Raw genomic sequence first — 229,725 nt, 5'->3', positions numbered from 1 at the left:
TGCGAAGTAAAAGGCCAGGCGGTTCCGGCGGGTGTTCATCTGTATTGCGTTAATCCCCGGGATGAGGATTACTGTAGGACGCATCCGGCATTGAGATAACACAGCATGTTCGAACTCGCCCCCATCCTGACGTATGTCGCCGTGGTCATCGGCCTTTTCCTGATTCCCGGCCCAGCCGTGCTGCTGGTGATCACCCGCACCCTCCAGGGTGGGCGCAAGGTCGGGATTGCCACCGGGCTGGGGGTGGCCTCGGGCGACCTGATCCATACGCTGTGCGCGGCGCTCGGCCTGTCGGCCATCCTGATGACCTCGGCCGTGGCGTTCAACGTGGTCAAAATCGTCGGTGCCTGCTACCTGATCTACCTGGGCGTACGCGCCTTCATGGCCAAGCCTGGCGCCACCACGCGCAAAGACCTGCCCACCGTGACCTCCACCCAGGCGTATTTCCAGGCGGTGGTTGCCGAAGTGCTGAACCCGAAAACCGCGATTTTCTTCCTGGCCTTCCTGCCGCAGTTTATTCACCCGGAATCCGGTTCTTCCCTGGCGCAGTTCGCGGTGTTGGGGTTGATCTTCTCGGGGCTCAGTGCGGTGTACACCACGCTGATTTCGGTGGCGATTCGTCCGTTGAGCCAATGGATGGTGGGGCTTTCAAGGCTGCGCCGTTGGGAGGGGAAGATCATTGGGACGTTGTTCATGGGATTGGGGCTGAAGATTGCTTTCCAGCAGCGTTAATCGGTTGCAAACCGCTGCCTTTTAACCCGGTACATCTCACCATCCGCGTGGCTGAGCAGGCTGTCGGCATCTGCCCCATCCGCCGGGTAAAACGCTACGCCGATACTGCAGGACGGCATCTTGACCGCGCCAAACTCAGCGCTCAGGGGCTGGGTCATCACCGCAACTATCTGCTGCACTTTGGCCGACACGGCTTCCGGTGATTGAATATCCGTCAGCAGCACGGTGAATTCATCCCCGCCCATCCGGGCCACCAGGTCGCTCTCACGCACACACCCTTCCAACCGTCGTGCAATCACGCAAAGCACGCGGTCGCCCACGGCATGCCCGTGCACATCATTGATGGCCTTGAAGTCATTCACGTCCAGAAACAGCAAGGCCAGAGGACTTTTGTGGTGGTGGGCGGCTTGCAGGGCCTCGTCCAACCGGTCATTGAACAGCGAGCGATTGGTGAGGGCCGTCAACGGGTCGTGATGGGCGAGGAAACGCAGCTCTTCCTCCGCCTGCGTGAGGGCGGTTACGTCCCGCGCAACACCGATCCGCGCCCCCACTTCCTCGGACCAGAAGGCCGCCCACAGAATGTGCACCACGCTGCCATCCTTGCGGATATAGCGGTTGCGGAAGTCGACGTGGGGCTTGCCATTCATGACCCGCACAATCGACGCCCGGGTACGGGCTAGGTCTTCAGGGTGCATGTAGTGGGTGATCAGGGTGCCGGTCAGCTCCTCGGCGCGGTACCCCAGCAGCGCTTCGCAGGCATCACTCACAAACACGATCTGGTTTTCACTGTCGACCACGAACACCGTATCCAGCATCAAGTGGATCAGTTTGGGATAGAGGGCTTGCAGGTCAACGGGCATAGGTCTGGGGAGCGTCTGGTTCGGATTGGGCGATCATAGCCCGATCCCGAAGGATGGCGAAAAGGAATCATAGCGGCCCGCAGAATAGCCCCCGGCAATGTTGCTGCGCCAACTGCGTCGCCACCAGCAGGCTGCGCCACCCTTCAAGGTCGTAGGAGAGCGCCCGCCAGAGCAGCCACGGCCAATAGTCGCAGAGGTGGAACACGCACCAGATCATTCGACACTCGGTTTTTATAATGAACGAATGATTGCTATGCTGAACACCCGGCGACAAAGCGTCAACCCATTTATGGATGATTTGAAGAACAAATGACCGACATAACGAACAATCTCAATCCAAGCCGAATCGACCTGCTGGCCCTGTCGATCAAGCGCGAACGACAGGCTGCGGGGCTTTCATTGACTGAACTGGCAAAACGCGCAGGCGTGGCGAAGTCGACCTTGTCCCAGCTGGAGTCCGGCATCGGCAACCCCAGTATCGAGACCCTGTGGTCGTTGGCCACGGCGATGGGCTTGCAGGTGACCCGGTTCTTCGAACAACCCCAGCAACACCTGCGGGTAATTCGCGCCAACGAGGGCCTGACCACCTATACCGAAACCGGCCACTACGCGGCCACACTGCTTGCGGATTGCCCGGCGGGCGTGCGTCGCGATATCTACCGGCTCAAGGTACAGCCGGGCGAAGCGCGCCTGTCTCAGCCCCACCCTGCCGGCACCGTCGAGCACGTGCTGCTGTGCAGCGGCAGCGCGAATATCGGCCCGGCCGGTGCGCCTGTGCTGCTGCACGCCGGCGACTACATCAGCTACCTGGCGAATGCGCCCCATGTGTTCGAAGCACTTGAGGCGGATACCACGGCGGTGATGGTGATCGAACATCCCTAAGCCGCGGGGATGTGCCCTCAGGCATGGATAGGCAGGGCCAACCCGAACAGCACAAAAAAACCGCCGCAGACTTTGTTGAATCGGCGCCCGGTTCGCGCCAGCCAGGGCCGTACCCGGTGCGCGGCGCTGGCCACCAGGTACTCGACGATGAACTCCACCACGGCGTAGGTCAGGGCGATGGTGAGCGTCTGCGCGATGATGCTCCGGTGCGGGTCCAGGAACGGTGGAATAAACGCGGTGAACAGCAGCAAGGCCTTGGGGTTCGAGATCGCCGATACCAGCCCCTGGCGGAACAGCGGCCAGCTCCGCGAGCTGGTAGTGCCGGTCGCCTCAAGGCTGACCGGTGCCGCCCGCCACAGCCCGAAGCCCAGCCAGATCAGGTACAGCCCACCCGCCACCTTCAAGGCCGTGAACAAACTGGCCGATGCCTGGATCAGCGCACCCAACCCCAACGCACACAGCGCCAGCACAATCGCAAAACCGAGCACGCCGCCGCTGATGGTGAACAGCGTTTTGCGGCTGCCGTGAAGCGCACCGTGGGTCAGCGCCAATAACGCATTGGGCCCTGGCACCACCGAGATGCCGAAGCAGGTAACCAGGTAAAGCAACCAGGTATCAAAGGGCATGGATCCGATCCAGAAGGTGTTGGTTCAAGGCAGAATGTTGCGGGTGAACAAGCGTCCATGAAAAGCGCATAATTCAGGCCTTAGCCATTCGATTAACGAATAGAGGTCAGCGCGATGCCCGCCAGCGATTTGCAACTCGATTGGCTCAAATGCTTTGTGGCCGTGGTGGATGCCGGCTCGTTGTCTGGCGCCGCCCACGAGGTCAACCGCTCGCAGTCCGCCGTCAGCATGCAGATGAAGAAACTCGAAGCCGCCCTTGGGCGACAGCTCTTGAGTCGCGGCCCGAGGCACCTGCAATTGACTGCCGATGGCCAGACGCTGCTGAGCTACGCCCGGCGCATGCTCGCCCTGCACGCTGAAACCCAGGCGGCGTTTCACGGTGAAGAGCTGACCGGGCGCATCCGCCTTGGCGTTGCCGAAGACTACGCGGCCCGGTACCTCACGCCGCTGCTCAAGCGCTATTCGCCGCGCTACGCCGGTGTGGAAATCGAACTGACCTGTGAACAGTCGACCACGCTGATCCCGCAGCTGCGCAGCGGCGATCTTGACCTGGCGCTGGTGTCTCGGGACTCGCCCCAAAGCGGCACATTCCTGTTCAAGGAGCCCATGGTATGGGTAGGTTCACCGCAGTTCGAACTGTGGCGGCGCGACCCGATCCCCATCGCCGTCTACGAAAGCGCAAGCCTCGCCCGGCGGTATGCGGTGAACGCACTCACCCAGCAAGGCCGCGAATTCAAGGTGGTGTACAACAGCTCCAGCCTTGCCGGCCAGGTGGCCGCCGTCGAGGGCGGGCTCGCGATTGCCGCGATCACCCAATGCACCGTGCAGGATTCGCTTCAGGTACTCGGTGACGAGCACGGTTTGGGCAGCATTGAGCCCATGGAGGTTTCGATTCTGCGTAGCCGGGCGTCCCGCGGGTCCAAGGCGGTCAATAGCCTGCATGCGTTCATCATCCGGACGCTGCGGGCTCAGCCTTAGTGGGCAGAGCGTTTCGGCACAATCATCGAGCGCTTCGGCGCAGTGCCGTGCCTACGCGCTGTTTAGGATCAAGGCTCAAACCACGCCTGGACATCACCGCAATGAAACTCAAAGCACTTGCCCCCGCGATCACCCTGATCATGGCCGCCAGCGGACACGCCGCCAGCTTCTCACTCAACAGCCCGGACATTGCCGACCAACGCCCGCTGACGCACCTGCAGGAATTCAACGGCTTCGGCTGCAGCGGCGGCAACACCTCCCCTGCCCTGTCCTGGGCCAACGCCCCGGCGGGCACCAAAAGCTTCGCCATCACCGTCTACGATCCCGACGCCCCGACCGGCAGCGGCTGGTGGCACTGGACGGTGGTGAACCTGCCTGTCACCGTCTCCAGCCTGCCGAGCAATGTGGGCACCCACCTGCCGGCCGGGGCGGTGCAAGGCCGCACGGACTACGGCCAACCCGGCTTCGGCGGCGCCTGCCCGCCCGTGGGTGATAAACCGCATCGCTATCAATTCACCGTGTGGGCGTTGAAAGTCGACACCCTGCCGATCGACAATCAATCCAGCGGCGCCCTGGTCGGCTACATGCTCAATGCCAACAGCCTGGCCAAGGCCACAATCACGGCCCCTTACGGACGCTAGTCACGATGGATGTTCACGAAGGTCTGCGGCACCGGGAAAGCATCATCGAAAGCTGCGTGATCAGGGCCCGGCAACACCATACCCTGCAACGCGTGCCGGTCTTCATGAGCGCCCTGTGCCGCGTGCGACAGGGGCAAAAACTGATGCAGTGGGATGAGCGCGAAATGCGCGCCGGCCCACAGCACCTGATTCTACTGCCGGCAGGCCGCGAGCTTGGGGTGACCAATTTTCCCGGTGCCCAGGGTGACTACATCGCCGACGTGGTGTCGTTTCCGGTGCCGGTGTTGCGTAACTTCGTTGCCCGGTATGGCGCGCAGTTCAAGGGCAGCATGCATGCCGACCTGTGCGTACGCCTGGACAAACAGACCCGACAAGCCTGGGACCAACTGCTGACCGCACTGAGCACCGGCGCCCCGTCGGCCCTGTGCACCCACTATGGCGAGGCCGTGTTGCTCTGCCTGTGCCTGGCCGGCCAGGCGGGACCGTTGCTGATGGATCGCAACGACCCCTTGAGTGAACGCGTGCAGCGGTTGATCGGCAGCAACCTGTCCAGGGACTGGACCGTTGCCACGGTTGCGCAGCAGCTGAATCTGGGGGAATCGACGTTGCGTCGGCAACTGGCCAATGAGGATGCGAGCTTCAGGGCCATCCTGGAAAATGTTCGGTTGGGGGCGGCGTTGCAACAGCTGCAAACCTCCAGGGATTCCATCGGGGAGATTTCCAGTGCGTGCGGGTATGCGTCGGCGTCGCGGTTTGCGGTGAGGTTCAAGTCACATTATGGGCTTTCACCGCGCTCGTTGCGGGCGGCGATGTGAAGTACACACTACCTGAGTAGCCCATAACCTGTGGCGAGGGAGCTTGCTCCCGCTGGACTGCGCAGCAGGCCCATTTTTTTGGGGCCGCTGCGCGCCCCAGCGGGAGCAAGCTCCCTCGCCACAGGTACGGTGTTGATCTTTGAATGGCTGAAAATTTCTCATCGGGGAAATTTGCAACGCGTGTGGCGTATGCGACGGCTTGTTGATTTGCGGTGAGGTTTAAGTCGCATTACGGGCTTTCGCCGCGCTCGTTGCGGGCGGCGATGTGAGGTACACACTACCTGAGTAGCCCATAACCTGTGGCGAGGGAGCTTGCTCCCGCTGGACTGCGCAGCAGGCCCATTTTTTGGGGCCGCTGCGCGCCCCAGCGGGAGCAAGCTCCCTCGCCACAGGTACGGTGTGATCTTTAAATGGCTGAAAATTTCCCATTGGGGAAATTTGCAACGCGTGTGGCGTATGCGACGGCTTGTTGATTTGCGGTGAGGTTTAAGTCGCATTACGGGCTTTCACCGCGCTCGTTGCGGGCGGCGATGTGAGGTACACAATACCTGAGTAGCCCATAACCTGTGGCGAGGGAGCTTGCTCCCGCTGGACTGCGCAGCAGGCCCATTTTTTTGGGGCCGCTGCGCGCCCCAGCGGGAGCAAGCTCCCTCGCCACAGGTACTTCGCGGTTATTGAAGCGCTTTGGCAACCGCATCAAAGGCAAACATATCGTCGATCACCTTGCCACCCGTGGGTTTGGTCTGCGCCTGCCACACCACAATCACCACATTCCTGGTCGGATTGATGTAGAGGTACTGACCAAACGTACCGGCCGCCGTAAAGGCTTTATCCGCTTTGGAGGCGTCGGTCCAACCTGGCCACCACATGGACGCAAAGTCACCGTACGCCGCATCTGAACCCGTAGTCGCGCTGGCAAAACTCAACCAGCCTTCAGGCAACACTTGCTGCCCACCGGCCTTGCCACCGCTAAGCACGAACTGCCCAAAACGCCCGTAATCCTCAAGCGTCGCGCTGATACCGCTGCCGCCCACTTCATTGCCATTGAGGCCGTCGAGCCACCACTTGGCATCGGTTTGCATGCCGTAAGGCGCCCAGATCTTCTCGCTCAGGTATTGCGTCAGTGGCTTGCCCACCGCAGCGCTCACCAGTTGCCCCAACACTTGAGTTTCACCGGTGCTGTAGTTGGTGCGAGTGCCAGGCGGCGCGGCGGTGGGCAGGCTGGCCATGAACTTGAGGAGCGACCCGGGCACTTGTTCACTACGCAGTTTGATCAAGTGGCGCTCGTCCGAGGTAGGGTCCGTGTATTGCTCGTTCCACTTGATCCCGGAGCGCATCGACAGGATCTGGCGCACGGTGACCTGGTCATAACCGCTACCGGCCAACGCGGGTAAATAACGGGTGACCTTGTCATCCAGGCTCTTGATGGCGCCGTCCTGCAGCGCCGCGCCTACGAGGGTCGAAGTGATGGACTTGGCCACCGACATCGACATCCACCGGGTGTCGGCGGTGTTGCCTTTTTCATAACGCTCATCGACGATCTTGCCGTCCTTGAGCACCAACAGCCCGGTTACCCAGTTGATCGCCACGTAGTCATCGAGGCTGTAATGCTTGCCTTTGTAGTCAAAGGCAACCGGCCCAAGTGGCTGGCTGCTACGGGGTAACGGGAACGGATGGCCGCCCGCCTTGATCGTGCGCGTCGGGAACAACCGGTCGGTATTACGGAAGGTAGTGACGGCCAAGTCCTCGCTGAGCCTGCCGTCATAGATGGCCTGCACGTCGCCGATCGGTTCCTGTGCATGGGGATAAGGCTTCGCGGGATCCGGGGTGGCCGCGCAGGCGGTTAACGACAGCGCAAGTGTCGACGCACACACCAACACATGAAGCGCACTGCGTTCAACCGGGGATGAAGCGCGATGAAGCACGGGCATAAACACCTCTTTATTATTGTTTGATCGGCCTTGAAACGCTTCGGCACATCAGCAAAAACCGACATGCCGAAGCTCAGGATGCAGCGGGGGATTTTTTCTGGCGCGCGGGATCGGGCCGGATTACGCGCGGAGTCGGGCCATGGGGGCTTCGGAGGGTTTAACAGGCCAGGACTGGCTGTGTGATTTGCTGACAAAAAAGGGGGACAGATCGTTTTTAATCAAATAGACCCGCCCCCTTATTTTGCCCTATGAGCAATCTTCTATACGCGTTACCGACCCCGCCAGCCGCGCGGATTTCAGTGACACCACCTTATAATCAAGTGCTTTACATGCACGAACAACATCATTGGGACGCGGCTCGTGACTTCTTTTTATCTGGGTAGAGATAGTACCTCCAGCTTTTGAATCAAGATAGACTACTAAGCTGGAGCAAAACTCGCCCGAAAAATCCTTAACAAACCACTTAAGACACCTGAAACGCTCAAGCGCTTTGATTTTAGGGCGAAGATACGGCAGAAGATAAAGTGTCAGAGGGTACAGCAAAAACATTGCAGCAAGAGGCATGTAGTTTATAGCCCCGAGAAAATACATAAGCACTAACCAAACCAGTGCGGCACCATAGAAAAAATTACGTGAAATAGGCAGATATCCGGAGTAAAGCATTCTAGGAAAGGAATACTTCACCTCATCAGCTTTAAGCCTTTTATACTCACTCTCTAGGACCTCAGCCTCCAGCTTTGGCAAATTATCAGGCCGCTCATACAAAAAAGCGCCACTACAACCCTCAACACATTTCTCCAGGCTAACCCTTCGCAGGCCACTCGTTAAAATTTCAACTACTTCAGACTCATTTATTGCAATAGCAACATGAGTACAGTTATCAAGTGTCGCCACTTTAATAATAATATTGGACGATAGCCCGACAACATCTCCAGCTTTCAAAAAGCTCTCCCTATCATAATTTTGCGCAGCACCAACAAGCCAATATCGACAGATGCGTTGAAACCTTTAATCAAAAACACTCATACCGCAAAATCGCCCGGTCGATCTGGCATTCCGAGCATCTGAGCTAGAAAGCCACGCAGTTCACAACTCTCTCTGGGGTTTCCCTGCATTACTCGATGATTGCTATAGGTCAGAGCGAAGGCTCTGCTTAGCAGGCCGTCTAATCGATGAGGTTGATGATTACTATCGAACCGGTCGCCTAATGGCTTACCAAAACCCATTCCTATAATCGCCTCCACTTTCTCCCTCCCGTCTGTCCGCAGGCGAAATCTCCTCCCGGAACCCGACACCATGCCAAGCGCAAGCCGGGCCCCTAGCGGCCTCCCCGAACATAATCAACAAACCGTCCTGCAGCAGTGGCTGGCGATTCTCTCGGTGGCCGTGGGCGCCTTCGCCCTGGTCACCAGCGAGTTCCTGCCGGTAGGCGTACTCAACGACGTCGCCGCCGACCTCGGCATCAGCGCCGGCCACGCCGGGCTGATGGTCACCCTGCCCGGCATCATGGCCGCCCTCGCCGCCCCGTTGCTGTCGGTGGGCATTGGCGCCATGGACCGTCGCTACCTGCTGATCGGCCTGACCCTGATCATGATCATCGCCAACATGGTGGTGGCCTACGCCAGCGACTTCAGCCTGCTGCTGTTCGGCCGCGTACTGCTGGGCATCAGCATCGGCGGCTTCTGGGCCACCGCCATCGCCCTCAGCGGCCGCCTTGCGCCCAAGGGCGTGGGCGTCGCGAAAGCCACCTCGATCATCATGATGGGCGTGACCCTGGCCACCGTCCTCGGCGTGCCCGTCGGCACCTGGCTGAGCGGCCTGATGGGCTGGCGCATGACCTTCCTCGTCACCGCACTGGTGGGCATACCGGTACTGCTGGCACAGATGTTCCTGCTGCCCCGCCTCGAACCGGAAAAAGCCATTCGCATCGCCGACCTGCCGGCCCTGTTCATCAACCCACAAGCCCGGGTTGGCTTGATCGCCGTGCTGCTGATCGGCCTGGCACACTTTGCCGCGTACACCTACGTCGCGCCGTTCTTCAAAAACAGCTCCGGCTTCGACGGCCCGACCATCGGCTCCCTGCTGCTGCTCTACGGCGTGGCCGGCGTGATGGGCAACGTCTTCGCCGGCTTCGCCGCCAACCGCAGCGTGCGCCACACCTTGCTGCTGGTGGCGCTGATGATCGGCACCAGCACCGCCCTGTTCCCCTACTTCGCCACCGGCATGAGCGGCGCCGTGATGCTGATCGCACTGTGGGGCTTTGCTTTCGGTGCCTTCCCGGCGTGCGCGAGCATCTGGATGTTCGTGGTTGCGCCCAAGGATGTGGAACGGGGCATGCCGCTGTTCGTGGCGTTGTTCCAGGTGATCATTGCCGTGGGCTCGTTCTTTGGCGGGCAGATCGTCGACAAGATGGGGACGTCGGTGCTGTTGAGTTTGGCGACCGCGTTGGTGGGCGCCGGGTTTGTGACGGTGCTGGTGTTGGGGCGCAAGGTGAGTAATAGCCTGGCGGCTCAGCCGGCCTGAGAAAGGAAAACGGGACTGATTGATTTCAGTCCCGTGGCTTGAGGCAGTGAGCACGGCACCTTGCTCCATTGCCTACAGTTGCGTCAGAATCCGCCGGCTTGTGCACCTGGGTTGGCGTCTCTAAGGTTGCTCGGTCGCTGAAAACTCAGTGATCGGGTTTAGTAGCCCTGGATTATCCGAGCAATGTGCATGAGCTTCATCCATCAGACGTCTCTGTCTGTGTTTGATGGTGGCTGTGCGCAGGGCGCCTTCGGGCGCGCCGGTCTTTGTTTGGATTCCCGGTCTACTAACCTGTGCACAGCTGCCACCCCATTCGTTTAGTAGCGAGAAGGTGGCGGCCCACATAGAGAATCCAAACAATGTTCAAGGTAACGCCGAATCCTCCGGGAACTCCCGATCTGAAACTCAACCAAGCCGCGCAACGCGCCTTGGATCACTATCTCAATCCCTCCTCCGCCAAAACCGCCCCGCCGTCGGGTGCGCTGTTCAGTGTGGCTGCTGATGCCAGCAGTGAAAGTTTGATTACCAATAGCTATGAAACCTTTGCCTCGGTCAGCGCGTTGCTGCTTGATCTGTCGGATGAGCTGAGCGGGAAAGACCGTGATGTGGCGTTGGCTATTCATCAACTCAGTGAGTTGGGGGTGCTGTTGATGGGCAAGCTGATGGATCGGGAGGTGCCGTGTAGCTGAAGTCAGACGTAGTCCAATAGTACTTACCGTTCAGTGCACGCAATCGATTAGCCGCTGGGGCGTTGTAGGCATCTACAGCGGCTCAGCGACGGCACACGTGCCAAGGCACTGCTTTTCTCCGGCTATGCTGAATGTCGGCTTTCGGCCAAAGCAGCCGCTCGGATGCGTCAATCAATACAGGTAAGCTTCCTTACTCCCTCACTTTCCCATGACTAAACTAGGTGGAACGCGTTCATCAGGAAGCCAGGAGTAATCTGTGGACAGCAAGCGAGCGATTGAACTGGGTGCAAAAATCATTGAGATACAAACGTTAATGATCGCGTACGCCACCGATGGACGAACCTCTGTTCAGCCTGCCGAATATCGAGAGCTTTATCCAGAGGTTACAATTGATCTGGAAGATGCGAAATATGCGAACCCCAATCCCCACAAATCGCTCGAAGTCTTCATGGCATTTTGCAAGCTCCAGGAAATGAGCACTTATGCGAGCAGACGCGTTTACGTGCAGGAGCTCTATGCCGACATTTTGCTCGACCTCAAACGGAGACAACGCCACGCCCCATCATCTAGGAACTGGAGTAAGGCAAATGAAGCCTTGGCTGATGAATTGACGCCAATTCGTGCCCAATGGCTAAAGGCGAAGAACTTCATTTACTCAGCAACGCCTGACTTCGAAAACTCTATAAAGGAGTCTATCAGCTCTATTGAGTCAAGCCTCATGGTGTTGATGAACGAGCCCAACGGAACGCTCGGCAAGGTCATCAAGAAAGCAAATCTCGATGCAGATATTGAGCGCTTGATCACCCAAGCCTATGGGTATGCGAGTAACAAAGATTTCGTTAGGCACGGTGGTACAGTCGAGTCAGTTCTTTCAAAAGCAGAAGCAGAGTTTTTTCTTGAGTTCGCTGCAACATCTATCATCTACATTACCAACCGATCAAAAAAACATGATTCATGAATTGGATCGCCCCTGATTTTCCGGACGCCCACCTGGAAGCTACTGGCCCCTGGTGCCCCTCGTGAGCGACGACAGTCGACCAAAGAGAATTGCTGGGAGCTGCTGCTCCCGGCCAAAAGCAGCCTCTTGAATGTGACTACGAAACCGGTGGCGATTCAGATACCTTTCCCACCTCCGTTATGGCCTAGTATTGTGGCCATAACGCGTGATGCGCCTAGCTTACTGGAGAGGTGAAATGCTAGCGGACCTACAGCAACACCGGGCGTTTATGGAGCGGGCCATCCATGAGATGAGTAATTGTCCGGGGGGCACCAAAGTCGGAGCGGTATTGGTCGTTGATAATAAAGTTGTTGCCACAGGCTTCAAGACCTCTGGCTGCCATGCAGAACGGGCTGCAATTAATCAGGCTAAAGCAAACGGTATCGATCTAAGGCAGGCTGTGCTCTACACCACCCTAGAACCCTGTGTTCAAGTAAAGAAAACGCAGAAGATAGCCTGCTGTTCCAGTTTGATCGTTGCTGAAGGGATCCGCAGGGTTTTCATTGGGTATACCGACCCCAACCCAAGAGTCTTGCGTCAGGGCTGGCGGAGTCTGCGCGACGATGGAGTGGAACTACTTTACTTTCCTAAAGATCTTCGTAGCGCGATCGAAGCAATAGATCCCTTTGTTCACGTCTTCTCCCAGAGCATTGGTCCTACCGGCACAATGGTGGTCGACGTTCTCGAGCCTGAGACCGTTACAATACAGTTTTCAGAGGCAGACCCTCGTACCATGGCCATTCGTTGGTCTTGGTCGGGGAAGAATCAAGCGTTTGCGTACAGTTCGGCAGGTATCGATGTTGCTCTAGCAAGGGAAGCGAGAGAATTTTCAGAAATCGACGATCCGGGAATTTTTAAGTTTGGGCCGCAAGCTCGAGTACTGATTGGGAACATCGTTATCTTTTGCCATCAAGACGCGTATTTGTTGGCGAAAGTTCTTGAAGCAAAGGCAGGCCCGTCTTATGGAGACGAGCACTATCTTGTGAAGTTTCAGTATCAGATCCGCCTCAGATCGGGGTAGAACTCAGGCGGAGCTTGTACTCAACTCGGATATCTCACCCTGCATCTAGGACATATGTTCGGTGGGGTTTATGGAGCGCTTACGTTAGACCGTTACTGAACGGTCTGCTTTTGGCCGACAGTTGCCCCTCGTGACAGCCCGCCGGCCAGCCAGTGAGCCACTCCAACCCTATCGGTCAGCCAACAAAAACACCCCGCACTTCAACCAAAGGCGGGGCGTTCTCTCCAGCATCACTTCACATCAATCACATCGCCGTATGAAAAATCTGCTCAATCTCATCCTGATTGGCAGGACGCGGATTGGTAAAGCCGCAGGCATCTTTCATGGCATTGGTTGCCAGGGTCGGAATATCGTCAGCCTTCACACCCAGCTCAACAAGCCCACTCGGAATCCCCACATCCGCAGACAGTTTACGGATGGCCGTGATAGCCGCCGCAGCGCCCTTCTCCGCATCCAGTTGCTGAGTCTCAACCCCCATCGCATGAGCGATATCCTTAAACCGGGCCGGACATACGCTGGCGTTGAAGCTCGACACATGGGGCAGCAGGATCGCGTTGCACACGCCGTGAGGCAGGTCGTAGAAACCGCCCAGTTGGTGCGCCATGGCGTGCACGTAACCCAGCGAAGCATTGTTGAAGGCCATGCCGGCAAGGAATTGCGCGTAGGCCATGTTTTCCCGGGCGGTCATGTTGTCACCCTGGGCAACGGCGGTGCGCAGGTTGGCCGAGATCAATTCGATGGCTTTGAGTGCACAGGCATCGGTGATCGGCGTGGCCGCCGTCGACACGTAGGCTTCGACGGCGTGGGTCAGTGCGTCCATGCCGGTGGCGGCGGTCAGGCCCTTGGGCATGGCGGCCATCAGCGAAGGGTCGTTGACGGATAACAGGGGGGTGACGTTGCGGTCGACGATGGCCATTTTCACGTGGCGGACTTCGTCGGTGATGATGCAGAAACGCGTCATTTCACTCGCCGTGCCGGCGGTGGTGTTGATGGCGATCAGTGGCATTTGTGGTTTGGCGGATTGGTCCACGCCTTCGTAGTCGCTGATGTGCCCGCCGTTGGCGGCGCACAGGGCAATGCCCTTGGCGCAGTCATGGGGTGAACCGCCGCCCAGGGAAATAATGAAATCACAGTCGCTGCGGGCCAGCAGTTCCAGGCCCTTCTCCACGTTGCTGACGGTCGGATTCGGTTTGGCGCCGTCAAACAGGGTGGAGTCGATGTCTTGCTGGGCCAACAGGCCGGCGACCTTGGCCGCCACGCCGGCTTTGGCCAGGCCGGCATCGGTGACGATCAAGGCTTTGCGGAATCCGTACTTGCGGATTGCGAGCATCGCCTCGTCGAGGCTGCCAATGCCCATCATGTTCACGGAAGGAATGAAGAAGGTGCTACTCATGATAAATCCTCTTTTTATTATGGAGACACGGGAGTCAGTGAGGTTTTCTACTCATCTCGCAGGTGATGCGGCGCCTCTTGTTGTCATCGTTGACGATCACAAAGCTGAGCCTAAACCTATGGCGTCAGACCGAAATGGTCCTTTAGCGGGCATTGACACCTCCTTTAGTACTGGAAGCAGGGCTTCACCATTCCATGGGGGGCGGCAGCAAAATCTGACTTGCGCAGACCCCGACCCGCCCGGATGGTTATGATGGTTCGCTGATCAACAGCCCTCACCCACTCTCCTGTGCAGGAACTGATCCGGCTGTCCGTCAGCGTGTTTGTTCTCGGGTATCTGCCCTGGGCCTGCGATCGCCCTTCTGTTTACCGGGTGCTGGCAAATTCTCATCTTCGTAGTGGCGATGCTGGCGGGTATGCATGTGTTTTCCAGCCTGGAAGGCCGGCGCACGTCTTGATGGGGTTTGACCCCGATTTTTACTGAACGCAACTCAAGGACGGCTTCATGGAGCGACTCCAACCTCGTGGCATTGATGCGGACGGTTATATCCTCACCGTGTCCAACGTCGAGACGCAGCCACAGTTTCAGGCTTTGCTGACGGACGTTTGCATGACGCTCGCGCGGCCGGAACCTTTGCTGGACGGGATTTATCTTTATGGCAGTGTCGCTAGAGGCGACGCCGTGCCGGGGGTTTCTGACCTTGACCTAACCCTTATTCTGCACAGTCCACCTACGTCGCAGGATCTGGAAATGCTGGAGTCGAAAAGGCGCACGCTGGAAAGTCGGCATGCCGAAGTCACCAAGATCGATTTCGATATCGGTAGTCGTGCTGAAGTATTAGCACCTGACAATCGAATGAGCTGGGGGTATTGGCTCAAGCATCACTGTCGTTGCTTATGGGGCAATGATCTGACCCAACGCTTCGACCGGTTCAAGCCGTCGCGCGATATCGCCATTGCCGTGAATGGTGACTTTGAATCCGTACTGACCCGGTATGCCGACCTTATCGACCAGGCGACCACACCGACGCAATCGCTGCGCTTGCAGCGAGAAGCTTCGCGCAAACTCATCCGGTCAACTCAAGTGCTTCGCTCTGAACAGGACCTGATGTGGCCGCAAACACTGGAAGAGCTTGTCGAGCAGTTTGTTCAGCATTACCCGAGTATGAAAATGCAGATCTCTTTTTTCTTGTCCCAGGCAAGAAACCCGGATGCCAAGCCAAAGAAATTTACGACTCAGCTCCATCATTTTTTGACCTGGATGGCTACACAAACCGGTTGAGTCCATAACGCGCCTATGAAATCAGGGGCGATTCATGTACCTACAGACGGGTTATCACGCATGCCATTACCGCGAAATTCGATATCCATAACCTGTTGGCTGCTCCGTGGTGTTACTGAATTGAGTGAGTCATCCTAAGCGTTCCTGGATCATCATCGGAAGATACGCTTCCAAGCGACAACAGGCTTTGGATCAACTTCCGCTGAATGACCGATACCCCTCTTCTTATTGATGAGTATCAGCCTCCTCTGCGGGGTAAAACTCGCCCTCCTTCCCCATTTTTTTCAGCCGTTCGCGCACAATTACCTCGACGCTGGCTACGGCGGTTTGATCGTCAGGGTTGACCAACTGCAAGCACAGGCGTTGGACATTCTGATCGTGGGTGCCCTCGCTCATCATCTCGTGGGTGAAGACCTGTTCGCCACGCCATAGGCATAGCTGGGTATGCGTCTCGCCAAGCCATATTTCGTTGATTGATCCAAGGTCGGTTGTCTCTAGTTGATCGACGGTGATTGTCTTATCCATTGCGCTGTACCTTACCTATGAGTAGATACAGGTAGACTTGCCGGCATAGCGGGTCGTTCCACGCGTTGGCAGTTCAACCGGGCTAATGGTGGTTAAGCACGTCCCGGTTGGAACCAGGCCAATTGACGATTGAAGGCGGACAGTGCGAGCCGATAAGGGCAATCACATGACTGATCCTGCTGTCCCACATGCCAATGGCCGCGCCTGGATCAACTTTGATCTCCCCTCCTCGGGCCGATACTGCCAGCTTCGCCACCGCCCCTCTTTCGGGACTGATGAGCAAACCTCATGAAGCCTTGCCGATTTACCCGTCTAGTCCTCAGTCGTTAGCGCGCTTACTGTCTCCCCACGCCCAACGGGAGATCGACATGCACAAACGCACACTCGGCAACAGTTCACTCGAAGTATCCGCCCTCGGCCTCGGCTGCATGGGTCTGAGCCATGGCTATGGCCCGGCCACGGATACCGAACAAGCCATCGCACTGATCCGCTCAGCCGTTGAACGAGGTGTCACATTCTTCGATACCGCCGAATTCTACGGCCCCTATATCAATGAGCAAGTAGTCGGCGAGGCGCTGGCGCCAGTTCGCGACCAGGTTGTGATCGCTACAAAATTCGGCTTCGCCGTCGGCACCGACAATACAAAACAGGCTCTGGACAGCCGGCCCGAACGTATTCGAATAGCCGTCGAGGGTTCGTTGCGTCGACTGAAGACCGATTACATCGATTTGCTCTACCAACACCGCGTCGATCCGGACGTGCCGATTGAGGACGTTGCCGGGGCGGTGAAAGACCTGATTAGCGAAGGAAAGGTCAAGCACTTCGGCCTGTCGGAGGCAGGCGCGCAAACCATTCGTCGCGCCCATGCGGTACAGCCGGTCACGGCGCTGCAAAGCGAATACTCGCTGTGGTGGCGCGAGCCTGAGCTGGAAATCCTGCCGACCCTTTGGGAGCTGGGCATCGGCTTCGTACCGTTCAGTCCATTGGGTAAAGGCTTTCTCACCGGCACGGTGTCGGCCGATTCCACTTATGGCAGTGACGACTTCCGCAGCATCGTCCCGCGTTTCAGCCAGTCGGCGCTGCAGGCAAATCAGGGTCTGGTGGTGTTGATCCGTCAGATTGCTGCGCAGAAACAAGCGACACCGGCCCAGATCGCGCTGGCCTGGCTGCTCGCGCAGGCACCGTGGATTGTGCCGATTCCGGGCACGACCAAACTGCATCGCCTGGAAGAAAACCTCGGCGGCGCGAACATCACCCTCGACGCTGCCGAACTCAAGGCCATTGATACCGCGCTGGCGCAGATCCGCATCGAAGGCGAGCGCTATCCCGAGGCTCTCAAGGCGCGCGTCGGTCGATGAGTACCGATCACGATCCGCTGCGGCGCACGGTCATCGCCGCACTGGCCAGCGCCCCGCTGCTGTCGCTCGCCGACGCGCAAGGCGCCAGTGAAACACCGCGTTCGGGCTCGCGGATTCTGGTCGCGTATTTCTCGCGCTCGGGCAATACCCGCGTGGTCGCCGGGCTGATCCAGCGTGGACTGGGTGCCGATCTGTTCGAGATTCGCCCCGCCCACGCCTACCCCGAGGACTATCTGCAAACCGTGGAACAGGCGCGCCAGGAACGTGACAGTGGCTTCGAACCCGAGCTGCAAAACACGGTTCACGCCCTCAGCGACTACGACACGATCTATCTCGGCTTTCCGATCTGGGGTGAAACCGCCCCGCCGATCGTGCGCGCATTCCTCAGCGCCCACGATCTGACCGGCAAGACCCTCATCCCCTTCAACACCCATGGTGGATATGGCCTGGGCAACAGCCGCCGTGTGCTGGTCAAGCATGCGCCGAAGGCCAAAGTGCTGGAAGGTTTTGTGATGGAGGGTGAGCAGGAGCGCAAGACCATGGAACGCGTGAACGGCTGGCTGAAAGATCACCCTCTCACGCACTAATCGAATTCTGTACGGAGTAACTCCATGAAAATCCGCACGTTGGGTAATGGCCTGGAAGTGTCCGCCTTGGGTCTTGGCTGCATGAGCATGACGTCGGCCTACGGGCCGGCAGCCGACCAAGCCAGCATGATCAAGCTGATTCGTTCGGCCCACGAGCAAGGCGTCACCTTGTTCGACACCGCTGAAGCATATGGCCCGTTCGCCAATGAAGAGCTGCTGGGCGAGGCCTTGCAGCCGATCCGCGAGCAGGTCGTCATCGCCACCAAGTTCGGCTTCGATATCGACCTGATCACCGGCGCACGTGGCGGCGGCACCGACAGCCGCCCGGAGCATATACGCGCCGTGGCCGAAACGGCGTTGAAGCGTCTGCGTACCGATTGCATCGACCTGTTTTATCAGCACCGCGTTGATCCTCAGGTGCCCATCGAAGACGTGGCAGGCACCGTCAAGGATCTGATCGCCGAGGGCAAGGTCAAGCATTTCGGCCTTTCTGAAGCGGGTGTGGAAACCATTCGCCGGGCCCACAAGGTGCAACCGGTCACGGCAGTGCAAAGCGAATATTCGCTCTTCTGGCGTGGCCCGGAGCTGGAACTGCTAGCCGTGCTGGAAGAACTGGGGATCGGCTTCGTACCGTTCAGCCCGCTGGGCGCCGGTTTCCTCACCGGTCAGATCGACGAGAACACGCAGTTCGACGCGAGCGATTTCCGCAATTTCGTCCCGCGCTTTTCCCCTGAAGCGCGCAGGGCCAATCTGGCGTTGGTCGATGTGGTGAAAGCCGTCGCGCAACGCAAACACGCCACGCCGGCGCAAGTGGCACTGGCCTGGTTGCTCGCACAGAAACCGTGGATTGTGCCGATACCGGGCACGACCAAACAGCATCGCCTGAAAGAAAACCTGGGCGCGGTCGAGCTGCAATTGACCGGCGACGATCTGCGCGTGATCAACGAACAGATGGCGCAGATTCGGGTGCACGGCGAACGTCTGCCGGAGTCGGCACTGAAAATGACCGGACTCTGAGTCTGCCCTATGCGACGCCATGTGCGGCGTCGCTTTCCCTGTCTGACCGGAGAACTAATCCGATGAACCGATTGATTGCGCCACTCGTTGCTTTGTCACTGATGGCGGCAGAGTCCCAGGCCGCCAGCGAAATCCGCATTACGCCGAACGGCTCGCAACCCTCGGTCAAAGGCGCGGCGCAAAACTTTACCGGCACGGTACGCGTTGATGGCCTTTTCAAAGGTGAACCGCCGGCGCGCATCGGCGGCGGCACAGTGACCTTCGAGCCGGGCGCACGCACGGCGTGGCACACCCATCCGCTGGGGCAAACGCTGATCGTCACTGCCGGCGTCGGCTATGTGCAGCAAGAGGGTGGCGCGCGTCAGGAGATCCATCCGGGCGACACTGTCTGGATTCCACCGAACACCCGTCACTGGCACGGCGCCACGGCCAGCAACGGCATGACCCACATCGCCATCGCTGAAGCCGAGGATGGCAAGACCGTCACCTGGGCGGAGCAGGTCTCGGAGGCGCAATACGCCGGCCAATAAAGTTACGGAATGTGTCGAAGCTGCTCGACCGGCACGTTCGCGGCCCCCCCCCACGCAACCTCAAGGCCCCGTAACAAAAGGCCAGCACCGGGATTCCAGTAGTTATTGCAACGTCGACTCATGAGTTCTGCTCAGGAGTCCATGCGCTATTTCGGGGTTAATCGCCACAACCATCCTCCTTACGATCCAGCGACACCGCAGCGTCCCGCAATGGATGGAGCCTTCACGATGATCACTGACACTCGCAACAGCACTGCCCTCCCCACACTCATGGCGCTCTGCCTGAGCGTCGGGGCGATGTTCAGCGTCACCACTCAAGCAGCCGAGGCTTCGCCCACCATGACCAGCACACCCGACAGCGCAGCCAGCTTGTCGAGCCAGCAACAAGCCATTCCACTGATCGCGGCGTTCATGGCGACCAGCGACATGCCCAACCTCAACACGGCGCTCAACCAAGGGCTTGATGCCGGCCTGACCATTAGCGAAACCCGCGAGGTTCTCGTGCAGCTCTACGCCTACGTCGGCTTCCCGCGCAGCCTCAACGCCTTGAATGAATTGATGGCCGTGGTGCAGGCGCGCAAACAACGCGGCCTTGACGATGCGCCGGGGCGTGAGCCGAGCCGGGCGATTCCGGTCGGGGATGAGCTGCTGGCCGCGGGCACGGCGAATCAAACCAAGATCTCCGGCGCCCCGGTCAAAGGCCCGGTGTTCGAGTTCGCCCCAGTGATCAACCGCTTCCTGCAAACCCACCTGTTCGGCGACATCTTCGAGCGCGACAACCTCGACTGGCAAAGTCGCGAACTGGCGACTGTCGGTGCGCTGGCAGCGACGCCGGGGGTCGAGCCTCAGTTGCGCTCGCACATGGCGGCGAGCCTGCGCGTCGGTCTCAGCGCGGCACAGTTGCACCAAGTCACCGAGCTGCTGAAAAAGCATGGCGATGCACAGACTGCCGAGCGGGCCAACGCAGCGCTGGCCCAAGCCCTCACGTCGTCGAGGAAATGATATGAGAACTGCAAAACATTTGCTGAGCGTCACGCTGTTGAGCCTGTTGGCGGCCTGCGCGAACCACTCCGAAGGCCCGCTGCTGATCCAGAAACAAGGCAGCTTCGCCGCCGGCGGAACGATGACCACGGCACCGGGCACCTTCAACCCGCGCCAACCGATGACGCTCAACGGCCAGACCTACCACGGTGACCACGCCTACGCCTTCTATCAAATCCCGGTGGACGCGCGAAAACTGCCCATCGTCATGTGGCACGGCGCAGGTCAGTTTTCCAAGACCTGGGAAACCACCGCCGATGGTCGCGAGGGTTTTCAGAACATCTTTCTGCGCCGCCACTACGGCGTCTATCTGATCGATCAGCCCCGGCGTGGTGATGCCGGGCGCAGCATGGTCGAGACCACCATCAAGCCAGTGCCGGACGAACAACTGTGGTTCAACCAGTTCCGCATCGGTCTTTGGCCCCGCTACTTCAACGGCGTGCAAGTGGCACAGGACGCCCAGACTCGTGAGCAGTTTTTCAGGGCAATGACGCCGAACACCGGGCCGTTTGACATGGGCGTGGTCTCCGATGGTGTGTCGGCGCTGTTCGACAAAATCGGCCCCGGCATCCTGTTTACCCATTCTCAGGGTGGCGGGCCGGGCTGGTTGACGGCGATCAAGAACGACAAGGTCAAAGCCATCGTGGCGTTCGAGCCGGGCAGCAGTTTCGTGTTTGCTGACGGTGAAGTGCCGGCGCCGATCCCCAGCGCGTTCGACACGGTGCAAGGCGCAGCGGTGCCGATGGAGCAATTCATGGCATTGACGCGCATTCCAATTCTGATCCTGTACGGCGACAACATCCCGGAACAGGCAGTCGATCTGCCCGCTCAGGACAGTTGGCGCGCACGTCTGAAAATGGCCCGGCTCTGGCGTGACGCGGTCAATCGCCATGGCGGTGATGTGCGACTGATACACCTGCCGGAGATTGGCATTCACGGCAATACCCATTTCCCCATGTCGGATCTGAACAACGTGCAGATCGCTGACCTGGTCGCGCAGTTCCTCAAAGAAAAACAGCTGGACTGACCCAAACACTTTTGCAACTGCTGCCCTTTTTTGCTCAGGAGCTTCACGTGAAGAACACCCTCAAAGCCACGTTCATGTCGGCATTGGTCGGCCTCTCGGCAGGCGAAGCCTTGGCCGCTGACTACAAAAAGAACCCGTTCACCCTCGCCTACGACGGCGCGATCACCCGCAACGAACCGGGCAAGGTCAACATCCACCCGGTCAGCTATAAGCTCAACGGTCTGGACATCGCCGCCAACGTCTACACGCCTGCCAACTACGACGCGAAGAAGACCTACCCGACCGTGGTGATTGCGCATCCGAATGGCGGCGTAAAAGAGCAAGTCGCCGGTCTGTATGCCCAGCGCCTCGCCGAACAGGGCTACATCACCATCACGGCCGATGCGGCCTATCAGGGCGCCAGCGGTGGTCAGCCGCGCAGCATCGATAAACCGGCGTATCGCATCGAAGACATTCACGGCATGGCCGATTTCATCAGCCAGTTCGCTGGCGTGGATGACAATCGTCTGGGCCTGCTCGGCATTTGTGGCGGCGGTGGTTATTCGTTGGCGGCGGCGCAAACCGACAAACGCTTCAAATCCCTGGCGACGGTGAGCATGTTCAACTCGGGTCGAGTACGCCGCAACGGCTACAACGACTCGCAAATGGACAGCATCCAGCAACGTTTGCAACAGGCATCAGCAGCCCGCGCGCAAGAAGCAGCGCGGGGCGCGGTGCTGTATTCGGGGGATGCCAACCTCACCGATGAGCAGATTGCCAAACTGCCTTTCGAACTGTATCGCCAAGGTTATGAGTACTACTGGAAAACCCACGCGCACCCGAACTCGACCTTCAAATACACCACCAGCAGCCTTATTGACCTGATGCGTTTCGACGCCACCGACCATATCGAGTTGATCAATCAACCGTTGCTGATGATCGCCGGCAGCAAGGCCGACAGCCTGTACATGACTCAGGATGCGTTTCCCAAAGCCGCCGGCACCACCGACAAGGAAGTGTTCATCATCGATGGCGCCACCCACATTGAAACCTACTGGGTGCCGCGTTATGTCGATGCGGCGATCGGCAAACTGACGGATTTTTACGCACGCACCTTGTGATCAGCGCGCCAAGGGTCGCACATCCGTGCGCGACCTGCTTTCATGGAATAATCACGCGCTCCTCATGAGAGGTTCTCATCAATGTCCCGCCCCAATCTCAACGACCTGCAAGCCTTCGTGGTCATCACCCGCGAAGGCAGTTTTACCCGTGCTGCCGCGCAACTGGGCGTTTCGCAGTCAGCGCTGAGCCACACTCTGCGGGCACTGGAAACCCGGCTGGGCGTGCGCTTGCTGACGCGGACTACGCGCAGTGTTTCACCAACGGAGGCGGGCCAACGCCTGTATCAAGCGATGGCGCCGCGCTTTGAAGAAATTGAACTGGAACTGGCTGCCGTCAGCGAGTTTCGCGATACCCCCGCCGGCAATGTGCGGATTCAGGCGTCCGAGCATGCGGCGAACAATATTCTCTGGCCGAAGCTGCTGAAGGTGCTGCCCGACTACCCGGACATCAAGGTCGAAATCACCGTCGATTACGCCCTCGCCGACATCGTCGCGCAGCGCTATGACGCTGGTGTTCGACTGGGTGATCAGGTGGCCAAGGACATGATCGCCGTGCCGATCGGGCCATCGTTACGCATCGCCGTTGTCGGCTCACCGCAGTATTTCCAGCAGCGGCCTTACCCGATGGAACCGAGAGATCTGGCGGCGCACAACTGCATCAACCTGCGCCTGCCGACTCACGGCAGCCTGATGCAATGGGATTTCGAAAAGGATGGCCACGAACTCAAGGCCCGCGTCGAAGGCCAATGGACATTCAACAGCAGCGTGCCAATTTTGCGTGCGGCCGTGGCGGGATGTGGCTTGGCCTTCCTGCCAGAGGACATGGTGGCGAAGGAGCTTGCCGACGGTAGCCTTGTGCGGGTGTTGGAAGATTGGTGCCAACCCTTTGCCGGTTACCATCTCTACTACCCCAATCGCCGTGAACATTCGTCAGCGTTTGGGGTTGTAGTTGAGGCGTTACTCTACAAGAGCTGAGTCATCGACCTTCTATGAATCGATTTTCGCGACTGATAAACCGTTCCAGGTCAGTGATTTCTTGTGAATGCGTTGTGCAGCGTGAGCAACGAAAAGCTGTCGATGACCACTTTCGGCCAGCAGCGGACAGTCGAATCCCTTGGGCATCGCGCGCGCTGGCTTTCATCTGACTACCAGGGCTGTCTACCGTGACTTCCAAAAAAGCCACCGGTTGGACCATCGGGACCCAGCAGCGACATCTTGATGACTATTTGCGCCCCTTCTTCAGGCGTCAATACGCCCGAGTTGCCATTAAGATCGGTCCGCACATGCCCAGGCTCGACGGCATTCACTTTGATTCGCAGCGGCTCAAGCTCTTTCGCAAAGGAGACCGTTACGGCATTCAGTGCCACTTTTGACGAGGTGTAATCGAGAAGGTTGACGGTCGAGTAGATCGATGTCGGATCTGTTATCAACGTGAGCGAACCGACGCCGCTGCTCATCATGACGATCCGGGCGTGGGCGGCATTTTTCAGCAAGGGCAGGAAAGCTTGGGTGACGCGCACCGGACCAAACAGATTGACCTCGTAAACAGCTTTCATGTCCTGCATTCGCACCTCACTGGGTGCCTTGGTCATGTCGGCCGCAATCCCGGCATTGTTGATCAGGACATCAAGTGCACCTATTTGCTCAGACAGCATCGCTGCGGCTCGGTACACACTGTCTTCGACCGCAACGTCCAGTTCCAAGAGGCCTGCATCGAGCCCGGCATCACGTAACTGGGCGACGGCCTGCTCGCCTCGGTGCTGATCGCGTGCACCTATCCAAACAAAGAACCCTGCCTCGGCAAGTCCCTTGGCAATCGCCAGCCCAATGCCTTTATTGGCGCCGGTGATGAGCGCCTGTCGTTTGATAGTCATCGTGGTAGTCCTTGGAATTTCAAGATGCTCTTTCTTTAGTTTGTAAGGCTGCGGGGTGCCAACTCGAAGAGTCAGAGCCCCACACCCGAACCCTCTCGCGAGTTGAGCGTAGAGCCTGTTTGTTCTGTCAGGCGGTTTGGGCGACCGCATCACTTTGAACACCTTTAACGTGGTGCTGAAGGTCGCCTGCAAAACGCAAAGTCACCTCACGACGAGTGAAACGCCACGCCCCATCCTGCAGCTCGAATTGGTCGAGGTACTTGCCGGCGCAGATAGGTTGCAATGGGAATCCGTCGAGCTGCTGATGCACGGTGTAGTAACTCTCAGAACTCGCTTTATCGCCCGAAGGCGCGACGTCAATCAGTACGTTGGTGATCGAATGCCAAGTGCGCGGCGTACCGTCGGCGTGTACCTGAAGACCCGCCTCGAAGAAACCCAGCAACCCCTCAACCGTGGAGGCCTCAGTGCCTAGCACATGAATCACCGCATGCTGAAGCACTTCGGCCACACCCGCGAAATCTCCGCTGTCAAGACGATGGATGTAGGTAGCGTGAAGACGATGAATGGCGCTCTCGGCGTCAAGACGTGCGAGGATTTCTGGTGAGTTAGTCATGACTCTCTCCTAGGCTTCAGCCCACAAAGGAAGGATGTATAGCGGCGGCCATACATTTGATGCGCTCGGCAAACGACCTTGGCGATAATCCAATTTGGCGTCTGACGAGCAATGATTTTGATAAGCGAGTTGTCAGTCTTGTGGCTGGCGCCGAAACGGGATCAACACTTGCGGTAAACCTCGGGCTGCACAGCCATCCAGTGATCTAACACTGCGAAGCCCCGCCATCCGCGAACAGCTCGACGCCGTTGACGTAGCTGGCTGCATCACTGGCCAGGAAGGCCACGGCAGCGCCAATCTCATGGGCCTGACCGATACGTCCGATGGTGCTCTTCTCACTCAGGGACTCGATCACGGCCTCAGCGTGTTCCGCTAGCATATGACGTAGTGACGGGGTATCCACAGGGCCCGGGCTCAGGAGGTTGATGCGCACCCCTCTGCCTTTGATATCGAGCGTCCAGCTTCTGACCAGCGTGCGCAATGCTGCTTTGGTGGCGCCGTACACGCTGAGGCCGGGGCCGGGATCAATGGAGGCAGTAGAACCAATGATTACAATGCTGCCGCCTTCGCCCATGAGAGGCAGTGCGCCCTGAACGGTGAAGGTCACACCCTTGACGTTGGTGCTGAATACTCGGTCGAAATAGGCCTCGGTGATGCTGCCAAGCGGAGCGATTTCACCCATACCGGCGTTGGCGACCAGCACATCGATTCGGCCATGACGAGTCTTGATTACGTCAAATAGCACAGCGAGATCGGCTATCACCGAGACGTCCGCGACCACCGCGCTGGCCTGGTCCCCGAGCTTCGATAAAGCCTCCTCCAGTTGCTCCTGCCGACGCCCGGTAATCACCACCGTGGCCCCTTGCCCTGCCAGCTCTTGGGCGATGGAAAGGCCCAATCCCGAGGACCCTCCGGTGACGAGAACGACTTTGTCTTGAAACTGCATGCTGATACTCCCGTATGTGTTGAGGGCGAATGAATTTATATAGCGCACACTACATAGCGTTCGCGAAGGCCGCAAGCTATTTAGTAGTTGCTATATAATCCCGCCGTTCAGCTCAGCGCAGTTGCCCCAGGATATAGCGGTCGCTACAATCACGAGCACACCAACGAGATCACCATGACTGACAAAATTCGCCAACGCCGCCCTGCTTTCGATAGAGAGGCTGGTGTCGCCATTGCCCAAGCCATGTTCCACGAACACGGCTTCGACGCGGTGAGCCTCACGGATCTCGTCGAGGCCATGGATATCAAGCCGCCCAGCTTTTACGCCGCGTATGGCAGCAAGGCTGAGTTATTCGAGAAGGCCATGCTGCGCTACACCCGCGAGCATGCTTTGCCGCTGGACAAACTGCTGGCGCCGGACCGACCAGTGCCTGAAGCACTCGCCGCCTTGTTGGTCGCGGCAGCGAAGCAGTATGGAAACGACAGTGTCTTGCGCGGTTGCATGGTCACCGAGGGCACACGTGCGGACGACGAAGTAGCCCGCCAGATGGCGCAAACTCTGGCGGACGGAGGCGTCAAGGCGATTCGGAATTATCTTGATCTGACACTGCCCGAAAAAGCCCAATGCCTCACTGACTACCTTTCGATTACCCTGCGCGGGCTATCGTCCGCGGCGTGTAACGGCATGCCCCGCAAACGGCTAATCGACGCCGCACAGACGGCGGGCCGGTTCATTGCTCACGAGTTGGGTAAAGAACAGCGAACGGCACGCTAAGCCATGCGTCCACCACCGAGCTGTCAGTCTCGACATATACGCTGACCTGGCCGCACACGGCTGAAGGGACTTTCTGCGACCGCCAGAGGCCGCTTCTGGCCGATTGCAGCCAGTCACCAATGGCAGCAATCGGACAAAAGCAGCGAACAACGCCAACCCATCCGGCGTTACTGCACTTTGCATAGCCCTTCTCCAAACACATCCGTAGCCGATGTATTGGGCCAGCCTGGAAAATGTTGCGCCAAGCAACACTGGCCGATTTACAAATGTTCACGCCTTCACGTGGCTATTAGCTTTAGGCTTTGACTCACAAAGTCCGATCGGACCCAATCAGCTTTAAGACGGCCCTACAACCATGAATCTGCATGCCATCGCCGCGACGCTTTTTGCGTTTTTCACGCTGCTTCCTTACTCGGTGCAAGCCGCGACCCCCATCGCCCATGTCGCTATCTACCGAGGCCCGGCGGGCTGCGAGGGATGTTCAGAGAATGTCAAAACAGCCCTGCTGCGCGTCCGCCCGAATGCGCAGATTGACTTTGTAGGTGCCGATGAATCGATCGACATCACGCCGCAAAACCTCGCTCGTTATGACCTCTACGTTCAACCGGGTGGCGGTCAGGACATCCCTGCGGCGCTTGATAGTTTGGGGGATGCGCGGGTGCAGGCCATTCGTGACTTTGTCGCCCAGGGTGGGCGCTACCTGGGGCTTTGTATGGGTGCTTATCTGGCCGACGACAGCAACTTTGGCCTGATACCCTACGACCTTGATTCAGAGGCGGGCAGGCCTGGGTTTGAGGTCGCGGGTATTGCGGACGCGGCGGTGCAGGTTGTGTGGGATGGGAAAGCCGATAGCGTCTTTTATCAGGATGGGCCTTACTTCCCCAAGCGTGACGCGACCTCGCCTTCTTCAACCATTGCGACCTACCGGAATGGTGATTTGGCGGCAGCGCGTTACACCTATGAAAACGGGGTAGTGGTGCTGAGCGGCCCGCACCCAGAGGCGGATCGGGAGTGGTTCGAGAAGGCGAATATTCCCTTGAGCAAGATGCCGCGGGGTGAGCTTTTTGGGGCGTTGGTGCGCAGCATTGAGGGGCGCAGGTAGGGGGCGATGATGACTTCCGGATTTCAGCTGGATGCTCCAGCCAACTGAAAAAGTCATATGGCCGCCAGCTATTTACCCAGGTTTTGATTCATCAAATTGTCCAGTACGGGAAATTTGGTGGCCGCCTGCCATTCGCGTAAATGCTTGCAGCCTTCATCATTGAGCTCGGCAAGGTTGCTGCGAGCGTCGCATATCGTGAACCACTTCTGCCGGAGAGATGGATACTTTACAAACTCTTCCCGGGTTGGGGGTTGGTTAGTGGACAAACGCAGAACTGACAGCACTAAAAGTGCAGACACCCCGATACCGATAGAGCCGTTTTTATAATTCATATCAACTTCCGCAAATGAGAAACCTAACCCCACAGCTGAACTAATGACCGCTGTTAACTGCTTGGGGCGTTGGTCGACTATAAGAAGAGAAATGGATCGATAAAAGATCCATTTTCGACATATCCCATAGGGCCATTTATTCACAAGATGGGGAAATCAGAAAAAATCGGGGCAGTCTACCGAACGCTCGGGCAATCACGAAGCTGCCGGCGAACCTGGCGCATGTCGAGCAAAACTCAGCCCAACTCGCGCCCCAAAAACGGCGCCGTCCGGCTGCTCTTGCTCTTCGCCACCTTCTGCGGCGTGCCACTCACCACCACCTTCCCGCCTCGATCCCCGGCCCCCGGCCCGATATCAATCACCCAATCACTCTGGGCCACCACGCGCATTTCATGCTCCACCACAATCACCGTGTGCCCCGCCTCCACCAGGTGATTCAACTGGCTCAACAACCGGTCCACATCCCGCGGATGCAACCCGGTCGTCGGCTCATCCAGCACATACAACGTTGCCCCTCGCGCATTGCGTTGCAGCTCGGTCGCCAGCTTGATCCGCTGCGCTTCCCCGCCCGACAGCTCCGTGGCCGGCTGGCCAAGGCGCAAATACCCCAAGCCAATATCCCGCAGCACTTGCAGCGAACGCAGCACACCCGGCTCTTCGGCAAATACCCCTACCGCCTGTTCAACCGTCAGCCCCAGTACCTGGGCGATGGTCAGCCCTTCCCACTTGATTGCTAACGTTTCCGGGTTGTACCGCGCCCCGTGGCACGTCGGGCATGGCGCGTACACGCTGGGCATGAACAGCAATTCAACGCTGACAAACCCCTCGCCTTCGCAGTTCGGGCAGCGGCCTTTGGCGACGTTGAAAGAAAATTGCCCAGCGTCGAAATGGCGCTTTTTCGCCGCGGGTGTGGCGGCGAACAGTTTGCGTACGTTGTCGAACAGGCCGGTGTAGGTCGCGAGGTTGGAGCGCGGTGTGCGGCCGATGGGTTTCTGGTCCACCTGCACCAGGCGGCGGATGTGTTCCAGCCCGCCGCTGATACGGCCGCCGCTGGTTTGCGGGGCGTCGTCTTCGAGGCTGGGTTCGTCTTCGGTTTCCACCACGCGGCCCAGGCCTGCGCCTACCAGTTCCAACAGCGCCTGGCTGACGAGGCTGGATTTGCCCGAGCCGGAAATGCCGGTGACGGCGGTGAAGCAGCCCAGGGGAAAGTCCACGCTGAGGTCGTTGAGGTTGTTGCGCGTGACGCCTTCCAGGCTCAGCCAGCCGGTGGGTTGGCGCGGTGGTTGGCTGACCGGGGGTTTTTCGGCGAACAGGTATTCGCGGGTTTGCGAGGCTTCGACCTGCGCCAGGCCGGCGGGTGGGCCGCTGTACAGGACCTGGCCGCCGTGTTCGCCGGCAGCCGGGCCGACGTCGATCAGCCAGTCGGCGCGGCGCATGGTTTCGAGGTCGTGTTCCACCACGAACAGCGAGTTGCCGGCGGCCTTCAGGCGGTCGAGGGCGGCGAACAGGGCTTCGCCGTCAGCGGGATGCAGGCCGGCGGAAGGTTCGTCGAGCACGTAGATCACGCCGAACAGTTGCGAGCCCAGTTGGGTGGCCAGGCGCAGGCGTTGCAGTTCGCCGGAGGACAGGGTCGGTGTGCTGCGTTCCAGGGCCAGGTAGCCGAGGCCGAGGTCGGTCAGGGTGCTGACGCGTTCGAGCAGGTCCTGGGCGATGCGTTGGGCGGCCAGGCGTTTTTCCACGGAGAGCTTTTTATCGCCCTGCCCTTCGGCCACCGGGCGCAGCAGTTCGGCAAGTTGCAGCAAGGACATTTGCGACAACTCGCCAATGTCCACGCCGGCAAATTTCACCGACAGCGCGGCCTTGTTCAGGCGTTTGCCTTCGCACAGCGGGCACGGGCTGCCTTGCATGAACTGCGACACGCGCTTTTTCATCAGGGCGCTTTGGGAGTGGGTGAACGTGTGCAGGATGTAGCGTCGGGCACCGGTGAAGGTGCCCTGGTAGCTGGGTTCGAGTTTGCGTTTGAGGGCGTCGCGGGTTTGGGCAGGTGTGAAGCCGGCATACACCGGGACGGTGGGGGTTTCTTCGGTGAAGAGGATCCAGTCGCGCTGCTTTTTCGGCAGGTCGCGCCACGGGATGTCGACGTCGTAGCCCAGCGTCACAAGGATGTCGCGCTGGTTCTGGCCTTGCCATGCCAACGGCCAGGACGCCACGGCGCGCTGGCGGATGGTGAGGGAGGGATCGGGCACCATCAGGGCTTCGGTCACTTCGTACACCCGGCCCAGGCCGTGGCATTGCGGGCAGGCGCCCTGGGGCAGGTTGGGGGAAAAGTCTTCGGCGTACAGCATCGGTTGCCCCGCCGGGTAACTGCCGGCGCGGGAGTAGAGCATGCGGATCAGGCTGGACAAGGTGGTGACGCTGCCCACTGATGAACGTGTGCTGGGTGTACCGCGCTGTTGTTGCAGGGCCACGGCGGGCGGCAGGCCTTCGATGGAGTCGACGTCCGGTACGCCGACCTGGTCGATCAGGCGGCGGGCGTAGGGCGCCACGGATTCGAAGTAGCGGCGCTGAGCTTCGGCGTAGACGGTGGAGAATGCCAGCGAGGACTTGCCGGAGCCTGACACGCCGGTGAACACCACCAGGGCGTCGCGGGGGATGTCCACGTCGACGTTGCGCAGGTTGTGTTCCCGGGCACCCCGCACCCGCACGAAGCCAGGGCGTTGGGAGGTGAGTGAGGTGTCTGGTGGCAGGTTGCGCTGGGAAGTCATGGGTAACCTTATCGGTGTGTTCAAGGCAGTGAAGATCAACTGTGGGAGCCGGGCTTGCCCACGATGACGGTGTGCCAGTTACCGATGGGGTGCCTGACACTCCGCCATCGCGGGCAAGCCCGGCTCCCACAGTGGTTTGGTGTTGCTGGCTGGATCTTCATTCGTCACATCATTCGGGAGGTCAGTACCGAGCGCACCCGTTGCGCCAAGTCATCCGGGCCATAGGGTTTGCTCAGCAGGTGAATGTCGTTGCCCAGCAGGTGGTTGCTGGAAAGAATGTCGCGGGTATGCCCGGAGGTAAACAGCACCGCTATCGCCGGCACTTGCCTGCGCGCCCACTCGGCGAGGTCGGTGCTTTTGACCCGGCCCGGCATCACCACGTCGGTGAAGATCAGGTCCGGTTGCAGGCCGGCCTGGAGCATCAGCATGGCCCGGTCGCCGTCTTCGGCGGTGAGCACGGTGTAGCCGGATTGTTCGAGCAATTCCACCGCGGCCGCGCGTACGCCTTCGTTGTCCTCAACCACCAGGATCGTCTCATGGCCGCCGCTGTATTGTGTGAGCTCGACAGGCGTATCGTGATTTTCCGGCTCTCCCAGGTTGCGCGGGAAATACATCTGCACCACGGTGCCGCTGCCCTCCACGCTCTCGACCTCAACATGCCCGCCACTTTGGCGCACGAACCCGAACACCATGCTCAGGCCCAGGCCGGTGCCGTGGCCATTCGGCTTGGTGGTGAAAAACGGTTCGAAGGCACGGGCCAGGATCGTCGCTGACATGCCGGCGCCGCTGTCGGCGACGGCCAGGCGCACGTATTCACCGGGGTTGATGCTTTTACCGGCGCAATCCGGAGGGTTGAGAATAATATTTTCGCCGGTGATCCGAATCACGCCCTCGCCTTTCATGGCATCCCGGGCGTTGATCGCCAGGTTGAGCAGTGCGTTTTCCAGTTGGTTGCGGTCGACGTTAATGCACCATGGATCCTGGGGCAGTTGCACATCAATGTGGATGGTTTCTCCCAGCGCCCGCTGCAGCAACTCGCCCAGGCCTTCATAGATGCGCAGCGGGTTGTACACCGCCGGTGACAATGGCTGGCGACGGGCGAAGGCCAGCAGTTGTGAAGTCAGTTTGGCCCCACGTTCCACTGCCGCGATGGCGGCGCTGACACGGCGCTGCACCTGGGGGTTGTCCGGCTCATGCCGGGCCAGCAGGTGCAGGTTGCCGGCGACCACTTGCAGCAGGTTGTTGAAGTCGTGGGCCACGCCGCCGGTCAGGCCGCCGATGGCTTCCAGCTTCTGTGATTGACGCAACTGTTCTTCGGCGGCGGAACGGGCCTGCACCTCCGCGGCCACGCGCTGCTCCAGGTTGTGGGTGAGTTCCTGGCGCAGGCGCTCGGAGATCATATGTTCGGTGGTCTCCACCACAATCGCCAGGACCCCGGCCGGTTGTTGGTCGTCACCGGCCACGGGGCTGTAATACAGGTCCATCCAGACTTTTTCCGGGCGGCCGTCGCGCAACAGTTCCAGGGGCAGGTTGCGGTAGGACAAGGTGCCGCCGGCCAGGCAGGTGTCGACCACATTGCGGTTGAAGTCGGCGACTTCCGGCCAGCCCAGTTCCACCGGCGCACCCAGCAGATAAGGGTGGCGACCGCCGGCAAACACCGAATAGCTGTCGTTGTAGATCATGTAACCGGCGTGCCCCCACAGCATCACCATGGGCATGGGCGATGCCAGCATCATCTGCACGGCGCTGGTCAGGCTGGAGGGCCAGGCACTCATCGGGCCGAGGTCGGTGGTGGACCAATCGAAAGCACGAATCCTCTGGGCCATTTCCCCAGCCCAACCCTCACAGCCGTGGGTATTGGATAAAAACTGCATCGGTCGGCTCTGCAAAAGATAAAAGGTGGGCGGCGATGAAAACTTTGAGCCCGGCAGCGGCGGTTGGTTTCATCGCATATTGCTTATGCCGGCAGGAAGGAGCAAGGGCCGGCTCAGCGAAAGTCCCGGCTGCGCACACTGATGCCCGACAGCAACGGGGTCAGGTCGGTCAAGCGCCCGGCGATCAGGTGCCGAACCTCGCCCACCGCCTCCCAGCGGCCATCCACCTTGAGCAACCGCGAGCCCACCAGCGCCTGGCGTTGGCGCTCGGCCAAATCGCGCCAGACCACCACATTGATATTGCCGAACTCATCTTCCAGGGTGACGAAGGTAACGCCGCTGGCCGTGCCAGGGCGTTGTCGACCGGTGACCAAGCCGGCGACGCTGACGTTGCGGCCATGCTCAACCTGCAGCAACTCCCTGGAACTGCGGCAACGCCGCGCGCGCAGTTCATCGCGCAACAGCGCCAACGGGTGTGGGCCCAGGGTGGTGCCGACGCTGGCGTAGTCGGCATACAAATCTTCGCCGACTGTCGGTTGCGGCAGCTCCACCACCGCCTCTTCCGGGCTGACGATACCGGCAAACAGGCCCAGTTGTTTCTGCACCCCGGCCACCTCCCAACGCGCCCGGTGCCGATGCCCGGCCAGGCCGCGCAAGGCACCGGCATCCGCCAGCAGTTCCTGGGCGCGAGTGTCCAATTGGGCACGCTCGCCCAAGTCGGCAATATCAAAAAACGCCCGGGCCTGGCGCGCCATTTCGATACGCCGGCCATCCTCTTCACGAAACCCGGAGATCATGCGCAAGCCCATGCGAATCGCCGGTTGCTGGCCTTCGATCGGCTCAAGGCTGCAATCCCAGTCACTGGCCTGCACATCCACCGGGCGGATCTGCAAATGATGGCGACGGGCGTCCTGCAGGATCTGGTCGGGGCTGTAGAAACCCATGGGCCAACTGTTGATCAGGGCGCAGGCAAACGCTGCCGGTTCATGGCATTTGAGCCAGCAACTGGCATAGGTCAGCAAGGCGAAACTGGCGGCGTGGGACTCGGGAAAACCGTAGCTGCCAAAGCCCTTGATCTGCTCGAAGATCTGCGCGGCGAAGGCTTCGCTGTAGCCGTTTTTCAGCATGCCGGTGCGCAGGCGTTGCTGATGGGGTTCGAGGCCGCCGTGGCGTTTCCAGGCGGCCATGGAACGGCGCAGTTGGTCGGCTTCGCCGGGTGTGTAATCGGCGGCGACCATAGCGATCTGCATGACCTGTTCCTGGAACAGCGGGATGCCCAGGGTTCGTTCCAGTACGGACTTGAGTTCCGGCGATGGGTAGGTGGTTTCTTCCTCCTTGTTCCGCCGCCGCAGGTACGGATGCACCATGCCACCCTGGATGGGCCCCGGCCGCACGATGGCGACCTCAATGACCAGGTCGTAGAATTTTTCCGGTCGCAGGCGGGGCAACATCGACATCTGCGCCCGCGACTCAATCTGGAACACGCCGATAGTGTCGGCCTTGCTGATCATCGCGTAGGTTGCCGCATCTTCCTTGGGCACCGAAGCCAGGCTCAGGTCCTGGTTGCGATGGCGGCGCAGCAGGTCGAAGCAGCGGCGAATCGCACTGAGCATGCCCAGCGCGAGGATGTCCACCTTGAGCAGGCCCACGGCGTCGAGGTCGTCCTTGTCCCACTGGATGATGGTGCGCTCGGCCATGGCCGCATTTTCCACCGGCACCAGGGTGTCCAGCGGGTGTTCGGAAATCACGAAACCGCCGGGGTGCTGGGACAGGTGCCGGGGGAAGCCGATCAGTTGTTGGGTCAAGGTCAGCACCCGGCGCAGCACCGGGCTGTCGGGGTCGAAACCACCTTCGCGCAAGCGTTCCAGGGGCGGTGCTTCGTCGCTCCAGCGCCCACAACAGTCGGCCAGGGCGTTGACCTGATCCGGCGGCAACCCGAGGGCCTTGGCCACGTCGCGCACCGCGCCGGCGCCGTGGTAGCTGCTGACCACCGCCGTCAACGCGGCGCGGGTGCGCCCGTAGCGCTGGAAGACGTATTGCAGCACTTCTTCACGGCGTTCGTGCTCGAAGTCCACGTCGATGTCCGGCGGCTCGTTGCGTTCGCGAGACAGGAAGCGCTCGAACAGCATGTTCATCAGGCTCGGGTCGATCTCGGTGATGCCCAGGGCAAAACACACCGCCGAGTTGGCCGCCGAGCCACGGCCCTGGCACAGGATCGAACGGCTGCGGGCGAAGCGCACAATGTCGTGTACGGTGAGGAAGTAGCTTTCGTAGCCGAGGTCGCTGATCAGTTCCAGTTCGTTATTGATCTGCTGGAGGGTCTTGGCGTCGACCCCTTTCGGCCAACGCTGGGCGATGCCTTGCTCGGTCAAGGTGCGTAACCAGGATTTTGCATCCTGGCCTTCAGGTACCAACTCCCTGGGGTATTGATAGCGCAATTGGCCGAGGTCAAAGGTGCAACGCCGGGCAATGTTCAGGGACTCTTCCAGCAAGTGCGCCGGGTACAGCGCGGCCAATGCATCGAGGCTGCGCAAGTGCCGTTCACCATTGGGATGCAGGCGCGCGCCGGCTTCGGCCACCGGGACGTGGTGACGGATTGCGGTCATGCTGTCTTGCAACGCACGGCGACCGCGCACATGCATATGCACATCGCCGCAGGCCACCGCCGGCAGGTGCAGGCTGGCGGCCAGGTTCAGGCGCTGCTCAAGGTGACGGGCATCGTTCTGGCCGCAATGCAGTTCCACCGCCAGCCACAGGCGATCGGTAAAGGTGCTGCACAGCCATTGGATATGGGCTTGGGTGTCGGTGTCTTCGACCATCCATAACGCGAGCAAGCCATGTACCGCGGTGAAGTCTTCCTGCAGCAAGCGGTAGTGACCTTTTTCCGCACGGCGACGGGCGATGGTGATCAGCCGGCACAGGTGTTGATAGCCTTCCAGGTTCTCCACCAGCAGCACCAGCTTGGGGCCGTTTTCCAGGCGCATCTCGCTGCCGATAATCAGCGGCAACCCGACTTCCTTGGCCGCCTGCCAGGCACGGACGATGCCCGACAAGGTGCATTCATCGGTGATGGCCAGCGCCTCGTAACCCTGCTGCCTGGCCCGTTCAAACAGCTCGCGGGCACTGGAGGCGCCCCGCTGGAAACTGAAGTTGGACAGGCAGTGCAGCTCCGCGTACTTCATGCAAACCAGCCTTGCAGCCACAGCGTGCCGCTTTCGCCCACGGTGCGGTAAGCCCAGCCCTGCTGGCCGGCGCGGGTGCGCACCAGGTAGTAATCGCGGCGCACATCGGCGCCATCCCACCAGCCGGACTCGATGCGTTCCGGGCCCATCAGGATGTGTAGACCTTGCTCGGCCAGAGGCGTCGGTTCATGCAGCAACCAGCCCGGGCGCTGGACGTTATTTGAGGGGGTACACGGGCGAGTGTCGGCACCGGCTTGCCAGGCGCATTCGGGGCGGTGGTCGGCGTGAAACCGCAGGCCTTGCACCGCTTCATCCCCCAGCCGCGCCCGCAGGCGTTCGCGCAGTTGTTCCCACGGCAGGGTTTGTTGCGGGCGCTCGTCGAACAGGTCCTGGCGCTGGGGCACAAACACCGGCAGGTCCTCGGCCACCAGGCGAAAGCCGCGCACCGGCGAGGTGACTTGCACTTGCTCCAGGCGCCCACGGGCCAGTTCGAACAGCATCGCCGCGTCACGCTCGGCGCTGAGCAGGCCGACCTTGATCACGCTGTCGGGCTCGGCCGCGTGCTCCAGGTGCAGGTCAAAACGCTGCACGCCACTGTCGCGGCCACACAGGAACGCCGACAGATCGCCAGTCAAACGGCGCAAGGGAAACAGCAAGGCCTGGTGGGACAACACATCAAAATTCAGCTCGATGCGCACATCAAACCGGTCCGGCGGCTGGTAGAACGCCAGGGCCAGGGGCCGTTGGCCGCACAGTGCGTCAAGGTGCTTGAGCAGCGCAGCATCGAAGCGCCGGGCCAGGGTATGCCGAGGCAACGCCTGCACCTGGGCCAGGGTGCGCAAGCCCATGCGCGACAATGCGGTGGCAGCTTGCGGGTCGAGGCCGGCGCGGTCGATGGGGATCGGTGCCAGGGCGTGTTGCAGGTATTGCTCATCGGCCACGGCCAGGCCGTCGTAGACATTCGCCAATATCCGCGCCGCCGCCGGGTTCGGCGCGGCGACGATGCGGTGACGAAACCCCAGTTCGGTCAGCTCCTTGCGCAAGCGCGCTTCGAGCAACGGCCACGGCCCGAACAGGCCCAGGCTCGACTCGATCTCGAACAGCAACGCCCGTGGGTAGAACACGCTGACCTGGGAGCTGAAACGGTAGGCCCAGGCGGCGAGAAACTGCTGCCAGTATTCGATCTGTGCCGGCTCGTATTCGGCGCAGGCAAAGGCCTTGGTCAAGGCATGGGCCGCCGTCAGGGATTGGCCGGGGCGCAGGCCGAGTTTGCGCGCGGCGTCATTGACGGTTTGCAGCACCCGCCGCTGCGGCGTGCCGGCCAGCAGGGCCAACGGCTGGTCCGGTTCGGGGCGCGAACGCAGCAACCCGTCCAGCGCCAATTGCGGGAACACAATACACACCCAGCGCATGCCAACCTCAGTGCCCAAGCGCAATGGGCGCGGGATGGGCCAGGCCACCCCGGCACTTGAGCACCCGCACTTGCGCCGGGCTGGCCTCCACCGCCAGGCGCAAGGCGGCCGGTGACGGGTTGATGGCCTCGCTCAAGGAGCGCCAGGCGAAGGCCAGGGTCTGGCCGGTTTCCGCCGCCACCTGCAAGCGGCGCAAGGCGCGGTCATCGGCCTTGCGCGGCCAGCACAGCACCGCGCCACAGCTGCCGGAACGCAGGCATTGCTCCACTGCCCACAAGGCATCGCGTTCATCGGCCTGGATCACTGACAGCTGGCGCACATCCACCCCGGCGTTTTGCCAGGCGTGGGGGTACGGCGTGTAGGGCGGCGCCACCAGCACGATGCGCTCACCGGCCGCCGCCAACCGTGCCAGGGTCGGCCACACCAGCTGCAACTCGCCCACGCCTTCCTTGGCCATGAGGATTTCGCTCAACGCCGCTTCCGGCCAGCCACCGCTGGGCAGCACCGCATCCAGGGCCGCAAGCCCGGTGGGATGGACGCTGGCCGGCGGCGCGGCGGGCCGGCCTTTCCAGACCCGGCCGCCATTGAACAGCGAGTCCAGTGCAACGACGGCGCCCATCAGCCTTGCCTCACCAGGCCGCAGAACACCCCTTCGATGGCCAGGTCCTGATCGGGCCGCACCACGATGGGTTGATAGGCGGGGTTGCGCGGCAGCAGGCGCACGCGCTCGCCCACGTGTTCGAAACGTTTGATGGTGACTTCACCGTCCAGGCGCGCTACCACGATCTGCCCGTTCAAGGCCTCGGCACTGCGGCGTACGCCTACCAGGTCGCCATCGAGGATGCCGTCTTCAATCATCGAATCGCCCTGCACCCGCAGCAGGTAGTCCGGGGTTTTCGCGAACATGGCCGGGTCGAGTAAGAGGCGGTTGTGCACTTCAGCGTCAGCGCCAATGGGCAAACCGGCGGCCACCCGGCCGAGCACCGGAATATCCAGCAGCTCCGGCCGCGCCGGTTGATTGAGCAGGCGGATGCCGCGAGCCTGGTTGGGGTTGACCTCGATAAAGCCGCCCTCGGTCAGCGCCAGCACATGCTTGCGCGCCACGCTGCGGGAGGCAAAGCCGAACGCCTCGGCGATCTCGGCGAGGCTGGGGGACTGGCCTTGCTGCGCGATACGGTCGCGGATAAAGGTCAGGATGGCGGTACGGCGGGGCGTTAGATTCTTCATGGAGTACATTTGTACTCCTGTGGGAATTTTCTGGCAATATCCGTCAGTCGCTTCCCTGGCAACCGCCGGAAAAGTACCCGCCAAGTTGACGAACGGTCTTTCGAATGTTCAGATGCCGGCCTGTTTCAGGTGCCTCATGCCGCCGTGCATGGGGTGAAACGGGAAACCGGTGCCGCTCTTTTCGAGCCAGTCCGGTGCTGCCCCCGCAACGGTAGACGCGTGATTCCTTCGACACACCACTGTGGCCTGCGCGCCATGGGAAGGTGAAGGTGTCCATACGCGTGAGCCCGGAGACCGGCCTGGAATTCTGTTTGGCAAAATCCTGCGGTGGGCGGGCATGGGCCGGTATTGGCGTGTGCTCGGTGCCTACTCGTGCGTGCTTTTCGCGAAAGATACTTTTCCGAGAAGACTATGATTCGACCTTACACTACTTCCGTGCCCAGCCTGCTGCTCGGCTGCCTGTTCAGCCCCCTGCTGCTGGCCGACGACCCTCCCCTTGAGCTCAAGCAGCAGATCATTTCCGCACCGTCGGTGGAATCCACCACCGTGGCCGACATGGCCCAGTACGGCAGCAAGGTCGAGATCGTCACCCGCGAACAGATCGAACGCGCCGGCCCCGCCGCCGATGTGTCGCGCGTGATGCAGATGTTCATCCCCGGCCTGTACGTGGCACCCAAGAATGGCCCGTTCGACTACGGCACTTATTCCCTGCTGGGTGGGCGCAACGACGACACGCTGATCCTGCTGGACGGCGTGCGCCTGAACAACCGCCTGTACGGCGGCCTGTACCTGGACACCCTGCCCGCCAACGCCATCGAGCGCATCGAAGTGCTCAAGGGTGGCCAGAGCCTGCTGTTCGGCACCCAGGCGGTGTCGGGGGTGATCAACATCGTTACCCGCAGCCCGCAAACCCGCGAGGCGTCCGGCGAGGTGAACCTGGGCGCAGACACCTTCGGCGGCACCACCGGCGATGCCCGGGTCGAGAAGATCTTCAACAACGGTTTTGGCGACCTCGGCTTGCTGGCCTACGTCAGCCGCAACGTCTCCGAGGGCTACCAGCCGTTTCGCAACCGCGACATGAAAAACGTAAGCGACAAGAAACGCTCCTACGAAGTCACCACCTTCGGCACCAAGGCGATCCAGTCGTTTGGCGATGACACGCGCCTTGAGCTGTTTTACCAGTACGCCGACGCCAACCTCGATTTCGCCCGGCCGGTGGACAACCACAAGACCACCAACGACCGCGTACAACAAATCGCTACGGCGACCTTCGAGCAAACCCTCAACGAGCGCCTGAGCTACTTCGTCAAAGGGCATATCAACGATTGGGACACGCGCTATACCCGCATCAACAATATCGAAGGCGGCGGCACCCGGGCCATCAACCACAACGACTACTGGGGCTTCACCGACTGGGGCGTGCAGGCCGAAGGCAAGGCCGTACTGCCCGGCGAGCACGTGCTGGTATTCGGGTCCGATAACCAGTGGTTCAAGGGCCAGGACGATGTATTGATCATCGACGACAACAAGGCCCAGGCCCACGCGCTGTACACCCAACTGCGCCCGAATATCGAAGCCCTGCCGAACTGGCACCCGAGCATCGGCGTACGCCACGAAGCCATGAGCGGCGGCGACAGCGCCACCGTCGGCATGCTCACTTCGCTCTACGACCTCAACGACAACTGGGCCCTGCGCGGCCAATACGGCACTGCCTACAAACTGCCAAACGCCGAGCAACTGTTCGTCAACGAAGACGATGAGAAAGGCAACCGCAACCTCAAGCCGGAGAAGAGCCGCAACGCCGAACTGGGCGTCGACTACAAGGGCAGCCTGCTGGCGCGGGACTTCAGCGCCAGCGTGACGCTGTTCAAGCGCAAGATCACCGACCTGATCACCCTGGACGATATCCAGTGGGTCAACGGCCAGGGGCAGATCCAGATGCGTGGTTTCGAGGCCGACGCCAAGCTGCAGCTCAATGACCAATGGAGCGTGCAGGCCGACATGACCCGCAACCTCACCGAGTCCCGCGCGGGTGTCACCATCAACGATATCCCGGGCTTCTTCGCCCGCTCGCGGGTCGGCTATGAATCGGTGGACCGCCTGTGGGGCGTCGGTACTGCCGTGCGTTACATCGGCGATATTGTCAGCTCGAAAAAGGTCGAGTACGGCAACTACACCGTGGTGGATGCCGACGCCTATCGCTACCTCGACAACGCCCACCAACACCGCGTGAGCCTGCTGGTAGAGAACCTGTTCGACCGCGATTACGTCACCAGCCGCGCCAGCAACGTCGACAACCTCGGGCGGCCGTTCACCTCCGAAGTACGCTACACGTATCGCTTCTGATGAGTACGCCCGTGGAAACTCATCCGGACTGGTCCCACGTGCCTGACCACGCCCGTCACGTGTTCCTGTGCACTGGCCCACGCTGTACGCAGCGTGGCGCGCTGCAACTGTGGAAAACCCTACGCCGCCACCTGCTGCAACACGACTGCATCGAAAAACCTGGCGGCGTACTGTTGACCCGCACCCACTGCCAGTTCCCGTGCAACCTGGGGCCGATCGTGACGGTGTACCCGGACACTTGCTGGTACGGCGTGCACAACAAAGACGATGTGCAACGGCTGGTGGAAGTGCATCTGGTGGGTGGCGAAGTCGTTGAGGATCTGCTGATCAAGGAGCGCCCATGAAAGCGTCGTGGTTGCTGTTGGGCGCCCTGCTCTGCCCATCGTTGGCCCTGGCGGACCGTTATCGCAACTGCAACCAGGACTGGACGGCCGCCCACTCACCGCCTTCGCGCATCGTAGCCCTCAACCAGCATGCCGCAGACCTGCTGTTGGCGCTGGATGTCGGCCCGGCCTTGGTGGGCGTGGCGTATCTGGATGACAACGGTGTGGCCCACCCACACGGCCAGTATTTCGGCGTGCCGGTGATTGCGCCCAAGTACCCGTCCAGCGAAGTGCTCTATGCGCAGAAACCGGATCTGGTGGTCGGTGGATTCGCCACTGCCTTTGGCGCCGGCGTTACTTCCCGCACAGGGTTGGCAGACAACGGGGTTGGGTCGTATTTGCTGGAGTCGGCGTGCGACGGTCATTCGCTGGATTACTTCGGGCATATTCGCAACGACCTGTTTACCCTCGGCGCCCTGGTGCACAAACAGCAACGGGCGCGGGCGTTGAGCGATGCCATGGACGCCGACCTGGCCAGTGCCCAGGCGCTGGCTGGTGAGGGTAAACCGCTGTCGGTGTTTTACCTGGACAGTGAGGTCAACGGGTTGGACAGCGAGGGTCGGCGTGGTTTTGTCACCACGTTGGTGGCGGCTGCTGGTGCGCGCAATTTATTTGCCGGGATCAACCAATACCGCGTCACCGTGAGCAGCGAAACCCTGCTGATGAGTGACCCGGATGTGATTTTGCTGGCAGATGCGCTGTGGTCACCGGCTAGCCGCAAACGTCAGTTGCTGACCACCGACCCGGTGCTGTCCCGTTTGCGGGCGGTGCGGGAGAATCGGATGATCGATATTCCGTTTACCCATTTGGTGCCTACCGCGAATAGCGGCCGTGTCGTGTTGGAGTTGGCGAGGCAATTCAAACAACTGGCTGAATAATTCACGAGTGAAGCGCCTGACCAATTTCCTCAGTCCATGCCACCGACCAAAGTTGTGAAACGCTGTAGGTTTCCAATGCTGAGCGCATCGTACTTTTGATCTCCTCCAGCTCCTGGCCTGACAGATCAGGGTGATAGAGCTCGCACTTGGTGGCCGAGATATCACTCATCCCGGCCTCAGTGACTACCGACTCGACCGCGCCACCATCCCACCTGGGAAAGCCGGGCCCCCAAGACGAAAAAAAGGGGCGATCAATGATCGCCCCAAATACAACGAGAGGTCCTTTTCTAAAACTACAAGCTGATCTGCTGGCGCTCCTCATCCGTCAACCGCGCCCGCGCCTGGTCACTCAACGGTCCGGCGCCGAGCACCTGCACCGGGCTGTTGGGGTTGTAGCCCGAGGTCTTCTGCCCGTCCTCCGGCTTGCGCTCAACTGGCTCGCTGCCAAAGCTCAACACTTCCACTGTGACAATCGACGCCCGGCCCTGTTTGGCCGCCGCCTGCTGGCTACGCGCGGCATCTTCCGCCGCCTGGGACGCCGCCGCACCGGCTGCGCTCGCCGAGGTCATGGCCCCGGTGTTTACCGCCGCCGACACCGGCACCCCGGACGACTTGCCCTGGGTCTGGATGTTGGCGGCATTAACGACGCGCAACGCGGCAATGTTGATGTTGCCCGAGACCCGAATCCCCGCTTCACCCGCATCGATGGTGCCCAGCGGGGCGATCAGGTCGATGTCTCCGGCCGGCACTTCGGGAATCGGGTTCAAGGTGGCAATCCCCGCCCCGGTGCTCGGCACCGCCGGCGACAGGGTCACGTTGCCCCAGTTGTCGTAGACACGCTTGGGCGGCGTGTACACCACGGTGGTCTTGGATCCGCGACCGGCGTTGATGTCGCCCTCGCCGGACCAGCCCATGATCGAGCCGCCGAAGGTGGTCATGATGCGGCTCTGGCCCAGCAGGATGCTGCCCATGGAATACAGCTGGATATCGCCGGCGCCCTGGGTGATCACACCGGCGGTGGACGGCGGTGCCGCGCCTTCGATGCCGAAGGTCTGCCCACCGCCCGGGGTGAGCATCTGGATCGAGCCGCCGAAATTGGTGTGTACACCGGAGCCGCCGAACAACGTGATATCGCCCTTGTAGGTGATCGGGTTGCCGGCCACGTCCTTGTCCGGGAACAGCGCGGCAATCGCCGCACGCCCCCGTACATAGCTGCCCTGGCGCACACCGCCCACCGCGTTGTACTCACGGCCGGCGGCCTTGAGTTCGGCGAAGTACACATCACGGGCGAACACCCGTTGCTGTTCAGCGGGCAGTGCGGCGTAAACCGCGCGGGCCTGCTCGCGGGTGCCGACGAAACCGAAGCGCTCGGCGAGCCAGGTGACCAGTTCGTTCTCATAGGTCTTGGCGACCTTGCCGCCCTGGATCGACAGGGCTTCGCCTGGCTGGACGAGGTTGGCCGGGTCCAGGTAGGCCTCGACAAAGCGCCGGTAATCCGGGCCGTTGGGGCCGACGCCAGCTTGCATGACGATGCCTGCGCCAGGGCGGTTGTCGCCCGCGACCACCGGGCCCAGGCTGGTGATGCTGACTTCGCCGCCCTTCGCCGGGTCACGCCCGGACATCAGGATATTGCCGCCCGCCGTCACTTCCAGCAGGCCAGGACCGGCAACCTGGAAGTTGCTGTACAGAATGTCGCGCCCGGCGGAGACGATGGAGATGTCAGTGGGGTTGTTGTGGATGAACAGGTTGCCGGTCGACTGCTCGCTGACCGCACCGGGGGCCGTATTAAAACGGCTGCCACTGCTGACAATGTCTCGCCCCGCCATCATCCAAACCGGCCCGTTACCCTCATACCAGGTCTGCCCCGAATGCAAAAACGAGGGGGAAGAATTGAACGTCAGGGTCCGGCCGCTGCTGACCCCCACCAGATCGCCGGTCAAGGCATAGAACCGCGCCGGTTCCGTTGGCGCGTAAGCGGCTGCCGACGCCGTGGCGGAGCCAAAGGCAAACAGAGGCCGCGGAAGGGAACCCGGCGAGCTACCGTTCTCCGACAGATTGTTGCCATCGACAACCACCTGACCATCAATGGTCCCGACGAACGCCGGCCGCCAAGGTGTGGCCATGATGCTGGGGTCGGCCCCGGAAGGCGTGACAAACATACCGCCCGCATAAATCGAGTCATGGGCCAGGAATTGCAACTGGCTGCTGGCACCGGGGGCGAGCACCAAGGCATTTATCGGACTCGTATCGGCTTGGGACCCCAGGACGGCGTTTCCGTAATAAATACTGCCGCCAGCCGCCGTCGCTCGAACGATCGATGGGTAGACGGTTGCCAGGTCGGACGCTGCGGCGGAGACAGATGGCGTCAAGTTGCCCCCCGCTGAAAACAGGTCGATTGCCGTGTGCCCGGTCCATAACGAGAACCAACTTTCGCCGGTCCCACTCGTCCCGCCACGGGTAAACGATGAGTTGTTCAGCAGGACGACACGGCCCGGGTCAATCACTTGCTGCAGCACCAGGTCACCCAATGTGGTCAAGTTGAATGTGGCATCCCCCGGCACCAGGGTGATGCCCCCCACTGCCCGGCCACGGGTCGCCTGGAACGGATCGAATGCGCGGGTTTCGCCCGGGCTCTGCTCAGAGCTGTTGCTGCCGTAGGTCAGGTCGATCCGGCCCGTGGTCGCACTTTGCAGTTGGACATTGCCCCGGATATTCACCAACTGGCCGTTCTGATCGTTTACATCAACCACGCTGCCAGGGTTCAGGGCGCCACCGATACGCACCCGCAGATCACCACCGCCCGTCAACTGCAGGCTGCCATCACCGGCAACCCGCCCGGTACTGCCAACCGCCAGCACCAGCCCCTGGCTGCGCGGGTTGGCAGAGGCCGACATTGGGTTGCCGTCCATGCGCCGAAGCACACCGGCATCCCCGCCTACCTGTACATCCACGTCACCGCCGCCGAGGGTGCCGAAACCGGTAAACCCGACGAACGCATCAGCCTTGGAGGCGTTGGCGGTATAGCTACCGAAATTGATCCACCAGGCCGTCGCCTGCGCCTGCCCGCCGGTGTTCACCGTGCCGCTGCCCTGGCGCCACAGCCAGTTGGCCACATCGGCGGAGTCGATGCCGTTATCCAGGGGGTTGGGCCGACTTGGGTTGAAGACGCCTCCCAGGATATTCCCCGTCAGGTTGCCCCCCACGTTCACGCTCAAATTCCCCCCTGCCTCCGGGTACCAGGCACGGTACAGGCTGTCAGATGAGCCGTTGACGAACTGTTCAAAATAACTGTTGGTATCGTTCAGCACCGTCTTCGCGCTGTTCAGCGCCTTGGGCTGGTTGTAGGGGTCACTGGCACCGGTTGCAGTGGACGATGTACCGGCGGTGTAGACCCCGTACAGGGAGTCCATGCTCAAGTCGCCGGCGCTGAGCAGTTCGAGGTCGCCCGTACCGGTGCGAATCACACTGAAACGGCTGCTGGAGGGGGTCGCCGCATACTCTTTGCCGCTTTGGGCCTGGCAGTAGGCGGGCGAGCTTGCACAGAACTCATCGATGGACGGGATACCGAACTGGTCCAGGATGCTTTGCTCGATCGGCGTTCCGACGGTGACGATAATCCCGTTGTCCGCCAGGTCCTTGGCGCCGAACTCGGTCCAGACATAGCCAACTTTCACGGCGCAGTACGCCGGATTGCCCCCACAGAAATCATCAATCGAACCCAGCCCGAAATCATCGAGGATCTTTTGGTCGATCGGGTCGCCTTCCTTGACCACCACCCCATTGGCCGCAAAGTCCTCCACCGCGAAGGCGGTCCAGGTCAACTTGCCCTTGGCGGGCATCTCCTTGGCAAACATGCCGTAGTGGCTGTCAGCCAAACGCAGGTCGCCGCTGCGCGGATGGGCTTGCAGGATGCGGCTGTCGGCCGCCTCGGTGTCAGCACCTGCAACCAACCGCAGCGACCAGGATTGCGAACCTTCGGCCAGCATCGGCGAGAGGGCCCACAGCTTGCCCTGGCGCCCCGCCACTTCCGGGCGCAACGCCACCGACTCAGCCCCGCCCGGCAACTTGACGTTGGTGCCGGAAGGAATCAACGCGCCGCGCGGCAGCGGTATGTCGCCATTGAGGGTCACGTGGTTTTGCGTCGGGTTAAGCGCCTCGTAGTTCGTCGGCAACGGCACCCCTTTGGGCCAGGTCAGCGCCCCGAGCCGGGTGTCCTGGGTCAGCAGGCTGCCGGCGTCCAGCTGTGAGCCGGCCGCCAGGGTGTGTGCCTGGCTCAATAACGTGCCTGCGGCAAACAGCACATTGCCCGCGCTGTCGAACACCGCTGCGGCCAGTACCGTACCGGCAGGCAGCGTCAGGTCCTGGTTCAGCGTCGCCCGGGTCGGCAAGCGCGTACCGGCGGCCACGCCCACGGCCTTGATCGGCAGGTCGTAGTTGAGCACGGTGCCCGCCGGGAAGGTCGTGCCGTCCGCCAGGGTGATGCCGTTACCCGGCACGATGATCGTGCCCCCGGTAAAGTCGATACCCGGCAACAACACCCAGCCCTTGTCATCGACGGTCTGCGGTGGCGGTGCAAAACCGTCGTTGATGCTGCCGTAAATATTCAGGTCGCCACCGGCGCGCAGGGTCAGGCTGCCCGACTCACCGGAGCCATACACCGAGGTTTTCTGGCTGTTGGGGTTGAGGCTGGCGTAACGGTAGCCGGACAAGTCCAGATCGCCCTGCACCACCAGGTCACCGTCCGCGGTCTTGCTGACGATTTCCACGCCCGGGCGCAGGTGGAAGGCATCGGCGTAGGTTGCATTGTTAAGCCCGGCGAGTTTGTTTTGCAGCAGGTTCTGGTTGAGCAATGCACCGTTGATAAAGGCCGTGCTCAGCACATGCTTGCCATCCAGGTAGGCCTGGTCGATCTGTTGGTAAGGCCGGCCGCTGGCCGTCGGATCGGTGACCAGCGGCGCATCGTCGTAACTGATCATGCCGTTGAGGGTGATCGAGCGCGCACCCTGGATCGTCAGGCGGCCATGGGCATCGATGTTGATGTCGTTGCTGGTGCCATCGACGTTGATCAGCCGTGGTGCATTCAGTTCCAGGGTGCCGCGGTTGCGCCCGTCATTGCCCTGGACCGCCTCGGTGCCGTGACGCAGGTCGATGCGTGCGCCATCGGCCAGGGTCAGTTGACCGGTGCCGGAGCCGAGCACCACCATGGCCCGGTTGGGCGAGTCGATGATCTTGCCGTAGCTGTCCACCCGCAGCTTGCTGCCATGGGCGTCGAGTACCGCGCCGCCGTCCAGGGTCAGGCCGTGCTTGCCGGCCAGGTTGATGCTGCCGACGCGCTCGCCACTGGCGTCCACCAGGCCGGTGACCCGCAGGCTGCCATTGTCCACGGAGACGTTGACGGTGCCGGCCTTGAGGCCATTGCCGATGGTCAAGTCGCCCTGCTTGAGTTGGAAGCTGCGTGTGCCGAACACCTGGCCTTGATTCAGGCGCTGGTTGAGGTCGGCGAACTGCTGGTCCAGTGAACCGCTGCTGCCCAGGCGCTGGGCCTGGATTTCCACGGTACCGGCCTCATAAGGCATCGTGGTCCCGCCCGCATCGTAATAGCCACTGCTGCCGGCGAGGATCGTGCCTTGCAGGTCGACGATACCGCCCGCCGCGTCCACCGCAACCGCCCGCAGTTTGCCGGCCTGGTTGTTTTTGGCCGAGAGGTCGATGGTCGAGCCGGCAGCCTGCAGTATGTTGCCGCTGCGGCTGTCCAGCAGCACCGTGCCGCCCGCGCCGTACTGGGTCACATCGTTGAACACAGTGGCGCGACCGGCCACGTCGATCAACGCCGCATCCGTCAGCACCACATCACCCCGGGCGCCCAGGCTGACTTTGCCGCTGGGCAGCACTACCGCCGTGGCCAGGCGAATGCTATCGCCTTGCAGGGACAGTTCGGCGCCCTGGCCGTCGGCCTTGCCACGCGCCCCCGCGGACGCTGCAATATCAATCGCCCCACCTGCGGTGATGCGGTTCACCGAACCGGCTTCGCCGGTCATCAGTGGGGTGAGGATATTCAGGTCGCCGCCGCTGTACTGGAAGCCCTTCACCGGGTCATAGACGCCCTGGCTCTGATACACCGAGAGGCTGCCCTTGTGGTTGGCGGTAATGCGCTCGCTGGCATTGAGGTTCACGCTGGCAAAGCCCAAAGCCAGGCGATCGAAACTGCTCACGGTGTTGGTCTGGGCAAAGGCGCCGTAGCCGAACTCAATACGCTCGGCGTTGATATCCAGGCGCCCGCTGCCAGTGCCCGCCCCGCCGGCGATCACCGAGCCCGGTGGGGTGGTCGCGCCCTGCCAGATCAGGTTGGCGGTATGAATGTTGGCCACGTCGCCAGCGCCACCGGCACCGTAGATCGCCGGAGTGGAGAGCATCAGGTTGCTCAGCCGCGACTTACCCGTCAGTGGGTCATAGGTGTCCAGGGAGGTACTGCCGTAGAAGTTGAAACTGTCCCGCGCCGAGAGCTGCAGGGTTTCCAGGGCCGGTGCACCGAACTGTGAATCACCTTTGAGCAGGCGATCAAGAAGCGCCTGGGTGAGTGTCAGGCCGGCCGGCAACTGATTGGCCGCAGCGGCCGCGGCCAGGGCTTGGGCGCTGCCGAGGTTAATGGTGTTGACCCCCAGGTTGAGGTGACGGGTGCCGTAGCGCACCTGGTCGCCCAACTGGAAGGTATCGTTGGTCAACGCCACGATGCTGCCTTCGGAGTACAGCCCGGTTTGCCCGCTGCACAGGCCCGTGTCACACACACCGATGCTGATCCCGCCGCTGGGCACCGTCGTATTGAATGCAATGACATTGAGCAAGCCGTTGGACGCCGCCAGCATATTGGTGACTTTGTAGATAAAACCGTCACGAGCGTCGTAGCTGGCTTTGCCACGGCCGATGGTGTTGATGGATGCGCCCTGCTCCAGGACGATCGCGTTGGTGTCACTCAACAAAAAGACTTCCGGCGCTGCGAGCGTCACACCTTCCCGAAGCGTGACGGTGCTGTTGGCCCGACTCGTACCGCCCGCCAGGACGATGTAATTCCCGGACTGGCCATACGTAACTGCCGTCATCCCCCCCACCATCAAACGCGAGGCTCCCAAGGCGTTGAGGCTCTCATCGTTGAAGGTAATGCCGGAAAAACCGCTGGTTGCGGAACTGCCCGCCGCGACGACTTCAATACCCAGTTTGCCTGGATCAATCACCGCCACCGCGCCGCCATAGCCACCCGCCGCGGCCTCAAAACGGCCTATGCCCTGGAACGAAAACGCATCAGCGCCGCCCCCTGGCCGCAAGGCCAGTTTCAGGGTCTTGGCGTCGACGGCGAGCATCGGGCGTGGCACGCCCTGTTTCGCAGCGTCGGCCATGGCGAACTGGGCGTAGCTGGTTTCGTTGTATTGGGAATAGCGACGCAAGGTATCGGCCGAGGTCAAAATCAACTGGCTGGCAACGCTGTTGCCGATCCCGGTGTTGGCGATGGACAAGCGCCCGGCGGTGGACCAGGAGCCATTGCGCATGCGCTGGGTGGCGGCATCACTGCCGAGACCGGCCAGGCCGTTGATCTCGACACGGAAAGCGCCGGGCATCAAGGCGTAGGTGGACGGCATCAGGGTATAAGTGCCCGCCGGCAGCCCCGGCACTCCGGCGCCGATGGTGACCTGCTGGCCCACCAACGGATCGACTGCGCCCTTCTCCGGCGCCACCGGTGCCGCGCCGGGCTGTACCCCGGGCACGATGGCGTAAATCGGGTTGGTGGCCAGGCCCGGCAACACAAAACCGCCATTGGCACCAAACTGCACCAGTGGGCTGTAGCGCGCATCCGTAGAGCCTCCGCGCCCGGAAACGAAACCGGCCCCCAGCAATTCGCCGCCGCCCGACAGGTCCAGGGTAGCCTCAGGCTGCACCTGCACCGACTGGCCGCCGAGAATCACCCCGACGCTGAGTTCCGCGTCCTGGTTGACCAGCCCGCCCTGGCCGACAAACGTCACGGTCTTGCCGTTGTACTTATAGACCTGCCCGTCCAGGGTGCCGCCATACGGCAGCACCATGCCCCTGCCGCTCACCGACGTCACGCTGCCCGGCAGCAATTGCACCTGGCTGCTGCCCATGCTGCCGATATCGATCAACCCCAGGGGCGCCAGCACCACACCGCCCTGCCGCACCGTCGCGGCGCCCAGTTGCAGGCGCCCGAATGCCGAGTAAGGCACCGCGGCATCCGTGTTGCCGGTACGGCCAATGGTCAGGGTGCGCAGCGGGTCGAACGTGATGTTGAGGCTGTTGAATTCGCTCAGGTAGCCGGCAATGACCCGCGCACCGACCTCCGTGGCCGGATACAACTGCGCCGCCCGCAAGGTCATGTCGCCCTGGGTCAATAACTGGGTGCTGACCCTCAAGGCCACGCCGTCCGGGTTCGCACCCGCCAGGAAGCGCAGATCGCCCTGGCTGGTCAGGTTGACCTGATCAAAGCCGCGACGCTCAAGGCCGACCAGGCTGTCGTCGGCCGGGCGCAGTTTGCCCTTGCTGCCAAACAACACGCTGCCGCGCACATCGATCAAGCTGCCGCTGGCATTGAACTGCGCCTCGGTGGCGCGCAGCGAGGGTAACGGCAACACCGACACCGGGTTCACGTAGAATTCCCGGGCCGGCGAATCCATGCCGGACAGCAGCAGAGACGGTGCCGACAGATTCACCCGGGCATTGGCTGCCGCGCCCTCACTGAGGTTGAAGGCACCGCTGTACAGGCGCAGGCTCTGGCCCATGTTCAAGGACACATCGCCGTCGAAACTCAACAGGCCGTTGCTCATCAATGCCAGGTTGTCGAAGCCGCCCGCACTGACCTGGTCGACGCCCAGGCGAGCGTGGCCGTATTCCAGGCTGTCGGCCGCGTCGGCGGCGGTGCCGGCGAGCGGGTGAGCCTGATGGGTCTGGCCGAGCACCAGTTCACGCACCTTCAGCACGCGATCCGTGACACTGCTCTTGGTGTAATACGGGCTGTCCAGCGCTACGTTCAGGCTGCCGCCCGCTGCGCCGGCACCGCCGGCCCGGGCCACCAGACTGCCGTCCAGGTACAAGCCATTGTTGGACGCCAGGCTGATGCTGCCGCCATTGCTGGCCGCCCGGGTTGCGCCCTGCCCCGGCACATCCAACACCGCTTGCGTGCCCGACGCGTCCAGCCGGGCGCCCTCGCGTACCACCACAAACAGGTCGCTGGCAGTGACCGTGCCGGTGCTCAGGTTGATCTCGCCGCCGATGCTGATCTTGCCGCCGTCACGGACCAACCCGTATTGGCTCCCGCGATTGTCCACGGCAGTCGCGGCCCGGGCGGCGACATCGATCAGTGCGTTTTCACCCAGCCAGATGGAGCGGCCGTGGCCAACCGCGTTGGCCGGCTCGAACGCGCGCGTGGTCAGGCCGTTCAGGTTGACGCTGCCACCCCAGGCATTGAGCGTGCCGTCGACCGTCAGTTGGCCGATGCTGCGCAGGTTGATCGACTGGCCCGGGTCGACGCTGATCACCGCGCCCTTGCCGACCACCAGCGCGGTTGTCGGCAGTTGCTCGGCAGGCGACTCCAGGTGGCCGGCGGAAAGGGTCAGGCTGGCGCCACGGCGTTGGCCGAGTACGCCCTTGCTGGCGTCTTCCTGGTAAAGCGGCGGGGTCCAGCGCTCCATCACGCTGGCCGCAGCGCCGCCACCCGGCGTCGTGGCGGCCTGCTCCGAGAGCCGGTAGGCCGGCACGTTCACATCCACCTGAGTACCATCGGCGACCAGCAATCCTTCGTTGCCGGTAATGTCATAGGCCGAAAAACCCTTGTTGAAAAAATCCCCGGCCAACTGCAAGGTCTTGGCATCCGGCGCCTGCGGGCTCTGGCCGATCTGCACCTTGTTGGCCTGCAAGGTCAGGGTGCCGCCTGCGCTGACGCCATAGCCGCGAATCTCGGCGCCCAGGTCCAAAGCCCCCAGTGCGCCCACGGTCACGTCGCCGCCCTTGCCGCCCCGGACTTTGCCATCCAGGCCGATGGTCGCCCCGGACGACGTTTCCACCAGGCTGCCCGCCGCGAGGTTCACGTCGCCGGAGCTGCGCAACGACACCTTGCCACCGTTGATATACGCCACCCCGTCAGTGGCCGAAGGGTCCAGCGCCAGATTATTCCAGCGCCCGGAACTGTCCAGCTTGACTCCGGCGGCCACATCGAGCCGGCCGATACCCGGCAGAATCACATCGCCAACAACATTGGAGCGATTGAGGTCGACCTGATTCAGCAGGTTGCCCGCGTTGATGCTGCCGCCGTGGGCCGTGAGGTTGGCATTGACTGAAACCACGGGGCCGAACAGGGTGATGTCGCCGCCGTCAGCCACCTTGAGTGCGCCATTGACGTCAATCTGCTGCTTTGCGCCGACCTTGATCGCGCCCAATCGGTAGCCATTGAGCTGGTCACTGTCGAGCACCAGTTTGCCCTGGCGTTCGGTCGGCAGCGCGGTGGCGAGGTCCAGGCCGTCGGCGATTTTTTGCGTGCTGCCCTCGATCAGCACCTGGTCGATGGTCGGGGTCAAGGCGTAGCGCAAGGTGCCGGTGGCCTTGTTGTACACCGGCGTGTACTGGCCAATGATCAACTGCGCCCGCTGGGCCATGGCCTGCTGTGACTGCTGATAACCATCAAGGTTGATATTCGGTGCCTGGGTCTGGCGATCGCCCTGGAATACATCGCTGATCAACTGGCCTTCCAGCACCGCGTTGGTGGTGCCCACCACCAGCTTGCCGGCGTCGCGGCCCACGGTGTAGCCCGCCTCGTAGCGGCTTTGCTGGGCCACCAGCGGGTTGTAGTAGAAATCGCTGCGGCCCCAGCGGACGCTGGTGTCTTCAAAGCCCTTGTAGATCCCCGCGTAGAGAATGTCCCCGGGGGCTTTCGACAGCTCATAGAGCTGGCCGTCAGGCCCCTTGAGCCAGGTCTGGCGGATGTAGCCGGCCTGCACATCGACGGTGCCGCCCGACAGATTGACCTGGGCACCCTGCTGGGTCACCACGTCCTTGCCGGTGAACGTCACAGTGCCGCCCTGGGCCATCCACTCGCCGACCGAGTGGCCCTGGGTGCCCAGGTAACCGCCGACTTCCAGCAGCCCGCCGGCGGTGTACCAGCGGTCCGTCGCATAGCCGTTGGTGCCGGCCGGGACGAACACCAGGTCCCGCAGGTCGACCCACACGTCGTTGTTGATCAATTGCCCGCCGTCACGGTTGGCGGGCGCGTCGCGCTGTTCGTTGCCCTGCACGTTGATCTTGATGTTGTTGGCTTCCATCGCCACCTTGACGCCAATCGCGCCGGACACGTCGATCATCGCGCCGTCACGCACCAGGCTGCGCTGGCCGGCACTGACCGCCACCTGGCCGCCGGTGGCCAGGGTGATCGAGCCTTTGCGCAAATCCACAGTGCCGCCGCTGACGATCTCGATCCGCGACTGGTCAGTGCGGTCGGCCACCGCGCTGAGGTTGTTGAACTGGCCGGTGATCAGGTTGGCAGGCAAGCCGTCGAGCTTGATCAGGCCGTTGTCCTTCTGGCTGTTGAGGGCGGTGCTGCCGCTGGCGTCCAGCAGGATCGCCGTGGTGCTGCCCTCGCTTAGGGTCACGCTGCCGGTGGCATCGCTGGCGGCGTTGAGCAAGTGAATCGTGCCACGGGTATCCACCGAAGTGCTGGCCAGGACCACGCCGTTCTGCTGCACCTGGTGCCCGGTGAGGGTGATGTCGCCGGTCGACGCCATGATCAGGCCGCTGTTGCTGACCTTGCCCGACGTGCTGCCGGCCTTGAGGCTGGTGGCCACTTCATTGCCACGGGTGGTGGAGCGGTCGTTGCCGGTGGTGCCGACGCCCTTGCGGATATAAAAACTGTCGCCGGCGGCCAGGGTGGCCTGGCCCCTGGCGGTGATGATGCTACCGGCGTTCTCGACCTCCGAGCCGAGCAGCAAGGCGTAGCCACCGGCGTCGGTAGAGGTGGCCGGGTTGTGAGTCTGGATCAACGCGCCGCGCTGCACCTCGACCTTGCCCGCCGCGTCGGTGAAAGTCGGCTGGGTGCCGTTGGCATCCACATAGATCCCGCGTTGGGTGAATTGGTCATCGGTGATGGTGGCAGCGGCCGCCACCAGGTTGCGCACATTGACCTGGCTACTGCCGCTGAAGATCACCCCGTTGCGGTTCATGATCATCACTGTGCCAGGGGCGTTGATCTGGCCCTGGATTTCGCTGGGGCGCGCGTTGGGGTCGTTGACACGGTTGAGCACGGCCCAATTCGATTGCTGCTGGAAATCGACCGTGGTGTTGCGTCCGACGTTGAAGGTTTCCCAGTTGAGGATCGCCTTGTCGGCGGTCTGCTCGATGGTCACCGTGGTCTTGCCACCGGACTGGCTCTGGGTCGGGCCCTTGGCGTTGGTCCAGCCCTGGGTCAGGCTGTTGTCCACCTGCAAGCCGCCCTTGCCGAGGCCGTCGGGAATCGTCGAGACCTGGCCGAGCGCCGCTTGCCGGCCAGCGGCCTGGGCGGCCTGCTGGGCCGCAATCGCCGCGACACTGTTGTTGAGCGTGCTGATGGAACGTGACAACTGCTGGTTCGCCCGCGCCTGCTGATTCAACGACGGAATCCCCGGCACCTGCGCCCCGTTGAGGCGGGCCGCTGTCGCCGCCTGGGAGGCACCCTTGTCGGCAAACCAGCCGGAGCTGAACGCTGTCGCCGCGTGGGCGCTGCCTGCCACCATGAACAAGGCAATCGCCTGGGCCAGGGGTTTGAGGCGCAGGATCGTCTGGCCGCCAGGGCCTTGGGCATTCAGGTTGACCGGTGGTTTGCAGCGGACCATCAGGAAGCTTCCTTCTTTGTTTTTGCCCATGGGGAACTGGCGACGTGCGTCACGTATGGGAGTTAGGCGGTTGGCGAGGGGCGGGACTGAACTTCTGTCATGGAAAGTTCATGTAAGGCTGATAGCCGAGCCGCAAACGCAAAAATCAGCAACGGCACAGGCCGTTGCTGATCGGGTGTTGCCGGTCGGTAAAAGCGTGGGTTACAGCGGACGACCGATGGCGTTGCAGACATCAGACTTGCCGATGCTCAGCGCGCTGGTTGCGGTAACGAAGTTGCTGGTGATCGCGGCTTTCCAGGCAGCTGGCAGTGGCACGAAGCGGTTGGCCTTGATCGCGTTGTCGTTGCTGTTCAAGGCGCTGGCACCGAAGTGACGGGTGAAGAACGCACGCACTTGCGAGGTCTGGGTGGCGTCGGCGTAGCACTGGCTGAAGATCAGGTTGGTGAAGCCCAGGATCGGATAACCGCTGCTTGGGTAAGGCACGACGCTTGGATCGTTGGCATCGGCGGCGGCAGCAAACACCGGAACCCAGGCGTTCTGGTTGGCGACGTTGGCAGCAGCCGGTACGGGCACAGCAGCGATGGCGGCGGAAACGTTATCAGGGGCTGGAGAAACACCGGCAACCTTGGCCACTTTGGTGGCGTCATCCAGGCCAGCCAAGGTAGGCGCGGCATAGTCCGGGCTCATGTAGGTGATGCGACCATCACCGGCGTTCAGCGCGGTCATCACGCCTTGGCTGGTCACGGCAGGCACGGCGCCTGGTGGCACGCCGAAGCTGTCCGCGAAGTTGGTGGTGACCACAAATTTCTTGGACTCATTGACGCACTTGGCCGCCAGGAAACGGGTGAACAGCTCGGTGGTGCCGCTGGCTTCGTTACGGTAAACCACCACGATGTTACCGGTGCGACCGGTAGCCGGGAGTTGGTTCCAGGTGGTGATGCGGCCCGAGAACACGCCGCACAGTTGATCAACGCTCAGGTCAACTGCGTTGGTACCGGCCTTGTTGAATGGAATGGCAACCGAAGTGGCGACCGAAGGCACTTGAATCAGCTTGCCCCAGGTCGCTTGTTTGGTGGAGGCGTAGGTGGACAGTTCAGTCGAGGTCAGCTTCGAGTCGCTGCCCGCCCAGTGAACGTTCTTGGTGCCGGTGCCGAACTGGCTGTAGTCGTTGTTCAGGAACGCCAGTTTGCCCTTGCCGCTGCCCACGCCGATGTACGGGGCGAAACCGGCGGTCAATACGCCGGAGGTCTGGTACAGCGGTTGTGGCAGGGTGGCGCCGCCGCCGTTGATGTCTGCCATGGCAGCCTGGGCCGAGCACAGTGCAGCGAGGGTCATGGATACCGCGAGAACGTTGCGCTTAAACATGAAGAAGCTCCTTTCGTCGTGTTTGTACGTTGGGGTAGATGACGCTATGGCTTCGGTCCCGGGCTGTGTTCCGGGGGGTACCCAGGGGTGAGGCCATGGGTATGAAATTTCGCAGCATCCGATGACAGCTAAAGGAAAAAACCTCGGGAGGAACGGCTTGATTTTTAAAAAGATTCTCGGGTGTTTTGGTCACACTTTTGAGCGGTTTGGGGGTGAGGTGACAGCGAGGTTTCAGCGCGGATTTCGAGGACCGGGCTGGAGGCGTTACGGGCCGTGTGGTGGGGTTGGGCAGATGACAGAATGAGGAACCCGAGGTTGGGACCCGCGTGTCGGGCGCGCGAAAATAGTCTTGAAGAAACGCGATTCAAATGTGGGAGCTGGCTTGCCTGCGATGGCGGTGTGTCAGTCGCCCAAGATGCAAGCTGACCCGCCGCCATCGCAGGCAAGCCAGCTCCCACCTTTTTGACCGTGTTTCGTCAGCAGTCAGGTCACCAGTTGGTTGATTTCGATGATCGGCAGCAGCACGGCCATGACGATGACCAACACCACGGCCCCCATCACCACGATCATCAGTGGCTCAAGCAACGCCGTCATGCCCATCGCCCGACGCTCGATATCCCGCGACAGGGTTTGCGCCGCGCGCTCGAGCATTGGCGGCAGCGAGCCGGTTTTTTCGCCGCTGGCGATCAGGTGGATCAGCACCGGCGGAAAGACCTTTTCCACCGCCAGCGCAGGCGCCAGGTTGACGCCCTCGCGTACCTTGGCCGTCGCGTCGCTGACACACTGGCTCAGGCGGTCGTTGGACAAGGTCTGGCGCGCCGCTTCCAGGGCGCGCAACAACGGCACGCCCGCCCCGCCGAGAATCGCCAGGGTCGAGGCAAACCGCGCGGTGTTGAGGCCCAGTACAAAACGCCCGATCAACGGCAGGCGCAACACCCGGCTGTGCCAGCTCAACCGTGCCACGGGGTTGCGCAGGTACAGGCGCCAGCTCCAAAAACCACCCACGATCCCGGCAAAACACAGCCAGCCCCAGGCGCGGATAAAGTCACTCGCATTGAGCATCGCCAACGTCAGCCCCGGCAGGTCCTGGCGAGCCTGGGAAAACGCACTGACCACCTGCGGCACCACGTAGCTGAGCAGGAAAATCACAATGCCGATGGACACCAGCCCCACCACGCCCGGGTAGATAAACGCCGTGAGGATCTTGCCCCGCAGGTTATTGCGCTCCTCGATGTAGTCGGCGAGGCGCTCCATGACCTGGGCCAGGTCGCCGGACTCCTCCCCCGCCGCGATCAGCGCCCGATAGATCGACGGAAAGTCCCGGGGCCGGGCGGCCAACGCATCGGCCAGGCGCATGCCGCTGCGCACATCGGCGCGCACCGCGCTCAAGGTCTGGGCGATGTGTTTTTTCTCGGCTTGCTCCACCGTGGCGCTCAACGCGGCCTCCAGTGGCAAGCTCGCACCGAGCAGGCTCGCCAGCTGGCGCGTGGCCCAGGCCAGGTCATTGTCCGAGAGCTTGGCGCTGAACCGGCTGCCACCGCCGGCACGCTCGCTGTTGTTCTCGACCTGCACCCGCAAGGCCGTCAGGCCACGGCTGCGCAGGTGGGCAAAGGCGCCGCTCTGGCTGTCTGCCTCAAGGTGCCCGGACTCCAGCTTGCCGCTGGCGTCGGCGGCTTCGTAGCGGTATCGGTTCATCAGGCGTCCCGTGTTACGCGCAGGATTTCTTCGGGGGCGGTGGCGCCGCTGCGTACCCAGCGTTCGCCATCTTCACGCATGCTGAACATGCCGGCGCGGCGTGCGGCGGCCTTCAAGGCCTGCTCGCCGGCGCCCTGGTGGATCAGCCCGCGCAGCTCGTCGTCGATGCAGAACAATTCATGGATACCGGTACGCCCGCTGTAACCGATCTGGTTGCACTGCGCGCACCCGACAGGCCGCCAAGTGCCGGGCGCGGCCGGGTCTTCCTGCTTGCAGTGCGGGCACAGCCGACGCACCAGGCGCTGGGCCAATACGCCGAGCAGTGACGAGGCCAGCAGGAACGGTTCGACGCCCATGTCGATCAAGCGGTTGACCGCCGAGACGGCGTCGTTGGTGTGCAGGGTGGCGAGCACCAGATGGCCCGTGAGTGAGGCCTGGACGGCAATTTGTGCGGTCTCCAGGTCGCGGATTTCGCCGATCATGATGATGTCCGGATCCTGGCGCAGGATTGCCCGCAGGGCCAGGGCGAAGGTCATGTCGATCTTGGCGTTGACCTGGATCTGGCTGATGCCCGGCAGGTCGTATTCCACCGGGTCTTCGACGGTCAGGATATTGCTGGTGCTCGCATCCAGCCGGGCCAGGGCGGCGTAGAGGCTGGTGGTCTTGCCGCTGCCGGTGGGGCCGGTGACCAGCACGATGCCGTGGGGTTGGCGGATCAGGGTGTCGAGTTTGGCCAGGACGGCGGGGTCCATGCCGAGGGTTTCCAGCTGCAGGCGGCCGGCTTGTTTGTCCAGCAGGCGCATCACTACGCGCTCGCCATGGCCGGTGGGCACGGTGGAGACGCGGATATCGATGGGGCGACCGGCCACGCGCAGGGCGATGCGGCCGTCCTGGGGCAGGCGTTTTTCGGCGATATCGAGTTGGGCCATGATCTTGATGCGTGAGACCAGAGCGCCGTGCAGGGCCTTGCGCGGGGACACCACGTCACGCAGGGTGCCGTCGACGCGGTAGCGCACCACGGAGTGGGTTTCGTAGGGTTCGATGTGGATGTCGCTGGCTTCGTCGCGGGCGGCCTGGGTGAGCAAGGCGTTGATCATGCGGATCACTGGGGCGCCGTCCTGGGTGTCGAGCAGGTCGGTGATTTCGGGGATATCTTGCATGAGGCGGTCGAGATCGACTTCGTTTTCGGCGGCGCCCACGACGGCGGCGGCGCTGCCGGTGTCGGCGTAGGCAGTGGCCAGGAGGCCGTCGAGTTCGTCGTCGCGCACCTGGATCAGGTGGGTTTGGCCGAACTGGCGGTGGACTTCGCTGATGGACCAGCCGGGGGTCGAGGGGCAAATGGTCAGCGTCGGGCCCTGGGTTCCCGGGTGGAGGAGGATGCGTTGGGATTTGGCCCAGGCGTAGGGCAGGAGGCTCATGCTTTTGCGCTTCGTTTGGTTGAGTACATATCCATTCCTTCGGTTACGGCTTCGATTGGTTCCGCTCTTACAGCGGCTCACTTTTGAACAGCGCAAAAGTAAGCAAAACGCTCTTGCCCCACCACTCGGCACCTCGCCTAGGCTCGGTGTGCCCTCACTCCGGCTTTGGACCGTGGGCCGCCGTCATGGGCCATCCTTGGCCCAGGACGGCTAACCCGGCGTCCTGCCGGGTTACCCACGCTCCAAAGCCTGCGTTCGGCCAGCGTGGTTTAACGGGGCGCCTAACATCAAGATCAAAAGCAAGAGCACAGCGGCCTACCGGCCGGCTTGAGTGTTTAAAAGCCAAATCAAAAGCTAAAGCGGGCACGGTCAAATGTGGGAGCTGGCTTGCCTGCGATGGCATCAACTGGGTGTGCCTAATGCACCGAGTTGTCTGCATCGCAGGCAAGCCAGCTCCCACAGAAAAACAGCTCTGCTTTCGCTCTGGTTTTTGATTTGGCTTTTAACACTCAGGTCGGCTTTCAGGCCGCCGTGCTCTTGCTTTTGATCTTGATCTGCGGGCCCCGTCAACCACGATGGCCGCAAGTAGGCACGGTGGAGCGGGTAAATCGGCAAGGATGCCGATTTAGCCGCGCCGGGCCATGGATGGCCCGTCGCGGCGGCCCGCGGAACCGGGCCGGAGTGCGGGCATGCCGAGCCTAGGCGAGGCACCGAGTGGTGGGGCAAAGACCTTTTGGTTACTTTTGGGGCGTTTGCCAAAAGTGACCCGCTGTAAGAGCGGAACCATAGGTGGCCGTTACCGCAGCAACGGATATGCCCCTCATCCAAAACCCAAATCACCGCGGCACCGCCCGAATCACCGCCCTAACCCCCTGCCCCCCGGGAATCGCCTTATCCACCGAAGGCAACTGCGGCGCCTGCACATCCGGCATCGCCCAGCTATGCTCCGGCTGCAACCCACCCTGGGCCCTGCGCATAAACTCATAGCGATTCAGCGTAATACTGCGCCCCGCCCCACCGTCACGAATAATGTAGGGCCGCAAAAACACCATCAAATTAGTCTTCGTCACACTGCGCTTTTCATTCCTGAACAGCGCCCCCAACCCCGGAATATCCGACAACCAAGGCACGGCGTCATTGCTCTGGCTATACCCATCCTGCAACAGCCCGCCAAGTACCATGATCTGCCCGTCATCCAGCAAAATACTCGTATCAATCGCCCGCTTGTTCGTCACCGTCCCGGCATCCACCGAAGCCCGCGTGTCGACGCTGCTGACCTCCTGATAAATATCCAGCTTCACCGTCCCCCCCTCGGAAATCTGCGGCCGCACGTTCAGCTTCAGCCCCACCTCCTCCCGCTGTACCGTCTGGAACGGGTTATTGCTGGTCCCGCCGCCACCGGTCACATAACTGCCCGTGACGAAAGGAATCGTCTGCCCCACAAAAATACTCGCCGCCTCGTTATCCAGGGTCAGCAGGTTCGGCGTCGACAACACATTGGTCCCGCCCTTGCTCTTCAACGCCCGGGCCAGCACCTTGAGGTCCAGCACCTTGCCAATCCCCGGAATGTCCACCGAGCCATTCACCAGCCCGATGTTCAAACCCTTGGGCAACACATCAATGCTGGTCTTGCTGGTGGGGGTTCCATTCAAGCCGCTGCCCCCCAGGTTCACCCCGCCAAAGCCCCCCTTCCCGCCCAGGTTGCCCGCCTGCCACTGCACCCCGAACTCGCTGGCATCGTCCTCACCCACTTCGACGATCAAACTCTCGATCACCACCTGGGCGCGACGCTGGTCGAGCATGTCGATCACCTCCCGCAGGTTGCGATACAGCGGGTCCGGCGCGGAGATCAGCAAGGTGTTGGTGGTGGCATCCGCCTGGATGGTCACACCACCCGCGCTGAACGCGGTGTTCTGGTCGCTGGAGGACGAAGCACCAGCGGCACTGGTGTCTTGCCCGTAACCGCTGGGCTGGACAGTGCCGCTGCCGGTAGGAGTGCCGCTGCTGTTCTGGGTACTGCCCTGGCCACCCTGGGTGTTGCCGCCCATGCTGCTCAACTTGCCGCGGGCATTGTCACTGGTACCGGTGTCGCTCTCGCCGGTCAGCAAGCCCCGCAGCGACTGCGCCAACTTGCCGGCCTGGGCGTTGCGCAGGTACACCACGTGCATATTGCTCGGGTTGCTCTGGGCGTTGTCGAGCTTGTAGATCAGGTTGCGCGCCAGTTCCGTGCGCTCCGGGCTGCCGGCGCGGATGATGATGGAGTTGGAGCGCGGGTCGCCGATCACGTTGATCTTCTGGGTCTGGTCGGCGCCCTGGGTTTCGAGGAGTTCCGAGACCATGGCGGCGATGTCCACGGCGATGCCGTTCTGCACCTTCACCACGTCGGTGTCGATGGCGCTCGGGGTGTCGATGCCGTCGATGATCTGTGCCACCCGCGCCAGGTTTTCCGCGTAGTCGGTGATCACGATGCTGTTGTTGCCGGGGTAGGCGTTGATCGGGTTGTTCGGCGACACGATCGGGCGCAGCACCGGGATCAGGTTCACCGCGTTTTCGTATTGCAGGCGGAAGGTGCGGGTCTGCATGCCCTGCCCGCCCGGGTTGGCGCCGCTGTAGATCGGCCCGCCCAGCAGCTTGGCGTCCGCCTCCGGCACCACCTGGGCCACACCGCCTACGTCGACCACGCTGAAGCCCTGCATGCGCAGCGCCGCCAGCAGCATGTCGTAGGCCTGGTGCGCCGGTACCTGGCCTTCGCTGACCAACGTGAGGTTGCCTTTGACACGCGGGTCCACCAGGAATTGCTGGCCGGTGGCGCGGGACAAGGCGCGCACCACCGCCTGGATATCGGCGTCGACGAAGTTCAGTTGTACCGGTTGATCACCCAGCGGGTTGCGCGCCCTGGCCGGTGCGGCGCCATGGCTGCGGGCGCTGTTGGTCACCGGGTGTTGCACCCGGGGTGGCGGCACGGTTTCGCGCTGGCGGTCCAGTGGTGTGTCGCCGCTGCGCCGGGTGTCGGCCAGGGGTTGGCCAAGCTCGCTGTCCACCAGCAACGGCGCGGAGGATTGGGGGTTGCTGCACGCTCCCAGCGCCAACAAGAGCAAAGGGGCGACCTTGCGATAAGGCGCAGCGTTGGGTATTGACCACTTCATGAAGCTTCCTTAGCGCCAGGCGCCTGATCCATGCGAACGGTCCCGGACAAAGTGCCGGCCGAGTTTGAAGGGGTGGCCTCGCCTGCACGTTGCAGGCGGGCCGCAGAGACTTCCAGGGAGAGCGGCCGGGGGTTGGCCAGCAGCCAGTCGATCACCGCGTCCGCCGGGGCGTCGTCGAAGGTCAGGCGCCAGCTGCCGGTGTCCTGCGGCTGCAATTGATAGCGGCCCTGCAACCCGGCGTTGTCGAGGGACTGGTGCAAGGCAGTTTCCAGGTCACTGCTGCGCGGGGCTGGGGCGACGCCTTGCAGCAGCACCTGCAAGGCCTCGGCCTGGCTGCGCAGTTTCGGGGTTTCGGCTTGCCAGTAGTCGATCTTCTTCAGCGGTGGCTGGATCAACAGCAACCAGGTCAGCAGGCCCGCCAGCACCAGGCCGGCACCCACCAACAGACGTTTTTCACGCATGGCCAGGCCGTTCCAGAACACCTGGGCCTGGTTGCGCAGAAGCTGCCAACGCTTATTCATCTTCGGCCTCATCGTCTGCATCGGCTTCAACGCGCTCGGTGAGCGGGCCGACTGTCCAGCCCTGGTCGTCGCGACGGGCGCTGAACCCGGCCTGGGCCAGCAGCGCCTGCGCGTCAGCGGCCAGCGCCGGGGTCCGGGCGTCCGGCAGCAGGCTCAGCTGCAGGCGGCCTTGCTCGTAGCTCAAACTCTCGACGCTGCCCGCCATGGACGGCAGGCTGCTGCCCGCCAGCGCCAGCAAGCCGGTAAAGCGCTGCCCTGGTTCGGCCGCCGCGCCGCTCTGGCGTGCGGCCAGTTGCTGACGGGCTTGTTGCAGCGGGTTGAGAATCACCGGCAGTTCGGGGAAGGCCTGGCGTACTTGCTGGCTCATCTGCGCCTTGAGTCGTTGGCCTTCGTCGACCTGGCGGGCGGCGTAGAGGTTCAGGCCCAGGGCCCAGATGGCGACCGCCAGCGCCGTGCAGGCCGCCGCCCTGCCCCAGCCACCGGTTGCCGCCTGCTGGAGCCGACCGTGCAAACCCCCAGCCCGGCGCGGTACCGCTCCAACGGGCTTCGTCGGCCACATGGAGCACATCGACACCGGTGGCGAGCAGGTCATCCAGCGCCTGCTGCCCCAGAGGGTGTACCGCGCCCTGCTGCAGGCTATGGCGCAGTAGCAAATGCCCGTCGCAGAAGGCCGCGCTCGCTGGCCCGCTGACCGGCAGCGCGTAGGGCGCCGGGTACAGGCCACGCACTTTGATTTTCAGCTGGGTCGTTATCCGGCCCAGGTGCTCGAGGCTGCTTTTGGGCAACCAGCCGACCTGCACCAGGCCGCTGCTGTCCCGTGGACCGTGGGCCACATGCATCAATTCCAGCGGGCCGAGGATCAATGCCTGGGCCGCACAGGTCACTGCATCGTCGACCTTGGCGGAGGGCAATTGCGGCAGCTCCAGGCTGGTCAGCAAGCTGTCCCGTGGATGCAGAAAACACTCCGCCTGGGTATTCGCCCATTGCGCCAGGCGGCCCTCGCCCTGCTGGCTGACCTGCCCGGCGCGGTCCAGCCAGGCGAACTGCACCTGGCTCTCGGTGGTGAGTTCATCCAGCGGCGGCAAGCCGATGCGCAAACGCTTCATACGCCCACCCGCGACCAGATCACCTGGGGCTGACGGTCTTGCGGGCGATACAGCAACGCCTCCAGCGTGACCCGACGCTGCTCGCGGCGCGCCTGGCCATGCACGCGAAACCACTCGCTGGTGATCCCCACCTGCACCGTGTCCACCGCGACCTGTGGCATGCGCAACCGGTTGACGAAATCCCCGCGATTGACAAACCAGCGCCCGCCGTCGCGCTCGGCCACCAGTGCCTGGGCCTGGGACAGGCTGAGCCCCGGTACCACGCTGCTGAGCACCTCGGCGCTGGCGGTATTGCCGTTGACCCAGGTATTGCCGGGCAGCACGCTGACATAGCTCGCCATGCGCCGCAGTTGGCGCGGGTCGAGGCCTTCGATACCGCTGAGATCGGTGAGGCTGCGCAACATCGGGTACTTGGCCGGGATCAATGGCGCGGCGGCACCGGGCGAGGTATCCCGGCTGCTGTTGAAGCCGCCGGTGAGTGAGGCGCCGAGCTCGCGCTGGTCGTATGAGTCGATCACCCGCCGGCTGATGCGGCGGCTCACGGCCGGGTCGATGCCGATCAATTGGCACAAGCGCTCGAAGCTCTGCAATTGCCCGGCGTCCGGGTGTTGTTGGGTCACCAGATTGCGCAGGTTGAACTTGCCCTGCTCATCCTCAATCCGCCCCTCGAAAGCACCGCCGAGGGGCCGTGCCCACGGTTGATCGAGCCGGGTCAATACATCCTGGCGGCGCGCGTCCCACAGGAGCTGGCGACTGGTTTCCAGGCCGCCACTCAACAACCATTGGCCCTGGATACGCAGTTGTTCAGCTTCCAGGCTGCGGGTGAACACGGTTTGCCGGGTGAGCATGGCGCCGGCAAGCACCGCGACCACGGCCGCGATCAGCAAGGCACTGATAATCGCCATGCCGCGCTGCTTCGCCGCTGTGGGCGAATGGCTGTTCATCGCCGGCCTTACAGCTGCCAGGAGCCGATATCGGCGTTCACGCCGTCACCATCAGGTTTCCCGTCGGCGCCGAGGGAGAACACATCCACTTCGCCGTTGGCCCCTGGGTTGAGGTAGTGATACGGGTTGCCCCACGGGTCGTTGGGCAAGCGTTCGAGGTAGGCGCGCCAGTTGCTGTTTTTCGCATCGGCCGGGCGTTCCACCAGCACCTTCAAGCCCTGGTTCATGCTGGGATACGAGCCGTGGTCGAGGCGGTAGAGTTTCAGGGCCTGCATCAGCCCGCCAATGTCCTGCCGGGCCGCTGTGGCCCGCGCCTGGTCGGGGCGGTCGAGCACCTTGGGCACCACCAGCGCCGCCAGAATCCCCAGGATCACCACGACCACCATGATCTCGATCAGGGTGAAACCGCGCTGCCTGCGCGCTGACGTGAAGTGTGCGATATCCATGTCGACATTCCTTGGCTTGAGTGCATTTCGTGGCGCAGTGTTGCAAGAACACATGTCAGTCATGTTGAAAATCCTCGGGAGCTTTGGTCGCCAATCGGTCAACTCCCGGGGCTAGTCTGCGGGCCTGTTTCCCGGTTTTGAGTACGCCATGGGCGGGCCCCGCAACGAGCAAGGTTTCACCCTGATTGAAGTGTTGGTGGCACTGGCGATCATCGCCGTGGCCATGGCGGCGGCGGTACGCGTGGCCGGGCTGATGACCACCAGCAACGGCCTGCTGCGGGACAAGTCGATGGCGCTGCTGGCAGCCCAGGGGCGGATGGCGGAACTGCGCCTGGAAGGTCGGGTGAGCACCGGGCGCAAGACGTTCGACTGCGACCAGGGCCGGCTGAAACTGCGTTGCGAACAGACCATCAGCAACGGGCCGGATGGGCGCCTGTTCCAGGTCAGCGTGCAGGTGCTGGACGCCACCCGGGAAGCGCCCCCCCTGGCACGCCTGGAGACACTGCTGGGGCGCCCGCCGGTGAAGCGCCCGGTTACTGCCGAATGAGGCTTGGCAACGCCGGCCCGTCGGGCAACTTGTCGAGGGGCACGCGGATTTTTTCCGCGCCGCGCTCGATCTCCACGCTATCGCCTTCAATGGCCGTCAGCCGCACGCCGGGGCTCAGGCGTTCACCCAACAAAAAGCTGCGGGGCGGGCCGTCGTTGAGACTGAGGATCGCCACCGCCCCACGCGCCCCGGCAAGCACCCCGGAGACCTTGATCTGCATCACCGCCGGGGTATTGGAAAACCATTGCACGGCGGGGTTGTCGCTGCGGGCCGCCAACGCCTGGGGCGCGGCCTGCGGGGTGTGGGACTCGGCCGACGTGAGCAACAGCGGCGTCCAGGTCGCAACCCCTGCCAGCGCCGCCAGCAACGCCACGGCCTGGACGCCATGGGCGGGTGAAAAACGATGGATGAATGCCATGGGCGGGACCTCCTGTTTGTCCGTCGCCTCAGGCTACAGGGCAATTCACACCTTTTTATTTCAGCGGTTGATCAGGGAGCAAAAAATGAAACAGCAGGGCTTCACGTTGATCGAGTTGATGGTGGTGCTGGTGATCATCGGCATCGCCAGTGCGGCCATCAGCCTGAGCATCAAGCCTGATCCGCTGCACCTGCTGCGCAAGGACGCGGAACGCTTGAGCCAGTTGCTGCAGGTGGCCCAGGCCGAGGCGCGTGCCGATGGCCGGGCGATTACCTGGAAAGCCGATGCCAAGGGATTTCGCTTCAGCCGCGTTACCGATGATGGGCTGGGAGTGGAGAACTTCAGCGGCGATCAGCAACTGCGTCCGCGGGCCTGGGACAGTGCGCCGATGCAGGTGCGCATCGAGCCTGGGAAAACATTGGTGCTGGATGCTGAATGGGTGAACCCGCCGGTGCGGGTGGCGCTGTCGGATGGGCAATACAGCCTGAGCCTGCAACGGGATGCGGCGGGGTTGTTGCGGGTGGTGAGTCATGAGTGACCAGAAGGGTTTTACGCTGATCGAGGTGATGGTGGCGATCATGTTGATGGCGGTGGTCAGTGTGATTGCCTGGCGCGGGTTGGACAGCGTGACCCGGGCTGATCAGCATTTGCAGGCCAGCAGTGAGCAGACGGAGGTGTTGTTGCGGGCGCTGAACCAGATGCAGCTGGATGTGAGCTTGCGCGCGGGGGTGGAGTTGGGGCCGCCGATTGGCGAAGACGCGCCGAAGCCTGGCGGGTTGGCGGCGGTGTCGGTGAGGAGTTCGGACAGCAAGGGGTTTCGGCTGGAGGTGATCCGTACGGCTCCGATTCCTGGGGATGGGTTGCAGCGGGTGCGGTGGTGGCTCAAGGGCGACACGCTGTACCGGGCAGCTGCACCGGCGCGGGATCGGTATCCGCTGCCGGCGCCCCGGGATGCGGTGGCGGTGCTTGGGCAGGTCAGGGATTTGCAGGTGCGGGTTTGGGACAAGGGGTGGCGGCAGTTGAGTGGGAATCGGCAGGATGAACCGCTGGGGATCGAGGTGGTTCTGGTGCGGGAGACGGGCCAGGGGGTGGAGCGGTATCGGCAGGTTTTGGGGCCCTTGCGGTAGGGCTTTTTGGGGTGGTGTACATATCCGTTATTTTTGTTATGGCTGATATGGGTTCCGCTCACTTTCGAAAAGCCGGAATGCCGGCCCAGTCAAAAGTAAGCAACACGCTCTTGCCCCACCACTCGGCTCCTCGCTTAGGCTTGAGTGTTGAAGAGCAAAATCAAAAGCTAAAGCGGGCACGGTCCAAATGTGGGAGCGGGCTTGCTCGCGAAGGTCGTTAACGATGACGCGGGCATTCTGGATGAACGCGGCGCTCTCAGGTTTTTCGCGAGCAAGCCCACTCCCACAGAAAAGCAGATCTGTTTTCGCTCTGGTCTTTGCCTTTGCTTTTAACACTCAAGCCGGCCGGGAGGCCGCTGTGCTTTTGATTTTGAAGCAGCCGTTACCTAAATAACGGATATGCACACCGATCTAACTCAACAAAACAACACCGCCAGGCAACTCCGTACACTTGGCCCCATACGCATCGCGAATCAAAAGCGCCACCCCCGCCAACTGATGCAGACTAAACCGCGCCTGCACCCGCCGCTTGCCCAACTGCGCATTCATCAGCAGCAACATCCCCGGCCGATAGCGATTGATCTCATCCACCACCGTCGCCAGCGTCGCATTGTCAAACACCAGCACCTGCTCCCGCCAAGCCACCACAGCCTGCACGTCCACCGCCACCGGCTCACCCACACCGCTGGCGTCATAAGTCAGCTGCCGCCCACCCTCAAGCCGAACCGTACGCCCCCCAACACCCACCAACAGCGCCCCATCAATACACGTCACACACACACTGTGATCCGTATTGCGCACATTGAACCGCGCCCGAGCCGCACTCAACCACCCTCCACCCGCCTGAACCTGAAGCGGCATCGCAGCATCGGCCAGCACCTCGACCTCCCCCTCCAACAACTCAATCCCACCCTCACGCCGGCTGATCCGCGTCTGCGTATTGAGCTCCAGCCGAACCCCATCACCCAACTCCACCCGCCGCTGCTCCCCGACCTCGGTGCGGTAATCCGCCGTCAACCCGGCAAACCCACCCGGCACCGTCACCCGCACCATCAACACCGCCGCCGACGCCGCAATCGCCCCGCCCAAAAACGCCCGCCGCCCAAAATGCCGCGGCCGGGAAAACTGCTCGGCGGCGGGAGCCAATTGCTGCCACAACACCTTGGCCTGCTCGAACGCCCGGGCATGCTCCGGGCTCTGGGCGCACCACTGGCGCAACGCCTTGGCATCAGCAACGGTGGCCCGGCCCGACGTCAGCAGCACCAGCCAGTCACGCGCTTCATCGTGCAGGGGGCTGTCGGGCGCAGCACGGGCAGCGGAGAGGTTAAAAATGTTCAAGCGCGCAGGTACTCAACGGATTATCAGGGACTCAATCACTAAGACGGTTTTCCGGCCCCGGGACCGAACCGCTGGATCACTTTTCTTTCAAGGCGCTGTGCACAGTGGCCCAGCCCGGCCTTGATTTCCTTTTCGACCATGCGCGTGGAAATCCCGAAACGCCTGGAGATCTCCAGGTGTGGCGCCTCTTCCAGACGTGCAGCGATAAGGATCTGGCGCCGCCGCGCCGGCAGTTCGTAGAGGGCCTTGAGCAACGACTGGATTTCCCGCTGGCCACCCACCACCCGCGACGGGTCCTGGGCTTCATCGACGGTCTGCAGCAGCTCTTCGACTTCGCTGCCGGTCAACAGTCGCGCATCCGCCTGGCGTCGGTCAGCGGCGATGTTCAGCGCCATTCGATACAGGTAGGCATTGGGTTGCGCCAGGTTCGGCGGTACGTCCATGCGGTCGACCCGCAGGTAGGTTTCGTGCAGCACGTCGTTGGCCAGGTCCTCGGACCCGAGGCGCTTGCGCAGGCGTACCTTGAAGTCCTCGTAGGACGCCAGGAACAGGCTGACCATCATGCTGTGGCCGGTATCTTTCATGCCCCGGAAACTCCTTCCCCTGCTGTGCATTCCATGCGTGTTCCTGTTGAATCGGGCATCAAAAGTAAGGTCACCGGCAAGCGCAGCGAACTGGGCGCCGGGCGTTCGACCCGGGTGGCGCCCAGGCCGCGTACCAGCGCTTCGTCACGCTGCAGGTCACCGGTGGAGCTGACCAGGCGGCTGTGTTCGATCACCCCGTCACCGTTGACCCACACCTGCACCAGCGCCCGGAAACTGCCGGGGCGGGTCAGCGGCGAACGGCACAAACTGCGTTCGATCGCCTGCTGCAAGGCCGCGGCATAGCTGTTGTTGATCCGTGCTGCATGCCCTGCCTTCAGCCCCCGCGTCGTGGCCGGCTGGCTGACCTCGGGGACTTGCAGGGTGAACGCATCGCTGCGGGCATAACGCGCCATCAGGCCACTCCCTGTCAGCAGCAGGCCCAGGGCTTGCTGCGCACTGTAGCGGCCATGCACGCCGATGGAGCGCCGGCCCCGGGTCAACTCGCGGTCCACCAGCACCGCCATGCCGGTGGCATGGCTGAACGCCTGCAGGGCGCTATCCAGGTTCTGCGCGGGCAGGTCCAGGGTCACTTCGGCGCGCGCGGCCTGCGCCAGCCCCAACAGCAGAGCCAGGCAGCAGCCCGCGCGCCTCCAAGCCCCCCTGCTCAGCATCGCAACACGTCCGACATAGCCTACAAAACCGTCATCCTGAGGCCAGTTTATGAACCTGATGTTACGGTGCCAGCAAAAAAAACATCACGGTGACGGGCAGCCCGCTGCACTACACTTTCGAGCCATACCGGCCCATTTCCCAGGGCTCGCCAGGAGGCACCGATGAACCTGTTCCCGACCCTCGCCAGCCTGTTGCTGTGTGCTGCCCTGCCGCTGATGGCCCACGCCGAAGGAACGCCGAATGGCTGCACCGAGGTCAACGTGGATGGCTACAAGGCACCGGACTATGGCTGCCTGAGCCAGCAGATGGGCAACCACCCGGACGCCGCCAAGGCCACGCAAAAGAACCAGCAAGCGCAACAGGTGCCCATCGACAAACGCAAGCCGAACCAGATCGGGCTCTCTACACCCGCAGCGACCAGTGTGCGCATGGGCAATACGTTCGGTACTTCGGTGAAACCCCAGCGGCCTTGATCGCCGCTTGTCCCCCCCTGCCCGCCCAGTGCAAAAAAAGCCATTGTGTTATCGCGATTGCCGATGTTATGTTTCTAACAGACATCAAAATCATGAAACATGAGTAACATCAATGACCGGCCTGCGCGAAAACGTCATGGATAAAAACAGCTTCCAGCGCACGCTGGAACAGCAGTTCCCGACGCTGACGCCCACCGGCAAGCGCATCGCGACCTACCTGCTGGGCAACCTGCAACAGCTGCCGTTCGAAACCGCCGACAGCATCGCCCAGCAAGCCGGCACCACCGGGATTTCAGTGGGGCGTTTCTTGCGAACCCTGGGTTATCGCAACCTCGATGACGTCAAGCAAGGCCTGCGCGGCGACCCGCAAGCCTCCTGGCTGATCACCGACCGCCTGGGTGCGTTTCGCCAGGAGAACGATCAGGAAGACGCCCTCGACCGTTCCCTCAACCGCGAGATCGAAGCCATTCAGCATGTATACGGCCTGGCCCGCAGCCAGGGTTTCGCCGATATCGTGCAGCACATCGTGGATGCAGACGCCGTGTTCATCCTCGGTATCCAGTCCACCCGGGGCATCCTCAACGCGTTCCACAGTCACCTGGAATACATTCGCCCCAAGGTCTATTACGTCGATGGCCTGTCGGGGATCTACGCCGAGACCTTGAACTCCGGCTTTGAAAAACCCTACGCCATTACAGCGGACTTCCGCGCCTATTCCAGCATCACGCCCACGTTCTGCGAGACCGCGAACGCCCAGGGTCTACCCTTGGCGCTGATCACTGACTTGCAATGCCCCTGGGCCCGGGACTACGACCTGGACCTGCTGCAACTGAAAACCGATGTCGGCCAGTTCTGGGACTCCATGGCGCCCCTGACGTGCCTGTTCAACCTGATGGTGTCTGCCGTCGCTGACCGCTACGGCGAGCGACTGGATGCACGCCTGGCAAAAAACCGCGCCCTGCAACAGGCCTTCGGCCAGTTCGAATCCTGACCCTGGAAAGGAAATCTTTGAGTGAATACCAGCCCATTGGTAGAAATCGCCCCACCGGAATACCCGGTACAGGTCGACCTGATCTACGCCAGTGCCGACAACCTGGCAGGCACCGTGATCTACCGCAACACCCGCTGCCTGCTGCACACCGAAGCGGCGGCCTGCCTGCGCAAGGCGAGCCTGTTGGCACGCCAGGCCGGCATGACGTTGCGGATCTACGACGCCTATCGCCCTGCCTACGCCCAGCAACTGCTGTGGCAAGCCCTGCCCAACCCGGACTACGTGCGCGACCCGCGCCTGGGCTCGCACCACACCCGCGGCGTGGCCGTCGACCTGACACTGATTGATGAACACGGCACCCCACTGGACATGGGCACGGCGTTTGATGCCATGGAGCCCAGGTCCCACCAGTTCTACCCCGACCTGCCGCCGCAGGTGCAGCGCAACCGCCTGCTGTTGTTGGGCATCATGCTCGGCGCCGGCTTCAAGGCGATTGCTACCGAGTGGTGGCATTACGAATTGCCGGATGCCGAACTTTTCCCATTAATTGAGGAGTCACACTGATCACAAGGACCGTACCATCACAATAATTAGCAGCACCCTTTAGCTCCAACTGCCCGGTTATAGATTTCATAAAAATAAACCAACCCGCTTTTTCCTCTAAATAATCAAGGAAACCGGCATGACCCCAAGCAACCGCAAGACCCTCGCACTCTCCCTGCTGTGCGCCGCCCTGAGCCTGGGCGCGTGGCAATCGGCAAGTGCCGCGGCGCCCAAAGACACCCTGATGATCGGCAAGGCCGCCGACCCGCAAACCCTCGACCCGGCCGTGACCATCGACAACAATGATTGGGCGGTGACGTACCCGGCGTACCAGAAGCTGGTGGCCTACAAAGTCGAAAACGGCAAGGGCAGCACCGAGGTCAAGGGCGACCTGGCCGACAGCTGGACCACCTCGGCCGACGGTCTGGTGTGGGACTTCAAACTCAAGCCCGGCAACAAGTTCGATGACGGCGCCGAGGTCGACGCCAATGCGGTGAAGTTCTCCTTCGACCGCGTGATGCAGCTCAAGCAAGGCCCGTCGGGTGCGTTCCCGGATGACATGAAAGTCACCGTGGTCGACCCGCTCACCGTGCGCTTCACCCTGGCCAAGCCCTACGCGCCCTTCCTCTACACCCTCGCCCACAACGGCGCCGGCATCATCAACCCGGACGTGGTGAAACAGGGCGACGTCAACGCCTACCTCTCCACCCACACCGCCGGCTCCGGCGCCTTTCGCCTGAGCAACTGGCAGAAGGGCCAGAGCCTGACCCTGGAACCCAACACCTACTACGCCGGCACCAAGCCCGCGCTGAACAAGGTGGTGATCAAGATCATCAGCGAAGCCTCGGTACGCCGCCTGCAACTGGAACGCGGTGACCTGGACATCGCCGAAGACATGCCCCAGGACCAGCTCACCAACCTGGCCAAAAAGAAAGACGTGGTGATCAAGGAATTCCCGTCGCTGCGGGTGACCTACCTGTACCTGAACAACCAGAAAGCCCCGCTGAACAACCAGAATGCGCGCCAGGCAATCGTTGATGCGGTGGACTACAAAGGCATTGTCGACGGCATCCTCAAGGGCCAGGCCAAGTTGATGAACGGGCCGATTCCTGCCGGCATGTGGGCCAATGACCCGAGCCTGCCCTTGATGAAACAGGACCTGGACAGCGCGGGCGCGAACCTGAAGAAACTCCCGGAAAAAATCACCAACCTGAACTACATGTACTCCGACAAGGACCCGGACTGGGAATCCATCGGCCTGACCCTGCAAGCCAGCCTGGCGCCGCTGGGGATCAACCTGAAGATGGAAAAACTTGCCAACGCCACCATGCGCGAGCGCCTGGGCAAGGGTGACTTCGACGTGTCCATCGGCTCGTGGGCACCGGACTTCTCCGACCCCTACATGTACATGAACTTCTGGTTCGACTCCTCCCTGCAAGGCCTGCCGGGCAATCGTTCGTTCTACAGCAACCCGGTGGTGGACAAGCTGATTCGTGATGCGGCGGCCAACAACGACACGGCCAAGCGCACCGAGCTGTATCAGGAAGCCCAGAAGATCGTGCTCAAGGACAGCGTATACGCCTACCTCTATCAGAAGAACTACACCCTGCCGATGCGTGATTCGGTGAAGGGTTATGTGTTCCATCCGATGCTGGAGCAGGTGTTCAACGTGGCTGAGATCAGTAAGTAACACGCGATCAAATGTGGGAGCGGGCTTGCTCGCGAAAGCGGTGTATCAGTTACCCGATGTATGACTGACCCACCGTATTCGCGAGCAAGCCCGCTCCCACACTGGACCTGCTGTGTTTTCCAGGCTGTATTCCTGATCCAAATGTCTCGCGTTACCGAGGAGCCCTCATGGCCTTCCTGAATATGTTGCGCAAACGCCTGTTCGGCCTGATCCTGGTCGTCGTCGGCGTTTCGCTGATTACCTTTTGCATCTCCCACCTGATCCCGGGTGACCCGGCGCGCCTGATTGCCGGCGACCGGGCCAGCGACGCCATTGTCGAGAACATCCGCCATCAACTGGGCCTCGACCTGCCGCTGTACCAGCAATACGGCCGCTACATGAGCGACCTGCTGCACGGCGACCTCGGCACCTCGATCCGCACCAGCCGCCCGGTGCTGGAAGACCTGAAAGCGTTCTTCCCCGCGACCCTCGAACTGGCGGTGGCCGCCCTGCTGCTCTCGGTACTGGTGGGCGTACCGCTGGGGGTGCTGTCAGCGGTGTATCACAACCGCGCCATCGACCAGATCGCCCGAACGCTGGCGGTTACCGGCATTTCCACGCCGGCCTTCTGGCTCGGCCTGGGCCTGATCGTGTTGTTCTACGGCCAGCTCGGCTGGCTGCCCGGCAGCGGGCGGCTGGATGAAGGCCTCGAACCACCGCGCACCATCACCGGGTTCTACCTGATCGACTCGCTGCTGGCCGGCGATATCCCACTGTTCCTGAATGCCCTGGAACACCTGATCCTGCCCGCCGTCACCCTGGGTTTCGTCAACCTCGGCGTAGTCGCCCGGCAGATTCGTTCGGCGATGCTCGACCAGTTGGGCGAGGACTACATCCGTACCGCCCGCGCCTACGGCCTGTCGCGCTGGGCGGTGATCCTGCGCCACGCCCTGCCCAACGCGTTGATCCCGTCGATCACCGTGCTCGGCCTGACCCTCGGCGACCTGCTGTATGGCGCGGTGCTGACCGAAACCGTGTTCGCCTGGCCGGGCATGGGTGCCTATGTGGTGAAGTCGATCCAGTCCCTGGATTTCCCGGCGGTGATGGGCTTCGCGATCCTGGTGTCGTTTATTTATGTACTGCTGAACATGCTGATCGACCTGCTCTACCGGGTGGTCGACCCGCGCATCGGCGAGGTGAATTGAGATGACCGCTCCCCTGACCATGCCCGTACCGGTGCCCCTGGAACAGCGCCCCACCTGGCGTGCGCGAATGGAGTACCTGGGCTATCAAATACGCCGCAGCCCGCTGACCATCGCCGGCCTGACCATCACCTTGATCGTGCTGATCTGCATGGCCTTCGCCCCCTGGTTGGCGAGCCATGACCCCAATGCCTTGAACCTGGCGCAACGCCTGGCCGAGCCCTCCGCCGAACATTGGTTCGGCACCGATGAAGTCGGCCGCGACCTGTTCAGCCGGGTGCTGTACGGCAGCCGCCAGTCGGTGGGCGTGGGCCTGTTCGTGGCGTTTTCGTCCTGCCTGGTGGGCGGGCTGCTGGGCTGCCTGTCGGGGATTATCGGCGGGCGTTTCGACAGCCTGATCATGCGCCTGATGGACATCATGCTGTCGGTGCCGTCCCTGGTGCTGATCATGGCCCTGGCCGCCGCACTGGGCCCGAGCCTGTTCAATGCGATGCTGGCAATCACCGTGGTGCGCATCCCGTTCTACGTGCGCCTGGCCCGGGGCCAGGCCCTGAGCATTCGGCAGATGGGCTACGTCAAGGCATCCCAGACCTTCGGCGCCGGGCGCTGGCACATCGTGTCGTGGCACGTGGGCCGCAATGCGATGCCGCCGTTGCTGGTGCAACTGAGCCTGGACATCGGCAGCGCGATCCTGATGGCCTCGGCCCTGGGTTTCATCGGCCTGGGTGCACAACAGCCCACCGCCGAATGGGGCGCGATGGTTGCCACCGGGCGCAATTTCATTCTCGACAACTGGTGGTACTCGACCTTTCCGGGGCTGGCGATCCTGGTCACCGCGACCGGCTTCAACCTGCTGGGTGACGGTGTTCGTGACCTGCTCGACCCACGGCAACAGGGGAAATGACCATGTCCAGTCCGGCAGTGCTTGCCATCGACAACCTGAGCCTGGAATTCCCGGCTTACCGCAACAACGTCCAGGCACTCAACGGCGTGTCGTTGCACGTCAACCCCGGCGAAGTCGTCGGCGTAGTGGGTGAATCCGGCTCCGGCAAATCCGTGACCGCGATGCTCAGCCTGCGCCTGCTGCCGGAGCGCAGTTACCGGATCACCGCCGGCAGCTTGCAGATGCTCGGCCGCGACATGCTCGGTGCCAGCGAGAAGGAGCTGCTGCAGATCCGCGGGCGTGACGCGGCGATGATCTTCCAGGAGCCGATGACCGCGCTGAACCCGACCCGGCGCATTGGCCGGCAGATGCTCGATGTGATCATCCACCACCAGCGCCTGAGCAAGGCCGCCGCCCGTGCCAAGGCCATCGCCCTGCTCCGGGACATGCACATCGCCGACCCCGAACAGGTGCTCGACAGCTACCCCTTCGAACTCTCCGGCGGCATGCGCCAGCGGGTGATGATCGCCTTGGCGTTTTCCTGCGACCCTCAGTTGCTGATCGCCGACGAGCCCACCACTGCCCTCGACGTCACCGTGCAACGCCAGGTGCTGTTGCTGCTGCGGGAAAAAGCCCGGGAACGCGGCACCGCGATCCTGCTGATCACCCACGACATGGCTGTGGTCTCGCAGTTCTGCGACCGGGTGTATGTGATGTACACCGGCGCCGTGGTGGAAGAAGGCCCCACCGCCCAGGTGATGAGCGACCCGCGCCATCCCTACACCCAAGGGCTACTCAGCGGCTTACCGGAACAGGTGAAACCCGGCGACGACCTGCTGACCATCCCCGGCCAGGTGCCCAACCTTGCCGCCCTGCCCTCAGGCTGCACCTTTCGCGAACGCTGCCCCCAGGCCATGAGCCAATGCATCGAGCGCCCGCGCCTGGACCTGATCAACCCTGCCGGCACCCGCAAAAGTGCGTGCTGGCTGACTGCCGGGGAGTCGGTGCAATGACCGTGTCTCAAGATTCACTGCTGGCTTTGCGGGATGTACGGGTCAAGTTCCCGGTAAAAACCGACTGGCTGGGCCGCCCGCGCGGTTATGCCCACGCCCTCAACGGCATCGACTTGCAGGTTCGCCGTGGGGAAACCCTGGGGATTGTCGGCGAGTCCGGCTGTGGTAAAAGCACCCTCGCCCAGTTGCTGATGGGCCTGGTCAAGCCCAGTGACGGTGAAGTGGACTGGGTCTACGAAAGTGCCCGGGAACGCCACCGGCATGTGCAGATCGTATTCCAGGACCCGCAATCGTCCCTCGACCCGCGCCTGCCCATCTGGAAAATCATCACCGAACCGCTGTTCGCCCTTGGCGACACGCCCATGAGTGAAATGCGCACCATCGCCGCCAAGGTCGCCGCGCAGGTAGGCATTCGTGCCGAATACCTGGACCGTTACCCGCACCAGTTTTCCGGTGGCCAGCGCCAACGGATCGCCATCGCCCGCGCGCTGGCGTCCAACCCGAGCATCCTGGTGCTGGACGAGCCGACCTCGGCCCTGGATATCTCGGTGCAGGCGCAAATCCTCAACCTGCTGGCCGAGCTGCAACGGCGGCTGGGGCTGACCTACATCCTGATCTCCCACAACGTTTCGGTGGTGCGGCACATGGCCGACCGGGTGGCGGTGATGTACCTGGGGCAGATCGTGGAACTGGGGTGTGCCGAGCAAGTGCTGGAGCAGCCGAAGCATCCGTACACCCAGCTGTTGCTGGAGGCGGTGCCCAAGCTGGGGGTGGCGCTGGACGACGCGTATGTCAGTGCACCGACAGAGCTGCCGGGGAACCGGGTGTTGCCGGGTGGGTGTTTCTTTCTCGACCGCTGCCCGAGGCGTACACAAGGCTGTGAGCGGCCGCAGCGGTTGACGGGAGGGATGAGTCAGCAGGTGCGCTGTCACCTGGAACATCCGTGAGGCGTCCTTAACGAAATTTTCATGATTGCGCGGCTATGATCCGCCACCTCGTTGGGGAGTAGCCTGCTTCGGATTCTCGAAGCGTTCGTATCAACATTCTCGGCAACATGCCGTGGTGCGAACACCATTTTGGTTGGTGAGACCAGCGACACATCCATGCCTGAAGTCGGGCGTGTGGTTGTGTCGTTGACTCATACAGCCCGACTGGAAGCCTTACCGTGAACCCTATTTCCCTGATTCTTCTCGCCCTTGCCATGTCCACGGACGCCTTTGCGGCGGCCATTGGCAAAGGTTCCAGCCTGCACAAACCACGCCTGACCGAAGCCCTGCGGGCCGGGCTGATCTTTGGTGTGATTGAAGCGATCACGCCGATCATCGGCTGGGCTATCGGCCAGGCTGCCACTCGCTGGGTGGAGCAGTGGGACCACTGGATCGCCTTTACCCTGCTGGTAGCCCTGGGCCTGCACATGATCTACAACGGCTTGAAGGCCGATGATCCAGAGGAAGAGAAACCGAGCCAGCACTCGTTCATGATTCTTGCCGTGACCGCGTTTGCCACCAGCATCGATGCCCTTGCGGTGGGTGTAGGCCTGGCGTTTGTCGACGTGAATATCCTGGTGGCCGCTGCGGCGATCGGCTTGGCGACGATGACCATGGTAACCATCGGCATGATGCTTGGCCGGGTGTTGGGGACTGCGGTCGGCAAGCGCGCCGAGATGGTTGGCGGCGTGGTGTTGATGCTGGTGGGTGCGACGATTTTGTATGAGCACCTGTCGGCCTAGAAACCGGCGAAGATCAAAATGTGAGAGCGGGCTTGGGTGGGAGCGGGCTTGCTCGCGAAAGCGGTGGTTCAGCCAGCCTATTGAGCGACTGACACACCGCCTTCGCGAGCAAGCCCGCTCCCACACAAGCCCGCTCCTACAGGGATCTGCAGCGATCAATCAGGCCGCGTGTTTTTCTTTCTTCAGGCTCTCGATGTCGATCACGAACCGATACTTCACATCGCCCTTGAGCATGCGCTCGTAGGCGTCATTGATGCCCTGGATGTCGATCATCTCGATGTCCGAGACAATCCCGTGCCTGGCGCAGAAATCCAGCATGTCCTGGGTTTCCTGGATGCCACCGATCAACGACCCGGCCAGGCTGCGACGCTTGAAAATCAGGTTGAACACGGTCGGTGACGGGTGCGGGCTATCCGGGGCGCCCACCAGGGTCATGGTGCCGTCGCGCTTGAGCAGGTTGAGGAAGGCGTCGAGATTGTGGGACGCGGCCACGGTGTTGAGGATGAAGTCCAGGGAGTTGGCAACCTTGGCCATTTCGTCCGCGTTCTTCGACACCACCACTTCATCGGCCCCCAGGCGCAGGCCGTCTTCGCGCTTGTTCGGCGAGGTGGTGAACAGCACCACGTAGGCGCCCATGGCATGAGCGATTTTCACCGCCATATGGCCCAGGCCACCCAGGCCGACAACGCCGACGCGCTTGCCCGGCCCGACGTTCCAGTGGTGCAGCGGTGAGTAGGTGGTGATGCCTGCACACAGCAGCGGCGCGACCGCCGCCAGGTTGCTCTCGTCGTGGGAGATCCGCAGGACGAACTTCTCCTTGACCACGATATTGTCCGAGTAGCCGCCGAAGGTGTTTTCGCCGCCAAAAGCCGGGCCGTTGTAGGTGCCGGTGAAGCCGTTTTCGCAATACTGCTCCTCGCCCTCGGCGCAGGATTCGCAGTGCTGGCAGCTGTCGACCATGCAGCCGACACCGGCCAAATCGCCCACCTTGAACTTGCTGACATTGGCGCCCACTGCGGTCACCCGTCCAACGATTTCATGGCCCGGTACCGACGGGTACAGGGTGTTTTTCCATTCGTTGCGTACGGTGTGCAGGTCCGAGTGGCAGACGCCGCAATAGAGGATGTCGATCTGCACATCATCGGCCCCGGGGGCGCGACGTTCGAACGTGAAGGGTTTGAGGGAATCCTTGGAGTCACGAGCGGCGTAGCTGTAAGTCTTGGCCATTTCGTTCACCTGTTTGTTCAGACGGTAGAAAGCAGTTGACCAGCATAGACGCTGAACCGTTCAACCGAGCACAGGCATACAAGTCCCTCGTCAGATTCTGCGCCTATAGTATTGGCTGCCCTCTCACCCAAGGAGTTTTGCCATGAGCACCCTACGCACACAAGACGGTACCGAGCTCTACTACAAGGACTGGGGCACCGGCAAACCGGTGCTGTTCAGCCACGGCTGGCCGCTGGATGCCGATATGTGGGAATACCAGATGGAGTACCTGAGCAGCCGCGGCTACCGCACCATCGCGTTCGACCGCCGTGGTTTTGGCCGCTCGGACCAGCCCTGGACCGGTAACGACTACGACACCTTTGCCGACGATATCGCCCAGTTGATCAACCATCTGGATCTGCAGGACGTGACCCTGGTGGGCTTCTCCATGGGCGGCGGCGATGTCAGCCGCTATATCGCCCGCCATGGCAGCGCGCGCGTGGCCGGGCTGGTGTTGCTGGGGGCGGTGACGCCGCTGTTCGGGCAAAAGCCGGATTACCCGCAAGGTGTCGAGATGGCAGCGTTTGACGGGTTCAAGGCCGCGCTGCTGAAGGATCGCGCGCAGTTCCTGGCAGACTTCAATACGCCGTTCTATGGCATCAACAAGGGCCAACAGGTCTCCAGCGGTGTATTGACTCAAACACTGAACATCGCCCTGCTCGCCTCGCTCAAGGCGACGGTGGATTGCGTCACCGCGTTCTCGGAAACCGACTTCCGCCCGGACATGGCCAGGATCGACGTGCCGACCCTGGTTATCCACGGTGATGGCGACCAGATCGTGCCGTTCGAAACTACCGGCAAGGTCGCCGCGCAGATGATCAAAGGCGCGCAGTTGAAGGTGTACAAGGATGCCCCCCATGGTTTTGCGGTGACCCACCAGCAAGCCTTGAACGAAGATCTGCTGGCCTTCCTGCAACGCTGAGCCGATTGCGTTCTCCTGCGACGGCTTATTTCTGGCCGGGCTGACACCCGGCCTTTTCAGGCAGTCGTACTATTCCCCGGTGCCGGCAAACCCCGCGACGATCTCGTCGATCACCACCCGCACCCGGGCGGTGTGCCGCAGGTCGGCATGGGTCACCAGCCACACATCGTAGGGCAACGGCCGCGTACGGTCCGGCCACAGCCGCACCAGGCCGTCGCGTTCGCCGGAAACTATCGGAACCTCACCGATACCGATCCCTGCGGCGATGGAGCGGCGTACCAACAGGCTTGAACTCAAGGCCGCAACAATACGCCCGCGTCCCAGCGGCTCGCTGACCAGGGTCAGGTCCTTCTGGCTTTGCAGGTGCGGCTGGTACACCACCAGGTCGTGTCCTTCGAACAGGCTGCCCGGTTCGGGTGCGCCGTGCCGATCGATATACGCCTGCGAGGCAAACAGCCCCACCGGCCAGCGGGCGATGCGCCGGGCGATCAGGTCGGGATTGTCCGGGCGGGTATTGCGCACCGCGATATCGGCTTCGCGTTTGGCCAGGTTAAGCAACTGGGTCGAAGCGTCCATCTGCACGCGCACGTCAGGGTGCGCATCGTGCAGCCGGGCAATGGCCGGGATCAGGAAGTCGATGGCCAGGGAATCAGTGGTGGTCACCCGTACGGTGCCGGTCAGGCGGTCGTCCAGGCCCAGGACCTGACGCTCCAGGTCAAGGGCCGAGCGCTCCATGTTCTCCACCGATTGCAACGCGGCTTCACCCACGGCGGTCAGCGCATAGCCCTCGGAGGTGCGCAGGAACAACGTTGCGTTCAGGGACTTTTCCAGGGCATTGACCCGTCGGCCCACGGTGGCTTGATCTACCCCCAGCACCCGCGCGGCCCCGCGCAGTGTGGACTCGCGGCACACCGCGAGGAACACCCGCGCATCGTCCCAATTCATGGCTTTCCCCTTAGATGCATTTTTGCATCAGCGTGACGTGTAATCGCAGCATTATTGCATCACTCATCACGGCTATGCTGGGCACCAGAGAAAATACCCAGGATCGCCAGCAGGCTGAACCGCTCGGTAACTGGCGCGGTCCCAACCCACACGTTCATTGCTACAGGTGCGCTCAAATGACTCTGCCCCACGAAATGACCCTGATCGAAATCACCAGCCCCGGCGGCCCCGAAGTCCTGCAACCACGTCAGGAGCCGGTACCTGTCGCCGGCCCCGGCGAAGTGCTGATCCGCGTGCACGCCGCCGGCGTCAATCGCCCGGACGCCCTGCAACGCGCCGGCACGTATCCGATGAAACCCGGCATGAGCCCGATTCCCGGGCTGGAAGTGGCCGGTGTGGTGGTCGCGCTGGGCGAAGGCGTCAGCGAGTACGCGCTGGGCGACAAGGTGTGCGCCCTGACCAATGGCGGCGGTTATGCGCAGTACTGCGCAGTGCCCGCCAGCCAGACCTTGCCGGTTCCCGATGGCCTGGACTGGATTCAGGCGGCAGCGATCCCGGAAACCTTCTTCACCGTATGGGCCAACCTGTTCGGCATCGGCGGTGCGCATAAAGGCCAGCGCGTGTTGATCCACGGCGGCACCAGCGGCATCGGCACCACCGCGCTGATGCTCTGCCGCGAGTTCGGTATCGAAGCGTTCGCCACCGCCGGCAGCGTGGAAAAATGCGCCGCCATCCGCGAACTGGGAGCCGAGCCGATCAACTACCGGGAACAGAATTTCGCCGAGGTCATCGCTGACAAAACCGCGGGCAAGGGTGTCAATGTGGTCCTCGACATCATGGGTGGCTCCTACCTGAACGACAACATCAGCGCCCTGGCCATGGAAGGTCGCCTGGTGATGCTGGGCTTCCTCGGCGGCGCACGCGCCAAAGACATCGACCTGCTGGCGATCCTCGGCAAACGCGCGATCGTTACCGGCTCGTTGTTGCGCTCACGCACCCGGGAAGAAAAAGCCGCGATTGCCGCACAACTGCGCGAACACGTGTGGCCGGTGCTGTCGGCCGGGCGTTGCCTGCCGATGATCGATGAGGTGTATGCCTATACCGACGCCGCGAAGGCCCATGCGCGCATGGAAGGTGGCGACCATATCGGCAAGATTGTGTTGCGGGTGGATTGATAAACATGCGGAAAAACGGTTTATAACGTCATCAGAACAAAACACTGCGGTTAATGGAGGCTTCATGAAACTGGTCGGCATGCTGGACTCGCCCTACGTGCGCCGCGTGGCCATTTCCCTGGAACTGTACGGCGTCGCGTTCGAACACCAGGCATTGTCGGTGTTCAGCACCTTCGATGAGTTTTCCGGGATCAACCCGGTAGTCAAGGCACCGACGCTGGTGCTCGACGACGGCACGGTGCTGATGGATTCCGGCTTGATCCTCGAGTACCTGGAAGCCCTGGCGCCGGCTGCCAAAAAGCTGTTGCCCCAGCAAACAATGGCACTTGCCAGGGATCTGCAAGTGATCGGCCTGGCGCTGGCAGCGTGCGAAAAGACCGTGCAGATCGTCTACGAACATCACCTGCGGCCCGCCGAAAAACTGCATCAGCCGTGGATCGACCGCGTGACCGGGCAACTGCTGGCGGCCTATGCATTATTGGAGGCGCGGGTGGCCGAGCGCGACAGCGACTTGCCGCTGACCCAGGCGAGCCTGACGGTGGCGGTCGCCTGGTCCTTCACCCAGCTGAAGATAGCCGACGTCGTGAAGGCCGATGCGTTTCCCCACTTGCAACGCCACGCGGCCCTCGCCGAGCAGCACCCGGCATTCGGCAAATACCCGATCGAGTAGCCCGTGCCTACCCGGCATACACCGGGTAATCGGTGAAGCCCACCTCGGTGCCGCCATACAGGCCGTCCGCGTTCAACGGGTTCAGCGGCCAACCGTTGAGCAGGCGTTGGGGCAAGTCGGGATTGGCAATGTACGGCCGGCCAAACGCGATCAGGTCTGCCAGCCCCGCCTCTACCAGCCGCACGCCGCGCTCTGCGGTGTAGCGGCCGGCGTAGATGATCCGGCCGCTGAAGGTGTCACGCACCGCCTGGCGGAACGACTCGGGCAACTCGGGGGCATTGTCCCAGTCGGCCTCGGCAATCGACACGTAGGCGATGCCGGCCGCCTCAAGCACCTTGATCGCCTCGATGTAGGTGTGATGCGGGTCTTCCTCGACGAGGCCGATGTAGACCCGGTCCTGGTCAGTGCCGCTGAACAACGGCGCAAAGCGCACGCCCAGGCGTTGCGGGCCGACTACTTCGGCCACCGCCTCGACGATTTCCCGCAGGAACCGCAGGCGATTGTGCAGTGAGCCACCGTATTCATCGTCGCGCTGGTTGGAATGCGCCGAGATGAACTGGTTGACCAGGTAGCCGTTGGCCGAATGAATTTCCACACCATCGAAGCCGGCAGCCAATGCATTTTTTGCAGCCTGGGCGTAAAGCCCCACCAACTCCTTGACCTCGGCGGTAGCCAGGGCGCGCGGCTCGGGTGGCTGCACCAACTTACCGGTGCCGGGCCCGGTTGCAACGAATGCCTTGGCTTGCTGCGGCTGGATCGCCGACGGCGCGACGGGTGCTGCGCCGTCGGGTTGCAGTTCGTGATGGGACACGCGACCCACATGCCAAAGCTGGGCGAAGATCACGCCGCCTTCGGCATGCACGGCATCGGTCACGGTACGCCAGCCGTCAATCTGCTCCGGTGTGTAGATGCCCGGGGTCCAGGCATAGCCCTGGCCGCGAGGCTCGATCTGCGTGCCCTCGCTGACCATGAAGCCGGCGGTGGCGCGCTGGCGGTAATAAAGCGCCATCAAGTCCGTGGCGATATCACCGGGCTGGGCACTTCGCTGGCGGGTAAGCGGCGGCAGGACGATGCGGTTTTTCAGGGTGTGGTGCCCCAGTGTGATCGGGGTACCTAAAGCGCTGTTGCTCATGGGGGAAAGTTCCGGATTCAAATTTCAGACAAGCAGAAGCTGCCGGCTCCCGGTCAGGGGAGCCGCCAACAACGTACTTTTTGGGGGATTTGGCGGGTTACGCGGTCAGCTTCAACAGCGCTTTGGCAACGTCACTGGAACTGGCAGGATTCTGCCCGGTGACCAGCAGGCCATCTTCAATCACAAAGGATTGCCAATCGGCACCCTTCTCATACGTGCCGCCCAGCGCCTTGAAATCATCCTCGATCAGGAAAGGCACCACGTCGGTCAGGCCAACCGCCGCTTCTTCGGAGTTGGAGAAGCCGGTGACGCGTCGGCCCTTGACCAGCGGCTCGCCGTTGACCGCCTTGACGTGCCGCAAGGCGCCCGGGGCGTGGCACACAAAGCCAATCGGCTTGCCCGCACGCTCGAAGGCTTCGATCAGGGCGATGGAGGTTTTCGACTCTGCCAGGTCCCACAGCGGGCCGTGGCCGCCTGGGTAGAACACGGTGTCGAAGTCGCCGGCGTTGACCGACTCCAGCTTCACGGTGGTGGCCAGGGCCTGTTGCGCCGCCGGGTCAGTGGCGAAGCGGCGGGTCTGGTCGGTTTGCGAATCCGGCAGGTCGCTGACCGGGTCCAGGGGCGGCTGCCCACCGGCCGGCGAAGCCAGGGTCACGTCGGCCCCGGCGTCCTTGAACGCGTAGTAGGGAGCAGCAAATTCTTCGAGCCAGAACCCGGTCTTGCGGCCGGTGTTGCCAAGCTGGTCGTGAGAAGTCAAAACCATCAATACTTTCATGTGCCAGTGCCTCGGGGTGATGTGGGTTGGAATGGAATCAAGCTTAGGAGCCGGGCCAAAACCGCACAATGTCATGTCCGCAAGGATTCCGGACATTGCGCCAAGGCGGTTGCCGTTTCCCTGGCACACGCCGACAATCACCGCTCCGCGCCCCCTGGAGAGATGAGATGCACAGCATTGCGCTGATGGTGTACCCGAACTTTCAATCCTTGAGCCTCAGCCTGGGCTCGGTGTTCGAGTGCGCGAATCTGCTGCGTGGCGAGCAAGCGTATGAATTTCACCTGGTGTCGGAAAGTGGCGGCCCGATCATGACGTCCCAGGGCTTCTCGGTGAACAGCACGCCGATCCGGCCCGAGGGCTATGACACATTGATCGTCAGCGGTTACCTGGAGTTCCAACTGCCTGACGCCAGCCTGCCGAGGCTGGTCCAGGCGGCGTCCAAACAGTCGCGACGGATTGCTTCGTTGTGCATGGGCATCTTCGTGCTGGCCGAGGCCGGATTGCTTGAAGGCAAGCGCGCCACCACCCACTGGCTGCACGCACCGGCCTTTGCCAAGCGCTACCCGCAGATTCGCCTGGAGGAAGACAAGCTGTTCGTGGTCGACGGCCAGATCTGGACCGGTGCCGGCATGAGCGCCGGGGTGGACCTGGCACTGGCGATGGTGGAGAACGACCTGGGCAGCGACCTCGCCCGCCGCATCGCGCGCAAGCTGGTGATTGCCCAGCGCCGTGGCAGCGAACAGTCGCAGCTATCGGCGTTGCTGGAACTCGACCCCAAGTCCGACCGTGTGCAGCTGGCCCTGGCCTACGCCCGGGAGAACCTGACCCACGACCTTTCGGTCGAGGCCCTGGCGGCCGTGGCGCGGCTCAGCCCACGCCAGTTCAGCCGGGTGTTTCGCGAGGAGACCGGGCAAACCCCGGCCAAGGCCATCGAATCCCTGCGGGTGGAAGCCGCCCGGGCAATGATGGAAACCAGTCGGCATCCGGTGGAAGTGGTCGCCCGCGAGACCGGGTTCGGTGATCGCGAGCGCATGCGCCAGGCATTCCTGCGGGCGTTCGGCCAGCCGCCACAGGCGATGCAGGCGGCATTGTTCAGTGCAGGGGCTGGCGCCGCTTTCAGTTGATGGTTCAGTGCAACGCCGCGCGCGTCACCAGGAAACTCAGCAGGTTCGGCTCATCGTCCAGCTCGATGGCCTGCACCGGACGCGGCAGGTTATCCAACACCGTGCGCCAGAACGCCTGGCTCACTTCATCCTGATCATAGAAACGCACCAGCCAGTTCGCCTCGCCGCTGCTCAACACCTGAGTGGCGATGGCGCGGCCAATGCCCTTGCGGCGGTAGCGTTTGAGGATGAACAGGTCCGCCAGTTCCAGCGCATCGATCCCCGGCAACTCGCTGCCTTCGATCAGCAGGAAGCCGGCGATGAAGCCGTCGACCAGCAGCAGGTTGGCACTCCACTGCGGGTCTTCCCAGTAGCGGGCCAGGTGCTCCTCATGGATGTAGAAGCGACCGTCCACCTCGACATCTTCCTGTTCCCAGTCCGAGGACTCGTAGGCGTAGAACTGGTAAAGGTTGGCGATCAACGTGGCGTGTTCCGGGCCGGTCTCGATCAGTTCGACGGTGGTATCGGGGATTGCAGGCATGGGCATCTCGGCAAAAAAACAGGCCGCCATTGTCAACAAAGCCACCTGCAATGCCAATACACCGGCCAAGCTTTCTGCTTGCTGAACCGATCGCGCTTTTCTCATGTCAACGACAAAATCGTTACAAAGTTAGACTAAACTCCGCGTCACTTCCCTCCCCTTGCTTTCAGGATAAGTACTTTGACAAACGTCTGCACCAGCGGCCTCGATGTCGGCTTTGCGTCCCTGGATTACCTGCAAATAGGCATCCTGGGCATCATTCAGGGCATCACCGAATTGTTGCCCGTGTCTTCCACCGCCCACATGCGCATCGTGCCCGCCCTGCTCGGCTGGCCGGATCCCGGCTCGGCGTTTTCCGCAGCCATGCAGTTGGCCGCCCTGGCAGCAGTGGTCAGTTACTTCTGGAAGGATGTACGCCAGGTCACGGTCGGCAGCATCACTGCGGTGCGCCAGGGTGACTACAACAACCAGTGGTTCAAGCTGGCGGTGGCCATTGTGCTGGCGACGATTCCGATCGGGATTGCCGGGATAGCCTTGTCGTCGACCCTCAACTCCTGCAACTCGCCGCTGCGCGGGCTGATGGTGATCGGGATTTCCTGCCTGGTGATGGCGGTGCTGCTGGCGGCGGCTGAACTCAGCGCAAGGCATAAGCGCACGGTGGGCGAAATGCGCCTGCGGGATGCGCTGATTGTCGGCATTGCGCAGATCGGCGCGCTGATTCCAGGGGTTTCCCGCTCGGGTTCGACCCTGACCGCCGCACTGTTCCTCAACTTCAAGCGTGAAGAAGCGGCGCGGTTTTCGTTCCTGCTGGGCTTGCCGGCGATCGCCCTGGCGGGTTTGAAGGAACTGTGGGTGTTGTTCCATGCCGACCTGCCCGCCCACGCCTGGCCGCATTTGATCTTTGGCCTGGTGGTTGCCAGTGTGTCGGCGTTCTTCGCGATCTGGGGCCTGATGAAGTTCCTGGAGCGATTCTCCACCTGGCCGTTCGTGATCTACCGCGCGGTGCTCGGGGTATTCCTGATTGTGGCGGTGAGCACCGGGTTGTTGGCCTAAGGCGCGCGGTCGGCCAGTTCTTCGAGCAAATCCGCTGACGGTATGAAGAACAGGCCGCCGGTGACCGCCGTGCTGAAGTCCAGCAGGCGATCATAGTTGCCGGCCGGTCGGCCGACAAACATGTTCTCCAGCATCAACTCCAAAGGCTCTGGCGAGCGCGCGTAGCCGATAAAGTACGTCCCGAATTCCCCCGCGCCCGGCCGGCCAAAGGGCATGTTGTCCCGCAGGATTTTCACCTCCTCGCCGTCCTTGGTGATGGTGGTCAATGCACTGTGGGAATTGCTCGGCTTGGTCGCATCGTCGAGCTCGATGTCCGACAGCTTGGTGCGCCCGATCACCCGCTCCTGCGCCTCCACCGACAATTCATTCCAGGCCTGCATGTTGTGCAGGTACTTCTGCACCATTACATAGCTGCCGCCGCTGAACGCCGGATCCTCATCACCGACAATGGTGAAGCCCACCGCCTTGCGCCCGACCGGGTTCTCGGTGCCGTCGACAAAACCGATGATGCTGCGCATGTCGAAATAGCGGAAACCCTGGACCTCGTCCACCACCGTCACCGCATCCCCCAGCGCCGCCATCAACTGGGTGGCCAATTCGAAACACAGGTCCATCTGCTCGGCACGAATGTGCAGCAGGATATCCCCCGGCGTGGCCGGCGCCAGGCGCCCGGCCACGCCCACTTCCTTGAACGGATGCAACGCTGCTGGCCGCGGCCCCCCGAACAGCGCGTCCCACGCCTTGGAGCCAAACCCTGCGACACACGTCAGGTTGCCCGCCGGTACACGCTTGCCGACCGAGCGCACCAGGCCGGCGATATCGGCGCACCAGCTGCGCACCGCCTCAGCCGAGTCACTGCCAGGCGCCAGGGTCGCGACCATGAAAATGGCGCTGCTGGTGATCGGGCTGCAGACGGATTGGGGTTCAAGGTTTTGATCGGATGGCGATGTCATTGAGAGGTCCACGGGTGGCGGTCGAGATTCAACGAGCGCAGATTAGCAGACACTGAGTTAAAGTGCGGCTGCCTGGAGTTGCGCCGCCTGATACAACGCGTCAGCAGTTTCTTGAATATCTTCACACTGCCACAACTTGCCCAACCACTCGGACGGAATGCCCTGCACGCCGTAATACGCGCCCGCCAACTGACCCACGATCGCTGCGGTAGTGTCGGCGTCATCCCCCAGGTTTGCGGCAGCCAACACAGCCTCGGCAAAGCTGTTGGTGTGATGAAAACACCATAGCGCCGCTTCAAGCGAAGCCACTGCGTAGCCAGAACCCACGATGTCACTGCGCGCCTTGTCGAGGTAGTGCCCATCAGCAATGTCCGCAACTTTGGATTCGCTCAACTCCAGGTAGCCGACCTGCAATACCTGCGGTTTCGAATCCCCCCGCAGCGCATTCGCAATACACTCAGCCAGCACGAGGCAACATTCAATCGCCTCCATCGCGCCATGGGTCGTGCGGGAACTGTCGACGGTAAACTCACGCAGGCGCTCGGCATCCGGAAAATAGAACAGCACCACCGGCGCCAGGCGCATCATCGACCCGTTACCCGCTGAGTAAGGATCGGTGGAGCCCGCGAACGGGTCACCGGTGTACTGATACTCCGCCAATGCCTCACGAACCGTCGTGCCAATATCGAAACATTCACCCGTCGAGCTAAGGTAGCCCCACTTCCACCAGTTCAGATAACGGCCCATCTGATCGGCAGCGTCAAAACCATTCTTGCGCAGCAGGCTTTCGGCCAGACAAAGCGCCATGGACGTGTCATCCGTCCACTGGCCCGGTAACAGTTGAAAGGGCCCACCACCAACCATATCGATGACAGGGGCAAACGAACCACGGCGCATGAACTCAACAGTAGTCCCTACTGCATCACCGCACGCCAGGCCAAGCAGGCTGCCGCGGTAACGCTCTGAAAGCATCATCAATCTCACTCCTTTGCACAATTAACACCCTGACAGAAGAACCATACCGTAGCTTTCCGTTCAATGGGTTGCTGTGCATTTCTATGGGAGATTTCCCACTCAGGCACTCCCCTACCCCTGCCTCCCGATGGTAGTGTGTGAAATTGTTTCTGACCTTTCGATCAGACATTTCTCACTCACTCCCTGCAAAGGAATGCCCACAGCAATGGATTTTTCCCTCAAGCAACTGGCCGTAGCCACCCTGATGGCCGCCAGCCTTTCGGTGTTCACCACCCAAGCTCAAGCCAACCTCACCCCACAACAGAACGCCGTCATCCTGAAGACCTTCAGCGATGCCTCGGTCAAGGATTTCCGGCAGTTCCTCGCCAGCCTGGCCAAGAATGACGTGGCCAAGAGCGACAACCTCGGCCCGGCCATCAGTGCCTTTCTCGACAATAAGGACCTGAGCGCCGACCAGCAGAATGAAATCCATCGCCTGCTGGGCCTGTATGCGCGGGTGAAGTACGGTGCGGCCGCCACTGAAACCCTGCGTGAGCTGGTGGAGATCCCGACCTTCCAGGTCGCCGGCGTGGCCCAGCACGACAATCCCGAGTTCATCAAGATCGCCGCCAAGATCAAGAGCCTGGCCGAGTCGTTCAACCTGAACTTCCGCAACATCGACAACCGCGTCTACGAGATTTCCCTGGAAGGCAGCGGCGATGAAGTGGTCGGCATCCACGCTCACGCGGACGTGGTACCGGTAACCCCGGAAAACTGGGTGCTCAAGGACGGCACCAAGCTCGACCCATTCAAAGTCACGCTGATCGGCGACCGGATGTATGGTCGCGGCACCGAGGATGACAAGAACGGCATCGTGGTGGCGATGTACGCGATGAAGGTGATCAAGGAAGAGAAGCTGCCGCTGGCGCGCAATTTCAAGCTGCTGGTGGACACCACCGAGGAAACCTCCGGCGACGCGATCCCGTACTACTTCGAGCACAACCCAACGCCCAACTACAACCTGGCGCTGGACGGCGGCTACCCGGTGGTGATCGCCGAGAAAGGCTACGGCACGGTCATGGCCAAGTTCCCCAAGCGCAAGGCTGAAGGCAAAGGCGCAGAAATCATCTCGATGACCGGCGGCAAGGCCACCAACCAGATTCCGTCGGCGTCGGTGGTGACATTGCTCAGCGACAAGCCTGCCGAACTGGCCGCCAGCCTGCAAAAGGCCGGCAGCGAGTACGCCAAGCGCAATGGCGGCGACTTTGAAGTGGCGGCCAAGGTCATCGGCAAGGACGTTCAGTTGACCGTCATTGGCGTGTCCGCCCACTCCTCCGAACCGGAATCCGGGGTGAACCCGGTAGCCAGGGTCCTCGACTTCCTCAACAGCCTCGACGGCAAGGTCGCGCTCAAGCACAACCAGTTCACCGACGCCGCGCACTACGCCGCCAACAACTGGGGCCTGGATTACCTGGGCGCCAAGCTGGGCGTGGGCTTCTCCGATGCGTTCATGGGCCCGCTGACCACCTCGCTGACCTATGTGGGCGAAGATGACACTACCTTCAAGCTGGCGGTCAACCTGCGGGTGCCAAAGGGCAAGTCACCGGAAGCACTCAAGGCCGAAATCGCCGACAAGCTCAGCGCCTGGACCAAGAAAAACCACGTGGCTGTGACCTTCGATTACTCGATCGCCGAGCCGATGTACCGCAACCCTGAGGGCGAGTGGGTCAAGGCGCTGTTGGCGGTGGCCAGCGAGAACCTGGGCATGGAGCACAAGTACGGCACGTCTGCCGGCGCTACCTCGGTGCATGAGCTGCCCAACGGCGTGCAATTCGGCCTGGCACGGCCGGAGGTCAAGTACACCGGCCATACCGACAACGAGTTCAAGACCGTCGACCAGTTCCTGCTGGACCTGCAGATCGTCACCGAAATGATGGGCCGCATCGGGCAACTGCCGAAGCTCTGACCTGCCCTTCGGACCCGCCGTCCTGGCGGGTCCACTAAGCGATACGCCAGCCTTTCGACGCCCGCCGCTGCGCGAGGAACCGGGCATAGCGCCCTTGTCTTGCGGTCAATTGCTCAGGCGTGCCCTGTTCCACGATCCGGCCTTCATCGAGCACCACGATCTGGTCGGCCATCACCACCGTCGACAACTGATGCGCGATCACGATCAGCGTGCATGTGCCGCGCAAGCGTGCCAGGGTTTCGGCGATGACCGCCTGGTTCTCGGCGTCCAGTGCTGCCGTGGCTTCGTCCACCAGCAGGATCGGCGCGCCCTTGATCAACGCACGGGCGATCGCGACACGCTGACGCTCGCCACCGGACAGGCGTGCCCCGCCCTCACCCACCGTGGTCGACAGGCCCATGGGCAGGCGCTCGATAATCTTCTGCACGCCAGCCTGCCGCGCGGCCTCCAGTACTTGTGCGTCGCTGGCGTCGGGTTTGCCGAGGCGAATGTTGTCGGCGACGCTGCCCTGGAACAGGTACGTGTCCTGGAAGATCTGGCTGATCTGCGCGTTGAGCTGCTCACCGGACATCTGTCGCACGTCCACGCCACCGATACACACCTGGCCCTGGCTGACCTCGAAAAACCGTGCGACCAACCGCAACAGCGTGGTCTTGCCCGAACCGGAAGCCCCCACCAGCGCGGTCATGCTGCCGGGCTCAATACGCAGGTTCACCCCGCGCAGCACGTCCCGCGAACCGGCCGCGTGGCGAAAGCTCACATCGAACAATTCCACCGAGGCATCCCGTGGAGATTGCGGCGCGCTCGGCGCCTTCAGGGGCGACGCGGCCAATATCTCGCGCACCGCCTCAAGCTGCACCCCGGCGCCGCGCAACGTTTCGCCATAGCCGGCCACCTCCAGCAACGGGTCAATGAAGCGGCTGACCAGCAACAGCGACACCATCACCGCAATCACCGAGCCCACGTGCAAGGCATTTCCCAGGTAAGCGTCAAGCCAGAGCGCGGCGGCGATCAACAAGGCCGCGAACACCACCTGCACCAGCCACATGTTCAGCAGAATCGAGGTGGCGGATAGCAGGATCAGGCGCGCCCCGTTCACGTGCTGCTGCTCGATCGCCCGTTGCAGGAACACCGAGCTGCCGCCGCCACTGAAGGCACGCAACACCGACTGCGACTGGGCGAACTCCAGCATGCGCTGGCTGGTGTCGGCCGAGCTGCGCCGGAACGCCCGGTCGGCGCGCCGCCCAAGGCGGGCGCTGAGCCAGAACGCGCCGCCGAGAATCGGCAACGCCAGCAAGGCAATCAGGCCCATTTTCCAGTGCAGCACAAACAACGCCAGTACCAGCACCAATGGCGTCACCACGCCGCTGAGCACCGGAGTAAATACATGGGCCGGCAGCTGAGCCACGGCCATCATGCCCAGGGTCACCACCTGGTTGAGCCGCGCCGTGTTATCAGGCGTGAACCAACCGACAGGCAGTTCGGCCACATGGTCGCCGATGCGCTGGCGCCCGCCTTGCAGCACCGCCACACCCACCGCGACGCCAGCCTTTTCAACCTCGCGTCGCGTGGCCCAACACGTCGCCACCGCCGCCAGGAACACCACCAGCCACAACGCCGCTTCGGCCAGATCACCGTTGAGCATGTCGGTGAGTACCGGCACCAGGGCGGCGAGGGTCAGCCCGCACAGCGCACCGTAGAACATCACTTTCCCGACATAGCGACGGAAGACCGGCCCGTCATCGCCCAACAGTTCGATAAAGGTTTTCAGCATGTCGGCAGCGCCTGTTCGCGGGTCTGTTTGTAACCGCCCGACGCCCACAGGCGCGCATAACGGCCCTCTTGCGCGATCAGTCGAGGATGGGTGCCCTGTTCAACAATACGGCCATTTTCCAGCACGATGATGTGGTCGGCGTGCATCACGGTATCGAGGCGATGGGCAATCACCAACAGCGTGCGCCCTTGGGCAAAGCGCGACAGCGCCTCCTGGATTGCCACCTCGTTTGCGGCATCGGCGGCGGCCGTGGGTTCATCCAGCAGCAGCACCGGCGGCGCCAGCAATACTGCACGGGCGATGCTGATACGCTGCTGCTCGCCACCGGACAACTGCGCGTCCTCGCCGATCACCGAGGCATAGCCCCGTGGCAAGCCGATGATGCACTCATGAATATTCGCGGCCCGTGCGGCCGCCTCGATTTCCTTGCGGCTGGCGCTGGGCCGGCCGAGGGCGATGTTTTCGGCAACGCTGGCGTGGACCAGGCGCACCTCTTGCAGCACAAAGCCGATCAGGTTGTAGAGCTGCGAGGTCTCGATCTGCCGCAGGTCGACGCCGCCCAGGGTGATACGCCCCTCGGTCGGGTCAAAAAACCGCAGCAGCAGGCGCGCCAGGGTCGACTTGCCCGAACCCGAGGCGCCGACGATGGCGGTTACGGTGCCAGGCTTGAGGGTGAAGCTGATGTTCGACAGTACCGGGTGCTGCGGGTCGTAGGCGTACCCGAGGTTTTCGACGCGTACTTCGGCGTCCTTGGGCAAGCGTTCGCACCCCGGCTCCACCTGGGCCAGCACCGGCGTCGCCAGCAGTGCCTGCACGCGCTGGGCCGCGCCGGTGGCGTTGTCCAGATCATGCACGATGTAACTCAGCAGCATCAGTGGCGCGCAAATGCCCGGTGCAACGATGGCGAACGGCAGCACCTCCACCGCGCTGATCCAGCCCAGGCTGACAAACACCAGGCCAAACGTCAGCACCATGGCGAGCACCGTCACCGGGGCGATCATCGCGTTGGCATTGGCCATCGTCCCCACCAGTGGACGGGTGAACTCAACGAAGGCTTCGCTGAAATCATCTACCGCCTTGCGGTAACTGGCGTGGGCCTTGCCGGTGGCACCGAAGGCCTTGACCACCGGAATGCCGTTGACGAACTCGACCACCGCGTTATTGACCCGGGTCATGCGCTCGACAAAGGACTGCATGTGGCTGCCGCTGGCTTTCATCGCCCGGGTAAAAAACAGCAAAAACCCCGGAAACGGCAACAGCGAGACCAGCGCCATGCGCCAGTCCACCATGAACAGATAAGCCGCCGACAGCAGCACGGCCCCGGCACAACGGCCCACGGTGGTGTAGAAATGCGCAGTCAGGCTATGCAGGGTGCCGATGTCGTCCTGCATCGCCTGCTTGACCTCGCCCGATGCCCGCTCGGTGAACCAGCCCAGCGGCACCTGGCTCAGGCGCTGGGCGATGGCCAGGCGCAAGTGGCGAGTGATGTGGTTGTCGGCCAGGTGCGCGACCGTCTCCGCAACTGTCATCAACAGCAGGCCCGCGAACAGGCTCGCCAGGCTGAGGCTGATGGTCAACCAGACCTCGCCCGATGCCTGGGCCATCGACGGCGCGCCGAGGGCGACCCTGGCGATATGCACAATGCCCCCCAGCGGCACCAGCGTCAGCATACTGCCCACACCGGCCAGCAGTGCCGCAGCGATCAGTCGCCCGCGCACCGGCCGCAACACTTGCGAGACCGCGCCGCGCCCCCTGGGTTTGGCCGCAGCCACATCCTTGTTACTCATGAAGTCTCCCTGACTGAATGAGCCTTTGCTCGCCCTTACCTTATCTTCCGAACGAGCGGCCAAAACCCTCAATCGAAACCTCAAGGAATTTTCAGGCAGGGGCGCGGACCGTCACCCAATAGCGGGTGCGCCGCACCACCTGGATCGGCAACGCGGCGGCCAGGTTGTCCAGCGCCAGGTCGGTATTGTCCAGGTGCAATACACCGCTGACCCGCAGCATCGCCACCTCAGGCGCACAGCGCAGTACACCGGGGCGGTAGCGTCCCAGCTCGGCGATCAGTTCGTCGAGCCGGGTGCCATCGGCCACCAACAGGCCCTTGACCCAGGCGATGCTGCGGTCAGTCACCGCCGCAGTCGGCTGCACCGTGTCCCTGGAAACCGTGGCGCCTTGACCTGCCTCCACCCGCGCACCTGCGCCATGGTCGGGCTGCACCTGCACGGCGCCCTCAAGCACGGCCAAATGGCAGTTGCCGTCGTCGCATTGGCGCAGGCTGAAACGCGTGCCCAGGGCATGAAACACGCCCTGGCGACTCTGCACCCGAAACGGCCGGGGTGACGGCGCGGTCGTGATGAAGACCTCGCCGGCCCGCAGCAGCACCAGGCGCTGGTCGTCATCGAACTGCACGTCAATTGCTGAAGCCGGGCCCAATACCAGGCGGGTACCGTCGGGCAATACCACTTCGCGAACTTCGCCGGTGCGGGTGCTATGGCCGGCACTCGCCAGTTGCCAGGCGTCGGTGCGGCGCACGCCGTAGGTGAGGCCACCGGCTGCGACCAACAGGCCCAGCAGGCGCAGGGTGCTCCGGCGGTCGGGGGAGTCGGGAGCGTCGGGTTCGGCCAGGCTGTGCCTGGCCACCGGCGCGGGGATGCTGTGGAGTTTTTGCTCGAAGCCCAGCAGGCGCGTCCAGGCCAGTTCGTGGTGGGGATGTTCGGCGCGCCAGTGCAGGCAGTTGGCGTGTTCTTCGGCGCTGGCGTCATCGGCCCACAGGCGGGCCATCCAGGCGGCGGCGCGCTCGATGATATCCGGGGAGATTGGCTGCTCGGTCGACATTGCGAGGGTCAACCGTACAGGGTCTGGTAGCAGGCCAGCAGGCCGGCGGCGATGTACTTTTCCACCGAGGAGACGGAGACCTGGAGCTTGGCGGCGATCTCGCGGTAGCTCAGGCCATCGAGCTTGCACAGCAACAGGGCCTGGCGCGCCTTGGGTGGCAGGCTGTGCAGGGCGGCGTCGATTTGGATCAGGGCCTCGATGGCCAGGGCGCGGGTTTCTTCATCGGGGGCGCAGGGTTCGGGCAACAGGGCCAGGGCTTGCAGGTAGGCGGATTCGATCTGGCGGCGGCGGTAGAGGTCGATGACCAGGCCGTTGGCGATCTGGGTCAGGTGCCGCCGGGATTCGCCGGTGGGCGGGAGTTGGCCCTTGCGCATGAGTTGCAGGTAGACGTCGTGGGCCAGGTCGGCGGCGTCGAATGCGTTGCCCAGCTTGCGGCGCAACAGGGTACGTAGCCAGGCGTTGTGGTCGACGTATAGATTTTCAACCTGGCGTTGAAAGGCGAACTGTCCGATGTTCACAAACCTCTCCTTTTACCCAATGGGCCCGGGGGTGCTGGGGCGATTGGGCTGGTAATGATTTGCAAGACTATCGGCTCTGGGCTGCGGGTGCAATGCGGGGGGATGGCGGGGGGGATGGCGGGGTTATGGGTACATATCCGTTGCTGCGGTCACGGCTGCTATTGGTTCCGCTCTTACAGCGGCTCACTTTTGAACAGCGCAAAAGTAAGCAAAACGCTCTTGCCCCACCACTCGGCACCTCGCCTAGGCTCGGTGTGCCCTCACTCCGGCTTTGGACCGTGGGCCGCCGTCATGGGCCATCCCTGGCCCAGGACGGCTAACCCGGCGTCCTGCCGGGTTACCCACGCTCCAAAGCCTGCGTTCGGCCAGCGTGGTTTAACGGGGCGCCTAAGATCAAGATCAAAAGCAGATCAAAAGCACAGCGGCCTACCGGCCGGCTTGAGTGTTTAAAAGCCAAATCAAAAGCTAAAGCGGGCACGGTCCAAATGTGGGAGCTGGCTTGCCTGCGATAGCATCGCCTCGGTGTGTCTGATGTACCGAGGTGCCTGCATCGCCGGCAAGCCAGCTCCTACAGAAAAGCAGCTCTGCTTTCGCTCTGGTTTTTGATCTGGCTTTTAACACTCAGGTCGGCTCTCAGGCCGCCGTGCTCTTGCTTTTGATCTTGCTCTGACTGCCCCAATAAGCCCGAGGCCGAACGCAGGTATTGCGCAGCGGGTAAACCGGCAGGACGCCGGTTTAGCCGCGCCGGGCCATGGATGGCCCGTCGCGGCGGCCCGCGGAGTAATGCCGGAGTGAGGGAACGCCGAGCCTAGGCGAGGCGCCGACAGGCGGGGCAGAGCGCTTTGGTTACTTTGCCGCTTTTGCAAAGTGACTCGCTGTAAGAGCGAAACCATAAGTCGCCGTGACCTAAATAACGGATATGCCCCCAATCAATGCGCAATACACACCGACTTCAGCTCGGTATAAGCCTCAATCACCGCCCGCCCAAACTCCCGCCCCATCCCCGATTGCTTCACCCCGCCAAACGGCATCGCCGGGTCCAGCAACACATGCGCATTCACCCAAACCGTCCCCGCCTCGATCCGCGGCACCAGGTTCATCGCCTTACCCAGATCATTGGTCCAAAGACTGGCCGCCAACCCATACCGATTGTCATTGGCCAACTCAATCACCGCATCCTCATCATCAAACGCCATCACCCCCAACACCGGCCCAAACACCTCCTCCCGGGCCACCGCCATCCCATGATCGATATCCGCCAAAATCGTCGGCCGCACATAAAACCCCTCACCCGCAACCTCATCCCCACCGATCACCACCCGCGCCCCTTCAGCCCGGGCCTGCTCGATATGGCGCAGTACCCCTTGCTGCTGCTTGCGCGACACCAACGGATTAATCGCCGCCTCACCATCCATCCCCGCCCCCAACGGCATCGCCACCACCGCCGCCGCCAACCCCTCGACAAACCGGTCATACACCGAACGATGCACATAAAAGCGCGAAGCCGCCGCACACACCTGCCCGTTGTTCAGCAACCCACCCAGGATCGCCCCCTGGATCGCCTTATCAATATCCGCATCCGCCAACACGATCATCGGATTCTTGCCCCCCAACTCCAGGGCAAACCGCGTCATGTTCTCCATGCACGCCACCCCCACGCTCTTGCCCACCGCAGTCGAACCGGTAAACGACACCTTGCTCACCAACGGATGAGCAGTCAGAACGCCCCCCACCGAGGCCCCGCCGCCGGTCACCACGTTGAACACCCCCGCCGGAATCCCCGCCTCCAGCGCCAGCTCCGCCAGGCGCATCGCCGTCAGCGGCGTTTCCATCGCCGGCTTGATGATCACCGTGCACCCGGTCGCCAGCGCCGGCATCAATTTCCAGGCCGCAATCAGCAGCGGGAAATTCCACGGCACGATGCCCACCACCACGCCCACTGGCTCGCGCTTGGTGAACGCAGTGAACCTGGCCCCCGGCGGCAAAGGGATGGACACGTCGAAGGTCTGCCCTTCGATCTTGGTCGCCCAGCCCGACATGTAGCGCATGAACTCCACCGTGGCGTTCAGATCCAGCCCCCGCGCCAGGTTGATCGACTTGCCCTGGCTCAGGGTTTCCAGCTGCGCCAGCTCCTCGGCATGGGCCTCAACCAACGCGGTGAAGTTCAGCAAAATCCGCTCACGGTCGGCCGGGCGCAATCCCGACCACACGCGGGACTTGAACGCCGCATGGGACGACTGCACCGCCTGCTCCACCACGTGCAACGGCGCGTCGAGGGTTTCGCACAGGGTTTGCCCGGTGGCCGGGTTGACCACCTTGATGTGTTCGCCCTCGGCAAATACCCACTGGCCATCGATAAAGCAGCCATGACGACGGTCCAGGAATGCAGCCACCTGCGGCAGGATTTCAACGTTGCTCATGATTCACCTGTATTCAATGTTGTTCTTTGAGAAAGCAGGCGACCGCTTGGCGATCGTCGGCCGAAGCCAGGCCCATGTAGGGCATGTAGGTGCCGGGCACAAACGCCTGGGGTTGGGTGATGAATTGCGCGATGGTCTCGGCTTGCCACTCGACGTTTTTGTCACGCATCGCCTGGGAGTAGCTGAAGCCCGCCAGGGAGCCGGATTTACGCCCGTAAACGCCCGCCAGGTTTGGCCCCATCATTGTCGCGCCGCCCTTCGCCACCGCATGGCACACGCTGCATTCGTTGGCGAAAACCTGGGCGCCACGGCTCTGGTCAGGGCCGCATTCAGCGGCGAATGCGCTGTGGGCCAGGACCAGCGACAGCAGGCCGGCCAGGGAAAATCTGTGTGCAGTGAACATAGAAAAACGACCTTGGAAATCATCGAAGTTGCCGACGATTGTCAGGGCTCAAGGTCGCTCGGGTTTTGCCCTGCGTGCCAGTCGTATTGGCCGGGCTGCCAAACCGTGGATTCTGGCAAGCACAGTCAAGTCTTTGGCAACCAGACAAAAGGCACGTCAGTTCGCCAGCATTAGTATCGCGGCAGACCCCAACCCTGTGGTCATGAACAAGAATGGATGCCACACCATGCTCAAGTCCCCCTTGCTTCGTCTCTCGACCCTCGCGCTGATGATCTGCGCCAACCCGGCCGGCGCTTATGAGCTGTACGCCGATGACAGCAGTCATCTGAACGCCACGCTGGAAGCGGTATTCGGTGCCTTCCACAGCCAGCAGAACTACAGTCAATCCGGACGCCTGGCCAAGGGCTCCTCGTCCTGGCGCGAGGGCTACGTGAAGTACGGCCTGAGCTTCGACAAAAGCTTCAGCGGCGCCGGCACCACCTACGGTGCGGCCAACCTGCTGAGTTCCGGCACCTGGGGCGACGGCGATGCCGCAGGTTTCAGCGACGGTTCGGAGCGCACCACAAAATTCGAAGACGCCTACCTCGGCTGGCGCTCGGGCAAGTTGTTTGAGGCCCTGGGCGAGAATGGCGTGGACCTGTCCTTCGGCCGCCAGAACATCGTGGTCGGCGACGGTTTCCTGATTGACGGCGACGCGCTGAACTTCGGCAAGGGCGTGGCCGATGGCGACCTCAATCGCGGCGGCGGCTACTACATCGCCGCCCGCAAGGCCTTCGACGAAACCGCCGTGTTGCGCCTGGGCGGCAAGGACGGCTGGCGCAGCGACCTGATGTGGCTCAAGTCCGATAACCGTGCCCAGGCCAAGACCGAGATGTACGTCGCCACCCTCGAACACGTGGCCGCCGAAGGCACCGTGGGGCTGACGTACATCGATACCACCGACGTCGACAAGCAGTACGCCTCCCCCACGCAGCTGGAACGCGATGGCATGAAGACCTACAGCCTGCGGGCCACGGGCAATGCCGGGGTGACCAACCTGTTCCTGTCCGGCGAATACGCCTGGCAGGACAAGCCCCACACCGGCAACGAAGACGCCTGGTACCTGGAAGCTGGCTGGACATTCTCCGACGTGACCTGGACGCCGTATGTGAGCTACCGCTACAGCCGCTTCTCGGAAGGCTTCGACCCGCTGTTCTACGGTTTCAGCCGTGGCTACGGCACCTGGTTCCAGGGTGAAGTGGCGGGCAATTACGCCGGGCCGTTCAACAACAACTCACGCATCCAGAACGTCACGTTCAAGGTTTCGCCCCTGCAGAACCTCAACGTCGGCGCGGTGTTGTTCGACTTCAAGACCATCGACCGCAACCTCGGCAACAACGACGGCCACGAGCTGGACCTGTACGCCGAATGGCACGTCAACGACCACCTGACGGTGATGCCGCTGATCGGCCTGTACCAGCCGGACAAGAGCGCCGAGCAAGGCGGCACGCAGCTGGGCAACCACGATAAAAACCTCTACAGCCAAGTGGTGTTCGCCACTAACTTCTAAGCCCGGCCGGGGCGGTGGCGCCGCCATCGCCCCGCCTGGCCAAGGCCTTCGCAATGCACAAGAAATTCCTCACGATCCAGAGCAAGATCGCCCTGCTCGCCGGCCTCTGCCTGTTATTGGTGGTCGGCCTGCTGATGAGCCTGTCGCTGTACCAGACCCACCAGAGCAGCCAGCACGTGGCCCAGGCCAGCAGCGACATGCTCGCTGCCGCCGCCAAGGAACACATGCAGGCCCTGGGGCAAGTTCAGGCCATGCAGGTGCAACGCAACTTCATGCAAACCCATGAATACGGCCAGGGCTTGTCGCGTTATGTGCTGTACCTGCGGCAACTGCAACAACAGGGCAAACTGACCCGCCCAGAGTTGCGCCAGGAGCTGAATACCCAGCTGCGCCAGGCCCTGGTCGACAAGCCCGACCTGCTCGGGATTTACGTCATTTTCGAAGCCAATGCCCTGGACGGTGACGATGCCCACTTCGTCGAACAGGCCGCCGTCGGCAGCAACGAGGCCGGGCGCTTCGCCCAATACTGGGTGCAGGCCACCCCGGGTGAACTGACAGCGGTAGTCGGCGACGAAGCGCTGCTGGCCAATACCTCGCCCGGCCCCAGCGGCGCGCCGTACAACGCCTTCTACACCTGCGCCCGCGACACCGCCAGGGCCTGTGTACTGGAGCCGTATTTCGACGAGGCTTCCGGCAGCCGCAAGCTGGTGACCAGCATTGCGTTCCCACTGATGGAGCACGGCAAGGTGATCGCGGTGATTGGCCTGGACATCAACCTGGCGGCCTTGCAACAGGCCAGCCAAACCAGCGCCGGGCAACTGTTCGACGGCCACGGGCAAGTCAGCATCGTCAGCCCCAAAGGCGTGATTTCCGCCTACAGCGAGGACGCCAGCCGCCTCGGGCAGCCGATCAGCGAAGTCATGCACGATGGCGCTCAGGTACTGGACGCGTTGCGCCAGGGGCAACCGCAAACCTTTGTCGATCAACAGCAAATCAAGCTACTCGAACCGCTGGCACCGATTGCCGGTGCAGCACCGTGGGGCGTTCTGGTGGGCGTGCCGCAGTCGGTGCTGCTGGCGCCGGTCACCGCGCTGCAACAGCAACTCGATGCCCAAGGGGTGAAAAGCACCGCCCTGGAACTGCTGCTGGGTGGCGGCTCGGCCCTGCTCGGCCTGCTGTTGATCTGGTACGCCGCGCTGCGCATCACCCGGCCGCTGCAAACCCTGACCCGGGTGATGGAGGACATTTCCCGTGGCGAAGGCGACCTGACGCGGCGGCTGGAGGTGCAATCCCGGGACGAGATCGGCCAGTTGGCCAGCGCCTTCAACCGTTTTGTCGAACGTATCCACCAGTCGATCCGCGAAGTGTCTTCAGCGGGGCTCGGGGTCAACCAGGTGGTCAAGCGGGTGCTGCTGGCCTCGAATTCCTCGCTGAACAACTTCGATGAACAGGCGACCCGCACCAACAGTGTCGCGGCGGCGATCAACGAACTGGGCGCCGCCGCCCAGGAAATCGCCCGTAATGCCTCCGATGCGTCGCAGCAAGCCTCCGGCGCCCGGCAACAGGCTGAGGACGGGCGCCAGGTGGTGGAGCGCACGATTGCCGTGATGAATGAACTGTCGGGCAAGATCAGCGCCTCGTGCGTGCACATCGATGCGCTGAATCACAAGACGGTGAACATCGGGCAAATCCTGGAGGTGATCAAGGGCATCTCCCAGCAGACCAATCTGCTGGCACTGAACGCCGCCATTGAAGCGGCCCGGGCCGGTGAGGCCGGGCGCGGGTTTGCGGTGGTGGCCGATGAGGTGCGCAGCCTGGCCTATCGCACCCAGGAGTCGGCGCTGGAGATTCAGCAGATGATCGAAGAGTTGCAGGTGGGCGCACGGGAATCCGTCAGCACCATGACCGAGAGCCAGCAGCACAGCGAGGAAAGCGTGAGTATCGCCAACCTGGCGGGTACGCGGCTGGCCAGTGTGACGCAGAGGATTGGCGAGATTGATAACGTCAACCAGTCGGTGGCGGCGGCGACCGAGGAACAGACGTCGGTGGTGGAAGCGCTGAATGTGGACATTACCGAGATCAATATGCTGAACCAGGCCGGGGTGGAAAACCTGCAGTCGACGCTGCAGGCCTGTACCGAGCTTGAGCGTGAAGCGGAACGCTTGAATCAGCTGGTGGGCAGCTTTCGCATCTGACCAACAACTGCCCCGCAGGCCCCATGTGGGAGCGGGCTTGCTCGCGAAGACAGAGTGTCAGCCACTGAATAGGTTTCTGATACACCGCCTTCGCGAGCAAGCCCGCTCCCACATTTGATCTCCTGAACCTTCAGCAATGGGCGCCAGCATGCTCAATCCGGTGAAACAGCCGGTTGAAGTACACCAGGCTGTCGCCCTGCCCCCGCACCCCAACCCGCGACAACTCCACGAACATCACCGAATGCGACCCTACCTCCTTGCACTCACTGATACGCCCTTCCAGTTGCACCAGCGCATCCCGCAGCACCGGTACCCCCGCCTCGCCTCCGTCCCACAGGTCCCAGGCAAACCGCTCCGCCATGGGCACCTGGGTCATCCCGGCAAAGTGCCGCGCCAGTTCTTCCTGCTCCCCGCACAGCACGTTCACGCACAGCTGCCCATTGGTACGGAACACATCATGGGTTGCACTCCCGCGGTTCACGCACACCAACACCGTGGGGGGCGAATCCGTCACCGAGCACACCGCACTCGCCGTGATCCCGCAACGCCCGCCGGGGCCGTTGGTGGTGATGATGTTCACCGCGGCCGGCAGTTGCGCCATGGCGTTGCGAAAGTCGATTTGCTGCTGGCTCAGGTCGGCCATGTCGGTGCCCCTTTACGGTCCGTGGGTGATGCCACAAGACTAAGACGCCCCGTGCGGCGCGACCATTCAGACGATCCCCATGCCGACTAGGTGGTTTCTTTATCGTCAGGGCCGTTCACACTGGGTATTCTGCTGGCTAGGCTCCACAGATGAGCCAATGTCCGCCGCAGCGTGCCCGCGTGCGAAAACAACAATTAGAAATTCTCGTGGCAGTCCCTGATGGAAATTCGCACACCGATTGTTTACATCGTTGATGACGACAAAGACCTGCGTACCTCGCTGGCCTGGCTGCTGGAGTCGGTCAGCATAAAGGCCCAATGTTTCGCCGGGGCCGAAGAGTTCCTTGAGCACTACGACCCGCGCCAGCCCGCCTGCCTGGTGCTGGACGTGCGCATGCCGCAGACCAGCGGCTTCCAGTTGCAGGAGATCCTCAACCGGCGCGGCAGCACCTTGCCGACCATCTTCGTGTCGGCCCACGGCGACATACCGATGTCGGTCACCGCAATGAAAAACGGCGCGCTGGATTTCGTCGAGAAGCCCTACAACCCGCAACAGATGATCGACCGCATCCAGGCCGCACTGAAGACCGCTGTACAGGCCCAGGCCGACCAGGAACAGCGCGAGCACCTGCAAGGCAAGCTGGCGCTGCTGACGAGCCGGGAGCGAGAAGTGTTGATGCTGGTGGTGGACGGCAAGGCGAGTAAGGTGATTGCCCGCGAGCTGAACATCAGCGTGAAGACCGTTGACGTGCACCGCACCAAGATCAAGGAAAAGATGGGCGTGACCAGCATCGCCATGCTGGTCCGCGAGGTGCTGTATCCGTAGCGCGCGATGATTGAATGTGGGAGCTGTCGAGCCTTGGCGAGGCTGCAAAGGGATCGCGGCGGTGTACCTGTCAGACCGAGTGGCCTGCATCGCGGGCAAGCCCGGCTCCCACAGGAAAATGCATTCCAGGTTCGGGAGCGGCACGCATCAATGATGGCTATAGCGCTTGCGGTACTCGCCCGGTGACACGCCGAAGCGCGACTTGAACGCCGATGAGAAGTAGCTGGAGTCGGAGAAGCCCCAGGCATAACAGAGTGCCGACAGCTTCTGCTCCGCCGGCGAATGGCGCAGGGTTTCGGCGCAGAAATCCAGGCGTCGGTGCTTGATGTATTGCGCCACCACCAGCCCGCGCTTGGAAAACATCCGGTACAGCCCGCGCACCGACACCCCGACTTCCCGGGCGATCAGCTCGGGGCAGAGTTCTTCGGCGCCGATGTGCGCATCGATGTAGGCGATGGTCTTGCGAAACTGCCGTTCCTGGGTGTCCACACCGTTGTCCCGGGCGCTGATCCCCGGCAGCAGCAGGCTGACCAATGCATCCAGCACGGCTTCGCTTTCCTGCATGCCCAGGTCGTTTTGCTGGCGGGTGTCGAGCACCATCTGGCTGGCCATCAGCGCCAACGGCGTGCGCGCCGAGATCCGCGTCGCGCAGTTGACCGCCGTGAAGTGCGAACCGCGCTCCACCACCTGGCGCGGCAGGATCAGCGACAATTGCCGGGAGTTGTCGTGGTAGGTCATGTCACTGGGGCGGCAGGCGTCGATCAGGGCGATGTCACCGCAGCCCAGCTGCGCACGGTTGTCGCCCTGTTCCAGCTGCGCGCTGCCCTGCAACTGGAACACCGCGTAGTAGTGCCCTTCATTGCCCGTACTGACTTCCTTGCTGCTGCGATATAGATGCACCTGGGCCATATCGACCACGCTGAGCTTGATCGCGCCGCTGCGAAACTCGCTCAATTCCCCATAAAACCCCGCGCCCAAGGCGCGGGCATCGAAGCGTCCACAGGCCTGGTTAACCTGCTGCAACCAACGCTCGAACGATTCGTTACGTTGCACCGTTGAACTCATCATGACCGCAAGGCCTCACGTTTTTTATTTTTTTGGTCCCAGCAATCTTACGGGTAGCGCCGATCAAATATCCAATACCAGACGAGCGGATACCGCCCGGGAAACACACGCACAAATCTGCCGGTTGGCGGCCTTCTCCTTGGTCGACAGGCAATTGTCACGGTGCTCGGGCACGCCTTCCAGCACCTCGACAATGCAGGTGCCGCAGATGCCTTCGCGGCACTCGGTGTCGATGTCGCAACCGTGGGCCTGCAATACGTCCACCAGGCTGGTATTCGCCGGTACTTGCAGCACCACGCCGGAGCTGGCCAGCTCCACCTCGAAACCACCGCTGGGCCCGACATTCACCGCTGGGTCGGCCTGGAAGTGCTCCAGGTGGATCGCTTCCTCGGGACGGCTGCGGGCCGCCACTTCCACCACCTTGTGCATGAACGGTGCGGGGCCGCAGGTGTAGACGTGGGCAACCGCGCCCGCCTGGTCCAGGCAGGCGCTCAAGGCCGCATCCAGCGCGTCCGGCTCGACGCCATAGTGAAACTGCACATGCTCGCCGAATGTATCGGCCAACAGCTGGGTAAACGCCGCGTACTGCGCCGAACGTGCAAAATAGTGCAGGCGCCACGGCTGGCCGCTGTCGGCCAGTCGATAGGCCATGCTCAACAGCGGCGTCACCCCGATACCGGCGGCAAACAGCGCATGGGCCGGCGCCTCCGGGTCGAGGCGGAACAGGTTGCGCGGCGCGCCCATCTCCAGCTCCATGCCCTCCTGCACCTGCTCATGCAGGGCCAGGGAGCCGCCACGGGATTGCGCCTCTTTCTTCACCGCCACCAGGTACGCGCGGCCATCGTGGGGCGGGCTGCACAGCGAATACTGGCGGGTGACGCCGGTTGGCCCGGTAAGGTCCACATGGGCCCCGGGCTCATAACTGTCGAGGGGCTGGCCGTCACTGCGCACGAGGCGAAAGGAACGGATATCCAGCGCTTCATCGACGATGCGTTCGATCTTCACCTTCATCATTGCAGCACCTGAATCCTGTTGTTTCGGTTGAACGCTAACCTGTGGCGAGGGAGCTTGCTCCCGCTGGACTGCGCAGCAGGCCCACTCTCTTCGGCGATGACTAGCGCATGAACAGCCCGCCGTTGATGTCCCAGCACGCGCCCGTGATCGAGGCGGCGTGGTCGGCGATCAACAGCAGCACGGTGTCGGCGATGGTGTGCGGGTCGCCGAGGGTGCCCGTCGGGATAATCTTGAGGATCTGCTCCAGGCGCTCCGGCGCCACGGTTTCGCGCACCACCGGCAAATCAAGCGGGCCTGGCGAAATGCTGTTGACCGTCACGCCCCGGGGCGCCAGTTCACGGGCGAAGACCTTGGTCAGCGTAGCCACGCCGCCCTTGGCCGCGGCGTAATGCGCGCCAGTGGCAGTTCCGCCGTTTTGCCCGGCGAGGGAGGCGATATTGACGATGCGCCCGAACCCTCGTTCGGCGAAATGCGCACCAAACACCTGGCAGGCCACGAACGTGCCCCGCAGGTTGATCGCCATCGATTCGTCGAACTCCTCGGGTGTGATGTCCATCAGCGCCGCAACTTTCGACACCCCGGCGTTGTTCACCAGGATATCGGTGCCGCCCCAGCGCTCGCTGAGCAGGTCCCGGGCGCGAATAAAATCGGCCTTGTTGCGCACATCCAGCTCGATGGCGACGGCGGTTTCGCCGCGGTTGTCGAGTTCAGAGGCCAGGCGCTGCACGCCGTCCAGGTGCACATCCGCCAGGCCCACGCGGTAGCCTGCGGCGTGCAGGCGCCGGGCGATGCATTCGCCGAGGCCACGGGAGGCGCCGGTTACAAGCGCGATTCGGTTCATCAGGATGTCCTCATCTCAACTGTGGGAGCGGGCTTGCTCGCGAATGCGGTGTGTCAGTCAATGCATGTGGCGACTGATCCACCGCATTCGCGAGCAAGCCCGCTCCCACATTGGTTTTGTGTCGTTGTTTGAATCGTGCTTACAACAGAAAGCCGAGTGCACTCAGGCTGTCGGTGGAATTGATCAGCCGCACCACCTTGCGCTCCAGGGTCGCGACCCCGGCGCTGAACCGGATGCGGTAATTCAGGTCGGCCACAAACGGCGTGTGTACTCCGCGCTTGTAGGCGTACAGCAGCTGCGCACAGTTAACCTCCACCACCTCGCCCGCCGCTTCCACCAGGGTGAATCGCGACACACTGCGCACGGTTTTCGCCGCATCCACCGCCGACGGTGAATACCCCGCCGTCAGCCGTTCGATGCGCAGGTCACGCATGCGCTCATCGTCATAGGCATAGTTGAGGTTGGCTTCAAAATCCTCGGTGTCCGGATCGATCGGCACGACGTAGCGCCCGCTCTCGCTCCACAACGCGGCCCATTGCACGTAGTCCTTGTGGTCCAGCAGTTCGGCTTCACGCCAGATGAATTCGATGGCCTGGGCCAGCGGTGCGGTAAAACCAGTCAGAGTGTTCATTGGCTCATCATCCTTTTCCACATGTCATAGGCCCCGCGCATACCGCCTTCATCAGTGGCGTGGGATACCTTGTCGCCGTTGTCGGCCAGCACTTCGCGGTTCAGGCCACGGTTGACCAGGATCGGCGCATCCACGCCGGAATACGAGCCGCGTTGCACCCGGTCCCAGGCCTCGGCGTCGTCGGGGCTGCCAAAGCCGAACGGGCCCTGGAAGTGTTCGTGGATGCGCAGGCGCTCGCGGTTGGCAACCTGTGGGCCGCCCTCCATGCCCAGGGCGACGTGGCGGATTTCGGTCTCGGTGACCGACACCGGGCGCAGCACCCGGAAGAACGACATCGACATGGCGACATTGGGAAACAGGTTGAGGTTGAACCCGGCGCCGTGCAGCGAGCGCACGATGCGTCGCACCTGGGCCGGCTCCATGGTTTTCGACAGTTCTTCGGTGACGTGGGCGAAACGCTCCTGCAACTGCTCGGTACCGTCGTCGTGGTCCAGGTCGACATGCTCGGGCACCATCACCATCACGCTGTGGCCATTGCCCAGGGAATGGGTGACGGCCTGCTCGTCGGTCATGAACGAGAGCATTTCCGAGGTCTCGGCGTCCACCGACGACATGAACGACTTGTGCACGATCGGGAAGTGGTAGCCGTCGGTGGTGTTTTCCAGCTGGATCTTCCAGTTGCCCTTGAAGCTGAACTTGTGTTCGCCCTGGGTCTTGATCGGGTAGCCGGCGCCCTGCTTCATGAACAGGTCCATCCAGTGTTTGGCGCCGCCGAGAAAGTCGGCCAACGGTTCGATATCGTCGTTGTAGCTGGCGAATACCATCCCGGCGTAGCTGTCCACCCGCAGGCTGGTCAGGGGTAACTCGGACTTTTCCAGGATGCCTTCGTAGCCGTCCGGGTAAGGCAGCGCCCGCAGCTTGCCGTCCAAACCATAGGACCAGCTGTGATACGGGCAGGTGAAGCCGCTGGCGTTGCCCTTGTGCTTCTCGCAAACCGTGGCGCCACGGTGGCGGCAGCGGTTTTCCAGCACGTTGATCGCGCCTTTCTTGTCGCGCACCACAATCACCGGGCGCCGGCCAATGGTCGCGGTCTTGAAGTCGCCGCTGTTGCGCACTTCGCTTTCATGGGCGACCCAGACCCAGGTGCGGTAGAAGATCTTTTCCAGTTCGGCCTCGAACAGCGCCGGGTCGTTGTACAGCGAGACGTCGACGCGATCGTGCTTGACCAACTCGTCGAGGCTTTTTGATTTGGCAATCAGCCGGTATTCATGGGTACTCATGGAGCCCTCCTCAAGGCGTTGTTCTTATTGGCGAGCCGTGATGCTCTGTTGCAGTTGTGCGCCGAGGGCACACACCCATTCGTCCTGGCCCTTGCGGCCGACAATCTGCAGCCCCACCTTCAGCCCGCTGTCGGCCAGGGTCACCGGCACCGTCAACGCCGGGTGGCCGCTGAGGTTGAATGGCCGCACCAATGGCGTCATGCGGGCCACGGCCTGGCTGCCGTTGCGGGCTTCGGCCAGGGTCGGCGGCAGGTCCGGCATCGTCGGCAGCAGCAACACGGAGAATTCTTCGAGCGCGGCGTCCACCTGATGGCTGAAGCGGGTGCGCACGACTTCGGCTGCGGCCAAATCAGCAGCGCTGGTGCGGCTGGCAGCCAACAAGCGTTGTTCGACATCCGCACCGATCAGGCCCTTGCCGGTGAGGTGACCGAAGGCTGCCCAGTTTTCGACGTTAATCACCGTAAGGCCGGCGCCGAACGCCGTGTCAAAGTCGTCCAGATGCAGACGCTGCTGACGCCAGCCGGCCGCGTCGACGGCAGCCATCAGGCTCGCCTTCAGCCATGGCTCACAGGCCACATCCAGAAAGCCCACCGGCACGCTGCCGGACGGCGCCGCCTGTGCCTGGAAACCCGGGCAAATCACCTGCATCGCGGCAATCAGGTCCTGCATGTTCGCGGCAAACGGCCCGACGCAATCGAGGCTGGATACCGCCGGTTGCGCGCCAATGCGGCTGACTCGGCCATAGGTCGGTTTCAACCCGGCAATCCCGCAGCACGCCGCCGGCACCCGCACCGAGCCGCCGGTGTCGGTACCAATGGCGATATCCGCCAGGCCCGCCGCAACCGCCGCGGCCGAACCGCTGGAGGAGCCGCCCGGCACGCGGTCTGGCGCCTGGGGATTGACGGGCGTACCGCTCCAGTCGTTGATGCCGGTGACGCCAAATGCCAGTTCATGCAGGCTGGTCTTGCCGACGATCTGCCAGCCGGCATCCAGGACCGCCTGCACCACGTGCGCATGCCGGGTCGCCGGCGGAGCATCGGTAAAGGCACGACTGCCCGAGCGGGTCGGATATCCGGCGATGTCGATGGAATCCTTGATGGCCACGCGTCGGCCGCCGCCACCGAGTAAAAATTCGCTGACGAAGGTACTCATGGGTTCACCCCCAACATGCTATTGAACAGGCGCTGCGTACGGAAATGCGCGATCAGCCAGGTGCCGTCGACACGGCGAAAATCGATGGTCAGCCGCGTGCCGAACAACTCGCTGCGCTGGTCCGCGTAGGTGGAAATCTGTTGCATGATCCACTGCCCTGCAGCCGCGCTGCCGTCTACCTGGATCGACTCACTGGTGAGGTAATGCAGGTTCAGCGCAAAGTGTTCCGACGGTGGCAGGTAGCTGCCGACAAACGCCGCCACCGCGTCGCGCCCCTGATGCTGGCCGAAGGTCTGTGCGGTACTTGTGCCAATGCCTTCCCACACCGCATCCACGGTGAACAGCTCGGCCAACTCGCGAACGTTGGTCGCCGCCCGGGGCACGTCGCACAGGTCCATGTAGCGCGCCATCAAGCGCCTTACCTGGCTCTCCCCTTCAAGGGTTTCAACACGCTGCAACAGGTCCATGGCTCACACCCTGGCCGCTTCGGGAATGGTCAGCGGGCGGCCGATCCGTGCTTCGACCTTGGCGTAGCGCCACAGGCTGTATTCACCCACCGGCGTGGTACGGAACAGGTTGCAGGCGTCGATCACCGACTGGTGGCAGTCGACGTCGGCCATGATGTAGACGGTCCACGGCGAGGTGGTCGACGGGCCGACCATCAAGCGGTCGTCATCCATCGCCCCCAGCACGTTGATGCCCGGCATGGCGCCGAGGTCGCCCATCATCTGGCTGAAGCCTTTCCACACGCTCAGGCCTTCGCCGGTAGGCAGGTCGAAAAAGTTCTGGGTGATGCCGATGCAGAAGACGACGCGCAGCGGTTCTTGAGTGGCTTGGGACATGGGTTGTTCCTTGAAAGTCAGATGTAGCCAGGAAATGGAGGAACGCCGAGGAACACCGAGCCCGCGCCGTCGTACAGGCCTTCGCTGAGGAAGGCGTGCTGGGTCACCACCATGGCGTCGCGCAGGTAGCGTTGCAGCGGGTGGCGCAGGTAGATCGCGGTGGTGCCCGCCAGGCTGTATGCGCTCTGCACCACGGCGGCGCCGGCCTGGGACATGTGAATGGCGGTCAGGCGCAGCAAGCTGGTTTGCTCGGCCGTGACCGGGTTGCCGGCGAGGATCGAGTTCCACACTTGTTCGGTGGCGCCGTAGAAAAAGCCCCGAGCGGCGCTCAGCCGGGCTTCGGCCTTGGCGATTTCGATGCGCACGTAGGCGCGGTCCGCCAGCTTCGGTGCGCCGGTGATGCCGCTGCCGCTGGCCATGGCGCTGATTTCATCGAGGGCCGCGCGGGCCAGGCCGAGGTTGACCACCGCCAGCACCTGGGCGGCGTAGGCAATCGAGGGATAACGAAACAGCGGCTCGTCGATGGTGGCGGCGCCGCCACGGATGAAGGTCCAGCGCTCGTCGATGTATTGGTCGGTAACTCGCAGGTCATGGCTGCCGGTGCCCTTGAGGCCGACCACGTCCCAGTTTTCGATGATTTCAACCTGGCCGGGCTTGAACACGGCAGTGCGTGGCTTGCCGCCCGCCGCACCGATGCCCACGCCCAGCAGGTCGGCGCCTTTGCAGCCGCTGGCAAACTTCCAGGTGCCGTTGACCTGCCAGCCGCCCTCGACGGTTTCCGCCGGCTGCAACGGGAACAGGCCACCGGCAAACACCAGGTCGGGGCTGTCGGCGTACAGTTCGGCGAGGGTTTCCTGGGGCAAGGCCGCAAGATACACCCCGGGCGCTGCCGAAGCTGGCAACCCAGCCGGCAGAGCCATCGGCTTCGGATATGCGCTCGATCATCTGCAAGAACGTTGCGGGGGCCAGGGCATCGCCGCCGAAACAACGCGGCGTGGCCGCCCGGTAGATGCCCACCTGCTTGAAGCGTTCGATCATGTCCCGTGGCACGTGGGAGCCGGCGTCGAACTCGTCGCGGCGCTGGCGCACTTCATCGAGCACCTGCTGGAACAGCGCGGGCTGCACGTCGGGTAAAGCGTCTGGTTGCACGAGGGCCGAACGCAGCATGGGCTTTCTCCGTTGTAGTTGTTATGGATGGGAACTACGGGCCAGTCCCGTTGATGGGACCAGTTTAGAAAGGGCCTTCGGCGGCCACTATTGGGGCGTGCAGCCCACCGGCTAAAGAAATCCCCTAGTGCGCCCCCGATTACTTCTGAGCGTGCCCCCGGATGCAAACCGGTATAACTTGCCACCGTAGTCGTCCCCTCCACCGCCAAGGGCTACGCGATGTACCTACCCAATAACAATGATTTCCACACCCTGATCGAAGCCATGCCGATCTGCACCATCCTTCACGATGCGCAGAGCAAGGACATCCTCTGGGCCAACACCGCGGCGCTGTCGGCGCTGGGGTTTACCCTGGAAGAACTGATCCCGCTCAAGGCCCCGGACATGACCCGGGACGCACCGAAGTACAAGCGCTCCATCGGCCTGCGTTGGCTCGAGCGCGCGGCCCGCAGTGGCCAGCGCACCATCGAGTGGTGTTATCGCTCCAAGGCCGGGGTGGAGATTCTTTCGGAAGCGGTCGCGACGCTGGTGCACCTGGACGGGCGCGACGTGCTGATGGTGCAGTTCCGTGATATTTCCCGGGAAGACAAGGTGAAGCGGGACCTGATCCGCGCCGAGGAAGCCCGGCGTGTCAGTGAACAGCAGCTTGAATACCTGGCCCGATACAACGCCATGGGCGAGATGGCGGTGGCGATTGCTCATGAGTTGAGCCAGCCACTGGCGGCCACGCGCAATTTTATCGAGGGGGTTTTGATTCGTCTGGGCGATACCCGCAGCGCCGACCAGGGGGTGAACTGGGGGCTGCAAAGTGCCGTGCGGCAGGTCGAGCATGCGTCAACGATCATCAAGAGTGTGCGTGATTATGTGGTCAAGCTGGAGCAGAGCGCGGAGTGGGTGGACCTCAATGAGTTGCTGCAGGAAACCCGATATTTCATCAGCCTGCGGGCCGAGCCGAGTCAGGTGCGGCTGGAACTGTTCCCCAGTATTGAACCGCTGATGGTGCTTTGTGAAAAAGTGCTGATCGGGCAGGTGATTCTGAACCTGGCATTCAATGCTATTGAAGAGATGAGCGAGCTGCCCGTCGAACGTCGGGTGCTGCGGCTGCATGCCTGCCGTGATGGAAACGTGGCGCGGTTGAGTGTCGAGGATTGTGGACGCGGGATTCAGGCTGTGGCTCGGGAGAAAATCTTTGACGGGTTCTTTTCGTCGAAGGTGGGTGGTAACGGGATTGGGCTGGCGTTGTGCAAGAACATCATTGGTCGGCATCAGGGGGATATCTGGGCGCAGAATCTGGAGCCGTGTGGGGCGGTGTTTAGTTTTTCGTTGCCTTTGGTGGGGTCTTGAGATGGGGGGGTATATCCGTTTCTTCGGTAACGGCCACCTATGGTTCCGCTCTTACAGCGGGTCACTTTTTTACAAACGCCTAAAAAAGTAACCAAAAAACGCTTTGCCCCACCACTCGGTGCCTCGCCTAGGCTCGGCATGCCCGCACTCCGGCACGCTTCCGCGGGCCGCCGCGACGGGCCATCCATGGCCCGGCGCGGCTAAATCGGCTTCCCTGCCGATTTACCCGCTCCACCGTGCCTACTTGCGGCCATCGTGGTTGACGGGGCCCGCAGATCAAGATCAAAAGCAGATCAAAAGCGAGAGCACAGCGGCCTCCCGGCCGGCTTGAGTGTTAAAAGCAAGGCAAGATCCAGAGCGAAAGCGAAATCTGAAGCTGGTGCAGCTCTGCTTTTCTGTGGGAGCTGGCTTGCCTGCGATGCAGACAACTCGGTACATCAGGTACACCCAGTTGATGCCATCGCAGGCAAGCCAGCTCCCACATTTGGACCGTGCCCGCTTTAGCTTTTGATTGTGCTGTTGCTCTAAAACACTCAAGCCGGCCGGTAGGCCGCTGTGCTCTTGATCTGCTTTTGATCTTGATCTTAGGCGCCCCGTTAAACCACGCTGGCCGAACGCAGGCTTTGGAGCGTGGGTAACCCGGCAGGACGCCGGGTTAGCCGTCCTGGGCCAGGGATGGCCCATGACGGCGGCCCACGGTCCAAAGCCGGAGTGAGGGCACTCCGAGCCTAGGCGAGGAGCCGAGTGGTGGGGCAAGAGCGTTTTGCTTACTTTTGCGCTGTTCAAAAGTGAGCCGCTGTAAGAGCGGAACCAATACCAGCCATAACAAAAATAACGGATATACACCCTACCCCAAACCATTGGCACAGACACACAACCACTTGGCAGACACAACAATTCTTGCAATCGCCCCACAAGGCAGAATCCACTTGCAAGAATCTGCCAAAGCACCCGCGATTAGCAAAACACAATAATTCAGGGAGTGCCCCTAATGCGAAGCAACAGGATCAACGTACAGTCAGCGCTGGGTCTGGGCCTGCTTGTACTCGGCTTGAACAGCGCCCAGGCGGATTTACCGCCAGACACCATCGGCCAGACCACCCTGGCCTTTCCACCGGAAGCCCACCGCGCATTCGTGGTAGACGTCGAATTCGAAAGCTTCGTGGTCGGCCGCGTCACCGTGGTAGATCCCGACAAGAAGCGCGTCCTCGGCATGGTCCCCACCGGCTTCGCCGCGCCCTCGGCCCTGAGCCACGACCAGAAGACCCTGTACAGCGCCGACATCTACTATTCCCGCGGCACCCGGGGCGATCGCACCGATGTGCTCACCGCCTGGGACAGCTCCAGCCTGTCGCCCGCCTGGGAAGTGCTGATCCCGAACAAACGCGCCGAATCCCTGACCCAGCGCTATGGCCTGAAGACCAGCAGCGATGACCGCTTCGTCTACGTCTACAACTTCACACCCTCCACCTCGGTGACCGTGGTCGACACACAGTCCCGCTCCGTCACCGCCGAAATCGCGATCCCGGGCTGCGTACTCAATTACCCGGTCGGCACTCGCCGCTTCGCCTCCCTGTGCGGTGACGGCAGCCTGCAAGTGGTGACGCTGAACGAGCAGGGCCAGGAAACCTCGCGCAACCGCACGCACTTCTTCGACCCCAACGCCGAGAAGCTCAACGAACGCGCGGTGAACGTGGGCGACACCTACTACTTCACCACCACCACCGGCACCATCCGCCCGGTAGATTTCTCCGGCGATGAGCCGAAAATCCTGCCGTCCTGGTCACTCACCACCGACGCGGAAAAGAAAACCGGCTGGGCCCCGGGTGGCTGGCAGTTGATGGCCGTGGCACCAAAGCTCAACCGCATGTACGTGCTGATGCACGACAACCACGAGCCGATGAAGTGGGAAGACCCGAGCACCATCATCTGGGCCTATGACCTCAAGACCATGAAGAAGATAGCCACCCTGGAAGCCCCGACCCCGGTCTGGAGCATGCAGGCCACCGGCGACGACAAGCCCCTGTTGCTGGGCGCCGACGTCGAAGGCGGCTTGCAGATCTTCGACCTCAAGACCAACAAACTCACCGGTAGCATGGCCAAGGTAGCGAAGACCGCAACCCAGATCATGAGCTACTAAAGAGGTTCGGCCATGCATATCGACCCGATCTTCATCATTGCCAGCGCCCTCGCCATCGCGGTGTTGCTGGCCAGTGCCGCGACCCACAAGTTGCGCGCACCGGCACGCTTCGCCCGGCAACTGGCCGATTACCAGTTGCTGCCAGAGGCAGTGACTCGCCCCGCCGCCCGGGTAATCCCGGTGCTGGAACTGGTGATTGCCTTTGCCCTTCTGGTGCCGGCCAGCCGTTCCTGGGCCGCCCTCGGCGCCGCCGGCCTGATTGCACTGTACGCCGCCGCCATTGGCATCAACCTGTGGCGCGGCCGCCGGGACATCGACTGCGGCTGCGCAGGCCCCGACCAGGCGCAGCCGTTGCGGCCGATCCTGCTGTTGCGCAACGGCGCACTGGTGGCCGTGGCCCTGCTGGCCAGCGTGCTGCCGATTGCCCGTGACCTGGATTTTTTCGACGGCTTCGTCACCGTCGCCGCCAGCGCCGTCGCGCTGCTGATTTACGCCGCAGCCGATGGCCTGCTGGCGAACTCCCCTCTTCTGCTCAAACTGATTGGTAGGTGATCAATGGAAGGCCTTATTGTTTCCAACGTACTGCTGTGGGTACTGCTGCTGGCGCTGGCGTTTGCCGTGATGGGCCTGGTGCGCCAGATTGGTGTGCTGCACGGGCGCATCGCCCCGGCCGGCGCACTGATGGTCGACAAGGGCGTGGCGGTGAATGAGCCGGCCCCGCAAGTCACCGCTTCCGACCGTAAAGGCCGCCCGGTGAACTTCGGCTATGCCGGTGAGAAGAACCAGTTGCTGTTCTTCCTCTCGCCCACCTGCCCGATCTGCAAATCCCTGTTGCCGGCGATCAAGTCCATCGCCAGGGAACAGGCTGACCGACTCGATGTGGTGTTTATCAGCGACGGCGACATGGAAGCCCAGCACGCGCTGATCACCGAACACAAGCTGGACGACGTCACCTACGTGGTCGGCCCGGAAGTCGGCATGACCTACCAGATCGGCAAGCTGCCGTATGCCGCGCTGATCGACAAGAGCGGCACCTTGCGCGCCAAGGGCCTGGTCAATTCCCGCGAGCACCTGGACAGCCTGTTCGAAGTCGAACACCTGAAAAGCGCGACGCTGCAGGAATACCTCAACAGCCAGCCGCAGCCCCACGACCACAGCCACGGCCATAGCCACTGATTAAGGCAGGGAGACTCTCATGAAATTGCTGGATCTGTTATTCGAGCGCTCGACCCGTCGCCTTGCCGACACCACGTCGCGACGCAAACTGTTGGCCCGTATGGGTTCGCTGATGGTCGCAGGCGCCGCGTTGCCCCTGCTGCTGCCCCTGGACCGCACCAGCAAGGCGCTGGCTGCCGATAACCCGAAAGCCGGTGACCCGGGCGACCCGAACAGTTGCGACTACTGGCGCTACTGCTCCATCGACGGTTTCCTGTGCAGTTGCTGTGGCGGCTCGGTGACCTCCTGCCCACCGGGCACCGAGGCGTCCCAGGTGACCTGGATCGGCACCTGCCGCAACCCGGCGGATGGCAAGGACTACATCATTTCCTATAACGACTGCTGCGGTAAGCAAAGCTGCGCCCAGTGCGCGTGCACGCGTAACGACAGTGAGGAACCGGCGTACCGGCCGTTCAACAACAACGATGTGAACTGGTGCCTGGCGGCCAAATCCCACATCTACCACTGCACGGTCTCGATCATTCGCGGCGTCGCGGTTTAACTCACCCTTGTGGCGAGGGAGCTTGCTCCCGTTGGAGTGCGAAGCGCTCCCAGAGATCTTGGGGCCGCAGCACAGCCCAACGGGAGCAAGCTTCCTCGCCACAGGTCAGTGCAAGAGGCTTGTCATGCGTACGTTGTTTTTGCTGAGCTTGATGTGTGTCTTCGCCACCCCGCTCGCCCAGGCTCGGGCCATTCCCAATCCAAACCAGAAGCACGCACCGGGCAATGAGTCGCCGCAAACGCCGATCGCCCAGGCCGGGTACAGCGTGGCGACCAACTATCAGCTGCAGTGTGCCGGCTGCCATCTGGGCAGCGGCATGGGCTCGGCGGCCAACGACACACCGAGGATGACCGGGTTTGTCGGCAACTTTCTGAAGGTGCCGGGCGGTCGGGAGTTTTTGGTACGGGTGCCGGGGATGTCGCAGTCGGCGCTGAACGATGGGCAACTGGCGGATTTGCTGAACTGGCTGATGCGTCCGGACGGGATGGCGGGCAAGAGTACGCCGGTGGATTACAAGCCCTATAGCGCTGCGGAAGTGACTGAGTTACGGCAGAAGGCGATGCTCAATCTGCCGGGCACAAGGGCGGGGTTGATCAAGGAGATGCGGGCGCAAGGGATTGCGATTGAAGATGGAATGCCCAACTGAACGAAACGCGATCCAAATGTGGGAGCGGGCTTGCTCGCGAATGCGGTGTGTCAGTCACCCAATGCATCAACTGAACCACCGCATTCGCGAGCAAGCCCGCTCCCACATTTTTGATCGGCGTATCCCCTGATCAGGCGTGTTGTTTGCGGTACTCACCCGGCGCAATGCCGAACCGTGACTTGAACGCCGTCGAAAAATAACTCGAATCCGAAAACCCCCACGAGTACCCCAGCACCGAAAGCTTTTCCTCCACCCTGGATTGGCGCAGGGATTCAGCACACAAATCCAGCCGTCGGTTCTTGATGTACCGCGCCACCACCAGGCCCTTGCGGGCAAAGATCCGGTACAGCCCGCGCACCGACATCCCCACCTCCCGCGCCAGCCACTCGGGGCACAGCTCTTCGGAGCGAATGTGCTGGTCAATGCACTCCAGCGTCTTGCGGAACACTCGCTCATGGGCGTCGCTGCCCTCGCCCGCCTGGCTGATCGCCGGGCGCAGCAGGTTGATGATCGCCTCCAGCGTCGCCTCGCTTTCCTGCAAGGTCAGGTTGTCTTGCCGGGTAGCCTCCAGAATCAGCTGCCGGGACAGCATCGCCATCGGCGACGTCGCCTCGATCCGGTGCCCGCATTTGACCGGGTTGAAACGCAAGGTCTGCTCCACCAGGTACGACGGCAGGATCAACGACAACTGCCGCGAATTCTCGCTGTAGGTGAAGTCGCTGGGGTGCGCCGCATCGATCAGGGTAATGTCGCCGGCGCGCAACAGCGCCTTGCTGTCACCCTGGGCCATGCCGGCCGTGCCGTCGAGCTGGAACACGGCAAAGTACTTGCCGCCCTCGCCCGCCGCGATTTGGCTGGGGGTACGAAACAGCCGCGCCTGGCAGGCGTCGACGAAGCTGAGTTTCAGCGCGCCGCTCTGGTACTCGCGGATCTGCCCGGAAAAACCATCCCCCAGGATCTGCCCATCGAATGCGCCACAGATCTGATTGATCTGATGGATCCATTGGTCGAACCCATCACAGCGCTGTGCAATTGAAGACATCATGTTCAGGCCTCACGCAGGCTTATTTTTATTCTCTACGCCACATCACTCCACCCGTTCTCCTGAACAGCGTCGCTCCTTATTTCAGGCCTCCGAACCGCCGGTAAAAGCTTTCGCCAACGTCCGGCAACGGGCCGTCGGCAGTTTCCAGCGCGCTGTTCAGCCATTCCTCGGCCTTGGCGTAGATCAACCGGTAAATATTGCGGCACAACTGGCGGGCGGCGCGGCCTTCCCAATCGCCGGGGAGCAATTCATCGGGCAATTGCGGGTCGCGCAGCAGCAGTTTGCGGTACTCATGAATAAGCAGGACCCGTGCCAGGAAACAATCCGCAGGCTGTAGCTGTTCCTGCTCGCGAAGCGCTTGCCAGAGCGGTCGGAACAGTTGGATGAACTCGCTGTAATGGGCCGCCAGCTCCTCGATGTTCCAGCTCTCGCGCACCTGCACCCGCAGGGCCTTGGAGGCCAGTACATCCTGGGCGGTGGTTTCGAAGACGATGGTGTCTTCCTGGGCGCCGAGGTCGAGCAAGGTGGCGTTGACGTCGGCGCGGTCGCTGCGTGGGCAGGCCAGCACGGTCGGGGCAATCGCACCAAAACCTTGCCACTCCAGCTCTTCACGCACTTGTTTGCGCTTGTCCTGGGTCAACTGCGTGAGCATTACCAGGCACCATGAACCATCCCATGCCGGCACGCTGGAGCTGTAGACCCGCTTGAAGGCCTTGTCGAAACGCCGACGCCCGGCACCGGTCAGGCTGTAGTAGCTGCGGCGCCCGACTTTTTCGGCGGTCAGCCAGCCTTCCTTGGTCAGGCGAAAGATCGAGGTGCGGATCAGCCGTTCATTGATGCCGATGGGTTCGAGCAACTGGATCAGGCTGCCCAGCCACACCGTCCCGCCGTGGGGTTCGATGGCGTCCCCGTACAAGGTGATGATCAAGGAACTGGCGCGAATCGGCGTCTGCTCCTGGAAGCGGGTAATCAGTTGGTTCAGGGGTGTCAGTGACGACATGGGCGTACCGAGGCAAAAAGAGAAAATATACCGTTTTTAGCGGCGTCGGGATGCAGGCGATTCATCTGCCCTTGGGCCGCAGGCCGCTATCGCTGATGCGTGGGCGATCAGCTTCCGGTGCGCTCAGGGGTGCGCATTCCTGCATCTGCTCCAGGCAACGCTGAGCCAGGCGCTGGTATTCACGGGTGCCGGTTTGTTTCCAGTGCACCTCTTCATCACTGAGGCTGCGCTTGACGCTGGCCGGCGCGCCCATCACCAACGACTGCTCAGGGCACTCGAAACCGGCTTTGACGAACGCCGCCGCCGAGACGAACGAGCGAGCGCCGATACGGGCGTTGTCCATCACCACCGCATTCATGCCCACCAGCGCATCGGTGCCGATCCGGCAACCGTGCAGCACGGCGCCGTGGCCGATATGGCCGTTGCGCTCGACCACCGTATCGCTGTCCGGGAAGCCGTGCATCACACAGGTGTCCTGCAGGTTGGCGCCTTCTTCGAGGACGATGCGCCCGAAGTCGCCGCGCAAACTCGCCAGCGGCCCTACATAGCAATGGGGGCCGATGATCACGTCGCCGATCAGTACCGCCGAGGGATGGACGTAGGCCGTGGGGTCGACCACCGGGGTCAGGCCGTCGAGGCTGTAGCAAGTCATGGGGATTCCTTTTATGGCGTATTCGCAAAGCGATGCCGATCTTGGCTTATTTTGTATCACATCATTTTTACAAGCACAAAGCTGAAAAAGCGTATCGCTTGAATCAGGTGTCGCCGTGGCTTGATACGGTGCCGCTGATAATCGACGTAAAGCCAATAAAATAGGGGATTTATCAGGTATTTACCGACCAGCACAGCGAGCAGTTCATTTTCATCAAACTCAAAACAAGACACACCAAATCAATTTTATCGTTGCATTTATGTATCACGTTAAAGCTATACTCCGGCAAAACCGGCTGACCACGCCGATCCAATAATGAGCCGGCTGACCGCCGAGCGTGCACCGTGAGGGCCTCACGACCATGAACTTCGAACACATCCTGTTTTCCATCGAGGCCGGCGTCGCCCTGCTCAGCCTCAATCGCCCCGACCAGCTCAACAGCTTCAACACGCAGATGCACGGCGAAGTCCAGCAGGCGTTGAAGCAAGTCCAGGAAAACCCCGACGTGCGCGTGCTGCTGCTGACCGGTGAAGGCCGCGGCTTTTGCGCCGGGCAAGACCTCAGCGACCGCAACGTGGCACCCGGCAGCGCGGTGCCGGACCTGGGCGAATCCATCGAGAAGTTCTACAACCCGCTGATCCGCCAACTGCGCGACCTGCCTTTGCCGGTGATCTGCGCGGTCAACGGCGTGGCGGCCGGTGCCGGCGCGAACATCCCGCTGGCCTGCGACCTGGTGCTGGCAGCACGCTCGGCGAACTTCATCCAAGCCTTCTGCAAGATCGGCCTGATCCCCGATTCCGGCGGCACCTGGACCCTGCCGCGCCTGGTGGGCATGGCCCGCGCCAAGGCGCTGGCCCTGCTGGGCAACCGCCTGAGCGCCGAGCAGGCCGAGCAATGGGGCCTGATCTACCGCTGCGTGGACGACGCCGAATTGCGCAACGAAGCCCTGACCCTGGCCCGCCACCTGGCCACGCAACCGACCTACGGCCTGGCGCTGATCAAGCGCAGCCTGAACGCCAGCCTGAGCAACAGCTTTGACCAACAGCTGGAGCTGGAGCGCGACCTGCAACGCCTGGCCGGGCGCAGCGAGGATTACCGCGAAGGCGTCGCCGCCTTCATGGAAAAACGCAGCCCAAGCTTCAAGGGCCGCTGAAAGGAGCGCACCACATGACCAACCATGAAGCCATGAACCTGGCCAACCAGTGCGCCCAGGCCATGTTCAGCCGCGATGCCGCCAGCCAGGGCATGGGCATGCGCCTGCTCTCGGTGGCGCCGGGTTGCGCACGACTGGGCATGAGCGTGCGCGCCGACATGATCCAGGGCCACGGCACCTGCCACGGCGGCTACCTGTTTGCGCTGGCGGACTCGGCATTCGCCCTGGCCTGCAACAGCTACAACGACGCCACCGTGGCACTGGGCTGCAGCATCGACTACATCGCCCCGGCCCACCTGGGCGACACCTTGAGTGCCGATTGCCGCGAGCAAAGCCGCTCGGGTCGCACCGGCAACTACGACGTCCGTATCGAAAACCAACTGGGCCAGCTGATTGCGCTGTTCCATGGCAAATCCTACAAAGTGCGCGGCACGGTGCTGGCGCAGGAGAATCCGAATGAATGACGCCTTGATCATCGACGCAGTCCGCACCCCGATCGGCCGCTACGCCGGCGCCTTGAGCAGCGTGCGCGCCGACGACCTCGGAGCGGTGCCGCTGCGCGAACTGCTGCGCCGCCACCCGCAAGTGGACTGGAGCAGCGTCGACGATGTGATCTACGGCTGCGCCAACCAGGCCGGCGAAGACAACCGCAACGTGGCGCGCATGTCGGCGCTGCTGGCCGGGCTGCCGGTGAGCGTGCCGGGCACCACCCTCAACCGTTTGTGCGGCTCGGGGCTGGACGCCATCGGCAGCGCGGCCCGGGCGATTCGCTGTGGCGAGGCTGGCTTGATGCTGGTGGGCGGCGTGGAATCGATGTCCCGGGCGCCGCTGGTAATGGGCAAGGCCGAACAGGCGTTTTCCCGCGATGCGCAGCTATACGACACCACCATTGGCTGGCGCTTCGTCAACCCGCTGATGAAAAAGGCCTACGGGATCGACTCGATGCCGGAGACCGCTGAAAACGTCGCCGAGCAGTTCAATATCTCCCGCGCAGACCAGGACGCGTTTGCCCTGCGCAGCCAGCAACGTGCAGCCGCCGCCCAGGCCAGCGGGCGCCTGGCCAGGGAAATCGTCGCGGTGGAAATCCCCCAGCGCAAAGGCCCGGCCAAGGTGGTGGAACACGACGAACACCCCCGCGGCGACACCACCCTTGAGCAACTGCAGAAACTTGGCACGCCATTCCGCGAGGGTGGCAGCATCACCGCCGGCAATGCATCCGGGGTCAACGACGGCGCCTGCGCCCTGCTGCTGGCCAGCGCGGAAGTTGCCAAGCGTCACGGCCTGGTCGCCCGCGGCCGGGTGGTGGCGATGGCCACCGCCGGCGTGGAACCGCGCATCATGGGCATCGGCCCGGTGCCGGCGACCCGCAAGGTGCTGGAACTGGCCAACCTGAGCCTGGCGGACATGGACGTGATCGAGCTCAACGAAGCCTTCGCCGCCCAGGGCCTGGCGGTGCTGCGCGAGCTGGGCCTGGGGGACAACGACCCACGGGTGAACCCCAACGGCGGCGCCATCGCCCTCGGCCATCCACTGGGGATGAGCGGCGCACGGCTGGTAACTACCGCCCTGCATGAATTGGAGGAACGTGGCGGCCGCTACGCCCTGTGCACCATGTGCATCGGCGTGGGCCAAGGCATCGCGCTGATCATCGAGCGCCTGTCCGACTAAAGATTCGCGATTCCCGGGGAGCCTAGCGGTATCCTTGGGGCATGCACTCAAAGCCCACGGTGTGCGGTGGGCTGATACACAAAAATAATTCGAGTGAACTCATGAACATGCCTATTCCAAACGCCGTGCTTAACCCTGTGCTGGACCCGCTGGAAACCGCCAGCGTCGACGAACTGCGCGCCCATCAACTGGAGCGCCTGCGCTGGAGCCTGCGCCACGCCTACCAGAATGTGCCGCTGTACCGTCAGCGCTTCGACGCGCTGGGGGTGCACCCGGATGACATCAAGTCCCTGGACGACCTGGCCAGGTTCCCGTTCACCACCAAGGGCGACCTGCGGGACAGTTACCCCTACGGCATGTTTGCCGTGCCGATGAACGAGGTGGTGCGCCTGCACGCTTCCAGCGGCACCACCGGCAAGCCGACGGTGGTGGGTTACACCCAGAACGACATCGACACCTGGGCCAATGTGGTGGCCCGCTCGATCCGCGCGGCCGGTGGGCGGCGTGGCGACAAAGTGCATATTTCCTATGGCTACGGGCTGTTCACCGGCGGCCTTGGTGCCCACTACGGCGCGGAACGCCTGGGTTGTACGGTGATTCCGATGTCCGGCGGGCAGACGGAAAAACAGGTGCAACTGATCAAGGATTTCCAGCCGGACATCATCATGGTCACGCCCTCGTACATGCTGAACATTGCCGATGAAATCGAGCGCCAGGGCATTGATCCACAGAAGCTGGCGTTGCGACTGGGGATCTTTGGGGCCGAGCCGTGGACTGCCGAGCTGCGCAGTGCAATCGAGGCGCGACTGGGGATTACGGCGCTGGATATTTACGGGCTGTCGGAAATCATGGGGCCTGGGGTGGCCATGGAGTGTGCGGAAACCAAAGATGGCCCGACCATTTGGGAGGATCACTTCTACCCGGAGATCATCGACCCGGTGACGGGTGAGGTGCTGCCGGACGGGCAGATGGGAGAACTGGTGTTTACCTCCTTGAGCAAGGAGGCGCTGCCGATGATTCGCTACCGCACCCGGGATTTGACGCGGTTGCTGCCGGGGACTGCGCGGCCGATGCGGCGGATCGACAAGATCACCGGGCGCAGTGATGACATGCTGATCATTCGCGGGGTTAATGTGTTTCCCACGCAGATCGAGGAGCAGGTGCTTAAAATAAAACAGCTTTCAGAGTGTTATGAGATACATCTGTATCGTAATGGCAACCTGGACAGTGTGGATGTGCATGTGGAGCTCAAGGCTGAGCATCAGCACCTCAATGATGAACAACAGAAAGCCGTCTCCAGCGAACTGAGCAGGCACATCAAGACGTATATCGGGATCAGCTCGCGCATCGTTTTGCAGCCGCTGCATTCGATCAAGCGGTCTGAGGGCAAGGCTTGCCATGTGATGGATCGTCGCCCTAAGGCATGACTGCTGCACCTTTTTGGCCCCGCATTTGCGGGGCTTTTTTTTGCTCGTTTTTTGGGGTGGGGGTAGAGCACCAGCAAAATCAAAGGCGCACACGGTTCAAATGTGGGAGCGGGCTTGCTCGCGAAGGTCGTTAACGATGACGCGGGCATCCTGATTCAACGCGGCGCACTCAGGTTCTTCGCGAGCAAGCCCGCTCCCACATAAAGCGGCCCTGTTTTTTGCCTGCTGGCCCTGCTTACCACGATGACCGGGAACCCTATGCCGCCGTTACCGTAGCGACAGATATCTGCTCCCTTCCCGCAAAGCGATACAAAATCAAATAACGACACCATATTTTGTGTTTGATATTAATTTCCGTATCGCTTATAAAGTCCTCCATGCCTACGACAAAACACAAGGCGGGAGCCCCCCCATGTACGCACAGCTTGTAGAAACCGGAGTAAAGCGCATCAAGGACCTCTCCGAGATGTCCGACCAGGAACGCGCTTTCCAGGAAAAAATCGACGCCGAAATCAAGATCGAAGCCAAGAACTGGATGCCCGACGCCTACCGTCAAACCCTGATCCGCCAGATCTCCCAACACGCCCACTCGGAAATCGTCGGCATGCTGCCCGAGGGCAACTGGGTCACCCGCGCCCCCACCCTCAAACGCAAGCTGCAACTGATGGCCAAGATCCAGGACGAAGCCGGCCACGGCCTGTACCTCTACAGCGCCATGGAAACCCTGGGCGCCGACCGCGACGAAGAAATCGCCAAGCTCCACAGCGGCAAGGCCAAGTACTCCAGCATCTTCAACTACCCCACCCTGAACTGGGCCGACATGGGCGCAGTAGGCTGGCTGGTAGACGGCGCCGCCATCGTCAACCAGGTGGTACTGCAGCGCACCTCCTACGGCCCCTACTCCCGGGCCATGGTGCGCATCTGCAAGGAAGAAAGCTTTCACCAGCGCCAGGGCTACGAACTGCTGCTGACCATGATGCGCCAGGGCACCCAGGCGCAAAAAGACATGGTCCAGGACGCGATCAACCGCCTCTGGTGGCCATCGCTGATGATGTTCGGCCCCAGCGACGAACACTCCCCCAACAGCGCCCAATCCATGGCCTGGAAAATCAAGCGCCAGAGCAACGACGAACTGCGCCAGCGCTTCATCGACCAGACCATCCCGCAGCTGGAGCTGCTGGGCTGCACCTGCCCCGACCCGGACCTGAAGTGGAACGCCGAACGCGGCCATTACGATTTCGGCGAGATCCAGTGGAGCGAGTTCTACGAAGTGCTCAAGGGCAACGGCCCGTGCAACCAGGAACGCGTCGCCACCCGCCGCAAGGCGATTGAAGACGGTGCCTGGGTACGCGAAGCCGCCGTCGCCCACGCCCGAAAAAAACAGAACAAGAACGCCGCCTGATCGGCCACCTGATGTGGAGTCACCGTTATGTCTGAATGGACCCTGTTTGAAGTCTTCGTGCGCAGCAAGCACGGCCTGAATCACAAGCATGTGGGCAGCGTGCATGCCGCCGACACCACCATGGCCATCGAGAATGCCCGGGAGCTGTACACCCGCCGCAGTGAAGGCGTGAGCCTGTGGGTAGTGCCTTCCGCGCTGATCACCGCCTCGTCGCCGGACGAGAAAGACCCGCTGTTCGATCCGGCCGATGACAAGGTCTACCGCCACGCCAGCTTCTACGAGTTGCCGGCCGAAGTCGGGCATATGTGAGGTCGACCATGAACCCTGAAACCGATCTGATCGAATACCTGCTGCGCCTCGGCGACAGCGCCCTGATCCAGGGCCAGCGCCTGTGCCAGTGGTGCGGCCATGCGCCGGCACTGGAAGAAGAACTGGCGCTGATGAACGTCGGCCTCGACCTGGTAGGCCAGGCGCGCAACTGGCTGGAATACGCCGCCGAGCTGCTGGACGACGGGCGCGACGCCGATCACCTGGCCTTCCGCCGGGATGAGCGGGCCTATCGCAACCTGCTGCTGGTGGAACAACCCAACGGCGACTACGCGGTGACCATCCTCAAGCAATTCCTGTATGACGCCTGGCACTTGCCGGTGTTGAGCGGCCTGGCCCAATCCAGCGACGAACGCATCGCCGGCATCGCGGCCAAGGCGGTGAAGGAAGTCACCTATCACCTGCGCCGCTCCGGCGAGTGGGTGGAGCGCCTGGGAGACGGCACCGAGGAAAGCCATAAACGCATGCTCGCGGCGATCCCCGAGCTGTGGCGGTTCACCGTGGAACTGACCAGCGCCGACGACAGTGAACAGCGCCTGCACGCCGCCGGCATTACGCCGGACGCCGCTCAGGTTGCCGCAGCGTGGCAGACCCAGGTCAGCGAAATCTTTACCAGCGCCACCCTGCCCCTGCCGCCTGCTGCGAGCTATTTCTACCTGGATGCACGCCGCGGTTTGCACAGCGAGCACCTGGGAATTTTGTTGGCGGAAATGCAGTTTTTGCCCCGAGCGTACCCCGATGCAACCTGGTGAGCTGATCGCCAGCGACCAGGGCGCACGCCCGGCGCAACCCACCGACCTGGCTGCCGCGTGGGCCACCCTGGCGCAGGTCATGGACCCGGAAGTGCCGGTAGTGAGCGTGGTCGACCTGGGCATAGTGCGCGACCTGGACTGGCAGGCCGGCCACTTGCATGTGGTGGTCACGCCGACCTACTCCGGCTGCCCCGCCACCGAAGTGATCGAGGGCGATATCCGCGATGCATTGGAGCTGGCAGGTTTCCGCGCGCCGCAACTGGAACGCAAGCTGACCCCGGCCTGGACCACCGACTGGATCACCAGCAGCGGCCGCGAACGCCTGCGGGCCTACGGCATCGCACCGCCCCAAGGCAGTAGCAGCAAACGCAGCCTGCTGGGAGAAAGCCCGGTGATTGCCTGCCCGCAATGCGGCAGCACCCACACCGAAGTGCTCAGCGAATTCGGCTCCACCGCCTGCAAGGCGCTGCACCGCTGCCGCGATTGCCTGGAACCGTTCGACTATTTCAAGTGCATCTGAGGGGCCAGCGGCCCGCTTGGTTGGAGAACAACAATGAGCAAATTTCACAGCCTGACCATCAAGGATGTGCGCAACGAGACCCGTGACGCGGTGTCCATCGCCTTCGAGATTCCGCAGCACCTGCAAGACAGCTTCCACTTCACCCAGGGCCAGCACCTGGTGATGCGCACCCAGCTGGATGGCGAGGAAGTGCGCCGTTCCTATTCGATCTGCACCGGGGTCAATGACGGTGAACTGCGCATCGCCATCAAGCGCGTGGCCGGTGGACGGTTCTCCGCCTTTGCCAATGAACAGCTCAAGGCCGGGCACAGCCTGGAAGTGATGCCGCCCGCCGGGCATTTTCATGTGGACCTTGATCCGGCTCGCCACGGCCATTACCTGGCAGTGGCGGCCGGCAGCGGTATCACGCCGATCCTGTCGATCATCAAGACCACCCTGCAAACCGAGCCCCATAGTCGCGTGACGCTGCTGTACGGCAACCGTTCCAGCTCCGGCGCGCTGTTTCGCGAACAGCTCGAAGACCTGAAGAACCGCTACCTGCAGCGCCTGAACCTGATCTTCGTGTTCAGCCGCGAGCAGCAGGATGTCGACCTCTACAACGGCCGCATCAATGCCGAGAAGTGCGAGCAACTGTTCTCCCGCTGGCTCGACGTAAAAGCCCTCGACGCGGCCTTTATCTGCGGCCCGCAGGAGATGACCGAGACCGTGCGCGACAGCCTCAAGGCCAAGGGCATGGCGCCGGAGCGCATCCATTTCGAACTGTTCGCCGCCGCCGGCAGCCAGCACAAGCGCGAGGCCCGCGAAGCGGCGCGGCAAGTGGATGCGGCGGTCAGCCAGATCACGGTGATCAGCGATGGCCGCGCCCTCGCCTTCGACCTGCCCCGCAACACTCAGAGCATCCTCGACGCGGGCAATGCCCAGGGCGCCGAGCTGCCGTATTCGTGCAAGGCCGGCGTGTGCTCCACCTGCAAATGCAAAGTCATCGAAGGCGAAGTGGAGATGGACAGCAACCACGCCCTCGAAGACTACGAAGTGGCCGCCGGCTATGTGCTGTCGTGCCAGGCATTCCCGGTCAGCGACAAGGTGGTACTGGATTTCGATCAGCTTTAAGGACACACCGCTCCCCTGTAGGAGCGAGCTTGCTCGCGAAGATCGTTAACGATGACGCGGGTAGCCTGAATCAACGCGGCGCCCTCAGGTTTTTTCGCGAGCAAGCTCGCTCCTACAGGACGCAGGTTTAACCACAACAACAATAAAAAGGAGCACACCACCATGACCCCCGACGATATCGAGCGCATCCGTCGACATCCCGATTTCATCCAGTTGGTACGCCGCAAACAGAACCTGTACTGGTCGCTGTCGCTGATCATGCTGGTGATCTATTTCGGGTTTGTGCTGTTGGTGGCGTTCTCCCCGGCTACCCTCGGGCAGTCGTTGAGCGGCGGCGTGACCACCGTGGGCATGCTGGTGGGTGTGGTGATTGTGCTGCTGGCGTTCGCGCTGACCGGCTTTTATGTGTACCGCGCCAACCATGTGATCGACCCGCTGAACGACAAGCTCAAGCAGGAGTGCACAGCATGAGCCGGCTGGTAGCGTGGTTTCTTCTGCCCCTGGCATTGGCCACGGACCTTGCAGTCGCCGCCGACGGCGCATCCCGGCCACTGAACTGGAACGCCATCGGCATGTTCCTGGTGTTCGTGCTGTTCACCCTCGGCGTGACTCGCTGGGCCGCCCTGCGCACCCGTTCCGCCAGCGACTTCTACACCGCCGGCGGCGGCATGAGCGGCTTCCAGAATGGCCTGGCGATTGCCGGCGACATGATCTCGGCGGCGTCATTCCTCGGCATCTCGGCGATGATGTTCCTCAACGGTTATGACGGCCTGCTCTACGCCCTGGGCGTGTTGGCCGGCTGGCCGATCATCCTGTTCCTGATCGCCGAGCGCCTGCGCAACCTGGGCAAGTACACGTTTGCCGATGTGGTGTCCTACCGCCTGGAGCAGACCCCGGTGCGCCTGACCTCGGCCTTCGGCACCCTGACCGTGGCGCTGATGTACCTGGTGGCGCAGATGGTGGGCGCCGGCAAGCTGATCGAGCTGCTGTTCGGCATCGACTACCTGTACGCGGTGATGCTGGTGGGCGTGCTGATGGTGTTTTACGTGACCTTCGGCGGCATGCTCGCCACCACCTGGGTGCAGATCATCAAGGCGGTGATGTTGCTGTTCGGCACCACCTTCATGGCGTTCATGGTGCTCAAGCACTTTGGTTTCAGCACCGAGGCGATGTTCGCCGGGGCCACCGCCGTGCACGCCAAGGGCAGCGCGATCATGGCGCCGGGGGGCTTGCTGTCGAACCCGATCGATGCGATTTCCCTGGGGCTGGGCATGATGTTCGGCACCGCCGGGTTGCCGCATATCCTGATGCGCTTCTTTACCGTCAGCGACGCCAAGGAAGCGCGCAAGAGCGTGTTCTACGCCACCGGTTTCATTGGCTACTTCTACCTGCTGCTGATCATCGTCGGCTTCGGCGCCATCGTCATGGTGGGTACTGACCCAAGCTTCCGGGATGCCAACGGCGCGATCATCGGCGGCGGCAACATGATCGCCGTGCACCTGGCACAGGCCGTGGGCGGCAACCTGTTCCTCGGGTTCATTTCGGCGGTGGCCTTCGCGACCATCCTGGCCGTGGTCGCCGGGCTGGCGTTGTCCGGCGCGTCGGCGGTGTCCCACGACCTGTATGCCTGCGTGATCCGCAAGGGCCAGGCCAGCGAGCAGCAGGAAATCCGCGTGTCGCGCATCGCCACGCTGTGCATCGGCGTGCTGGCGATCATCCTCGGCCTGCTGTTTGAGTCGCAGAACATTGCGTTCCTGTCCGGCCTGGTACTGGCAATCGCCGCCTCGGTGAATTTCCCGGTGCTGTTCCTCTCGATGTACTGGAAGGGCCTGACCACCCGTGGCGCGGTGACCGGCAGCCTGGCGGGACTGGTCTCGGCCATCGTGCTGCTGGTGCTGAGCCCGGCGGTGTGGGTCAACGTACTGCATTACGACAAGGCGCTGTTCCCCTATTCCAACCCTGCCCTGTTTTCCATGAGCCTGGCGTTTTTCAGCGCCTGGGTCTTTTCCGTCACCGACCGCTCGCCCCGCGCTGCCGTTGAACGCGGGCGTTACCTGGCGCAGTTCATTCGCTCCATGACCGGCATTGGTGCCGCAGGCGCCAGCAAACACTAACTCTCATTTTCCAACCCGGAGGAATCGTGATGTCTCACGCCCCTACCCTGCAAAGTTTTATCGCTGGCCGCTGGATCGGCCAACACGGCGCCCAGGTGCTGCGCAGCGCCATTGACGGCCACGAGCTGGCACGCACTCACGAGGAGCGCCCGGACTTCGCCGAAGCCATCGAACACGGGCGCCTCCAGGGTGTCAGCGGGGCTGATGGCCCTGGATTTCCAGCAGCGGGCCCAGCGCCTCAAGGCCATCGCGCTGTACCTGAGCGAGCGCAAGGAACAGCTCTACGCCCTCTCCCACCACAGCGGCGCGACCCGTGCCGACAGCTGGATCGATATCGAAGGCGGCAACAGCACGCTGTTCACCTACGCCAGCCTGGGCTCGCGGGAATTGCCGTCGGGCAATATCGTCCACGAAGGCCCGGCGATGCAGCTGAGCAAGCTCGGCAGCTTTGCCGGCACCCATATCCTGGTGCCTCGTGGCGGCCTGGTGGTGCACATCAACGCGTTCAACTTCCCGATCTGGGGCATGCTGGAAAAATTCGCCCCGAGTTTCCTGGCGGGCATGCCATGCATCGTCAAGCCGGCCAGCGCCACCAGCTACCTGACCGAAGCCGTGGTGCGCCTGATGGACGAATCCGGCCTGCTGCCACCCGGCAGCCTGCAACTGGTGATCGGCAGCACCGGCGACCTGCTCGACCGCCTGCAAGGCCAGGACGTGGTGACCTTCACCGGCTCCGCCGACACCGCCGCCAAGCTGCGGGTCAACCCGAACCTGATCCGCAACTCGGTGCCGTTCAACGCCGAGGCCGACTCGCTGAACTGCGCGATCCTCGCCCCGGACGTAAGCCCGGACGACGAAGAGTTCGAGCTGTTCATCAAGGAAGTCGCCCGGGAAATGACCACCAAGGCCGGGCAGAAATGCACCGCCATTCGCCGCGCCATCGTGCCGGCCAAACATATCGACGCCGTCGCCACCCGCCTGCGGGACCGCCTGAAAAAAGTCGTGGTGGGCGACCCGTCGGTGGAAGGCGTGCGCATGGGCGCACTGGCCTCCCACGACCAGCAGAAAGACGTGGCCGAACGCCTGGAAAGCCTGCTGCAGAGCAGCGATATGCTGTTCGGCGCCCGCGACGGCTTTGAACCCCGCGGTGAAAACGTCAGCCAGGGCGCGTTCTTCGCCCCGACCCTGCTGCAAGCCCGCGACCCGCATGCGGAAGGCGGCGCCCACGACATCGAGGCCTTCGGCCCGGTCAGCACGCTGATGGCCTACGACGACCTCGACGAAGCCCTGGCCCTGGCCGCACGCGGCAAAGGCAGCCTCGTCGCGAGCCTGATCACCAAAGACCCGCAGATCGCTGCCAAAGCCATCCCGGTGGCTGCTGCATGGCACGGCCGCCTGCTGGTACTCGACCGCGAATCCGCCGCCGAATCCACCGGCCACGGCTCGCCCCTGCCGCAACTCAAGCACGGCGGCCCGGGCCGCGCCGGTGGCGGCGAAGAACTCGGCGGCTTGCGCGCCGTGAAACACTACCTGCAACGCGCAGCGGTACAGGGCTCACCGACCATGCTGGCGGCGGTCACCGGCGAGTACGTACGCGGCGCCAAGGTCATCGAGACCGAAGTGCACCCGTTCCGCCGCTTCTTCCAGGACCTGCAGATTGGCGAATCGCTGCTGACCCACCGCCGCACCGTCACCGAGGCCGACCTGGTGAACTTCGGCTGCCTGTCGGGCGATCACTTCTACATGCACTTCGATGACATCGCCGCCAAGGAATCGCAATTCGGCAAACGCATTGCCCATGGTTACTTTGTGCTGTCGGCGGCGGCCGGGCTGTTTGTGTCCCCGGCACCGGGGCCGGTGCTGGCGAACTACGGGCTGGACACCCTGCGGTTTATCAACCCGGTGGGCATTGGCGACACCATCCAGGCGCGGCTGACCTGCAAGCGCAAGATCGACCAGGGCAAGAAGAGCCCCCAGGGCATTCCGCAAGGCGTGGTGGCGTGGGATGTGGAGGTGACCAACCAGCTGGGTGAGCTGGTGGCCAGTTATGACATCTTGACGTTGGTGGTCAAACGCGAGGAGTGAGTGCTGAGACCAATGTGGGAGCTGTCGAGCCCCAGCGAGGCTGCGATGGGATCATCGCGCCGTACCTGCCAGACCGCGGCGCCTGCATCGCAGCCTCGCTGGGGCTCGACAGCTCCCACAGTTGATCTCAGTTGATCTCAGTTGATCAGGAGCGTGTGTTCGTATCCCGTGACGCCCTGCGTCACCACTGAACAGATTGATTTTTTATTCCGCACGACACACCTTAGCGAATCGTTTTTCTAAAAGGTGACGCCCGCAGTGTCCGATTTTCCGACGCTCAAAACCGAACGCCTGACCCTCAGAGAGCTTACACAGGAGGATGCGGTGGGGTTGTTTGCGATTCATAGCGACGCTGAAGCAATGAAGTGGTTCGGTGCCGACCCAATCACCGAGCCTCATCAAGCGGAGCAACTGATCGAGCTGTTTGCCAGTTGGCGCACCTCACCCAATCCGGGGATTCGCTGGGGGATTGAGGACATAGCCACGGCAGCGCTGATCGGCACCTGTGGTTTCTTCAAATGGAATCGTGCGTGGCGCAGTTGCGCCATCGGGTTTGAGATGGCGCAATCGGCACAGGGACAGGGGCTCATGAAGGAGGCGGTTTACGCCGCCCTTCGATGGGCGTTCCAGCACATGGAACTCAACAGGATCGAGGCGCTGGTTCATCCTGACAACGCTCGGTCACTGAACCTGCTTGAGAAAGCCGGGTTCGTGCGTGAAGGAACGTTGAGGCAGGCGGGTTACTGGAACGCAGCTCATCAAGACCTGGTTCAGCTTTCGCTGCTGCGTGGGGAGTGTGAGTACCTTTAGTGTCAGCGCGCGGTCCGGCGGTAAACCAGCGTATCGCGTACGCCGAAGTACTCGCAGCGCCGCGCGCCTTGAAGGGTTTCCACCCATTCAAACCCCGTTGCCTCAGCCAGTCGTTGACTGGATATGTTCGCCGAAGAAGTGGTCAGGCGCAGTGTGTGCCCGCTCAACTGCGAAACCAGAGCGGTCAATGCCTCCCTCATCAGCCCATGACCGGCGTGTGCCTGATTGCCCCAATAGCCAACTTCGTAGCTGTGAATCTCATCGGCCAGCGGCAGCAGGCCGATACAGCCCACCAATGCCTGGGGCTCGTCGCGAGATAACAGGAAATACCGTTTCTCCCCGACAGGCGCATCGAAGTCTTTTGCCGCGCGCTGCAGGCTTTCCTGCGTGTCCTCCCGCGTCCAGTGCGGCTTGCTCCATACGAGAAACCGGCGGTGCAGTGCGTAGCTGGCGTTCAAGGCATCGGCGAGTTTTTCAGCGAGCGCCACGTCGGGCGCAACCAGGGTCATCCGGTCAGTTTGCAGGGTTGTGGGCAGCGGCGCCTGCTGTTCAATGGTTTGCACCCACACGAATCCTTCGTCTTCACTGGGTGGCTCGAGCATGCTGAACACGCTTTTCAGCGCGTCCTCCGGCACCTTTTTGTCGGCATTGCGTTGGGCATTTCGCGATAACGCCAGCTCCAGCGGTGCGCTCACCAGGATGCCGATCACCGGGACTGCATAGTCCCTCGCGATGGACAGCAGCTCCTGCCGATGACGCCGCGCCGGCAAAGCTGCATCGAAGACGATTGCGCCGTGCCCCAATCGCTCAAGGTTTTCCGCCACCCAGCGAGACTTGCCCGCCCCCTGCACGCCCATGACCACGTACACATGAGTGCCCTTTGCCGCCTGTGACAGCTCGTGCCTCAACCGCGCATACGCGAGCTGCCATGCCTGTCGATTTCGTTCAGGCGTGAATTCCCTGCCGAACTCGGTTTCCAGATAGTCGTCAGGGTTGATCACCAAGGGCAAGTCCATCGACCGATCCTCCATCAAAAAGGCACGTCACCCAAAATCGTCGCGCGGTGCATCACCCGCCTTTGCGGTCGGTAATCATCAATCGCGTAATGCTGGGTAATGCGGTTATCCCAGAACGCTACATCATTCTCCTTCCATCGCCAACGCACGGTGAATTCCGGACGGCTCACGTGGCTGAACAATAACCGCAACAACGCATCACTTTCCGCCGCCTCAAGCTCATTGATCCGCGTGGTAAAGCCTTCATTCACAAACAACGCCTTGCGCCCGGTGGCAGGATGCGTCCTGACCACCGGGTGTGACAGCGGCGGGTGATCCTTCCGGGCTTTTTCGTAGCGCGCCAATGCTTCGGGCGTGCTGCCGAAGCGCTCGGTGGGAAATGATTTGGTCAATTCGTGGGTGGCGGTCAGGCCGTCGAGCAGTTGCCTGACGGGGGCCGATAACCCTTCAAACGCAGCCACGCCATTGGCCCACAACGTATCCCCGCCGAACGCAGGCACTTGCCTGGCCGCCAACACGGAGCCCATCGCCGGTGCGGCGAGGAAGGTCACATCGGTGTGCCAGATGGCGTTGTCGCGGACATCGGTCACGGCGGTGTCGATCAGCAGCAGTTCCGGGTGCCGGTCAACGTGCGGGTAAATCGGATGCCGGTGCAAATCACCAAACCGCGCGGCAAATGCCACGTGCTGCCCGGGGGTAATGGCCTGGTTACGGAAGAACAACACCTGGTGCTGCAGCAGTGCTTGCTCCACCCAGTCGTGCTGTTGATCCGTCAGAGGCAGGGCCATATCCAGCCCCTCAACCTCGGCGCCGATGGTAGGGCCAAGGGGATGAAGCGTCAGGCCCATGATTATTCTCCGATGAACTTGTCGCTGACGAAGGCGGAATAGTCAGGCAGGACCTTTTCGATTTTTCCCTGCTCTTTCAGAAATTCGGCGGTCTTGCCGATTTCCCTGGCGGTGCCACCGGCGAGGTATTGCGCGCTTTTTTGTTCGGCGGCCGTCGGGAACGACGAGCCTTCGAGCAGCTCGGGAATGTCCGCAGCGTTGGCGCCTGTGAGCCGGGCGATGCTCTTCACGGGGGCAGAATCAGCGGTCCAGTCTTTTTTATGCGCGGCGTAATCGGCAATCGCCGCCAGGCTGACCCTGGCAAAATCGGCAACGACCTGCGGATTCTTTTCAGCGAAATCCTTGCGCGCTACCCACACCTCAAAGGTCGGGGCGCCCCAGTTGGAAACTTCGGCAGCATCCGTGAGGATCTTTCCGGTCTTACGGATTTCACCCAGGGCAGGCGACCAGGTAAACGCCCCGTCGATATCGCCGCGGGCCCAGGCGGCGGTGATTTGTGCCGGTGTCAGGTTGACGATGTTGACTTTGCGCGGGTCCAGGTTCCAGTGCTTCAGCGCGCCCAGCAGGCTGTAATGGGAGGTCGACACAAAGGGCACGGCGATGGTTTTGCCGATCAGGTCATCAGGGGTCTTGATCCCGCTGCCGTCGCGAACCACCAGGGCCTCGGAACTGCGAATCTGCGCGCTGACAATGAACGCCACCAGCGGCATGTTTCGCGAAGCCGCCGCGGCCAACGGGCTGGAACCCAGGTTGCCGATCTGCACATCACCGGAAGCCATGGCGGCCAGGACGGCCGGGCCCGCGTCGAATCTGCGCCAATCGATCTTCTGGCCGATACCTTTTTCATATTCGCCATCGGCGATGGCGCGTTTGATCGGGTCGATGCCGTTGATGTAGCCGATGGTGAGGTCAGCGGATTGAGCGCTTAGGGAGAGGACAGCGAGGCCCGCGGCCGAGAGGAGGTTGCGGGCCAGTTTCAGCGTGTTCATTTTTATAGATTCCTGAGCGGATAAGACTTGAACAGCGCGGACTCCGGCTCTCCAAGGGTCAACTCAGTTAGATGATATTGATCTATAAAAAATAAAATAAATAATTTTATGGAATTAGCTTAGAGCTTCTGCAGGAGCGATCAAGCTCGCTCCTGCAGGGTCATGTCACTCTTGAACATCCATGAACTCTTTGGCCCAGCTCACGTAGGTGTCGGGGAACGTGTAGGTGTGGGTCAGTTCGCTGGCGGTCAGGTTTGATGTGCTGCGCGTGAGATTGCGCTGTTCGCGAAGGCTGTCGTAGGTGGCCTTGATCGAGGCGAAGTACGCGCCGTGCCCGGCAACCACAATCCGCACACCCAATTTGGCCAGGCGTTCGTTGTCATTGAGATGCGGGTTGGCGTAGGTCACCAGCATCAACGGCACCGTCAGGCCTTCGGCGATCTGTTCAAGGTGGTCGAAGTCACGGACACCCACCATGCAGATGCCGTCTGCGCCAGCCTCTTGATACGCCTTGGTGCGATGGATAACGTCCTCCACCGGCAGCACGGCGGCGTTGGTCCGGGCGATGATCGAAAGCTGCGGATCGACCCGGGCCTCCAGGGCCGCCTTGACCTTGCCCACGCCCTCTTCCGTGCTGATGAGGTCGGTGGATTTGCGCCCGAACTGCGCGGGCAGCAGGGTATCTTCAATGGTCAGCGCCGAGACGCCAGCACGCTCCAGTTCCTGGACGGTGCGCATCACGTTCAGTGCATTTCCGTAGCCGTGGTCGGCGTCGGCGATCACCGGAAGCTGCGCCACCCGGCCGATGCGGGTGGCCTGCTCGACGAACTCACTCAGGGTAATCAGCGCGAAGTCCGGTGCAGCCAGGACCTGTAATGACGCCACCGAGCCTCCCAGGATGCCGACTTCGAAGCCCAGGTCTGCAGCGATCCTGGCGGACATCGGGTCGAACACCGAGGCGGTGTGAAAGCAGTGTTGGGAGGCCAGCAGCTCGCGAAACGAGCGCCGTAGATCCTGGTGGGAAATTTTCGACATGTTCACTCCTCACTGTCGCCGTATACGCGGGAACGACCAGTGCCAATTCAAAAGTAAGGCTAGCGTATCACGCCGGAAAAAGATGGTTGATGACGTTTGAGAAACTTATACATCACGCTTGGCGGGGGGAAGCCCGCCGCCATTACTTCAACCGTCCCGCCTCACCCAGCCAGGTTGACGCGCCCTGTCGCAACCATTCGGTGGCGGCGGGATTGTGTTTGACCCGGCTATCCAGGAACGCCACACCCATGGCCTGAATCGCGGCCACCTGCTTGGGGTCCGGCGCCGGTTCGCCCGCCATCGGGCCGCCGCCGCCAGGTTTGGCGCCGTGCTTGTGCCCTCGCCCCTTGGGCGCGTCGCCAGACGAAGCACTGCCCTTGTCGGTCCTTTTCGCCGGCCGGCTGAACAGCTCGCTCCCGGACAAGGTCTTGTGCGTCGCACTGTTCAACTCCAGCTGAACACTGCCCGCCGCTGTCACCGACTCGCCCAACACCTCTCGCTGACGGTAAGAGCTGACCCAGTTGAACGGGTCTTCATCCTGCTGGCCGGTCATCGACAGCACGGGCGCCGTTATCCGGGCAAACACGTCCGGCCGGGCATCGGCGTCCACATAAGGGCTGAGCAGCAACACCGCCTTGGGTTGAATCCCGACACCCGGGGTGGCCCCGGGCTCCAGCGCCCCGGCGAGTGCCTCAGCGGTCTGCGCGCCAAAATCAAAGCCGGCCACCACCACCTGGTTCCAGTCGATGGCCGCCAGTTGCGCGTCGCCTTTGGCGGCCCGTGCCCGAACTTCGCCCAGGACTTTCTGCAAGGTCGACAGCCTGTCACGCAGGGCGGCGGCGGAGTAATGACTGCTCGCCATCCCGCGAAAGTCGCCATATAACGCCTGCTGCGAGGCAAAGATCGACTGATCATGGGCGGGCTCCTGAACCGACAGCACCGCATAACCGGCCTGCGCCCAAGCCTTGCGCCACGCCACCCCGCCCGAGGCCGGCTCACCCAAACCCGGCAAGTAGATAATCAGCGGCAGGCGCTCATGGATCACCGGTGCCAGCCACGCAACGTTCACCGATTGCTTGTCGAGCTGCCAGGTCGCGCCCCAGCCGGACGTTTCATAATGGGACGGTTGATACGCGGTGCTCAGTTCCTTGTTGACCCGCTCGCTGAATTCGGCCCTCGGGTTTGGCGGATCGCCCGCACACCCCGCAATCAATCCCAGGCTGCCCACCAGGGCGCTCACCGCCAGCCAGTACCGAGGTTGAAGGTTCATTCGATTCACACCGCCGTTCAGTTCAAGGTAACTGGCAGCCTAACCGACCCGCCGGCGAACGCAGCACCCGCGCAGGTAAAGAATGGGTAAAGCGTGACGGCACGATGGCCCTCTTCGCGGGTCTTTGTTTTATCAAAGCCGGAAAAATTTCAAGGAGACGCCTGTGAGCATCAGAGACAATCCCGAGGACTATCAGGATCTCAAGCGGGCCGTCGGTTTGCTGGAGTCACCCTCCCTGACGGCCAGGCTGTCCGGCATGATCGGCTCCCCGATTGAAAGCGCGGTAAAGGCATTGCCGGGGGTGGTTTCCAAACGGATCAATGGCGCGGTGGCGGCAGCGCTGCATTCATCCGCCGGCGCGGCGCTGAAAAGCCTGGACAACAGTCCGAGAAAACCGGCCTCGACCCGGCTGCACAAGGCTTTTGCGGCCACCTCGGGCGCCATCGGCGGGGCCTTCGGTTTCGCGGCGCTGTTTATCGAGCTGCCGATCTCCACCACCATCATGATGCGCGCGGTCGCCGACGTGGCGCGCAGCGAGGGTTTCGACCTGGGCGACTTTTCGACCAAACAAGCCTGCATCGAGGTATTTGCCATGGGTGGCACCAGCCAGGCCGATGATGCAACGGAGACCGGTTACTACATGACCCGCAGCTTCACCACCCAGGCCATGCAACAACTGTCCAAGGAGCTGGCGGGGATCGCCGCCAAGCAGGGCTCCAAGGCCATCAGCAGCTTGTCCCCGGGCCAAGCCGGGAAATGGCTGGCGATCCTCATCGATAAAGTCGCGACACGTTTTGGCTTTACCATTTCCAGCAAGTTCGCAGCCCAGGCCGTTCCCGTGATGGGCGCCTTTACCGGGGCGACAATCAATGCACTGTTCACCCACTTCTACCAGGACATGGCGCGGGGGCACTTCATCGTTAAACGGCTGGAAGAGAAATATGGTTTTGAGCCCATCAAGGATGCGTACATGGCCATCAAGGCGGCGCCACGGGTGAACTAGAAGCGCGGAAATGCCGGAAAAATTTTTAATGCCGTGCATCCACTTCGCTGCCCCGCGCGTACATTCATCCGCAGGGCGCAAGAATTAGGGAGATACGCAGGAAGAGATCACCCGGACGCCATACCCTTGAGCTATCTGATGAATAGAAAAACAACATCATAATGATGGCACTGTCTGATACCTTGTTGTACGAACATAACCACTTTGAGGATTGTCATGGGCGAAGGCGCTCCTATTCCGCCGAATGAAATTGAACGGCTAAAAGAGGTCGCGAAATTTTGTCCAACCGACAGCGATAGTGATGATGTATTTGAAAAGATCGTCGAGATGGCGTCTGCCTATTACAACGCCCCCATCGCACTGATTTCAATTGTCGATAAACACCGGCAATGGTTCAGGGCACGGGTGGGAATTACAGAAACGCAGACACCGCGAGAAGTGTCTTTTTGCGCCTACTCTACCCTGGACAACGCCCTGCTGGAGGTGTCGGACGCAACGCTGGATGCCCGCTTCAAAGACAATCCCCTGGTCACGGGGCCGCCGCATATTCGTTATTACGCGGGCGCGCCATTGATCACGGAGGATGGCTTTACCCTGGGAAGTCTCTGCATCATTGATACTGTCCCCCGCCCTCCCATGAGCGAGCGTGACAGTGCAATGCTCAACGACTTTGCCGAGCTGGTCATGATGCGCATACAGGGCATGCGGTCCCGCAACTTCGTAGACCAACCCACGGGGCTATTCAATCGACTCAGGCTTGAGGAAGATATACGTCAAGCGCTTAAGCTTGAAAACGCGTGCCATGTGTACGCAGTTGACATTATCTCGCCAAAGTTTCTCAACGATATTGTAAAGGCCCTGGGCTACAGCTTTGCCGGAGACCTGGTTCTGGCGATCAAATCTCGCCTGCAAAACCTGTTACCCGCGCAGTGCCTGCTTTACAAAATCAGCCCGACGCGGTTTGGCTTCATCCTTGAGGAGAATCAAACCACCGAGCACATCTGCGAAAGTATTCTCAAGGACTTCAAAAAGCCTGTTGAATGCCACGGCATCCCCATCCTCATGCAAGTCGGGATTGGCGTGCTGCCCATTCACCACTCCGGCCAGCAAGACTGGCTGCGCCTGCTGGTGAGTGCGGCAGATGAGGCGCGTGACCGCAAGCTGGGCTGGTCTCTTTATGAACCCCAGTTTGATGCGGCTCAACAACGCGCGTTCATGCTGTTGAGTTCATTGCCGGAAGCGGTCAGCTGCGACAAACAGTTCAGCCTGGTGTATCAGCCCAAAGTCAAACTGCCCTCGGGAAGCTGTGATTCGGTAGAGGCATTGCTACGCTGGACCCATCCGTTGCTTGGCCCCATCAGCCCTGCCGAGTTCATCCCCCTGGCCGAAAAAACCGCGTTGATACCGTCCGTTGGATTATGGGTGCTCAACGCAATCATCCGGCAAGCCGCAGCCTGGAAAGCACAAGGCGTGCGCCTGCGAATAGCGATGAACATTACCGTCAGCGATCTGGAAAGCTCCGAGTTCGTGGACGCGATGATTCATGAGCTTCACCGGCATGACCTTGACCCTGCCGACTTTGAACTTGAGTTTACCGAAAGCATGTTGATGACCAACCCTGAGGAAGTCATCCGGCAACTGCAGCGCGTTCGGCAGATTGGCATAGAGGTCGCGGTTGATGATTTCGGCACGGGCTACAGCAACTGGGCGTACCTGAAGGAACTGCCGGCCACTACCGTCAAGCTGGATCAATCATTGATCAGCGGGCTGGGCAGCAATCAAAATGACAAGCAGTTGGTTAAAACCCTGATAGGCCTGGCGAAAGGGCTCGGCTACCGAGTCGTTGCCGAAGGCGTAGAAAACCAGGAAATCCTCGACCTCTTGATACAGTGGGGATGTTCCGAAGCGCAGGGCTACCTGATAGCAAAGCCCATGACCGCAACGGACCTGGAAACCTGGATAAGCCCAGGCCGCTAGCGAACAGGCCCACAGCGTGGGCCTGTAAACGTCAGGCGCCAGTGTCAGGCCAGTTCAAAGCGATCCAGATTCATCACCTTGGTCCAGGCCGCCACGAAGTCCTCGACGAACTTTTCCTCGGCGTCGGCACTGCCATAGACCTCGGACAGCGCCCTCAACTGGGCATGCGAACCGAACACCAGGTCGACCCGGGTGCCCGTCCACTTGACGGCACCGGTCTTGCGGTCATGCGCCTCAAAGGTATCGTGGGTGCCGGTGACTGGCTTCCATTCAACGCCCATGTCCAGCAGGTTCCTGAAGAAGTCATTGGTCAGGGTTCCCGGGCGCTCGGTGAACACCCCGTGCTTGCTTTCCCCGACATTTAGACCCAAGACCCGCAGTCCGCCCAACAGCACCGTCATTTCGGGTGCGGTCAATGTCAGCAGTTGCGCCTTGTCGATCAGCAACGCTTCGGCAGACACCTTGTAGTGCCCCTTCTGGTAGTTGCGAAAGCCATCGGCGACCGGTTCAAGGAAACCGAACGACTCGACATCCGTCTGCTCCTGGGAAGCATCCGTGCGCCCTGCCGTGAAAGGCACCGTGGTCTGGCGGCCGGCATTTTTGGCCGCCAGCTCAACCCCCACACTGCCCGCCAGCACGATCAGATCGGCCAGGGAAATCTTTTTGCCTCCCGTCTGTGCGGTATTGAAGTCGCCCTGAATAGCTTCGAGACGCTTCAGTACGCCCGACAGTTGCTCAGGCTGGTTGAGCGCCCAGTCCTTCTGCGGAGCCAGGCGCAGCCGCCCGCCATTGGCTCCCCCGCGTTTATCGGAGCCGCGGAAGGTGGACGCCGCTGCCCATGCCGTCGAAACCAGCTGCGCGACCGTCAGCCCCGCGGCGAGAATCTTCTGCTTGAGCGCCGCCACATCCTGCTCATCCACCAGTGGATGATCGACCGCAGGAATCGGGTCCTGCCACAGCAACTCTTCCGCGGGGGTTTCCGGGCCGAGATAACGCGCAAGCGGACCCATGTCGCGGTGGGTAAGCTTGAACCAGGCACGGGCAAAGGCGTCTGCCAGTTGGTCCGGGTTGGCCAGGAAACGTCGGGAGATCTGTTCGTACGCCGGATCGAAACGCAGCGCCAGGTCCGAGGTCAGCATGCTCGGCGCATGCCGCCTGCCGGCGTCATGGGCATCCGGAACCTTGCCGGCCCCGGCACCGTTCTTCGGTGTCCACTGATGGGCGCCCGCCGGGCTCCTGGTCAGTTCCCATTCAAAGCCGAAGAGGTTTTCGAGGTACTCATTGCTCCATCTTGTCGGCGTCGAAGTCCATGTCACCTCCAGCCCGCTGGTGATGGTGTCACCGCCCTTGCCGCTGCCGAAGCTGTTTTTCCAGCCCAGCCCCTGCTCTTCCAGGCCAGCCGCTTCCGGTTCCGGGCCGACGTTATCCGCCGGACCTGCGCCGTGGGTCTTGCCGAAGGCGTGACCGCCGGCGATCAGGGCTACGGTCTCTTCATCATTCATCGCCATGCGACCGAAGGTTTCACGGATATCCTTCGCCGAGGCGACCGGATCCGGAACACCTTCAGGCCCTTCCGGGTTCACGTAGATCAAGCCCATCTGCACAGCGGCGAGGGGATTTTCCAGGTTGCGCTCACCGCCCCCGGTGCGGCTTTCTTCGTTGCCATGGTTCTGCGGCTCAGCCACCAACGGACCATCACCCGGCTGCTGCATTTTCTTTTGCACGCCGTAACGCTCTTCTCCCCCCAGCCACGTGGTCTCGGCGCCCCAGTAAACGTCCTCGTCCGGCTCCCAGACATCCGGGCGACCGCCGGAGAACCCGAAGGTCTTGAACCCCATGGATTCCAGCGCAACGTTACCGGTGAGTACGATCAAATCGGCCCAGGAAATCCGCCGGCCGTACTTTTGCTTGACCGGCCAGATCAGGCGACGGGCCTTATCCAGGCTGACGTTGTCAGGCCAGCTGTTGAGCGGTGCAAAGCGCTGCTGACCGGAACCGGCACCGCCGCGACCGTCGGCGGTACGGTAGGTCCCGGCGCTGTGCCAGGCCATGCGAATGAACAGCGGGCCGTAATGGCCAAAGTCCGCAGGCCACCAGTCCTGGGATTGCGTCATGACATCGCGCAAATCCTGCTTGACCGCTTCGAAGTCAAGGCTCTTGAACGCCTTGGCGTAATCGAAGCCCTCACCCATGGGGTCGCTGAGGGAGGAATGCTGATGCAGGATCTTCAGGTTCAGTTGCTGGGGCCACCAGTCTCGGTTCGTGGTGCCGCCACCCGCAGCGTGGTTGAAAGGGCATTTCGATTCAGTTGACATGCTTGGCACACCTTTTAGTGACGTTTTCAAAGATTAGCCTCGTTCGCAGAAAACTCTAATAGCTGCAACGTTATCCCCTGATAGACCTGTTCTTGGGATTGAAAGCCGTCCTGGGGCCCCGCCCTGCATAAGAGCCACTGGGATCTCAAGACCAGAAAAAGCCATCCGCTCGACCTTTTATCGCGCGAACCCATCTTCAGTTTGCTTGCAGCTCTTGCGCTTGCGGTATTATGGTATACCATCATACACAAACCAATCAGCACCCAGGTGGAGCAGTCATGAGTTTTGAAATCCGCAAGATCGTCAGCTATGTAGAAGAAACCTTTATTGAAGGCGGCAAGGCCTCCGACACGCCAGTGACTATGGTGGGCCTGGCTGTCGTCCTGAAAAACCCGTGGCTGGGTCGCGGTTTTGTCGAAGACCTGAAACCGGAAATCCGTGCCAACTGCTCGGATCTCGGCGCACTGATGGTGGAGCGCCTGATTGGCATTATCGGTGGTGCAGACAACATCGAAGCCTATGGCAAGGCCGCCGTGGTCGGTGCCGACGGTGAAATCGAACACGCCTCGGCAATCATCCATACCCTGCGCTTTGGCAACCACTACCGCGAAGCGGTCAAGGCCAAGAGCTACCTGAGTTTTACCAACAAGCGCGGTGGCCCGGGCACATCGATTCAAATCCCGATGATGCACAAGGATGACGAAGGGCTGCGCTCGCACTACATCACCTTGGAAATGCAGATAGAAGATTCCCCGCGTGCCGACGAGATCGTGGTGGTCCTTGGGTGCGCCGACGGCGGCCGCCTGCACCCACGCATCGGCAACCGTTACATCGACCTGGAAGAGCTGGCAGCCGAGAAAGCCCAGTAAGCAAGACCGGTCACCCAAACAAAAAACATGCAGGAGCGCTCCATGATTCAGCTCACCGCTGATCGCACCCCGGCTGGCACCAGTTATCTGGCGACCGGCCAAGGCCAGCCTGTGGTTTTGATCCACGGCGTGGGCCTGAATAAAGAAATGTGGGGCGGGCAAGTCGTTGGCCTGGCCACGAATTATCGCGTGATCACCTATGACATGCTGGGCCATGGCGCCAGCCCACGCCCGGCTGCCGGCACCCCGCTGCTGGGGTATGCCGACCAGTTGCTGGAACTGCTCGACCACCTGCAACTGCCTCAGGCAACGGTGATCGGGTTTTCCATGGGCGGCCTGGTTGCGCGGGCGTTTGCCTTGCATTACCCCGAACGCCTGCAAGGCCTGGTGGTGCTCAACAGTGTGTTCAACCGCAGCGCCGAACAGCGTGCCGGGGTGATCGCACGCACTGCCCAGGCCGCCGAGCATGGCCCGGATGCGAATGCCGAAGCCGCGCTGTCACGCTGGTTCAGCCGCGAGTACCAGGCAGCCAACCCGGCGCAGATCGCTGCGCTGCGTGAAACCCTGGCGGGCAACGACCCCCAGGGCTACCTCACCACGTACGAGCTGTTCGCGACCCAGGACATGTACCGCGCCGACGACCTCAAGGGTTTGCGCGCGCCGACCCTGGTCGCCACCGGTGAACTCGACCCGGGCTCGACCCCGGAGATGGCCCGGCAACTGGCCGATCGCATTCCCGGTGCGACGGTTGCAGTGCTGGCCGAGCAACGGCATATGATGCCAGTGGAATCGCCGCGGCTGGTCAACCAACTGCTGCTGGGCTTTCTTGACACGGTGTACACCCAAAAAAATCCAATAAAGGGGATCGTTGCATGACACTCGCACGCTTCCAGATGTGCATCGGCGGTGAATGGGTCGATGCCCTGTCCGGCAAGACTTTCGACAGCCTCAACCCGGCCCTGGCCGAACCCTGGGCGCAACTGCCCGACGCCGACGAGACGGATGTGGAGCGCGCCGTGCAGGCCGCGCAAAGCGCCTTCGACAGCCCGGCCTGGCGTGGCCTCACCGCTACCGCGCGGGGCAAACTGCTGCGCCGCCTGGGAGATTTGATTGCCGAAAACAAGGAACAACTGGCACAGCTCGAAAGCCGCGACAATGGCAAGCTGATCCGCGAGACACGCGGTCAGGTCAGTTACCTGCCGGAGTTCTTCCATTACACGGCAGGCCTGGCCGACAAGCTTGAGGGCGGCACCCTGCCGCTGGACAAGCCGGACCTCTTCGCCTACACCGTGCACGAAGCCATGGGCGTGGTGGCCGCGATCATTCCATGGAACAGCCCGCTGTACTTGACCGCGATCAAACTCGCGCCGGCCCTGGCAGCGGGTAATACCATCGTGATCAAACCGTCGGAGCACGCCTCGGCGACCATCCTCGAACTGGCGCGCCTGGCCCTGGAGGCTGGCATTCCGCCGGGCGTGGTCAATGTGGTGACTGGCTACGGCCCAAGCACCGGCGCCGCCCTCACCCGCCACCCTTTGGTGCGCAAGATCGCCTTTACCGGCGGCGCAGCCACGGCGCGGCACGTAGTACGCAGCAGCGCCGAGAACTTCGCCAAGCTGTCGCTGGAACTGGGCGGCAAGTCACCGAACATCATCTTTGCCGATGCCGACCTCGACAGCGCCATCAATGGTGCGATTGCCGGGATATACGCGGCGTCGGGGCAAAGCTGTGTGTCTGGCTCGCGCCTGCTGGTGCAGGATGAAATCTACGACGAATTCGTCGAGCGCCTGGTAGAGCGCGCCAAACGCATTCGCATCGGCAACCCGCAGGACGACGCCAGTGAAATGGGCCCCATGGCCACCGCACAGCAACTGGCCGTGGTCGAAGGCCTGGTGGCGGATGCCATCGCTGAAGGTGCGCGCCTGCGTACCGGTGGCAAGCGTCCGCAGAACCTGGGCGAAGGCTGGTTCTATGAGCCGACCCTGTTCGAGTGCGACCGCAACTCGATGAAGATCATGCAGGAAGAAGTGTTCGGCCCGGTGGCCTCGGTCATCCGTTTCAAGGACGAAGCCGAAGCCCTGGCCATCGCCAACGACTCTCAGTTCGGCCTCGCCGCCGGCATCTGGACCCGCGACCTCGGTCGTGCCCACCGCCTGGCCCGCGACGTGCGTTCGGGGATTATCTGGATCAACACCTACCGCGCCGTCTCGGCCATGGCGCCCATTGGCGGCTTCAAGAACAGCGGCTATGGACGTGAAAGTGGCATCGATTCGGTACTGGCTTACACCGAGCTGAAGACGGTGTGGATCAACCTTTCCCAGGCGCCCATGCCTGATCCTTTTGTGATGCGTTAAGAGACCCCGACCATGATCGAACCCGGCATTTACAAAGACGTCATGAGTTCATTCCCGTCCGGGGTGACGGTCGTCACTACCCTCGACCCGGATGGCGGCATCGTCGGCATCACCGCCAGCGCATTCAGTGCGCTGTCGATCGACCCGGCACTGGTCCTGTTCTGCCCCAACTATGCATCGGACACCTATCCGATCCTGCGCGACAGCAAGCGCTTTGCGATTCATTTGCTGTCCGCCGACCAGACCGCCGAAGCCTATGCCTTTGCCAGCAAGGGCAAGGAAAAGGCCAAGGGCATCGAGTGGCACTTGAGCGAACTGGGCAATCCGCTGCTGGCCAAGGCCACGGCGATCATCGAGTGCGAGTTGTGGCGCGAATACGACGGTGGCGATCACGCGATCATCGTCGGAGCGGTGAAAAACCTGATCCTGCCCGAGCAACCGGTCACACCGATGATCTACCACAAGGGCAAGCTGGGCCCGCTGCCCACCCTGGCCTGAGGAGCTGATTGATGAGCGACGACAAGTACCAACAGGGCCTGAAAATCCGTACGCAAGTGCTGGGCGAAGCCTATGTGCAACGTTCGATCGAGAACGCCGACGACTTCACTCGCCCCCTGCAGGAGATGGTCACCGAATACTGCTGGGGCCATGTGTGGGGCCGTGAGGGTTTGTCGCTTAAAGAACGCAGCATGATAAACTTGGCGATGATTTCGGCCCTCAATCGGCCCCATGAACTCAAGCTGCACGTGCGCGGCGCCTTGCGTAACGGGCTGAGTCGTGAACAAATACGCGAAATTCTGCTTCAGGTCGGCATTTATTGCGGGGTTCCCGCCGCCGTGGACAGTTTCCGACTGGCCCGTGAAGCCTTCGCCGAAACCGACGCCGAGGCCTCCAGTTAACCGCAACATTCAGAGCAGCCCCCATGAAACGCCTGCCACTCGACGACAGCTTCAAGGTCAATCACAACCCGGTCACCCTGCGCGAAATCGTGCTGGCAAAACTGCGCAGCGCCATCATGAACTTCCAACTGCTGCCGGGTGACCGCCTGGTGGAACGCGACCTTTGCGACCGCCTCGGCGTCAGCCGCACCTCGGTGCGCGAAGCCTTGCGCCACCTGGAGTCCGAAGGCCTGGTGGAGTTCGCCGATGCCAAGGGCCCGCAAGTGGCGATCATCACCCTGGCCGATGCCGTCGACATCTATGAACTGCGTTGCGTGCTCGAAGGCTTGATCGTGCAGTTGTTCACCCTGCGCGCCAAGGCCAAGGACATCAAGGCACTGGAAAAAGCCCTCGAGGAAAACCGCAAGGCCCTCAAGGACGGTGAGCTGCAACAGGTCATTGATTCGGTACAAGGATTCTACGACGTGTTGCTCGAAGGCTCCGGCAACCACGTGGCGGCCACCCAACTGCGTCAGTTGCAGGCACGTATCAGCTACTTGCGCGCGACCTCGGTATCCCAGGAAAACCGTCGCGGTACCAGCAACCAGGAAATGGAGCGTATGGTCCAGGCGATCAAGAGCGGCGACCCGCTCGCCGCCCACCAGGCCTGTGTCGACCACGTGCGCGCCGCCGCCGCCGTGGCCCTGGATTACCTCAAGCGCAAGCAGGAAGAGACCGGCAAGATCCCCGAGATCACACTGCCCATCGCCCTCAAAGAACCGCGCATAGGTCACTGACCATGCCCAGCCCCAGTTTTTGCCCGACATGTGGCAGCAGTGACCTCGGTCACCAGCTGCCACCGGGTGATACCCATGAGCGCCTGATGTGCCGGGGCTGCGGCTACATCCACTACATCAACCCGAAGATTATCGCCGGCTGCATCATCGAGCAGGACGGCAAATATCTGCTTTGCCAGCGGGCCATCCCGCCGCGTCCTGGCACCTGGACGCTGCCGGCCGGCTTCATGGAAGGTGGCGAAACCACTGAACAGGCCGCACTACGCGAAGTCTGGGAAGAAAGCGGCGTACGCGCGGAGATCCTCTCGCCCTACTCGATTTTCAGCGTGCCGAAGATCAGCGAGGTGTACATCATCTTCCGCGCCATCGCGCTGCAGATCACCGGCCAGTTCGGGCCGGAGACCCTCGACTACAAGTTCTTCGCGCCCGAGGACATTCCCTGGGACAGCATCTACTACCCGGCGATCCGGCAGATCCTCGAGCGTTATATCGAGGAACGCCAGGCTGGGGTGTATGGCATCTACATCGGTAACGACGACAGCGGCAAGATTCACTTCATCCGCTGATCGTCAGACCCGACACGGATCAAAAATGTGGTGTATGCCTGATACCCCTAAGGCACCAGCCCTTCCACGATGATGATCTGCGCCTCGCCCGCCCCTTCACGACGCGCCTTTGCCTCCTGATACTCCGCAGACTCATAACAGGCCAGCGCCTGCTCGTAGCTGTCGAACTCGATCACCACATTACGTTGCCTGGCAGGCCCGCCTTCCATCGCGGCGCTGCGCCCGCCCCTGGCCAGGAAGCGCCCGCCAAACTTCGCGAAGGCCGCAGGCGCGCGCTGGGTGTACTGCGTGTACTGCTCTGCATCGGACACATTTACATGGGCAATCCAGTAAGCCTTCATCGTGACATCCTCTTGCTTGGTTTTGTGGTATACCATAATACATACAACCAATAAATCGAGCAGCCACCATGTCTTTCAACAACATCGCAGACATCATCGAAGACTACCGCCAAGGCAAAATGGTGCTCCTGGTGGACGACGAGGATCGGGAGAACGAAGGCGACCTGTTGCTGCCCGCGGTGTGCTGCACCGCCGAGACTATCAGCTTCATGGCCCGGGAAGCGCGTGGCCTGATTTGCCTGACCCTCACCGACGAACACTGCCAGCGCCTCGGCCTGCAGCAGATGGTGCCGAGCAATGGCAGCGTGTTCAGCACCGCGTTTACCGTGTCCATCGAAGCCGCCACCGGCGTGACCACCGGCATCTCCGCCGCCGACCGGGCGCGCACGGTGGCCGCGGCCGTGAATGCCGATGCGGGGCCGGCCGACATCGTGCAACCGGGGCATATTTTCCCGTTGCGCGCCAAGGATGGCGGCGTGTTGACGCGCGCCGGGCACACCGAAGCCGGTTGCGACCTGGCGCGCCTGGCCGGGCACACACCAGCCTCGGTGATCGTCGAAGTGATGAACGATGACGGCACCATGGCACGTCGCCCTGACCTTGAGGTGTTCGCGCACAAGCATGGGATCAAGATCGGCACCATCGCCGATCTGATCCACTACCGCCTCAGTACCGAGCGCACCGTAGTGCGCATCGGCGAGCGCGACCTGCCCACAGTGCACGGCACGTTCCGCCTGATCACCTTTGAGGACCGCATTGATGGCGGCGTGCACATGGCGATGGTCATGGGGCAGTTACACCGCGACACGCCCGCCCTGGTGCGCGTGCACGTGATCGACCCGCTGCGCGACCTGGTGGGCGCCGAGTATAGCGGCCCCTCCAACTGGACCTTATGGGCCGCCCTGCAACGCGTCGCGGCAGAAGGCAGCGGCGTGGTGGTGGTGCTGGCCAATCATGAATCCTCCCAGGCCCTGCTCGAACGCGTCCCGCAGTTGACCCAGACGCCGCGCCAGTTCAGCCGTTCGCAGTCGCGGATCTATTCGGAAGTCGGCACCGGCGCGCAGATATTGCAGGACCTTGGCGTCTGCAAGCTGCGCCACCTTGGCCCTCCGCTGAAATACGCCGGGCTGACAGGCTACGACCTGGAGGTGGTGGAAAGCATTCCGTTCACCGAATGACGGATAACCGGTAAGGCAAAGTGCTTGCACAAAGCTTGGAATACCATAATATGATATTCCATCGACCGAGCACTTTTGCCAAGTGCGCATGCCAGGGATAGCGCCAGTAACAAGCCTTGGTACGGTCGACTTTTGAGGCTTCGCAATAGAGGCTTCGAGAGACCTACTGCTCCCGATAGGCGGGCATTACCAGGCCCGCTCAATAACAAAACAAATGAGGGCGTGAAAATGGTGTTGAACAAACGTGCAACCGCGATGCTGTTCGCGGGTTTGCTGGCCACGGCCACTCACGCGGCCCTGGCGGCCGAAAGCGTCAATTTCGTGAGCTGGGGCGGTAGCACCCAGGATGCGCAAAAGCAGGCGTGGGCCGATCCTTTCAGCAAGGCCAGCGGGATCACTGTGGTGCAGGACGGTCCCACCGACTATGGCAAGCTCAAGGCCATGGTCGAGAGCGGCAACGTGCAGTGGGACGTGGTAGACGTGGAGGCTGACTTCGCCTTGCGCGCCGCCGCTGAAGGGCTGCTCGAACCCCTGGATTTTTCGGTGATCCAGCGCGACAAGATCGACCCGCGGTTTGTCTCCGACCATGGCGTCGGCTCGTTTTTCTTCTCCTTCGTACTCGGCTACAACGAGGGCAAGCTCGGCGCTGGCAAGCCACAGGACTGGGCCGCGCTGTTCGACACCAAAACCTACCCCGGCAAACGTGCCCTCTACAAATGGCCAAGCCCTGGCGTGCTCGAACTGGCGCTGCTGGCTGACGGCGTTCCCGCCGACAAGCTCTACCCCCTGGACCTGGACCGCGCCTTCAAGAAACTCGACACCATCAAGAAAGACATCGTCTGGTGGGGCGGCGGCGCACAGTCCCAGCAACTGCTGGCCTCGGGCGAAGTCAGCATGGGTCAGTTCTGGAACGGCCGCATTCATGCCCTGCAGGAAGATGGCGCACCCGTAGGCGTAAGCTGGAAACAGAATCTGGTGATGGCGGACATCCTGGTCGTGCCTAAAGGCAGCAAAAACAAAGGCGCGGCGATGAAGTTCCTGGCCAGTGCCAGCAGCGCCAAGGGCCAGGCCGACTTCTCTAACCTGACCGCTTATGCACCGGTGAACATCGACAGTGTGCAGCGCCTGGACTCAGTGCTCGCGCCCAACCTGCCGACGGCGTATGCCAAGGACCAGATCACCCTCGATTTCGCCTACTGGGCCAAGAACGGTCCGGCCATTGCGACACGGTGGAATGAATGGCTAGTCAAATGAAAATGACGGCAACCACGCCGACCGGGAGCGCCCTCGGCGTTGCTGGCGCAGTTTCCTGCAAACCAGGTGCGCCATCCCTGGCGCAGCGCTGGCGGGGGTCGAGCAACCTGATCCCGGCGCTGCTGTTCCTCGGCCTGTTCTTCCTCGCGCCGCTGATCGGCCTGTTGCTGCGCGGCGTACTGGAGCCCGTACCGGGCCTTGGCAACTATGAGCAACTGTTCGCTAACTCGGCATACGCCCGGGTACTGCTCAATACCTTTTCGGTGGCCGGCCTGGTGACCCTGTTCAGCCTGTTGCTGGGCTTCCCGCTGGCCTGGGTGATTACCCTGGTACCACGCGGCTGGGGGCGCTGGATCCTGAACATCGTGCTGCTGTCGATGTGGACCAGCCTGCTCGCCCGCACCTATTCATGGCTGGTATTGCTGCAAGCCTCCGGGGTGATCAACAAGGCACTGATGGCGATGGGCATCATCGACCAGCCGCTGGAGATGGTGCACAACCTGACCGGCGTGGTGATCGGTATGAGCTACATCATGATCCCGTTCATTGTGCTGCCATTGCAGGCAACCATGCAGGCCATCGACCCGATGATCCTGCAGGCCGGCTCCATCTGCGGTGCCAGCCCTGGGACCAACTTCTTCCGGGTGTTCCTGCCGCTGTGCCGACCGGGGTTGTTTTCCGGCGGCTTGATGGTGTTTGTGATGTCCCTCGGTTACTACGTCACCCCGGCGCTGCTCGGCGGCGCGCAGAACATGATGCTGCCTGAGTTCATCATCCAGCAAGTGCAGTCGTTCCTCAACTGGGGCCTGGCGAGTGCCGGCGCCGCATTGCTGATCTTTATCACGCTGGTGCTGTTCTACTTCTACCTGAAGCTTCAGCCGGAATCCCCGGTTGGCGCCAGCAACGCGAGGTAAGCCGTCATGCTCCTGACTTCCAATGCCATGAGCCGCAGGATGCGCCTGGGCCTCTACACCACCACCGGCATGATTGGCCTGTTCTTGCTGTTGCCGATCGTGTTCATCGTGTTGCTGTCGTTCGGCTCGTCCCAATGGCTGGTGTTCCCGCCACCGGGCTGGACGCTGAAATGGTACGGCCAGTTCTTCTCCAATGCCGACTGGATGAACGCGGCGGTAGCGAGCCTCAAGGTTGCGGTACTGACCACCGTGTTCGCCGTGGCGCTGGGCCTGCCCACCGCATTTGCCCTGGTGCGTGGGCGATTTCCTGGCCGCGAGTTGCTCTACGGCCTGTTCACCCTGCCGATGATCGTGCCGTTGGTGATCATCGCGGTGGCGGTGTACGCACTGTTCCTCAAGCTCGGCTATACCGGCACGATGTTCGCCTTTGTAGTGAGCCATGTGATTGTCGCGCTGCCGTTCACCATTATCTCGATCATCAACTCGCTGAAGCTGTTCGACCAATCGATTGAAGATGCGGCGGTGATCTGCGGCGCATCGCGCCTGCAGGCCGTATTCAAGGTGACATTCCCGGCGATTCGCCCGGGAATGGTGGCCGGCGCGTTGTTCGCCTTTCTCGTCTCATGGGACGAAGTGGTGCTCAGCGTGATGATGGCCAGCCCGACCCTGCAAACCCTTCCCGTAAAAATGTGGACCACCCTGCGCCAGGACCTGACGCCTGTGATTGCCGTCGCCTCGACGTTGCTGATCGGCCTCTCGGTGCTCGTCATGGTCATCGCCGCCGCCCTTCGCCGGCGCACAGAAACCCGCGCTTGAGCGCCCAGGAGCAAGACATGAGTGCAGTGATCCAAGATACCGCGCAAAACCATGGCCACCCCCTGGTCAGCTTGCGCAACCTGAACAAGTACTACGGTGAATTTGCCGCCGTGGATAACATCTCGCTGGACATCAAGGACGGCGAATTCCTGACCTTCCTCGGCTCCAGCGGCTCTGGCAAAAGCACCACCCTGTCGATGCTCGCAGGCTTTGAAACGCCAAGCAGCGGCGAGATCCTGGTGAGCGGCCAATCCCTGGTCAATGTGCCGCCGCACAAACGCGACATCGGCATGGTGTTCCAACGTTACTCGCTGTTCCCGCATTTGTCGGTGCGCGACAACATCGCCTTCCCCCTGGCGATTCGCAAACTGGCCAGCGCCGAGCGCGAGAAGCGCGTCGACGCCATGCTCAAGCTGGTGCAGCTTGAGCAATTTGCCCATCGCCGCCCTTCGCAACTCTCCGGCGGCCAGCAGCAACGCGTCGCCATCGCGCGGGCGCTGGTGTACGAGCCGCGCATCCTGCTGATGGACGAACCCCTCGGCGCCCTCGACAAAAAACTGCGTGAAGACCTGCAGGACGAACTGCGCCAATTACATCGGCGCCTGGGCATCACCATCGTCTACGTAACCCACGACCAGGAAGAAGCCATGCGCCTGTCCCAGCGCATCGCGATTTTCAGCCACGGCAAGATTGTCGGCCTGGGCAGTGGCTTCGACCTGTACCAGAACCCGCCAAATGCGTTTGTAGCCTCGTTCCTCGGCAACTCCAACTTCCTCAAGCTCAAGGCGCAGGGGAATGCGGTGGCATCGTTTGAAGGCCAATCGCTGTCGATCCGCCTGACCAGCGGCTTGCAAACCGAGCAGGAGGTGCTGTTGATGGTACGCCCGGAAAAAGCCTTGGCGCTGAGTGTCGAGCAAGCTACCGAGCAGGCATTGGCGGCGGGTTGGAATGAGGTGTCAGCGATTGTAGGCGAGGTGCTGTTCCTCGGCGAAAGCCAGACCTGCACCGTGAAAACCCTTGGCGGCACCTCGATGACAGTCAAGGCGTTGTCTGCTGCGGGCATGCCACTCAAGGCCGGCGACCCGGTGCGCGTGCGCTGGGCCACGGCGGATGCTTGCGTCTATACCGCATGGGCTGAAAGCGATCTGAACAAGGCCGCCGGCGCCCATTGAGTCACCCTTGGGCCGCCACAACGTCGGGTTGTGGCGGCCTTTTTTTGCCTGCTAACATTGGACCTGGCCGGATGTCATTGATCATCAAGCCAGCTTGCTACAAGGATACGGCTGCATCGGCAGGCCTTAACTGCAGATAAAAAAATGCCCGGCATTGGCCGGGCATTTCAGTTCATTCGATGATCAGTCGGTATAGCCCAACTTTACCGTCCTCATCTTCCGGCTATGCTCGCGCGTCGCCAGGCAGTAATACAGCGGACACGTCACCACCAACCCCACCAGCCACGACAGGTCTGCGCCCTCTACCAGATTGGCCCATGGCCCCACGTACAGCGACGTATTGGCAAAGGGCAGTTGCACGATGATGCCGATGAAATACGCCACGATCGCATGCAGGTTAAAGCGTCCGTAAACCCCGCCGTCCGCCTGAAAGATCGACGCAATGTCATAGGCGCCACGCTTGATGATGTAGAAATCGATCAGGTTGATCGACGCCCACGGCACCAGCACCAATAGCAGCGCAAGGATCAGGCCGATAAATTGCGAGATGAAGTCCGCCGACGCGCCCAATGCCACCACGCAGCATCCGGCCAGCACCACGCTGGACAGCACCACACGCACTTGGATGCCGGGTGTCCACTGGCTGGCGAAGGTCTGGATCGAGGTGATGATCGACAGCACCGCACCATACAGATTCAGGGCGTTGTGGCTGATGATATTGAGCAGAAACAGCACCATCAGGATCGACCCCAGCCAGCCGGTGGCTTGCTTGACCGCGACCATCGCCTCAGTGCCTTCGGGTGTCGCCAGGGCGGCGACCAAGCCAAAGGAGAACGACAAAATGGTGCCGAGAGTGGCCCCCAGGTAGGTGGCGACAAAGGGTCGGGTGATGCCGATATCAGCCGGCAGGTAGCGCGAATAATCGCTGGTATAGGGGGAGAAGCTGATCTGCCAGATCACTCCCAACGACACCGTCGCCAGCCAGCCGGCCGGATTGAAGCCGCCACGGGTGAGGAAGTCTGCCGGCAGGTCGTGGGAAAAAATGTAGAGGAAACCCGCCAGCAATGCGCTGCCCATCACCCAGGTGCCGATGCGGTTCAGGGTATGGATAAAGCGATAGCCGATCACGCCAATGGCCGTGGCGCTGAGCGCGCCGATCAGGATGCTGGCCGGCACCGGTACCGACGGCACGATGCCGACGATGGACTTGCCCGCCAGCACAATGTTGGAGATGAAAAAGCCAATGTAGATCAGGGCCGCGAAGAAAACGATCAGCAGCGCTCCGTAGCGCCCGAACTGACCCCGGCTCTGCACCATCTGCGGGATGCCCATGCGCGGGCCCTGGGCCGACGCGAGGGCAATGACAATACCGCCGAGCATGTGCCCGAGGGCAATCGCCAGCAGCCCCCACACCAGGTTGAGATGGAACACCTGAGTCACCATAGCGCCGGTGACGATGGGCAGCGGTGCAATGTTGGTGCTGAACCATAGGGTGAACAGGTCGCGGGCCTTTCCATGGCGCTCCGCGAGGGGGACGTAATCGACCGTGTGATTCTCGATCAGGGGATCTTGCCGGGACATCTGGGGCATGGAAATGAACTCGCGTTTGTCTGATCTTATAGTTGTTTGACGCCAAACCGGGGGAGCTCTCTGGTCACCCCCCATACGAACACCATATTATGGTATTCCAACATTTTCACAAGAGTGATCCGTAGTCCTGGCACGCATCTGATCCGCTATTGTGCCACACGGCCCCTCTTCATTCAGCGGGCTAACCCCCGTATTCATTGGCTATAAGACCAAAGGTCAACGTTCATCGGCCGCCTGAAAAAGCCCTTGATTAGATTGTATTACGGTATACCATCAGACCTACAAATCTATAAAATCCGCTTCACCCTACGAGGACCGTCCCATGATCGATGCCGCCATCTACAAACAAGTGATGGGTTCGTTTCCGTCCGGAGTCACCGTGATCACCACGCTCGATGATGACGGGCAGATAGTCGGACTTACCGCCAGTGCGTTCAGCTCGTTGTCCATGGAGCCGGCCCTGGTGCTGTTCTGCCCCAACTACAGTTCCGACTCCTATCCGGTGCTGATCAAGAACCAGCGCTTTGCCATTCATGTGCTGTCCGGTGGGCAGCAAAGCGAAGCCTATGCTTTTGCGCGCAAGGGCAAAGACAAGGCGCAGGGCATCGAATGGACGTTGAGTGAACTGGGCAACCCGATCCTGGCCAATGCCACGGCGGTGATCGAGTGCGAGTTGTGGCGTGAGTATGAAGGCGGTGACCATGCAATCATGGTCGGTGCGGTGAAGAACCTGATCATGCCCCGGCAGAACGCCGGGCCACTGGTTTATTGCCACGGCAAGATGGGCGCCCTGCCCGCCATTGCCTGATCGTTACCGTTGCAGGCGCCCGGCAGCCCGGGCGCCCACCGGTCAGGTGCGGAAGCGGCTGACCAACTGATTCAACGTCTGAGACAACGTCGTCAATTGCTGCGCATCCTGGCGCGTGGAATCAGCCAGGCTCGCCACCAACTGTGCATCCCCGTGAATCTGGCTGATGTGCCGATTGATGTCTTCAGCCACCTGGTGCTGCTCTTCGGCAGCCGTTGCGATTTGCGTATTCATGTCGCGGATCACGTCCACCGACTCGCGAATCAACCCAAAACTGGCCCGTGCGTCGTTGATCGACACCACCGTTTCCTGGGACACCTCCAGGCTGGCATGCATTTGTTTACCCATCTGATGGGTACGCCGGGCGAGGTTGCCCAGCAGCCCGTCGATCTCGCCGGTGGAGTCCGAAGTACGCTTGGCCAGGGCCCGCACTTCGTCTGCCACCACGGCAAAACCACGCCCCTGTTCACCGGCTCGGGCGGCTTCGATGGCAGCGTTCAGCGCCAGCAGGTTGGTCTGTTCGGCGATGGAGCGGATGGTGCCGAGTATCGACTGGATGTCGTTGCTGTCTTTTTCCAGTTGCTCCATGGACTGGGCGGAGTGGCCGATTTCCTCACTCAGGCGCCCTACGCTGCTCACTGCTGCGTCGATCTGCTGCTGGCCGGTGTGCGCCTGGCGCTGTCCGTTGTCGGCAGAGTCGGCGGCCTGGCTGCAGGAGCGCGCGACTTCATTGGAGGTGGCGACCATCTCATGAAACGCGGTGGACACCATGTCCACGGCCTCCCGTTGGCGTGAGGCGACCTCAGCCATTTCCACCGAGACCTCCATGGCACTCCCCGAACTGCTGTGGATCTGCCCGGCCGCCTGGCCGATGCGCTGGATCAGCGTGCGGATCGCTTCGAGGAACTGGTTGAACCAGCCGGCCAGTTGTGCCGTCTCGTCTCGCCCTTTTACCGGCAGGCGCGCCGTCAGGTCTCCTTCGCCCTGGGCGATGCCTTCCAGGCCGCTGGCCACACCACGAATCGGCTTGACGATCAGCCCGGCAAACCAGGCGCCCACCACTGCAAACAACACGGCACACACCAGGGCGATCGCCGCGATCAGCCAGGTCAGGCGCGCCGCGCCGGCCATCACTTCACTTTCCCGCACCACCCCGACAAACCGCCAGCCCAATGCCCTGGACGGCCAGACAAACGCCATGTAGCGCTCGCCTGCCAACTCGACCTGCACCAGGCCCTGCCCAGCCTCGCTCAACTGCCGGTAACCCTCGCCCAACTCACTAAGTTTCTTGAAGTTGTGAGACGGGTCATTCGGGTCCACCAACACGGTGTTATTGGCTTCCATCAACATCAGGTAGCCGCTGTCACCCAGCTTGATCTGTTTGACCAGGTCGGTCAGTTGCTTGAGGGAAACATCGATGTTCACCACCCCGCTCGCGTTGCCCTGGCGGTCATTGAAGCTTCGCACCGTACTGACCAGCACCACGTCATCGGCGGCCCAGTAATACGCCTCGGTGCGCAGGGTCTTGCCCGGTTGCGCCATGGCCGTCTTGTACCAGGGCCGGGTGCGCGGGTCGTAGCTCGCCAGCTTCGGGTCACCCGGCCAGAATACATAGCCGCCATCTTCAGTACCCAGTGACAGGTAGGTGTAGGCCGAATGACTCTTGGCCAGGCCCTCGAACAGCTTGAACAACTGCTGATCGCGCTCGCCGAGTGCGACTTGGGCGGCGTCGCTGGCCAGATAGCGTTTCACATCGCCGTTGATACTTTGCAACTGCGGATGCGCCGCCAGGTAGGCGACGTTCTGACTGATACCTTCAAAAAACAATTGCATGGCATTGTCGACCTGGCGAATCTCGCGTTCGCTGCCGTCGATAAAGCCGTCCCGTGCCTCATGGCGCACGTTGAGGATGATCATCACTGCCACCAGAATGACTGGCAGGCTGGCGATCACCGCAAAGGCCAGGATCAATTTTTGTTTTATGTTCATCTAGCTCGCCTTCCTTGTGAAGTGAATGTGCGACCGCTGGAGAGAAAAGTTTTGCAGATATTCCGTATTATGGTATACCAACAATCAATCCGCCGAATAGCCTTCATCACTGGCAAGCTTCACATTGGCGAGAGCACCTAAGGGCCCGCAGTCGACAGGCCGATCACAATAGATCCGAGGTAAGCGTCATGAAATTTTCCCTGTTCGTGCACATGGAACGCTGGGATGAAAGTGTCAGCCATCGCCAGTTGTTCGAAGACTTGACCGAACTGACCCTGATGGCGGAAGCCGGTGGTTTCAGCACCGTCTGGATTGGCGAACACCACGCCATGGAATACACCATCTCGCCCAGCCCGATGCCGCTGCTGGCTTACCTCGCGGCCAAAACCACCACCATTCACCTGGGCGCCGGTACCATCATCGCGCCGTTCTGGCACCCACTGCGGGTGGCAGGCGAATGCGCGCTGCTCGACGTGATCAGTAACGGACGCATGGAAGTCGGCCTGGCCCGTGGTGCCTACCAGGTGGAGTTCGACCGCATGGCCGGCGGCATGCCCGCCTCATCCGGCGGCCAGGCGCTGCGCGAGATGGTGCCGGTGGTACGTGCGTTGTGGAAAGGCGACTATGCCCATGACGGCGACATCTGGAAGTTCCCCACCTCCACCAGCGTGCCCAAGCCGATCCAGCAGCCCAACCCGCCGATGTGGATTGCCGCACGCGACCCGGACTCGCATAACTTTGCGGTAGCTAATGGCTGCAACGTGATGGTCACGCCGTTGATGAAGGGCGACGAAGAAGTCCTCGACCTGAAAAATAAATTCCAGGCTGCCCTGGACAACAACCCGGATGTGCCACGCCCACAACTGATGGTGTTGCGTCACACCCACGTGCACGCGGTAGACGACCCTGACGGCTGGAAAGTCGGGGCCAAGGCAATCGCCCGATTCTATCGCACCTTTGATGCCTGGTTCGGCAACAAGACCGTGCCGGTCAACGGCTTCCTTGACCCGAGCCCGGAAGAAAAATTCGCCGGGCGTCCGGAGTTTGAACTGGAAAGCCTGCACAAGACCGCAATGATTGGCACGCCTGAAGAAATCATCCCGCGCATCCAGTACTACCAGGAGCTGGGTGTGGACGAGTTCAGCTTCTGGTGTGATAACAGCTTGCCCCACGCGGAGAAGAAAAAATCCCTTGAGCTGTTTATCAAGCACGTGGTGCCGGCATTTCGCTGAGGGTAATGCCTGAACCGCACACAGCGCCGGCACTTGCCGGCGTTGTTGTTTCGGGTGGCGGGAATGCGGCATGTGCTTCGGGTCGAGGAGATGTATACGATGCCGGACCGGGGTGCTCCGCCCAAAAACCGCTGTGCCCACTGCCCGTATTCCATGTACTCAAAAATGTACTTAAAAAAGTGGCTGGAGACGGATTTCAGTAGTTTTGCGTAGAAACGAAAAAAGACGCCGAAGCGTCTATTCCTTAAATTACAGGCAAAAAAAAGCCACTCTATTGAGTGGCTTTTTCTTTGTGTTTGGAGCGGGAAACGAGACTCGAACTCGCGACCCCGACCTTGGCAAGGTCGTGCTCTACCAACTGAGCTATTCCCGCGTCTTGGTGATGCGCATTCTATAGAATCCTCATCACCCGTCAACCCCTTGATTCAAAAAAGTTTTATTTCTTTTCAACCTCGGTGCGCAGATGCGGCCAGGCGGCGCGCAAATATTGCAGCATGGACCACAAGGTCAGGCCCGCAGCGATCAGCAGCAAGGCGTAGCCCAGCAATACCCAGAAGGAGAAATCCGACGGGTTGGCCAGCAGGATCACCAGGGCAAGCATCTGCGCCGCGGTTTTCCATTTGCCCATGTTGGACACGGCCACGTGGGCTCGGGCGCCGATTTCGGCCATCCACTCCCGCAGGGCGGAGACCACGATCTCGCGACCGATGATCACGGCCGCCGGCAACGTCAGCCAGAGGTTGCCGTGTTCCTGCACCAGCAGCACCAGGGCGACCGCTACCATCAGTTTGTCGGCCACCGGGTCCAGGAACGCGCCAAACGGCGTGCTCTGTTCCAGGCGACGGGCCAGGTAACCGTCCAGCCAGTCGGTGGCGGCTGCGAAGGCAAACACCGAACTGGATGCCATGTAGCTCCATTCGTACGGCAGGTAAAACAGCAATATGAAAATCGGTATGAGCAGGACGCGTAGTACGGTGATCAGATTAGGGATATTCATCGGCACAACTGGCTACGAGGTGAGAAGGCATTCTACTCGCTGTGCAGATTTGCATAAATCAACTCTGCGAGCTTTTTACTGATACCGGGAGCTTTGGCTATTTCTTCGATGCTGGCACGGGACAGCTCCTGCAAGCCACCAAAATGTTTTAACAAGTCCCGCCGCCGTGTCGGCCCGACCCCTGCCACCCCTTCCAGGGTTGAGGTACGCCGGGTTTTGCCACGTCGGGCACGGTGGCCGGTGATGGCGAAACGGTGGGCTTCGTCGCGGATCTGCTGGATAAGGTGCAGCGCCGGGGAGTCGCCCTTCAAGGTGAACTCATGGGCTGCATCATTCAAGTACAAGGTTTCAAAACCGGCCTTGCGGGTGGCACCCTTGGCCACGCCGAGCAGGATCAGGTCGGGTACCGCCAGTTCGTTGAGTACGTCGCGGGCCATGGACAGCTGGCCCTTGCCACCATCCACCAGCAGGATGTCCGGCAGCTTGCCCTCGCCGTCCTTCAGTTTGCTGAAGCGGCGGGTCAGGGCCTGGTGCATGGCGGCGTAGTCATCGCCCGGGGTGACGCCTTCGATGTTGTAGCGCCGGTAATCGGACTTGATCGGCCCTTCCGGCCCGAACACCACGCAGGAAGCCACGGTGGCCTCGCCGCTGGAGTGGCTGATGTCGTAGCACTCCAGGCGCTGGGGCGGCTCGTCGAGCTTGAGCACTTCGGCCAGGGCGTCAAACCGCGCGGCGACGTGCTGGCGGTTGGCCAGGCGTGCGCCCAGCGCCTGTTCGGCGTTGGTCACGGCCAACTGCTGCCAGCGCGCACGGGTGCCGCGCACGCGGTGGCTGATGTCCAGCTCGCGGCCACGCAGTTCGTGAATCGCTTCGATCAGCGCCGGGAAGTCCTCGTGCACCACGTTGACGATCAGTTCGCTCGGCAGGTCGCGCTCGGGGCTGCTGACGTAGTACTGGCCGAGGAACGCCGCCATGACTTCGGCGACCTCCTCTTCTATACCGGTCTGGGGGAAGAAGTTCTTGCTGCCCAGCACCCGGCCGCCGCGCACGCTGATCAGGTGCACACAGGCGCCGCCCGGGTTGACGAAGGCGGCGATGACGTCGACGTCACCGGTGCCGCCCTCCATGCTCTGCTGGTCCTGCACGCGGCGCAGCAGGGAGATCTGGTCGCGTAGCTCTGCGGCGCGCTCGAAATCCAGGGTGCTGGCCGCTTGCTCCATGGCGCCGGACAGTTCATCGGCCAGGGCATTGCTGCGGCCTTCGAGGAACATCACCGAGTGACGCACGTCCTCGGCATATTCCGCAGGCTCAACCAGGCCCACGCACGGCGCCTTGCAGCGCTTGATCTGGTACTGCAGGCACGGGCGGTTGCGGTTCTTGTAGAAACTGTCTTCGCACTGGCGCACGAAAAACGCCTTTTGCAGCAGGCTCAGGCTTTCGCGGATGGCGCCAGCGCTGGGGTAAGGCCCGAAGTACTTGCCCTTCTGCTTCTTGGCGCCGCGATGGATGCTCAGGCGCGGAAAGTCGCCGTCCGAGAGAAACACGTACGGGTAGGACTTATCGTCACGCAGCAGGATGTTGTAGGGCGGCCGCCATTCCTTGATCAGCGTCTGCTCAAGCAGCAGCGCCTCGGTTTCATTGGCGGTGATGGTGGTTTCCACCTGGGCGATACGCGCCACCAGCGCCGCGGTCTTCGGCGCCAGGCCCGTCTTGCGGAAGTAACTCGCCAGGCGGCTTTTCAGGTTCTTGGCTTTACCGACGTAGAGCAGGCGCGCTTCGCTGTCGAACATGCGATACACGCCAGGACGGCCACTGCAGGTTGCAAGGAACGCACTCGGATCGAACAGCACTTTAATTTCAGAGGCTGTCATTTCAGGCGCTGGCGTCTACCATGCCGTGGCGTACCGCCAGCAGGGTCAATTCAACATCACTGCTGATGGAAAGCTTTTCGAAAATCCGATAACGGTAGGTGTTCACGGTTTTCGGCGACAGGCACAGCTTGTCGGAAATCGACTGGACTTTTTGACAGCCGACAATCATCAGGGCGATCTGAATTTCCCGCTCCGACAGCGCATCGAACGGCGAGTCGCTGGTGGGCTGGAACGACTTGATCGCCAACTGCTGGGCAATCTGCGGGCTGATGTAGCGTTGGCCGGCAAACACCAGGCGAATGGCCTGGACCATTTCCGCCAGGCCCGCGCCCTTGGTCAGATAGCCGGCAGCGCCCGCTTGTAGCAACCGTGTAGGAAAAGGATCTTCCTCACACACGGTCACTACCACGACTTTGATATCCGGATGGCTGCGCAACAACTTCGTAGTGGCGCCAAGACCGCCGATCCCGGGCATCTTGACGTCCATCAAAACCACATCGGGCTTCAACTCCCGGGCCTTGATCAGGGATTCCTCCCCTGACTCGGCCTGGCCGACTACTTGCAGGCCATCGATGTCAGCCAGCATTCGTGTAATGCCTGTACGAACGAGATCATGGTCATCGACTACTAGCACCCTAATCAAGCAGACACCTCGCGATATGGTCTTATAGGTTGCTGAACACCTTAGCAAAAAACCACGGCGCAGACCTAGCCGCAAGCGTCATATATATAGAGTTTCAATGAACAATGGCCGTCTACCGAGCGGTAGGCGACCGAATTTCCTGAGAAAAAGGTCAGGATTCCTGGAGGGGGAGCTTTGTTTTTCCATTCATTGAAGCTGAATGCTCGGCCAGCGTAGTGGTCAACCGCCGGATTGCATCCTGATCTTCCTTTAACATTGCCCGGTAATTTCCCAGGACTTTTTCCTCCAGCTGGCTAAGGTTATCCAATTGAACAGGAGTAGACGTGCCCGTCAGCACATACAGGATATCGACACCTCTTTCCGCTACGCGTGAAAGATAGTCCGCCTTGGGCGCCCGACCACCACTTTCATATTTGCCTTGCGCGTTGGCTTCCACGCCTCCTATTTCACCAAAAGTTTTCTGCGACAGACCAAGTCGCTCTCTTTCTTGCCGTAACCGCGAACCGATTCCACTCATTTGGATGTATGATCCTATTTGGCACACCCCAAGAGGTGACACTCTCATCTCTTTGTTAAACAAACTTGAACGGTTTTGAACTATGCCCGGAATTCGCACGGCTGCACAAGCCAAGGCTTGGCTTGAACACCAAGGAAAATCTGTTCAAGCGTTCGCCCGGGAACATGGCGTGGACCCGGCAACCACCTATCAAGTGCTCGCTGGGCGCAAAAAGGGACGACGTGGAGAAGCCCACAAGGTGGCGGTCCTGTTGGGCATGAAAGACGGGATCATTCCGACGGAGGAAGAAACCGTAAGGCAAGATCAGGAAGTCATTTCTTGAAGTCAGTATGCGCTTATTAAAACCAAGTGCCTGTTTTCCCAAAATTGGCAGTACTCACACCTGATCACGGCCGGCAATTGCGCTCCATGCGCCAGAAGCAATCCTCCGCTCCAACGATTTCCAGGCCCTTGCGCTGATAGAGCCTTCGCGCCGGGTTGGTCTTGAAAACGGTCAACCGTAAAAGGCACAGCCCTTGCGCGCGCGCCTTGTACACCATCTGCTCGATAACCCAACCGCCAGCCCCTTGATGACGAAACGCCTCAAGGATGTGCAGCTCGCGGATATACAGTGCCTTGGGGTCACGACTGATACTGATGAAACCCAGCACCTCGTTATCGCGACAGATCAGCCAGTTTTCTCGTCCGGCCCAGGCGGTATCGAAACCGGCATCTGACCACGACAAGTCGTATTGGCGATAATAATTACCCATGGCCTGGTGGGTCAGGGTCCGGGCGAAGGCCAGGTGTTGGCTGGTCGCGGCCTGCAGTTGAAACGCCATGTGCCTGAACTCCCTAGATTGCCACCTGTTCTCCCTGCCACTGGCCGCCGGTGTCGCGTCGTGCAATCACCAGCGTATCGCCTACACCCGGGCTAGCCGCGATCAAACCACCGTCGGCGCCCCAGATTGCGCTGCGCCCGGCGCAGGCCCAGCCACCGGATGGACCGCCGTGGTTGGCCATCAGCACCAGCATCCGGTGCTCGGCGGCATAGCCCTGTAGCAAGGCGGTGTCCGGCGCGTAGCCGCCTTCGCTGATCAGCACACCCGCAGCGTAGATGTTCGCCCCGTCCTCGGCAGCCTGTCGAGGGTGGCTGGCGTGGGAAAAATCCGCGCATACCGCCAGGGAGATCCGGTCGTCCCCCCATTCAAGGGCCGCCCCGCCCTGCCCCGCAGCAAACGCCACGTCTTCACCGGGATGCAGATGCTGCTTGGTATAGACCGCCACCGAGCCATCCGGCCCCAGCACCAGCGCACCGATCAACACCTCACTGGCGCCCCCCAGGCGAATCGGCATGCCCACCACCGCGGTGATGCGCAACTCACGGGCCATCTCCCGCAGCGGCGCCAGCGCTTCATCGCCGGGCGCGATCGCCAGCCCGGCGGCCAGTGAAGGTTCATAGCCGGTCAGGGACAGTTCCGGAAACACCAGCAACTGCACGCCGTGCTCCGCCGCCACGCGCATGAAAGCCAAGTGACGAGCGATATTGCCGGGCACATCGCCTGCAACGGAAATGGATTGGGCAGCAGCAATCGTCAAGGCAGTCATGGTCGCATCCAGGCAATCATCGTGAGGTGGGTGCAGCATATCGACACTGGGGTCATAGCCGTAAGTACCCAACCTCAATAGAAATTACTGATTGAATCCACCCGCTCGCCTCAGTTAAGCTCCCCCCATCATTTGGAGACACACCATGTTGCAACTCACCCACACTCAGGTTTGCCCTGCTGCCAGCGCCCAGCGCTCGGTCGTGGCTGCCCGCGTGAGCGGTTTGAGCGCACTGGTCAGCTTTTATTTTGGGTATTGGTTTAGCCACTGGCGCGCCTGATACCTGAAATCGGCGCCCACTACTCAAGGGGTCGCCTACCAGAGAAATCTAACCCCCGGTCGGCTCCCCGACCGGGGGTTTTGTTTTTTCAGCCCTTATTATTGTTGCCACACACCGAACACTTAAAGGACTCACGCCATGAACTACGCCACCTATTACCGCTACGACACCTCCACCGCCTGGCGATTTAGCAAGCTCCGTTCGGGACAGCCTGCCGCCTCCGATCGGTCACCTATTGGTGGCAAGCCAACACACGTAGCCAATACGGCCAATTGTCGAACACCCCAGTAGGGCAGAGCGTGCGGGAACAGCCCGCCGCTTGCCCAGGAAGCCCGAATATGAACGCCTCGATCGCCGCTCTGCCTGTTTCCACCCTGTCCTGCGCCAATGAAGCGCTGACCCAGCGTTTGCCCAGTGCCCTTGAGCTCAAGCACCAACTGCCCCTGAGCCCATTCCTCAATGAACAGATCCACGCCCATCGCCAAGCCGTGCGCGCCATCCTCAAGGGTGAAGACTCACGCCTGCTGGTGATCGTCGGCCCGTGCTCGATCCACGACCCGGAATCGGCCATGGAATACGCGCGCAACCTGAAAAAACTGGCCCATGAAGTCAGTGACCAGATGCTCCTGGTGATCCGCGCCTACGTCGAAAAACCCCGCACCACCATCGGTTGGAAAGGGCTGGCCTACGACCCACGCCTGGATGGCAGCGACGACATGGCCGCAGGCCTGACCCTGTCCCGGGAACTGATGCGGGAAATGCTGCGCCTGGGCCTGCCGGTGGCCACCGAGCTGCTGCAACCGATGGCTGCCGGCTACTTCGATGACCTGCTGAGCTGGGTCGCCATTGGCGCGCGCACCACCGAATCGCAGATTCATCGCGAAATGGCCAGCGGCCTCGGCATGCCCGTGGGCTTCAAGAACGGCACCGACGGCGGCGTGGCCATCGCCTGTGACGCCATGCGCTCCGCCGCTCACCCGCACCGTCACTTCGGTGTCGACAGCCAGGGCCATCCGGCGATCATCCAGACCCCGGGCAACCCCGACACTCACCTCGTGTTGCGCGGCGGCCATCGTGGGCCGAACTACGATCGCCAGAGCGTGGCCCAGGTTCACGCCGACCTTGCCAAGAGCAAAGTCGCGCCGCGGATCATGGTCGACTGCAGCCACGCCAACAGCGGCAAAGACCCGCTGCGCCAACCGGCGGTGTTCAACGACGTGCTGGAGCAGCGCCTGCAGGGCGACACGTCGCTGATCGGCATGATGATCGAGAGCCACCTGTTCGAAGGCTGCCAGCCATTGAGCCCGTCGATGAAATACGGCGTGTCGATCACCGATGGCTGCCTGGGCTGGGACGGCACGGAACAGCTGCTGCGCAGCGCTGCCGAGCGGTTGCGGGTACACAATCGCGCCTGACAATGAAGATCAAATGTGGGAGCGGGCTTGCTCGCGAATGCGGTGGTCCAGCCAGCACATGCATCAACTGGCGCGCCGCTTTCGCGAGCAAGCCCGCTCCCACACTGGATCTTCATTCACTTGACTAAAGTGGATAAAGAGCCTCATCAAACTGCGCCAACGTCGGAAACACCAACGGCTGGTCATCCGCCAGCCCTTCCAATCGCTGCTGGTAATTGCGCAGAAAATCCTGCCGGGCCTCGGCGCTGATATACGGCACATGCCACGCCACAAACGGCTCCAGCACCTCAAACCCGACATACGCCAGCGTGCCACGCAGGATCGGCCGCAGCATGTCCTCCAACGGCCCGTGAATCGCACCCTCGCCAAACATATGCTCGCGCCCGCCGAGGGTCACCGTGACCAGCGCTTTCTTGCCGGCGAGCCCGCCCTGATCATAAAACCGCTTGCCGCCGTAGCACACGCCCGACACCAGCACCCGGTCAATCCAGCCCTTGAGCATCGCGGGCGCCGAGAACCAGAAGATCGGGAAATTGAGGATCAGCAGATCGGCCCACAGCAGCTTATCCAACTCCTGCTGGATATCCGCCGCGATGGATTGGCTTTTCACCCCCAGGCGCTGCTCCAGGGCATACACCAGGTAGTCGGGGTTCTCCCGCGAGGTGAAGTCCGAGGCGCTGGCTACGGGATTCCAGTTCATCGCGTACAAATCACTGACCTGCACCTCATGCCCCTGCGCTTGCAGGGTAGCCGTGGCCTGGTCACGCAAGGCCGCGGTAAACGACTGCGGCTCGGGATGGGCGTGGACAATCAACACCTTCATAAAAACTCCTCAAGAAGTAAGCGCGGCCCGTTTGGCCAGCAAATGGTCGAGCCAGTCGGGGTCCATTTCCGGCTCCGATGAAAACAGCAGGCCGGTGTAGTCCTGATACGGCGGGGTGAAGATCGCGCTGCGGCTGCCCTGGTCCACCACCCTCCCGCGCTGCATCACCACCACTTCGTCGGCGATGGCGCGCACCGTGGCCACGTCATGGGTGATAAACAGGTAGGCCACGCCCAACTGCTGCTGAATGCGGTTGAGCAGTTTCAGCACGCCCTCGGCCACTAACTGATCCAGGGCCGAGGTCACTTCGTCGCAGATGATCAATTGTGGGTCGGCCGCCAGGGCGCGAGCGATGCAGATACGTTGCTTCTGGCCGCCGGACAGCTCACGAGGCTGACGCTCCATGAAGGTGGCCGGATCCAGCTCGATCATCTCCAGCAACTCGGCGACCCGGGCACGCATGGCCTTGCCCTTGAGGCCGAGGTAGAAGGTCAGCGGCCGGCCGATGATGTCGACGATGCGCTGGCGCGGGTTCAGCGCGGTATCGGGGATCTGGTAGATCATCTGGATCCGTCGCAACTGCTCCTTGCTGCGCCGACGAAAGTCCGCCGGCAACGCTTCACCGTCATACAGCACCTGCCCCGCCGTAGCCGGCAGCAACCCGGTAATCAAGCGTGCGGTGGAGCTTTTGCCGCTGCCGGACTCACCGATCACCGCCAACGTCTGGCCGCGATACAGGCTCATCGACACGTCATGCAGCACCGGCTGATGCCCGTAGCTGGCGCATACCTGGCGCACTTCCAGCAACGGCACCTGCTGCTGCGGGCAAGCCTTGGGCTCGGTGCGAAAGCTGCGCACCGCCCACAGGGACTTGGTGTAGTCCTGCTGCGGGGCGCTGAGCATGGTGCGGGTCTCGGCCTCCTCCACCAGCTTGCCGTGACGCAGCACCATGATGCGGTCGGCCATCTGCGCGACCACCGCCAGGTCATGGCTGATATACAGCGCGGCACTGCCGAAGGTTTTCACCGCATCGCGAATCGCCGCCAGCACTTCGATCTGGGTGGTGACGTCGAGGGCGGTGGTGGGTTCGTCGAAGATGATCAGGTCCGGGTGACAGGCCATCGCCATGGCGGTCATTACCCGTTGCAGTTGCCCGCCGGAGACCTGGTGCGGATAACGCTGGCCGATGGTTTCCGGATTGGGCAGGCGCAGCACGCGGTACAACTCCACCGCCTCGCGTTCAGCCTGGGCGCGGCTGATGCCACCGTTGATCACGGCGGTTTCCACATGCTGGTCAATCAGCCGATGGGCCGGGTTGAACGACGCGGCAGCGGATTGCGCTACGTAGGCAATCCGCAGTCCTCGCAGCTTGCGCAAGGCTTCGGGTTTGGCCTGCAACAGTTGAATGCCGTCAAAGCACACCGAGCCACCGGTGATGCGACAACCATCGCGGGCAAAACCCATGGCCGCCAGGCCCAACGTTGATTTACCCGCGCCAGACTCACCAATCAGCCCCAGTACCTCACCCCGTTGCAACGTCAGGTCGATACCCTTGATCAACGGATGCCAGGCATCCTCGTAATGCCCTTCGATCTGCAGGTTGCGGATTTCCAGCAGTGGCTTGTCCATCCTCAACACTCCTTCAGGCCGCTGGATTTATGCAGCATCCAGTCGACGACAAAATTCACGCTGACGGTGATCAACGCCACTGCCAGCGCCGGCAGCAACGGGCTGATGTCACCGAAGGTGATCAGCACCGCGTTGTCGCGGACCAGGCTGCCCCAATCGGCGGTGGGCGGTTGAATGCCCAGGCCAAGGAACGACAGCGCGCTGATAAACAAAAACACGAAGCAAAAGCGCAGGCCGAACTCGGCAATCAGCGGCGCGGCGGCGTTGGGCAGCACTTCCCGGGTGACCAGCCACCACAGCCCTTCCCCACGCAAGCGCGCGGCTTCGACAAAATCCTGCACCACCACGGTCATCGCCACGGCCCGGGACAGGCGAAACACCCGGGTCGAATCCAGCAGTGCAATCACCAGCACCAGCGAGGTGGCATTGGTGCCCACCACGCTGAGGATCAGCAAGGCGAAGATCAGTTGCGGGATCGCCATCAGGATATCCACCACCCGCGACAATCCCTGGTCGACCCACCCGCCCTTGATCGCGGCTATCAAGCCGCTCAAACCGCCCAGCAAAAACGCCAGCACCGTCGTCAAAAAAGCGATGCCCAGGGTGTTGCGCGCGCCATACACCAGGCGGCTGAACATGTCCCGCCCGAGGTTATCGGTGCCCAGCAGGAACTGGCCGCTCCAGGGCGCAAACCCGTCGCCCACCACCTGGGTTTCGCCATAGGGCGCGAGCAGCGGTGCAAACAACGCCACCAGCACGTACAGCACGATGACCAGCAGGCCGAACTTCGCGCTCAATGGCGCCCGGGCCAGTTGTGTGAGAAGGCTCATGGTCTACCCCTTGGGATGCATCAGGCGTGGGTTGGTGGCGATGGACAGCACATCGGCGCCGGTATTGAGCAGGATGTAGGTGGCGGCAAAGATCAGGCTGCACGCCTGCACCACCGGGATATCGCGCTTGGACACCGAGTCCACCAGCAACTGGCCGAGGCCCGGGTAGACAAACACTACTTCCACCACCACTACGCCCACCACCAGGTACGCGAGGTTGAGCGCGATCACGTTGACGATGGGCGCCAGGGCATTGGGCAGTGCGTGGCGCCAGATAATCCGCGACTGGCTGATGCCCTTGAGCCGAGCCATTTCGATATACGGGCTGGCCAGCAGGTTGATCAGCGAGGCGCGGGTCATGCGCATCATCTGCGCGATCACCACCAGGCTCAGGGTGGCCACCGGCAACACCGAACGTTCGAGAATGGTGGCGAATGAGGCATCCGGCGCCAGGTTGGACAGGCTGGGAAACCAGCCCAGCTTGACCGAAAACACCAGGATCAGCAGGTAGGCGACGAAGAACTCCGGGAACGACACCGCACTCAGGGCCGAGGTGTTGAGCAGGCGGTCGAACCAGCTGTTGCGGTACAGCGCGGCGAGCATCCCCAGCACCAGCGCCAGGGGCACCGAGACCAACGCCGCCAGTGCCGCCAGGCGCAAGGTGTTGCCCAGGCGTGCGCCGATCAGTTCGGCGATGGGCCGCTGGTTGGCCAGGGAAGCGCCGAGGTCGCCGTGCAGGAGGCGCAGCAGCCATTGCACGAACCGGCTCAGGGGCGGCAGGTCCAGGCCCAGTTGGGCGCGAAAGGCGGCGACGGTTTCCGGCGTGGCGGACTGGCCGAGCATGGCCTGGGCGATATCACCGGGGAGCATGCCGACCGCCAGGAAGATGATCACCGAGACGGCGAACAACGACAGCAGGCCAAGGGCGAGGCGTTGGAGTACCAGTTTGAATAGGCTATTCATGTTCGGTTCTCATGAGTGGGGCATGTTCTCGAAGGCGACAAATGTTCAATGTGGGAGCGGGCTTGCTCGCGAAAGCGGTGTGTCAGCCAATACAGATAGAGACTGACCCACCGCATTCGCGAGCAAGCCCGCTCCCACATTTGATTTGTGGCGTATCTGGAATCTTCACGCCTGCCACCACCGCTCGATCAGCCGCAACCCATCCAGTTCCCCATACGGCGCCGTCAGCGGTCCATGGCTGACGCGGTTCGAGCGGGCCGCCACGGAGCTGGCGAACAACGGCACAATCGCACCACCGTCGTCCCGGCACAGGCTCTGCATTTCGTTGTACATCTCCTGGCGCAGCGGCGCGTTCATCTCGCCTCGCGCTGCATTGAGCAACTGGTTGAAGCGGTCGTTATTCCAATGGGTTTCGTTCCACGCCGCGCCCTTGGCGTAGCCGATGCTGAACATGCGGTCGGCAGTCAGGCTGCTGTACCAGAACGAGGTGGTGAACGGCTGCTTCATCCAGATATTGGAGAAATAGCCATCCGCCGGCTCGCGCACCACGTCGATATCAATCCCGGCCTGGCGCGCCTGCTCCTTGAACAGCACCGAAGCATCCACCGCGCCGGTGTAGGCGGCATCGGAAGCTTGCAGGCGCACCTTCAGCGACTCCACACCGGCCTTGCGCAGGTAGAACCGCGACTTGTCCGGGTCGTAGGTGCGCTGCTCCAGGTCGGCGTTGATGAAACGGCTGCCGGGCTGGATCGGATGGTCGTTGCCCACCAGGCCATAGCCATGCAGCACCGAGGCCAGCAGGGTTTCGCGGTTGATCGCATGCTTCATCGCCATGCGGATGTCGTTGTTCTTGAACTCGTTGCTGTCGCACAACATCGGGAAGGTGTAGTGCTGGGCGCCCTTGGTTTCTTCGATGACCAGCGTGGGATTGCGCTTGAGCAAGGCCACGGTTTTCAGGTCGACCTTGTTGATCACGTCGACTTGCCCGGTGACCAGCGCATTGACCCGCGCTGCGCCGTCGGCAATCGCCAACAGCTCGGCGCTGGCGAAGTGTGCCCTGCCCGGCTTCCAGTAATCAGGGTTGCGCTCCAGGTCCATGCGTACGCCCGGCTCGAAGCTTTTCAGGCGATAACCGCTGGTGCCGATCCCGGCCTGCCAGTCGGCGGCGCCGTCCTTGGCGGGCATGATCACCAGGTGGTAATCGGCGACTACATAAGCGAAATCGGCATTGCCCGAGTGCAATTCGAACACCACGGCATCGCTGCCCTTGGCGCTGACACTGGCCACATCGCCGATCACCGTCTTGGCCGCCGAGGTGGAGTTGGCTGCCAGGTGATGGTTGATCGAGGCCACCACGTCGTCAGCGGTCAGGCTTTTGCCGTTATGGAAGGTCACGCCCTGGCGCAGCTTGAAGGTCCAGGTGCGCGCGTCGGGCGTCGACTCGAAGCTTTCGGCCAATTCGGGGATGGCGCTGCCGTCCACCGCGATTTCCGTGAGGGTGTTGTACACCGCCGAAAAGCCGACGAAGGTGAAGGTGTCGACCCAGGATCCCGGGTCGCGGGAGTCGGTGGTGCTGCCGCCGGCCAGGCCCATGCGCAGCACGCCGCCCGGCTTGGGCGTGGCCTCCTCGGCAAAGGCCTGCAGCGGCAGGCCCATGGAAAACGCGGCGGCCACGGCACCGGCTACGGCGCTGTGCTTGAGGAAGTCCCGCCGGTGCATCGCTTGAGTCATTTTGTTGTTGTTTTCGCTCATGGTGTTGCTCCTCTAAAGGTTCACACAGGCATGCTTCAACTCGATCAAGGTCACGCCGTTGCGCTTGAAACCGTTACGCAAATCCGTCTGCAGCTCATCCAGGTTCTGTGGCTCGCTGACCGTGCAGCCGAACGCCCGCGCCAGGGCGGCGAAGTCCGGGTTGCGCGGCAGTACGCCGATGGGTTCGATGTCCAGGTTCAGCATGTCGTCGCGAATCTGCCCCAGGGCGTCGTTGTTCCAGAGCAACACCACCAGCGGGCTGTCCAGTTCTTCCACGGCCGTGGCCAGTTCCTGGGCGGTGTAGAGAAAGCCGCCGTCGCCCACCAGCACCAGGCCGGGCCGTTGCGGTGCGCCGAACTTGGCGCCGATACCGGCCGGCAGGCCATAGCCCAGGGTGCCGTAGCCGGTGGGATGCAGCCAACTGCGGGTGGCGTTGCAGGGAAAGGCGTAGTTGCCGGTGTAGGCCAGTTGGGTCATGTCACTGCTGATGAAGGCATTAGCGGGCAACTCGGCGACCACGCGGTCGAGAATCGCCTGGTGAATCCGTTGCAACGGACCATGGCCGCTGCTGACTGCCTGGCGTAACGTCGCGACCGCAGCGGTGGCGGCATCCGCGTTGCGCGGCGTGGCTGGCAAGCGTTCCAGCAAAGCCAGCGTCGTTTGCTGGGCATCACCGTGCAACGCGACGGCGCAGGAATAGAAATCGTTGAACTTGCGCGGGTCGATATCCACCCGCAGCAGCTCGCCATTAATCGGCAGGCGTTCACGCCAGAAGTCGGTATCGGCCATTTCGGTGCCGATGGCCAACACTACGTCCGCCTCGGCGATGAGCTGCCAGCCGGGCTCGATGCACAAGGTCGAACCGGCGTTCAACGGATGCTCCACCGGCAACAACCCCTTGCCGGCGACACTGCTGAAAAACGGCGCCGCCAACTGCGTACTCAAGCGCTGCAAGGCATCGGCCGCCAACAGCGCACCGCCACCGGCAATGATCATCGGGCGCTTGGCCGCGGTCAGTTTTGCCACCGCCTGATCAAGACTTTCAGCCGATGGCAAGCCACGCCCGGGACGGCGCACCACCTCATTGCTCCAGTCCCGTTTGATCGGCGCCGACAGTACATCCAGCGGCACCGAAATATGCACCGGGCGCGGTCGCTCACTGTCGAACACCGCGTAGGCCCGCGCGATCAACTCCGGCAAATCCTCGGCACTCAACGCTACTGCCGAAAACGCAGTGATGGGCGCGGTCATCGCCCGCTGGTCCTGGGTTTCATGCAGGCAGCCCCAGCCCTTGCCGAGGCTGGCGGTGTGGTTGACGCTGGAAATCACCAGCAGCGGAATCGAGTCGGCATACGCCTGGCCGATCGCCGTCGCGGCATTGGTCACCCCCGGCCCGGTGATGATGAAACACACCCCCGGCTTGCCGCTGACCCGCGCATAACCGTCGGCCATAAAGCCGGCGCCCTGCTCGTGGCGGGTCAGCACATGCCGAATACCGCTGCCCGGCAAGCCGCGATACAGCTCCAGCGTGTGCACGCCGGGAATCCCGAACACCGTGTCGACACCATAGTTGGCCAGCAATCGCACCAGGGCCTGGCCGCCCGTCAAGGTTTTGCTTTGCATTGTCATCTCCTTCACGCCTGGGCGAGACGGATCAATGCATCGACCGCCGTGGCGCCCCGGGCATTGACCAGCAATGGGTTTACATCGAGTTCCAGCAACTGCCCGGCGTTGGCGCAGGCATAGTCGGCCACCGCACGAATCGCCGCCACCAGGGCTTCCATGTCGGCCACTTCCCGTCCGCGAAAGCCTTGCAGCAATGCGGCGCTGCGCAGGCCGAGCAAGGCGTTGCGGATTGCGTCGTCGGTGGTGGGCAGCAGCAGGCTGCGGCTGTCCTTGAGCAACTCCACGAGGATTCCACCAGCGCCGATCACCAGCGCCAGGCCGAAGTCGTTTTCGCGCTTGATGCCCACAATCAGCTCGGCCAGCGGCGGCGTAGCCATGGACTCCAGCAGCAGCTGATCGAACGGCACATCCGGCGCATAAGCGGCGATTTGCTCGCGCATATGAGCCAGGGCAGCAGTCAAGGCGAAGCCGTCCTGCAGGTTGAGCGCCACGGCGCCGGCTTCGGTTTTATGCGGCAAGTCGGCACTGACGGCCTTGAGTACCAGCGGGTAACCCAGCACTTTGGCATCGGCGATGGCCCGCTCGGGAGTGCTCAAGACACCGGCTGGCGTGGTCAGGCCGAAAGCCCGTAAAGCCTGCTTGGAATCCCATTCATCCAGCGACTGTCCGTGTTGTTCAAGCGCTTGCGGGCACAGCGGCACCAGTATCGACTCACCCCGCGCCAACAACGCCCGGCGATTGTCTTGATAGTCGGCAATCCGGCCCCAGGCCGCCAGCGCATCTTCCACGCCTTGCAACGCGGCAACGCCCTGGGCATGCAGGTGCTCGCGAGCGTGGGCCGGGAGCAATTCGGGAAATGCCGAGGTGACAAAGCCAGTCTTGCCGTGACGAGCCAGTGCGCTGCAAAACAGCTCCAGCAGCAGGTCGCACTCCTTGCGCTCACCGGTAAATTCCGCCGGGTAGTCGAGCACCAGCATTGCCGCATCCGCTTCGGTGCGCAGTGCCGTGTCGAGCATCGTATTAAGCGCGTCGCTGTTGCCCCAGATGGCCGTGGTGAAATCCAGCGGGTTGACCAGGTTGGCGTAGCTGGGCAGCACCTGCGCCAACTCTTCACGCTGGCCTTCGTCGAGCTTCGGCAGGCTCAAATCGTTGCGCTCGGCGTAGTCGGCAATCAACCCGGCATCACCACCGGAACAAGCCAGGGCGATCAGGCTGTTGCCCGCCGGCAGATTACCGCAGGCCGCCGCCTTCAGGGTCTCGACAAAACTCACCGGCCCGCTGACCCGGATCACACCCAGGCGCGCGAACAGACTGTCGTACAGCGCATCGGAACCCGACAACGAACTGGTATGACTCAAAGCCAACTCGGCGCCGATCTGTGACACCCCGGTTTTCAGGGCGATGATCGGAATGCCTTTTTCCAGGGCCTTGTGGGCCGCACGGGCGAACCCCGGCACATTCTTCAAGCCTTCCAGGTGCAAGCCAATCGCTGTAACGCGCGGCTCGTCGAGCAGCACGTCCATCAACTCGGCAACCCCCAACTGCGCCTGGTTGCCCACCGACGCCATATAGGCCACCGGCAGCGAACGGTCGCTCATGGACAGGTTGTAGGCAAAGTTGCCGCTCTGGGTCAGCACCGCAACGCCCTTCTCGACCGGCTTGCCGCCATGGGCCACCGGCCACAACGCCGAGCTGTGCAGGTAATCCAGCAGGCCATAGCAATTGGGGCCCAGCAGTGCCATCTCGCCAGCGGCCTTGAGCAGTTGTTGCTGCAAGGCTTGGCCCTCGGCGCCGGTTTCGGCAAACCCGGAGGCGTAGCAGATGGCGCCACCGGTGCCAATGGCCGCCAGTTCGGCGACACAGGTCAGGGTCAGCTCGCGATTGGTAGCGATAAACACCGCGTCCGGACCGCACGGCAAATCGGCCACGCGACGCACGCAGGGAACGCCATCGAGGCTGTCATGTTGCGGGTTGACCAGCCACATCTGGCCGGCAAAACCACCCTCGGCGCAGCGCTTGAGGGCACGGGCCATGCTGCGCCCACCGACGAATGCCAGGTGACGGGGCGCCAGCAGGCGCTTGAGATTGTCGCGGATAGCCTGGGACATAAGCGTTCTCCGACCCGATCAACGCAACAGTGGCCGCAACAGTTCGCGGGCAATAATGTGGCGCTGGATTTCCGAAGTGCCTTCCCAGATCCGCTCGATCCGCGCGTTGCGCCAGATGCGCTCCACCGGGCCTTCGTCCATCAAACCCATACCGCCATAGATCTGCACTGCTTCATCGGCAACCTTGCCCAGTACTTCGCTGGCAAACAACTTGGCCATGCCGGCCTCGCCGTCGGTCATGGTGCCCTGGTCCATTTTCCAGGCGGTGTTCAGGGTCAGCAGTTCGGCCGCACGGATTTGCGTGGCCATGTCGGCGAGCTTGAACGAGATGCCTTGGTAGGTGCCGATGGGCTGGCCGAACTGCTTGCGGTCGGCCGCCCATTGCAGGGAAACGTCCAGCGCACGCTGGGCCTGGCCGACGCAGTTGGCAGCCACCATCACCCGGCCTGCGGTCAGCCAGGCATTGGCGACTTCCCAACCTTTGCCGACTTCGCCGAGGACGTTGGAGGCTGGTACGCGGCAGTCGTCGAAGAACATTTCATAAGTGTGGTAGCCGCGGTTGCTGACGCACTTGGGGCCCCGGCGAATGGTCATGCCCGGCGTGCCACGGTCCACCAGGAACGAGGTCACGGCATTGCGTTGGCGACCGTTGTGTTCGTAGGTGTCGGTAACGGCAAACACGATGGCGAAATCCGCGTGGCCGGCGTGGCTGATAAAGTGCTTGCTGCCATTGAGCACAAAGTCATCACCGCTGCGCACGGCGCGGGTCTTGATCGCATTGGCGTCGGAACCGGCACCCGGTTCGGTCAGGGCAAAGCAGTCGATCTTCTTGCCCTGCACGCACGGCAACAGGTACTCGCCAATCTGCGCGCCGGTGCAGGCCATGAGGATTTTCGACGGCCGGGCGACAAACACATGCAGCGCCCAGGAGACTTTCGACAACTCACGCTCGATCAACGCCTGTGACAGGTAATCCAGGCCGCCACCGCCGACGTCTTCCGGCATGTTGAAGGCATAGAAACCGGCAGCGATGGCCTTGTCACGAATCTGCGCGGCAAGCTCCGGCGAAACTTCATCGGCGCGGTCCACCGCCTCCTCGTGGGGCAACAACTCCTTGGCAACAAAACTGCGTACCGCGTCCACCAACATGTCTTGTTCTTGGCTGGGCTGGAAATTCATGGCGCTACCTGTCGATCGTTCGAGGGTGTTTTGAAGGGGAATCAGTTGCCGGAGAAGTTCGGTGGGCGCTTTTCCATCGAGGCGCGCAGGGCTTCAGCACCGTCGGCGCTGCGTCCACACAGCAGGCCGGCGGCGAGTTCCGCCTGGAGCTGCTCGGGCAGGCTGCGCCCGGCGCCTTCGCGGATGAGGGTTTTGGTCTGGGCAAACGCAAAGGTCGGGCCGTTGGCCAGGCGCGTGGCCAGCTCGGCGACGTGGGTATGCAGTTGCTCGTCGGCAACGACTTCGCCCACCAGCCCGGCGGCCAGGGCGCGGTCGGCGCTCCACAATTCATCGAGGAACAGCAGGCGCTTGGCTTGCTCGCTGCCGATCAGGCGCGGCAGATGCCAGCTGGCGCCGGCGTCCGGCGAGTAGGCCATGCTGGTGTAGCCGGCCTTGAAGCGTGCCGATTGCGCGGCGACGCGCAGGTCGCAGCACAGGGTGAGGTCCATGCCGGCACCGACCGCCGTGCCATTGATGGCGGCGAGGGTAGGTTTGTCGAGGGTGTGCAGGCGGGTCATCAGGGCGTGGGCGGTTTCGGTCCAGCCGTAGGTTTCGAGGGCGCCACGGGCTTCGGCATCGGCCCATTCGGCAAGGTCGGCACCGGCGCAGAAGCTGCGACCACTGCCGGTCAGTACCACCACGCGCACAGCCGGGTCGCGGTTGAAACCGTCCAGCAAGGCATGCAGGTGCTTGAGGGTCGGGATGTCCAGGGCGTTGCGCTGGGGGCCGCGATTGAGGGTGATCCAGGCAACGCCTGCCTGCACCTGAGTGAGCACGGACGGATCTGTAGTCATGGAATCCTCGAATTATTTTAATTGGCTTGAGGGGTGCGACATGGGGCGATACTAAACGAGTGTTCAGTAAGGAGGCAATCGGGTAACTGCAAATATTTTTCGAGGGGAAAATGCCGGCCCGGACATTGCGTCCAGGCGGCGCGGAATCGTCAGTTCAGGGTTTGATCTGGAAGCGCTTGCGCCCGCCCGACTGCAAGCCATCGACCCAGGCTTCGCAGATCTGGATGCCCTGCTCCGGGGTGAAGGTGCCGGGATTGAGCCCCGATTCCAGCCACAAGCCGTCGAGCAAGGCGCTCAAGGCGATGGCCGCCAAATCGGCATCGAACTGCTTCCAGCCCTCCTCCCCGGCCATGTCCACCAAGGCCGAACGCATGATGGTGCGGTACTCGCCATAGGAGTGTTCGTGGGCCTGGTTGATCGCCGGGGCCGTCTTGACCGCCCCCCAGAACACCAGCCAGGCATCCAGCAGTTGCGGGTCGAGCAATTCGGGGGAGAACGAGCCGCGGAAGAACGCCGACAGCCGCTCCCGCGGACTGGGCGGCGCCTTGGCCATCGCATCCCGCAGCAGGTCCATGACCTGCCGGGTGATTGACCGATAGGCCTCGGCCACCAGCTCATCCTTGCCCGAGTAGTGATGACTGATCAGCCCCACCGACACCCCGGCCTCGGCGCTGATCTTGCGGATCGACGCGCCCTGGAAGCCGTCGCGCTTGAGGCAGGCCAACGTCGCCTGCACCAGATTGGCCTTGCGCAACTCCGGTTCCATGCGGGAGAAACGGGATTCCTGGGTCATGAGGCGGTGTCCTTGGGTTGAGTCGGCTGGACGACTCTACCTCACTCCCGGAACCCCGGCGACACCCGATCCAGTAACCGCAGCAATGCCGCCCATGCCAGTTGCATGGCGTCCGGGTCTGCCAGTTCGCCCTCTTCCAGTGGCCGGCCTGGCTCATTGAACTGCCGCTCGGTGTACTCACACACGTGCGCAGGCGGCAGGATCAGCTTGCCGCACGCCTGGGCGGCGATCTGGATATCGCAGGCCTTCTCCAGGTAATACATGCGCAGGAACGCCTGGCTGACCGTCTCCCCTACCGTCAACAAACCATGGTTGCGCAGCATCAACACCGGCTTGTCGCCGAGGTCGCGCACCAGTCGCTGTTGCTCGTCCATGTCCAGCGCCACGCCTTCGTAGTCGTGGTAGGCGACCTTGCCGTAGAACTCCATGGAAATCTGGTTCACCGGCAACAGCCCGCATTCCAGGGCCGCCACCGCACAGCCGGCGCGGGTGTGGGTGTGCAGCACGCACTGCGCATCTTCGCGGGCGCCGTGAATCGCGCTGTGAATCACAAACCCCGCCGGGTTGACGCCATGGGCCGAAGCCTCGACCGCACGTCCGTCCAGGCCGATCTTCACCAGGCTGGAGGCGGTGATCTCCTCGAACATCAGCCCATAGGGGTTGATCAAAAAGTGATGCTCGGGCCCCGGGATACGCACCGAGATATGGGTGAAAATCAAATCGCTCATGCGAAAGTGCGCGATCAGCCGGTAGCAGGCGGCAAGCTCTTCGCGCAGCTGTCGTTCGGTGGCCCCAGGCATTTTTATTCTCCAGGCGGGTGGGTGATGTGGCTGACGCTAATCCAGTCGCCAGTAAAAAAACAAGTTGATTTTTTACTGAGGCTGACCTCCTATAGAAAAATAATAACAACAGCGCCTGGAGTATCCGCACCATGTCGCCCCATGCCTTTCCGCATCTTTTTGAACCGCTGGTACTGCGCGGCAAACGCCTGAAAAATCGCATCATGTCCAGCGGGCACGACACCTCGATGCCCACCGACAACCAGGTCAACGAGCAGTTGATCGCCTACCACCGGGCACGCGCCGAAGGCGGCGTGGGGCTGATTGTGTTGCAGGTGGCCGGGGTGCACGACAGCGCCCGCTACACCTCCCATGTGCTGATGGCCACCGATGACAGCTGCATCGACGGCTATCGCCGACTGGCCGAAACCTGCCACGCCCACGGCACCGTGGTGCTGTCGCAGATTTTCCATCCGGGGCGGGAAATCATGGAGTCGGCCGACGGTTTGCTGGCGGTGGCTTACTCGGCTTCCGGGGTGCCCAACGAACGCTTCCGGGTGATGCCGCGCGCCCTTGACCAGACAATGATCGACGAGATCGTCGCCGGCTACGGCGCTGCGGCAAGGCGCCTGTATCAGGCCGGGATTGACGGTGTGGAAGTGGTCGCCAGCCATGGTTACCTGCCCGCGCAATTTCTCAACCCGCGGGTGAATCGCCGCACCGACGGCTACAACGGCGAGCTGGAACAACGCCTGCGTTTCCTGCGGGAAATCATCGCCACGGTGCGTGCCGAAACCGACGAGCACTTCATCATCGGCCTGCGCATTTCTGCCGATGAACGCGACCCCGAAGGCCTGACCGAAGAGGATTCCCTGGCCGCCGTGCAACAGCTGCAATCACACCTGGATTACGTGCACATCGTCGCCGGCACCTCGGCCTCCCTCGGCGGCGCGATCCATATCGTGCCGCCCATGGCGATTGCCCCGGCGTACCTGGCGGCAGAAGCGGCGACGTTCAAGACGCACCTGTCGATTCCGCTGTTCGTTACCGGGCGCATCAACCAGCCCCAGGAGGCCGAATTGATGCTGCAACGCGGCCAGGCCGATGTGTGCGGCATGACCCGCGCACTGATCTGCGACCCGCGCATGCCGGCCAAGACCTCAAGCGGCCATGCCGAGGATGTACGGGCGTGCATCGCCTGCAATCAGGCGTGCATCGGCCACTTCCACAAAGGCCTGCCGATCTCCTGCATCCAGCATCCCGAGACCGGCCGCGAATTGCAGTTTGGCCAACTGCAACCGGCACTGCGACGCCAGCGGATCATGGTCGCCGGTGGCGGCCCGGCAGGGATGAAAGCGGCAGCGGTGGCGGCGCAGCGCGGACATGAGGTGACCTTGTATGAAGCCAGTGCCCAATTGGGCGGCCAGGTGCTTCTGGCGCAGTTACTGCCCCGACGCAGCGAGTTCGGCGGCGCCAGTACCAACCTGCAGCGCGAGATGGAACTGGCCGGGGTCCGCGTGGTGCGCAACACCCGCGTCGACCGCGCATTGGTGGAACGCGAACAACCTGACAGGGTGATCATCGCCACCGGCGCCGAGCCCTACTGGCCGGCCTTCGAACGCGGCGGCGAGCTACAGGTGGTGGATGCCTGGCAAGTACTGCGCGATGAGGTGCAACTGGGCCGTTCGGTGGTCGTGGTGGACTGGCGTTGCGACTGGATCGGCCCGGGCATTGCCGAGCGCCTCACCCGTGCCGGCCATCAGGTGCAGCTGGCGGTGAACGGTACCCATTGCGGGGAAAACCTGCCGTTGTACGTACGTGACCAACTGGCCGGCGAACTGCATCGGCTGGGCATTCCGATCATCCCTTACGCCCGTTTGTACGGCTGCGACGACACTACCGTCTACCTGCAACACACCGCCAGCGGCGAGCCGATGCTGCTGGAAAATATCGACACCCTGGTGTTGTGCCAGGGCCACCAGCCGGTGGACACTCTGGGCGCAGAACTGGAAGGCCTTGTGGCGTTCACGCGGATCGGCGATTGCCTGGCGCCGCGTACCGCCGAAGAGGCGATTTATGAAGGATTGAAAGTAGCGTGGGACATTTGAACGACCAACCTCCACAGCTGTTTCTCGGCACCCGCATCCGCGGCTTGCGCAAGGCCCGGGGCATGACGCTTACCGAATTGGCGCAGATGAGCGAATTGACGGCCGGTTATATCAGCCAACTGGAACGCAACCTCGCCTACCCGTCGATCCCGGCCCTGTTCAACATTGCCCGCAGCCTGGGGGTGACGATCCAGTGGTTTTTTGCCAGCGAGACCACGCCGGCAGCGGAGGATGAAGGTTTTGTGGTGCGCAGGAACAATCGCCAGAGCATTCACTATGAGGACGGGATCGTCGACCAGTTGCTGACGCCCCTGCCCAATCATCAATTGGAGATGCTGCACTCGCGCTTTCCACCGGGCACCTATAGCCAGCAGAGCTATAGCCATGAGGGTGAAGAGGCGGGTTATGTGTTGAGCGGAACGTTTGAGTTATGGGTGGGCGAGCGGCATTTTCAGCTGGTTGAAGGCGACAGTTTCAGCTTCCCCAGCAGTGAGCCCCATCGCTATGGCAACCCCGGAAAGGTGGATGCGGTGGTGATCTGGGTGATTACGCCGCCGACGTTTTAGACCGTTGGAGTGAATGGAGACGTTTCCTACGGGAACTGGCGACGCTGGCACGCCGGCCATCAATGGCGGGGGTCAAGGCCGCTTGCTATAAAAACGACTACATCTTTTCGAGGTCGTCGCCATGTTTGGATTGTATTCGTTGTTTGCCGGTAAGCCGACTCAGGATGACTTGGATACGGTGGAAGCCATCAAGTCAAAAAGAACCATGAGGATTGAGGGAGAATGGGGTATTTCAGTCTCCGCCGAAGAAGTCATGGAATCCGAGGCCTACAAGGAAGCAATTCGCCAAGTCCGCAAAATGGAGGCCAATGATTCATGGGCCTGCTGATCATTTTCCCGTTACTGGTCAGCGGTTATCTGGCGTGTATCAAGCATCCCTATTACTACTGCCGGCTGCATCGTTTTGAAGGGCAGTTACTCTATCTACAGGTTGCGCGACTGGGGCTGGTTTGCCTGGTCGTCGCTAGCCTGGCAAGTGCCTTGACTCTGGCATTTGCAGGTCGTGAGGTTGCAACAGACTACGGCAGCTATCTTGGCGCCCTGTTGGTAGAGCTCGATATTGCCAACAAAAAGAATGCCGCACTTTGGGTTTTTTGGCTGCAGACCGGTTTGACCACCCTGGTCATTCCTTCTCTCTGGGCGAGACTGTATGTCAACGCGAAGAAAAAACAGCTGAAGTTGAAATCCGATGAACAACTCAACTGCCGGCTCGCCTTGAACATCCTTGAAGGCACGCCTTTCAAATACCTGCTCAAAGAATCCATCCAGAAGTACACGCCTTGCATGTTCAGCTTGAACGATCGAAAGGTGTATGTCGGCATTGTCGTATTCGTGGGCATGCCCACCGAGTCAGAAGGAATGGACCACACCTTCACTCTTCTGCCCCTGCTCAGCGGCTACCGTGACAAGGACACACTGGAAGTCAACCTGGGCACGCGTTATTCAGACAACAGCCACCCTGCCCCCATCATGCTCATCCAGGAAAACGTAGTCTCCGTCACTCGCTTCGACTTCACCACCTGGAACACTTCACACGCTCGAACGAACCACCCACCTCGACAGGAGCCGTTCTTCAATCACCGCTCCATCCGTACGACAAAAGCCTCAAGCGCCTGCGCCTGAGGTTTTGAAATAATCCAGGGGCTGCGCCTCGGGGTTCAGTGCACACAAAAACGCAACACTGAACTGCACCGATTGTGATGGCCGCTTCACACCGGGGTTTATATAGTCGTTCCTACTGCAACCCGCCATGAGCCAGCCGGCCCATCACAAGGAAGCGTTCGATGACTGACCTGCATACCCTTACGGCCGCCGAACTGCTGGCGCAATTTGCCAGCCGGCAACTCGCGCCCATCGACTACTACGACCAACTCCTGGCCCACATCGACCGCTGGGAGCCGCAGATCAACGCGCTCTATGCCTTCGACCCGCAACAGGTGCGTCAGCAGGCCCAGGCCTCCACCGAACGCTGGAACAAGGGCCAACCCAACGGCGCCCTTGATGGCGTACCGGTGACTCTCAAGGAATTGATCGCCACCGAAGGCGTGCCCATTCCCCTCGGCAGCGCGGCTACCCGCCTGACCCCGGCCCTCAGGGACGCACCGCCCGCAGCCCGCATGCGTGAAGCGGGCGCGATAATCCTGGCCAAGACCACCAACCCGGACTTCGGCATGCTGTCTTCCGGCCTGTCGAGCTTCCACGGCATCACCCGCAACCCGTGGAACACCGCCAACAACACCGGCGGTTCCAGCTCCGGTGCCGCCGCAGCGGCCGCCGCCGGTTACGGCCCGCTGCACGTGGGCACCGACATCGGTGGCTCGGTGCGCCTGCCCGCCGCCTGGTGCGGCTTGGTGGGATTCAAGCCGACCCTGGGGCGCATCCCCATCGACCCGTACTACACCGGCCGCGCCGCCGGGCCCATGACCCGCACCGTCGATGATTGCGTGCTGTTGATGCAACACCTGGCCCGCCCCGATGCCCGCGATGCCACCAGCCTTCCGCCGCTCACCACCCAGTGGAGTAACCAGCCGCTGTCGGTCAGGGGCCTGCGCGTCGGCCTGATGCTTGAACCCGGCGCAGGCATGCAGCCTGAGGGCTTCGTGTGTGAAGCCGTGGAGCAAGCCGCACGGCTGTTCGAAGCCCACGGCGCCAAAGTCACGCTGATCCCGCCAATCATGGACCGCGCACAACTCGATGGCCTCGACCATTTCTGGCGCGCCCGCCAGTGGGGCGATTTGTCGGCCCTGAGCAGCGAGCAGTTCGACAAGGTCTTGCCGTACATCCGCGACTGGGCCGCGCCGGGCGCCGAGATCAGCGGCGTACAAGCCGTAAAGGGTTTCAACCAGACCTTTGAAATGCGCCGCCGCGCCGCGCAGGTGTTCACCGAACTCGACCTGGTGCTGTCCCCCACCAACCAGGTCAATGCGTTCCCGGCCGAGTGGCCATCACCGAGCAACAACCCGCAACTGCCGTTCGAACACATCGTGTTCACGGTGCCGTGGAACATGGGCGAGCAACCGGCATTGTCGATCAACTGCGGTTTCGCCGCCGATGGCATGCCCATCGGCCTGCAGATGATTGCCCCGCGTTTTGCCGATCAATGGCTTCTGCAAATCGCTAAAACCTACGAGAGCTGGCGTGGCGCAATCCACCACTGGCCGAATCCTTCCTGACTTTTGACGCTGTAAGAACTGCCCACCCACACGCCAGCTCCGGGCCCTCTTGGCCTGGAGCTCGGACGACCTATAACTAAAATCGAGGGGCTGGTATGCACACTGAGCAATTGACACGATCCGATCCTGATCACGCACCCGAAACACCGTCCCCGGACGCCGGCAAAAAGAGCATCTTCGCCGTGGTCCTGGGCAACGCCGTGGAGTTTTTCGACTTTGGTGTGTACGCAACCTTTGCGGTGATGATCGGCCACACGTTCTTCCCGTCCGACAGCGCCTTCGTCAGCCTGATGCTGTCGGTCACGGCGTTCGGTATCGGCTTTATCGTCCGGCCCCTGGGCGCAGTACTGATCGGCGCCTACGCCGACCGCGTCGGGCGCAAACCGGCGATGCTGTTGACCCTGGTGATGATGGCCGTGGGCACCGGCAGCATCGCGATATTGCCCGGTTACGAGACCATCGGTATCGCGGCGCCGATCCTGCTGGTACTCACCCGCATGATCCAGGGCCTGGCCTGGGGCGGTGAAGCCGGCCCCGCCACCACCTACATCCTCGAAGCGGCGCCACCCCACAAACGCGGGACCTACGCCTGCTGGCAAGTAGTCGCCCAGGGCGTCGCAGCCATGGTGGCCGGGCTGGTAGGGTTCACCCTGACCAAGGTCATGTCCCCGGAAGACCTCAACAGCTGGGGCTGGCGCGTGCCGTTCGTGTTCGGCCTGCTGGTGTTGCCGATCGGCATCTACATCCGCCGCAACCTCGCCGAAACCTTCCACGGCCACGGCGAGCAAACCAGCACCGGCGACCTGGTACGGGAAGTCTGCGGCAAGCACCGGCGCGCACTGGTGCTGGGGTTGCTGATCCTTTCCGGCAGCACCATCACCCAGTACTTCCTCAACTACATGACCACCTTCGCCCTCACCGAACTGAAGCTGCCCACCAGCATTTCGATGCTCTCGACCCTGGTGGCCGGCGCCGCGATGGCCGTGTGCGCGGTGGCTGGCGGCATGCTCTGCGACCGCTTCGGGCGCCGTACGATCCTGATGACACCGCGGGTGGTGTTGCTATTGATTTTATTCCCGGCCCTGCAACTGATGACCGAGCACCCAAGCCCGGCGACCTTCCTGTTGACCCTGGCGGTACTCTCGGGCCTGCACGGCATGAGTGGCGCGGCGCTGATCGTGTTGCTGGTGGAAAGCTTCCCGAAATCCGTGCGCTCCACCGGTTTCTCCATCGTCTACGCCTTCGGTGTGGCGGCGTTTGGCGGCACTGCGCAGATCATCATCACCTGGCTGATCGGCACCACAGGCGACCCGATGTCGCCGGTCTGGTACCTGCTGATCGCCAACCTGGTGTGCCTCACCGCCGCCTGGTTCGCCAAGGAAACCCGTCCGCCGCTGCCCGGCAGCCCGGCCCGCGAAACCCGGCTCGCAGAAGCTTCGGTTCGCTGAATACCTTTTCCCACTGTCCCGCGTCTTTTCGCCACCGACCGGCAGCACCTGAGGGCCTGCCGGGACGGTCGCCTTACGTCTGATTTGTATGGGGATTTACCATGTATCCACGTCTTTTACTGGCCGTCACCCTGGCGTCCAGCACCCAGGCTTTCGCCCAGGAAAACGCCCAGGCCAGCGCACCGGGCTTTCTCGAAGGCAGCACCCTGGACCTGAACCTGCGTCACTACTATTCCAACCAGCACACCAAACGCACCACCCACTTGAGCATCAAGAAAGCCGGCGGCGTCGAGCCCACGCGTGTACGGGAAACCTGGGTGCAGACCAGCATGCTCAAGTACAGCTCCGGCTACACCCAGGGCCTGATTGGCGTGGGCGTGGATGCGGGGATCTTCAGCGCGGTCAACCTGGAGCGCGGGCACGGCAAGGTGGCCAATGGCGGCGACCGGGTGCTGGTGGACGGCGACGGCGATGCGATTCCCACCTGGAGCCGCCTGGGGGTGGGCGACGTGCGTTTGCGCCTGTCGAGCACCGAGATCAAGGCAGGTCGGCTGATGACCGACAATCCGATCCTGCGTTACAAGGACAACCGCGCCCTGCCCTCCAGCTTCCAGGGCGTGGGCTTGTTCAGCAACGAATTCGACTGGCTGTCGGTGCAGGGCGGCAGCTTCGAGCGGGCGATTCCACGCACCGGCACCGGCGCCGAAAAGCTCACCACCACCTTCGGCAACCGCGCCTACAGCGGCGCACGCATCAGCTACCTGGGCGCCACGGTAAAACCGGGTTACGGGCTGGAAGCCAGCGTCTACGCGTCGCGTTTCGAAGACATGTGGGACCAGACCTACGTCGGCCTGACCCACCGCATCGGTGACAAAAGCGACATCGCCTTGAAGACCGCCTTCAACTACTACCACACCAGTGACTCGGGCGACAAAAACCTCGGCTACATCGACAACAACGCCGCCAGCCTGGCCTTCACCGCCACGCACCTGGCCCACAGCCTGACCCTGGCCTGGCAGCAGGTATTCGGCAACGAATACTTCGACTACGTGTGGGAGTCCACCGGCAACTACATGGCCAACTCGCTGTACTCGGACTACAACGGCCCCAACGAAAAGTCCTGGCAGTTGCGCTACGACCTGGACTTCGCCGCCTACGGCGTGCCCGGCCTCACCGCCAGCCTGTGGCACGCCAAGGGTTGGGACATCGACGGCACCCATTACGATGGCGACCGCAACGGCCACAACACCGGCTACAACGTGCGCAGCCTGGATGGCGCCAAGCACAACGAAAACGGCTTGATGCTGGCCTATGTGATTCAGTCCGGAACACTCAAGAACACCGTACTGCGCACCATCGTCTACAACCATCGCGCCAGCGGCGGGCAGATTGACGGCAGCTACGATGAGTTCCGCCTCGTCGCCAATGTGCCGATCAACATCTTCTGAGGCTCAGGCTCAGTTCAGCGAACAACGCTGCATCGCCCCCGCCAGCATTTCCTGGCACTTGAGCACCGCCACCGAGCGGGGGCGGTTGCGGTACACGCAGAGGTCGATGCGGATGCGGCCGAGGTCTTCATCGGCGATCGGCACGGCGACCAGTCCGTCGCCCAGGTCCCGCACGTCTGCCTCGACCTGGGGCAAAATCAGCACCGCTGCCCGTTGCCGGGCCAGGCTCTTCTGCACTTCCAGGGAGCTGGTGGTGAACACCGGTTCGAGGGTGACGCCGCGTTTTTTTGCCGCCACTTCCAGGGCCTGGCGCACGCCGTAGGCCGAGTCGGGAATCGCCAGGGGCTGGCCTTGCAGTTCGCTCAATTCGATGCTGTCGCGCTGGGCGAAGGGGTGTTCGGCGCTGACCAGCACCCGGTGCCATAACTGGCAGTGGGCGGTGACTTCGACGTCGGCGCGCTCTTGCAGGTAGAACGCCAGGCCCAAGTCCGCCTCGCCGCTGCACAGGGCGTCGAGGGTGGCCGAGGCGCTGGCGATCACGATGTTGAAGGTGACCTTGGGGTGGGCGCGGTAGAAGGTGGCGAGCACCGGCGCGAGCACGGTGGAAACGATACTTTCTGACACATGGATGCTGATGTTACCGGCCACCTGGCTTTGGCGGCTGGCGATGACTTCGCGTACCTGGTCGAGGCCGCGCAGGGTTGAGGTGACTTGTTCGGCCAGGCATTCGCCCTCGGCGGTGAGGCGGATGCCGCGGGGGCCGCGCTCAATCAGGGCGGCGCCGAAGAAGTGTTCCAGGTGTTCGATCTGGCGGCTGACGGCGGTGGGGGTGACGTAAAGACGTTCGGCAGCCTTACGCAGGGAGGCGCAGCGGGCGACCTCGTGGAAATATCGCAAGGCGCGTAGTTGCATGGGGGGTGCTCCTTTTTTGGGGGGTTGGATTGGGGGGGACGCAATTACTGCGCCATGCGGGTGTACATATCCGTTTCTTCGGTCACGGCGTCCTGCCGGTTTACCCGCTCTGCACTACCCGCGTTCGCTCAGATCAAGATCAAAAGCAGAGCTGCTTTTCTGTGGGAGCTGGCTTGCCTGCGATGCAGACAACTCGGTGCATCAGGTACACCCAGTTGATGCCATCGCAGGCAAGCCAGCTCCCACATTTGACCGTGCCCGCTATAGCTTTTGATTTGGCTTTTAAACACTCAAGCCGGCCGGTAGGCCGCTGTGCTCTTGCTTTTGATCTTGATCTTAGGCGCCCCGTTAAACCACGCTGGCCGAACGCAGGCTTTGGAGCGTGGGTAACCCGGCAGGACGCCGGGTTAGCCGTCCTGGGCCAAGGATGGCCCATGACGGCGGCCCACGGTCCAAAGCCGGAGTGAGGGCACTCCGAGCCTAAGCGAGGTGCCGAGTGGTGGGGCAAGAGCGTTTTGCTTACTTTTGCGCTTTTCAAAAGTGAGCCGCTGTAAGAGCGGAACCAATATCAGCCATAACCGAAGAAACGGATATGCACACCCCCACCATTTACGACCCATCCAAACCAAAAGCGACCCCCTCCGTTGACGCCCCACCCCAAACCCCTATTAAGTACTATTAATCCGCATTAATAGGATCAATCAAACACCATGCTAAGCCGCCCGTTGCGCCGCAAACGCCAGAAGCTCTCCGACGTGATCGTCGAGTCGGTCAAACGCTCCATCGTCACCGACGCCCTGAAGCCCGGCGACCGCTTGCCCACCGAACGCGAACTGATGGAAAGCTTCCAGTGCTCCAAAGGCTCCGCCCGCGAAGCCCTCAAGGCGCTGGAAGTCGAAGGCCTGGTCAACACCCGCACCGGCCCCAGCGGCGGCGCCTATCTCAACCAGGCCGGCACCGAACCCGCCAGCCGCGCCCTGCGCAACTACCTGCACTTCCAGCACCTGGACGGCCAACAGGTCTACCAGCTGCGCAAAGTCATCGAAGTCGAACTCGCCGTCTCGGTCCTGGGCCGCCTGAGCGAAGACGACTACCGCGCCCTCCAGGACAACGTCGATTTCTGCAGCGCCCCCGAAGACAGCGAAGCCGGCCAACGCGAACAACGCATCGCCGAACTGGAATTCCACAACCTGCTGGCCAAGGCCTGCCCCAACCCGCTGCTGAGCTTCATGGCGCAATTCCTCAACGACCTGCTGCGTGACCTGGTCGTGCTGAAAAAAGCCTACAAACCCAAGCGCAAGCAATTCGACGCCGCCAACCTCGACTACCACAAGCAACTGCTGATCGCCTTCCGGGCCGAGGACGAAGCCACCGTACGCAGCCTGATGCACGAACACATGTGCGACGCCGAACACCACATGACCGCCCTTGAAGGTGAAGTCAGCCCGCACTTTCTACTGGAGTTCGACCACAACCACTAAACCGCACCCTCCACCAATAAAAGGCCTGCCCACAGGCCGTGCTCCACCGTATCGCCATTGCCACTCCTGCCAATAACTAATCCAGGGAGTCACCCCATGCAGCGTCGTACGTTGTTGAAAGCCAGTCTCACCGCAGCCGCCGCCCTCAGCCTCCCGCTGAGCGTGCGTTCTGCATTCGCCGCCGAGCCTTTTACCTTTTACGGCCTCAAGTCCATGTCTGGCGCCTTTGCCAGTTATGGCAAATTTGCCGACATGGGTTCACGCCTCGCGGTGGAACAGCATCCCGAGTTGCTCGGCCGCCCGCTGGTCTACAAAGTGATCGACACCGAAGGCAACGCCGGCAAGGCCGTGCGTAAAGTCCAGGAAGCGATCCAGCAGGACGGCGCACGCTTTTTCCAGGGCTGTACCCTGTCGTCTTCGGCACTCGCGGTGGCCAAGGAAGTGAGCAAGGCCGGTGGCGTGTTCATGACCCCGGTGGGCGCCGATGAAGTCACCGGCAAGGACTGCAACAGCGCCACGTTCCGCTGGTCGGTGCCGACCTACGGCGCGATCCGCGAGACCCTCGTGCCGTTGATCAAGCTGCTGCCCGACGCCAAGCGCTGGTACACCATCACCCCGCAATACGTGTTCGGCGAAGCCCTGCTCGAAGGCGCCAAATCGGTGCTGGCCGAGCATGGCCTGGAACACGCCGGCAACAGCTACCACTCGCTGCAGGAGCAGGAGTTCTCCGGCTACCTGACCAATGCCATCGCCGCCAAACCCGACGTGCTGGTGCTGCTGAACTTCGGCAGCCAGTCGTCCAACACCCTGCGCCAGGCGGTGAACTTCGGTATCAAGGAGCGCATGAAAGTGCTGCTGGTGTGGTCCGCCGGCCTCGACCAGTTCCAGGAGCTGGGCAGTGACGTACTGGAAGGTGTGTACCTCGGCGCTCAGTACTGGCATCAGGTCGACACCCCGCTCAACCGTGACCTGGTGAAACTCACCAAGGCCAAATACGGCATCAACCCCACTTACCCGCTGGCCGCCGACTACATCAGCACCAAGGTCATGCTCGAAACCATCATCTCCACCGGCAGTTTCGACGGGCCGACCGTGGCCAAGGCCATGCAGGGCCTGAGCTACGAAGGCCCCACCGGCAAGGAGTCGATCCGCGCCGGCGACCATCAGGTGATCAAGGACTACTACCTGCTGGTGGGCAAGGCCGCAGGCGACATGGCCGACAAGGACGATCTGGCCAAGGTGCTCAGCTCCGGCCAGTCGTTCCCGCCGGTGGAAGCCACGGGCTGCGTGCTCGGCTGATCCGCTGAAAATCTACTGGTGACACAGCGCAGGGCCGCTCATGCGGCCACCTGCCGAGGGTTCCTGCATGCTTAATCTTTACCTGTTCCAGATTCTCAACGGCCTGGGCCTTGGGATGATCTACTTCCTGATCGCGGTCGGCTTGACGATCATTTTCGGCCTGCTGAACTTCGTCAACTTCGCCCACGGTGCGTTCTTTTTGCTGGGTGCCTACATCTGCTACACCGCCGTCAGCCTCACCGGCAGCTTCTGGCTGGCACTGCTGATCGCGCCGCTGGTGGTGGCCGCGCTGGCCTGGGTGATCGAGCGATTATTAATCCAGCGGATTTATCACTTGCCGCACATGTTCCAGATTCTGGTGACCCTGGGGATTGCCCTGATCATCCAGGAAGCCAGCGTGATGATCTGGGGCCCGGTGGGCAAGAGCGTCGCCGTACCGGAATTGCTGCGCGGGGTGCTGGTGGTGGGCGATTTTGTCTACCCCTACTACCGCCTGTTCCTGATCGTGTTCTCCGGCCTCGTCGGCCTGGGCCTGTGGCTGTTGCTGGAACGCACGCGCTTCGGCGCCCTGGTGCGGGCCGGCAGTGAAAGCACGGAAACCGTGTCCCTGCTGGGCACCAACATTTTCCGCCTGTTCTCCATGACCTTCGCCCTCGGCGTGGCCCTCGCCGGTGTGGCCGGTGTGCTGTTCGCCCCGTTGCGCGGCGCCCAGCCCTTTGTCGGCCCGGAAATCCTCGGCGTGGCGTTCGTGGTGGTGGTGATCGGCGGCATGGGTTCCTTCAGCGGTGCACTGGTGGGCGGCCTGCTGGTCGGCGTGGTGCAAAGCCTGATGACCACACTCTGGCCCCAGGGCGCGAGCCTGATGATCTACGGTGCGATGGCCGTGGTGATCCTGGTGCGTCCTTACGGCCTGTTCGGGAGAGCCTGACATGAGCGAGAAAAATCCCCTGCCGTTCGCCAAGACCCAGTCGCGCTACATGCTGCTGTTGGTGCTCGTGGTATTGATCGGCCTGCCGTTGATTCTGCCCTCGGCGACCCTGGCCACCGAGATTCTGATATTTGCCATGGCCGCCCTCGCCTGCAACCTGCTGCTGGGTTACACCGGGCTGCTGTCGTTCGGCCAAGGCATCTTCTTCGGGGCCGGCGCCTACTGCGCGGCGCTGTTGATGATTCACCTGCAACTGGGGCTGTTCAGCGCACTGCTGGGTGCCGCCGTCGCCGGTGGTTTCCTGGCTTTCCTGGTGGGCGCCCTGGCGATCCGTCGCACCGGCATTTACTTCGTGATGCTGACCCTGGCCTTCAGCCAGATGGCCTACTTCGTCGCCTACACCCTGAGCGACTGGACCGGCGGCGACAACGGCCTGCTCAGCGTGCCGCGCCCGGAAATCCGCATCGGTGACACCGTGCTGCTGTCGCTGACCGACGCCCGCGCGTTCTACGGGTTTGTCGCGGTGCTGTTCCTGCTGATCTTCATCGGCGCCCGCCGGGTGATCGCCTCGCCGTTCGGCAGCACGCTGATGGCGATTCGCGAAAACGAAACCCGCGCTTCGGCCATCGGCTATGACACCCGCCACTTCAAGATCCTGGTGTTCGTGTTGTCCGGCGCCGTCACCGGGATTGCCGGGGCGCTGTACGCGATGCTGCTGCACTTTGTGCCGCTGTCGAATATCGACCTGGCGATGTCCGAGAACATCCTGATCATGACCATCGTCGGCGGCACCGGCTCGCTGTTCGGCTCGTTGCTGGGCGCCGGTTCCATCGTGCTGCTGGGGGACTTCCTTTCCGATCTGTGGCCGCGCTGGCTGATGCTGCTGGGGGTGATCCTGATCCTGGTGGTGATCTTCATGCGCGGCGGTTTGTGGGGCGGTCTGTCGACCCTGTTCGAACGTGTGCGCGGCAGCCGCAAGGCCGACGTTGTGACCAAGGAGAAGCTGTCATGAGCATCCTGCTGGAAACCAAGAACCTGGAACTGGCCTACGGTGCGTTCCACGCGGTAAACGGCGTCAACCTCAAGGTCGAAGCCGGCACCATCCACACCATCATCGGCCCCAATGGCGCGGGCAAGACCAGCCTGTTCCACTGCCTGACCGGCGAACGCCAGGCCACCGCCGGAGCAATTCATTTCGACGGCAAGAACCTGATGCGCAAACCGGCCCACGGCCGCGTCGGCCTGGGCATGGCGCGCTCGTTCCAGCTCACCAGCCTGTTCCAGAACCTCAGCGTGCGCGAAAACCTGCGGCTGGCCGCCCAGGGCCGCGACGGCGCCCGCGCCCTGAACTTCTGGCGCCGGGTCGACAGCAAGCGCGAACACCTGGAAATGGCCGACCAGGTGCTGGAACGCCTGCAACTCACCGCCCGCGCCGACACCCTGGCCGGCGAGTTGTCCCACGGTCAGCAGCGGGTGCTGGAAGTCGGCATGTCGATCTGCTCCAGACCCAAGCTGCTGATGCTCGACGAACCCACCTCGGGCATGGGCATCGACGACATCCCGATCATGACCCAACTGATCAGCGACCTCGGCCGCGACCATACCGTGCTGCTGATCGAGCACAACATGAGCATCGTCATGTCCATCAGCCAACGCATCACCGTGATGAGCCACGGCCAGATCCTGGTGGAAGGCACACCGGAATTCGTGCGCGCCGACGAGCGCGTGCGCACCGCCTACCTGGGAGAAGCCGCCTGATGCTGACCGTCGACAATATCCACTCCTACTACGACAAGAGCCACGTCCTTGAAGGCGTGTCCCTGACCGTCAATCCCGGCGAACTGGTGACCCTGTTGGGGCGCAACGGCGCCGGCAAGACCACCACCCTGCGCAGCATCCTCGGGATCATCTGCCCGCGCCAGGGCCAGATTCACTTCAACGGCCAGCCGCTGGTGGGGCAGAAAATCTTCGAAATCGCCCGCCAGGGCCTGGCGCTGGTGCCGGAGAACCGCGGGATTTTCCGCCTGCTCACGGTGGAGGAAAACCTGCGCATTGCCGTGCGCAAGACCAGCCGCTGGCAGATGGAAGACGTGTACGGCATGTTCCCGCGCCTCAGGGAGCGCCGTAAAAACGCCGGCCACGCGCTGTCCGGCGGTGAGCAACAGATGCTCGCCATCGCCCGCGCGCTGCTCAACGACCCCAAGCTGCTGATCCTCGATGAGCCCACCGAAGGCCTCGCGCCGGTGATCGTCGACGAGTTGGTGAAGATCCTGCGCAAGGTCAAGGAAGACGGCCTGCCGGTGCTGCTGGTGGAACAGAACCTGATGGTCTGCGACAAGCTCGCCGACCGCCATTACGTCCTCGAACAGGGCCGCGTGGTGTACGAAGGCAGTGCCGAAGCCTTCCGCGCCGACCCGACGATCAAGAACCGTTACCTGGCCCTGAGTGCCTGACCGGAGACTGCTGATGAATAGTTTTGCGCAACCGCTCCAGAGCAACGCCCCGCTGATCAACCGCGAGCGCCTGTGGCAATCGCTGATGGACCTCGCCCGCCTCGGCGCCACACCCAAGGGCGGCGTGTGCCGCCTGGCGCTTACCGACCTCGACCGCCAGGCCCGCGACCTGTTCGTGCAATGGTGCGAAGCCGCCGGGTGCAGCGTCAGCGTCGACGCCATCGGCAATATCTTTGCCCGCCGTGCCGGGCGTAATCCGGCACTGGCGCCGGTGATGACCGGCAGCCATATCGATACCCAGCCTACCGGCGGCAAGTTCGACGGCTGCTACGGCGTGATGGCTGGCCTGGAGGTGATCCGCACCCTCAATGATTTGCACATCGAGACCGAAGCACCGATTGAAGTGGTGGTGTGGACCAACGAAGAAGGCTCGCGATTCCCGCCGTGCATGATGGGTTCCGGGGTGTTCGCCGGTAAGTTCGACCTGCAGGAAACCCTCGACAAGCAGGACGAGCAAGGGCTGTCGGTGGGCGCTGAATTGCAGCGCATTGGCTACGCCGGCTCCCGCGCCGTGCTGGGCCATCCGGTGGGCGCCTATTTCGAGGCGCATATCGAGCAGGGCCCGGTGCTGGAAGACCAGGCCACCACCATCGGCGTGGTCATGGGCTGCCTGGGCCAGAAGTGGTTCGACCTGACGCTCACTGGCGTCGAAGCCCACGCGGGCCCGACGCCAATGCACCTGCGCAAGGACGCACTGGTAGGCGCGGCGCAAGTGGTCAGCGCGGTGAATCGCATCGCCCACGAACAACAACCCCATGCCTGCGGCACCGTCGGTTGCCTGAGCCTGCATCCCGGCTCGCGCAACGTGATTCCCGGCCAGGTGCACATGACCATCGACCTGCGCCACCTGCACGCCGACAAGCTGCAAGCGATGGTCGACGCAGTGCGCCAGGTGATCGAAGCCACCGCCGAGCAACACGGCTTGAGCTTTGAGCTGACACCCACTGCCGACTTCCCGCCGCTGGATTTCAACCCTGCCTGTGTCAACGCCGTGCGAGATGGCGCGAGCAGCCTGGGCCTGAGCCATATGGACATCGTCAGCGGCGCCGGGCATGACGCGATCTTCGTCGCCGAACTGGGCCCGGCCGGAATGATCTTTGTGCCGTGCGAAGGCGGCATCAGCCATAACGAAATCGAGAACGCCGCGCCGGATGACCTGGCGGCGGGCTGCGCGGTGTTGCTGCGGGCCATGGTCAACGCGGCGCAAGGAGGTAAAGCGGCATGACGGATATCGCCAACCTGACCGCAGTTGAGCTGCTGGCCCGCTATCGGGATAAAAGCCTGTCGCCGGTGGAGGTCACCGAAGACGCATTGCTGCGGATCGAACGCTACAACCCGGCGGTCAACGCCTACTGCCACGTCGACCCGGAAGGCGCCTTGAAGGCGGCGCGGAATTCGGAACAGCGCTGGCTCAAGGGCCAGCCGTGCGGGGCCCTGGACGGTGTGCCCTCCTCCATCAAGGACCTGACGCAGACCATCGGCATGCCGACGCGCAAGGGTTCGCGTACCACATCTGCCGAGGGTCGATGGGATGTGGATGCGCCCTTCTCGGCCTTCATGCGCAAGGCCGGCGCGGTATTGCTGGGCAAGACCACCACGCCGGAATTCGGCTGGAAAGGCGTTACCGATAACCCGCTGTATGGCATTACCCGCAACCCGTGGGACACGCGCATGACGGCGGGCGGTTCGTCCGGTGGTGCCGGTGCGGCGGCGGCCTTGAACCTCGGCGTGCTGCACCAGGGCAGCGATGCCGGCGGCTCGATCCGGATCCCCTGTGCCTTCACCGGCACCTTCGGCATCAAGCCGACCTTCGGTTATGTGCCGCAATGGCCGGCCAGTTCGATGACGATTCTGTCGCACCTGGGGCCGATGACCCGCACCGTGGAAGACTCGGTGCTGATGCTGCAAACCATCGCCCAGCCGGATGCGCGGGATGGTTTGATCGGCGCGCCCCGGACCACGCCATGGTTGCACGCCGGGGCTGATTTGAAGGGGCTGCGTATCGCCTATAGCCCGAACTTCGGTTATGTCGATGTGGACCCGCAAGTGGCCAGGGTGGTCGCCCAGGCGGTAGAAGGCCTGGTGCAGCTGGGCGCGCAGGTTGAACAGATTGATCCGGGGTTCAGTGATCCGCTGGAGGTGTTCAATACTTTATGGTTTGCCGGTGCAGCACGCCTGGCCGGGCCGTTAAGCGATGCGCAGCGGCAATTGATGGACCCGGGGTTGCTGCGCATTGCCCGACTGGGCGAACAGATCAGCCTCAGCGATTACAGCGCTGCGCTGGAAGCACGGGCAGCGCTCGTGGCGCGCATGGCGGCATTCCATGAGCATTACGATGTGCTGGTTTCGCCGATGATGCCGATCACCGCGTTCGAGGCCGGGCACAATGTGCCGCCGGGTTCGGGACTAGGGGAATGGATGGAGTGGACGCCGTTTACCTATCCCTTCAACCTGACTCAGCAACCGGCGGCGTCGGTGCCGTGCGGATTGGCAGCGAATGGGTTGCCGGTGGGGCTGCATGTGGTGGGGGCGCGGTTTGCGGATGAGCAGGTGCTGAAGGTTTGCCAGGTTTATGCCAGGGCTTTCCCGACCCAGCACCTGCAAACACCCAAAACCCCAACCTGAAATACAATCAAACTGTGGGAGCGGGCTTGCTCGCGAAGGCGGTGTATCAGTCACCGGATATCTTGACTGTTACACCGCCTTCGCGAGCAAGCCCGCTCCCACATTTTTTGCCCGCATTCCAGTCATCAGCCCCTACAATGACCCCTATTCTCCAAGGGGCCCTTATGGACATCGAACTGGCACGCACCTTCCTCGAAATCACCCGCTGCGGCAGCCTCGCCGCGGCGGCCGAGAAACTGCACGTCACCCAGACGGCAATCACCGCCCGGGTCAAAAACCTCGAAAGCCAGCTCAACAGCACCCTGTTCGTGCGCAATCGCGCCGGTGCCCGCCTGACCCCGGACGGCGAGGCGTTCGTGGTCTACGCCAACCAGCTTGTCCAGACCTGGGAAGCCGCACGCCGCGACCTGCCATTACCCGACGGCTACCGCAACGTGCTGCACATCGGTGGCGAAGTCAGCCTGTGCAACCCGCTGATGCTCGGCTGGGCCCAGGCCTTGCGGGAACACATTCCCGGCCATGCCCTGCGCACCGAGATTCGCGAAGGCGAGTACTTGTTGCGCCAGCTGGAACTGGGGGTGCTGGACGCCGCGCTGGTGTTCCAGCCGCAATACTGGCCGGGGTTGCAGGTGGAGCAGGTGCTGGAAGAAAAACTGATCCTGGTGCAACTGGCCGCCCGGCCCGAGCCCTACGTGTATATCGACTGGGGCCAGGGCTTTCGCCAGCAGCACGACGCCGCACTGCCGGACAAGGCCCGCGCAGCCCTGAGTTTCAATCTGGGGCCACTGGCGTTGCAGTACATCCTGGAAAACGGCGGTGCCGGGTATTTCCGCACGCGGGTCGTACAGAGCTACCTCGACAGCGGTGTGATGGAACGGGTGCCCAAGGCGCCGGAGTTCAGCTTCCCGACGTACCTGGTGTATTCCCGCGAGCGCGACTCGGCGGTTTTGCAGCAGGCGCTGGGGTTGCTGCGGGCGGTGGTGGAGGCCGAAAAGGATTGGTCGCAGCGCTGGGATCCGGTGATTTGAAGCCGTGCCCATGGTAGCCTCAGGTTGTTTTCTCCTGGTTCCCCCCTGCCGATGAACAAGAAAAAGTCCGTCACCATCAGCGACATCGCCAAACGGGTCAACATGACCACCATCACGGTGTCCCGGGCGCTGAGCAAACCCGACCTGGTCAAGCCCGCCACCCTGGCGCGGATTCTCGAAGTGGCGCGGGAGCTGGACTATGTGCCCAACGCCTTTGCCCGCGGGCTCAAGCGCAGTGAAAGCCTGATCATCGGCGTGATCACCGCTTCGGTCGACAACCCCTTCTACAGCGAGATGATCAAGGCGATTTCCCGCGAGGCGAAAAAGCACGGCTACACCATCATGCTGGTGGATACCGACGAACTGGAAGAACTGGAAAGCAAGGCAGTCGACACACTGCTGGGCTACCGCGTGGCGGGGATCATCCTGTCGCCGGTCTCCGACGAGCCCAGCTACCAGCCGGACTATCTGGAGCGCCTGGGTAACGGCAAGACGCCGGTGGTGCTGCTCGATCGCACGATCCACGACAGCCCCTTCAGCCGTGTGGTGCTGGACAACTATCACAGCGGCATCGAGGCGGCGCAGTACCTGGTGCGGCAAACCCCGAACCTCAAGCGCCTGCTGGTGCTGACCGGGCCCGAGCATTCGCGCATCACCATGGAACGCCTCAAGGGCCTCAAAGAAGTCCTGGCCGAGCACCCGCAGGTGCAGGTCGAAGTGTGTGCCGGTGACTACACGCTGATGCCCTCCTACCTGCACACCCTCGACTACCTGGCCGAACACTCGGCGCCGGACGCGATCATGGGCTTCAACCAGTTGATCACCCTGGGCGCACTGCGTGCGCTGCGCATGCACAACATCCCCCATGACAGCCTGACCATCTGCGGCATCGACCGCCTGCCCTTTGCCGATATCTTCGGCGTGCCGATCGCCTGCGTGGGCCCACGACGCGTCACTGGCCGGCAGCAGCGCGGTGCGGCTGCTGCTGGATCGTCTCGAAGACCCGCACAAACCGCGGGACAAGGTGGTGATCGCCGGCAAGCTGGAGAACGGCTAGCGGCTGGTGTAGCCGCCGTCGATCGGCAGGCTGACGCCGCTGATCATGCTGGCGGCATCGCTCAGCAGGAACAACACCGGCAGGGCCACTTCCGCCGTTTCGGCAAATCGCCCCAGGGGAATCGCCGCCAATGCCGGGTCGCGTTTGGCGGGCGCCGACCAGGCCACCTGTGCCATGGGCGTGAGGGTGACGGTGGGGTTGACGCTGTTGACGCGAATCCCGAAGCGGCCCCATTCGGCGCATTGCACACGGGTGATGGCGTCCAGTGCGGCCTTGGAGGCGCAGTAGCCGAGGTGATCGTCCAGGGCTACCAGCGAGGCCTGGCTTGAGACGTTGACGATGCTGCCGGGAATCTTCGCTTCAATCATCGCCGCAGCGATACGGCTGGCGACCTGGGCAGCGGCGCGGGCGTTGACGTTCATCACCTGGTCGAAGGCTTCGGCGCTGATGGCCGCGGCGGGTTCCAGGCGGGAAATGCCGGCGCAGTTGACCAGTCCATGCATCGGCGGCAGGCCTTGCAGGGCCAGGTCCAGGGCGGCGCTGTTGGCGATGTCCAGGCACAGGGTTTCGCAACCGAGCTGGGCCAGGGCCTGAGCGTCGCGGCCCAGGGCGAAAACCTGGGCGCCGCTGGCGATCAGTTGGAGGGCAATTTCCCGGCCGATGCCGCTGCTGGCGCCGGTGACGAGGATGCGCTGCTTGGTGAAGTCAAAAATAGCGTTCATGGTTCACGATCTCTAAAACGATGGAGATCCCATGTGGGAGCGGGCTTGCTCGCGAATGCGGTGGGTCAGGCAATAAATCCGGCACTGATACACCGTATTCGCGAGCAAGCCCGCTCCCACATTTGGATCAGTGTTCGCTTAATTCAATTGCAAGCTGTGCATCACCGGTTTCAAGGCCGGATACAGCTCCAGATAGCTGGCAAACGCCCGGTCATACACCCCGACATTCCCCGCCTCCGGCTCCGCCCGCAGCTCCAACTGCACCCAACCTTTCTCCATCTGCCGGTCATCCACCAACCCCACCGCATGGGCCGCCAACAACGCCGCGCCCAAGGCCGCCTCCACCTCTTGCACAATGGTGTAGACCGGGAAGTGGGTGATGTCCGCAATAATCTGCATCCACAAATCCGAATGGCTCGCCCCACCCACCACAATCAGCCGTGGATCAAGGGAATGCGCCCCACGGGTGCCCGCTTCGATATTGTGCCGCAGGGCAAAACTCACCCCTTCGAGCACCGCGCGGTACAGGTGGATCCGGCTGTGATACAGGTTCAGCCCGACAAAGCTGCCGCTGGCCCGGTCATCCCACACCGGGCTGCGTTCGCCCATGAGATACGGCAGGAACAACAGCCCTTCACTGCCCGCCGGGATCTTCGCGGCGCTCTGCTCCAGCAGCCACAAACTGTCCTGGCCAGTCTCTTTCGCCTGCTGCTCCTCTGCCTGGCAGAACTGTTCGCGAAACCAGCTCACCGACGCCCCGGCGGTGATCGCACCACCGAAGATGTACAGGTCCTGATGGCCGTTATAGACGTGGGGCATGCTCACCAGGCCATGGCGCGCGTCCACCTGCTGATTGAGATAACCCCAACACATGCTGGTGCCGATCATCGCCACGTGATTGCCCGGCCGCGTCACCCCGGCGGCCAATGTGGCCATGGCCGCGTCCACGCCTCCGGCCAGGATCGGCGTGCCGGCCTGCAAGCCCAGCCGCCGGGCCCATTTCTCCAGCAAACCACCGACCACTTCACCGGAATACAGCAAACGCTCCGGCATCATCGCCAACGGAATCCCAAGCGCCGCCAGCATCTCGGCCGACCAGCCGCGCCGGGCCACATCGTAGACGCCACCGATATTGCCGGCGCTGCTGTGGTCCACCGCCAACTCACCGGTCAGGCACCAGTTGATGTAACTGTTGGGCGGCAGCAGGTAGCGGGTGTTGGCCCACACCTGCGGCTGGTGTTGCTTGAGCCAGAGCATCTTGGTGAAGCCGTAGTAGCTGTCCACCGAGTTGCCGGTGACCGCAAACAGCCGCTCCAGGTCCACATGCTCGCGCACCCACTCCACTTGCTCGCCCGCGCGCCGGTCCATCCAGATCAGGCACGGGTGCAGCGGCGTGATCTGCTCGTCCACAGCAATTCCGGAGCCACCGTACAGGCTGCTGATGCACAGCGCCTTGACCTGCTCTTTCGCAACGCCGGCCTTGGCCATGCACTGGGCGACGCAGGCCTCCACCGCATCCAGCCAGACCTGCGGCCACTGCTCGGCCCAGCGCACTTTCGGGGTATCCACGCGATACCCCTGGCTGTGCTGGGCGATGATCAGGCCGTCCGCATCCACCAGCAACGCCTTGGTGCTTTGCGTGCCGATGTCCACACCCATTACGTAGTTCATGTCAGAGCACCGGCTTCAGCAGCACCTTGATCGACTTGGTCGAGTTGGCCAGCTCAAACGCTTCGGCCCAGCTGTCCAGCCCGAAGTCATGGGTCACGATGCCCTTGGACGTCACCAGGCCACGCTCGAACAAGTCGATGGCCACCGGGTAGCAATACGGCCCCAGGTGCGCACCGCGTACGTCCAGTTCCTTGCGGTCGCCGATGATCGACCAGTCGGCGCTGGTCTCGGCGCCAAACACGCTGAACTCGACAAACCGCCCGAGCTTGCGGATCAAGTCCAGGCCCTGGGTAACGCCCGCCGGTACGCCGGTGGTTTCGATGTACACGTCGCAGCCGTAGTTGTCGGTCAGGCTATTGATGATCTCCCGGGCGTTGTCCCGGGACGGGTTGATCACCACGTCGGCACCGTACTGCTTCGCCAGTTCCAGGCGCTCGTCGACCATGTCGATCACCACCAGTTTCTTCGGCGTTTTTAGCGCTGCCACCTGCACCATGCACAGGCCCAGGGTGCCGGCACCAGCAATAACCAGCACGTCATCCAGCTGGATCTCACCGCGGTTGACGGTGTGAATCGCGCAGGACATCGGCTCGATCAGCGCCGAATCTTCCAGGGACACCGACTCCGGAATCTTGTGCACGATGGCAGTCTTGGGAATACGCATGTACTGGGCCATGCCACCCTCGGCGACTTCACGCTGGAAGCCGAAGATGTTGTGCACCTCGCACATCCAGTACTTGCCGGACTTGCAGAAGCGGCACTTGCCACATGGCACGATCTGCTCGGCGATCACCTTGTCGCCGACCTTCACCTCAAAGTGCTCCTCGGCGCCCTCGCCCGCTTCCACCACGTAGCCAAAGAACTCGTGCCCCGGCACCACCGGGGCCTTGACCCACGGGTTATCGCCGCCCCAGAACATCGCGGCGCCCGAGTGGCATTTGCAGTCACTGGCGCAGATGCCGCAGGCGGCGATGCGAATCACCAGTTCATTGACCCGCGCCTGGGGTTTGCTGATGCGTTCCAGGCGGTAGTCTTTCGGGCCGTGGCAGACGACGGCTTGCATTTGGTTGTGCTTTTCCATGATGTGCGGACCTTTCTTGAGCATGAGAGAACCCATCGCGGCCACCATGGCCGCGTGGAGATAACCGGTTTACTTGTGGCGCTGACGGCTGATAAAGATCGCCAGCAAAATGATCCCGCCCTTGATCACACTCTGGACGTAGGGCGAGACCCCGAGCATGTTCAAGCCGTTGTTTAACACCCCCAGCAGCATGGCGCCGAGCAAGGTGCCGACAATCACCCCGCGCCCACCGGCAATCGAGGCGCCGCCCAGGACCACCGCGGCAATCGCGTCGAGTTCGAACGACACCCCGGCATTCGGCTGGCCGCTCATCAAGCGTGAGGTCAGCACCAGCCCGGCAATCGCGGCGGTCAAACCGCTGATGCCATACACCAGCAATTTGAAGCGCGCCGCCCGCACGCCGGACAGGCGCACCGCTTCCTCGTTGCCGCCGATCGCGTAGATATAGCGGCCGATGCGGGTGTGTTGCAGCAGCACATAGGCCGCCAGGTACGTCACCAACATGATCAGGATCGGCACCGAAATGCCGAACAGGCTTTCGCGGCCAAAGAAGCCGAACCACTCCGGCAAACCGGAAATCGGATAGCCGTCGGTGTACATCAGGCCGAACCCGCGGGCGATGCCCATGGTCGCCAGGGTGACGATGATCGGCGGCATGTGCAGGTAGGCGACGAACAGGCCATTGCCGATGCCGAACGCCACGCCGACCAGCATCCCGGCGCCAATCGCCAGGCCCGGCGGCAAGCCTGCGACCATCAAGCCGGCGGTCAAGGTGCCGGACAACGCCATCACCGGCCCCACCGACAAATCGATGCCGCCGGTGAGAATCACGCAGGTCATGCCCACCGCGATAATCGCGTTGATCGACACCTGGCGCGCGATGTTCGACAGGTTGTTGGCCGTCAGGAAGTTATCGCTGGCGAAGATCATCACCAACGTCACCACCAGCAGCCCGACAAAGGGATAAAACGCCGGTGAGCGGATCAACCGCGCCAGGTTCAGGCGCAGCCGGCCAGGCCCCACGGCATTAATGGACGTATTCACTTGAGCCCCCTGTTGCATGGCGCATGACCTCTTGAGGATTGACGGCGGACGCTTCCAGTACCTTGACGATGGCGCCCTTGTGGAACACCGCGACGCGGTCGCACATGCCGATGACTTCCGGCAGTTCCGAGGAAATCATGATGATTGCGTAGCCCTGTTCGGTGAGGCTGCGCATCAGTGCGTAGATCTGTGCCTTGGCACCGACGTCGATGCCACGGGTGGGTTCGTCGAACACCAGCACGTCGCAGTGATGGTTGATCCAGCGGGCAATCACGACTTTCTGCTGGTTGCCGCCGCTGAGGTTGAACACCCGGCTCTCGCCGCTGGGGGCCTTGATCGACAGCTGGCGCATCAGCGCTTCCACGCTGGCGCATTCCTTGTCCTTGTCGATCAGGCCGCTGGCGTTCTGGTATTTGGGCAGGTTGTTGAGAGAGATGTTTTCGCGAATGCTGAAATCGGTGATCAGCCCTTCGGTCTTGCGGCTTTCCGGCAGCAGGCCGATGCCATGGGCCAAGGCCTGGGCCGGGTCGTCGAGGGTGATTTGTTCACCCCGCAGCCACACGTCTTTGCTCACCGACGGCAGCGCGCCCATCATGCCCAGCGCCAATTCGGTACGCCCGGAACCCACCAGGCCGGCAAAGCCGAGAATCTCGCCCTTGTGCAATTCAAAGTGGTTATGGGGGCCGTTGCGCACCAACTGGATGTCCTTGACCTCCAGCAACAGCGGCCCGCGTGCGGCGGTGGGCTTGGGCGGAAAACTGCACTCCAGGCGCCGCCCGACCATCATTTCCACCAGGCGGTCGATATCGCTGTCGGCCACATCGGTGACGCCCACATTGCCGCCGTCGCGCAGCACGCTGATGCGGTCGCAGACCTGGAAAATCTCCTCCAGGTGGTGGGAAATAAAAATCACCGCCACCCCCTGGCGCTTGAGTTCACGCATGATTTCGAACAGCAGCTCGGCCTCGCTCGGCGTAAGGGTGGCGGTGGGTTCGTCGAGCACCAGCAGCCGCGCGTCCAGGGCCAGCGCCTTGGCGATCTCGACGAATTGCTGCTCGGCCACGCTCAGGTGCCTGACCGCGCATTGCAGGTCAATACTGACACCGAGGCGCTTGAACAACGCCTCGCTCGCCTCGACCATTTCGCGCTTGCGCAACAGGCCAAAACGGTTGCTCAGCTCATGGCCGAGGAAAATATTTTCCACCGCCGTGAGGTAGGGAATCAGGCTGAATTCCTGGAACACAATGCCGATGCCGGCGGCAATCGCATCACGATACGTCGCGAACTGCCGAGCCTCGCCGTCGATCAGGATCTGCCCTTCGTCCTGGTGCTCGACCCCGCCAAGGATCTTCATCAAGGTCGATTTGCCTGCACCGTTTTCCCCGAGCAAGGCATGAATTTCGCCGCGCTGCACTTCCAGGTTGATCGCCTTGAGGGCTTGCACCCCCGGGTAGCGCTTACAGATATTTTCCAGCTTCAGAAGACTGCTCATACCGCCGACCTCATATTCAGATGGATGACCTGTGCCCCACGCCTGGCGTGGGGCCTGGGTGTTTTACCAACTGAAATCCTTGGCCTTGGCCTGGTCGATCAGGGTGATGTCCACCGGGATCGTGGCCGGTACTTGCGAGCCCCACTTCTTGGCCAGGGCGATGCCCAGGGCGAGGCGGATCTGGTCACGGGGGTATTGCGCGGAGGTGGCGATGAATTTGCTGCCGGGTTTCTGGATGGCCTTGATCGCTTCCGGTGCGCCGTCGACGCTCACCAGCTTGACATCCAGGCCACTGGCTTCGATGGCCGAGAGTGCGCCGAGGGAACCGTTGTCGTTGACGCTGAAAATGCCCTTGAGGGTGGGCTGGGCCTGCAGCATGTTTTCGGTGACGGTCAGCGCCTGGTCACGTTCCTGCTTGCCGTTCTGGATGCTCACGATCTTGATGTCCGGGTGCTTGGCCACGGCCTCCTTGCAACCGCGCACGCGCTCCAGGATCGGTACCACGGCGATGCCGTCGAGGATGGCGATATTGCCCTTGTCCCCGATGTTCTTGGCCAGGTATTCGCAGGCCTGGAAGCCGGCGTCGAAGTTTTTCGAGCCGACGAAGGAGTCCAGTGGGCCTTCGGCCTGGGCGTCGACGGCGACCACGACTACGCCGGCGGCGTGGGCGGATTTGACGGCTGATTGCACGCCGACGGAGTCGGTGGGGTTGATCAGCAGGATGTCGATGCCCTTTTGCAGCATGTCTTCGACGTCGCTGACCTGTTTGGACACGTCGTGGCGGGCGTCGGTGATGATCAACTGCGCACCGATGGTCGCCCCGGCTTCCTGCAGGGCGTCTTTCATGGTGACGAAGTAAGGGTTGTTGATTTCCTGGAAGGACGCGCCGATGCGGATGGGGGCGGGTTTGGTGTCGGCCAGTGCCAGGCCAGCGGTGCCAAGATTGATGCTCAGAGCCAACAAACACAGGGTTTTCGGAAGCATTTTCATGGTGGGGATCTCTGTTTTGTTTTTATTTTTAGAGCAAATGTTATCGTTAACATTTTGTAAGAAGCTAGCAAAGAAATTGGGGGGTCGCAAGGGGTGTTTGATCGGTGGTGGCGGGTGTGGTGGACATATCCGTTGCTGCGGTAACGGCCGCTTATGGTTCCGCTCTTACAGCGGCTCACTTTTGAACAGCGCAAAAGTAAGCAAAACGCTCTTGCCCCACCACTCGGCACCTCGCCTAGGCTCGGTGTGCCCTCACTCCGGCTTTGGACCGTGGGCCGCCGTCATGGGCCATCCCTGGCCCAGGACGGCTAACCCGGCGTCCTGCCGGGTTACCCACGCTCCAAAGCCTGCGTTCGGCCAGCGTGGTTTAACGGGGCGCCCAAGATCAAGATCAAAAACAGATCAAGAGCACAGCGGCCTCCCGGCCGGCTTGAGTGTTGAAGAGCAAAATCAAAAGCTAAAGCGGGCACGGTCCAAAAAATGTGGGAGCGGGCTTGCTCGCGAAGGTCGTTAACGATGACGCGGGCATTCTGGATGAACGCGGCGCTCTCAGGTTTTTCGCGAGCAAGCCCGCTCCCACAGAAAAGCAGCTCTGTTTTCGCTCTGGTCTTTGCTTTTGCTTTTAACACTCAAGCCGGCCGGTAGGCCGCTGTGCTCTGCTTTTGATCTGCGGGCCCCGTCAACCACGATGGCCGCAAGCAGGCACGGTGGAGCGGGTAAATCGGCAGGGATGCCGATTTAGCCGCGCCGGGCCATGGATGGCCCGTCGCGGCGGCCCGCGGAATCGGGCCGGAGTGCGGGCATGCCGAGCCTGGGCGAGGCACCGAGTGGTGGGGCAAAGACCTTTTGGTTACTTTTGGCTGGGCCGGCATTCCGGGCGTTTGCCAAAAGTGACCCGCTGTAAGAGCGGAACCATACGCGGCCGTTACCGCAGCAACGGATATGTACACCTTCAGGCCCGACTCCGCAGCCACTGCATAAACCCCTTCTTAACCGGCACCACAGGCGCCTCCTGCGTCAAACTCTGAGCCGCATGCAACCTGAAATCCAACAAACTTTTCATAGCCTCACTGATGTCATGCCGAGCATCCAGACAAGGCTTCAGATACTCCTTCTCAATCCGATACAACGTACAAAACGTCTTCGCCGAAAAGTCCGCAGGCACACCCTGCTCCGAAAGAATCCCGGCCTCACCAATCACCTCCCCAGGCCCCATCCGCCCGGCTTCAAAATTGTGCCCGGCCTTGGTCAACATCACCGAAATCACCCCGGACTCGATGATAAACAGGTGATCACTCACCTCCCCCGCCGGCAAAATCATCTCCCCGGCGCGAAAGGTCTGCAGCGTCATGTTCTGGCTGAATGTCTCCTTCTCCTCCTGCCTCAACGTCGAGAAAATAGACGAGCTCTCCAACAACGCCCGAGCCCGGGAAACCGTCACCGGCGCATTACTCTCGGCAGCCGACAACAAGCTCACCCCCGCCGCCTGCAAATGCCGAAACGCCAAATCATAAAGCTGATTGCGCACCTCACGCTTGAGCGCCATGGCCGGCACAAACCCGCTGATCTCATACTCCACGCCACCACTGGCCGACGTCTTGAACGCCACGCTGGGCGCCGGCTTGGCCAACAACGGCCGACACCCCTGCATCGCCCGCTCCAGCGCATCCAGCACGGTTTGGGGCCGCGCATGGGGGCTGACTTGCAGGCTGACCGCCAAACCAAACATATCTGCGGGACGTGAGAAGTTGATGATCTTGGCCTTGGCCGCCAACGAGTTGGGCACCACCGCCAGGCTGCCCTGGGAGGTTTGCAGTTGGGTGGCGCGCCAGTCGATGTCGATCACCCGGCCTTCGGTGCCGTCGATGGAGATCCAGTCATCCAGTTGGTAGGGTTTGGTGGTGTTGAGCACGATGCCGGAAAACACGTCGCTCAAGGTGCTTTGCAACGCCAGGCCGACGATGATTGCCACCGCGCCGGAAGTGGCCAGCACGCCCTTGACCGGCAGGTCGAGCACGTAGGCCATGGCGGCGATGATCGCGATCAGGAAGATCACCGCGCCCACCAGATCCTGCAACAGCCGCCCGGTGTGGCCGACCCGCTGCATCATCACCGCGCCGAGCAATACCGTGAGGGTGCGCGCCGCAAACAGCCACCAGCCGATCTGGAACGCCGTTGCCGCCAAATGCAGCGCCACGTTGTCGCCGAACGGCGCGACCTGCATCGGGTTCATGCCTTCGTTGAACAGCACGGCGCTGAACACCGCAAAGATCACCAGCCGCGCCGCCAGCTTCCAATTGGCGAAATCGGCAGAGATCAAACGCCATACGGCAATATCGATCAGTACCAGCGCCAAGGCACAGAACATCGGGTGATCGGAGATAAATGAGGGCATTCAGGCGACTCCAGGGCGAATGCCATGAAGATCGCATGAAATGCCTTTGGAGGGTATAGCGCCCTAGCGCTGCATCTGCCCGAATTGCCCGGACTGATAGTCGGCAAACGCCTGGTGGATTTCCTGCTCGGTGTTCATCACGAACGGGCCGTGGCCGACGATGGGTTCGTCGATCGGCTCGCCGCTGAGCAACAGCACCATGGCGTCGTCGCTGGACTCGAGGCGCAGTTGCGTGCCATCGCGCTCGAACAGTGCCAACTGCCCTTCCCGCGCCACTTCAGTGCCGTTGATCCGCACCGTGCCGCGCAACACCACCAGCGCGGTGTTGCGCCCGGCGTGCAGGTCCAGCGTCACAGAGCGGCCGGCTTTGAGGCGCATATCCCACACGTCGATCGGCGTGAAGGTACGAGCCGGGCCTTTGACCCCGTCGAACTCGCCCGCGATCAAGCGCAGGCTGCCGGCGTGGTCGGCCAGGGGCAGCGTCGGAATATCGCCATCGAGGATGGTCTGGTAACCGGCATCGGTCATTTTGTCCCTGGCCGGCAGGTTGACCCACAACTGGACCATTTCCAGGGCGCCGCCGCTGCGGGCGAACGCCTCGGAGTGAAACTCCTCGTGAATGATGCCCCTGGCGGCTGTCATCCATTGCACATCGCCCGGGCCGATGGTGCCGCCGGCGCCGGTGGAATCGCGGTGCTCGACTTCGCCCTTGTAGACGATGGTCACGGTTTCAAAACCGCGATGGGGATGCTGGCCCACGCCGCGACGTTGCTCGGTCGGGGTGAATGCCGCAGGACCGGCGTGATCCAGCAACAGGAACGGGCTGATCTGCTTGCCCATGGTGTCGTAGGAAAACAGCGTGCGAACCGGAAAGCCGTCGCCGACCCAATGGCCGCGTGGGCTGGTGTAGATGCCGATGATCTTTTTCATATGTGTCTCCAGTGATGGATACACCTTAAATCCGATACCAATTCCGCGCTAGACGGCAAAACCGGCCCTGATCGTCCCACCAGTGGAACAAATACTCGCGGGCTGGATTATTTTATATTTCGACCATAATATGGCGACAAATATTACACGCGTAATTTTTAGCTCACCCCGCCCCACGGAGCCCGACATGAACCCTCTCCCCCTGCGTCTTCTCACCCCCCTGGCCCTGCTGGCGGTACTCAGTGGCTGCAATAACAAGGCCGACCCCGTCGCCGAAGCGCCCCTGCCCCGCCCGGTGCTGGCCGCCAAGGTCGAAGCCGCCGGCAGCCAGCAAAGCGCCTACACCGGCGTAGTGGCCGCGCGCACGGAAAGTGACCTGGGGTTCCGCGTCAGCGGCAAGGTGATCGAGCGCAAGGTTGATCCCGGCCAGCACGTCAACCGTGGCGACACTTTGCTGGTGCTGGATATCGGCGACTTCGAACTGGCCCTGCGTTCGGCAAAAAACCGCGTCAATGCGGCCCAGGCGCAACTGCGCCAACGCCGGGACGATGAATCCCGCTACCAGCGCCTGGCCAATACCGGCGCCGTGTCGCGGCAGATTTTCGACCAGTCCGCCACCAACCTGCGGGTGGCCGAAGCCGAGCTGGCTTCCGCGCAATCCGACGCCAGCCAGATCGAAAACCGCCGCACCTACTCGGTGCTCAGGGCCGACAGCGACGGCATCATCACCGACGTGCGGGTGGACCGCGGCCAAGTGGTCGCCGAGGGGCAAGTGGTGGCGCGCCTGGCCCACGACGGCGCCCGGGAAGCCATCGTCAACCTCCCGGAAAACCAGCGCGACCAGGCTTCGCAAAAAGCCCTGGCGTTCCCCTTCGGCGCCCCTGAGCAGGCAGTGACCGCCACGTTGCGCGAGCTGTCTGCCAGCGCCGACCCGACCACCCGCACCTACCGGGCCCGCTATGTCTTGCATGGCCCCGTCGACCGCTTCGCTCTCGGCTCGACCATCACCGTGCGCCTGCAAGGTAACGGACAGGCGCAACAGACCCGCGTGCCCATCGGGGCGCTGCAGGATGCCGGCAAAGGCACCGGTGTGTGGGTGATTGGCGCCGATGACAAGGTCAGCTTCGCCCCGGTCAACGTCGCCAGCCTCGGCCAGGAGGACGCGTTGCTGGACAGTGGCGTGGACCCCGGCCAAGTAGTCGTCGCCCTCGGCGCGCACCTGCTGCACAGCGGTGACGCGGTACGCCTGTTGCCGGCCCAGGTATTGGCCCTCAACCGTCAGCAGGAACACTGATAATGCGCGGGATCAACCTCTCCGAACTGGCGGTCAAGCATCGCGCGGTCACGCTGTTCCTGATCATCGCGATCCTCGCCGCCGGGGTCTTTGCCTTTGGCAAACTGGGGCGCGCCGAAGACCCTTCGTTCACCGTCAAGGTCATGACCATCACCGCCGCCTGGCCCGGCGCCACCGCGCAAGAGATGCAGGAGCAAGTGGCCGACCGCCTGGAAAAACGCCTGCAGGAGCTGGACTACTACGACCGCGTCGAAACCATCGCCCAGCCGGGTTTTGTCTCGATGCGCATGACGTACCTGGAGTCCACTCGCCCCAGCGAAATCCAGGACCTGTTCTACCAGACCCGCAAGAAACTCAGCGACGAAGCCGCGAAGTTACCCAAGGGGGTGATCGGCCCGTTTTTTAACGATGAATACTCCGACGTGTACTTTTCCCTGTACGCGCTGGAGGCCGAACACCTGCCCCACCGGCAACTGGTGCAAATGGCCGAGGACATGCGCCAGGGCCTGCTCAATCTGCCGGGAGTGAAGAAGGTCAATATCCTCGGCGAACAGGCGCAGCGGATCTTCGTCGAGTTTTCCTATGAGCGCCTGGCCACCTTGGGCATCAAGCCCGAGCAGATCTTCGCCGCCCTCGCCGCCCAGAATGCCGTGGCACCTTCAGGCTTTGTCGAGACCGCCGGGGCACGCGCCTATATCCGCATCGACGGGGCCTTCGACAGCCTGGCGCTGATCGAAAACGTCCCGCTGGAAGCCAACGGCAAGCTGCTGCGCATCGCCGATGTGGCCACCGTCAGCCGGGGTTATGAAGACCCGCCCAGCTACCGTATCCGTCATCAGGGCGACCCCTCGCTGATGCTCGGGGTGATCATGGAGAAGCACTGGAACGGCCTGGAGCTGGACAAGGCCCTCAAGGCCCAGGAAGCGAAAATCCTGGCCGACCTGCCGCTGGGGGTCAACTTCGCCAAGGTCTCCGACCAGGCGAAAAACATCAGCCTGGCGGTCAACGAGTTCATGCTGAAGTTCTTCGTCGCCCTCGCGGTGGTGATGGTCATCAGCCTGCTGGCCCTGGGGTTCCGGGTCGGGCTGGTGGTGGCCGCTGCGGTGCCGCTGACCTTGTCGATCGTGTTTGTGATCATGTTGATGACCGGTCGCGAATTCGACCGGGTGACCCTGGGTGCGTTGATCATTTCCCTGGGCCTGCTGGTGGACGACGCGATCATTGCGATCGAGATGATGGTGGTCAAACTCGAGGAAGGTTTTGACCGGATCCACGCGGCCACCTTCGCCTGGAGTTCCACCGCCGCGCCGATGCTCACCGGCACCCTGGTGACGATTATCGGCTTCCTGCCGGTGGGTTTTGCCCGCTCGGGGGCCGGTGAGTATGCCGGGAATATTTTCTGGATCGTCGGTTTTGCGCTGATCGCGTCGTGGCTGGTGGCGGTGGTGTTCACCCCGTACCTGGGGGTCAAGCTGTTGCCGCACATCGAGCCGGTTGTCGGCGGCCACGATGCAATTTATGCCGGGCGCTATTACCAGAAACTGCGGCGCCTGGTGGACGCTTGCGTGCGCAGACGCTGGCTGGTCACCGGGTTGGTGGTAGCGGCCTTTGTGCTGTGTGGCCTGGGCATGGGCGTGGTGAAGAAGCAGTTCTTTCCCAACTCCGACCGTTCCGAGCTGATTCTGGAGGTGTACATGCCACCGGGCAGCGCCTTCAAAAGCACCGAGGCGGTAGCGGCGCAGGTGGAAAAGGCGCTGATGGAGGAGCCGCAAACCGTCATGGTCGACACCTATGTCGGCGGTGGTGCACCACGGTTTTTCCTGTCGCTGAACCCTGAGCTGCCAGACCCGGCCTTCGCCAAGCTGATCGTGCAGACCGCCGACGCCCATGCCCGGGACAGCCTGAAAAAACGCATGGCTGAACGCATCGCGGCCGGCGAATTTCCATCGGCGCGGGTGCGCGTCACCCAGTTGGTATTCGGCCCGCCGGTGCCCTTCCCGGTGGTGTTTCGCGTGTCCGGCCCCGACCTGAATGTGCTGCGCGGCCTGGCTGAAGACGTGCGCCAAGTGGTCGCCGCCAACACACTCACGCGGGACAGCTTCCTCGACTGGGGCGAGCGCGCCAGCAGTTACCGCCTGGTACTCGACCAGGACCGCCTGCGCCTGCTGGGCTTTACCCCCGACGGGGTGAAATCCCAGCTCAACGCGTTGCTCAGCGGCAACCCGATCACCGAAGTGCGCGAAGGCAATCGTACCGTTTCAGTGGTTGCCCGCTCCCAGGGCAGCCAGCGCGAAGACCTCGGCAACCTCGACAATATGACCCTGACCAACAGTGCCGGTGTCTCGGTGCCATTGGCCCAGGTCGGGCATTTCCAGGCGGTGATGGAAGAACCGATCCTCAAGCGCCGCAACCGTGCGCTGACCGTGGAAGTGCGCGCCGACATCGTCGACGGCACCCAGCCGCCAGATGTGGAAATGGCGGTGTACAAGGACCTGCAACCCTTGATCGCCAAGCTGCCGGCCGGGTATCAGATCGTCATCGGCGGTCCGGTGGAAGAAAGCGCCAAGGCCAACGTGGCGCTGGCGGCACTGTTCCCGATCATGATTCTGCTGACGTTGACCGTGATCATGTTCCAGGTGCGTTCGTTCGGGGTGATGTTCATGGTGTTCGCCACCGCGCCGCTGGGGCTGATCGGGGCGGTGCCGACGCTGCTGCTGTTCAACCAGCCGTTCGGGTTCAACGCGATATTGGGGTTGATCGGGATTGGCGGGATTCTGATGCGCAATACGCTGATCTTTACCGACCAGATTCGGCAGAACCAGGACCAGGGCATGGTGATTCGCGAGGCGATCATCGAGGCCACGGTGCGCCGGGCACGCCCGGTGATCCTGACCGCGTTGGCGGCGGCGCTGGCGTTTATTCCGCTGACGCTGTCGGTGTTCTGGTCGTCGCTGGCGTATGTGTTGATTGGCGGGGTGCTGGTGGGGACAGTGTTGACGTTGCTGTTCTTGCCGGCGCTGTGCAGTCTGGTGTTGGGGCGGGAGAAGACCCGGGAAGTGGTGCCTGCAACCTGATCCAACTAGCACCACAAACCAATGTGGGAGCGGGCTTGCTCGCGAAAGCGGTGTACCAGATAAGCAGATGTCGACTGATAGACCGCATTCGCGAGCAAGCCCGCTCCCACACAAGCCCGCTCCCACATTTAGAGGTGTGGCGTTTTTAAGTCAGCGCTTGGAGAGCTCCATGATCATCCGGCTCAGCAGATAAATCCGCGGCGCCACGCTCTCCACCTCGGCATATTCCTCCGGCGTATGGATATTGCCCCCGACAATCCCGAACCCGTCCAGGGTCGGCGTACCCACGCCAGCCGACAAGCTCGCATCCGCCGCCCCGCCGCTGCCCTCAATGGTCAGCTTGCGCCCCAACTCGCCATAAATCCCCTGGGCAATCGCCACCAGCTTGTCCGACTCTGGCGTCTGCGGCATCGGCGGCAGGCCACGGTGCAAACTGGTGGTCACTTCAGTCTCGGGGATCAGCTTGTTGGCCGAGACCCGTGCCAAGTCTTTCTCGATCCGGTCAAACTCTTCCGGCAACGCCGCCCGTACATCCGCCTTGGCGGTGGCCTGGTCGGGGATCACGTTGACCCGGTCGCCGGAGTTGATCACGGTGAAGTTGATGGTGGTTTTCTTCTCGGCATCCCCCAGCTTGCCCAGTTGCAGAATCTGGTGCGCCGCTTCCATCGCCGCGTTGCGCCCCAATTCCGGGGCGACGCCGGCGTGGGCGGCCTTGCCCTTGACCTCGACCACGGCGGTGGCGCTGCCTTTGCGCCATACCACCAGGCCATCGGCCGGGCGACCCGGTTCCAGGTTGAGCGTCACGTCGTGGCCCTTGGCGGTGTTGCGGATCAGCTCGGACGCGCCGTCGGTGCCGGTTTCTTCGCTGGCGTCCAGCAGGAAGGTGATTTGTGCGTAGTCCTTGAAGCCCTGGTTTTTCAGGACTTTCAAGGCGTAGATGCCGGCGACGATGCCGCCCTTGTCATCCATTACGCCCGGGCCATAGGCGCGGCCGTCCTTGATGTGGAACGGCCGGGCAGCCGCCGAGCCTTCCTTGAACACCGTGTCCATGTGGGCCATCAGCAGGATCCTGGCCTTGCCGGTGCCCTTGAGGGTGGCGATGACATGGCTGTTATGAGCGGCGGCATCCGGCACCAGCTGGATGCTGAAACCCAGTTGCTTGAGCTCATCGACGGCGATGTCACGCACTTGGGTCAGGCCGGGCTCGTAGCCGGAGCCCGAATCGATATTCACCAGGCGCTCCAGCAGTTTCAAGGCGTCGGCCTTGTACTGCTCGGAATCGGCCTGGATCTGTTTGTGGGGTTCGGCGCTGAAGGCCGGCATGGCGAAAGACAGCGCCAGGGTGGCCGCCAGCAAGGTACGCGGGAAGTTGAAGAGCATGAACCGATCCTTGTTTTTGTTGGAAGGTAGCGCTCCACCCTACCTGACAAACACCGATTTGTTGATCCTCAGATCGACCTCAACCAACTTCCCTGCACCGAACTGACCCGGTTGCGCCCGCTGCTCTTGGCCTCGTACAAGGCCTGGTCGGCATCGTTCAGCCAACTGGTGGCGTCGGCGTGTGCCGGCCGGTACGGCGCCAGGCCGATGCTCAGGCTGGCGCGCAAGGTCGGGTCCTGTGCGTAGGCCAGGGAGTTGAAGCGATCACGCAGGGCGTCCATCACCTCGGTGGCGCGGTTCAGGGGCATGTCCGGCAGGATCACGCAGAATTCGTCGCCACCGTAGCGCCCGGCCAGGTCAGTGGCCCGCAGGTTCTGGCGCAGCACTTTGCTCAATTGACGCAGCACGATATCGCCGGTGACATGGCCGTAGGTGTCGTTGATGGTCTTGAAGTGGTCGATGTCGATCAGCGCGATGGCGGCGCCCTGCTGGTCGCGGCGGCAGCGCTGGAACTCGATTTCCAGGTGGTCTTTCCAGGCGCCGTGGTTGAGCAGGCCCGACAGGCTGTCGGTGCGGCTCAGGGCCAGCAACTCGCGCTTGTGCCGGGCCAGGGTGATCGCTTGCCGGTAACAGATCCAGCCCAGCGCCAGGGGATACAGCATCAGGATTGGCAGGCAGGCGTAGAGCTGCACTTCACTGGTGAGGGCGGTCACCGCCGGAGTGAACACCAGCATCGAGGCGCCGATGCCCAGCGCCTGGGCCACCCAACCGGCGAGCATGAAGCGCGGGCCGCCGATGGCGACGTTGTTCATGGTCATCATCGACAAGGTGGTCACGCTGGGCAGCGGGTTGAACTGCATGGCGCCAACCCAGAACCCGCCGCAAAACGAGTCGAACAGCAGGTTGCGGTGTTCCGAGCGCAGGGAGTTTTTCGAGTGCCGCGACCATTGGTAGGCCACATGCGGCCAGATGAAGGCATTGGCGATCATCACTCCCCAGACCCAAGCGGATTTATCCAGCGGGTAGATGGCGGCGGCCACACAGACAAACCCGAGGGTCAATCCCAGGGTGCGCGACTTGTACAAGCGTGAAGCGAGCGAAAGTCCGTTTCCTCCTGCGGCTGGCATGTCTGGCTTGATCCTGGATGAATGCCCGAAGTCTATCAGGGCACCGGCAGATCGCCACTACCGCTCATAAGCTGACCTTCAGCTGGAAAAGCCCCGGGCCAACATCAGCGCCACCCCCAGCAGCAACACCGCCGTGGCCCGTTGCAGCAACACCCGGCGCTTGGGGTTTTCCAGCACGTGCTTGATGCGTTGGCCGAAGTAGCAATACAGGCACCCGCTGGCAAATTGCAGCAGCAGGAAGGTCAGGCCGAGGATCGCGATGTCGGCGGCGGCGCTGCCCTGGCCGATGGCGGCGAACTGCGGGAATACCGCGCTGAACAGAATGATCGCCTTGGGATTCGACAACCCGGTCAGCAGGCCCTTGCCGAAAAGACTGCGGGCATTTTCCGCAGTTGCATCGTTGGTCTTGATGGTCACTCCGCTGCTGGTCCATTGCTTGTAGGCCAGGTAAAGGATGTAGGCCACGCCTACCACCTGGATGATCCGGGTGATCAGCGGGTAATCCTTGACCAGCTCGGAAAAACCCACGGCAAAGATCAGGATCGACACCAGGTAGGAAACACTCGCCCCGAACTGCGCCGGCAGGGAGCGGCGCAGGCCGTCCTTCAGGCCGAGGCTGAGCAACAACAAGGTCATGGGCCCGGGGCTGAAGGCCAGGGTGGTGCACAGCAACAGGAAATACAAAAACGAAGACAGCGTCAGCGCGGTGGCCATGGCGTGGAATTTCACAGCAGGAAAGAGGGCTTGCAGTCTAGGGCGCACGTGCCGCCACAGGCAGGTAAACTCTACGGATATACGCGCAGACTTTACCGGTGAAGTTGGCGGCAAACTTAAGGACAGTGTGATGCCCATTCCTGCGATTCACTTTCATGACCGAGCACCGAAGGTGCAGCAGATCGTCGATGCCCTGGCCCATGCGATCGAGCAAGGCGAATTGGCCGCTGGCAGCAAACTGCCTTCGGTGCGTGAGTTGGGAGCCTTGCTGGGCGTCGGAAAATTCACCATGAATGAAGCGCTGGATCGCCTGCGCGGGCGTCACCTCCTGACCTCCAGCCAGGGCCGCGGGCACTTTGTCGCCAGCAACCTGGCACAGCCGTCGTCCAGCACCTGGGTCGACTTGCTGCCCCAGGACTTGCTCAGCGTACTGCGCCGCCCCCTGGCCATGGCCCAGGGCGACCTGCGCCCCGGCGGCGGCCATCTGCCGGAAGACTGGCTGGATTCCGAAGCCCTGCGCCAGGCCATGCGCAGCGCAGTGCGCGCCCCTACTCTGCGCATCGCCGGGCTGGGCACCCCGGCGGGCCTGCTGCCGTTGCGCCAGGCGCTGCAACAGAAACTGCACGGTGAAGGGTTGTCGGTGCCGGTGGAACAAATCATCACCACGCCCAACACGGTGCAAGGCCTGGACATGCTCATGCGCCTGCTGGCGCGGCCCGGGGACACGGTGCTGCTGGATGCACCGTGTTATTTCAACTTCCACGCGAACCTGGCGTTGCATGGGGTCAAGGTGGTGACGATCGCCCGGCGGCCTGATGGTTTTGATTTTGTCGCGCTGGAGCAGTTGCTGGCGCAGCACCGTCCCAGCCTGTACCTGACCACCAGCGTGTTGCACAACCCCACCGGGCATTCATTCAGTCCGAGCCAAGCGTTTCGGTTGTTGCAACTGGCCCGGGAGTATCGCTGCCATATCGTTGAGGATGATCTTTACGGGGATTTGCACCCTAACCCGCCGCCGCGTCTGGCGACTTTGGCGGGATTGGAGCAGGTGACGTACCTGTCGGGGTTTTCGAAGGTGCTGACGGCGAATGCGCGGGTCAGTTATGTGGTGGCGGCGCCGCAATTGGCGGCGAATCTGACCAATATGAAGTTGATGAGCGGCGGCATAACGTCCGAGCTGTTCGAACAGATTGTGTATCGGCTGCTGAGTGAGGGTGGGTATGCCAGGCATCGCAAGCGCATGGTTCAGCGGCTGCTGGAGGCCGGTGGGCGGGTTGAGCAGTGGCTGCGGCGTTGCGGGTGTGAATTGCCGATGGGATTTGAGGGCGGGATGTTCATCTGGGCGCGGTTGCCGGCCGGGGTGAATGGTGAGCGGCTGGCTGAAGCCGGGTTGAAGCGTGGGATGGTGTTGGCGCCGGGGGCGTTGTTCGGGTATGAGCCGAGGTTGCGGGATTTCATGCGGTTTAATGTGGCGCATTGCGACGAAGGGCGGGTTCAGGCGCAGTTTGAAGGGTTGCTGGGGGCGCCAACCCGAAGAGTTGGCGCCGGGGTTACGGATCAAGCGGAGGGTTGATCACCGTTCACTGGAGATCACGCGCTGGCTGCAGATATGAGCCATGCTGACCGGGGTAGCGTCGCCACCCACGCCGACATCCGGGTACTCCTCGATGCGCAGGCGCCAGACGGCGAAGTTGTAGTTGGTCTCCCAGGTATTTTTGTAACCCGAGTCGTAGGACACATACCTGACAGTCGCCTCACCCGCGCAGTTGCCCAGGTTGACCGTACCGGATGCCGCGCCCGACACGCCGGTTACCGAACCGTAGTAAGGGATGTACACCGGCAGGTAGGTATTACGGTTGACGTGCTTGTCGAGTTGCAGATACGGGGTCAGTCCCTGCAGGCGTTTACCGGTGCTGTCGGCCCAGGTCACGGCCCAGCTCAAGTCACGTGCCGCCTGGGTGGTCATGAACGGGTCGTAGTCATTGGCCGAAGCCGGGATCCGCACCACGTTGTCACCTTGCACACTGTGGCTCAACACCTCGGGTGTGGAGCCCAGCGACAGCTTGTAGCGCGCCGTAGCCTTCCAGGTTGCGGCCGGGTTAGGCCGCACCCGTACGTTCACCACACCATTAACCGATGGCGTTGGCCAGGTGATTTTCGCCTTGGGGCTGATCGGGATCCATTTGACGCCGTCAAAATACTCGGAAATCCACTGGCCCCGATCGCTCTCGTTCACACCGTCGAAATAGGCACTGACCTTCTGCCCGCGCAGGGCCTTGAAGGAGAAGTAGTCTTCATCGGTCGCCGTGTCGGAGTTACCCGTGACGTAGTTCAGGGTATCCGGCAGTTGATAAGCCGTTTCGAAACTGTCGTTAGGCTCGAAATCGTCAATCGTCATGTTGATATCCACACCGAAACTGAACGGCGAACCGTCAGCCGAATTGGCATGCATGAACCAGTAGTAGTCGCCAGGTGGCAGTACGCCAGCCAACACCTCGTTGGCATTGCCCGGGTTATCCGACGTGCCGAGAGAAGTGATGTTGTTCTGGCCGTCGTCCTGGAACAGGGTCAGGGACATGTTGGTGGCAGCACTCTGCCCTACCAGCATCACAGTCGCCCGTGCTTTTTGCGGCACGTTGAAGTGGTAGCAGACGTCGTTGCCGGTTTGCACACCGTCCAGGTTATACATCTGGTTGATACCGAGGGTCTGGCACAGCGGCGTGAACGCCTGGGCCGCCACGGCCTGGGCATCCACCTTGGCGCTATCTGCCTGTACAGGCTCGGCGACCACAACCCCGCTCAAGGCCTTGGCAGCCTGCACCGGCTTTTTCAGCTGCTGCGAGGTTTTGATTTTGTCCAGGAAGGCAGCCGACGCCTTCTGCGCCGTGACGTTGCCACCACTCTTGAGGGCTTGTTGCACGGCTTGCTGCAACGGTTGCGGCGTCAAGTGTGCAGGAGATTGTTCGGCCAGGGCGCAGGCCGAAACGAAGCAGGACGCCGCGATGGCGGCTCCGAGCATGAACGCTTTTTTCGATTTCATTTTTTATCCATCCATAGTTAAAAAATTGAAGTTCAGGTGATCGGCGACATCCGGTCACCTGGGATGGAATGTAGGACATAACTGTATGCATGTACAGTATTTTTATGGCAGCAGGATAGATGCGCCAATCCCGACTACGCTCATCCCCAACAAAAACAACACCGAGCGCCCCCAATGACTCACCCCACCGAGGCCTTCCGCACCACCTACCGCGCCAGCATCCACCCCTGCTACAACCCGTGGCTCCACGCTGGTTTCGTTTTCGGCTACGGCCTGCTCTGCATCACCCTGTTCTGGTCAACCACCCAACAAATCCAACCCTTGGAATGGCTGACCGTCCCCCTCACCCTGATCTTCTTCAACCTGTGTATCTATCTCGTCCACCGTCACCTGGGCCATCACAAACACTCCTTCGCCCGCCTGTTCTACGCCCGCCACACCGGCGACCACCACAGCTTCTTCACCCCCGCCCACATGACCTACGACAGCCCGCGAGACTGGCGTGTCATCCTGTTCCCCGCCTGGCTCATCCTGGTCCACAGCCTGGTCATCACCCTCCCCGCCTGGTGGCTGCTCAAAAACCTCAACCCCAACATCGCCGGCCTGTTCGCCGGCTGCATGATCCTCGGTTACCTGCTCTACGAGTTTTTCCACGCCTGCGAACACCTGCCCCCCGACCACCCCGTGGCCCGCCTGCCGTGGATCCGCCAGATGCACCACCTGCACGCCCTGCATCACCGGCGCGAACTGATGCAGGGACGCAATTTCAATATCGTCCTGCCGCTGATGGACTACCTGTTCGGCACCCTGCATTGGGAACCGCCCACCACTGATCACCAGGAATCGTCATGAGTACCCGTCCAAGCAACGTTGGTCGTCTGGTCCTGCTGATCCTGACCGCCATCGTCGCCTTCCTGCTGCTGATGCCCACCAAAGTGCAACCGGTCAACTGGTCGCCGCCCAAGGCGCCATCCCTGAAGGACGGGCCCTACGCCGAAAACCAGCGCCTCAAGGACGTGAAAAGAACCGGCGCCCAGGACATCGCCGGGCCCGAAGCCTTGTTGCTGGATGGCAAAGGGTTCCTCATCACCGGCCTGCATGACGGGCGCATCATCCGCACGGCCCCCGAAAGCCACGTTCTCGAAGAGCTGACCAACACCCAGGGTCGCCCCCTGGGCCTGGCCCTGCATCCGGACGGGCGGTTGATCATTGCCGATGGGATCAAGGGCCTGCTCGCCCTCGACACCCAGCACAATCTCACCACCCTGGCCACCAGCGCCGCCGGCCTGCCGTTTGGCTTTGTCGATGACATCACCGTCGACGCCGCCGGGCGTTATGCGTACTTCAGCGATGCATCAAGCCGATGGGGTTATGGGGAAGACGGCGAGGCGGTGATCGAGCACGGCGGTGACGGCCGTTTGCTACGGTATGACTTCAGCACCGGCCACACCGAGGTATTGCTGGACCAGTTGCAATTCGCCAATGGCGTGGCCCTGGGGCCGAACGAAGACTATGTGCTGGTCAACGAAACCGGCGCCTATCGCATCAGCCGCTACTGGCTCAAGGGCGACAAGGCCGGCGTCCACGACCTGTTTATCGACAACCTGCCGGGCCTGCCGGACAACCTCAGCTTCAACGGCAAGGACCGGTTCTGGGTTGCCTTGTATTCACCGCGCAACCCGCTGCTCGACGGTTTTGCCGGCTACCCGCTGATGCGCAAGATCATGGTACGGGCACTGATGGTGGTGCCCAAGCCCATCGAGCGTAAGGCCTTTGTGCTCGGGCTGGACGTGAACGGCAAGGTCATCGCAAACCTGCAGGATGGCAGCAGCGGTAACTACTCGCCCGTCACCACGGCACGTGAGTACGGTGACTGGTTGTATCTGGGTTCGCTTAAAAACACCGGTATGGCGCGCTTGCCACTCAAGGTGGCGTTGGCGCAATAACGAAAAAAAGCCCCTCGGCTATGGCTTGGACCAGACCTCCCAAATGATTGCCAGGACCATCAAAACCATTCCGCCGTAATAGGGCCATACTGCCCATCGCTTCAGGGCCACGGGGACGGACGTCAACTCTGCCTCAGTTACCTCGCCCTTTTTCAAATGGCGTTTTGGCATGGACAGCAGCTCGACGATCACAACCATTCGCATGGTTTTGTCGATCGGCAGATTCCTGCGCCAAAAACGCTTGGTGCGTTGAACGGCCTCGTTTTCGGTGAAATAGCTTTCCAACTCATCGAGTTTTCTGTACGCGACGAAGAGCAACAGTCCCAAGTTGATAAGCATCCATAAAAGCAACGTAACAGTGAAAAAATCATAATAAGACATGATCAAGCCCCATCAGGCTGATACATCAGGTCACCCATCATTTCTCCACCCCATTCACCGGCACGCCCAAACGTACTCCCGGCGGCATAACCTCCGGCAGCACCGCCGATGATCCCGCAGACCAGCGCACCCTGCCCTTTCACCGCAACCCCCATGACTATCCCGCATAAACGTCTCCCGAGCGCAGCCCCCAGAGTCCCTCCAATAGCGGCCCCGCCTACCCCGCCCACCAACTTCCCACCCTCCACATACTTCGCCCGCCTACACATCGCCTCCCGCCCCTCCATACATGCTTCCTTGATCTCCAACCCCGCCACACCCACATCCAACGCCAACCCCACATACGTCCCCTTGCCCAAAAACCTCGACGTCTCGGCAATGCTGCGAATCCGCTGCGTGTAGCCCACGATTTCACTCTTGTGCAGATAACTCTTGGTGGAAATACCCAGTACTTTTTTCAGTGACTTATTGGTTTTCAGGCTCGTGCCAAATCGCGCCGCACCTTGAAGTTGAGTATCCAAGCGCCGGAACAACATCTGCCGCTTCTGGATAAACGCTTTCTTATTCAAGGCTCCATCCTTGAGTTGTTGATGCAAACGCTCAATTTCTTCCAGAGTGCGCTGAACGTCGTCCAGGTGTCGCCCCCAGGCCGCCGTCGAACTGCCGACTCCCACCGAGCTATAAGCCAATAAACTCTGGAATAGATCATAGTTATTGATCACCGCCGCCCCAGCCGAGGCATCCAACTCCAGATTGCGCTGAATCTCCTGGGCATGGCGCATCAACCATGCATCATCAGTAGTGCAAGCCACAGCGTAGGCATCGGGAACGATCACCATCTGCCCCGGCGTCACCAGGCTTGCCTGACGCAAATGCAGGTTCAACGCGTCGAATTGATCGGAGAGTTGCCTACTGGCCCCGGTCAGTAGCCGGGATTTCAAACTGAGGTAGTCCGTGGTGCGGTCATTGATGTATCCCTGCGCCATCACTTACATCCCTGATGTAATGGATATGGCGCAGGAATATAGGCAGGCGAACACGGCCCGGACACAAGGTTGGAACAGCTGAAATTACATTTGGGAAATCACCTACCTGGCAGGTAATCAAGGCCTACAAAAAATCGTCGGACTCAATACCCCGTCATCTCCAGATACCCCACCCCACCCTGAAATTTCACCGGCCCTTCCCAGTAAGGAATGCTCAGGTTCATCCAGGCTTTTGGGTTGACCGCTTCCGTGGTGATATCCAGATGTTTGCCCGGGATCTTCAATGACCACTGGGTGGGAATGCTGCGCCCATCGATCGCGGTCGTGCCCAGCGGCGTCAGTTGAATATCCTGGTTGTGCAGGGTCTGTGTGTGGCCTTCTTTGTCGATCCAGGTACCCGTCAGGTACGACGGCCCGTCTTTCTGCCGCACCCGAAACAGCATCAACTGCTCGCCGCTGTCCAGGTGCAGGGAGAACCAGTCCCAGCCAGTCTGGCTGGCGGTCAGGGGCTGGCTGCTCCATTCGCGATCGAGCCAGGCGTTGCCGGTGACTTGATAAGATTTTCCATCGATGGTCACGCGGCCATCTGCCTGGAAAAACGGCTGGCTGTAGTAGTACGACGCCTGGCCCTGGTCGGACTTGCGGCTGTAGCCGTTGTCGCCCTGGAGCACCAATGGGCGGCTGGAGGTCAGGTGCAGGTCATAGTTGAAATGCTCGCCTGCAGCCTTGAGTTGCATGTCCGCCAGGGGGCTGGCTGCACCGGGGCGGGTGGCGAAATTCCAGTCATCGATCCAGGCATTGAACGGCACCGCCTGGGCCCCCGCCTGCCCCACGCCGCCGCGGGCGTAGCGTTCGCTGGCGTAATGGCGGGTGGCCGAGGTGACGGCGGCGTGGCCGAGCCAGATCGTCGAGTCGTGCCAGCCCGGTTGTGTCGGGCCGGCCTTGAGTGCGTTGCGAAACAGCGTCCATTGCACGCCGTAGGCATTGCCCTCGGCATCCTTCAGGTTGGCGGTGAGGTACCACCATTCGATGCGATAGCCGTCATGGGGGCCATGGTCCTGGGGAAAGCTGAAGACCTTGCCGGGTACCACCTGGGCAAAGTCCGCGGCCTGGCTGCCCAGCCCGGCGAAGCTTTCTTCAGGCGCAGGCGGTTTGTCGCAGGCGCCCAGCAGCAGGAACGTCGCCCATAGCAGGTACTTAATCTTCATTGGCAAAGGTCCTCAGCAAATCCGCCGGGCGACTGCGGTACAGCTGCCACAACGGCCAGGCCGAAGCCAGCAAGGTGGCCAGCATCGCCAGACCCAGCAGTTGCGCCAGTTGCCCCGGGAACACCTGCAACGGCAGGCGCCAGCCGAAGGCCTGGACGTTGATCACCACGTCCAGGCACCACGCCAGCAGCAAGCCCAGCGGCAACGCCAGCACCAGGGTCAGCACCGCCAGCAACCAGGTCTGGCCGAGATTGAGCAGCATCAATTGGCGGCGCGTCACGCCCAGCGCCCACAACGGCGCCAACTGGCCGAGGCGGCTTTGGCTCTGGGTCAGCAGGCTGATAAACAACGCCACGCCGGCGACGCCCAGGGTCAGGCTGTTGAGGGCGGCGGTGGCGGCAAAAGTTCTTTCGAAGACCTGGCTCGACCAGCCCTTGAGCTGCTGCTGGTCGACGATGCGGCTGTCTTCGAGGGCAAACCGTTTCTGTACTGCACGCACCAGCGGCGGCACGTTGCCCGGCAAAACCCGCAGGTTGAAACGCGCCGGCGACAATCCCGGCCAGTGCTGCAACAGGTGCCGCGAATTCACCAGCAAGTGGCCCTTGGGGTTGCCGTAGTCGGCATAAATCCCCACGACCTTCGGCGACCATGGTCCTTGGGGCGTGGGGATGCTGACCACATCGCCCAGCTGCACCTTGAGCCGACGTGCCATTTGCTCACTGAGCATCAGGCTGTCGTCCTGCAACAACTGGCTCCATGGGTTCGCCGCCGCTTCCAGCAGCGGCCAATGCTGGCGATAAGTAGGGTCGTCGACCACGCCGAACAGGTCAGCCGGCCACCCCTGCAACTGCACCGC

General features: G+C 62.1%; 201 protein-coding genes, 1 tRNA gene, 6 pseudogenes and 2 riboswitches (2 of these 210 running past the window's edge). Of the genes and pseudogenes, 107 read left to right on the top strand and 101 right to left on the bottom strand.

Annotation, left to right across the window (positions count from 1 at the left end; all coding sequences use genetic code 11):
- Together QF039_RS08940 and QF039_RS08935 are read left to right on the top strand one after the other, a co-directional pair.
- Window positions 1-10, top strand: partial view of a glutathione S-transferase family protein gene (locus QF039_RS08940; RefSeq protein WP_167663250.1) — the 3' end only. It extends 617 nt beyond the left edge of the window; only the last 10 of its 627 coding nucleotides appear in the window; the start codon falls outside the window, past its left edge; it ends in the stop codon at window positions 8-10.
- Window positions 11-105: 95 nt separating this feature from the next.
- Window positions 106-732 carry a LysE family translocator gene (locus tag QF039_RS08935; RefSeq protein WP_307517528.1) on the top strand — a complete coding sequence of 209 codons (627 nt, stop codon included), beginning with the start codon at window positions 106-108 and terminating at the stop codon, window positions 730-732.
- Here the strand turns inward: QF039_RS08935 and QF039_RS08930 are convergent.
- A complete protein-coding gene (locus QF039_RS08930) occupies window positions 729-1,592 on the bottom strand; it encodes a sensor domain-containing diguanylate cyclase (protein ID WP_008434731.1) in 864 nt (287 codons plus the stop codon). The genes QF039_RS08935 and QF039_RS08930 overlap by 4 nt on opposite strands.
- Before the next feature lie 309 nt (window positions 1,593-1,901).
- Between QF039_RS08930 and QF039_RS08925 the strand changes: the two genes are divergently transcribed.
- Window positions 1,902-2,474: a helix-turn-helix domain-containing protein gene (locus QF039_RS08925; protein WP_008434733.1), complete on the top strand. Its 573-nt coding sequence runs from the start codon at window positions 1,902-1,904 to the stop codon at window positions 2,472-2,474.
- 17 nt (window positions 2,475-2,491) lie between these two features.
- Here QF039_RS08925 and QF039_RS08920 read toward each other — a convergent pair whose 3' ends face one another.
- Window positions 2,492-3,100, bottom strand: coding sequence for a LysE family translocator (locus tag QF039_RS08920; protein ID WP_087694681.1), 609 nt, complete (start codon window positions 3,098-3,100; stop codon window positions 2,492-2,494).
- 114 nt (window positions 3,101-3,214) lie between these two features.
- Between QF039_RS08920 and QF039_RS08915 the strand changes: the two genes are divergently transcribed.
- From QF039_RS08915 to QF039_RS08905, 3 genes are all read left to right on the top strand, one after another.
- Window positions 3,215-4,078, top strand: coding sequence for a LysR family transcriptional regulator (locus QF039_RS08915; RefSeq protein ID WP_177019879.1), 864 nt, complete (start codon window positions 3,215-3,217; stop codon window positions 4,076-4,078).
- Window positions 4,079-4,179: 101 nt separating this feature from the next.
- Window positions 4,180-4,719, top strand: coding sequence for a kinase inhibitor (locus QF039_RS08910; RefSeq protein WP_003215583.1), 540 nt, complete (start codon window positions 4,180-4,182; stop codon window positions 4,717-4,719).
- 5 nt (window positions 4,720-4,724) lie between these two features.
- Window positions 4,725-5,534 (top strand): AraC family transcriptional regulator, encoded by an 810-nt coding sequence (locus QF039_RS08905; RefSeq protein WP_214498938.1) that lies wholly within the window; start codon window positions 4,725-4,727, stop codon window positions 5,532-5,534.
- Between the two features lie 671 nt (window positions 5,535-6,205).
- Here QF039_RS08905 and QF039_RS08895 read toward each other — a convergent pair.
- Together QF039_RS08895 and QF039_RS08890 are read right to left on the bottom strand one after the other, a co-directional pair.
- A complete protein-coding gene (locus QF039_RS08895) occupies window positions 6,206-7,465 on the bottom strand; it encodes a serine hydrolase (protein WP_307517521.1) in 1,260 nt (419 codons plus the stop codon).
- A gap of 246 nt (window positions 7,466-7,711) precedes the next feature.
- Complete coding sequence (locus QF039_RS08890; protein ID WP_307517519.1) at window positions 7,712-8,407, bottom strand: hypothetical protein; 696 nt, start codon at window positions 8,405-8,407, stop codon at window positions 7,712-7,714.
- A 354-nt stretch (window positions 8,408-8,761) separates the two neighbouring features.
- On the opposite strand from QF039_RS08890, the gene QF039_RS08885 reads away from it, so the two are divergent.
- The 4 genes from QF039_RS08885 to QF039_RS08870 all read left to right on the top strand — a co-directional run bounded on the left by QF039_RS08885 (window position 8,762) and on the right by QF039_RS08870 (window position 12,695).
- Window positions 8,762-9,988 (top strand): MFS transporter, encoded by a 1,227-nt coding sequence (locus QF039_RS08885; RefSeq protein WP_003209751.1) that lies wholly within the window; start codon window positions 8,762-8,764, stop codon window positions 9,986-9,988.
- 359 nt (window positions 9,989-10,347) lie between these two features.
- On the top strand, window positions 10,348-10,677 hold the full coding sequence (locus QF039_RS08880; RefSeq protein WP_307517517.1) for a DUF6124 family protein: 330 nt from the start codon (window positions 10,348-10,350) through the stop codon (window positions 10,675-10,677).
- A gap of 256 nt (window positions 10,678-10,933) precedes the next feature.
- Window positions 10,934-11,635, top strand: coding sequence for a hypothetical protein (locus tag QF039_RS08875; protein WP_307517515.1), 702 nt, complete (start codon window positions 10,934-10,936; stop codon window positions 11,633-11,635).
- A 235-nt stretch (window positions 11,636-11,870) separates the two neighbouring features.
- On the top strand, window positions 11,871-12,695 hold the full coding sequence (locus QF039_RS08870; protein WP_307517513.1) for a deaminase: 825 nt from the start codon (window positions 11,871-11,873) through the stop codon (window positions 12,693-12,695).
- A gap of 244 nt (window positions 12,696-12,939) precedes the next feature.
- Here QF039_RS08870 and yiaY read toward each other — a convergent pair whose 3' ends face one another.
- Window positions 12,940-14,088 carry an L-threonine dehydrogenase gene (yiaY, locus tag QF039_RS08865; RefSeq protein ID WP_076016933.1) on the bottom strand — a complete coding sequence of 383 codons (1,149 nt, stop codon included), beginning with the start codon at window positions 14,086-14,088 and terminating at the stop codon, window positions 12,940-12,942.
- Window positions 14,089-14,410: 322 nt separating this feature from the next.
- Here yiaY and QF039_RS08860 point away from each other — a divergent pair, with 322 nt between their 5' ends.
- Complete coding sequence (locus tag QF039_RS08860; protein ID WP_373461977.1) at window positions 14,411-14,545, top strand: DUF6691 family protein; 135 nt, start codon at window positions 14,411-14,413, stop codon at window positions 14,543-14,545.
- A gap of 47 nt (window positions 14,546-14,592) precedes the next feature.
- Entirely contained in the window at window positions 14,593-15,369 is a 777-nt protein-coding gene (locus QF039_RS08855) for a nucleotidyltransferase domain-containing protein (protein ID WP_307517510.1), read from the top strand.
- Window positions 15,370-15,594: 225 nt separating this feature from the next.
- Here QF039_RS08855 and QF039_RS08850 read toward each other — a convergent pair whose 3' ends face one another.
- A complete protein-coding gene (locus QF039_RS08850) occupies window positions 15,595-15,894 on the bottom strand; it encodes a hypothetical protein (protein WP_017475289.1) in 300 nt (99 codons plus the stop codon).
- Between the two features lie 368 nt (window positions 15,895-16,262).
- Here QF039_RS08850 and QF039_RS08845 point away from each other — a divergent pair, with 368 nt between their 5' ends.
- The 8 genes from QF039_RS08845 (at window position 16,263) to QF039_RS08810 (ending at window position 23,529) form a co-directional block, all read left to right on the top strand.
- Entirely contained in the window at window positions 16,263-17,252 is a 990-nt protein-coding gene (locus QF039_RS08845; RefSeq protein WP_003209745.1) for an aldo/keto reductase, read from the top strand.
- Complete coding sequence (locus QF039_RS08840; RefSeq protein WP_102605912.1) at window positions 17,249-17,839, top strand: flavodoxin; 591 nt, start codon at window positions 17,249-17,251, stop codon at window positions 17,837-17,839. The genes QF039_RS08845 and QF039_RS08840 overlap by 4 nt, the downstream gene beginning before the upstream one ends.
- Window positions 17,840-17,863: 24 nt before the next feature.
- Window positions 17,864-18,856, top strand: coding sequence for an aldo/keto reductase (locus QF039_RS08835; protein ID WP_307517505.1), 993 nt, complete (start codon window positions 17,864-17,866; stop codon window positions 18,854-18,856).
- Between the two features lie 62 nt (window positions 18,857-18,918).
- Window positions 18,919-19,386: a cupin domain-containing protein gene (locus tag QF039_RS08830; protein ID WP_307517503.1), complete on the top strand. Its 468-nt coding sequence runs from the start codon at window positions 18,919-18,921 to the stop codon at window positions 19,384-19,386.
- Between the two features lie 228 nt (window positions 19,387-19,614).
- Window positions 19,615-20,388 carry a carboxymuconolactone decarboxylase family protein gene (locus tag QF039_RS08825; protein WP_177019868.1) on the top strand — a complete coding sequence of 258 codons (774 nt, stop codon included), beginning with the start codon at window positions 19,615-19,617 and terminating at the stop codon, window positions 20,386-20,388.
- A gap of 121 nt (window positions 20,389-20,509) precedes the next feature.
- Entirely contained in the window at window positions 20,510-21,454 is a 945-nt protein-coding gene (locus tag QF039_RS08820) for an alpha/beta fold hydrolase (protein ID WP_258348549.1), read from the top strand.
- 47 nt (window positions 21,455-21,501) lie between these two features.
- On the top strand, window positions 21,502-22,554 hold the full coding sequence (locus QF039_RS08815) for an alpha/beta hydrolase (RefSeq protein WP_307517500.1): 1,053 nt from the start codon (window positions 21,502-21,504) through the stop codon (window positions 22,552-22,554).
- A gap of 81 nt (window positions 22,555-22,635) precedes the next feature.
- Window positions 22,636-23,529 (top strand): LysR family transcriptional regulator, encoded by an 894-nt coding sequence (locus QF039_RS08810; protein ID WP_003209726.1) that lies wholly within the window; start codon window positions 22,636-22,638, stop codon window positions 23,527-23,529.
- A gap of 170 nt (window positions 23,530-23,699) precedes the next feature.
- On the opposite strand, the gene QF039_RS08805 is transcribed toward QF039_RS08810, so the two are convergent.
- From QF039_RS08805 to QF039_RS08795, 3 genes are all read right to left on the bottom strand, one after another.
- Window positions 23,700-24,428 carry an SDR family oxidoreductase gene (locus tag QF039_RS08805; protein ID WP_307517497.1) on the bottom strand — a complete coding sequence of 243 codons (729 nt, stop codon included), beginning with the start codon at window positions 24,426-24,428 and terminating at the stop codon, window positions 23,700-23,702.
- Between the two features lie 127 nt (window positions 24,429-24,555).
- Complete coding sequence (locus tag QF039_RS08800; protein WP_177008677.1) at window positions 24,556-25,041, bottom strand: nuclear transport factor 2 family protein; 486 nt, start codon at window positions 25,039-25,041, stop codon at window positions 24,556-24,558.
- Between the two features lie 205 nt (window positions 25,042-25,246).
- Window positions 25,247-25,987, bottom strand: a complete 741-nt coding sequence (locus tag QF039_RS08795; RefSeq protein ID WP_177008678.1) for an SDR family NAD(P)-dependent oxidoreductase — start codon at window positions 25,985-25,987, stop codon at window positions 25,247-25,249.
- Between the two features lie 174 nt (window positions 25,988-26,161).
- On the opposite strand from QF039_RS08795, the gene QF039_RS08790 reads away from it, so the two are divergent.
- Window positions 26,162-26,761: a TetR/AcrR family transcriptional regulator gene (locus QF039_RS08790; protein WP_177008679.1), complete on the top strand. Its 600-nt coding sequence runs from the start codon at window positions 26,162-26,164 to the stop codon at window positions 26,759-26,761.
- Between the two features lie 355 nt (window positions 26,762-27,116).
- Window positions 27,117-27,863, top strand: coding sequence for a BPL-N domain-containing protein (locus QF039_RS08785; protein WP_307517491.1), 747 nt, complete (start codon window positions 27,117-27,119; stop codon window positions 27,861-27,863).
- 68 nt (window positions 27,864-27,931) lie between these two features.
- Here QF039_RS08785 and QF039_RS08780 read toward each other — a convergent pair whose 3' ends face one another.
- From QF039_RS08780 to lexA, 7 genes are all read right to left on the bottom strand, one after another.
- A complete protein-coding gene (locus QF039_RS08780; RefSeq protein ID WP_083853185.1) occupies window positions 27,932-28,195 on the bottom strand; it encodes a hypothetical protein in 264 nt (87 codons plus the stop codon).
- A gap of 236 nt (window positions 28,196-28,431) precedes the next feature.
- Window positions 28,432-30,960 carry an excinuclease ABC subunit UvrA gene (locus QF039_RS08775; RefSeq protein ID WP_307517487.1) on the bottom strand — a complete coding sequence of 843 codons (2,529 nt, stop codon included), beginning with the start codon at window positions 30,958-30,960 and terminating at the stop codon, window positions 28,432-28,434.
- Window positions 30,961-31,124: 164 nt separating this feature from the next.
- The gene (locus tag QF039_RS08770; protein ID WP_307517485.1) at window positions 31,125-32,834 is read right to left on the bottom strand and encodes an ATP-binding protein; all 1,710 of its coding nucleotides are present in this window, start codon (window positions 32,832-32,834) and stop codon (window positions 31,125-31,127) included.
- Window positions 32,835-32,947: 113 nt separating this feature from the next.
- A complete protein-coding gene (locus QF039_RS08765) occupies window positions 32,948-36,037 on the bottom strand; it encodes an error-prone DNA polymerase (RefSeq protein WP_307517483.1) in 3,090 nt (1,029 codons plus the stop codon).
- Window positions 36,013-37,428 (bottom strand): DNA polymerase Y family protein, encoded by a 1,416-nt coding sequence (locus tag QF039_RS08760; RefSeq protein WP_307517481.1) that lies wholly within the window; start codon window positions 37,426-37,428, stop codon window positions 36,013-36,015. The genes QF039_RS08765 and QF039_RS08760 overlap by 25 nt, the downstream gene beginning before the upstream one ends.
- Window positions 37,429-37,435: 7 nt before the next feature.
- The gene (gene imuA, locus QF039_RS08755; RefSeq protein WP_087694708.1) at window positions 37,436-38,047 is read right to left on the bottom strand and encodes a translesion DNA synthesis-associated protein ImuA; all 612 of its coding nucleotides are present in this window, start codon (window positions 38,045-38,047) and stop codon (window positions 37,436-37,438) included.
- A complete protein-coding gene (gene lexA / locus QF039_RS08750) occupies window positions 38,047-38,664 on the bottom strand; it encodes a transcriptional repressor LexA (protein ID WP_177019854.1) in 618 nt (205 codons plus the stop codon). The genes imuA and lexA overlap by 1 nt, the downstream gene beginning before the upstream one ends.
- 101 nt (window positions 38,665-38,765) lie before the next feature.
- Window positions 38,766-38,973, top strand: a riboswitch (cobalamin riboswitch).
- Between the two features lie 93 nt (window positions 38,974-39,066).
- On the opposite strand from lexA, the gene QF039_RS08745 reads away from it, so the two are divergent.
- From QF039_RS08745 to QF039_RS08735, 3 genes are read left to right on the top strand one after another with little or no spacing between them, the layout of a single operon-like run.
- Complete coding sequence (locus QF039_RS08745; protein ID WP_307517477.1) at window positions 39,067-41,001, top strand: TonB-dependent siderophore receptor; 1,935 nt, start codon at window positions 39,067-39,069, stop codon at window positions 40,999-41,001.
- Window positions 41,002-41,012: 11 nt separating this feature from the next.
- Window positions 41,013-41,345: a ferredoxin gene (locus QF039_RS08740; RefSeq protein ID WP_008432571.1), complete on the top strand. Its 333-nt coding sequence runs from the start codon at window positions 41,013-41,015 to the stop codon at window positions 41,343-41,345.
- Window positions 41,342-42,262 (top strand): ABC transporter substrate-binding protein, encoded by a 921-nt coding sequence (locus QF039_RS08735; RefSeq protein WP_307517474.1) that lies wholly within the window; start codon window positions 41,342-41,344, stop codon window positions 42,260-42,262. Before QF039_RS08740 ends, QF039_RS08735 begins: the two co-directional genes overlap by 4 nt.
- Before the next feature lies 1 nt (window position 42,263).
- On the opposite strand, the gene QF039_RS08730 is transcribed toward QF039_RS08735, so the two are convergent.
- The 10 genes and pseudogenes from QF039_RS08730 to gspG form a co-directional block, all read right to left on the bottom strand.
- A complete protein-coding gene (locus QF039_RS08730; protein WP_307517472.1) occupies window positions 42,264-42,431 on the bottom strand; it encodes a hypothetical protein in 168 nt (55 codons plus the stop codon).
- A gap of 124 nt (window positions 42,432-42,555) precedes the next feature.
- Complete coding sequence (locus QF039_RS08725; protein WP_307517470.1) at window positions 42,556-55,119, bottom strand: filamentous hemagglutinin family protein; 12,564 nt, start codon at window positions 55,117-55,119, stop codon at window positions 42,556-42,558.
- A 201-nt stretch (window positions 55,120-55,320) separates the two neighbouring features.
- The gene (locus QF039_RS08720) at window positions 55,321-56,484 is read right to left on the bottom strand and encodes a substrate-binding domain-containing protein (protein WP_003210472.1); all 1,164 of its coding nucleotides are present in this window, start codon (window positions 56,482-56,484) and stop codon (window positions 55,321-55,323) included.
- 483 nt (window positions 56,485-56,967) lie between these two features.
- On the bottom strand, window positions 56,968-58,179 hold the full coding sequence (gene gspF / locus QF039_RS08715; RefSeq protein ID WP_003210470.1) for a type II secretion system inner membrane protein GspF: 1,212 nt from the start codon (window positions 58,177-58,179) through the stop codon (window positions 56,968-56,970).
- Window positions 58,179-59,597, bottom strand: coding sequence for a type II secretion system ATPase GspE (gene gspE, locus QF039_RS08710; RefSeq protein ID WP_003210467.1), 1,419 nt, complete (start codon window positions 59,595-59,597; stop codon window positions 58,179-58,181). The genes gspF and gspE overlap by 1 nt, the downstream gene beginning before the upstream one ends.
- An 836-nt stretch (window positions 59,598-60,433) precedes the next feature.
- Entirely contained in the window at window positions 60,434-62,743 is a 2,310-nt protein-coding gene (gene gspD, locus QF039_RS08705) for a type II secretion system secretin GspD (protein WP_307517464.1), read from the bottom strand.
- Window positions 62,740-63,264: a type II secretion system protein GspM gene (gene gspM, locus QF039_RS08700; RefSeq protein WP_177080284.1), complete on the bottom strand. Its 525-nt coding sequence runs from the start codon at window positions 63,262-63,264 to the stop codon at window positions 62,740-62,742. Before gspM ends, gspD begins: the two co-directional genes overlap by 4 nt.
- Window positions 63,257-64,370: pseudogene (gspL, locus tag QF039_RS08695) on the bottom strand (type II secretion system protein GspL). Before gspL ends, gspM begins: the two are co-directional and overlap by 8 nt.
- Window positions 64,367-65,314 carry a type II secretion system minor pseudopilin GspK gene (gspK, locus tag QF039_RS08690; protein ID WP_307517462.1) on the bottom strand — a complete coding sequence of 316 codons (948 nt, stop codon included), beginning with the start codon at window positions 65,312-65,314 and terminating at the stop codon, window positions 64,367-64,369. The pseudogene gspL and the gene gspK overlap by 4 nt, the downstream one beginning before the upstream one ends.
- 8 nt (window positions 65,315-65,322) lie before the next feature.
- Window positions 65,323-65,760: a type II secretion system major pseudopilin GspG gene (gene gspG / locus QF039_RS08685; protein WP_003218660.1), complete on the bottom strand. Its 438-nt coding sequence runs from the start codon at window positions 65,758-65,760 to the stop codon at window positions 65,323-65,325.
- A gap of 148 nt (window positions 65,761-65,908) precedes the next feature.
- Here gspG and gspI point away from each other — a divergent pair, with 148 nt between their 5' ends.
- Window positions 65,909-66,307 carry a type II secretion system minor pseudopilin GspI gene (gspI, locus tag QF039_RS08680; RefSeq protein WP_008431408.1) on the top strand — a complete coding sequence of 133 codons (399 nt, stop codon included), beginning with the start codon at window positions 65,909-65,911 and terminating at the stop codon, window positions 66,305-66,307.
- On the opposite strand, the gene QF039_RS08675 is transcribed toward gspI, so the two are convergent.
- Entirely contained in the window at window positions 66,294-66,725 is a 432-nt protein-coding gene (locus QF039_RS08675; RefSeq protein ID WP_003218665.1) for a type II secretion system protein N, read from the bottom strand. The two genes, gspI and QF039_RS08675, sit on opposite strands and share 14 nt — an antisense overlap.
- An 85-nt stretch (window positions 66,726-66,810) precedes the next feature.
- Here QF039_RS08675 and gspH point away from each other — a divergent pair, with 85 nt between their 5' ends.
- Window positions 66,811-67,263: a type II secretion system minor pseudopilin GspH gene (gene gspH / locus QF039_RS08670; RefSeq protein ID WP_307517458.1), complete on the top strand. Its 453-nt coding sequence runs from the start codon at window positions 66,811-66,813 to the stop codon at window positions 67,261-67,263.
- Window positions 67,256-67,852: a type II secretion system protein GspJ gene (locus QF039_RS08665; protein ID WP_177068216.1), complete on the top strand. Its 597-nt coding sequence runs from the start codon at window positions 67,256-67,258 to the stop codon at window positions 67,850-67,852. The genes gspH and QF039_RS08665 overlap by 8 nt, the downstream gene beginning before the upstream one ends.
- Window positions 67,853-68,263: 411 nt before the next feature.
- Here the strand turns inward: QF039_RS08665 and QF039_RS08660 are convergent, their stop codons facing one another.
- From QF039_RS08660 to QF039_RS08650, 3 genes are read right to left on the bottom strand one after another with little or no spacing between them, the layout of a single operon-like run.
- Window positions 68,264-69,190 (bottom strand): DUF4880 domain-containing protein, encoded by a 927-nt coding sequence (locus QF039_RS08660; protein WP_008431412.1) that lies wholly within the window; start codon window positions 69,188-69,190, stop codon window positions 68,264-68,266.
- 38 nt (window positions 69,191-69,228) lie between these two features.
- The gene (locus tag QF039_RS08655; RefSeq protein WP_102605758.1) at window positions 69,229-69,774 is read right to left on the bottom strand and encodes an RNA polymerase sigma factor; all 546 of its coding nucleotides are present in this window, start codon (window positions 69,772-69,774) and stop codon (window positions 69,229-69,231) included.
- Window positions 69,771-70,445, bottom strand: coding sequence for a secretin and TonB N-terminal domain-containing protein (locus QF039_RS08650; RefSeq protein ID WP_307517453.1), 675 nt, complete (start codon window positions 70,443-70,445; stop codon window positions 69,771-69,773). The genes QF039_RS08655 and QF039_RS08650 overlap by 4 nt, the downstream gene beginning before the upstream one ends.
- Window positions 70,446-70,607: 162 nt before the next feature.
- On the opposite strand from QF039_RS08650, the gene QF039_RS08645 reads away from it, so the two are divergent.
- From QF039_RS08645 to mntP, 9 genes are all read left to right on the top strand, one after another.
- On the top strand, window positions 70,608-70,919 hold the full coding sequence (locus tag QF039_RS08645) for a hypothetical protein (RefSeq protein WP_087694900.1): 312 nt from the start codon (window positions 70,608-70,610) through the stop codon (window positions 70,917-70,919).
- 136 nt (window positions 70,920-71,055) lie between these two features.
- Window positions 71,056-71,910, top strand: coding sequence for a MurR/RpiR family transcriptional regulator (locus QF039_RS08640; RefSeq protein ID WP_032898755.1), 855 nt, complete (start codon window positions 71,056-71,058; stop codon window positions 71,908-71,910).
- A 21-nt stretch (window positions 71,911-71,931) separates the two neighbouring features.
- Window positions 71,932-72,474, top strand: a complete 543-nt coding sequence (gene ddpX / locus QF039_RS08635; protein WP_307517452.1) for a D-alanyl-D-alanine dipeptidase — start codon at window positions 71,932-71,934, stop codon at window positions 72,472-72,474.
- A 118-nt stretch (window positions 72,475-72,592) separates the two neighbouring features.
- Window positions 72,593-74,143: an ABC transporter substrate-binding protein gene (locus QF039_RS08630; RefSeq protein WP_008431417.1), complete on the top strand. Its 1,551-nt coding sequence runs from the start codon at window positions 72,593-72,595 to the stop codon at window positions 74,141-74,143.
- Window positions 74,144-74,310: 167 nt separating this feature from the next.
- Window positions 74,311-75,327 carry an ABC transporter permease gene (locus tag QF039_RS08625; protein ID WP_008431420.1) on the top strand — a complete coding sequence of 339 codons (1,017 nt, stop codon included), beginning with the start codon at window positions 74,311-74,313 and terminating at the stop codon, window positions 75,325-75,327.
- 19 nt (window positions 75,328-75,346) lie between these two features.
- Window positions 75,347-76,228: a D,D-dipeptide ABC transporter permease gene (gene ddpC, locus QF039_RS08620; RefSeq protein ID WP_032868129.1), complete on the top strand. Its 882-nt coding sequence runs from the start codon at window positions 75,347-75,349 to the stop codon at window positions 76,226-76,228.
- Window positions 76,225-77,220: an ABC transporter ATP-binding protein gene (locus tag QF039_RS08615; RefSeq protein ID WP_032898749.1), complete on the top strand. Its 996-nt coding sequence runs from the start codon at window positions 76,225-76,227 to the stop codon at window positions 77,218-77,220. Before ddpC ends, QF039_RS08615 begins: the two co-directional genes overlap by 4 nt.
- Window positions 77,217-78,167 (top strand): oligopeptide/dipeptide ABC transporter ATP-binding protein, encoded by a 951-nt coding sequence (locus tag QF039_RS08610; RefSeq protein ID WP_307517449.1) that lies wholly within the window; start codon window positions 77,217-77,219, stop codon window positions 78,165-78,167. Before QF039_RS08615 ends, QF039_RS08610 begins: the two co-directional genes overlap by 4 nt.
- Before the next feature lie 41 nt (window positions 78,168-78,208).
- A riboswitch (yybP-ykoY riboswitch) is annotated at window positions 78,209-78,375 on the top strand.
- Between the two features lie 10 nt (window positions 78,376-78,385).
- Window positions 78,386-78,949: a manganese efflux pump MntP gene (gene mntP / locus QF039_RS08605; RefSeq protein WP_307517446.1), complete on the top strand. Its 564-nt coding sequence runs from the start codon at window positions 78,386-78,388 to the stop codon at window positions 78,947-78,949.
- Window positions 78,950-79,108: 159 nt separating this feature from the next.
- Here mntP and QF039_RS08600 read toward each other — a convergent pair whose 3' ends face one another.
- Window positions 79,109-80,176, bottom strand: coding sequence for an NAD(P)-dependent alcohol dehydrogenase (locus QF039_RS08600; RefSeq protein ID WP_003220118.1), 1,068 nt, complete (start codon window positions 80,174-80,176; stop codon window positions 79,109-79,111).
- 142 nt (window positions 80,177-80,318) lie between these two features.
- Here QF039_RS08600 and QF039_RS08595 point away from each other — a divergent pair, with 142 nt between their 5' ends.
- Complete coding sequence (locus tag QF039_RS08595) at window positions 80,319-81,137, top strand: alpha/beta fold hydrolase (protein WP_003220116.1); 819 nt, start codon at window positions 80,319-80,321, stop codon at window positions 81,135-81,137.
- Window positions 81,138-81,206: 69 nt separating this feature from the next.
- On the opposite strand, the gene QF039_RS08590 is transcribed toward QF039_RS08595, so the two are convergent.
- On the bottom strand, window positions 81,207-82,082 hold the full coding sequence (locus QF039_RS08590; protein ID WP_008431428.1) for a LysR family transcriptional regulator: 876 nt from the start codon (window positions 82,080-82,082) through the stop codon (window positions 81,207-81,209).
- 176 nt (window positions 82,083-82,258) lie between these two features.
- Between QF039_RS08590 and QF039_RS08585 the strand changes: the two genes are divergently transcribed.
- Both QF039_RS08585 and QF039_RS08580 read left to right on the top strand, forming a co-directional pair.
- Window positions 82,259-83,257 carry an NAD(P)H-quinone oxidoreductase gene (locus QF039_RS08585; RefSeq protein ID WP_177020849.1) on the top strand — a complete coding sequence of 333 codons (999 nt, stop codon included), beginning with the start codon at window positions 82,259-82,261 and terminating at the stop codon, window positions 83,255-83,257.
- Between the two features lie 64 nt (window positions 83,258-83,321).
- Window positions 83,322-83,927 (top strand): glutathione S-transferase, encoded by a 606-nt coding sequence (locus QF039_RS08580; RefSeq protein WP_307517438.1) that lies wholly within the window; start codon window positions 83,322-83,324, stop codon window positions 83,925-83,927.
- 7 nt (window positions 83,928-83,934) lie between these two features.
- On the opposite strand, the gene QF039_RS08575 is transcribed toward QF039_RS08580, so the two are convergent.
- Together QF039_RS08575 and QF039_RS08570 are read right to left on the bottom strand one after the other, a co-directional pair.
- Window positions 83,935-85,059 (bottom strand): alkene reductase, encoded by a 1,125-nt coding sequence (locus tag QF039_RS08575; protein WP_102368728.1) that lies wholly within the window; start codon window positions 85,057-85,059, stop codon window positions 83,935-83,937.
- Window positions 85,060-85,156: 97 nt separating this feature from the next.
- On the bottom strand, window positions 85,157-85,834 hold the full coding sequence (locus QF039_RS08570) for a type 1 glutamine amidotransferase domain-containing protein (RefSeq protein WP_102606095.1): 678 nt from the start codon (window positions 85,832-85,834) through the stop codon (window positions 85,157-85,159).
- A 167-nt stretch (window positions 85,835-86,001) separates the two neighbouring features.
- Here QF039_RS08570 and QF039_RS08565 point away from each other — a divergent pair, with 167 nt between their 5' ends.
- Entirely contained in the window at window positions 86,002-86,958 is a 957-nt protein-coding gene (locus QF039_RS08565; RefSeq protein ID WP_003220105.1) for a GlxA family transcriptional regulator, read from the top strand.
- A gap of 4 nt (window positions 86,959-86,962) precedes the next feature.
- On the opposite strand, the gene QF039_RS08560 is transcribed toward QF039_RS08565, so the two are convergent.
- Window positions 86,963-87,469: a GNAT family N-acetyltransferase gene (locus QF039_RS08560; RefSeq protein WP_032898758.1), complete on the bottom strand. Its 507-nt coding sequence runs from the start codon at window positions 87,467-87,469 to the stop codon at window positions 86,963-86,965.
- Between the two features lie 189 nt (window positions 87,470-87,658).
- Here QF039_RS08560 and QF039_RS08555 point away from each other — a divergent pair, with 189 nt between their 5' ends.
- Entirely contained in the window at window positions 87,659-88,531 is an 873-nt protein-coding gene (locus tag QF039_RS08555; protein WP_003220102.1) for an undecaprenyl-diphosphate phosphatase, read from the top strand.
- Here the strand turns inward: QF039_RS08555 and QF039_RS08550 are convergent.
- Window positions 88,528-89,484: a Dyp-type peroxidase gene (locus tag QF039_RS08550; protein WP_307517431.1), complete on the bottom strand. Its 957-nt coding sequence runs from the start codon at window positions 89,482-89,484 to the stop codon at window positions 88,528-88,530. The genes QF039_RS08555 and QF039_RS08550 overlap by 4 nt on opposite strands.
- Window positions 89,485-89,541: 57 nt before the next feature.
- Window positions 89,542-90,459 (bottom strand): ADP-ribosylglycohydrolase family protein, encoded by a 918-nt coding sequence (locus QF039_RS08545; RefSeq protein ID WP_177010062.1) that lies wholly within the window; start codon window positions 90,457-90,459, stop codon window positions 89,542-89,544.
- Between the two features lie 205 nt (window positions 90,460-90,664).
- On the opposite strand from QF039_RS08545, the gene QF039_RS08540 reads away from it, so the two are divergent.
- Window positions 90,665-92,404 (top strand): dipeptidase, encoded by a 1,740-nt coding sequence (locus QF039_RS08540; protein WP_307517427.1) that lies wholly within the window; start codon window positions 90,665-90,667, stop codon window positions 92,402-92,404.
- Window positions 92,405-92,438: 34 nt separating this feature from the next.
- On the opposite strand, the gene QF039_RS08535 is transcribed toward QF039_RS08540, so the two are convergent.
- The 6 genes from QF039_RS08535 to QF039_RS08510 form a co-directional block, all read right to left on the bottom strand.
- Window positions 92,439-94,178, bottom strand: a complete 1,740-nt coding sequence (locus QF039_RS08535) for an ABC transporter ATP-binding protein (protein WP_307517425.1) — start codon at window positions 94,176-94,178, stop codon at window positions 92,439-92,441.
- Window positions 94,172-95,965, bottom strand: a complete 1,794-nt coding sequence (locus QF039_RS08530; RefSeq protein ID WP_307517423.1) for an ABC transporter ATP-binding protein — start codon at window positions 95,963-95,965, stop codon at window positions 94,172-94,174. The genes QF039_RS08535 and QF039_RS08530 overlap by 7 nt, the downstream gene beginning before the upstream one ends.
- 91 nt (window positions 95,966-96,056) lie before the next feature.
- Entirely contained in the window at window positions 96,057-97,016 is a 960-nt protein-coding gene (locus QF039_RS08525) for a FecR domain-containing protein (protein ID WP_307517421.1), read from the bottom strand.
- A gap of 8 nt (window positions 97,017-97,024) precedes the next feature.
- Complete coding sequence (locus QF039_RS08520) at window positions 97,025-97,534, bottom strand: sigma-70 family RNA polymerase sigma factor (RefSeq protein ID WP_087694914.1); 510 nt, start codon at window positions 97,532-97,534, stop codon at window positions 97,025-97,027.
- A 929-nt stretch (window positions 97,535-98,463) separates the two neighbouring features.
- A complete protein-coding gene (locus tag QF039_RS08515; RefSeq protein WP_307517418.1) occupies window positions 98,464-99,954 on the bottom strand; it encodes an aldehyde dehydrogenase family protein in 1,491 nt (496 codons plus the stop codon).
- Window positions 99,955-99,967: 13 nt separating this feature from the next.
- Window positions 99,968-100,357, bottom strand: a complete 390-nt coding sequence (locus tag QF039_RS08510) for a cytochrome c family protein (RefSeq protein ID WP_008431083.1) — start codon at window positions 100,355-100,357, stop codon at window positions 99,968-99,970.
- A 226-nt stretch (window positions 100,358-100,583) separates the two neighbouring features.
- On the opposite strand from QF039_RS08510, the gene QF039_RS08505 reads away from it, so the two are divergent.
- From QF039_RS08505 to QF039_RS33705, 3 genes and pseudogenes are all read left to right on the top strand, one after another.
- On the top strand, window positions 100,584-101,906 hold the full coding sequence (locus QF039_RS08505) for a hypothetical protein (RefSeq protein WP_307517417.1): 1,323 nt from the start codon (window positions 100,584-100,586) through the stop codon (window positions 101,904-101,906).
- Window positions 101,907-101,959: 53 nt separating this feature from the next.
- Window positions 101,960-103,246 (top strand): annotated as a pseudogene (locus QF039_RS33710) (HAMP domain-containing protein); the annotation flags it as partial.
- Between the two features lie 24 nt (window positions 103,247-103,270).
- Window positions 103,271-104,101: a methyl-accepting chemotaxis protein gene (locus tag QF039_RS33705; RefSeq protein ID WP_371132386.1), complete on the top strand. Its 831-nt coding sequence runs from the start codon at window positions 103,271-103,273 to the stop codon at window positions 104,099-104,101.
- Between the two features lie 130 nt (window positions 104,102-104,231).
- On the opposite strand, the gene hpaC is transcribed toward QF039_RS33705, so the two are convergent.
- Window positions 104,232-104,744: a 4-hydroxyphenylacetate 3-monooxygenase, reductase component gene (gene hpaC, locus QF039_RS08495; RefSeq protein WP_003212611.1), complete on the bottom strand. Its 513-nt coding sequence runs from the start codon at window positions 104,742-104,744 to the stop codon at window positions 104,232-104,234.
- A 219-nt stretch (window positions 104,745-104,963) separates the two neighbouring features.
- Between hpaC and QF039_RS08490 the strand changes: the two genes are divergently transcribed.
- Window positions 104,964-105,569: a response regulator transcription factor gene (locus tag QF039_RS08490; protein ID WP_177045465.1), complete on the top strand. Its 606-nt coding sequence runs from the start codon at window positions 104,964-104,966 to the stop codon at window positions 105,567-105,569.
- Window positions 105,570-105,716: 147 nt separating this feature from the next.
- Here QF039_RS08490 and feaR (QF039_RS08485) read toward each other — a convergent pair whose 3' ends face one another.
- From feaR (QF039_RS08485) to QF039_RS08445, 9 genes and pseudogenes are all read right to left on the bottom strand, one after another.
- Window positions 105,717-106,637 carry a transcriptional regulator FeaR gene (feaR, locus tag QF039_RS08485; protein ID WP_023658728.1) on the bottom strand — a complete coding sequence of 307 codons (921 nt, stop codon included), beginning with the start codon at window positions 106,635-106,637 and terminating at the stop codon, window positions 105,717-105,719.
- A gap of 60 nt (window positions 106,638-106,697) precedes the next feature.
- Window positions 106,698-107,648, bottom strand: coding sequence for a PDR/VanB family oxidoreductase (locus tag QF039_RS08480; protein ID WP_307517412.1), 951 nt, complete (start codon window positions 107,646-107,648; stop codon window positions 106,698-106,700).
- A gap of 100 nt (window positions 107,649-107,748) precedes the next feature.
- Window positions 107,749-108,489 carry an SDR family NAD(P)-dependent oxidoreductase gene (locus QF039_RS08475; protein WP_003208858.1) on the bottom strand — a complete coding sequence of 247 codons (741 nt, stop codon included), beginning with the start codon at window positions 108,487-108,489 and terminating at the stop codon, window positions 107,749-107,751.
- 139 nt (window positions 108,490-108,628) lie between these two features.
- Window positions 108,629-109,120 carry an aromatic-ring-hydroxylating dioxygenase subunit beta gene (locus QF039_RS08470; protein WP_307517409.1) on the bottom strand — a complete coding sequence of 164 codons (492 nt, stop codon included), beginning with the start codon at window positions 109,118-109,120 and terminating at the stop codon, window positions 108,629-108,631.
- Window positions 109,117-110,400: an aromatic ring-hydroxylating dioxygenase subunit alpha gene (locus tag QF039_RS08465; RefSeq protein WP_307517408.1), complete on the bottom strand. Its 1,284-nt coding sequence runs from the start codon at window positions 110,398-110,400 to the stop codon at window positions 109,117-109,119. The genes QF039_RS08470 and QF039_RS08465 overlap by 4 nt, the downstream gene beginning before the upstream one ends.
- A 24-nt stretch (window positions 110,401-110,424) precedes the next feature.
- Window positions 110,425-111,552 carry an amidase gene (locus tag QF039_RS08460; RefSeq protein ID WP_307517406.1) on the bottom strand — a complete coding sequence of 376 codons (1,128 nt, stop codon included), beginning with the start codon at window positions 111,550-111,552 and terminating at the stop codon, window positions 110,425-110,427.
- Complete coding sequence (locus tag QF039_RS08455) at window positions 111,549-112,019, bottom strand: nuclear transport factor 2 family protein (protein ID WP_134326262.1); 471 nt, start codon at window positions 112,017-112,019, stop codon at window positions 111,549-111,551. Before QF039_RS08455 ends, QF039_RS08460 begins: the two co-directional genes overlap by 4 nt.
- Window positions 112,020-112,022: 3 nt before the next feature.
- Window positions 112,023-112,394 (bottom strand): hypothetical protein, encoded by a 372-nt coding sequence (locus tag QF039_RS08450; protein WP_003208867.1) that lies wholly within the window; start codon window positions 112,392-112,394, stop codon window positions 112,023-112,025.
- Window positions 112,395-112,411: 17 nt separating this feature from the next.
- Window positions 112,412-113,561: pseudogene (locus tag QF039_RS08445) on the bottom strand (acyl-CoA dehydrogenase family protein).
- Between the two features lie 219 nt (window positions 113,562-113,780).
- Between QF039_RS08445 and QF039_RS08440 the strand changes: the two are divergent.
- The 6 genes from QF039_RS08440 (at window position 113,781) to QF039_RS08415 (ending at window position 119,408) form a co-directional block, all read left to right on the top strand.
- The gene (locus QF039_RS08440; RefSeq protein WP_177045461.1) at window positions 113,781-114,905 is read left to right on the top strand and encodes a sensor histidine kinase; all 1,125 of its coding nucleotides are present in this window, start codon (window positions 113,781-113,783) and stop codon (window positions 114,903-114,905) included.
- A gap of 991 nt (window positions 114,906-115,896) precedes the next feature.
- On the top strand, window positions 115,897-117,045 hold the full coding sequence (locus tag QF039_RS08435; protein WP_307517399.1) for an amine dehydrogenase large subunit: 1,149 nt from the start codon (window positions 115,897-115,899) through the stop codon (window positions 117,043-117,045).
- 12 nt (window positions 117,046-117,057) lie between these two features.
- Entirely contained in the window at window positions 117,058-117,597 is a 540-nt protein-coding gene (locus tag QF039_RS08430; protein ID WP_307517397.1) for a MauE/DoxX family redox-associated membrane protein, read from the top strand.
- 3 nt (window positions 117,598-117,600) lie between these two features.
- Window positions 117,601-118,221, top strand: a complete 621-nt coding sequence (gene mauD, locus QF039_RS08425; RefSeq protein WP_003208875.1) for a methylamine dehydrogenase accessory protein MauD — start codon at window positions 117,601-117,603, stop codon at window positions 118,219-118,221.
- Between the two features lie 19 nt (window positions 118,222-118,240).
- Complete coding sequence (locus QF039_RS08420; protein WP_003208877.1) at window positions 118,241-118,762, top strand: methylamine dehydrogenase light chain; 522 nt, start codon at window positions 118,241-118,243, stop codon at window positions 118,760-118,762.
- Between the two features lie 124 nt (window positions 118,763-118,886).
- Entirely contained in the window at window positions 118,887-119,408 is a 522-nt protein-coding gene (locus QF039_RS08415) for a cytochrome C (protein WP_102606077.1), read from the top strand.
- 130 nt (window positions 119,409-119,538) lie between these two features.
- Here QF039_RS08415 and feaR (QF039_RS08410) read toward each other — a convergent pair whose 3' ends face one another.
- The 3 genes from feaR (QF039_RS08410) to paaY form a co-directional block, all read right to left on the bottom strand.
- Entirely contained in the window at window positions 119,539-120,453 is a 915-nt protein-coding gene (feaR, locus tag QF039_RS08410) for a transcriptional regulator FeaR (RefSeq protein ID WP_003208881.1), read from the bottom strand.
- Window positions 120,454-120,529: 76 nt separating this feature from the next.
- The gene (gene paaX, locus QF039_RS08405; protein WP_003208883.1) at window positions 120,530-121,453 is read right to left on the bottom strand and encodes a phenylacetic acid degradation operon negative regulatory protein PaaX; all 924 of its coding nucleotides are present in this window, start codon (window positions 121,451-121,453) and stop codon (window positions 120,530-120,532) included.
- A 61-nt stretch (window positions 121,454-121,514) separates the two neighbouring features.
- Window positions 121,515-122,105, bottom strand: coding sequence for a phenylacetic acid degradation protein PaaY (gene paaY / locus QF039_RS08400; RefSeq protein WP_003208885.1), 591 nt, complete (start codon window positions 122,103-122,105; stop codon window positions 121,515-121,517).
- A 361-nt stretch (window positions 122,106-122,466) separates the two neighbouring features.
- On the opposite strand from paaY, the gene paaG reads away from it, so the two are divergent.
- The 13 genes and pseudogenes from paaG (at window position 122,467) to QF039_RS08335 (ending at window position 135,473) form a co-directional block, all read left to right on the top strand.
- Complete coding sequence (paaG, locus tag QF039_RS08395) at window positions 122,467-123,258, top strand: 2-(1,2-epoxy-1,2-dihydrophenyl)acetyl-CoA isomerase PaaG (protein ID WP_003208887.1); 792 nt, start codon at window positions 122,467-122,469, stop codon at window positions 123,256-123,258.
- Window positions 123,259-123,272: 14 nt separating this feature from the next.
- Window positions 123,273-123,722: a hydroxyphenylacetyl-CoA thioesterase PaaI gene (gene paaI, locus QF039_RS08390; protein ID WP_008431049.1), complete on the top strand. Its 450-nt coding sequence runs from the start codon at window positions 123,273-123,275 to the stop codon at window positions 123,720-123,722.
- Entirely contained in the window at window positions 123,715-124,926 is a 1,212-nt protein-coding gene (pcaF, locus tag QF039_RS08385) for a 3-oxoadipyl-CoA thiolase (RefSeq protein WP_063029023.1), read from the top strand. The genes paaI and pcaF overlap by 8 nt, the downstream gene beginning before the upstream one ends.
- Before the next feature lie 101 nt (window positions 124,927-125,027).
- Window positions 125,028-126,353 (top strand): phenylacetate--CoA ligase PaaK, encoded by a 1,326-nt coding sequence (gene paaK / locus QF039_RS08380; RefSeq protein WP_102368711.1) that lies wholly within the window; start codon window positions 125,028-125,030, stop codon window positions 126,351-126,353.
- Window positions 126,354-126,765: 412 nt separating this feature from the next.
- Window positions 126,766-127,755: a 1,2-phenylacetyl-CoA epoxidase subunit PaaA gene (gene paaA / locus QF039_RS08375; protein ID WP_003208897.1), complete on the top strand. Its 990-nt coding sequence runs from the start codon at window positions 126,766-126,768 to the stop codon at window positions 127,753-127,755.
- 27 nt (window positions 127,756-127,782) lie between these two features.
- Window positions 127,783-128,064, top strand: coding sequence for a 1,2-phenylacetyl-CoA epoxidase subunit PaaB (gene paaB / locus QF039_RS08370; RefSeq protein WP_003208899.1), 282 nt, complete (start codon window positions 127,783-127,785; stop codon window positions 128,062-128,064).
- An 8-nt stretch (window positions 128,065-128,072) separates the two neighbouring features.
- Window positions 128,073-128,834, top strand: a complete 762-nt coding sequence (paaC, locus tag QF039_RS08365; protein ID WP_177009349.1) for a 1,2-phenylacetyl-CoA epoxidase subunit PaaC — start codon at window positions 128,073-128,075, stop codon at window positions 128,832-128,834.
- Window positions 128,821-129,354, top strand: a complete 534-nt coding sequence (gene paaD / locus QF039_RS08360) for a 1,2-phenylacetyl-CoA epoxidase subunit PaaD (protein ID WP_003208903.1) — start codon at window positions 128,821-128,823, stop codon at window positions 129,352-129,354. Before paaC ends, paaD begins: the two co-directional genes overlap by 14 nt.
- Before the next feature lie 33 nt (window positions 129,355-129,387).
- The gene (paaE, locus tag QF039_RS08355; RefSeq protein WP_003208905.1) at window positions 129,388-130,464 is read left to right on the top strand and encodes a 1,2-phenylacetyl-CoA epoxidase subunit PaaE; all 1,077 of its coding nucleotides are present in this window, start codon (window positions 129,388-129,390) and stop codon (window positions 130,462-130,464) included.
- A 162-nt stretch (window positions 130,465-130,626) separates the two neighbouring features.
- A complete protein-coding gene (locus tag QF039_RS08350; protein WP_003208907.1) occupies window positions 130,627-130,935 on the top strand; it encodes a DUF485 domain-containing protein in 309 nt (102 codons plus the stop codon).
- Complete coding sequence (locus tag QF039_RS08345; RefSeq protein WP_003208909.1) at window positions 130,932-132,578, top strand: cation acetate symporter; 1,647 nt, start codon at window positions 130,932-130,934, stop codon at window positions 132,576-132,578. Before QF039_RS08350 ends, QF039_RS08345 begins: the two co-directional genes overlap by 4 nt.
- Before the next feature lie 29 nt (window positions 132,579-132,607).
- Window positions 132,608-134,663: pseudogene (gene paaZ / locus QF039_RS08340) on the top strand (phenylacetic acid degradation bifunctional protein PaaZ).
- A 258-nt stretch (window positions 134,664-134,921) separates the two neighbouring features.
- Window positions 134,922-135,473 (top strand): GNAT family N-acetyltransferase, encoded by a 552-nt coding sequence (locus QF039_RS08335; RefSeq protein WP_102604583.1) that lies wholly within the window; start codon window positions 134,922-134,924, stop codon window positions 135,471-135,473.
- A gap of 2 nt (window positions 135,474-135,475) precedes the next feature.
- Here the strand turns inward: QF039_RS08335 and QF039_RS08330 are convergent, their stop codons facing one another.
- From QF039_RS08330 to QF039_RS08310, 5 genes are all read right to left on the bottom strand, one after another.
- Window positions 135,476-136,489 (bottom strand): GNAT family N-acetyltransferase, encoded by a 1,014-nt coding sequence (locus QF039_RS08330; protein ID WP_008436085.1) that lies wholly within the window; start codon window positions 136,487-136,489, stop codon window positions 135,476-135,478.
- 14 nt (window positions 136,490-136,503) lie between these two features.
- Window positions 136,504-137,337 carry a taurine dioxygenase gene (gene tauD, locus QF039_RS08325; RefSeq protein WP_307517376.1) on the bottom strand — a complete coding sequence of 278 codons (834 nt, stop codon included), beginning with the start codon at window positions 137,335-137,337 and terminating at the stop codon, window positions 136,504-136,506.
- A 2-nt stretch (window positions 137,338-137,339) separates the two neighbouring features.
- Entirely contained in the window at window positions 137,340-138,326 is a 987-nt protein-coding gene (tauA, locus tag QF039_RS08320) for a taurine ABC transporter substrate-binding protein (protein ID WP_301048939.1), read from the bottom strand.
- Window positions 138,327-138,491: 165 nt separating this feature from the next.
- Entirely contained in the window at window positions 138,492-139,361 is an 870-nt protein-coding gene (locus tag QF039_RS08315; RefSeq protein ID WP_003208921.1) for an oxaloacetate decarboxylase, read from the bottom strand.
- Window positions 139,362-139,503: 142 nt separating this feature from the next.
- Complete coding sequence (locus QF039_RS08310; protein ID WP_307517372.1) at window positions 139,504-140,631, bottom strand: alpha/beta hydrolase; 1,128 nt, start codon at window positions 140,629-140,631, stop codon at window positions 139,504-139,506.
- Between the two features lie 163 nt (window positions 140,632-140,794).
- Here QF039_RS08310 and QF039_RS08305 point away from each other — a divergent pair, with 163 nt between their 5' ends.
- Window positions 140,795-141,634, top strand: coding sequence for an EcsC family protein (locus QF039_RS08305; protein ID WP_177009355.1), 840 nt, complete (start codon window positions 140,795-140,797; stop codon window positions 141,632-141,634).
- Between the two features lie 216 nt (window positions 141,635-141,850).
- Window positions 141,851-143,611, top strand: a complete 1,761-nt coding sequence (locus QF039_RS08300) for an EAL domain-containing protein (RefSeq protein ID WP_008436073.1) — start codon at window positions 141,851-141,853, stop codon at window positions 143,609-143,611.
- Window positions 143,612-143,655: 44 nt separating this feature from the next.
- On the opposite strand, the gene katG is transcribed toward QF039_RS08300, so the two are convergent.
- Window positions 143,656-145,926 carry a catalase/peroxidase HPI gene (gene katG, locus QF039_RS08295; protein ID WP_307517368.1) on the bottom strand — a complete coding sequence of 757 codons (2,271 nt, stop codon included), beginning with the start codon at window positions 145,924-145,926 and terminating at the stop codon, window positions 143,656-143,658.
- A 278-nt stretch (window positions 145,927-146,204) separates the two neighbouring features.
- Here katG and QF039_RS08290 point away from each other — a divergent pair, with 278 nt between their 5' ends.
- From QF039_RS08290 to QF039_RS08260, 7 genes are read left to right on the top strand one after another with little or no spacing between them, the layout of a single operon-like run.
- A complete protein-coding gene (locus tag QF039_RS08290) occupies window positions 146,205-146,795 on the top strand; it encodes an amino acid synthesis family protein (protein WP_087694298.1) in 591 nt (196 codons plus the stop codon).
- 42 nt (window positions 146,796-146,837) lie between these two features.
- Window positions 146,838-147,671 carry an alpha/beta fold hydrolase gene (locus QF039_RS08285; protein WP_102368700.1) on the top strand — a complete coding sequence of 278 codons (834 nt, stop codon included), beginning with the start codon at window positions 146,838-146,840 and terminating at the stop codon, window positions 147,669-147,671.
- Window positions 147,668-149,149: an aldehyde dehydrogenase gene (locus QF039_RS08280; protein WP_307517363.1), complete on the top strand. Its 1,482-nt coding sequence runs from the start codon at window positions 147,668-147,670 to the stop codon at window positions 149,147-149,149. Before QF039_RS08285 ends, QF039_RS08280 begins: the two co-directional genes overlap by 4 nt.
- A gap of 12 nt (window positions 149,150-149,161) precedes the next feature.
- Complete coding sequence (locus tag QF039_RS08275) at window positions 149,162-149,647, top strand: flavin reductase family protein (protein WP_010567340.1); 486 nt, start codon at window positions 149,162-149,164, stop codon at window positions 149,645-149,647.
- Window positions 149,648-149,658: 11 nt separating this feature from the next.
- The gene (locus tag QF039_RS08270; protein ID WP_177046323.1) at window positions 149,659-150,048 is read left to right on the top strand and encodes a carboxymuconolactone decarboxylase family protein; all 390 of its coding nucleotides are present in this window, start codon (window positions 149,659-149,661) and stop codon (window positions 150,046-150,048) included.
- Between the two features lie 23 nt (window positions 150,049-150,071).
- Window positions 150,072-150,824, top strand: coding sequence for a GntR family transcriptional regulator (locus tag QF039_RS08265; protein ID WP_087694302.1), 753 nt, complete (start codon window positions 150,072-150,074; stop codon window positions 150,822-150,824).
- A gap of 2 nt (window positions 150,825-150,826) precedes the next feature.
- Window positions 150,827-151,390, top strand: a complete 564-nt coding sequence (locus tag QF039_RS08260) for an NUDIX hydrolase (protein ID WP_087694303.1) — start codon at window positions 150,827-150,829, stop codon at window positions 151,388-151,390.
- Window positions 151,391-151,437: 47 nt separating this feature from the next.
- On the opposite strand, the gene QF039_RS08255 is transcribed toward QF039_RS08260, so the two are convergent.
- Window positions 151,438-151,731, bottom strand: a complete 294-nt coding sequence (locus QF039_RS08255) for a DUF1330 domain-containing protein (RefSeq protein WP_087694313.1) — start codon at window positions 151,729-151,731, stop codon at window positions 151,438-151,440.
- A 68-nt stretch (window positions 151,732-151,799) separates the two neighbouring features.
- On the opposite strand from QF039_RS08255, the gene ribBA reads away from it, so the two are divergent.
- From ribBA to QF039_RS08230, 5 genes are all read left to right on the top strand, one after another.
- Window positions 151,800-152,909, top strand: coding sequence for a bifunctional 3,4-dihydroxy-2-butanone-4-phosphate synthase/GTP cyclohydrolase II (gene ribBA, locus QF039_RS08250; protein ID WP_087694304.1), 1,110 nt, complete (start codon window positions 151,800-151,802; stop codon window positions 152,907-152,909).
- Between the two features lie 228 nt (window positions 152,910-153,137).
- Window positions 153,138-154,163 carry an ABC transporter substrate-binding protein gene (locus QF039_RS08245; protein ID WP_087694314.1) on the top strand — a complete coding sequence of 342 codons (1,026 nt, stop codon included), beginning with the start codon at window positions 153,138-153,140 and terminating at the stop codon, window positions 154,161-154,163.
- A complete protein-coding gene (locus QF039_RS08240) occupies window positions 154,160-155,077 on the top strand; it encodes an ABC transporter permease (RefSeq protein ID WP_177046321.1) in 918 nt (305 codons plus the stop codon). Before QF039_RS08245 ends, QF039_RS08240 begins: the two co-directional genes overlap by 4 nt.
- Window positions 155,078-155,083: 6 nt before the next feature.
- Window positions 155,084-155,893, top strand: coding sequence for an ABC transporter permease (locus QF039_RS08235; protein ID WP_087694306.1), 810 nt, complete (start codon window positions 155,084-155,086; stop codon window positions 155,891-155,893).
- A 17-nt stretch (window positions 155,894-155,910) separates the two neighbouring features.
- Complete coding sequence (locus QF039_RS08230; RefSeq protein WP_307517355.1) at window positions 155,911-157,065, top strand: ABC transporter ATP-binding protein; 1,155 nt, start codon at window positions 155,911-155,913, stop codon at window positions 157,063-157,065.
- 183 nt (window positions 157,066-157,248) lie between these two features.
- On the opposite strand, the gene QF039_RS08225 is transcribed toward QF039_RS08230, so the two are convergent.
- Entirely contained in the window at window positions 157,249-158,655 is a 1,407-nt protein-coding gene (locus QF039_RS08225; protein ID WP_307517353.1) for a cytosine permease, read from the bottom strand.
- Between the two features lie 322 nt (window positions 158,656-158,977).
- Between QF039_RS08225 and QF039_RS08220 the strand changes: the two genes are divergently transcribed.
- Window positions 158,978-159,463 (top strand): flavin reductase family protein, encoded by a 486-nt coding sequence (locus tag QF039_RS08220; protein ID WP_177080865.1) that lies wholly within the window; start codon window positions 158,978-158,980, stop codon window positions 159,461-159,463.
- Window positions 159,464-159,505: 42 nt separating this feature from the next.
- Here QF039_RS08220 and QF039_RS33700 read toward each other — a convergent pair whose 3' ends face one another.
- Together QF039_RS33700 and QF039_RS33695 are read right to left on the bottom strand one after the other, a co-directional pair.
- A complete protein-coding gene (locus tag QF039_RS33700) occupies window positions 159,506-160,234 on the bottom strand; it encodes a methyl-accepting chemotaxis protein (RefSeq protein ID WP_371132431.1) in 729 nt (242 codons plus the stop codon).
- Window positions 160,235-160,363: 129 nt separating this feature from the next.
- Window positions 160,364-161,296 (bottom strand): annotated as a pseudogene (locus QF039_RS33695) (cache domain-containing protein); the annotation flags it as partial.
- A 344-nt stretch (window positions 161,297-161,640) separates the two neighbouring features.
- Here QF039_RS33695 and QF039_RS08210 point away from each other — a divergent pair.
- Window positions 161,641-162,684, top strand: a complete 1,044-nt coding sequence (locus QF039_RS08210; protein ID WP_102368697.1) for an LLM class flavin-dependent oxidoreductase — start codon at window positions 161,641-161,643, stop codon at window positions 162,682-162,684.
- A 297-nt stretch (window positions 162,685-162,981) separates the two neighbouring features.
- Here the strand turns inward: QF039_RS08210 and QF039_RS08205 are convergent.
- The 5 genes from QF039_RS08205 to QF039_RS08185 all read right to left on the bottom strand — a co-directional run bounded on the left by QF039_RS08205 (window position 162,982) and on the right by QF039_RS08185 (window position 166,712).
- Window positions 162,982-163,057 (bottom strand) — tRNA-Gly (locus QF039_RS08205).
- Window positions 163,058-163,120: 63 nt separating this feature from the next.
- A complete protein-coding gene (pgsA, locus tag QF039_RS08200) occupies window positions 163,121-163,681 on the bottom strand; it encodes a CDP-diacylglycerol--glycerol-3-phosphate 3-phosphatidyltransferase (RefSeq protein ID WP_003208929.1) in 561 nt (186 codons plus the stop codon).
- Between the two features lie 32 nt (window positions 163,682-163,713).
- Window positions 163,714-165,552, bottom strand: coding sequence for an excinuclease ABC subunit UvrC (uvrC, locus tag QF039_RS08195; RefSeq protein WP_023658726.1), 1,839 nt, complete (start codon window positions 165,550-165,552; stop codon window positions 163,714-163,716).
- A gap of 1 nt (window position 165,553) precedes the next feature.
- On the bottom strand, window positions 165,554-166,195 hold the full coding sequence (gene uvrY, locus QF039_RS08190) for a UvrY/SirA/GacA family response regulator transcription factor (protein ID WP_008436066.1): 642 nt from the start codon (window positions 166,193-166,195) through the stop codon (window positions 165,554-165,556).
- Between the two features lie 151 nt (window positions 166,196-166,346).
- Window positions 166,347-166,712 carry a helix-turn-helix domain-containing protein gene (locus tag QF039_RS08185; protein WP_307517346.1) on the bottom strand — a complete coding sequence of 122 codons (366 nt, stop codon included), beginning with the start codon at window positions 166,710-166,712 and terminating at the stop codon, window positions 166,347-166,349.
- Window positions 166,713-166,794: 82 nt separating this feature from the next.
- On the opposite strand from QF039_RS08185, the gene QF039_RS08180 reads away from it, so the two are divergent.
- Complete coding sequence (locus QF039_RS08180) at window positions 166,795-167,034, top strand: DNA-binding protein (RefSeq protein ID WP_177040174.1); 240 nt, start codon at window positions 166,795-166,797, stop codon at window positions 167,032-167,034.
- Between the two features lie 64 nt (window positions 167,035-167,098).
- Here the strand turns inward: QF039_RS08180 and QF039_RS08175 are convergent, their stop codons facing one another.
- Together QF039_RS08175 and QF039_RS08170 are read right to left on the bottom strand one after the other, a co-directional pair.
- Entirely contained in the window at window positions 167,099-167,533 is a 435-nt protein-coding gene (locus QF039_RS08175) for a GNAT family N-acetyltransferase (RefSeq protein ID WP_307517342.1), read from the bottom strand.
- Between the two features lie 13 nt (window positions 167,534-167,546).
- Window positions 167,547-168,299: a carbon-nitrogen hydrolase family protein gene (locus QF039_RS08170; RefSeq protein ID WP_307517340.1), complete on the bottom strand. Its 753-nt coding sequence runs from the start codon at window positions 168,297-168,299 to the stop codon at window positions 167,547-167,549.
- Between the two features lie 145 nt (window positions 168,300-168,444).
- On the opposite strand from QF039_RS08170, the gene QF039_RS08165 reads away from it, so the two are divergent.
- Both QF039_RS08165 and QF039_RS08160 read left to right on the top strand, forming a co-directional pair.
- Window positions 168,445-168,579 (top strand): hypothetical protein, encoded by a 135-nt coding sequence (locus tag QF039_RS08165; protein ID WP_003208942.1) that lies wholly within the window; start codon window positions 168,445-168,447, stop codon window positions 168,577-168,579.
- A gap of 338 nt (window positions 168,580-168,917) precedes the next feature.
- Complete coding sequence (locus tag QF039_RS08160; protein WP_003208943.1) at window positions 168,918-169,994, top strand: 3-deoxy-7-phosphoheptulonate synthase; 1,077 nt, start codon at window positions 168,918-168,920, stop codon at window positions 169,992-169,994.
- A 124-nt stretch (window positions 169,995-170,118) separates the two neighbouring features.
- On the opposite strand, the gene QF039_RS08155 is transcribed toward QF039_RS08160, so the two are convergent.
- The 11 genes from QF039_RS08155 to QF039_RS08105 all read right to left on the bottom strand — a co-directional run bounded on the left by QF039_RS08155 (window position 170,119) and on the right by QF039_RS08105 (window position 183,330).
- Window positions 170,119-170,817, bottom strand: a complete 699-nt coding sequence (locus QF039_RS08155; RefSeq protein ID WP_307517336.1) for an NAD(P)H-dependent oxidoreductase — start codon at window positions 170,815-170,817, stop codon at window positions 170,119-170,121.
- Window positions 170,818-170,826: 9 nt separating this feature from the next.
- A complete protein-coding gene (locus QF039_RS08150; RefSeq protein ID WP_307517334.1) occupies window positions 170,827-172,446 on the bottom strand; it encodes an ABC transporter ATP-binding protein in 1,620 nt (539 codons plus the stop codon).
- 2 nt (window positions 172,447-172,448) lie between these two features.
- Window positions 172,449-173,276, bottom strand: coding sequence for an ABC transporter permease (locus QF039_RS08145; RefSeq protein WP_307517332.1), 828 nt, complete (start codon window positions 173,274-173,276; stop codon window positions 172,449-172,451).
- 3 nt (window positions 173,277-173,279) lie between these two features.
- The gene (locus tag QF039_RS08140) at window positions 173,280-174,239 is read right to left on the bottom strand and encodes an ABC transporter permease (protein ID WP_003208950.1); all 960 of its coding nucleotides are present in this window, start codon (window positions 174,237-174,239) and stop codon (window positions 173,280-173,282) included.
- Window positions 174,240-174,404: 165 nt separating this feature from the next.
- Entirely contained in the window at window positions 174,405-175,991 is a 1,587-nt protein-coding gene (locus QF039_RS08135) for an ABC transporter substrate-binding protein (protein WP_307517329.1), read from the bottom strand.
- Between the two features lie 12 nt (window positions 175,992-176,003).
- Entirely contained in the window at window positions 176,004-177,614 is a 1,611-nt protein-coding gene (locus tag QF039_RS08130) for a 5-guanidino-2-oxopentanoate decarboxylase (protein WP_307517326.1), read from the bottom strand.
- Between the two features lie 11 nt (window positions 177,615-177,625).
- Window positions 177,626-179,725: an acetate--CoA ligase family protein gene (locus QF039_RS08125; RefSeq protein ID WP_307517324.1), complete on the bottom strand. Its 2,100-nt coding sequence runs from the start codon at window positions 179,723-179,725 to the stop codon at window positions 177,626-177,628.
- 18 nt (window positions 179,726-179,743) lie between these two features.
- Entirely contained in the window at window positions 179,744-180,904 is a 1,161-nt protein-coding gene (locus tag QF039_RS08120; RefSeq protein ID WP_307517322.1) for an acyl-CoA dehydrogenase family protein, read from the bottom strand.
- A gap of 41 nt (window positions 180,905-180,945) precedes the next feature.
- Window positions 180,946-181,737 (bottom strand): enoyl-CoA hydratase/isomerase family protein, encoded by a 792-nt coding sequence (locus tag QF039_RS08115; RefSeq protein ID WP_023658721.1) that lies wholly within the window; start codon window positions 181,735-181,737, stop codon window positions 180,946-180,948.
- 154 nt (window positions 181,738-181,891) lie between these two features.
- Window positions 181,892-182,530, bottom strand: a complete 639-nt coding sequence (locus QF039_RS08110; RefSeq protein WP_003208961.1) for a TetR family transcriptional regulator C-terminal domain-containing protein — start codon at window positions 182,528-182,530, stop codon at window positions 181,892-181,894.
- 41 nt (window positions 182,531-182,571) lie between these two features.
- Window positions 182,572-183,330 carry a class II aldolase/adducin family protein gene (locus QF039_RS08105; RefSeq protein WP_177022036.1) on the bottom strand — a complete coding sequence of 253 codons (759 nt, stop codon included), beginning with the start codon at window positions 183,328-183,330 and terminating at the stop codon, window positions 182,572-182,574.
- Between the two features lie 131 nt (window positions 183,331-183,461).
- Here QF039_RS08105 and QF039_RS08100 point away from each other — a divergent pair, with 131 nt between their 5' ends.
- The 7 genes from QF039_RS08100 to QF039_RS08070 all read left to right on the top strand — a co-directional run bounded on the left by QF039_RS08100 (window position 183,462) and on the right by QF039_RS08070 (window position 191,551).
- Window positions 183,462-185,417 carry an FAD-dependent oxidoreductase gene (locus tag QF039_RS08100; protein ID WP_177040166.1) on the top strand — a complete coding sequence of 652 codons (1,956 nt, stop codon included), beginning with the start codon at window positions 183,462-183,464 and terminating at the stop codon, window positions 185,415-185,417.
- The gene (locus QF039_RS08095) at window positions 185,405-185,983 is read left to right on the top strand and encodes a helix-turn-helix domain-containing protein (protein WP_238544244.1); all 579 of its coding nucleotides are present in this window, start codon (window positions 185,405-185,407) and stop codon (window positions 185,981-185,983) included. The genes QF039_RS08100 and QF039_RS08095 overlap by 13 nt, the downstream gene beginning before the upstream one ends.
- A gap of 121 nt (window positions 185,984-186,104) precedes the next feature.
- On the top strand, window positions 186,105-186,311 hold the full coding sequence (locus QF039_RS08090) for a hypothetical protein (RefSeq protein ID WP_063028939.1): 207 nt from the start codon (window positions 186,105-186,107) through the stop codon (window positions 186,309-186,311).
- A complete protein-coding gene (locus QF039_RS08085) occupies window positions 186,299-187,105 on the top strand; it encodes a hypothetical protein (protein ID WP_307517312.1) in 807 nt (268 codons plus the stop codon). Before QF039_RS08090 ends, QF039_RS08085 begins: the two co-directional genes overlap by 13 nt.
- 161 nt (window positions 187,106-187,266) lie before the next feature.
- The gene (locus tag QF039_RS08080) at window positions 187,267-188,655 is read left to right on the top strand and encodes an amidase (protein ID WP_008436038.1); all 1,389 of its coding nucleotides are present in this window, start codon (window positions 187,267-187,269) and stop codon (window positions 188,653-188,655) included.
- 95 nt (window positions 188,656-188,750) lie between these two features.
- Entirely contained in the window at window positions 188,751-190,103 is a 1,353-nt protein-coding gene (locus QF039_RS08075) for a citrate-proton symporter (protein ID WP_003208972.1), read from the top strand.
- Between the two features lie 101 nt (window positions 190,104-190,204).
- The gene (locus QF039_RS08070) at window positions 190,205-191,551 is read left to right on the top strand and encodes an OprD family outer membrane porin (protein ID WP_307517307.1); all 1,347 of its coding nucleotides are present in this window, start codon (window positions 190,205-190,207) and stop codon (window positions 191,549-191,551) included.
- 9 nt (window positions 191,552-191,560) lie between these two features.
- On the opposite strand, the gene QF039_RS08065 is transcribed toward QF039_RS08070, so the two are convergent.
- Window positions 191,561-192,463, bottom strand: coding sequence for a LysR family transcriptional regulator (locus QF039_RS08065; protein WP_003208975.1), 903 nt, complete (start codon window positions 192,461-192,463; stop codon window positions 191,561-191,563).
- Between the two features lie 710 nt (window positions 192,464-193,173).
- On the opposite strand from QF039_RS08065, the gene QF039_RS08060 reads away from it, so the two are divergent.
- From QF039_RS08060 to QF039_RS08015, 10 genes and pseudogenes are all read left to right on the top strand, one after another.
- Complete coding sequence (locus QF039_RS08060) at window positions 193,174-193,944, top strand: FadR/GntR family transcriptional regulator (protein WP_008430577.1); 771 nt, start codon at window positions 193,174-193,176, stop codon at window positions 193,942-193,944.
- A 96-nt stretch (window positions 193,945-194,040) separates the two neighbouring features.
- Window positions 194,041-195,243 carry an ABC transporter substrate-binding protein gene (locus QF039_RS08055; protein ID WP_003215749.1) on the top strand — a complete coding sequence of 401 codons (1,203 nt, stop codon included), beginning with the start codon at window positions 194,041-194,043 and terminating at the stop codon, window positions 195,241-195,243.
- Between the two features lie 67 nt (window positions 195,244-195,310).
- Window positions 195,311-196,171: a branched-chain amino acid ABC transporter permease gene (locus QF039_RS08050; RefSeq protein ID WP_003215751.1), complete on the top strand. Its 861-nt coding sequence runs from the start codon at window positions 195,311-195,313 to the stop codon at window positions 196,169-196,171.
- 1 nt (window position 196,172) lies between these two features.
- On the top strand, window positions 196,173-197,183 hold the full coding sequence (locus QF039_RS08045) for a branched-chain amino acid ABC transporter permease (protein ID WP_008430582.1): 1,011 nt from the start codon (window positions 196,173-196,175) through the stop codon (window positions 197,181-197,183).
- Window positions 197,180-197,929 (top strand): ABC transporter ATP-binding protein, encoded by a 750-nt coding sequence (locus tag QF039_RS08040; protein ID WP_003215756.1) that lies wholly within the window; start codon window positions 197,180-197,182, stop codon window positions 197,927-197,929. The genes QF039_RS08045 and QF039_RS08040 overlap by 4 nt, the downstream gene beginning before the upstream one ends.
- Window positions 197,929-198,624 (top strand): ABC transporter ATP-binding protein, encoded by a 696-nt coding sequence (locus QF039_RS08035; RefSeq protein WP_003215757.1) that lies wholly within the window; start codon window positions 197,929-197,931, stop codon window positions 198,622-198,624. The genes QF039_RS08040 and QF039_RS08035 overlap by 1 nt, the downstream gene beginning before the upstream one ends.
- A 13-nt stretch (window positions 198,625-198,637) precedes the next feature.
- Window positions 198,638-199,909 carry a Zn-dependent hydrolase gene (locus QF039_RS08030; RefSeq protein ID WP_307517300.1) on the top strand — a complete coding sequence of 424 codons (1,272 nt, stop codon included), beginning with the start codon at window positions 198,638-198,640 and terminating at the stop codon, window positions 199,907-199,909.
- Window positions 199,906-201,309: an amidase gene (locus QF039_RS08025; RefSeq protein ID WP_307517298.1), complete on the top strand. Its 1,404-nt coding sequence runs from the start codon at window positions 199,906-199,908 to the stop codon at window positions 201,307-201,309. The genes QF039_RS08030 and QF039_RS08025 overlap by 4 nt, the downstream gene beginning before the upstream one ends.
- A gap of 164 nt (window positions 201,310-201,473) precedes the next feature.
- Entirely contained in the window at window positions 201,474-202,337 is an 864-nt protein-coding gene (locus QF039_RS08020) for a LysR family transcriptional regulator (RefSeq protein WP_008430591.1), read from the top strand.
- Window positions 202,338-202,388: 51 nt separating this feature from the next.
- Window positions 202,389-203,394, top strand: a pseudogene (locus QF039_RS08015) (LacI family DNA-binding transcriptional regulator).
- Here the strand turns inward: QF039_RS08015 and QF039_RS08010 are convergent.
- The 8 genes from QF039_RS08010 to QF039_RS07975 form a co-directional block, all read right to left on the bottom strand.
- On the bottom strand, window positions 203,391-204,116 hold the full coding sequence (locus QF039_RS08010; RefSeq protein WP_307517294.1) for an SDR family oxidoreductase: 726 nt from the start codon (window positions 204,114-204,116) through the stop codon (window positions 203,391-203,393). The pseudogene QF039_RS08015 and the gene QF039_RS08010 overlap by 4 nt on opposite strands.
- Window positions 204,117-204,254: 138 nt before the next feature.
- Window positions 204,255-205,787 (bottom strand): FGGY-family carbohydrate kinase, encoded by a 1,533-nt coding sequence (locus QF039_RS08005; protein WP_307517292.1) that lies wholly within the window; start codon window positions 205,785-205,787, stop codon window positions 204,255-204,257.
- Between the two features lies 1 nt (window position 205,788).
- Window positions 205,789-206,868, bottom strand: a complete 1,080-nt coding sequence (locus QF039_RS08000; RefSeq protein ID WP_032898587.1) for an alcohol dehydrogenase catalytic domain-containing protein — start codon at window positions 206,866-206,868, stop codon at window positions 205,789-205,791.
- A gap of 69 nt (window positions 206,869-206,937) precedes the next feature.
- Window positions 206,938-207,930 carry an ABC transporter permease gene (locus QF039_RS07995; RefSeq protein ID WP_003215773.1) on the bottom strand — a complete coding sequence of 331 codons (993 nt, stop codon included), beginning with the start codon at window positions 207,928-207,930 and terminating at the stop codon, window positions 206,938-206,940.
- Entirely contained in the window at window positions 207,896-209,404 is a 1,509-nt protein-coding gene (locus tag QF039_RS07990) for a sugar ABC transporter ATP-binding protein (RefSeq protein ID WP_008430598.1), read from the bottom strand. The genes QF039_RS07995 and QF039_RS07990 overlap by 35 nt, the downstream gene beginning before the upstream one ends.
- Before the next feature lie 63 nt (window positions 209,405-209,467).
- Complete coding sequence (locus QF039_RS07985) at window positions 209,468-210,394, bottom strand: substrate-binding domain-containing protein (RefSeq protein ID WP_003215780.1); 927 nt, start codon at window positions 210,392-210,394, stop codon at window positions 209,468-209,470.
- 952 nt (window positions 210,395-211,346) lie between these two features.
- The gene (locus QF039_RS07980) at window positions 211,347-212,789 is read right to left on the bottom strand and encodes a mechanosensitive ion channel domain-containing protein (protein ID WP_307517285.1); all 1,443 of its coding nucleotides are present in this window, start codon (window positions 212,787-212,789) and stop codon (window positions 211,347-211,349) included.
- Window positions 212,790-212,852: 63 nt separating this feature from the next.
- Window positions 212,853-213,719, bottom strand: a complete 867-nt coding sequence (locus QF039_RS07975; RefSeq protein ID WP_003210245.1) for a pirin family protein — start codon at window positions 213,717-213,719, stop codon at window positions 212,853-212,855.
- A gap of 187 nt (window positions 213,720-213,906) precedes the next feature.
- Between QF039_RS07975 and QF039_RS07970 the strand changes: the two genes are divergently transcribed.
- Together QF039_RS07970 and QF039_RS07965 are read left to right on the top strand one after the other, a co-directional pair.
- Window positions 213,907-215,013 (top strand): efflux RND transporter periplasmic adaptor subunit, encoded by a 1,107-nt coding sequence (locus tag QF039_RS07970; protein ID WP_003210248.1) that lies wholly within the window; start codon window positions 213,907-213,909, stop codon window positions 215,011-215,013.
- A gap of 2 nt (window positions 215,014-215,015) precedes the next feature.
- Entirely contained in the window at window positions 215,016-218,087 is a 3,072-nt protein-coding gene (locus QF039_RS07965) for an efflux RND transporter permease subunit (protein ID WP_307517281.1), read from the top strand.
- 150 nt (window positions 218,088-218,237) lie between these two features.
- Here QF039_RS07965 and QF039_RS07960 read toward each other — a convergent pair whose 3' ends face one another.
- From QF039_RS07960 to QF039_RS07950, 3 genes are all read right to left on the bottom strand, one after another.
- Window positions 218,238-219,467, bottom strand: a complete 1,230-nt coding sequence (locus tag QF039_RS07960) for a M20/M25/M40 family metallo-hydrolase (protein ID WP_003210251.1) — start codon at window positions 219,465-219,467, stop codon at window positions 218,238-218,240.
- 68 nt (window positions 219,468-219,535) lie between these two features.
- Entirely contained in the window at window positions 219,536-220,594 is a 1,059-nt protein-coding gene (locus QF039_RS07955; RefSeq protein WP_023658718.1) for a diguanylate cyclase, read from the bottom strand.
- 78 nt (window positions 220,595-220,672) lie between these two features.
- Complete coding sequence (locus QF039_RS07950) at window positions 220,673-221,308, bottom strand: LysE family translocator (protein WP_177067175.1); 636 nt, start codon at window positions 221,306-221,308, stop codon at window positions 220,673-220,675.
- 130 nt (window positions 221,309-221,438) lie between these two features.
- Here QF039_RS07950 and QF039_RS07945 point away from each other — a divergent pair, with 130 nt between their 5' ends.
- Window positions 221,439-222,881, top strand: a complete 1,443-nt coding sequence (locus QF039_RS07945; RefSeq protein ID WP_307517274.1) for a PLP-dependent aminotransferase family protein — start codon at window positions 221,439-221,441, stop codon at window positions 222,879-222,881.
- Here the strand turns inward: QF039_RS07945 and QF039_RS07940 are convergent, their stop codons facing one another.
- Window positions 222,882-224,348 carry a hypothetical protein gene (locus QF039_RS07940; protein WP_003210259.1) on the bottom strand — a complete coding sequence of 489 codons (1,467 nt, stop codon included), beginning with the start codon at window positions 224,346-224,348 and terminating at the stop codon, window positions 222,882-222,884.
- A gap of 174 nt (window positions 224,349-224,522) precedes the next feature.
- On the opposite strand from QF039_RS07940, the gene QF039_RS07935 reads away from it, so the two are divergent.
- Both QF039_RS07935 and QF039_RS07930 read left to right on the top strand, forming a co-directional pair.
- Entirely contained in the window at window positions 224,523-225,200 is a 678-nt protein-coding gene (locus QF039_RS07935) for a sterol desaturase family protein (RefSeq protein ID WP_307517271.1), read from the top strand.
- Window positions 225,197-226,294, top strand: a complete 1,098-nt coding sequence (locus QF039_RS07930; protein WP_087693371.1) for an SMP-30/gluconolactonase/LRE family protein — start codon at window positions 225,197-225,199, stop codon at window positions 226,292-226,294. The genes QF039_RS07935 and QF039_RS07930 overlap by 4 nt, the downstream gene beginning before the upstream one ends.
- An 18-nt stretch (window positions 226,295-226,312) precedes the next feature.
- Here the strand turns inward: QF039_RS07930 and QF039_RS07925 are convergent, their stop codons facing one another.
- From QF039_RS07925 to QF039_RS07910, 4 genes are all read right to left on the bottom strand, one after another.
- Complete coding sequence (locus tag QF039_RS07925) at window positions 226,313-226,675, bottom strand: hypothetical protein (protein WP_003210265.1); 363 nt, start codon at window positions 226,673-226,675, stop codon at window positions 226,313-226,315.
- A 2-nt stretch (window positions 226,676-226,677) separates the two neighbouring features.
- Entirely contained in the window at window positions 226,678-227,661 is a 984-nt protein-coding gene (locus QF039_RS07920; protein WP_307517266.1) for a hypothetical protein, read from the bottom strand.
- Window positions 227,662-227,804: 143 nt separating this feature from the next.
- The gene (locus tag QF039_RS07915; RefSeq protein ID WP_087693374.1) at window positions 227,805-228,869 is read right to left on the bottom strand and encodes a lipocalin-like domain-containing protein; all 1,065 of its coding nucleotides are present in this window, start codon (window positions 228,867-228,869) and stop codon (window positions 227,805-227,807) included.
- On the bottom strand, window positions 228,859-229,725 hold the 3' portion of the coding sequence (locus QF039_RS07910) for an FtsX-like permease family protein (RefSeq protein ID WP_307517265.1). Its footprint extends 1,608 nt past the window's final position; only the last 867 of its 2,475 coding nucleotides appear in the window; its start codon lies off the right edge, out of view — the gene reads right to left on this strand; its stop codon occupies window positions 228,859-228,861. The genes QF039_RS07915 and QF039_RS07910 overlap by 11 nt, the downstream gene beginning before the upstream one ends.

The sequence above is a fragment of the Pseudomonas sp. W2I6 genome, assembly GCF_030815935.1.
In the GTDB taxonomy this organism is placed as follows: domain Bacteria; phylum Pseudomonadota; class Gammaproteobacteria; order Pseudomonadales; family Pseudomonadaceae; genus Aquipseudomonas.
This window is presented reverse-complemented; position numbering and strand designations above follow the sequence as displayed.

Excerpts from the sequence above, each read along its gene's own strand:
- QF039_RS08935 (WP_307517528.1), top strand. The coding sequence starts at position 106 with ATGTTCGAACTCGCCCCCATCCTGACGTATGTCGCCGTGGTCATCGGC.
- QF039_RS08930 (WP_008434731.1), bottom strand. The coding sequence starts at position 1,592 with ATGCCCGTTGACCTGCAAGCCCTCTATCCCAAACTGATCCACTTGATG.
- QF039_RS08925 (WP_008434733.1), top strand. The coding sequence starts at position 1,902 with ATGACCGACATAACGAACAATCTCAATCCAAGCCGAATCGACCTGCTG.
- QF039_RS08920 (WP_087694681.1), bottom strand. The coding sequence starts at position 3,100 with ATGCCCTTTGATACCTGGTTGCTTTACCTGGTTACCTGCTTCGGCATC.
- QF039_RS08915 (WP_177019879.1), top strand. The coding sequence starts at position 3,215 with ATGCCCGCCAGCGATTTGCAACTCGATTGGCTCAAATGCTTTGTGGCC.
- QF039_RS08910 (WP_003215583.1), top strand. The coding sequence starts at position 4,180 with ATGAAACTCAAAGCACTTGCCCCCGCGATCACCCTGATCATGGCCGCC.
- QF039_RS08905 (WP_214498938.1), top strand. The coding sequence starts at position 4,725 with ATGGATGTTCACGAAGGTCTGCGGCACCGGGAAAGCATCATCGAAAGC.
- QF039_RS08895 (WP_307517521.1), bottom strand. The coding sequence starts at position 7,465 with ATGCCCGTGCTTCATCGCGCTTCATCCCCGGTTGAACGCAGTGCGCTT.
- QF039_RS08885 (WP_003209751.1), top strand. The coding sequence starts at position 8,762 with ATGCCAAGCGCAAGCCGGGCCCCTAGCGGCCTCCCCGAACATAATCAA.
- QF039_RS08880 (WP_307517517.1), top strand. The coding sequence starts at position 10,348 with ATGTTCAAGGTAACGCCGAATCCTCCGGGAACTCCCGATCTGAAACTC.
- QF039_RS08870 (WP_307517513.1), top strand. The coding sequence starts at position 11,871 with ATGCTAGCGGACCTACAGCAACACCGGGCGTTTATGGAGCGGGCCATC.
- yiaY (WP_076016933.1), bottom strand. The coding sequence starts at position 14,088 with ATGAGTAGCACCTTCTTCATTCCTTCCGTGAACATGATGGGCATTGGC.
- QF039_RS08855 (WP_307517510.1), top strand. The coding sequence starts at position 14,593 with ATGGAGCGACTCCAACCTCGTGGCATTGATGCGGACGGTTATATCCTC.
- QF039_RS08850 (WP_017475289.1), bottom strand. The coding sequence starts at position 15,894 with ATGGATAAGACAATCACCGTCGATCAACTAGAGACAACCGACCTTGGA.
- QF039_RS08845 (WP_003209745.1), top strand. The coding sequence starts at position 16,263 with ATGCACAAACGCACACTCGGCAACAGTTCACTCGAAGTATCCGCCCTC.
- QF039_RS08840 (WP_102605912.1), top strand. The coding sequence starts at position 17,249 with ATGAGTACCGATCACGATCCGCTGCGGCGCACGGTCATCGCCGCACTG.
- QF039_RS08835 (WP_307517505.1), top strand. The coding sequence starts at position 17,864 with ATGAAAATCCGCACGTTGGGTAATGGCCTGGAAGTGTCCGCCTTGGGT.
- QF039_RS08830 (WP_307517503.1), top strand. The coding sequence starts at position 18,919 with ATGAACCGATTGATTGCGCCACTCGTTGCTTTGTCACTGATGGCGGCA.
- QF039_RS08825 (WP_177019868.1), top strand. The coding sequence starts at position 19,615 with ATGATCACTGACACTCGCAACAGCACTGCCCTCCCCACACTCATGGCG.
- QF039_RS08820 (WP_258348549.1), top strand. The coding sequence starts at position 20,510 with ATGACCACGGCACCGGGCACCTTCAACCCGCGCCAACCGATGACGCTC.
- QF039_RS08810 (WP_003209726.1), top strand. The coding sequence starts at position 22,636 with ATGTCCCGCCCCAATCTCAACGACCTGCAAGCCTTCGTGGTCATCACC.
- QF039_RS08805 (WP_307517497.1), bottom strand. The coding sequence starts at position 24,428 with ATGACTATCAAACGACAGGCGCTCATCACCGGCGCCAATAAAGGCATT.
- QF039_RS08800 (WP_177008677.1), bottom strand. The coding sequence starts at position 25,041 with ATGACTAACTCACCAGAAATCCTCGCACGTCTTGACGCCGAGAGCGCC.
- QF039_RS08795 (WP_177008678.1), bottom strand. The coding sequence starts at position 25,987 with ATGCAGTTTCAAGACAAAGTCGTTCTCGTCACCGGAGGGTCCTCGGGA.
- QF039_RS08790 (WP_177008679.1), top strand. The coding sequence starts at position 26,162 with ATGACTGACAAAATTCGCCAACGCCGCCCTGCTTTCGATAGAGAGGCT.
- QF039_RS08785 (WP_307517491.1), top strand. The coding sequence starts at position 27,117 with ATGAATCTGCATGCCATCGCCGCGACGCTTTTTGCGTTTTTCACGCTG.
- QF039_RS08780 (WP_083853185.1), bottom strand. The coding sequence starts at position 28,195 with ATGAATTATAAAAACGGCTCTATCGGTATCGGGGTGTCTGCACTTTTA.
- QF039_RS08775 (WP_307517487.1), bottom strand. The coding sequence starts at position 30,960 with ATGACTTCCCAGCGCAACCTGCCACCAGACACCTCACTCACCTCCCAA.
- QF039_RS08770 (WP_307517485.1), bottom strand. The coding sequence starts at position 32,834 with ATGCAGTTTTTATCCAATACCCACGGCTGTGAGGGTTGGGCTGGGGAA.
- QF039_RS08760 (WP_307517481.1), bottom strand. The coding sequence starts at position 37,428 with ATGCGCTGGGTGTGTATTGTGTTCCCGCAATTGGCGCTGGACGGGTTG.
- imuA (WP_087694708.1), bottom strand. The coding sequence starts at position 38,047 with ATGGGCGCCGTCGTTGCACTGGACTCGCTGTTCAATGGCGGCCGGGTC.
- lexA (WP_177019854.1), bottom strand. The coding sequence starts at position 38,664 with ATGTACTCCATGAAGAATCTAACGCCCCGCCGTACCGCCATCCTGACC.
- QF039_RS08745 (WP_307517477.1), top strand. The coding sequence starts at position 39,067 with ATGATTCGACCTTACACTACTTCCGTGCCCAGCCTGCTGCTCGGCTGC.
- QF039_RS08735 (WP_307517474.1), top strand. The coding sequence starts at position 41,342 with ATGAAAGCGTCGTGGTTGCTGTTGGGCGCCCTGCTCTGCCCATCGTTG.
- QF039_RS08730 (WP_307517472.1), bottom strand. The coding sequence starts at position 42,431 with ATGAGTGATATCTCGGCCACCAAGTGCGAGCTCTATCACCCTGATCTG.
- QF039_RS08725 (WP_307517470.1), bottom strand. The coding sequence starts at position 55,119 with ATGGTCCGCTGCAAACCACCGGTCAACCTGAATGCCCAAGGCCCTGGC.
- QF039_RS08720 (WP_003210472.1), bottom strand. The coding sequence starts at position 56,484 with ATGTTTAAGCGCAACGTTCTCGCGGTATCCATGACCCTCGCTGCACTG.
- gspF (WP_003210470.1), bottom strand. The coding sequence starts at position 58,179 with ATGAACCGATACCGCTACGAAGCCGCCGACGCCAGCGGCAAGCTGGAG.
- gspE (WP_003210467.1), bottom strand. The coding sequence starts at position 59,597 with ATGAGCCTCCTGCCCTACGCCTGGGCCAAATCCCAACGCATCCTCCTC.
- gspD (WP_307517464.1), bottom strand. The coding sequence starts at position 62,743 with ATGAAGTGGTCAATACCCAACGCTGCGCCTTATCGCAAGGTCGCCCCT.
- gspM (WP_177080284.1), bottom strand. The coding sequence starts at position 63,264 with ATGAATAAGCGTTGGCAGCTTCTGCGCAACCAGGCCCAGGTGTTCTGG.
- gspK (WP_307517462.1), bottom strand. The coding sequence starts at position 65,314 with ATGAACAGCCATTCGCCCACAGCGGCGAAGCAGCGCGGCATGGCGATT.
- gspG (WP_003218660.1), bottom strand. The coding sequence starts at position 65,760 with ATGGATATCGCACACTTCACGTCAGCGCGCAGGCAGCGCGGTTTCACC.
- gspI (WP_008431408.1), top strand. The coding sequence starts at position 65,909 with ATGGGCGGGCCCCGCAACGAGCAAGGTTTCACCCTGATTGAAGTGTTG.
- QF039_RS08675 (WP_003218665.1), bottom strand. The coding sequence starts at position 66,725 with ATGGCATTCATCCATCGTTTTTCACCCGCCCATGGCGTCCAGGCCGTG.
- gspH (WP_307517458.1), top strand. The coding sequence starts at position 66,811 with ATGAAACAGCAGGGCTTCACGTTGATCGAGTTGATGGTGGTGCTGGTG.
- QF039_RS08665 (WP_177068216.1), top strand. The coding sequence starts at position 67,256 with ATGAGTGACCAGAAGGGTTTTACGCTGATCGAGGTGATGGTGGCGATC.
- QF039_RS08655 (WP_102605758.1), bottom strand. The coding sequence starts at position 69,774 with ATGAAAGATACCGGCCACAGCATGATGGTCAGCCTGTTCCTGGCGTCC.
- QF039_RS08650 (WP_307517453.1), bottom strand. The coding sequence starts at position 70,445 with ATGCTGAGCAGGGGGGCTTGGAGGCGCGCGGGCTGCTGCCTGGCTCTG.
- QF039_RS08645 (WP_087694900.1), top strand. The coding sequence starts at position 70,608 with ATGAACCTGTTCCCGACCCTCGCCAGCCTGTTGCTGTGTGCTGCCCTG.
- QF039_RS08640 (WP_032898755.1), top strand. The coding sequence starts at position 71,056 with ATGGATAAAAACAGCTTCCAGCGCACGCTGGAACAGCAGTTCCCGACG.
- QF039_RS08630 (WP_008431417.1), top strand. The coding sequence starts at position 72,593 with ATGACCCCAAGCAACCGCAAGACCCTCGCACTCTCCCTGCTGTGCGCC.
- QF039_RS08625 (WP_008431420.1), top strand. The coding sequence starts at position 74,311 with ATGGCCTTCCTGAATATGTTGCGCAAACGCCTGTTCGGCCTGATCCTG.
- ddpC (WP_032868129.1), top strand. The coding sequence starts at position 75,347 with ATGCCCGTACCGGTGCCCCTGGAACAGCGCCCCACCTGGCGTGCGCGA.
- QF039_RS08615 (WP_032898749.1), top strand. The coding sequence starts at position 76,225 with ATGACCATGTCCAGTCCGGCAGTGCTTGCCATCGACAACCTGAGCCTG.
- QF039_RS08610 (WP_307517449.1), top strand. The coding sequence starts at position 77,217 with ATGACCGTGTCTCAAGATTCACTGCTGGCTTTGCGGGATGTACGGGTC.
- QF039_RS08600 (WP_003220118.1), bottom strand. The coding sequence starts at position 80,176 with ATGGCCAAGACTTACAGCTACGCCGCTCGTGACTCCAAGGATTCCCTC.
- QF039_RS08595 (WP_003220116.1), top strand. The coding sequence starts at position 80,319 with ATGAGCACCCTACGCACACAAGACGGTACCGAGCTCTACTACAAGGAC.
- QF039_RS08590 (WP_008431428.1), bottom strand. The coding sequence starts at position 82,082 with ATGAATTGGGACGATGCGCGGGTGTTCCTCGCGGTGTGCCGCGAGTCC.
- QF039_RS08585 (WP_177020849.1), top strand. The coding sequence starts at position 82,259 with ATGACTCTGCCCCACGAAATGACCCTGATCGAAATCACCAGCCCCGGC.
- QF039_RS08580 (WP_307517438.1), top strand. The coding sequence starts at position 83,322 with ATGAAACTGGTCGGCATGCTGGACTCGCCCTACGTGCGCCGCGTGGCC.
- QF039_RS08575 (WP_102368728.1), bottom strand. The coding sequence starts at position 85,059 with ATGAGCAACAGCGCTTTAGGTACCCCGATCACACTGGGGCACCACACC.
- QF039_RS08570 (WP_102606095.1), bottom strand. The coding sequence starts at position 85,834 with ATGAAAGTATTGATGGTTTTGACTTCTCACGACCAGCTTGGCAACACC.
- QF039_RS08565 (WP_003220105.1), top strand. The coding sequence starts at position 86,002 with ATGCACAGCATTGCGCTGATGGTGTACCCGAACTTTCAATCCTTGAGC.
- QF039_RS08550 (WP_307517431.1), bottom strand. The coding sequence starts at position 89,484 with ATGACATCGCCATCCGATCAAAACCTTGAACCCCAATCCGTCTGCAGC.
- QF039_RS08545 (WP_177010062.1), bottom strand. The coding sequence starts at position 90,459 with ATGATGCTTTCAGAGCGTTACCGCGGCAGCCTGCTTGGCCTGGCGTGC.
- QF039_RS08540 (WP_307517427.1), top strand. The coding sequence starts at position 90,665 with ATGGATTTTTCCCTCAAGCAACTGGCCGTAGCCACCCTGATGGCCGCC.
- QF039_RS08535 (WP_307517425.1), bottom strand. The coding sequence starts at position 94,178 with ATGCTGAAAACCTTTATCGAACTGTTGGGCGATGACGGGCCGGTCTTC.
- QF039_RS08530 (WP_307517423.1), bottom strand. The coding sequence starts at position 95,965 with ATGAGTAACAAGGATGTGGCTGCGGCCAAACCCAGGGGGCGCGGCGCG.
- QF039_RS08525 (WP_307517421.1), bottom strand. The coding sequence starts at position 97,016 with ATGTCGACCGAGCAGCCAATCTCCCCGGATATCATCGAGCGCGCCGCC.
- QF039_RS08515 (WP_307517418.1), bottom strand. The coding sequence starts at position 99,954 with ATGAGCAACGTTGAAATCCTGCCGCAGGTGGCTGCATTCCTGGACCGT.
- QF039_RS08510 (WP_008431083.1), bottom strand. The coding sequence starts at position 100,357 with ATGTTCACTGCACACAGATTTTCCCTGGCCGGCCTGCTGTCGCTGGTC.
- QF039_RS08505 (WP_307517417.1), top strand. The coding sequence starts at position 100,584 with ATGCTCAAGTCCCCCTTGCTTCGTCTCTCGACCCTCGCGCTGATGATC.
- hpaC (WP_003212611.1), bottom strand. The coding sequence starts at position 104,744 with ATGGCCGACCTGAGCCAGCAGCAAATCGACTTTCGCAACGCCATGGCG.
- QF039_RS08490 (WP_177045465.1), top strand. The coding sequence starts at position 104,964 with ATGGAAATTCGCACACCGATTGTTTACATCGTTGATGACGACAAAGAC.
- feaR (WP_023658728.1), bottom strand. The coding sequence starts at position 106,637 with ATGATGAGTTCAACGGTGCAACGTAACGAATCGTTCGAGCGTTGGTTG.
- QF039_RS08480 (WP_307517412.1), bottom strand. The coding sequence starts at position 107,648 with ATGATGAAGGTGAAGATCGAACGCATCGTCGATGAAGCGCTGGATATC.
- QF039_RS08475 (WP_003208858.1), bottom strand. The coding sequence starts at position 108,489 with ATGAACCGAATCGCGCTTGTAACCGGCGCCTCCCGTGGCCTCGGCGAA.
- QF039_RS08470 (WP_307517409.1), bottom strand. The coding sequence starts at position 109,120 with ATGAACACTCTGACTGGTTTTACCGCACCGCTGGCCCAGGCCATCGAA.
- QF039_RS08465 (WP_307517408.1), bottom strand. The coding sequence starts at position 110,400 with ATGAGTACCCATGAATACCGGCTGATTGCCAAATCAAAAAGCCTCGAC.
- QF039_RS08460 (WP_307517406.1), bottom strand. The coding sequence starts at position 111,552 with ATGAGTACCTTCGTCAGCGAATTTTTACTCGGTGGCGGCGGCCGACGC.
- QF039_RS08455 (WP_134326262.1), bottom strand. The coding sequence starts at position 112,019 with ATGGACCTGTTGCAGCGTGTTGAAACCCTTGAAGGGGAGAGCCAGGTA.
- QF039_RS08450 (WP_003208867.1), bottom strand. The coding sequence starts at position 112,394 with ATGTCCCAAGCCACTCAAGAACCGCTGCGCGTCGTCTTCTGCATCGGC.
- QF039_RS08440 (WP_177045461.1), top strand. The coding sequence starts at position 113,781 with ATGTACCTACCCAATAACAATGATTTCCACACCCTGATCGAAGCCATG.
- QF039_RS08435 (WP_307517399.1), top strand. The coding sequence starts at position 115,897 with ATGCGAAGCAACAGGATCAACGTACAGTCAGCGCTGGGTCTGGGCCTG.
- QF039_RS08430 (WP_307517397.1), top strand. The coding sequence starts at position 117,058 with ATGCATATCGACCCGATCTTCATCATTGCCAGCGCCCTCGCCATCGCG.
- mauD (WP_003208875.1), top strand. The coding sequence starts at position 117,601 with ATGGAAGGCCTTATTGTTTCCAACGTACTGCTGTGGGTACTGCTGCTG.
- QF039_RS08420 (WP_003208877.1), top strand. The coding sequence starts at position 118,241 with ATGAAATTGCTGGATCTGTTATTCGAGCGCTCGACCCGTCGCCTTGCC.
- QF039_RS08415 (WP_102606077.1), top strand. The coding sequence starts at position 118,887 with ATGCGTACGTTGTTTTTGCTGAGCTTGATGTGTGTCTTCGCCACCCCG.
- feaR (WP_003208881.1), bottom strand. The coding sequence starts at position 120,453 with ATGATGTCTTCAATTGCACAGCGCTGTGATGGGTTCGACCAATGGATC.
- paaX (WP_003208883.1), bottom strand. The coding sequence starts at position 121,453 with ATGTCGTCACTGACACCCCTGAACCAACTGATTACCCGCTTCCAGGAG.
- paaY (WP_003208885.1), bottom strand. The coding sequence starts at position 122,105 with ATGACTTGCTACAGCCTCGACGGCCTGACCCCGGTGGTCGACCCCACG.
- paaG (WP_003208887.1), top strand. The coding sequence starts at position 122,467 with ATGAACTTCGAACACATCCTGTTTTCCATCGAGGCCGGCGTCGCCCTG.
- paaI (WP_008431049.1), top strand. The coding sequence starts at position 123,273 with ATGACCAACCATGAAGCCATGAACCTGGCCAACCAGTGCGCCCAGGCC.
- pcaF (WP_063029023.1), top strand. The coding sequence starts at position 123,715 with ATGAATGACGCCTTGATCATCGACGCAGTCCGCACCCCGATCGGCCGC.
- paaK (WP_102368711.1), top strand. The coding sequence starts at position 125,028 with ATGAACATGCCTATTCCAAACGCCGTGCTTAACCCTGTGCTGGACCCG.
- paaA (WP_003208897.1), top strand. The coding sequence starts at position 126,766 with ATGTACGCACAGCTTGTAGAAACCGGAGTAAAGCGCATCAAGGACCTC.
- paaB (WP_003208899.1), top strand. The coding sequence starts at position 127,783 with ATGTCTGAATGGACCCTGTTTGAAGTCTTCGTGCGCAGCAAGCACGGC.
- paaC (WP_177009349.1), top strand. The coding sequence starts at position 128,073 with ATGAACCCTGAAACCGATCTGATCGAATACCTGCTGCGCCTCGGCGAC.
- paaD (WP_003208903.1), top strand. The coding sequence starts at position 128,821 with ATGCAACCTGGTGAGCTGATCGCCAGCGACCAGGGCGCACGCCCGGCG.
- paaE (WP_003208905.1), top strand. The coding sequence starts at position 129,388 with ATGAGCAAATTTCACAGCCTGACCATCAAGGATGTGCGCAACGAGACC.
- QF039_RS08350 (WP_003208907.1), top strand. The coding sequence starts at position 130,627 with ATGACCCCCGACGATATCGAGCGCATCCGTCGACATCCCGATTTCATC.
- QF039_RS08345 (WP_003208909.1), top strand. The coding sequence starts at position 130,932 with ATGAGCCGGCTGGTAGCGTGGTTTCTTCTGCCCCTGGCATTGGCCACG.
- QF039_RS08330 (WP_008436085.1), bottom strand. The coding sequence starts at position 136,489 with ATGGACTTGCCCTTGGTGATCAACCCTGACGACTATCTGGAAACCGAG.
- tauD (WP_307517376.1), bottom strand. The coding sequence starts at position 137,337 with ATGGGCCTGACGCTTCATCCCCTTGGCCCTACCATCGGCGCCGAGGTT.
- tauA (WP_301048939.1), bottom strand. The coding sequence starts at position 138,326 with ATGAACACGCTGAAACTGGCCCGCAACCTCCTCTCGGCCGCGGGCCTC.
- QF039_RS08315 (WP_003208921.1), bottom strand. The coding sequence starts at position 139,361 with ATGTCGAAAATTTCCCACCAGGATCTACGGCGCTCGTTTCGCGAGCTG.
- QF039_RS08310 (WP_307517372.1), bottom strand. The coding sequence starts at position 140,631 with ATGAACCTTCAACCTCGGTACTGGCTGGCGGTGAGCGCCCTGGTGGGC.
- QF039_RS08300 (WP_008436073.1), top strand. The coding sequence starts at position 141,851 with ATGGGCGAAGGCGCTCCTATTCCGCCGAATGAAATTGAACGGCTAAAA.
- katG (WP_307517368.1), bottom strand. The coding sequence starts at position 145,926 with ATGTCAACTGAATCGAAATGCCCTTTCAACCACGCTGCGGGTGGCGGC.
- QF039_RS08290 (WP_087694298.1), top strand. The coding sequence starts at position 146,205 with ATGAGTTTTGAAATCCGCAAGATCGTCAGCTATGTAGAAGAAACCTTT.
- QF039_RS08285 (WP_102368700.1), top strand. The coding sequence starts at position 146,838 with ATGATTCAGCTCACCGCTGATCGCACCCCGGCTGGCACCAGTTATCTG.
- QF039_RS08280 (WP_307517363.1), top strand. The coding sequence starts at position 147,668 with ATGACACTCGCACGCTTCCAGATGTGCATCGGCGGTGAATGGGTCGAT.
- QF039_RS08275 (WP_010567340.1), top strand. The coding sequence starts at position 149,162 with ATGATCGAACCCGGCATTTACAAAGACGTCATGAGTTCATTCCCGTCC.
- QF039_RS08270 (WP_177046323.1), top strand. The coding sequence starts at position 149,659 with ATGAGCGACGACAAGTACCAACAGGGCCTGAAAATCCGTACGCAAGTG.
- QF039_RS08265 (WP_087694302.1), top strand. The coding sequence starts at position 150,072 with ATGAAACGCCTGCCACTCGACGACAGCTTCAAGGTCAATCACAACCCG.
- QF039_RS08260 (WP_087694303.1), top strand. The coding sequence starts at position 150,827 with ATGCCCAGCCCCAGTTTTTGCCCGACATGTGGCAGCAGTGACCTCGGT.
- QF039_RS08255 (WP_087694313.1), bottom strand. The coding sequence starts at position 151,731 with ATGAAGGCTTACTGGATTGCCCATGTAAATGTGTCCGATGCAGAGCAG.
- ribBA (WP_087694304.1), top strand. The coding sequence starts at position 151,800 with ATGTCTTTCAACAACATCGCAGACATCATCGAAGACTACCGCCAAGGC.
- QF039_RS08245 (WP_087694314.1), top strand. The coding sequence starts at position 153,138 with ATGGTGTTGAACAAACGTGCAACCGCGATGCTGTTCGCGGGTTTGCTG.
- QF039_RS08240 (WP_177046321.1), top strand. The coding sequence starts at position 154,160 with ATGAAAATGACGGCAACCACGCCGACCGGGAGCGCCCTCGGCGTTGCT.
- QF039_RS08235 (WP_087694306.1), top strand. The coding sequence starts at position 155,084 with ATGCTCCTGACTTCCAATGCCATGAGCCGCAGGATGCGCCTGGGCCTC.
- QF039_RS08230 (WP_307517355.1), top strand. The coding sequence starts at position 155,911 with ATGAGTGCAGTGATCCAAGATACCGCGCAAAACCATGGCCACCCCCTG.
- QF039_RS08225 (WP_307517353.1), bottom strand. The coding sequence starts at position 158,655 with ATGCCCCAGATGTCCCGGCAAGATCCCCTGATCGAGAATCACACGGTC.
- QF039_RS08220 (WP_177080865.1), top strand. The coding sequence starts at position 158,978 with ATGATCGATGCCGCCATCTACAAACAAGTGATGGGTTCGTTTCCGTCC.
- QF039_RS33700 (WP_371132431.1), bottom strand. The coding sequence starts at position 160,234 with ATGGTGTCCACCGCGTTTCATGAGATGGTCGCCACCTCCAATGAAGTC.
- QF039_RS08210 (WP_102368697.1), top strand. The coding sequence starts at position 161,641 with ATGAAATTTTCCCTGTTCGTGCACATGGAACGCTGGGATGAAAGTGTC.
- pgsA (WP_003208929.1), bottom strand. The coding sequence starts at position 163,681 with ATGAATATCCCTAATCTGATCACCGTACTACGCGTCCTGCTCATACCG.
- uvrC (WP_023658726.1), bottom strand. The coding sequence starts at position 165,552 with ATGACAGCCTCTGAAATTAAAGTGCTGTTCGATCCGAGTGCGTTCCTT.
- QF039_RS08185 (WP_307517346.1), bottom strand. The coding sequence starts at position 166,712 with ATGAGTGGAATCGGTTCGCGGTTACGGCAAGAAAGAGAGCGACTTGGT.
- QF039_RS08180 (WP_177040174.1), top strand. The coding sequence starts at position 166,795 with ATGCCCGGAATTCGCACGGCTGCACAAGCCAAGGCTTGGCTTGAACAC.
- QF039_RS08175 (WP_307517342.1), bottom strand. The coding sequence starts at position 167,533 with ATGGCGTTTCAACTGCAGGCCGCGACCAGCCAACACCTGGCCTTCGCC.
- QF039_RS08170 (WP_307517340.1), bottom strand. The coding sequence starts at position 168,299 with ATGACTGCCTTGACGATTGCTGCTGCCCAATCCATTTCCGTTGCAGGC.
- QF039_RS08165 (WP_003208942.1), top strand. The coding sequence starts at position 168,445 with ATGTTGCAACTCACCCACACTCAGGTTTGCCCTGCTGCCAGCGCCCAG.
- QF039_RS08160 (WP_003208943.1), top strand. The coding sequence starts at position 168,918 with ATGAACGCCTCGATCGCCGCTCTGCCTGTTTCCACCCTGTCCTGCGCC.
- QF039_RS08155 (WP_307517336.1), bottom strand. The coding sequence starts at position 170,817 with ATGAAGGTGTTGATTGTCCACGCCCATCCCGAGCCGCAGTCGTTTACC.
- QF039_RS08150 (WP_307517334.1), bottom strand. The coding sequence starts at position 172,446 with ATGGACAAGCCACTGCTGGAAATCCGCAACCTGCAGATCGAAGGGCAT.
- QF039_RS08145 (WP_307517332.1), bottom strand. The coding sequence starts at position 173,276 with ATGAGCCTTCTCACACAACTGGCCCGGGCGCCATTGAGCGCGAAGTTC.
- QF039_RS08140 (WP_003208950.1), bottom strand. The coding sequence starts at position 174,239 with ATGAATAGCCTATTCAAACTGGTACTCCAACGCCTCGCCCTTGGCCTG.
- QF039_RS08135 (WP_307517329.1), bottom strand. The coding sequence starts at position 175,991 with ATGAGCGAAAACAACAACAAAATGACTCAAGCGATGCACCGGCGGGAC.
- QF039_RS08130 (WP_307517326.1), bottom strand. The coding sequence starts at position 177,614 with ATGCAAAGCAAAACCTTGACGGGCGGCCAGGCCCTGGTGCGATTGCTG.
- QF039_RS08125 (WP_307517324.1), bottom strand. The coding sequence starts at position 179,725 with ATGTCCCAGGCTATCCGCGACAATCTCAAGCGCCTGCTGGCGCCCCGT.
- QF039_RS08120 (WP_307517322.1), bottom strand. The coding sequence starts at position 180,904 with ATGAATTTCCAGCCCAGCCAAGAACAAGACATGTTGGTGGACGCGGTA.
- QF039_RS08115 (WP_023658721.1), bottom strand. The coding sequence starts at position 181,737 with ATGACTACAGATCCGTCCGTGCTCACTCAGGTGCAGGCAGGCGTTGCC.
- QF039_RS08110 (WP_003208961.1), bottom strand. The coding sequence starts at position 182,530 with ATGACCCAGGAATCCCGTTTCTCCCGCATGGAACCGGAGTTGCGCAAG.
- QF039_RS08105 (WP_177022036.1), bottom strand. The coding sequence starts at position 183,330 with ATGCCTGGGGCCACCGAACGACAGCTGCGCGAAGAGCTTGCCGCCTGC.
- QF039_RS08100 (WP_177040166.1), top strand. The coding sequence starts at position 183,462 with ATGTCGCCCCATGCCTTTCCGCATCTTTTTGAACCGCTGGTACTGCGC.
- QF039_RS08090 (WP_063028939.1), top strand. The coding sequence starts at position 186,105 with ATGTTTGGATTGTATTCGTTGTTTGCCGGTAAGCCGACTCAGGATGAC.
- QF039_RS08085 (WP_307517312.1), top strand. The coding sequence starts at position 186,299 with ATGGGCCTGCTGATCATTTTCCCGTTACTGGTCAGCGGTTATCTGGCG.
- QF039_RS08080 (WP_008436038.1), top strand. The coding sequence starts at position 187,267 with ATGACTGACCTGCATACCCTTACGGCCGCCGAACTGCTGGCGCAATTT.
- QF039_RS08075 (WP_003208972.1), top strand. The coding sequence starts at position 188,751 with ATGCACACTGAGCAATTGACACGATCCGATCCTGATCACGCACCCGAA.
- QF039_RS08070 (WP_307517307.1), top strand. The coding sequence starts at position 190,205 with ATGTATCCACGTCTTTTACTGGCCGTCACCCTGGCGTCCAGCACCCAG.
- QF039_RS08065 (WP_003208975.1), bottom strand. The coding sequence starts at position 192,463 with ATGCAACTACGCGCCTTGCGATATTTCCACGAGGTCGCCCGCTGCGCC.
- QF039_RS08060 (WP_008430577.1), top strand. The coding sequence starts at position 193,174 with ATGCTAAGCCGCCCGTTGCGCCGCAAACGCCAGAAGCTCTCCGACGTG.
- QF039_RS08055 (WP_003215749.1), top strand. The coding sequence starts at position 194,041 with ATGCAGCGTCGTACGTTGTTGAAAGCCAGTCTCACCGCAGCCGCCGCC.
- QF039_RS08050 (WP_003215751.1), top strand. The coding sequence starts at position 195,311 with ATGCTTAATCTTTACCTGTTCCAGATTCTCAACGGCCTGGGCCTTGGG.
- QF039_RS08045 (WP_008430582.1), top strand. The coding sequence starts at position 196,173 with ATGAGCGAGAAAAATCCCCTGCCGTTCGCCAAGACCCAGTCGCGCTAC.
- QF039_RS08040 (WP_003215756.1), top strand. The coding sequence starts at position 197,180 with ATGAGCATCCTGCTGGAAACCAAGAACCTGGAACTGGCCTACGGTGCG.
- QF039_RS08035 (WP_003215757.1), top strand. The coding sequence starts at position 197,929 with ATGCTGACCGTCGACAATATCCACTCCTACTACGACAAGAGCCACGTC.
- QF039_RS08030 (WP_307517300.1), top strand. The coding sequence starts at position 198,638 with ATGAATAGTTTTGCGCAACCGCTCCAGAGCAACGCCCCGCTGATCAAC.
- QF039_RS08025 (WP_307517298.1), top strand. The coding sequence starts at position 199,906 with ATGACGGATATCGCCAACCTGACCGCAGTTGAGCTGCTGGCCCGCTAT.
- QF039_RS08020 (WP_008430591.1), top strand. The coding sequence starts at position 201,474 with ATGGACATCGAACTGGCACGCACCTTCCTCGAAATCACCCGCTGCGGC.
- QF039_RS08010 (WP_307517294.1), bottom strand. The coding sequence starts at position 204,116 with ATGAACGCTATTTTTGACTTCACCAAGCAGCGCATCCTCGTCACCGGC.
- QF039_RS08005 (WP_307517292.1), bottom strand. The coding sequence starts at position 205,787 with ATGAACTACGTAATGGGTGTGGACATCGGCACGCAAAGCACCAAGGCG.
- QF039_RS08000 (WP_032898587.1), bottom strand. The coding sequence starts at position 206,868 with ATGGAAAAGCACAACCAAATGCAAGCCGTCGTCTGCCACGGCCCGAAA.
- QF039_RS07995 (WP_003215773.1), bottom strand. The coding sequence starts at position 207,930 with ATGCAACAGGGGGCTCAAGTGAATACGTCCATTAATGCCGTGGGGCCT.
- QF039_RS07990 (WP_008430598.1), bottom strand. The coding sequence starts at position 209,404 with ATGAGCAGTCTTCTGAAGCTGGAAAATATCTGTAAGCGCTACCCGGGG.
- QF039_RS07985 (WP_003215780.1), bottom strand. The coding sequence starts at position 210,394 with ATGAAAATGCTTCCGAAAACCCTGTGTTTGTTGGCTCTGAGCATCAAT.
- QF039_RS07980 (WP_307517285.1), bottom strand. The coding sequence starts at position 212,789 with ATGCCCTCATTTATCTCCGATCACCCGATGTTCTGTGCCTTGGCGCTG.
- QF039_RS07975 (WP_003210245.1), bottom strand. The coding sequence starts at position 213,719 with ATGAAAAAGATCATCGGCATCTACACCAGCCCACGCGGCCATTGGGTC.
- QF039_RS07970 (WP_003210248.1), top strand. The coding sequence starts at position 213,907 with ATGAACCCTCTCCCCCTGCGTCTTCTCACCCCCCTGGCCCTGCTGGCG.
- QF039_RS07965 (WP_307517281.1), top strand. The coding sequence starts at position 215,016 with ATGCGCGGGATCAACCTCTCCGAACTGGCGGTCAAGCATCGCGCGGTC.
- QF039_RS07960 (WP_003210251.1), bottom strand. The coding sequence starts at position 219,467 with ATGCTCTTCAACTTCCCGCGTACCTTGCTGGCGGCCACCCTGGCGCTG.
- QF039_RS07955 (WP_023658718.1), bottom strand. The coding sequence starts at position 220,594 with ATGCCAGCCGCAGGAGGAAACGGACTTTCGCTCGCTTCACGCTTGTAC.
- QF039_RS07950 (WP_177067175.1), bottom strand. The coding sequence starts at position 221,308 with ATGGCCACCGCGCTGACGCTGTCTTCGTTTTTGTATTTCCTGTTGCTG.
- QF039_RS07945 (WP_307517274.1), top strand. The coding sequence starts at position 221,439 with ATGCCCATTCCTGCGATTCACTTTCATGACCGAGCACCGAAGGTGCAG.
- QF039_RS07940 (WP_003210259.1), bottom strand. The coding sequence starts at position 224,348 with ATGAAATCGAAAAAAGCGTTCATGCTCGGAGCCGCCATCGCGGCGTCC.
- QF039_RS07935 (WP_307517271.1), top strand. The coding sequence starts at position 224,523 with ATGACTCACCCCACCGAGGCCTTCCGCACCACCTACCGCGCCAGCATC.
- QF039_RS07930 (WP_087693371.1), top strand. The coding sequence starts at position 225,197 with ATGAGTACCCGTCCAAGCAACGTTGGTCGTCTGGTCCTGCTGATCCTG.
- QF039_RS07925 (WP_003210265.1), bottom strand. The coding sequence starts at position 226,675 with ATGTCTTATTATGATTTTTTCACTGTTACGTTGCTTTTATGGATGCTT.
- QF039_RS07920 (WP_307517266.1), bottom strand. The coding sequence starts at position 227,661 with ATGGCGCAGGGATACATCAATGACCGCACCACGGACTACCTCAGTTTG.
- QF039_RS07915 (WP_087693374.1), bottom strand. The coding sequence starts at position 228,869 with ATGAAGATTAAGTACCTGCTATGGGCGACGTTCCTGCTGCTGGGCGCC.